This is a genomic window from Micromonospora sp. NPDC048868, assembly GCF_043198195.1.
Taxonomy (GTDB): domain Bacteria; phylum Actinomycetota; class Actinomycetes; order Mycobacteriales; family Micromonosporaceae; genus Micromonospora; species Micromonospora reichwaldensis.
Genome location: NZ_JBICUN010000001.1, coordinates 1 through 224,314, shown reverse-complemented (window position 1 = coordinate 224,314; position 224,314 = coordinate 1). Strand labels below are relative to the sequence as shown.

Below are 224,314 nucleotides of genomic sequence, written 5' to 3'. Positions count from 1 at the left end.
GGCTGGGGGTGCTGGTGGCCGCCGCCGTGGAGGCCGGCGCCCGGACGGTCGTGATCGGGCTGGGCGGCTCCGGCACCAACGACGGCGGCGCGGGCATGCTCACCGCGCTCGGCGTGACCCCGCTGGACGCCACCGGCCAGGCACTGCCGTACGGCGGGGGCGCGCTCGGCGCGGCGGACGCCCTCGACGGCGCGCCCCGGCTGCGCGACGCCCGCCTGGTGGCCGCCACCGACGTGGACAACCCGCTGCTCGGGCTGCACGGGGCCAGCAACGTGTTCGGCCCCCAGAAGGGCGCCGACCGGGCCGACGTGCTGCTGCTCGACGCCGCGCTGGAGCGCTTCGCCGCCGTGCTGGAGCGGGACCTGCCCGGCTGCCCCGAACGGCTGGGCGCGCTGCCGGGCGGCGGCGCGGCCGGCGGGCTGGGCGCGGCCGTCCTGGCGCTGGGCGGGCACTGCGAGTCGGGCATCGGCCTGGTCACCCGGGCGATCGGGCTGGACGTCACGCTCGACGAGGTCGACCTGGTGATCACCGGGGAGGGCTCGTTCGACCATCAGTCGCTGCGCGGCAAGGTGGTGGCCGGGGTGGCCGGCGCCGCCCGGGACCGGGGCGTGCCCTGCGTGGTGGTCGCGGGCCGGGTGAGCACCGGGCGGCGGGAGGCCGGGGCGGCCGGGGTGACCGACGCGTACAGCCTGGTGGAGCACTTCGGGGGCGAGGAACGCGGCGGGCTGGCCGCCGCGATGGAGCGCCCGGCCGAGGGGCTGCGGGCGCTCGGCACCCGGCTCGCCCGGCAGTGGAGCCGCTGACCACGGCCGGTGCGGGGGCGCGCCGGGCGGCGGCCCTGGTCACGCCGGACGGGTGGGGCCGGCCGCGGCGGCGTACCATCGGATCTGGACCACACCGGGAATGGCTGGGCGACAGGAGATGTTGGCCAGTGCGTCCGGACCCAACCGCGCAGGGAGATTTCACGTGACCACGCCAGCGCAGACCGAGTCGACCGAGGCCAAGGCCCCCACGTCCGTCGTCCTCACCGACGTCGCGGCGCAGAAGGTCAAGGCCCTGATCGAGCAGGAGGGCCGCGACGACCTGCGGCTCCGGGTCGCCGTGCAGCCGGGTGGCTGCTCCGGCCTGCGGTACCAGCTCTTCTTCGACGAGCGGTCGCTCGACGGTGACGTCGTCACCGACTTCGACGGTGTCGAGGTCGTCGTCGACCGGATGAGCGCCCCCTACCTGGCCGGCGCCACCATCGACTTCGCCGACCGGATCGACGCCCAGGGCTTCACCATCGACAACCCCAACGCGGGCAACTCCTGCGCCTGCGGTGACTCGTTCAGCTGAGCCAGACCTCCGCTGACCACGGCGGGGCCGTCCTCCGGGGCGGCCCCGCCGTCGTCTTCCGGTCGGAAACGAGCCGTCGGGAAGGTGACCCGGGGCCGACCGACCGGTCATCCTGAGGGGGCCGGGCCGGTAGGCTGACCGGCGCCCTGCTCCCGACCCCGAGGTTGACATGAAGATCGCCGTGACCGGCTCGATCGCCACCGACCATCTGATGAGCTTCCCCGGTCGCTTCGCCGACCAGTTCATCGCCGACCAGTTGCACAAGGTCTCGCTCTCCTTCCTGGTGGACGACCTGGTGCTGCGGCGTGGCGGGGTGGCGGCCAACATCGCCTTCGGCATGGGGCAGCTCGGCCTGCGCCCGGTCCTGGTCGGCGCGGTCGGCGCGGACTTCGCCGACTACCGCTCCTGGCTGGAGCGCCACGGCGTCGACTGCGACTCGGTGCACATCAGCGAGGTGGCGCACACCGCCCGGTTCGTCTGCACCACGGACACCGACATGTGCCAGATCGCCTCGTTCTACGCCGGGGCGATGAGCGAGGCGCGCAACATCGAGCTGGCGCCGGTGGCCCGCCGCCTCGACGGGCTGGACCTGGTCCTGGTCGGCGCGAACGATCCGGAGGCGATGCTGCGGCACTCCGCCGAGTGCCGGGAGCGCGGCTACCGGTTCGCCGCCGACCCGTCCCAGCAGCTCGCCCGCATGGACGGCGAGGACGTCGTCGGGTTGATCGAGGGCGCCGAGTACCTGATGACCAACGACTACGAGAAGTCGCTGCTGCAGAGCAAGGCCGGGCTGACCGACGCGCAGCTGCTCGACCGGGTCAAGGTGCGGGTCACGACGCTGGGCAAGGACGGGGTGGAGATCGCCGGGCGGGACTTCGACCCGATCCACGTGCCGATCGCGCGGGAGACCCAGGCGGTCGACCCGACCGGCGTCGGCGACGGCTTCCGGGCCGGCTTCTTCACCGCCCTCTCCTGGGGGCTCGGGCTGGAGCGGGCCGCCCAGGTCGGCTCCCTGCTCGCCACGCTGGTGCTGGAGACGGTCGGCACCCAGGAGTACGAGGTCCGCCGCGACCTGTTCGTCAAGCGCCTGGCCGAGTCGTACGGCGACGTCGCCGCCGAGGACGTCCGCCCGCACCTCGTGCCGTGAGGTGACACCGGCGCTGGTCGCGTCGCCGGGCCGCCGGGGGTGGTGAGGAACACCCCGGGCGGCCCGGACGGCGGGCTGGCCGGTGGACCCGCAGGCGCCAGCGGTAACGGCGGCGTGGTGCGGGTCGGCCCCCGCACCACCCGGGTCAGTGGCGGCGGCGGACGTCGAAGGCGGGGCCGTCCGGCCCGGTGATCGTGCCGAGGAACTCGTGGCCGCGCATCCGGCACCAGGCCGGGATGTCCACCGCCGCGGCCGGATCGTCGGCGAGCACCCGCACCACCGTGCCGACGGGCAGCTCGGGCAGCCGCCGGGCCGCCGCGATCACCGGCAGCGGGCAGCGCTGACCGCGACAGTCGAGGATCTCCGCCGGCGCCGTCACAGCCCCACCACCCCGGCCTCCGCGCGCAGCCCCGCCACGACGCCGGGCAGTTCGGCGAGGAACCTCTCGACGTCGGCCTCCGTCGTCTCCCGGTGCAACGAGACCCGCACGTTGCCGTGCGAGAGCACCCCCATCGCCTCCAGCACGTGCGACGGCCGCAGCGTCGACGACGTGCACGAGGAGCCCGAGGAGACGGCGAACCCGCGCCGGTCGAGCGCGTGCAGCAGGGCCTCGCCGTCGACGTAGAGGCAGGAGAAGGTCACCAGGTGCGGCAGGCGGTGGTCGGGATCACCCACCACCTCCACGTCGGGCACCTCCGCCGCCACCCGGTCCCGGATCCGGGCCACCAGCGGCGCCAGCCGGGCCGCCTCGGCCGCCGCGTCGGCCGCCGCCGCGCGCAGGCTCGCCGCCGCCGCCACCACCGCCGGCAGGTTGAGCGTGCCCGGCGTACGCCCGGCCTCCCGCTCGTCGGCCGGCCAGGGCGACTCCCAGCGGGTGCCCTTGCGCACGACCAGCAGCCCCACCCCGGGCGGCCCGCCCCACTTGTGCGCGCTGGCGGTCAGCACCGACCAGCCCGCCGGCACCGGGGCCCGGCCCACCACCTGGGCGGCGTCCACGTACAGCGGCACCCCCGCCTCGGCGCACTCCCGCGCGGCCCCGGCCACCGGCTGGAGGGTGCCGACCTCGTGGCTGGCGGCGATCAGCGCGGCCAGCGCCACCCCCGGCGCCCGGACCGCCGCCGCCCAGCGGTCCAGGTCGAGCCGGCCGAGCCGGTCCACCGGCACGGGCGTGGCCGTGCCGCCCGCCGCGACGTGCTTCTCGGCGGCATGCAGCACCGCCGAGTGCTCGATCGCGGAGTGCACCAGGCCGGCGCCCACCCGACGCCGGCCGGTCAGGCCCCCCAGCACGGCGGAGTGCGCGGCCGTCGTACCGCTGGGGGTGAAGGACAGCTCGTCGGCGCGGACGCCGAGCGTCTGCGCGCAGGCCTCGCGGGCGGCGTCGAGGAGTTGACGGGCGCGGCGGGCCTGCGTGTAGAGCCGGCCGGGGTCGGCCCAGCCGTCGTCGAGGGCGGCCAGCAGCGCCTGTCGGGCGACCGGATGCAGCGGCGCGGCGGTGGCCGCGTCCAGGTAGACCGGGGATGCGCTCACGCAAGCCAACGTATCGCGCCGGTATGCCCAAGATCCCCCCGATGGGGGCCGACAGCGACCCCAACACGGTCCAGCCCGTCATGGTCGAGTAATCTGCGACCGTCGGTGACGCCTTTGCCGCTGGTGCTGTCGCTCCGCAGGCGGAGGGCAGGGACAAGACACCGCGGCGCGCTAGGGAGGCAGGACCAGGTGGTCGCAAGGAGTTCGGAGGTACGGCCGTCGGCCGTACGGCACAGCGCTTCCCCAGGAGCCGGTGGGCGCCGGGGACGTGGTGCCGGTCGGATCGCCGGGCTCGGTCTCGGCGGAGCGGCGCTGCTGGTCCTGCTCACGGGCTGCGACGTCGGCGCGGCGTTCGGCGGCTTCGGCTGGCCGCAGGGCGGCATCACGCCCGAGTCGCACCGGATGTACGACCTGTGGATCGCCTCGTGCATCGCGGCGCTCGCGGTCGGCGTCTTCGTGTGGGGCCTGATCTTCTGGTGCGTCGTGCGCTACCGCAAGCGGGGCAACGAGCTGCCGGTGCAGACCCGTTACAACATGCCGATGGAGTTCCTCTACACCATCGCGCCGATCCTGATCGTCTCCGTGCTGTTCTACTACACGGCGGTCGTGCAGACCGACGTGGTGCGGACGACCAAGAACCCCGACGTCACTGTCGAGGTGGTCGCGTTCAAGTGGAACTGGCAGTTCAACTACCGCGACGGTCAGGGCCAGGACGCCAACACGGTCGCCTCCGTGCTCGGCACCAGCGAGGTCATCCCGATCCTGGTGCTGCCGACCGACCGGTCCATCCGGTTCGAGGAGACCAGCCGCGACGTCATCCACTCGTTCTGGGTGCCGGAGCTGCTGTTCAAGCGCGACGTCATGCCGGGCAAGATCCGCAACGTCTTCGAGGTCTCGAAGCTGGAGTCCGAGGGCGCCTACGTCGGCCGCTGCGCCGAGCTCTGCGGCAGCTACCACGCCTTCATGAACTTCGAGCTGCGGGTCGTCTCCCCGGAGAAGTACGAGCAGTTCCTGGCGGCCAAGCGGGACGGCAGGTCCACGCAGGAGGCGCTGACGGCGATCGGCGAGGACCCGTACGCGAAGACCACGAAGCCGTTCGAGACCCGTCGCACCGAGGCCAACTTCAACCCGGACGACGCGCCGGCCGGCGCGGGAAGCTGAGGGATCGGGCATGAAGACCGAGTGGCGCATCTTCCTGGTCATCGCCGGGTTCCTGCTCTTCGCCACCGTCCTCTACGGCGGGTGGACCGCCGCCGACTCCGGCGGTCAGGTCGAGTGGGTCGGCACGGTCGCCCTGCTGCTGAGCTTCCTGCTCTGCACGATGTGCGGCGGCTTCTTCTGGTTCGTTTCCCGCCGGATCGACCTTCGGCCGGAGGACCGGCCGGACGGCGAGATCGCCGACGGCGCGGGTGAGATCGGCTTCTTCAGCCCGGGCAGCTACTGGCCGTTCGGCCTGGCGATCGCCGTCGGGATGGCCGGCTTCGGCCTCGCGTTCTGGCAGTTCTGGCTGCTCGGCCTCGGCATGCTGGCGGTCACGTTCTCCGTCTGCGGCCTGCTGTTCGAGTACTACAGCGGCACCCGGCGCACCGCCGAGCACTGACCGGTCGGTCGCCCGCGAACGTCCCGAAGGCCCGCCTCCCCGGGGAGGCGGGCCTTCGGCGTGGAACGGGTGGCGCGGGCCGTGTGCGGCAGCGGCGCTGAGCCGGTCACCGCGCGGGGCCCGACGCCCGGTCAGCGGTGGCGGTGGTCTCAGGCGGCGTGGCGGCGGCTCGCCGGGCGGTGCCGGCCGCTCGGACGCGTCAGGCGGAACGTGAAGGTGGGGACGAGCACGGCCGCGCCGCAGCCCGTGCAGACCAGTTCGGGGCAGTCGGCGCCGTGGCCGTCGGCGCACGGCGGCGCCTCGAACGGCTCGACGCCCTCACAGGTGTCGCAGTAGAGCTCGCGCTCCGACACGGGCGTCTCCTCTCGCTCCGGTCCCGCGCGGGGGTGTTGTCGCACGCGCCCGACGGGGATCGCCGCGCTCGACGGCGCAGGACGGATGTGGGAACTACTCAGCTGTAGTTTCCCACGGGGGTCCGACAACCTTCGGCGAGGCCCGGGGCTCAGAGGGCGCGCGCGACCTCGATCCAGCGGTCGAGGACGCGGGCGGCGGCCCCAGAGTCGACGGACTCGGCGGCCCGGTCGAGCCCGGCCCGCAGGGCCACGGTGAGGTCGCCGTCGAGCGGGCCCTGCGTGGCCAGCGCCGCCGCCGCGTTGACCAGGACCGCGTCGCGCACCGGGCCGGTCTCGCCGGCCAGCAGCCGACGGACCACGTCCGCGTTGAAGGCGGCGTCACCGCCGCGCAGGTCGGCCAGGGTGGCCCGGGGTACGCCGAGGTCGGCGGCGTCCAGCAGCGACTCCCTGACGACGCCGCCCTGGGCCGCCCAGACGCGGGTCGGCGCGGCGGTGGTGAACTCGTCCAGCCCGTCCTCGCCGCGCATCACCAGCACGGAGTCGCCCCGGGCGGCGAAGACGCCGGCCATCACCGGGGCCATCCGGGCGTCGAAGCAGCCGACCGCTCCGGCGCGGGGCCGTGCCGGGTTGGTCAGCGGGCCGAGGAAGTTGAACACCGTGGGCACGCCCAGCTCCCGGCGTACCGGGCCGGTGTGCCGCATCCCGGGGTGGAAGCGGGCCGCGAAGCAGAAGCCCATGCCGGCCTCGGCGACGCACCGGGCCACCCCCTCGGGGCCCAGGTCGAGCGGCACGCCGAGGAACTCCAGCACGTCTGCGGTGCCGCAGGAGGAGGAGGCCGCCCGGTTGCCGTGCTTGACCACCCGGACACCGGCGCCGGCCACCACCAGCGAGGCCATGGTCGAGATGTTGACGGTGTGCGCGAGGTCACCGCCGGTGCCGACCACGTCGAGGGCGGTGGCGCGCAGCTCGTCGGGCAGCTCGACCGGGACCGCCCGGCCGAGCATCGCCTCCACCAGACCGGCCAGCTCGGCCGAGGTCTCACCCTTGGCGCGCAGCGCGACGACGAAGCCCGCCATCTGCGCCGGGGCGGCCGAGCCGGCCATGATCTCGCCCATCGCCCAGGCGGTGTCGGCGGTGGCGAGTTCCTCGCCGCGCAGCAGCGCGTTGAGCAGGTGCGGCCAGGTCCGATCGCCCAAGGCGGGCCTCCCGAGCGTGCGAGATGACGGGTGGGATGGGAACCGGCACCGGTCGGCCCGGCGCCGTGGCGGGCCGGAGCGGGGGACGTCAGGCGGGTGCGTGCGTCCGCAGCAGCTCGGCCACCGTGGTGCCGGTGGTCACCGGGTCGAGCGGGTGCACCAGGGTGGCGTCGACCTCGGCGTACGCCGCGAGCCACCGGTCGGCGGCGCGGGCGATCACCACGCAGGTCGGGGGGGCGTCGGCCCGGTCGTCCTTGATCTGCCGGGCGATGCCGATGCCGCCGCCCGGGCTCGCCTCGCCGTCGAGCACCAGCAGGTCGATCTCGTAGTCGTCGACGAGCCGGACGCACTCGGCGTAGTCGGACGCCTCGACGAACTCGACCCGCAGGCCGGGCGCGGGGCGCGGCCCGACGGCGAGCCGCATCCGGTCGCGGACCTCCGGGTCGTCGCTGTAGAGCAGGACGGTGCAAAGACGATCGCTCATGCCGGCACTCCGCTTCGCTCCGTGCCGTCGTGCGGCACCATCACACTGAGCTTTGATGATTCGTTCGCTGCGCGCTCGTCGGTCGGACTGGCTCCCACCTCGTGGCCGCCCGCTGATCGTACCGGTCGGTGTGAGGTGTGCGACGTCCGCCCGGCGGCGGCGCCGGGGCGTACCGGCCGGCCCGGCTCAGGCCGTGGACTCCGCGGCACGCTGACGGGCCTCCTGGCGGTCCAGGTCGCGGTCGACGCGGCGGGCCTCCCGCTCGGCGTGCCGCATCCACTGCACGACCAGCACGGCCAGCATGGTCACGCTGACGAACTCGCCGCCGGCCCAGAGGATGCCGCCGGCGACCACCTGGTCCTGCCACGGGTCCGACCAGGTGAGCCCGAGCGACGGGTACCAGTCGCCGCCGAAGAGCGTGCTGCTCTGCATGATGGTGAGGCCGAGCACGGTGTGGAACGGCACGGAGAGCAGCATCAGCAGCGCCCGCGCCGGGTACGGCCAGCGGCCCGGCAGCGGATCGAGGCCGAGCAGCGGCCAGAAGAACACGCAGCCGGTCATGATGAAGTGCGCGTGCACGACCTCGTGCGCCCACACGTGCTCGAGGGTGTAGCGGTACAGGTCGGTGAAGTAGAGCGCGAACGGGTTCACCACGAAGATGGCGAACGCCACCAGGGGGAAGCTGTAGATCCGGGCGATCCGGCTGTGCACGACCGCCAGCAGCCGCTTGCGCGGTCGTGGCGGCAGGGTGCGCAGGGCCAGCGTCACCGGCGCGCCCAGCGCGAGGAAGATCGGCGAGATCATGGAGAGCACCATGTGCTGGACCATGTGCACCGACAGCAGTGCCGTGTCGTACGCGTGCAGGCCGCTGACGGTGACCGCCGCGATGCCGCCGAGGCCGGGGCCGAGGAAGAAGACCGTCCGGGCGACCGGCCACCGGTCGCCCCGGACCCGCAGCCGGTGCACCCCGTAGAGGTAGACGCCGGCGGCCAGCACCAGGCCGACGGCGAGCCAGCTGTCCAGCCTGGTCTCGGTGAACACCGAGGTCACGGTGAACGGTGGCGGGGTGGCCGCGCTCGCCGCCGGCGCGGCGACGGCGGCTGCGGCGGAGATCGGATCGGCGTGCAGCACGCTTTTCAGCCTAGGTCAGGCGAACCGGACTGCCCCGATCGGGCTGTGGATGCCACGGGTTTGGCCCCCCGCTGATCGGCGGCCCCGGTCAAGGGCAATAATGACCGCGTGACTGCGGCCCCAGCCATTGACAAGAGCCGGATCCACTCCCTGACCCGACCCAACATGGTCAGCGTCGGGACGATCGTGTGGCTCTCCAGCGAACTCATGTTCTTCGCGGCGCTGTTCGCGATGTACTTCTCCATCCGCGCGGCGGCGCCGGAGCAGTGGGCGGAACACACCACGCACCTCAACATCCCCTACGCGACCACCTTCACGGTGATCCTGGTGTTGTCGTCGGTGACCTGCCAGCTCGGTGTCTTCGCCGCGGAGAAGGGTGACGTCCACGCGCTGCGGCGCTGGTTCACGATCACCTTCGTGATGGGCCTGATCTTCGTCCTCGGCCAGCTCAACGAGTACCGCGAGCTGGTGCACGCGGGCATCAAGATCAACGAAGACGGTTACGGGTCGATGTTCTACCTGACCACCGGCTTCCACGGACTGCACGTGGCCGGCGGTCTGGTCGCCTTCGTCATCTTCATGATCCGCACCACCATGGGCCGGTTCACACCGGCGCAGGCCACGTCGGCGATCGTCGTGTCCTACTACTGGCACTTCGTCGACGTCGTGTGGATCGGGCTCTACGCCATGATCTACTGGCTTCAGTGATCTTGGCGCGTCACGAACCGCGCCGCTGCTCCGTCCCCTGAGACAAGGTCCAACCGGTTAAGGACACAGGTCATGACTTCTGACAACGACCGCCGACGCGGTCTGCTCGCGCGGCTGCGCGAGCGGCCCGCGGCGCGCAGCAGGGGCCGCCGCCGGCTGGGTGCCGCGGTCCGGCTGTTCGCCGCGCTGATGCTGGCCGGCGGCGCCTACACCGTCTTCGCCCCCGGCGTGCAGGCGCAGGACACCCCGCTCACCGGTGCCGCCGCGGAGGGCAAGGCGCTGTTCGACGTGAGCTGTGTGACCTGTCACGGTCGCAACGCGCAGGGCGTCGAGGGGCGCGGGCCGAGCCTGATCGGCGTCGGCGCGGCCTCGGTCGAGTTCCAGGTCGGCTCCGGCCGCATGCCGATGGCCCGGCAGGAGGCCCAGGCCCAGCGCAAGCCTGAGCTCTTCACCGACGAGGAGACCCGCCAGCTCGCGCAGTACGTCCAGGAACTCGGCGGCGGCCCGGTGGTGCCCGACGGTGACAACCTGCACGCCGACGGGAACGTCGCCGCCGGCGGCGAGCTGTTCCGGATCAACTGCGCGCAGTGCCACGCCTTCGGCGGCGGCGGCGGCGCCCTGTCCTCCGGCAAGTACGCGCCGAGCCTGCGCCCGGCCACCGACCGGCAGATCTACGCCGCCATGCTGAGCGGCCCGCAGAACATGCCGGTCTTCGGCGACAACCAGATCTCCCCGGACCAGAAGGCGGACCTCATCGCCTACATCCAGGAGACCCTGAAGCACGACCAGGACCCGGGCGGCTTCAACCTCGGTCGGTACGGGCCGTCCACCGAGGGCCTGGCGATCTTCCTGGTGGGCATCGTCGCGCTCGTCTTCGCGAGCCTGTGGATTGCGGGCAAGTCGTGACCGGGCGGCTCATCCGATTCAGTGCCGTGGTGCCGCAGCGCGGCACCGCCCGTAGCGAGGTGACGGCATGACCACGCACACCGAGCACCAGGCCCAGCAGGGCCGGGAGCCGCTCGACGTGAACACCCCCGGGCTCAGCCAGTTCGACATCGTCCGCGAGGGCGCGCGCCGGGACGACATCGAGATCGTCCACTACGAGCCGCAGGTGGCGCCGGGCAGCAAGGCCGAGCGCCGGCTGACCCGTACGGTCGCGTCGTTCTTCCTGCTGACCGGCCTGGCGGCGACCGCGTTCCTGGTGATCTACATCTGGTGGCCGTGGGAGTACTCCCCGGGCAGCGGCGGCGACAAGTGGTACACGCCCCTGCTCGGCGTCACCCTCGGCGTGGCCCTGCTCGGCATCGGCTTCGGCATCCTGACCTGGGGCAAGAAGCTGCTGCCGAAGGAGGTCTCGATCCAGGACCGGCACGAGGGTGCCGTCGCCTCCGACGACCGGATCATCACCGGCCAGACCATGCTCTACATGGCCGACGAGCTGGGCGTGAAGCGCCGGCCGCTGCTCGGCATCTCGCTGCTGGCCGGTCTCGCGCCGGTCGGTGCGGTCGCCGCGGCGCCCCTGGTCGGCGGCCTGATCTCCCAGCCGCACAAGAACAACCAGATGTTCAGGACGGGCTTCGCCCCGACCGAGAGCGGCGAGAAGATCCGCCTGGTCCGCGAGGACGGCCGGCCGGTCCGCCCGGCGGACGTCAGCGCGGGCGGCCAGATCACCGTCTTCCCCGGCATCGACCACGGCGTGAGCAACCTGCACGCGGACTCGCCGACCCTGCTGATCCACCTGCGGGACTCCGACGCGCAGAAGTCGCGCCAGGCCAACGAGCGTGAGCAGCACGGCGACTACATGTGGGGCAACTACGCCGCGTTCTCCAAGATCTGCACGCACGCCGGCTGCCCGGCGAGCCTGTACGAGCAGCAGACCAACCGCCTGCTCTGCCCGTGCCACCAGTCGCAGTTCCTGATCACCGACAACGCCCGGCCCATCTTCGGCCCGGCCAGCCGACGGCTGCCGCAGCTGCCGATCGAGGTGGACTCCGAGGGCTACTTCGTGGCCAAGTCCGACTACACCGAGACCGTCGGGCCCGACTTCTGGGAGCGGCCGTGAAGCGGCGCAAGTTTGACAAGGCAGCAATCCCGGGGAACGTCGCCCGGGGAGTGGACGACCGCTTCCAGGTGGCCACCCCGCTGCGCCGGCTGCTGAACAAGGTCTTCCCGGACCACTGGTCGTTCCTGCTCGGCGAGATCGCGCTGTTCTCGTTCGTCGTCCTGCTGCTGACCGGCGTCTTCCTGACCTTCTTCTACGAGCCGGCGATGACCGAGGTCGTCTACAACGGCAGCTACGCCCCGCTGCGGGGCACGCCGATGTCGGCCGCGTACGCCTCCAGCCTGGACATCTCGTTCGACGTCCGCGGTGGCCTGATCATGCGGCAGATGCACCACTGGTCGGCGCTGCTGTTCATGGCCGCCATCGTGGTGCACATGCTCCGGGTCTTCTTCACCGGCGCGTTCCGCAAGCCGCGTGAGACCAACTGGATCATCGGCTCGCTGCTGTTCTGGGTCGGCTTCCTCGCCGGCTTCACCGGCTACTCGCTGCCGGACGACGGCCTCTCCGGCACCGGCCTGCGGATCGCCTCGGCGATCATGCTCTCCATCCCGGTGGTCGGCTCCTGGGTCACCTCGTCGGTCTTCGGCGGGGAGTTCCCGGGCACGATCATCATCAGCCGGTTCTACATCGCCCACGTGCTGCTCGTCCCGGGCCTGCTGCTCGCGCTGATCGGCGCCCACCTGGGCCTGGTCTTCAAGCAGAAGCACACCCAGTGGCCCGGCCCCGGCCGGACCAACGGCAACGTGGTCGGCGAGCGGATGTTCCCCCGCTACGCGATCAAGCAGGGCGGCTTCTTCATGGTCGTCTTCGGCGTGATCGCGCTGATGGGCGGCCTGTTCCAGATCAACCCGATCTGGCTGTTCGGCCCGTACGAGGCGTGGGTGGTCTCGGCCGCCAGCCAGCCCGACTGGTACGTCATGTTCCTCGACGGCTCGACCCGTCTGATGCCCAACTGGGAGATCAACATCCCGATCGGCGACGGGTACGTGATCCCGCCGCTGTTCTGGCCGACGGTCGTGCTGCCGGGCATCCTGGTCGGCCTGTCGACGCTCTACCCGTTCCTGGAGGCCCGGCGCCTCAAGGACACCAGGAGCCACAATCTGCTCCAGCGTCCCCGGGACGTGCCGGCCCGGACCGGCCTGGGCGCCATGGCGCTGGCGTTCTTCGTGGTGCTGACCCTCTCCGGCGCCAACGACGTCATCGCCGACAAGTTCCAGATCAGCCTGAACGCGATGACCTGGGCTGGCCGCATCGGCCTGCTGGTGCTGCCGCCGCTGGCGTACTACGTCACCTACCGGATCTGCCTGGGTCTCCAGCAGCACGACCGGGAGGTACTCGCCCACGGTGTCGAGACCGGCATCATCCGGCGCCTGCCGGACGGCCGGTTCGAAGAGGTGCACCAGCCGCTCGCGGCGGCCGACGGGCACGGCGACGGCCACGGCGCGCTGCCGTACGCCGGCTGGGTCGTGCCGAAGAAGATGAACCGGCTCGGCGCCCTCGGCCCGGCCATCCGGGGCTTCTTCTACCCGATCGAGAAGCCGGCCGAGGCGCCGGTCTCGCCGGGGCACCCGCCGGTCGAGCCCCGACCGGAGCGGGAGGAGATCGGCAGCGGCGAGAGCCGCCGCTGACCCCGCGACACCTCGACGTGGCGCCCACCGGAGTCCTCCGGCGGGCGCCACGTCCGTTTCCGCCCCCGACGGTCCGACACGGGCGTGTCGGTCGGTCGCCTCCCCGACGGGGGATCGCAGGAATAACCCCGGTCAGCCGGGTATCCGTGCGATCCAACGTCTCAAGGGGGGGAAGCATGTTGGGTATCAAACGCCTCGGCCTGCTGGCCGCGCTGGTGCTGGTGGGGATCGCGCCGGCCGCGGCGGCACAGGCCGCGGTGCAGCCGTCGCAGCAGGACACCCAGTACCTGCAGGCCGTGCACCAGGTGAATCTGTTCGAGATCACCGCGGGTGACCTGGCCCAGCAGAAGGGCCAGAGCCAGGGGGTCAAGGACCTGGGCGCCCGGCTCAAGACGGACCACACCCAGCTCGACCAGACGGTGCAGCAGACCGCGTCGCAGCTGGGCGTGGAGTTGCCGAGTGAGCCCACCGCGGATCAGCAGTCCGTCATCGACCAGCTGAACAACGCCAGCGGCGAGGAGTTCGACCGGCTCTGGGTGACCAGCGAGCTGGCCGGCCACGTCCAGGCCATCCAGGCCACCCAGACGGAGATCTCGCAGGGCTCCGAACAGTCGGTGGTCCAGCTGGCCCAGACCGCCCTGCCGACGCTGCAGGCGCACTACGACGCGCTGGTGCAGCTGGCGGAGCAGCTGGGCATCCCGGTGCCGCAGACCAGCGCCAGCGGCACCCCGAGCCCGGGCGGCACGACGCCGGCTCCGGGTGGCACCACCGAGACCCCGGCTCCGGGCGGCACCACCACCGAGTCGCCGGCTCCGGGCGGCACCATCGAGACGCCGGCTCCCGCGGGTAGCTGACGTCGCCTCACCACGACGGGCGGTCCGCCTCCGGGCGGGCCGCCCGCCGGGCTTCAGGTTAAGGAAGGCACCGTCCTATCGCGTACGCGATAGGACGGTGCCTTCCTTACACCCGCGTGTCAGTCGGCGTTCGCGAGGCCGATCGCGAAGGCCTCCTCCAGATCGTGCTGGGAGTACGCCCGGAAGGCGATGTGCGACTCGGTGTTGAGCACCCCGGGCACCTTGGAGATGCTGCCGGCGATCACCTGGGCGATCTGCTCGAACTCCCGGACCCGGACCATCGCGATCAGGTCGACGTGGCCCGCCACCGAGTAGACCTCGCTGACGCCGGGCAGGTTGGCCAGGTTCTCGGCCACCTCGGGGATCGAGTCGGTGGCGCAGTCGATCAGCACGATCGCGGTGATCACGGGACATTTCTCCGTTCGTCGGCGTCGTCGCCCATGCTAGAGGCTTCCCCGGCCCGGGGACGGCGGTGTGCCGGGGACGGTGAGGGCGGTTCCGGCGCGTACCGCGTCGCGCAGGTGCTCGCCGGGCCCGACGGTGGCGCCGGGCCAGACGACCGCCCGCTCCACGTCGCCGTGCACGACGGCGCCCGCGCCGACCACCGCCGAGCGGCAGCGGCCCGTCACCGTGGCCGTCGGGTCCACCAGGTTGCCGCCGCCGGCCGCGTGCAGGTTGGCCGCCAGGTAGTCGGCCGGGGTGCCGGTGTCGTAGAAGGTGCCGGGGTACGGCACGACGGTCAGCGCGCCGGCCGCCTCCGCCGGACGCCAGAGCGCCCGGACGAGGTCGCCGAACCCGACCGGCAGCTCCCGCACCAGCCGCCACGGCAGCAGCGAGAAGCCGGTGAAGACGTGGCCGTCGAAGGTGCCCGGTGCCGCCGGGTCAGGGGCGGGCTGGCCGAGCAGGCGTACGGAGTCGCCGTCCCAGTCGTGCAGCAGCGCGGCGATGTCGGGGCCCGGGGGACGGGCCGGGTCGGCGAGGTAGGCGTCGGCGTTGCCGACCAGCACCCCGCGCCCGGCGATCCAGTCCCGCAGGTTCGCCACGCCGCCGGCGGTGCCGAGCGGGTCGCCCGGCTCGACCGAGAGGTGGGCGCGGTCCCCGACGTGCTCGACGACCTGGTCGCCGAGGTAGCAGGCGTTGACGGCGACCCGGCCGGGCCCGACCAGGCCGAGCCCGGCCAGCCGGTGCAGCGCCCGGTCGAGCAGCGGCACGTTGCCGACCGGGCAGAGCGCCTTGGGCAGCCGCTCGGTCAGCGGCCGCAGCCGGGTGCCCTCGCCGGCGGCGAGCACCACCGCGCAGACCTCCGCCGGGGCTGCGGTCACGGCTTCCTGTCGGGCACCGGTGGCGGGAACTGCCCGGCCAGCGGCCCGATGTCGTAGTACGCGAGCAGCCGGGCCGTCGGCCAGGTCAGCTTGGGCAGGTCGTCCAGCGGGTGCCAGGCGGCCTCGTAGACCTCGGCCCCGTCGACCTTCAACTCGGTGCTCGACGCCGGCACCTCGGCGGTGAACACGACGTCCACCCAGCCCTTGGCGTGCACCACGGCGTTCGGCACGGCGGGGCTCAACTGCCGGGGCGACAGCCGGATGCCGGACTCCTCGTGCAGCTCCCGGGCGGCGCCCACCACCGGCGCCTCGCCCTTCTGCAACAGGCCGGCCGGCAGGCCCCAGCCCCTGCCGGGCGGCTGACGCAGCAGCAGCAGCCGGCCCGCGCCCGCCGCCTCGCTGTCCCGGACCAGGGTGACCGCGCCGACGATGTACTTCGGCACGGCCAGCCGGACCAGGCGGCGGCGTACCGGCAGTGGCAGCCGGTAGAAGACCTGGTAGGCGACGGCTCGACCGGTGGCGCGCGAGCGGGGGATCATGCGTCCAGGCTAGTGGCCGCGAGGAGCGTTCGGACCACCCGGGCCCGGGGCGGTCACTGCCGGTGGTCCACCAGGTCGATGAGCTGGCGTACGACCGTGTCCGGTTCGATCACCCGGTCGAAGACCGCGACCAGCAGCGTCTCCAGGTCGGGGTAGCCCAACTCCTCCGACAGCCGCAGCAGCGGCAGGTCGCTGGCGAGGCCCCGGTCGTGCTTGCGCAGGGCCAGCCCGATGGTGGCCCGGCCGAGGCGGACCTTGTCGGTGATGGAGATGCCGGGCTCGGTGTGCTCGGCGAACCACCGGCTGATCTGCATTTGCGCCTGCGGCGACTTGACGAAGCCGAGCCACTCCCGGCGGGGGCCACGCGGGGCGACGTCGGCGTCGAAACCGTTCGCCGCGTCGGTCTCGGTGAAGATCTCCACCACGTCGCCCTCGTCCAACTCCGAGGAGAGCGGGGCCAGCCGGCCGTTGATCCGCGCCGCGAGGCAGTGGTCGCCCCGCTCGGTGGCCAACTCGTACGCGAGGTCCACCGGGGTCGCCCCGGCGGGCAGCACGACCTGTCGCCCGTCGGCGAAGACCTGGATCTGCGCCTCGGCGAGGTCGCAGCGCAACGATTCGAGGAACTGGGCCGGGTCGGCCGCGTCCTGCTCCCAGTCGAGCACCCGGCGCAGCCAGTCGAGCTGCTCCGCACGGGCCGTGCCGCCGCCGGAACGCGGGAAACGGAAGTCGGCGGCGACCCCGTACTCCGCCGAGCGGTGCATCTCCACGGTGCGGATCAGCACCTCGACGGTGCGGTTCCTGGGCCCGCAGACGGTGGTGTGCAGCGAGCGGTAGAGGTTGTTCTTGGGGGAGGCGATGAAGTCCTTGAACCGGCCGGGGACCGGTCGCCACACGCCGTGGACCGCGCCGAGCGCCGCGTAGCAGTCGGTCGCCGGGCCGTCCACCACGATCACGATGCGGGGCAGGTCGAAGGGGGCGCTGTGGCCACCGGCCACGGTGTCCTTCCAGATCGAGTAGAGGTGCCGGGAGCGGGGGGTCACCGCCGCGTCCACCCGGCTGCGGCGCAGGGCCGACTTCGCGCTGGTGACCACCTCGTCGAGGTACGCGTCCCAGCCGGGCCGGTCGTGCACGTGCCGGGCGATCCGGGCGTGCTCGTCGGGCTCCAGGTGCAGCAGCACCACGTCGTCGAGCTCGCGCTTGAGCGTCTGGATGCCGAGCCGGTCGCAGAGCGGGACCAGCACCTCCTGCGTCTTACGGGCGATCCGCTCCCGGGACGCCGCGGACCGGACGCCCAGGGTGCGCATGTTGTGCAGCCGGTCGGCCAACTTGATGATCAGGACCCGGACGTCCTTGCCGGCCGCGATGATCATCTTGCGGATCGTCTCGGCCTCGGCGGCCTTGCCGTAGAAGGCCTTGTCGAACTTGGTCACCCCGTCGACCAGGTGCGCCACCTCCGGCCCGAAGTCCTCGGCGAGCGCCTGGAGGGTGTAGCGGGTGTCCTCCACGGTGTCGTGCAGCAGCGCGGCGACCAGGGTGATGGCGTCCATGCCGATCTCGGCGCAGATCTGCGCCACCGCCAGCGGGTGCGTGATGTAGGGCTCGCCGCTCTTGCGGAACTGCCCGCGGTGCATGTTCTCCGCGATCGTGTAGGCCCGGCGCAGCACGGAGGGCTCGGTGCCGGGATGGATCGTCCGGTGGGTCCGGACGAGTTGGCTGACCGGATCGGTGTCGGCGGTGGGCCAGCTCAGCAGCGAGCGCAGCCGGCGGGCCAGCGGCAGCTCGCCCGCCTGGGTCGGAAGGGCGCCCCCCAGGGCGGCGCCGTGTCCGGCGTCGACGTCCACGTGGGACACCTCCTCACCCCGGCTCCACGGCCGCCGAAACCCGGCAACCGGGAGCAGGCCCACGAAACGGGCAGGACTGCACTTCTCTAACAGCCTAAGGGAGTGGAGGTAGTCCGATCGGTCACTTGGTCATGGGCGTTCGGTCGAGCTTTGGTGGGAAGCGGCGTTCTCGGCCTTGCGCAGCAGGTCGCGGAAGCGGGCCGCACCGGCCACGGGGGACGCCCAGCCGGACGACATCTCCACCAGCCTGGTCTCCGGTCGCTCCAACCAGGACAGGATGCGTTCGGTCTCCTCGGCCGAGGCGCGCGGGACCGGGCCGTGGCCGGGCGGGACGGTCTCGGCGGTCGCCCGGATCGCGGCGATCGTCGGTCGGGGGTGGACGCCGGCGGGTGAGACCCCCGCCCCGGCCAGCCGGCCGTGCCGCACCAGCGCCAGCTCCCAGCCGCCGCGGGCCGCCGGACGCGCGGCGGCCAGCTCGGCGATCCCGGTCAGCGCCGTCAGCCGTTGCATCCGCACGGTCGCCCGCAGCACCGCCGCCAGCCGGGACCGGGCCACCGCCGCCTCCTCGTAGCGCTGGGCGTCCGAGAGCGTGTCGATCCGGGCGAGCAGGGCGTCGACCACCCGCTGCGGGTCGCTGGCGGTGGCGGTGCGGAACGGCGCGACCGCGCGGGCGTCGTACTCCTCGGGGGAGATCCGGTGCTCGCAGGGCGCCGGACAGCGACCCAGCTCGGCCAGCGCGCAGGCCGGCGTGACCGTGCGCAGCGAGAGCCGGTGGGTGCACTGGCGCAGCGGCACGGCGTCGTGGAAGCCGGCGGCGGCCAGCTCCGCCGCCCGACGGGAGCTGAACGGCCCGAGGTAGGCGGCGTCGCCGGGGGAGATGGCCCGGACCACCGACAGCCGGGGGTACGGCCCGTCGGTCAGCTTCAGCCAGAGCACCCGCTCCGGGAACTTCGACCGCCGGTTGTACGGCGGGGCGTGCGCCCCGATCAGCCGCAGCTCGCGGACCTCCGCCTCCAGCGAGTGGGCGCACTCCACCGCCTCCACCCGCTCCGCGGCGGCGAGCATCTCGGAGATCCGGGCCCGCTTCTCCGCCGCCGTGAAGTAGCTGCGCACCCGGGTGGCGATGTCGCCGGAGGTGCCGACGTAGAGCGGCCGGTCGTCGGCGGCCCGGAAGATGTAGACCCCCGGCGCCTTGGGCAGGCCCTCGGCCAGGTGCCGCTTGCGTCGCTGGGTGGGGGTGACCGCCCGGGCGAACTCGATGGCGTCGCCGACGGTGTCGACCCGGTGCCCGCCCAGCCGGGCGATCAGCCCGTGCAGCACGTCGACGGTGGCCTTGGCGTCGTCGAGCGCCCGGTGGGTCGGCTGGGTGGCGGTGCGGAAGTAGGCCGCGAGGGTGCCGAGCTTGCGGTTGGGCACCTCGTCGCGGGTGAGCACCCGGCGGGCCAGCGCGGCGGTGTCGAGCACCCGCGGGTTGGGCCAGCGGTAGCCGTGCTTCGCGCACGCGGCCTTGAGGAAGCCCACGTCGTAGGGGGCGTTGTGGGCGACCAGCACGGCGTCGGTGATGAACTCCAGGAAGCTCGGCAGCACCTGCTCGATCGGCGGGGCCGGCACCAGCATGGCCTGGGTGATGCCGGTGAGCACGGTGATGAACGGGGGGATGGGCACGCCGGGGTTGACCAGGGTGGCGAGCACGCCCAGCTCCTCGCCGCCGCGCACCTTGACCGCGCCGATCTCGGTGATCCCGCCGCCGTCCGGCGCGCCGCCGGTGGTCTCCAGGTCGACCACCACGAACGTCGTCGCGTACAGCGGCAGCGCCGGGTCGACCCCGCCCGCGCCGGGGTCGAAACCGGCCAGCGGCTCCTGGACGTACTCGGTCTGTGCCATCGGCGGCACGCTAACGGTCCGGTCCGACACTCCCGTCCCAACGGCATCAGACGTCACCACCGGTCTAGGATGAGAGATCGGCTCACTCACCGGGCGGTGGGCCCGGTCGCGGTGGGAGACTTGCCACATGCCCCTCACCGAGCCGCACGACGACCACCTCCGGCAGGAGGATCCGGTCGACGCTGCGCGCGACCCCGGTGAGGGCGCCCCCGCCGGGACCACCCCGGCCTCCGAGGCGTCTGCTTCGGCGCCCGAGTCCGAAGCGCCCGAGTCCGAGGCTTCCGAGGCTGAGGCGCCCGAGTCCGAGGCTGCCGAGCTTGAGGCGGCGGTGCCCGAGCCGGAGCCCGTGCTGCCGGAGCCGGTCCGCCAGCGCATCGTGGCGCTCACCGCGACGGTGCTGCCCGGGCTGCCCGCCGACGAGGTGCCGGTCCCGCTGCGCCGGGTCGCCAAGTTCGCCCCCAACCGCCGGGCCCGGCTCGGCGCCCCGGCCATCGCCGCCCAGCTCACCGCGGACCCGCTGTTCCGCCAACGGATCACCGCCCGGGTCCTCGCCGACACCGGCGACCTGGGCGCCGCCGTGCTGGAGGGCACCGCGCCGGCCGCCGCCGACCCGGTCGAGGTGGCCGCGCTGGCCTACCTGGCCCGCCCCCGGGGCTGGCGGGAGCTGATCGAGGCCAGCGGCGCGGCGGTCCGCGCCGAGGCCGACAGCGCGGTGGTCGCCGAGCTGGTCCGCGAGGCCGAGCAGCGGGCCACCCGCGCCGAGCACGACCGGGCGGTGGCCCGGGTCGAGGCGGAGAAGCTCCGCGACGAGCTGGCCCGGGTCCGCGAGGAGCTCGGCCAGCTGCGCGAGGAGAGCCGGCAGCTGACCCGGTCGCTGCGCGAGACGCAGGCCCGCGAGCGCAAGGCCACCGAGCTGCTCGCCACCGAGCGGGGGCGGGCCGCCCGCGCGACGGCGGACGCCGACGCCGAGCTGCGCCGGGTGCGGGCCCGGCTGGCGGAGGCGGAGGCGGCGGCGGGGGTCGCCCGGGCCAGCGCCAAGGAGGCCCGCTCGGTCGACGACGCCCGGCTCTGGCTGCTGCTGGAGACCATCGGGCAGGCCGCCGTCGGGCTGCGCCGCGAGCTGGCGCTCGATCCGGTCGACAAGCTGCCCGCGGACTTCGTCGCCGACGCCTTCGCCGACCAGACCACCGCCCCGGCGGCCGGCGCCGCGACGCGCGCCCGGGACACCGACGACCCCGCCCGCCTCGACCAGCTCCTCGCCCTGCCCCGGGCGCACCTCGTCGTCGACGGCTACAACGTGACCAAGCGCGGCTTCGGCGAGATGTCCCTGGAACAGCAGCGCAAGCGGCTGATCACCGGCCTGGGCGGGATCGCCGCGCAAACCGGCGACGAGGTCACGGTGGTCTTCGACGGCGCCGAACGGATGCACGGGCTGCCGCCGGCGCCGCGCGGCGTACGGGTGCTCTTCTCCCGCAAGGGGGAGACCGCCGACGAGCTGATCCGGCGCCTGGTCCGCGCCGAGCCGCCGGGACGGCCGGTGGTCGTGGTCTCCTCCGACCGGGAGGTCGCCGACGGCGTACGCCGGCACGGGGCGTACCCGCTGGGCGCCGACTCACTGCTGCGCCGCCTGGCCCGTTCCTGATCGGGGCGCTTGATCGCTTTCGGGCCGTCCGCGACCGGTTGTCCCTTTTCTGTCGTACCCCCTGCCTACCGTCGTGGTGACGGACGGTGCTCGGGCGGCGACGGTGACGCCGCGCCCGGTCACCGCAGCGCATCAGGAGGCGAGATGCTCATCGACTGCGCGGGGTGCGGTATCCGGGGGACCGGCTGCGGCGACTGCCTGGTGACGGCCCTGCTCGACGATTCGTCCCCGGCCGCCGGGCTGGACGGCGCGGAGGCCCGGGCGATCGAGGTGTTCGCCCGGGCCGGGTTCGAGGTGGAGGTCCTGCCCGCTCCCGGGCCGGCCGGGCGGCGCACCCGACGCCGCCGCGTCGCCTGACGGGCCACGGCCGGTGCCCCGACGACGCCCGTCCCCCGGGCCGGTGGCTCGGGGAACGGACGTCGGTAGCGACGGTCAGCGGGACGGGTCCCGGTTGAACAGCTTCTTCGACCAGAGATAGCCGACCAGCGCGATGGCGGCGCACCAGGCCGTCGCGAGCGCGGCGTTCGTCCCCACCGGCCCGCCGGTCAACAGGCCGCGCAGGGTCTCGATGATGGGGGTGAAGGGCTGATATTCGGCGAACTGCCGCAGCCCGTCGGGCATCGAGTCGGTGGGCACGAACCCGCTGCCGATGAAGGGCAGGTAGGTCAGCGGCATGGGCAGGTTGCTCGCCGTCTCGACGCTCTTGGAGACCAGCCCCAGCGCGACCGAGAGCCAGACGAAGGCGAAGGCGGTCATGACCAGCACGCCGGCGGCCGCCAGCCAGGCCAGTGCGCCCGTGGTGGGCCGGAATCCGATCAGCAGGGCGACCCCGGTGACCATCGCCAGGCCGAGAATGCTCTGCGCCAGGCTGGCCAGCACGTGGCCGGTCAGCACCGACGCCCGGGCGATCGCCATGGTCCGGAAGCGGGCGATGATGCCCTCGGTCATGTCCATCGCGACCGACACCGCCGTCCCGGTGGCCGCCAGGCCGGCGGTCATCAGCAGGATCCCCGGGGTCACGTAGTTGACGTAGTCGCCCCGGTCGCCCGCACCGCCGCCCAGCCCGGCGCCGAGGGTGCCGCCGAAGACGTAGACGAACAACAGCAGCAGCATGACGGGCATGCCGACGAGCAGCACCGTCATCGACGGGTAGCGCACCCAGCGGCGCAGGTTGCGGCGCAGCATCGTGCCGGAGTCGCGGACGGCGTACGTCACAGTGCTCATCGGGGGGTTCCCACCTTCTGGGGCTGGCCGGTGAGGGCCAGGAAGACGTCGTCGAGATCGGGCGTGTGCACGGACAGCGACTCCACGGCGATCGACTCGCGGTCCAGCAGGTCGAGCAGGTCCCGCAGCGACCGGACACCGCCGTCGCCGGGCACGTGCAGGGTGAGCTCGGCGGCGTCGCGGGACTGCCCGGGCAGCACCCGGACGGCCGTGTCGAACGCGGCCCGGTCGGCGAAACGCAGGCTGACGTGCCCGCCGGGGACGAGCCGCTTGAGTTCCGCCGGGCTGCCCTCGGCCACCAGGCGACCGTGGTCGAGCACGGCGATCCGGTCGGCGAGCTGGTCCGCCTCCTCCAGGTACTGGGTGGTGAGGAGGATGGTGACGCCGTCCGCCACCAGGTCCCGGACGATCTGCCACATGGCCTGCCGGCTGCGCGGGTCGAGCCCCGTGGTGGGCTCGTCGAGGAAGACGACGCGGGGGCGGCCGACCAGACCCATGGCCAGGTCGAGTCGCCGGCGCATCCCGCCGGAGTAGCTGCCGGCGGGCTTGCCGGCCGCCTCGACCAGGTCGAACATCCTGAGCAGGCCCCGCGCGCGCTCCCGTCCCTCGGCCCGGGGCAGGTGGTGCAGGTCGGCCATGAGCCGCAGGTTCTCCTCGCCGGTGAGCAGTCCGTCGACGGCGGAGAACTGGCCGGTCACGCCGATCGCGGCGCGTACGGCGTCGGGCTCCCGCGCGACGTCGTGACCGGCCACCCGCGCCTCGCCGGAGTCGGCGCCGATCAGGGTGGACAGGATCTGCACGGTGGTGGTCTTGCCGGCGCCGTTGGGGCCGAGCAGGGCGAAGATCGTCCCTGCGGCGACGGCGAGGTCGATCCCGTCGAGCACCACGTGATCGCCGAAGGACTTCCGGAGGCTGGTGACCGTGATGGCCGCCGGGGCCGAGCTGGGTGGCATGTCTTCTCCTTCACGCCGGCCGTCGGGCCGGTCGGGGCGGGCCGGCCGTCGGGGCCGGTCGGGCGGGCGGGCGGAGCGGTGGTTCAGCAGCGGCGGATCACGATGTCGCCGAAGGAGGTCCGGGCGGTCACCCGCACGGCGCCCTCGGGCTCGCCGGGCGGTTCGTACGCCTCGAGGTGGTTGTCCACGCGGCCGAGCTGGGTGTGCAGGTCGAGCAGGGCGGCGGTGCCGGAACGGACGCCGATGTCGAGCCCGCCGGTGGCGGTGCGGACCGACACCGTGCCCGCCGAGACCTCGCCGATGCGGATGTCGCCGTTGGCGGCCGTGGCGGTGACCGGACCGTGCGCCCGGTCCACGGTGGTCTCGCCGTTGGCGGCCTTCACCCGTACCTCGCCGGTGACCGTGCCGAGCCAGCTGTCGCCGTTGGAGTTCTTGACCACGGCGTCGCCGTCGACCTGCTGCACCTGGATCCGTCCTGATCCGGTGCTGATCCGGGCCGCACCGGCCACCTGCCCGACGCGGACGCCGCCGGCGGAGGTGTCGAGGTCGACGTCGGCGGTCTGCTCCAGCTGGATGTCGCCGGTCGCGATCCGGACCCGGCAGCTGCCGAGCCGGCCGCTGCCGCGGAACGCCGCCACGGAGGCGTCGCCGTGCAGGTGCGAGCCGGTGGGCAACCCGATCGTCACGTCGACGGAGCCGGGCTTGCCGAACAGCCCGAACCCGCGCTGCCGGGGCGACCTGACGACGAGCCGGCCGTCGGCGTACTCCACCCGGGTCTGTTCGGCGGCCCGTACGTCGGCTTCGGTGGCGGCGTTGCTCGGGCGGACCTCGACGTGGGTGTCGGTGCGGTCGGTGGCGGTGAGCTGGACGTCACCGACGACGAGGTCGACGGTGGCCGAGATGGGGGTCGGGGTGTCGAATGTGGGCACGGCGCAGTCCCTTCTGGCGGGTGGGTGTCCCGGAGCGGGACGGATGGTCGGAGGCGTGCGGCGGACCGGCGGGCGGCTCAGCGGGCCCAGCCGGTGTAGCGCTCCCCGCTGAACGGGGCGCGTCGCTGCGGCTGCCGGCCCGCCCCGCTGGACGCCACGGCGGCCGTGGCCGCCCGGACCAGCCAGGCGTTGACCGAGAGGCCGTCGCGGGCGGCCGCCTCCTCGATGCGGCTCTTGAGGTGTTCGGAGAGGCGGAAGCTGATCCGCGAGGTGGCGCCCTCCTCGGCGTCCGCCGCCGGCGGGACGGCCGGCTCGGGAGCCCCGGCCTCGCCCGGCAACTCCGGGCCGGCCGGTGGTGGCGTCACGACGAAGCTCGGCTCCCGCCCACGCAGGCGCAGTTCGACCGACCCGGGGGCCAGGTCGCGGGTGATCTCGGCCGCCGCCGCGGTCAGCGCGTCCAGGAGCGCCAGCCGGAGCGCCGAGTCGAGCGTCCCCGCCAGTCGCTCGGCGAGTGCGCGGGCCTCGTCGCCGCCGAGTTCGGCGACGCCGGCCAGTTCCTGCCGGAGGTTGTCGACATACGACGTCAGGTCCATGACGTCACTATGGCATCAAGGTGACGTCATGGCAAGCCGTAATGACTTCGGATGGCGTCATGATGGCAACTGGTGACGCCAGTGGGGGTGGATCGGCCGCCGGGGCCGCGGGTGCCGGGCCGCGCGGGCGGCGGCGCGGCGGGCAATAGGATGGGCGGTCACGGCGGAGGGAGCGGCGGCATGACGCGGGTACGGATGCGCACTGCTCGCGACGACGCGGCGCCAGGACGGCTGCGGTGACCCCGCGCGGCTGGGCGCTGCTCACCCTCGCCGGGCTGACCCTCGCCCTCCTCGTCGCGGCGGCGCTGCTGATCCCGTGGCACCGGCCGCCGGCTCCCCGGGCCGACCAGCTCGCCGCGCTGGGCGACCTCCCCGCCGAGCAGGTGGCCCGCAGCCGGGAGTTCCGCTCCGCGCTGCGCCCCGCCGGCTGGGCCGCCATCGCGATCGGCCTGCTGGTGGCCCTGCTGCTCGGCCTGACCCCGCTGGGCAGTCGGCTCGTCGAGCTGGCCGGGCGCCCGTTCGGCGACCACTGGGCCGCCCAGGCAGTCCTCGGCGGGCTCGCCGTGGTGCTCGTCGCCGACCTGGTGACCCTCCCGTTCGCCGCCTGGCGGCAGGGCGTGCTCACCCGCTACGGACTGAGCACCAACGGCTGGGGCGGCTGGACCGTCGACCTGCTCAAGTCGTACGCGGTCAGCGCCGTCATCGGAGCGGTGGCGCTGCTCGGCTTCTACACCGTCGTCCGGCTGTCGCCGCGCTGGTGGTGGGCGTTCGGTGCGGCCGGCGCGGCGACCCTGGTGGTGCTGCTCTCCTTCGTGCTGCCGGTGCTCGTGGAGCCGGTCTTCAACAGGTTCACCCCGATGGAACAGGGCCCGCTGCGCACCCAGCTGACGCAGCTGGCGGCCCGGGACGGTGTCCCGGTGCGCGACGTGCTGGTCGCCGACGCCTCGCGCCGCACCCGGGCGGTCAACGCGTACGTCTCCGGGCTCGGGCCGACCCGGCGGGTGGTGGTCTACGACACGCTGCTGCGCGAGGCGACACCGGCCGAGGTGACCGCCGTGGTGGCCCACGAGCTGGGGCACGCGAAGGACCGGGACGTCGCGGTCGGCACGCTGACCGGGGCGCTGGGCGCCGCCGCCGCGGTGGTCGCGCTCTACCTGCTCGGCTCCGCCGGCCCGCTGCTGCGGCTGGCCGGCGTCGACTCGGTCGCCCAGCCGCGCGCGTTCCCCCTGCTGGTGGCGCTGGTGACGGTGGCCGGGCTGGTCTCCGCGCCGGCGCAGGCGCTGATGTCGCGGCGGGTGGAGGCGCGCGCCGACGCGCACGCGCTCGCGTTGACCGGCGACCCGGCCGCCTTCGAGGCGATGCAGCGGCGGCTCGCCGGCATCAACCTCGCCGACCCCGATCCGCCACGCTGGGAATACCTCTACTCCGCCACGCACCCGTCCACGGTCGAGCGGATGGCCGCCGCCCGCGCCCACGCCAGGGAGGCCGGCCGATGAGCCGTACGCTGCTGATCACCAACGACTTCCCGCCGCGCCCCGGCGGGATCCAGTCCTTCGTGCACAACCTCGCGGTGCGCCAGCCCGCCGGGTCGGTGGTCGTCTACGCCTCGACGTGGCGGGGCGCGGAGAAGTTCGACGCCGACCAGCCGTTCGAGGTGGTCCGGGACCGCACCCGGGTGCTGCTGCCCACGCCGCTCGTGGCCCGCCGGGCCGCCCGGCTGGCGCGCGCGTACGACTGCGACACGGTGTGGTTCGGCGCGGCGGCCCCCCTCGGGCTGCTCGCCGCGGGCCTGCGCCGCCGGACGGGCATCCGCCGGGCGGTGGCGCTGACCCACGGGCACGAGGTCGGCTGGGCCGCGCTGCCGGCCGCCCGGGCCGCGTTGCGGCGGATCGGGCGCGGCGTCGACGTGACGACCTACCTGGGCGAGTACACCCGGGTGCGGCTGGAACGGGCGCTGCACGGGGTGACCGAGCTGCACCGGCTCGCCCCCGGGGTGGACGTGGACGCCTACCACCCGTCGGTCGACGGCGAACCGGTCCGGCTCCGGCTCGGCCTGGCCGACCGCCCGGTGGTGGTCTGCGTGTCCCGGCTGGTGCCGCGCAAGGGGCAGGACATGCTGATCCGGGCGATGCCCGAGATCCGCCGCCGGGTGCCCGACGCCGCGCTGCTCGTGGTCGGCGGCGGGCCCTACCGGGCCACGCTGGAGAAGCTGGCCCGCCAGACGGGCGTCGACCGGGACGTGGTCTTCACCGGCTCGGTGCCGTCGGCCGAGCTGCCGGCCCACTACGCCGCCGGCGACGTCTACGCCATGCCGTGCCGCACCCGCAACCGGGGCCTGGACGTCGAGGGGCTCGGGATCGTCTACCTGGAGGCCTCCGCGACCGGCCTGCCGGTGGTCGCCGGCGACTCCGGTGGCGCGCCGGACGCGGTCCGCGAGGGCGAGACGGGTTTCGTGGTCCGTGGCCGCGACGTCGCACAGCTCGCCGACCGGGTGGCCACGCTGCTCGCCGACCGGGACCTGGCCCGCCAGTTCGGCGCGGCCGGTCGCGCGTGGGTGGAGCGGGAGTGGCGCTGGGAGGCGCAGGCGCAGCGGATGGCCGCCCTGCTCGCCGGCTGACGGCGCCGCGGTCTCAGCGCAGGCGGGCCAGGACGCGCTCGGCGGAGTCCGGACGGCCGAAGTGCCAGCCCTGGCCGGCGTCGCAGTCGATCGCCCGCAGCCGCTCCGCCTGCCCGGCGGTCTCCACGCCCTCGGCGGTGACGGTCAGGTCCAGCGCGTGCGCCAGCGAGACGAGCGAGGCGAGGATCCGCTCGTCGGCCCGGGCCTCCGGCGCCCGCAGCCCGGCCACGAACTCCCCGGCCACCTTCAGCTCGGTCACCGGCAGGTCCCGCAGGTACGCCAGGTTGCAGTAGCCGGTGCCGAAGTCGTCGATGGCGATCCGGACGCCGAGGTCGGCGAGCACCCGCAGGGCCCGCACCGGCTCCTCGGCGGTGCTCATCATGGTGCTCTCGGTGATCTCCAACTGGAGCCGTTCCGGCGACAGCCCGGTGTGCCGCAGCAGCGCGCGTACCTCCTGGACCAGGCCGGCGCGGCGTACCTGCCGCACCGCCAGGTTGACGCTGACGAACGGGGCCGGCCCGGTGCCGACGGCCCAGCTCTCGGCCTGCCGGCACGCCTCGGCCAGCACCCACCCGCCGAGCGGGACGATCAGCCCGGTCTCCTCGGCCAGCCCGATGAAGCTGTCGGGCCGCAGGACGCCCAGCTCCGGGTGCCGCCAGCGCACCAGGGCCTCCATGCCGAGGACCCGGCCGTCGCGCAGCGAGGTCAGCGGCTGGAAGTCGAGGTAGAACTCGCCCCGCTCCAGCGCCGCGGGGATGGCCGCGGAGAGCGCGTAGCGGGCCAGGTCCTGGCGGTCCCGGTCGGCGTCGTAGAGCGCCCAGCGGGCGCCACCGGCGGCCTTCGCCCAGTGCAGCGTGCTGTCGGCCGCCCGCATCAGGTCACCGGGGGAGGTGCCGGCGACCTCCCGCTCGACGATGCCGATGCTCGCCGAGACGCTCAGCTCGTGCCCGTCCACCAGCACCGGCTCGCGTACCGCCGCGAGGGCGGTCTCGGCGACGGCGACGGCGTCGTCGGTGCCGGTGGTGCCCTCGACCAGGACGACGAACTCGTCCCCGCCGAGCCGGGCGACCAGGTGCCCGTCGAGGGCCAGGCGGAGCCGGTCCGCCACGGCCACCAGCAGCCCGTCGCCGACCTGGTGCCCGTGCGAGTCGTTGACCACCTTGAAGCGGTCGAGGTCGAGGAAGCAGACGCCGAGGCGCGCCGAGCCCCCGGCGGGCGAGTCGATGGCCGCGCTGAGGCGCTCCGTCAACAGCGTGCGGTTGGGCAGGTCGGTCAGCGGGTCGTGGGTGGCCTGGTGGCGGAAGCGCGCCTCGCTGCTGCGCAACGCCCGCTCGGCCTCCGCCCGGGCGGTCATCGCGGCCCGGCGGATCGTCTCCTGCTCGTCCAGCGTCCGGTCCCGCATGGCGCGGGCGTAACCGGTGGTCACGGCGGCCAGCAGCCGGGCCAGCCGGTCCTCGACCTCCTCCTCGACCAGGCCGAGGTCGCGGGCCAGTCGGAGCTGGACGACCTCGACCGTACGACCCAGCGCCTCGGCCGAGGCGATGTGGGCGGCGACCAGTTCAGTGCCCACCCGGTGGCCGACCCGCAGATCGATCGGCTCGGCCAGCAGCGCCGCCGCGAGTTCCTCGGTGAGGCGTTGCAGCAGCGCCTCCAGCTCGGCCTGGGTCATCGGCAGGTAACTGGTGCCGGAGACGGCCTTGGCCCACGCCCGGGCGAAGGTCCCCGGGCGGGACGGGTGCCGCACGGTGGTGCCGGTCGGGGCGACGGTGGTCGCCCCGGGCGGCTCAGCCACCGAGTCGCCCGACGCCGCCGATGAAGGCCGCCCGCTCGGCGTCCTCGGCGCTGTCGGGGGAATCCGGGCGCCACTGCGGCACCCAGACCACGCCGGGATCGACCAGCTCGAAGCCGTCGAAGAGGGCGGTGAGTTCGCCGCGGCTGCGGATCCACAGCGGATTGTCGGTCCGCCGGTAGACCCGTTCGGCGTCGGCCCGCTCGTCGTCGCCGCGGCCGTCGGCGCTGGCCTGCGAGAGCACCAGGTAGCTGCCCGGCGCCAGCGCCTCGCGCAGCGTCCGCAGCAGCTCGGCCGGCCGGTCGTCGTCGGGCACGAAGTGCAGCACCGCCACGATCATCACGGCGATCGGCTGGTCGAAGTCGAGCAGCCGGCGGACGTCGGGGTGGGCGACGATGCGCTCGGGACGGCGCAGGTCCTCCTGCACCACCACGGCACGGTCGTTGCCCTCCAGGATCTCCCGGCTGTGGGCCACCGCCACCGGGTCCACGTCGACGTAGACCACCCGGGCGTCGGGGGCGTCGCGCTGGGCGATCTCGTGCACGTTGCCGACGGTCGGGATGCCCGAGCCGACGTCCAGGAACTGCCGGACGCCGGCGTCGAGGAGGAACTGCACCGCCCGGCGGAGGAACGCCCGGTTCGCCTGTGCCATCAGCGGTGCCTCCGGCACCGCCGCCACCATCGCCTGGGCCGCCGCCCGGTCGACCGCGAAGTTGTGCGAGCCGCCGAGGTAGTAGTCGTACATGCGGGCCACGCTGGGGCGTTCGATGTCGATCTCGTCGGGTGCCCAGTCCGGCCGCTGCATGCGTTCACCCCTCTTGTCGGCGTGCGGGAAACCGTTGCCCGCGCCGGTATTCTGCCGCCTTGTCGCCCGGGAGACCATAGCGCGCCGCGAACCCTTCGACGCCGCCGCGCGAAGCGACGACGACGGGTCCGCGCCGCCCGTGGGCGGTCGCGGACCCGTCGGTGGTACGTCGTCGGGCTCCAGCGGGAGCGGGTCAGAACTTCGGGGCGTCCGGCGCCTCGAGCAGACCGAGCCGCAGCGCGGTCATCAGCGCCTGGGCCCGGTTCGCCGCGCCCAGCTTCTCGTAGAGCTTCGAGATGTGGGTCTTGGCGGTGGACTCGCTGACGAAGAGCTGCTTGGCGATGCCCGCCACGCTCATCCCGTCGGCGAGCAGCCGCAGCACCTGCCCCTCGCGCGGGGAGAGCTGCGGCCCGGACGGGGCCAGCCGGCGCTTCATCGCCTCGGCCAGGTCGGCGGCGGTGAAGGCGCTGGGGGAGGAGGCGGCGTGCCGGGCGGCGGCGACCACCTCGTCCGCCGGCGCGGTCTTGGGTACGAAGGCGCTGGCCCCGGCCTCCAGGGCACCGAAGAGCTGGTCGTCGCCGGCGTACATGGTGAGCACGACGATGCCCATCGAGGCGCTCGACTTGCGCAGCGCCCGGGTGGCCTCCAGGCCGCTGCCGTCGGGCAGCCGCAGGTCCATGATCACCACGTCCGGCTGCAGCGCACCCGCCTGGCGCACCCCTTCCGCCGCCGTGGCGGCCTCCCCGACGACCTCGAACTGCCGGTCGCGCTCGAACGCGTGCCGCAGGCCCTTGCGGATCAGGTCGTGATCGTCGACAAGGAGGACCTTGGTACGGGTGGCCGGTGTCGGACTTGTGGTCATCCTCGGGTTACTCCCCTTCTACTGCCGCTGCGCTACCGCGCACGTTATCGCGCCGGGGCGAGGAGCCGAGCACCACCGCCACGGTCGTGCCGCTCGGTTGCCGCGGCCTGATCTCCAACCGGCCCCGGATACGTTCCGCCCTCTCGGCCATGATCGCAAGACCGTAGTGTCCGTCGGACCGCTGGTCAGCGATCCCCTGACCGTCATCCGACACTTCGATTTGCGCGTACGGGGGGTCGACCTCGCAGGTGACCCAGAGATTCGACGCGCCCGCGTGCTTGCGCGCGTTGGTGACCGCCTCCTGGGCGATGCGCAGCAACTCGGCCTCGGTGGCGGCGGGCAGCCGCGCGGTGGACTCGTCCAGGGACAGGTGCACCCGCAGCCCGCCGGAGGCGCCGACCGTGCGGGCGTACTCGGCGATCGCGGCGGCCAGGCCGCCGTGCCGGTCCACCTCGCTGCGCAGCTCGAAGAGGCTCAGCCGCAGCTCGGTGATCACCCGGGTCACCTCGCCGCGCAGCGTGCGCAGCGCCTCGGCGGTCTCCTGGGGGTCCTCGTCGACGTACGCCAGGGCGTTGTCGATGCCGTAGCCGACCATCACCAGTTCCTGCGCCACCCCGTCGTGGATCTCGCGGGCCAGCCGCTGCCGTTCCTCGTTGGTGGCCAGCGAGCGGACCTCGTCGAAGAGCAGCGCCGCCTCCAGCCGCAGCGCGGCCGGGCGGGTCAGCCCGGTCACCCGGGACACCACGCCGGGCGGGTACGCCTGCGCCGCGTCCGCCTCCAGCACCACCAGCCCGACCGTGCGTACGCCGGCCACCAGCGGCACGATCAGGGCGGACACGTCGCCGCCGCGGTGCGACCGGGCCTGCGAGCGGGCGGCGGTGTGCGGCTGCTGGCTGGCCCACGCGTCGGCGATGGCCGAGTCCGCGTCCAGCGTCGTCTCCCAGTCGACCCGCTCCACGCCCACCTGGGCGAGCACCACCAGCCGGCCGCCGCCGCTGGCCGACAGCACGGCCGCCCGGTCCGCCCGGGCCACGGTGCGCAGCTCCTCCAGCAGGTGCTCGGAGATGCCGCCCGGGTCCAGGGTGGCCCCGGGCAGCTGCCGGGCGACGGTACGCAGCTGGGTGAGCAGCCGGGTCGCCTCGGCGTACGGCTGCGGCTTGCCCTCGTTGCGGACCTGCATGACCCGGTGCAGGCCGCTGGCGGCGGCGAGGCCGAGCCCAGCCAGGATCAGCCACTGGGCGCAGATCACCAGGTAGCCGAGTTCGCCGATCTGCCGCTGGCCGTCGGTCTCGGTGAGGGCGCCCGCGACCAGCAGGGTGGCCGCCGCGACGGCCAGCAGGGCGACGCCCTCGCGGAACCGGCGGCGCAGCGCGGTGACGGTCACGGGGACCGCCAGGTAGGGCAGCACCGCCGAGGCGCCCAGCCCGCCGACGTCCCCGCCGACGGTGGCCACGGCGGCGACCTGGCTCGCGGCCAGCCCCAGCACCAGCACCTCGGCCACCCGGCTGAGCGGGCCGACGGGCCGGTGTTCGGGCGCCAGCAGGGCGGGCAGCCCGGCGACCGCCAGCAGCGCGATCCACCAGAGCTGGCCGGGGTCGTGCGTGGCGTACAGGGTCAGGACGGCGACGAGCGCCAGCATGACCACGCGCGCGGCGGCGGCGAGGGGATGCGGCTGGGGCCGGGGGGGCGTCGAGGCGGGCACGTGACGGATCGTAGTCAGGCCCGGTAGATGTCGGCGATCTCCGCCGCGTACGACTTGTGCACCACCTGGCGCTTGACCTTCAGCGACGGGGTGAGCTCGCCCGTCGCCTCGGTGAAGTCGCGCGGCAGGATCCGGAACACCTTGATCGCCTCGGCCTTGGAGACCGCCTGGTTCGCGGCGTCGACGGCACCCTGGATCTCGGCGCGCAGCCCGTCGTGGTCGCGCAGCTTCTCGACGGGGGTGTCCTCGGGCAGGCCGGCCGAGGCGAGCCAGCGCGGCAGCGCCTCCTCGTCGATCGTGACCAGCGCGGCGATGAACGGCGCCCGGTCGCCGACCACCACGCACTGGCTGATCAGGGGGTGGGCCCGGACCTGGTCCTCCAGCACGGCCGGGGCGACATTCTTGCCGCCGGCCGTCACGATGATCTCCTTCTTCCGGCCGGTGATGCTCAGGAAGCCGTCGTCGTCGAGCTGGCCCAGGTCGCCGGTGCGGAACCAGCCGTCCGCGCTGAGCGCCTCGGCGGTGGCCGTCTCGTTGCGCCAGTAGCCCTTGAAGATCAGATCGCCGGCGATCAGGATCTCGCCGTCGTCGTCGATCCGGATGGTGACCCCCGGCAGCGGTCGGCCGACCGAGCCGATCCGGGTGGCGTCGGGCAGGTTCGCGGCGGCGGCGGGGGAGGTCTCGGTCAGGCCGTAGCCCTCGCACACGTTCACGCCGATGCCGCGGAAGAAGTGGCCGAGCCGCGCGCCGAGCGGGGCGCCGCCGGAGATGGCGTCGCGGCACCGGCCGCCGAGCGCCGCCCGCAGCTTGCGGTAGACCAGCTTGTCGAAGAGCGCGTGCTGCACGCGCAGCGCCAGGCCGGGGCCGCCGGGGGTCTCCAGCGCCTCGCTGTACGCGATGGCGACCTGCTCCGCGCGGGCGAAGATCCCGCCCTTGCCGTCGGCCTCGGCCTTCTGCTTGGCGCCGTTGTAGACCTTCTCGAACACCCGGGGCACCGAGAGCACGAAGGTGGGGCGGAACTCCTGCAACTCGCCGACCAGGTTCTTGGTGTCCGCGCAGTGCCGCATCGTGGCCCGCGCCTGCACCACGCCGATCTGGATGAGCCGGGCGAAGGCGTGCGCCAGCGGGAGGAAGAGCAGGGTCGAGGCGCCCGGCCGGAACAGGTTGGGCAGCACCGGCACGGCGTTGGCGATGTCGGCGTACATGTTCCGGTGGGTCAGCACGCAGCCCTTGGGGCGGCCGGTGGTGCCGCTGGTGTAGATGATGGTGGCGAGGTCGTCGGCGCGGACGGCGGCCCGCCGCCGGTCGATCTCCGTCGGGTCGACCGCCTCGCCGGCCCGGACCAGTTCGGCCACGGCGTCGAGGTCGATCTGCCAGACGTGACGCAGCTCGGGCAGCCGGTCCTGGACGCCGGCGACCAGGGTGGCGTGCGCGCTGCTCTCCACCACGCAGGCCACCGCGCCGGAGTCGGACAGGATCCAGGCGGTCTGGTCGGCGCTGGAGGTCTCGTAGATCGGCACGGTGACCGCGCCGGCCGCCCAGATCGCGTAGTCCAGCAGGGTCCACTCGTAGCGGGTGCGGCTCATCAGGCCGACGCGGTCGCCGGGCTGGACGCCGGCGGCGACCAGACCCCGGGCCGCCGCGACGACCTCGTCGCGGAACTGCCGGCAGGTGACGTCGACCCAGGCGCCTCCCGCGCCGGTGGGGCGGACGAACTGGACCGCGTCCGGGGCGACCTCGGCGTTGTCCCAGACCGGGTCGGTGAGGTTGGCCGCGTCGCCGACGGTGACGATCGGCGGGACGGAGAACTCGCGCACCTGCACTCCCTCGTGCTCACACTGACCGGGCGGGCCGCCACCACGGGTCGGCTCCGTCGAAACCTACCCGCCCCGGCGGCCGGGGCGTAAAGGCAGGTCGCCCAGGCTGCCCGCGGGTCGCCCGCCGGACGCCTCGATCCGGCGTGCCGGGGGCGGCGCGGCGTGGGCGCCGCCGGTGCCGGGTAGCCTCCCTGCATGGCGGACACCTCCACCCAGTCGATCGTCGTCGGCGCGTCACCGGAGCGGGTGGCGGCGGTCATCTGCGACTTCCCGAGCTACCCGGAGTGGACCGAGGCGATGCGGCGGGTCGAGGTGATCGAGGAGTACGAGGACGGCTACGCCAGCCAGGTCCGGTTCACCATCGACGCCGGCGTGCTGGCCGACGAGTACGTGCTGGCCTACGAGTACGCCGAGGACCTCTCCCGGATCGAGTGGCACCTGGTGGCGCCCTCGAAGATGCAGAAGTTCCAGCGCGGCTCGTACGACCTGGACGGCAACCCGGACGGCAGCACGACGGTGACCTACACCCTGGCGGTCGAGCTCTCCGTCGGGATGCTCGGCATGTTCCGCCGCAAGGCCGAAAAAATGATCATGGATACCGCGTTGAAGCAGCTCAAGCGCCGGGTAGAAGCATCCGGTGCGGCGCAGTGACGCGTCCCGCGGCAGGGTAGGGGAGCCGACCATGGGTGCAACGGATCCGGGTTCGGCCCGGGAAGAGGCCGAACGTCTGGTCGCCACGGCGCTGGCCGCCGCCCGGCTGGCCGCAGCCGGCTCGAAGGGCGGCCAGTGGGGTCCGCTCGGTGGGATCGTGTCGAGTGTCCTCGGTCACAGCGGCAGCCCGGGTGCGTCGGCGGGACCGTCCGCGGGTGGTTTCGCCACCGGCGCGACCGAATGCTGCGTCTGCCCGGTCTGCCGGGGCATCGCCGCCCTGCGCGATCCGAGTCCCGAGTTCGCCGAGCGCCTCGCCACCGGCGCGGGCGACCTGGCCGCCGGTGTGGCCAGCCTGCTGCGCGCGTTCACCCCGCCGGAGCCCTCCGCCGACGCCCCCGCAGGGCCGGCGGCCACCCCGGGTCCGGCAGGCGGGGACGACCACGTGTGGCGCGAGGCCACCCGTAGCGGGCATGATTCTCAGCCGGCACCGGAACGGGACGTCTGGTCCGCCGCCACGCGGGCGGAGGACGAGGCCGCCCCGGCCGCCGTACCGCCCGTCGACGTCGCCGGGCAGGCCGCCCCGGGGACCGTCCGGACGTCCACCGACGGGCCCGTGGTCCCCACGTCCCGGGCACCGGGGGACGAGGGCGGGCAACCTCCGGGCGACGGGGCCTGACCAACGCACATCCCGACCACGCGCCGGTCGTCCGCCGGCGCCGGTGCGGGCAGCACAGCAGAGGGGAGTGGCGGCGGTGACGCTGACCATCGGAGTCGACGTCGGTGGCACGAAGGTGGCCGGTGGTGTCGTGGACGCCACCGGCACGGTCCTCGTGCAGGCCCGACGGGACACCCCCGCCGACGACGTCGCCAAGACCCGCGACGTCATCATCGAACTGGTCCGCGAGCTGGCCTCCGGGCACGCGATCGAGGCGGTCGGCATCGGCGCGGCCGGCTGGATCGACGCCAGCCGCTCGACCGTGCTGTTCGCCCCGAACCTGGCGTGGCGGGACGAGCCGCTGCGCGACTACGTCAGCGCCGCCACCGGCCTGCCGGTGATCGTGGAGAATGACGGCAACGTGGCGGCCTGGGCGGAGTTCCGCTACGGCGCGGCCCGCGAGGCCGACGACTCGATGGTCATGTTCACCATCGGCACCGGCGTCGGCGGCGGCATCGTGCTCAGCGGGGAACTGCTGCGGGGCGCCAACGGCATCGCCGCCGAGCTGGGCCACATGCTGACGGTGCCGGACGGCCACCAGTGCGGCTGCGGCCGGCTCGGCTGCATCGAGCAGTACGCCAGCGGCAGCGCCCTGGTGCGGTTCGCCCGCGCCGCCGCCCGGCAGGAGCCGCACCGCGCCACCGGCCTGCTGGAACTGGCCGGCGGCGAGGCCGAGGCGGTCACCGGGCCCATGGTCACCGCCGCCGCGCAGGCCGGCGACCCGGTCTCCACCGAGGCGTTCGCGCAGGTCGGCCGGTGGCTCGGCACCAGCCTCGCCGACATGGCGCAGATCCTCGACCCGCAGGTGCTCGTCGTCGGCGGCGGGGTGATCGAGGCCGGGGACCTGCTGCTCGGCCCGACCCGCAGGTCGTTCGCCGACGCGCTCGCCCAGCGCAGCCGCCTCCCCGTCGCCGAGATCCGCCCGGCCGAGCTGGGCAACACCGCAGGCGTCATCGGCGCCGCCGACCTGGCCCGCCGGATCTGAGGCGGTGACCGTGACGCAGAGTCCGGGCGTGCCGCTGCGCGTCGTGTCGTACAACATCCACAGCCAGCGCGACGACACGGCCGCGCTGGCGGCGGTCGTCCGCGACGCCAGGCCGGACGTGGTGATCGTGCAGGAGGGGCCGCGCCGGTTCCGGTGGCGGCAGAAGTCGGCGGCGCTGGCGGAGTCCTTCGGCCTGGTGGTGGCCGCCGGCGGGCTGCCCGCGCTCGGCAACCTGCTGCTGACCAGCCTGCGGGTGCGGGTGGTGGCCGAGCGCTGCCAGCGCTTCCCGCTCACCCCCGGCCGGCACCTGCGCGGCGCCGCGTACGCCGAGTGCGTGGTCGCCGGCGCGGCCCGGTTCACCCTGGCCGGGTCGCACCTGTCCACCGACCCGGCCGAGCGGCCCGCACAGGCCGCGCTGTTCAAGCGCGAGCTGGACGCGGCCACCAGCCCGGTGGTCGCCGCGGCCGACCTGAACGAGGGGCCGGACGGGCCGGCCTGGGCCACCGTGGCGAGCGGGCTGGCCGACGCCGCCGTGGCGATGGACCGGGCCGACCGGGTCACCTACTCCTGCGCGGACCCCCGGCGGCGCATCGACGCCCTCTTCGTCGATCCGCGGATCACGGTGGTCGACTACGACGTGGTGGACACCCCGCAGACCCGCCGCGCCAGCGACCACTTCCCGGTCCTGGTCGACCTGCTGCTGCCGGCCGCCGACTGACCGTCCGTCGCGGCCGGGGCTGGACAACCCGCTCCGTTGTGGAGAGGATGCTGCGCGACCCGGCACTCGTGCCGCACAAAAGGAGATCCCGGTGTCCACCTCCACCGACCACGGCCGGCCCGACCCGGAGGCGAGCACTCTCGCCCTGACCCGCGACGGCCGGCCGGTCTCCGACCGGGGCGACACCGTCTGCGTCGTCGGCGCGGGGGCCAGCGGTCTGACGGCGATCAAGAACCTGAAGGAACACGGCTTCGGCGTCGACTGCTACGAGCGGGAGACCGGCGTCGGCGGCGCCTGGAACTGGCGGCACGACCGCAGCCCGGTGTACGCGAGCACGCACCTGATCTCGTCGCGGCCCTTCACCCAGTTCCCCGACTTCCCGATGCCGGACGACTGGCCGGACTACCCGCACCACAGCCGGCTGCTGTCGTACTTCGAGCGGTACGCCGACCACTTCGACCTGCGCGGGCACATCTGGTTCGGCACCGAGGTCGTCCGGGTGGAGCCCGTGGCCGGTGACCGCTGGGACGTGACCACCCGCAGCACCGGCGGCTACGGCCCGGAACGCACCTCCCGCTACGCGGCCGTGGTGATCGCCAACGGCCACAACTGGTCGCCGAAGCTGCCCCGCTACGAGGGGCTGGAGGAGTTCCGGGGCGAGGTCATGCACGCCTCGTCCTACAAGGACCCGGCGCAACTGCGCGGCAAGCGGGTGCTGGTGGTGGGCGCCGGCAACACCGGCTGCGACATCGCCGTCGAGGCCGCCCAGCAGGCGTCGCGCTGCTGGCACTCGACCCGCCGGGGCTACTGGTACGCCCCGAAGTACGTCCTCGGCCGCCCCGCCGACCAGGTCAACGACGCGCTGCTGGCACTGCGCGTGCCGCTGCGGGTGCGGCAGTGGCTCTACCACTGGACGCTGCGGCTGACCGTCGGCGACCTGACCCGGTTCGGCCTGCCGAAGCCGGACCACCGGGTCTACGAGACGCACCCGATCGCCAACAGCCAGCTCGTCTACTACGTGGGCCACGGCGCGATCGCGCCGGTGCCGGACGTCGTCCGCTTCCACCCGTACGCCGTCGAGCTCTCCGACGGCCGGGAGATCGACCCGGACCTGGTCGTCTTCGCCACCGGGTACCTGCCGCGCTTCGAGTTCCTCGACCCGAAGGTGCTCGGCGACGACGCGGGGGAGGGCCGCCCGAAGCTCTGGCTGAACGCCTTCGTCCCCGGTCGCCCCACGCTGGCCGTGGCCGGGCTGGTGCAGCCGGACTCGGGCATCTTCCCCCTGTCGCACTGGCAGTCGGTGCTCTTCGCCCGGCTGCTGCGGCTGCGCGTGACCCGTCCCGACCGGGCGGCGGCCTTCGCCGCCCGGGTGTCGGCGAAGGCGGGGGAGCGCTACGCCGGGCCGGTCAAGGACAGCAGCCGGCACTGGTTCGAGGTGGGCCACGCCGACTACCTGCGCGCGGTCCAACGCGCGCTGCACGACCTGGAGGCTTCCCGGTGAGTGCGAGGAGTGCAGCGCAGCGGAGCCCCGCAGTCGCGAACGAAAGGCCGGACCGGTGAGCGCGAGGAGTGAGCTTGCGAGCCCCGCAGTCGCGAACGAAAGGCCGGAACAGTGAGTCAGGTGCGGATCATGCGCGGGCGGGAGTGGGCCCGCCCGGTCCGCCCGGTCCGGCGTGAGGTGCTCGGCGCGACCCCCGAGGTGGAACAGGGACGTCCGCCGCTGCTCTTCGTACCAGGCTTCGGGCACGGCGCCTGGGCGTTCGCCGAGCACTGGCTCGGCCACGCCGCGTCCCGGGGCTTCCCGGCGTACGCGCTGAGCCTGCGCGGGCACGGCGACAGCGGGCCGGCGCCGGAGGCGACGCTGCGGGCGTACGCCCACGACGTGACCCAGGTGGCGGCGGGCCTGCCGCGCCAGGCGGTGCTGGTGGGGCACGGCGCCGGGGCGCTCGTGGTGGCCCACGCGCTGGCCCGCTACCCGGCCCGGGCGGCGGTGCTGGTCGCGCCGGTGTTCGGCGGCTGGGCGACGTTCGGGGCGGCGCTGCGCCGCAACCCGGTCGGCACGCTGCCGGCGGTGTTCGGCGGGCCGCTGCGGCTGCACCGCCGGCAGCTGTTCAGTCGGGAGCTGCCCGAGGCGGAGGCCCGGGGCTACGCGGGCAGGCTGGGGCGGGCCGGCCGGCGCGCCCAGTGGCAGCTGCTGACCGGGCGGGCCGCCGAGCCGGCAGTGGGCGACCCGCCGGTGCTGGTGCTGGGCAGCCCCGACGACCGGGTCGTGCCGTCGGCGGCGCTGACCCGGGCGGCCCGGCGGTACGGCTCCGCCCCGCTGCTCTTCCCCGGCATGGGGCACGACATGATGCTCGACGCCCGGTGGCGGGAGCCGGTCGACGCGATCCTGGACTGGCTGGAGAAGGACCCCGCGCCGACCGGCCGGCCCTGACCGCCCGGGCCGACCGGCGACAGCCCCGCGGCCGACCGGCCGACGCTGACGCCCTAGGCCGGTCGCCTCAGCCGGCGGCGCCCAGCCGGGTCAGCAGCGAGCCGCTGTCGTCGAGGGCGGAGAGGTAGGAGCGGGCCCACGCCCGGATGTCGTGCCGGTGCAGGTGCGCCCGCATGGCCCGCATCCGCGCGCCGAGGTCGTCCGGGCCCGCCCGCAGCGCCGCGAGCAGCCCCTGCTTGAGCCCCTCCAGGTCGTGCGGGTTGACCAGGTACGCCTGCGGCAGTTCGGCGGCGGCGCCGGCGAACTCGCTGAGCAGCAGCGCGCCCGTGTCGTCGACCCGGGCGGCCACGTACTCCTTGGCGACGAGGTTCATCCCGTCGCGCAGCGGGGTCACCGCCATCACGTCGGCGACGCGGTAGAGCGCGGCCAGTTCGGCGCGGTCGAACGGCTGGGTCAGGTAGTGGATCGCCGGCTCGCCGACCCGGCCGAACTCGCCGTTGATCCGCCCGACCTCGCGTTCCACCCGTTCGCGGAGGATCTGGTACTGCCCGACCCGTTCCCGGCTGGGCACCGCCACCTGCACGAGCACGGTGTCGCGTACCTTGACGTGCCCGTGGGCGATCAGCTCGCTGTACGCCTTGAGCCGCTGCTCGATGCCCTTGGTGTAGTCCATCCGGTCGACGCTGAGGATCACCTGCTCGGGACTGCCGAGGTCATGGCGCAGCCGGGCGGCCCGATCGGCCACGTCGGGCCGGGCGGCCAGCGCGGCCATCTCGGCGGTGTCGATGGAGACGGGGAAGGCGCCGATCCGGACCACCCGGTCGTCCACGGTGATCCGCCGGTCGGTGGCGGGGACGTCCAGCACCTTCGCCACCAGTTGGGCGAAGTTGTGCGCGGCCTGGGAGCGCTGGAAGCCGATCAGGTCGGCGCCGAGCATCCCGCGCAGCAACTCGGCCCGGCGCGGGAGCTGCATGAACAGCTCGGGCGGTGGGAACGGCACGTGCAGGAAGAAGCCGATCCGCAGGTCCGGCCGCAGCTCCCGGAGCAGGCCCGGCACCAGTTGAAGGTGGTAGTCCTGCACCCAGACGACCGCGCCGGGCTCGGCCACGTCGGCCGTGGCCTCGGCGAACCGCTGGTTGACCCGCTGGTACGCCTCCCACCAGCTGCGGTGGTACTCCGGTTGCTCCACCGAGTCGTGGTAGAGCGGCCAGAGGGTGGCGTTGGCGAAGCCCTCGTAGTGGTCGCGCAGGTCGTCGGCGGACAGTGCAACGGTGTGCATGCGGACGCCGTCCACGTCGGGCAGCGCGGGCGCCGGGCCGGTGCCGCCGGCCCACCCCACCCACGTCGCCGGGGTGTGTCGCAGGAGGGGATGGAGGGCGCTGACCAGGCCGCCGGGACTGCGGCGCCATTCGCAGGCACCGTCGGGCGCCACACTGTCGTCGATGGGCAGGCGGTTGGCCACCACCACGAGGGAACTCTGTCGCATCTCGGGCATTCCGATCAGCAGGGAGTGACCGCCGCAGCGGAGGAACAACCGGGCAGTCAGCGAGGGATGTGACGGACAGCGGTATTCCTACTGACAGTAAGTTACACCAGTGTTGCGCGCCGGGCTCGGGGCGTCCGTCGTCCCGGGATGCGGGCAGGAGTGCCGGCCGGACGGGTCGCCGTCAGACCACCGCGCCGTCGTCCGGGTCGCGCTCGTCGTCGTCGCCACCGGGGCGCAGCCGCCAGATCAGCGAGACGAAGCCGGCCAGGATGCCGGTGAACCCGAACAGGTTGACCACCGACGGATCGGCCACCGGGAAGAGCGACGGGAACAGGAAGAGCACGAAGCCGACCACGATGGCCAGCACCCCGACCACCGTGTACTTCGAGAAGCGCGGCAGGGGCGGAGGCGGCGGCGGGGTGTAGCGCTCGTCCTCCGACTCGTCGTCGGGCAGGTCCGCGCCGAAGGTGTCCAGCCCGTCGAGCAGCGACGGCTCGTCGTGGCGGCCCCGGGACAGGGAGACGCCCGAGATGTCGGCCGCGTACGGCAACCGTCGCACGTCGGTGGCGGTCGGCCCGGCGGGCTCGTCGGGCGTGCCGAGGGTCACCGGGCCGGCGGCGGGCCCGGGCGGGTCGTCCACGTCCTCGGCGGCGGGCCACGGGTTGTCGCCACCGCGGGGGGCGGTGGTGTGGAAGCCGGCGACGATACGGGCCCACTCGGCCTCGATGTCCGGCTCGTCGTCGCGGGGCTTCTCGGGGGCCGTCTCGTCCGCGAGCTGGGTCAGGTAGTCCCGCGCGGTCCTCAGGTGCGAGCGGTCGACGTAGAGCCGGTCGACGGGGCGGGCGGGCACGGTGGTGGTGCGGGTGACCGGGTTCAGGTCGGCCGAGGGCTGGAGGTAGGCGGCGATCCCACCGGCGGCCAGGACGTCGAGCAGGTGCTCACCGACGCGCGGATCCACGTCGCCGGCGATGGCGTACTCGCTCGCGTCGAGCCCGTTGTCCCGCCGTCCCCGGCGGGCCCCACCCGCTGACACCGGACATCCTCCTCATCACGCGCCCGCGGCGCGGCCGCCTGAGCCCCGTCGGCGCCGACCCGCACGCCGTGCCTTGAATCGTGACACGTCAGGACCCGGTTCCGGGAGTGCCTTGTGGCGCGGCGTACGAAGTCAGAGGCCCTGTCGCAGGTCGCGACCGGGGATTTATGTCCGTTCTTGCTGAATGTTTTTCAACGGAGCCCGCCTGCGGCGCCGTGCCGCCCGAGGGGCCGCCGGTGCCGGCGAGCGCGCCGTCCGCCGGTCAGCCCGGGCCGGGCGGTGATCCCGGCCGCACCAGACCGCTCTCGTACGCCGCCACGACGAGCTGCGACCGGTCCCGGGCGTGCAGCTTGGCCAGCAGCCGGCTCACGTACGTGCGCGCCGTCGCCGGGCTGATGTGCAGGACCGCGCCGATCTCGTCGTTCGACCGGCCGGCGGCCACCTCGGCAAGCACTTCGCGTTCCCGGGCGGTCAGCGCCGCCAGCCGGGCCGGGTCCGGCTCCCGCCCCCCGGCGCGTACCGCCGTCATGACCCGCCGCGTCACCGCGGGGGAGAGCAGGGCCTCCCCGGCCCGGACGATGCGCACCGCCCCCCGCAGCTCGTCGGGGCCGGTGTCCTTGAGCAGGAAGCCGGACGCGCCGGCCCGGATCGCCTCGAAGACGTACTCGTCGGTGTCGAACGTGGTGAGCACGACGACCCGTACGCCGGTCAGCCGCTCGTCGGCGACGATCCGGCGGGTGGCCTCGATGCCGTCCGTGCCCGGCATCCGGACGTCCATCAGCAGGACGTCCGGCCGCTCGGTGACCGCCAGCCGGTACGCCGCGTCGCCGTCGCCCGCCTCGCCGACGACCTCGATGTCCGGCGCCCGGTTCAGCAGCACACGCAGCCCCGCGCGGACCAGGTGCTGGTCGTCGACGAGTCCCACCCGGATCACGTGGTCCCTCCCAGGGGTAGTTCGGCGCGTACCTCGAAGCCGCCGCCGGGTCGGTTGCCGGCGGTGACGGTGCCCCCGAGCAGGGCGGTGCGCTCCCGCATGCCGCCGAGCCCGTACCCGCGCGGGGTGTCCTCGTGCCGCCCACGGCCGTCGTCGCGGACGGCGACGGCGAGGGTGTCGGCGCCGCGGACGACGTCGATCTCGACGGTGCGCGCGCCGGCGTGGCGCAGGGTGTTGGTCAGCGCCTCCTGGATCAGCCGGTGGGCGGTCGAGTCGACCGCGGCGGGCAGCCCGGTCAGCTCGCCCTGCCGGTGGACGGCGATCCGCAGCCCGGTGGCCCGCGCGCCGGCGGCCAGGGCGTCCAGCCCGGCCAGCCCCGCCACCGGTTGCCGGGGTTCGGCCGCGGCCGGGTCGCGCAGGAGACCGAGGGTGGTGCGCAGTTCCCGGGCGACCTGGGTGGTGGCCGAGCGGACGTGCCCCAGTGCGGCCCGGGCGGCCGCCGGGTCGTCGTCGAGGGCCTCGTCGGCCACGCCGGCGTGCAGCGAGATGACGGAGATGTGGTGGGCGATGACGTCGTGCAGGTCCCGGGCGATCCGGAGCCGTTCCTCCTCGACGCGGCGCGCCGCCTCCCGGGCGTGGTCGCGTTCCAGCTGCCGCAGCCGCCACCGTTGCTCCCGGCGCCGCAGCCGCCGGGACCGGACCCCGTCGCCGAGGGCGACCGCGGCGGCCATGATGGCGACGCTGGAGGCCAGCTCGAAGCCGATGAGGTACGCGACGCTCGCGCCGTCCGCCGTGCGGAACGCGGTGGAGACGACGAGCAGGCCGAGCCCCACGAGCACCGCCCAGCGCAGCTGCCCGGCCTCGGCCGCCGAGTAGAGCGCCGCGGCGAGGGGGAGGGCCAGCCCGACCGGCGGGTAGCCGGCCACGTAGTAGGCGACCAGTCCGGCGGCGCTGACCACCAGCACGGTGGTCGGCGCGCGGCGGCGCAGGAGCACGAGCGCGCCGAGCCCGACGGCGAACAGGTAGGCGGGGACGTCGCGGCCCCGGTCGCCGCCCAGGTTCGCGGTGATCGCCGCCGCCACGACGGCCGACACGGCGACGCCGATGAGCAGGTCCAGCACGGCGGCCCGGGGCAGCCGGACCAGCCTGCCCGCTCCCCGCCGCACCCCGGCCACCCACACACCACGAGCGTAGGTGCCGCCGGCCTTCGCGCGGAGCCGACGGGTGTCCCGACCGACCGTCGCCGCCCGCCGTATCCCGGGACGGGCGGGGATACGTCGACAGGCGACACCGCCCGCCCACCGGCACGCCGGCGGATGTCCGGGATGGACGCTGCGCGCCACGCGGGCCGGATCACGTTGTGGCGGCCGGCATCGGGTTCGTAGGCTCATGCCCACGACGACCCGTGGCGACGCGGCGGCCTCGCGACCACCTGTGGAAAGGACGCCGGTGCTGTACTGGCTGATGAAGTACGTGCTCCTCGGCCCGCTGCTGAGGCTGGTCTTCCGCCCGCAGGTCGAGGGGCTGCACCACGTGCCCGACACCGGGCCGGTGATCCTCGCCAGCAACCACCTGTCGTTCTCCGACTCGATCTTCACGCCGCTGGTAGTGAAGCGGCGGGTGACGTTTATCGCCAAGGCCGAGTACTTCACCGGCAAGGGCGTCAAGGGCTGGCTGACGAAGATGTTCTTCGTCGGCTCCGGCACCATCCCGGTCGACCGCTCGGGCGGCCGGGCGGCCAGGGCGGCCCTGGACACCCAGCTGCGGGTGCTGCGCGCCGGTGGCATCGCCGGCATCTATCCCGAGGGCACCCGCTCGCCGGACGGCCGGCTCTACCGCGGCAAGACCGGCGTGGCCCGGCTGGCCCTGGAGAGCGGCGCCCTGGTCATCCCGACGGCGATGCTCAACGCCGACGAGATCCAGCCGCCCGGCAAGCTGATCCCCAAGATCGCCCGGGTGCGGATCCGGTTCGGCCCGCCGCTGGACTTCTCGCGCTACGCCGGGATGGCCGGTGACCGGTACGTCGAGCGCGCGGTGACCGACGAGATCATGTACGAGCTGATGGAGCTCTCCGGCCGCGAGTACGTCGACATGTACGCCCAGAAGGCCAAGAGCCCGCCCGCGGGCCCGGTCCCCCGCGAGCCGGTCCCCGCCTGACGGGCCGCCCGCCCGCGTCGCCCGGTCAGCAGGCCAGGGCGGTGTCGGCGGCGGTCGTCGGGGGGCGGGCCAGGTTCAGCAGGACGGGGGCGTCGTTGCGCAGCGCGAAGGCGCGCAGCTCGGCCAGTTCCGGGCGGCCCGCCGTCGACTCGCCGGCCCGCTCCAGCTCCACCGTCGCGAAGGTCAACGCCAGCATCCGGTCCGTCACGTCCGGGATGCCGGCGTAGATTTCGGCGCCGGCCAGGTGCAACTCCGCGGCCCGCCGGTGGTCGCCGTCCGCGGCGGCCAGCGCACCGGCCACCGTTCGGCGCGCCGCCTCGGACCAGGGTGTGCGGTGACCCACCCGGTCCAGCATCGCGCGTACCCGTGCCGCCGCTTCCCGCCCGGCGAGGCTGGCCGCGTATCCGGCCGCCGGGATCCACTCGCCGCTGGCGATGGCGGGCACCGCCGACCAGGAGTCGGCCAGCTCGTCGATCAGCGCCGTCGCCTCCTGCCGGCGTCCCTGCAGGGCCCGGCAGAGCGCGCCCATCCCCAGCATCGTCCAGTGCGGCCGGTGGAAACCGCTGCGCCGGGCGGCGTCGAGCGCGGCCGCCACGTCGTCGCTGTACGTGGCGGCGGCGTCGTCGTCCGAGTGGGAGCGCGCCGGCGGCACCCGTTCGCCGCGCAGTACCAGCAGGCAGGAGCGAAGGCCGCGGACCTGCATGTCCCAGCTGCCGGTCGGGGTGTCCACGAAGGCCTCGGCGGCGGCCAGCAGCCGGTCGAAGTCGCCCTCGAACCAGGCGCGCATCGCCTCGGCCGAGTAACTCGTGGTCAGCGTCTGCCCGCTGGCCTTGCGGGTCGGCGACGACGAGAGCAGGGCGTCCGAGCGCAGCCAGTCACCCTCCTCGCAGACGGCGTAGGCGAGGTTCTGCATGGCCCGGGGCAGGGCGATCAGCTGGTTGGCGCGGCTGAGTTCGACGATCGCGTGCAGGTCGTCCAGGCCGGACCGGTCACCCGCCTGGTAGCGGGCGATCGCCGAGGTGATCCGGGCGTTGGTGCGGGTCTCGGTCAGCCTCAGCCGCTCGCCGATCGCCGCCGCCCGGTCGGCTGCGGCGACCGCCGGATCACGCTCGTAGTTCAGCATGTGCAGCCGGCCCAGCTCGGCGTAGGCGTCCGCCTTCTGCGGGCTGTCCGGCAGCGGGTCGAAGAGCTCGACGGCCCGGTCCAGGCAGGCGAGCGCGGCGGCCCGGTCGGCGCGCAGCCACGCGGCCTGACCGAGCAGCGTCCAGGCGCGCGCCGCGCAGGCGTCGTCGTCGTGCGCCAGCAGCCGGTCGGCGAGCGCCTGCACCTGCTCGGGCCCGCCGCCGGAGAGGAAGACGTTGCCGTCGCGGTAGAAGGAGATCTCGGTGCTGAGCAGCTCGAGCTGGAGCCGGTCGAGCGGGTCGGAGTCGTCGGCCAGCCCGAGCGCCCGGCCCGCGTGGCTCGCCGCGACGTCGAGGCTGTGCAGCGCGTACGCCCGGCGGGCCGCCCGGTGCAGCGCGGCCCGGGCGGGGCCGGCGAAGCGGGCGATCTCCATGCCCAGCGACCGGGCGATCTCGTGGGCCGCCCAGCGGTGGTGGGCCAGCACCTCCGCCAGGTCGGTGTCCCGGCTCTGCGAGAGCATGTCCAGCCACTGCGCGGTCCGCTCATGCCGCGCCACCCGCTCGGTACGGGGCAGCCGCTGGTAGCAGACGTCGCGCACCAGCACGTGCCGGAACCGGTACTCCGGCTGACCCGCCATGGTGGAGGCGGCCTGCTCGTGCACGAAGTCCCGCTGCTCCAGCCGGCGCAGCGCGCGCTCCACCGACTCGACGGGCTGCCCGAGCGCGGCGGCCACGGCTCCCGGCCAGAACTGCACGCCGACGACGGCGGCGGCCAGCAGCACCGTGCGCTCCTTGGCGTCGAGCAGGTCGATGCGGTTGGCGATGACGGCGTGCACGCTCTCCGGCATCGGCAGGTCGAGGTGCTTCTCCAGCGACCAGCCCCGCACGGACTGGCGCAGCGCGCCCTGCTCGATCAGCATCCGGACGTACTCGTGGGCGTAGAGCGGGTTGCCGCCGGCCACCTCGATCAGCGGGGTGAGCATGTCGGCGGAGAACGCCGCCCGGCCGAACATGTGGGCGTAGAGCGCGGCGATGCCCGTGTCCCGCAGCGGGGGCAGGGTGATGGTCACCGAGCCGGTGATCGTCCCCGCCCAGCTCGGGTCCCGGTCGACGAGTTCCGGCCGGGCGGTGCAGAGCAGCAGCAGCGGCACGTCCCGGGCGGCGGTGCCGAGCAGCTCCACGAAGCGCAGCATCGCGTCGTCGGCCCAGTGCAGGTCCTCGAAGACCAGCACGGTCGGCCGGCGCGCGGCCAGGGCGAGCAGGAAACGCCGCCACGCCGACCCGGTCTCCTCGGCCGGCAGCGCGGTCCCCGGCAGCCCGACGAGGGGCCGCAGGGCGTCGACGAGGCGCTGCCGCTCGCCCGGGCCGACCAGCTCGCCGACGGCCGAGGCGAGCCGCTGCGCCGCGCTCGACGCCGGGTCGGTGTCCAGGATGCCGGCCTCGGACTTGACGATGTCGGCAAGCGCCGCGAACGTCACGTTCTCGCCGAACGGCGGGCACCGCCCGATCCGCCAGGTCAGCGGCTCGTCGACCAGCTGGTCCACGTGCCGGTACAGCTCCCGGACCAGCCGGCTCTTGCCCAGCCCGGCCCGGCCGAAGACGGTCACCACCTGCGGGCGGCGGTCGCGCAGCGACCGGTGCAGGGCGTTGACCAGCATCCCCAGCTCGTGTTCGCGGTCGATCAGCGGCGTGACGTCCGGCTGCCGGTCCGTCGGCTGCCGGCGGACCGGGGACAGGGCCAGCCACACCTCGGTCGTCGTCGACCGCCCGCGCAGGGTGACCGGCGGCTGCTCCGAGTAGCGGATCGCGTCCCGGGTGAGGGCGTGCGTCACGCCGCAGACCAGCACCCCGCCCGGCGGCGCGACCGACTGCATCCGGGAGGCCGTGTTGACCACGTCGCCGGCCACGATCGCCTGGCCGCCGTCGCGGGCGGCGGCCACGTCGACAAGCGCCTCGCCGGTGGCCACCCCGACCCGGAAGCGCAGCGCGTCGGCGCCGGTGGGGGTGAACCGCGTCAGCACCCGTTGCAGCTCCAGGCCGGCCCGCACGCAGCGCAGCGCGTCGGTCTCGGTCGCCACGGGCGCGCCGAACAGCGCCATCACCGCGTCGCCGATGTACTTCTCGACCACCCCGCCGTACTGCCCCACGACGCGGCGGGCGGCCGAGAAGAACCCGGTCTGCATGCCGCGGACCAGCTCCGGGTCGGCCCGCTCGACGTACGGGGTGAAGTCGATCAGGTCGACGAAGAGCACGCTGACCCGGCGGCGGTCCTCCTGCGGGGCCGGCTGTCGCTCGCTGCCCGGCCGGGCGGCGCCGCAGGAGGTGCAGAACGCCACGTCCTGAGCGAGCGGGCGCAGGCAGTGCGGACAGACCGCGCCCAGCTCGTTGCCGCAGCCGCCGCAGAAGCGGTCGCCCGAGGCGGCCGTGCGTCCACAGCGGTCACACTGCGTGGCGATGACGCCCTCCACTCGCGATCCCGCCGGCGCCGTGATCGGCACCGTTCCGGTGTCAGTATCGCCGTCCGCCCAGCTGTCGGGTACCGGGCTGTTGGCTTGTGGACAGTCCACCGGGCGGCCCTACGGTTACAGTCAGGCGGCTGAATGTCGACCATTGACCACAGGGGGATTCCCGATGGTGTACGTGATGTTGCAGAGCGACTGGACCGACGGCAGCGGGGTCAGCCACCTCGCGGGCGACTCCGTCGACGTGGACGCCGCCACGCTGGCCGCGCTCCAGGCGCAGGGGATCGTCAGCGAGCAGTCCGGTGGCGGCAAGGACGGCACGGAGTGGGTCGGGCCGGGCAGCACCAACTGGGTCGGGCCGGGCAGCAACACTCCCTGACACCCCGCACGAAAGGGCCGGAGCGGCTGCTCCGGCCCTTTTTCGCGTACGCCTCAGCGCTCGCTCATGCCGGCGCGGCGGCGCAGCGCCGCGACGTCGGTGACCACGATGCGCCGGCCCTCGGTGCGCAGCCAACCCCGGTTGGCGAACGATCCGATCGCCTGGTTGACGCTCTGCCGCGAGCCGCCGGCCATCTCCGCGAGCTGGCTCTGGTTGAGCTCGATGGTGATCATCGGGGCCTGGCTCTCGCCGGCCAGCCGCACCAGGGTCTTGGCCACCCGGCCGGGCAGGTCAAGGAAGACGTGGTCGGCGTTCTGCTCGGTCAGCCGTCGGATCAGCCCGCCGAGCGAGCGCATCACCGCGTCGAGGATGCGCGGGTTGGAGTGCACCAGCTCCATGAACGCGCCCCGGGACAGCGCGAGCGCGGCGCAGTCCTCGATCGCCTCGGCCGAGGCGGACCGGGTGGAGGCGTCGAGCAGGGAGACCTCGCCCAGCACGTCCGGCGGACGGATGACCGACAGGACGGCGCGTTCGCCGGTCGGCGCGGTGCGGAAGACCGCTACCGCGCCCCGACGCAGGACGATGAGGGACTCGCCGGGGTCGTTCTCGACGAAGAGCAGTTGGCCCTTGCGGTACGTGCGGGGGACCGCCGCGGCGATCACCCGCTGCCGGACCTCCGGCTCCAGCCCGGCGAACATCTCCACACCCGTGAGCGCGTCACCAGGCTCCGGCAGGCGCATCTCCACGGTCCAACCCCTCCCCGGTCAAGGACCACAACTCGCTCACCGGGTGAACCTGAAGGCCTCGACGAGGTGAACTGACACCGGTTCGGCGTCCGGTAGCGGTACACATCAGATCATGACGGTCCGGTCGCTTGCTGTACACCCCTCAAATCACTTCCGTGACACTCCCGAGCTGCGACGACCGGCGTGGTGGGGGGCGGTCCGGCCGCCCCGGTCGTCGGGACGCCGAGGGCGTGGGCGAGGATGACGGGCGATGGTCTACCGCTATTTCTACGACTGCGAGTTCATCGAGGACGGCCGGCTCGTCGACCTCGTGTCGATCGGCGTCGTCGACGAGTACGGCCGCGAGTTCTACGCCGTCTCGACCGAGTTCGACGACTCGCGGGCCGTGCCCTGGGTGCGCCGCAACGTGCTCGACAAGCTGCCCTCCCCGGCGAACCGCGCCTGGCGTTCCCGCGAACGCATCCGCGACGAGCTGTACGACTTCCTCGTCGAGCCGGTCCGCGACCGCCCGGGCGAGCAACTGGAGCTGTGGGCCTGGTACGCCGCGTACGACCACGTCGCCCTGGCCCAGCTGTGGGGCGCCATGCCGGCGCTGCCCCGGGAGATCCCCCGGTTCACCAAGGACCTGCGCCAACTCTGGGACGACCGGGGCCGGCCGCCGCTGCCGGACGCCGACGCGGCGCGGCACGACGCGCTGGTCGATGCCCGGCACAACCTGGCCCGGTGGCGGGCGATGACCGGTTCGTAGGTTTGGTCGGTTCTGTCCCGGGCACCGGTGCGACGTCGAGCCGATGTGAGGGAGAGTCCCAATGAGCAACGAACCGACCAACGCCGCCGAGGCCCGGCGCCGGGTGACCGAGCTGGTCCGCGAGGCCCGCATCTGCATGCTGACCACGATCGCCGTGGACGGGCGGATGGTGAGCCGCCCGATGGGGTTGCAGGAGGCGGAGTTCGACGGCGACCTGTGGTTCTTCGCGTACGCCGACTCCGCCAAGGTCCGGCAGATCCGCGTGAACCCCGAGGTCAACGTCTCCTTCTCCGACTCCCGGCGCAACTCCTGGGTGTCGGTCGCGGGCACGGCCCGGGAGGAGTACGACCGGGCGAAGGCCGAACAGCTGTGGAACCCGGTGCTCAAGGCCTGGTTCCCGGACGGGCTGGAGACCCCGGGACTCACCCTGCTCAAGGTGCACGCCGGATCCGCGGAGTACTGGGACTCTCCGTCGAGCACGGTGGTGAACCTGTTCGGCTACGCGAAGGCGGCGGTGACCGGCAAGCCGCCGGAGGTGGGGGAGAACCACGAGGTCAGCTACTGACCGGTAGACCGTCCGCCGGTGAGACCGGCCCGGGGCGCGGTGTCGGCGTACGCCCGCGGCGACTACAGTGCGCACTGACGGCCCGCCCCGGGCCGGCAACGGCGCCGATGGTCTTGATTCGACACATATCCTGGGGCAAATCGGGCTTCACCTGATGCTCCCAGGAGGATGAGCGATCATGCGTATCGGCGTGCTCACCGGCGGCGGCGACTGCCCAGGTCTCAACGCGGTCATCCGGGCGGTGGTCCGCAAGGGCGTCGCCAGCTACGGCCACGAGTTCGTGGGTTTCCGGGACGGCTGGAAGGGCCCGTTGGAGGGCCTGTCCCGCCCCCTGGGCATCGCGGAGGTCCGCGGCATCCTGCCGCGCGGCGGCACCATCCTCGGCTCGTCCCGGACGAACCCCTTCAAGATCGAGAACGGCGTCGAGCGGATCAAGGAGAACCTCGCCGCGCAGGGCGTGGACGCGCTCATCGCGATCGGCGGCGAGGACACCCTCGGCGTGGCCACCAAGCTGCACGAGCTCGGGGTCCACGTCATCGGCGTGCCGAAGACGATCGACAACGACCTCGGCGCCACCGACTACACCTTCGGCTTCGACACCGCCGTGAACATCGCCATGGAGGCGATCGACCGGCTGCACACCACCGCCGAGAGCCACCACCGCACCCTGGTGGTCGAGGTGATGGGCCGGCACGCCGGCTGGATCGCCCTGCACGCCGGCCTGGCCGGTGGCGCCAACGTGATCCTGCTGCCGGAGCGGCAGTTCGACGTCGAGCAGGTCGCCGGCTACGTCGAGAAGCGCTTCCAGCACCAGTACGCCCCGATCGTCGTGGTCGCCGAGGGCGCCCAGCCGCTCGACGGCCAGATGGTCCTGCACAACCAGGAGCTCGACGCGTTCGGCCACGTCCGCCTCGGCGGCATCGGCCAGTGGCTCGCCGAGCAACTGGAGGCCAAGACCGGCAAGGAGGCCCGCACCGTCGTGCTCGGGCACATCCAGCGTGGCGGCACCCCGAGCGCCTTCGACCGGGTGCTCGCCACCCGGCTCGGCCTCCAGGCGATCGACGCGGTCCACGAGGGCGACTGGGGCAAGATGGTCGCCATGCAGAGCACGGACATCGTCCGCGTTCCGCTGGCCGAGGCCACCCGCGAGCTGAAGACCGTGCCGCTGGAGCGGTACGCCGAGGCCGAGGTCTTCTTCGGCAGCTGATCCATCCCCGGCGTCGCGGCGGGCCGTTTGGCCCGTCGCGACGCCGGTCCACTTCGAGGGGGTACGACGGCGATGGCGGGTTCGGTGCACACGGTCGCGGTCATCGGGGCCGGCAAGATCGGCGAGCTGATGCTCTCCGGGCTGCTCCGGTCGGGCTGGCCGGTCGACCGGCTGCTCGCCACCGCCCGCCGGCCCGCCCGCGCCGAGGAGTTGACCGCCCGCTACGGGATCCGGGTGGTCGACAACCTCACCGCCGTGGCCGAGGCGGAGGTGCTCGCCGTCTCCGTCAAGCCGCAGGACGCGGCGACGCTGCTGGACGAGATCGGGCCGAAGGTGCCCGCCGACAAGCTGGTCATCTCCCTCTGCGCCGGCCTGCCGACCAGCTTCTTCAACCGCCGGCTGCCCGAGGGCACGCCCGTGGTACGGGTGATGACCAACACCCCTGCCCTGGTCGACCAGGCGATGACGGCGATCTCCGCCGGCGCCCACGCCACCGGCACGCACCTGGCATTGGCCGAGGAGATGTTCAAGCCGCTGGGTTCGACCGTCCGGGTGCCCGAGTCCCAGCAGGACGCGGTGACCGCGCTCTCCGGCTCCGGGCCGGCGTACTTCTACCTGCTGGTCGAGGCGATGATCGACGCCGGCATCCTGCTCGGCCTGCCCCGGCAGGTCGCGCACGAGCTGATCGTGCAGACCGCCATCGGCTCGGCCGTGATGCTACGCGACTCCGGCGAGCACCCGGTGAAGCTGCGCGAGGCGGTCACCTCGCCGGCCGGCACCACCATCTCCGCCGTGCGCGAGCTGGAGAAGCACGGCGTACGCGCGGCGCTGCTCGCCGCCCTGGAGGCGGCCCGCGACCGCGCCCGCGAACTGGCCGCCCAGGCCGACTGAGTCGCACCGCCGACGGTCGTCGGCCGTCGGGTCCCGGCGGCGGCGCTGCGCCGCTGGCGTGGGCGGCGGCCCGACCTGGTGGCCCGGCCCAGGTCGCCACCCATACCCTCGCTGGCCCTTCGGAAGTTGGTTCGCAGCACGGCGCGCCGGGAGACAGGCAAGGAAATCCGCTACAGGTGCCCCCGACCTGTATAGAGTTTCCTTGTGAAGTCGGCGGACGGGTCGGGGGCTGAGAACACGCCGCTGCGTGGGCTCCCGGCGACCTTCACCTATTCCCAAGCCCTCGAAGCCGGCCTTTCGGAGTGGCAGTTGTACCGGCTGCGCGATCGAGGGCTCGTCGAACGTGTCGGCAGAGGTCTCTACCGGCGACCTGATACCGAGGCGGCGGACATCGATCTCATCGAAGTCGCCAGTCGCGCTCCGTCAGCCACACTATGCCTGGTCACGGCCCTTGCCCGGCACGGTCTTACTGATGAAATTCCCGCTCGCATCGACGTCGCGCTACCTCGCGGGCAGCATCGGCCCGCCACCACGTCGCCGGTCGCCTGGCACTCGTTCGACCCGGCCACGTTCCAGATCGGTCGCACCGAGCTGCGCCTGGATCCGGAGACCTCGATCGGGCTCTACAACCCTGAGCGCAGCATCCTCGATGCCGTCCGCCTGCGGCACCAGGAAGGGCCGGAACTGGCGTACGCGTCGCTGAGGCGCTGGCTGCGGCGGAGCGGCGCATCGCCGTCGGCGCTGCTGACGATGGCTCGGCACTTCCCCAAGGCCGAGCGCCCCCTTCGAGAGGCGCTGGAGATCCTGCTGTGACGACACGCCCGACCCGTTCCACTGTCGCTGGCCGCGCCTATCTCGACCTGCAGAACCTCGCCCGCCGCACGGGTCGTCCCACGGATGAGCTGCACCAGGTCTACGCCCTGGAGGGTTTCCTCGCCCGGGTGACTCAGTCCCCGTACGCGGACAAGCTCGTCCTCAAGGGCGGTGTGCTACTCGCCGCCTACGCCGCCCGGCGGCCCACCCGCGACGTGGATCTTCAAGGTCGATGGATCTCCAACGACACCGACCAGGTGCTCGGCATCGTCCGCCAGATCGCGGCTCTGCACCTCGACGACGGTCTCGTGTTCGACTCGGCGGGCGCAGGCGCCGAGACGATCCGAGACGACGACGTGTACTCCGGAGTCCGCGTCACCCTGGCCGGCACTCTCGCCGCCGCGCGTCTGACCTTCCACGTCGACGTCAACGTGGGCGACCCGATCTGGCCCGATCCGCAGCAGGTCAAGCTGCCGCGTCTGCTCGACGGGGAAATCATCGTCACCGGCTATCCGCTTCCGATGGTGCACGCGGAGAAATTGGTGACGGCACTGCAGCGCGGCGAGGCGAACACCCGTTGGCGCGATTTCGCCGACGTCTATCTGCTGTCGAATCGGCACGATGTCGACGGCGACGACCTGGCGGCGGCGGTGCAGCGGGTCGCTGAATACCGCGAGGTGACGCGTGCGCCGCTGAGTCGCGCGCTCGACGGATATGCGGCGCTGGCGCAACCACGATGGGCGGCTTGGCGCCGTAAACACCGCCTCGACGACCGGCTTCCTCGGGACTTCGGCGAGGTGTTGCAGCGGGTGTCGGGGCTCGCCGACCCCGCGCTGGCCGGAACCTGCCGTGGGCAAACCTGGATCGCGGCGGCCTCGACGTGGACTGGCAGGTGACCGCAGTCGAGGTGGGCGTGCGGATACCGATCCGCAGCTTCCGTTCGGCGTCCGCCGCCCGCGATCCGGGCGACGGACGGCCGGACGTTCCTAGTAGAGCAGGTGGGGCTTGCGCTGCTGGTTGAAGGCCGCCAGCTCGTCGGCCCAGGCGCCGACCACGTCGTCCACGTCGGCGCCCGCGTCGATCATCGTGCGCAGCCGCGGCGACCCGGTGAGCTTGTCGATCCAGTACGGACGCACGGTGTCCCACGAGTCGCGCCGCCACGCGAACGCCTCGTACTTGTGCGCCTCCACCAGCATCGCGACCGCCGTGCGGATCGGGTCGTACTTCGCGCGGTCGACGACCTTGACCTCGACCCCGGCGCAGAGCTTGTTGAGCAGCGCGGGCTTCTGCCCGGCGGACGTCGGCGTGAAGTACGCCTCGCGGAACTCGACGCCGGGCAGCTCGCGGGCGTTGAGCCGGTCGGACCAGTGGTAGTCGAAGTCGTCGGCCAGCCCGCCGATCAGCTCGAACGGCTTGCAGGTGCCCCGGCCCTCGGTGAGCGAGGCGACGCCCTCGAACAGTCCGGTGCCGGGATAGACCAGCGCGGTGTCCGTGGTGGGCATGTTCGGGCTGGGCAGCACCCAGGGCAGGTCGGTGTCGGCGGCCAGCTTGTCGCGCTTCCAGTGCCGGCACTTCACGACGTGCAGGTCGACCTGGCGGCCGGCCTCGGCGGGGAGGAACTCGGCGTTGAAGAACCGGGCCAGCTCGCCGACGGTCATTCCGTGCTGCTGGACGATCTCCTTCAGGCCCACCCCGGAGGTGAAACCGGCGGTCATCATCGGCCCGTAGGCCCGGCCGCCGACCGGGTTCGGCCGGTCCAGGACCACGTACCGCTTGCCGACGCGGGCCGCGGCCATCATCGAGGTGTACATGGTCCAGATGTACGTGTAGAAGCGGGCGCCGACGTCCTGGATGTCGAAGACGACGGTGTCGACGCCGGCCTGGGTGAACATGGTCTCCCACTTGGCCAGCGAGGCGCCGTACGCGTCGTAGACGGTGATCCCGGTGCGGGCGTCGATGCCGGTGCCCTCGCTGCCGCCGGCCTGCGCCGAGCCGCGGAAGCCGTGCTCGGGGCCGAAGGCGGCGGCCAGCCGCACCGTGCCGGAGGCGTGCATCAGGTCGACCAGGTGCCGGTAGGCCGAGTCCACGCCGGTGGGGTTCGAGATCACCCCGACCCGCTGGCCGGCGAGTTCGGCGAAGTCGGACCGGACGAGCACGTCTAGCCCGGTCTCCACGTGGCGGATGCCGGGCGCGGCGTGACCGGCCGCGCCGGGTGCCGTCGCCGCGACCGCCCCCGCGGTCACCGCACCTGCTCCGGCCAGGAACTTCCTTCGCTCCATTCGACCCTCCCGTCGTTTGGTCGAAACTTAGCTACACGTTGATGCCCCGTCAAGGAAGGTTAGCTACAAAGCGGGGGTGAACGGGTCCGGCCGGCGGCGCTGTCGGACCTGCCGCCTCGGCGGCGCGTGCTGCGGTCCCACCGGTCGGGCGGTGCTCCATACTGGCCCGGTGTTCACCCTCGCCCAGGCCCGCCACCTGATCGCCGCCCTGCGCCCGCGCGTCGACGAGCTGATCCGGCTGCGGGCCGACCTGGCCGAGCTGCGCGTCGACCTGGCCGACCGGGGCGCCAGCCCGCTCGGCGGGCTCGCCGAGGTCAAGGGGCTGGAGGCGCGGCTGCACGCCCTCGTCGAGGAGTTGCACTCCCACGACATCCAGGTGAAGGGGATCGCGCCGGTCCTGCTCGACTTCCCCGGCGAGCGCGACGGCCGGCCGGTGCTCTGGTGCTGGCTGGAGGGGGACACCGACGTGCGCTGGTACCACCGGGTGGAGTGCGGCTTCGCCGGCCGCCGCCCGCTCTGACCCCGGCCCGGCCGGCCCGTCGGCTACGCCCGCGGTGCGTCAGGCCAGGGACGTGCGGCGGAGCCGGCCGGAGGGGTGATCGCTCAGCGGGTGGCCTCGGTCAGGGCGGCCCGCACCCTGGCGGCGTCGGCCGGCGCCTCGCGCTCCCAGTCCGCCGGGTCGGCCGAGTAGATGGTCCCGTAGGCGGGGCTGTCCGGCTGGTAGCGCCAGCTCTCGGCGAGGGCGCCGGCGTCCACGGCGTCGTAGCCGATCCGGTCGAGGAAGGCGGTGGCCTCCGCCTTCGCGCCCGCGTCGTCGCCGGCGACGGGCAGCGCGCTGCGGTCCTCGGCGCCGGTCGGCCGGGCCAGCGCGTGCAGGTGCTTGAAGAAGATGTTGTTGAACACCTTGACCACCCGCGACTGCGGCAGGTGCCGCTGGAGCAGTTCGCTGCTGGTGGTGGAGCCCGAGTCGAGCTCGGGGAACCGGCCGTCCCGCTCCGGGTAGTAGTTGTTGGTGTCCAGCACGAGCTTGCCGGCCAGCGGCTCGACCGGCACGTCCCGGTACGCCTTCAGCGGGATGGTGACGACCACCAGGTCGCCGGCCTCCGCGGCCTCGCTGACCGTGGCCGCCCGGGCGCGCGGGCCCAGCTCCTCGACGAGATCCTTCAGGGTCTCCGGGCCGCGTGAGTTGCTCAGCACCACGTCGTAGCCGGCGGCCACCGCCAGCCGCGCCACCGTGCCGCCGATGTGTCCACTGCCGATCAGTCCCACAGTTGTCATGTCGGTCCCCAACCTCGTTCGCGGCGACGGTATTCCCCACCGGTATGGTCGACAATTCCGTCTGGTGTCTGGTGTCTGGTGCCTGGTGTCTGGTGCCTGGCGGGCCGACCGGCCGGCCCGCCGACGAGCGCCGGGCCGGTGTGGGGTCGCCGGCCCGGCGGGGCGGCCCGCGCGGCGTCGGACCAGTCGGTGTCCCCGCCGCGCGCAGCGCGGTGACGGCCTGCGCCGCCCGCCCAACGTACTGCCGGCCCGAGGGCTGGGGGCCGGCTTCGGGACAACGCCCGCCGGGCGGCCCCGCAACGCGTCACGGCGGGAACGATGTCGGCCCCGGCGGCTAGCCTGCCTCCACTTGCGAACACGGAACGGGGAGTGCGATGGGCACGTGGGCGGCGGGACCGTTCGACAACGACGCTGCGGCGGACTGGTGTGCCGACCTCGACGAGGCGTCGCCGGAGCGGCGGCCCCGACTGGTCGAGCTGGCGCTGCGCGAGGCGGTGCGGGAGGGCGACTTCCTGGACTCGTGGCCCGGCGCCAAGGCGGTCGCGGCGTCGGCGGTGGTCGCCGCGCACCTTCCCGGCGGCCCGCCGGTCGACTCGGCGTACGCGCCGGACTTCCTCACCGCCGGCGGGCGGCTGACGCTCACCGCGGAGCTGCCGGCGCTGGCCCTGCGGGCGCTGGACCGGGTGCTCGCCGACGGGTCCGAGCTGGCCGAGCTCTGGGAGGAGGCGGGGGAGCTCGACGAGTTCGCCGCCGCGCTCGCCCCGATCCGGGCCGCGCTGGCCAATCCGACCGGGGCCGCCGTCGTCGGGGGTTGAGGCGCGAGGGTCACAGCCGGCGGGGCCCGGGCGGGGTGCGCACGCTCCGACCGCCCGGATCGCCGTCGCGCCGGACCGCCACCACCACCCGCTCGACGCGTTCGCCGGTCGTCGGGTCGGTCCAGACGAGCACCACCGGCCCGGCCGCCGCGAGGAGCTCCCGGGCGAACGGCGGCAGGTCCTCGGGCGACATCCGGATGTAGGACGTCGCGTCCTCGAACCGGCCGCGCAGGTGTTCCAGCGTGAAGCGGTGCCGTGCCGCGCCGTCGAGGTGCCCGGGAGCCGGCGGGAGGTGCCGCAGGCGGCCGTGGTCGCGCAGCACGTCGTCGGGCACGGCGGCGTCGAGCACCACCCGGCCGGCGTCGAGCGGACGCTGGATGCTGACGTGGTGCTCGGGCGGGACCTGGCCCGGTGTGAGTGCCGGCTGCACCGCGAAGAACATCCCGCCCCCTCCACTCGGACCAGGTGTCGCCGATCGTAGTCCGTTCGGCACACAGCGGCACGGTCGAGGCGGGTGCCTTAGGCGGCCGGGGGCAGCACCTTCTCGATCGCGGCGCGCAGGTCGGCCGAGCCGGGCTCGACGGTGGGCGCGAACCGGGCCGCCACCGTGCCGTCCGGGGCGACGAGGAACTTCTCGAAGTTCCACCGCACGTCGCCGGCGTGACCCTCCGCGTCGGCCGTGCCGACCAGCGCCGCGTAGAGCGGATGGCGGCCGGGGCCGTTCACGTCGACCTTCTCGGTCAGCGGGAAGGTGACCCCGTAGTTGACCTGGCAGAAGTCGCTGATCTCGGCGGCGGTGCCCGGCTCCTGGCCGGCGAACTGGTTGCAGGGCACGCCGAGCACCACCAGGCCGCGGTCGGCGTACTCGTCGTGCAGCGCCTGGAGGCCGGCGTACTGCGGGGTGAGGCCGCAGCGCGAGGCGACGTTGACCACCAGCAGCGCGCGTCCGCGGTACCGCGCGAGGTCGGCCGGACCTCCGGCCAGGGCGTCGATCCGGGTGTCGAAGACAGTCATGGGTGGAGGCTACGTGGCGTCGCCGGGCCGTCGCCCGGGGGAGCGCCCGGAGGGCTGGTCGCGCTCCCAAGGCAAATCGATACATCGACATCTTGACGAATGGATGACGGCGTGAGTAGCGTCTCACCAACAATCTGGAAAGTTTCCTAACTGTTTAGGGAGACGCCGCATGAAGAGATCGCTCCGCCGGGCCCTCTGGGTCGGCGCCGTGATGGCGGTCACCGCCGCCACGGTCCCGATGGCCAGTGCGTTCGGCGCCGGCAGCGTGACCGCCGGCTTCGCCAAGGCGCAGGACTGGGGGACCGGTCACGAGACGCGGGTGACCGTCACCAACGGGACGAGCGCCCCGGTGAGCACCTGGCGCATCGAGTTCGACCTGCCGTCGGGCACCAGCATCAGCAGTTCCTGGGACGCCGACGTCACGCGCTCCGGCGACCACTACGTCGCCGTCAAGAAGAGCTGGGCCGGCCCGATCGCGGCGGGCGCCTCGTTCAGCTGGGGCTACAACGGCACCGGCGCGTACAAGGCGCCGCTGAACTGCACGATCAACGGCGCGCCGTGTGGCGGCGGCACCCCGCCCCCCACCACCGCGCCGCCGACCACCACCCCGCCGACCACGGCGCCGCCCACCACCCCGCCGCCGACCACGCCCCCGCCGACCACCCCGCCGCCGGGCCCGGGCGGCAAGAAGGTCGTCGGCTACTTCGCGCAGTGGGGCGTCTACGCCCGCAACTACCACGTGAAGAACATCCACACGAGTGGCTCGGCCGCCAAGCTGACCCACATCCTGTACGCCTTCGGCAACACCACCGGTGGCCGCTGCACCATCGGTGACAGCTACGCCGACTACGAGAAGGCCTACACCGCGGCGGACAGCGTCGACGGCGTCGCCGACACCTGGGACCAGCCGCTGCGCGGCAGCTTCAACCAGCTGCGCAAGCTCAAGAAGATGTACCCGAACCTCAAGGTGATCTGGTCCTTCGGCGGTTGGACCTGGTCGGGCGGCTTCACCCAGGCCGCGCAGAACCCGGCCGCGTTCGCCGAGAGCTGCCACAACCTGGTCGAGGACCCGCGCTGGGCGGACGTCTTCGACGGCATCGACGTCGACTGGGAGTATCCGAACGCCTGTGGGCTCACCTGCGACAGCAGCGGCCCGAACGCCTTCAAGAACGTGGTCAGCGCGCTGCGGTCGAAGTTCGGCTCGTCCGCGCTCGTCACCGCCGCGATCACGGCGGACGGCAGCAACGGCGGCAAGATCGACGCCACCGACTACGCGGGCGCCGCGGCGAACCTCAACTGGATCATGCCGATGACGTACGACTACTTCGGCGCCTTCAACGCGCAGGGCCCCACCGCCCCGCACTCCCCGCTCACCTCGTACGCCGGCATCCCGCAGCAGGGCTTCTGGTCCGACGCGGCGATCCAGAAGCTCAAGAGCAAGGGCATTCCGTCGGACAAGCTGCTGCTCGGCATCGGCTTCTACGGCCGGGGCTGGACCGGCGTGACCCAGGCCGCGCCGGGCGGCACCGCCACCGGGCCCGCCCCGGGCACCTACGAGCAGGGCATCGAGGACTACAAGGTCCTCAAGAACACCTGCCCGGCCACCGGCACGGTCGCGGGTACGGCGTACGCCAAGTGCGGCAACAACTGGTACAGCTACGACACCCCCTCCACGATCAACGGCAAGATGACGTACGCGAAGAACCAGGGCCTCGGTGGCGCGTTCTTCTGGGAGCTCTCCGGTGACACCGGCAACGGCGAGCTGATCGGCGCCATCAAGGGCGGTCTCGGCTGAGCCGAGGGCCGACGCACCACCCACACGGCGGGGAGGGACCGCGCACCGGTCCCTCCCCGCCCGTTGTGTCCGGGCCGACGCGGGGGAGTGTCCCGCGTCGGCCCGGTGGCGTTCGGTGACGGGCACGTCGCGTGCCGGTGACCGGCGGTTCGGGCGCGGCGGCGTCCGGGCATGTGCGTCGATGTGACAGACTCGCCGCTCAACGGGCTCGATGTCCACGGCGACGGAGGTGGCGATGCGCGCGACGCGCGGGAGGCTCGCGGCGGGCGCCGTGCTGCTCGGGACCCTTCCCCTCGTCCTGCTCGGCTGCGGTATCGGCGAGGAGGAGGACCCGGCGACCAAGCCCGGGCGGGCCCCGGCCGAGGAGGCCACCACGAAGTCGCGGGAGCGGGTGCAGGCCTACCTCGACGCGATGACCGCCAAGGACGTCGCGGCCGGGCGCAGCCAGCTCTGCGCCGCCCTCCAGGAGAGCTTCGACGCCGCCGCGACCGGCCCCAACGGCGACTTCGCCGACCACTTCACGGTGCCGCAGGCCGAGATCACCGACATCCGCTCCGGTCCCCGGGGCCAGGAGGTGAGCACGTCGATCTCGGTCGCCGCCGGCTCCCGCACGCTCACCCGGCCGCTGCTGTTCACGGTCACCCGCGACGGCGCCGACTGGTGCATCGCCGCCGAGGCGCCGGGTGGCAACACCCCGGCCCCCGCGGCCACGCCCTGACCCGCCTCCCGGGTGAGCCCGCTCTCACCTGCCGGAACCATCCCCCTCGCCGGTCGGCCGCCGGGCCGCTCGCCGTACGCTTTCTGTCATGCGCCATGAGTGGCATCAGCTGAGCCATCCCGCGGTGGGCAGCCCTGGGCTGCAGACCAGCCGTCCGACCGTCGACTCCGCCGAGGACGCGGCCCTCGGCCTCGACCGCTGGCGGGAGCTGCCGCGCACACAGATTCCGCCGTGGCCGGACCCGGCGGAGGTCGCCGAGGTCTGCAAGGTGCTCGACACCGTGCCCTCGGTGGTGGCGCCCTACGAGGTCGACCAGCTGCGGCAGCGGCTGGCGCTGGTGTGCGAGGGCAAGGCCTTCCTGCTCCAGGGCGGCGACTGCGCGGAGACCTTCGCCGACAACACCGAGAGCCACCTGCTGGCCAACGCCCGCACCCTGCTCCAGATGGCGATCGTGCTCACCTACGGCGCCTCGCTGCCGGTGGTCAAGGTGGCCCGGGTAGCCGGGCAGTACACCAAGCCCCGGTCGCTGCCGACCGACGCGCGCGGCCTGCCCGCCTACCGCGGCGACATGATCAACTCGCTGGAGGCGACGCCGGAGGCCCGGGCCGCCGACCCGCAGCGCATGATCCGGGCGTACGCGAACTCGGCCGCCGCGATGAACATGCTCCGCGCGTACCTGGCCGGCGGGCTGGCCGACCTGCACGCCGTGCACGACTGGAACAAGGGCTTCGTCAAGAACTCCCCGGCCGGCGAGCGCTACGAGGCGATCGCCCGCGAGATCGACCGGGCGCTGGCCTTCATCCGGGCCTGCGGGATGACCGACGACGAGGCGCTGCGCACCGTCACCCTCTACTGCTCGCACGAGGCCCTCGCCCTGGAGTACGACCGGGCGCTGACCCGGGTATCCGACCGCCGGGCGTACGGCCTGTCCGGGCACTTCCTGTGGATCGGCGAGCGCACGCGGCAGATCGACGGGGCGCACATCGACTTCATCTCCCGCATCGCCAACCCGATCGGCGTGAAGCTCGGCCCGACGACGACCCCGGACGAGGCGATCGAGCTCTGCGAGAAGCTCAACCCGGAGAACGTCCCCGGCCGGCTCACCCTGATCAGCCGGATGGGCAACCACCGGGTCCGCGACGCCCTGCCGCCGATCGTGGCGAAGGTGACGGCCGCCGGCGCCAAGGTGGTCTGGCAGTGCGACCCGATGCACGGCAACACGCACGAGTCGTCCAACGGCTACAAGACCCGGCACTTCGACCGCATCGTCGACGAGGTGCTCGGCTACTTCGAGGTGCACCGGGGCCTGGAGACCCACCCGGGCGGCCTGCACGTGGAGCTGACCGGTGAGGACGTCACCGAGTGCCTCGGCGGCGCCCAGGGCATCGAGGACCTCGACCTGCCCGGCCGCTACGAGACCGCCTGCGACCCGCGACTGAACACCCAGCAGTCGCTGGAGCTGGCTTTCCTCGTGGCGGAGATGCTCCGTGGCTGACGCGAGGAGTGAGCTTGCGAGCCCCGCAGTCGGCAGCCGGAGGGATGACAGTGGCTGACGTGTTCGTCGATCTTCGTTCGGACACCGTGACCCGGCCCACGCCGGGGATGCGGGAGGCGATGGCCACCGCCGACGTCGGCGACGACGCCTACGGCGAGGACCCGACCGTCAACGCGCTGGAGGCCGAGGTCGCCGCGCTGTTCGGGCACGAGGCGGCGCTGTTCGCCCCGAGCGGGTCGATGGCCAACCAGATCGCCCTGCAACTGGTGGTGCCGCCGGGCGACGAACTGCTCTGCGACGCCGACGCGCACGTGGTGACGTACGAGATCGGGGCCGCTGCGGCGTACGGCGGCATCTCCTCGCGGACCTGGTCACCGGTGGGCGCGGACCTCGACCCGGACGTCGTCGCCGCGATGGTCCGTCCCGAGGGCTACCACGCGGTCCCCACCCGGGCGATCGCCGTCGAGCAGACCCACAACCGCGGCGGTGGCGGGGTGATCCCGCTGGCCACCCTGCGCGAGCTGCGCCGGGTCGCCGACGACGCGGGCGTGGCCCTGCACTGCGACGGGGCCCGGATCTGGCACGCGCACGTCGCCGACGGCGTGCCGCTGGCCGGGTACGGCGCCCTCTTCGACACCCTGTCGGTCTGCCTCTCCAAGGGGCTCGGCGCGCCGGTCGGCTCGCTGGTCGTCGGCAGCGCCGACAAGATCGCGCGGGCCCGGGTGATCCGCAAGCGGATGGGCGGCGGGATGCGGCAGGCGGGCATCCTGGCCGCCGCCGGCCGGTACGCGCTGGCCCACCACGTCGACCGGCTCGCCGCCGACCACGCTAAGGCGGCCCGGCTCGCCGAGGCGATCGCCCCGTTCGGGGTGCTGGCCACGACCGTCCGGACCAACCTGGTGCCGCTGGACCTGACCAAGGCGCCGCTGGACGCGCACGCCCTGGCCGCCGCCGCCCGCGCCGAGGGCGTCCTGGTCTCGGTGCTCGGCCCCCGCACCGCCCGCCTGGTCACCCACCTGGACGTCGACGACGCCGGCATCGACCGCGCCGTCGAGGTCCTCACCCGCGTCCTGCGGGGCTGACCGCCCCGCCGGCCCCGCGTCAGGGGTGCAGGCGCCTGAGGGTGGCGATGTCGGCGGCGTGGCCGACGTGCTTCTCCGTCGGCGTCTCCACCACGACCGGGACGCCGGCGGTGGCCGGATGCGCCATCAGCTCGGCGAACGCCGGCTCGCCGATGGTGCCCTTGCCGATGTTCTCGTGCCGGTCCCGGGTGGAGCCGCAGAGGTCCTTCGAGTCGTTCGCGTGCACCAGCCGGAGCCGGTCGGCCCCGACCGTCGCCACGAGCGTGTCCAGCGTCGCGGTCATGCCGCCCTCGGCGGCCAGGTCGTGCCCCGCCGCCCAGGCGTGGCACGTGTCGAAGCAGACCCCGAGCCAGGGGTGCCGTTCCACCGCGTCGAGGTAGGGCCCGAGCTGCTCCACGCGGGAGGCGAGCGAGCGACCGCCGCCCGCGCTCGGCTCGACCAGCAGCCGCGGGCCGTCCGCTGCCGCCGCCTCGTCGAGCAGCGGCAGCAGCGTCTCGCGTACCTGCCGCATGGCGGCCTCGGCGTACCCCTCGTCGACCGCGCTGCCGGCGTGGAAGACCACACCCTCGGCGCCGATCGCCCGGCCCCGGCGCAGCGCGTGGGCGAGCGTCTCGGCAGACCGCTCGACCGTGTTGGCGGTGGGGGAGCCGAGGTTGACCAGCAGGGACGCGTGGATGAAGACGGGCACGCCCCGCTCGCCGCAGCCGTCGCGGAACGCCACGTCCTGGGCCGGGTCGCCGGCCGGCAGCGCCCAGCCCCGCGAGTTGGACACGTAGACCTGCACGACCCGCGAGCCGGCCGCGTCGGCGTACGGCAGGGCGGCCCTCGCCAGGCCGCCGGAGGTGGGCGTGTGCGAGCCGACCAGCCGCTGCGGTGCCGGCATCGCTACATGCATCCGAGGGTGACCGGGGTGGCCGGCGGCACCTGCGTGTTCTCCGGCGGGTTCTGGAACCGGGTGATGCCGTTCGGGTTGAACTGGATCGCCACCGGGAAGCCCTGGCTCTCCAGGAGCTGCTTGGCCTGCTGGCAGGGTAGGTCGATGACCCGGGGCACGGCGACCAGCGGCGGGCCCTTGCTGAGTTCCAGCTTGACCTTCGCTCCCCGCTCCACCCCGGTGCCGTCGGCCGGGCTCTGCCCGAGGATCTCGTCCTTGGGCTTGTCGGAGTCCTTGTAGGTGGGCTCCACCAGCTCCAGGCCCAGCTGGGCGAGGATTGTCTTGGCCTCACCCAGGCTCTTGCCGACCAGGTTGGGCACGGAGATCGGGGCCTTGCCCTTGCTGAGGACGACCGTGATCTTGTCGCCCGGCTTCACCTCGGCGCCGACCTTCGGGTTGGTCTCCAACACGACGCCCGCGGGCAGGTTGTCGTCGTAGCGGGCGGTGCCCTTCGCCACCACCAGCTTCGCGTCGAGCAGGTCCGCCTCGGCGAGCTCGAACTCCTTGCCCACCACGTCGGGCACCGGGAAACGCTCCGGCCCCAGCGAGAGGGTCAGCGTGATCGTGCCGCCCTTGACGATCCGGGTGGCCGAGGCCGGGTCCTGCGCCAGGACGGCGTCCTTCGGGACCTTCTCGTCGTAGCGCGGATCGGCGTAGCTGAGGACGACCCCGACGCGGGCGGCCTGCGCCTCCGCCTCGGCCTTGGTCATCGCCACCAGCTGCGGAGCCTCCGTGTAGCGTCCGGCCGCCAGCCACCAGCCGCCGCCGGCGACCAGCAGGACCAGCACCACCGCGGCGGCGATGACGGCCCGGCGGCCGCGCGGGTCGCCCATCACCCGGGTGCGCAGCGCGGACAGCCGCGACCACAGGCCCTCGCCCTCGTCGGGCTCGGCCCGGCGACGGCCCGCCCGAGGGGCGGCGCCCTCGGGCAGCCGGGCCCAGGAGGGCCGCTGGGCCGGCTGGACCGCCGCGACCATCATGGTCGGCCCGGCCATCGGCTCGTCGGACACCCGGCGCAACACGGCGGTACGCGTGTTCGCGTCGCCCAGGTCGTCCCGGACCGCCTGCACCTCGGCCAGCAACGCGCCGGCGTCGGTCGGCCGGGCGCCCGGATCACGCCGGGTGGCCCGGGCGACCAGTTCGTCGAGCGCCCTGGGCAGGCCGGGCACCAGGGTCGACGGCGTCGGGACGTCGTTGTCGACGTGCTGCCAGGCGACGTCGACCGGACGGTCCCCGTCGTAGGGCACCCGGCCGGTGAGCATCTCGAACAGCACGATGCCGGCGGAGTAGACGTCGGTGCGGGGGTCGGCGTGCCCGTCGGTGACCAGCTCCGGGGCCACGTACGCGACCGTGGCCATCAACTGGTTGCCGTTCTCCTCGTCGGCGCTCGCCTCGACCGCCTGGGCCAGCCCGAAGTCGGCGACCTTGACGACGCTGTCGACCAGGTTGGCCGCGCCGCCGGTGGGGGCCTCGGCGACCAGCACGTTCTCCGGCTTCACGTCGCGGTGCACAAGCCCCGCCCGGTGCGCGGCGGCGATCGCGGCGAGCATCTGCTCGGCGATGGCCAGCGCCTCGTCGGGGTTGAGTCGGCGCCGCTCGGCGAGCACGTCGCGCAGGGTGCGACCGCGGACGTACTCCATCACGAGGTAGGGCAGGCCCGAGTGTCTGCCCTGGTCGTAGACGGCGACGACGTTGGGGTGGGTCAGCCGGGCGATGGTCTTCGCCTCGTCGGTGAACCGCTCCACGAAGCCCGCCGTCCGCGCCCCTGGTGCCGGGGCCTGGGACGGATGAATGATCTTGAGTGCGACGGTGCGCTCGAGGCGTTCGTCGGTGGCGGTGTACACGGTCGCCATGCCGCCACGGGCCACGCGACCGCGGATGCGGTAGCGCCCGTCGATCAGCGAGCCCAGCAACGTGTCGGCGACCTGTGTGTCCATCGGCAGGGAGTCTATGTGTCCAGGGGGTGAAGGTTGAACAGGATGCTACAGATGGGGTGCGACCAGGACTGCCCCGCCGCGCTCGCTTCCCCCGTCGGCCCTGCTCAGCCGGCTCGTGGGGGTGCTGTTGACGCCGACCGGGCGGGGCATGGCAGGGTGGTCCGGTGACCGACTCAGTACCCGCCGACCGGGCCGTGCCCGGCCCCGAATCCGCCGGCCCCGCCGACGCCGCCGACTGGCTGACCCTGCCGGACGTGGCCGAGCGCCTCGACGTGTCGATCAGCAAGGTCCACCAGATGATCCGGGACCGGGAGCTGATCGCGGTACGCCGCGACGGCGTCCGCCGGATACCGGCCGACCTGGTGGCCAACCAGACGGTGCTGAAGCACCTGCCCGGCGTGCTCAACCTGCTGGCCGACGGGGGCTACGACGACGAGGGTGCGCTGCGCTGGCTCTACGAGCCGGACGACACCCTGCCGGGCGGCGCCCCCGCGAAGGCGCTCGCCGGCGACCAGGCCCGCGAGGTGAAGCGCCGGGCCCAGGCCCTGGGCTTCTGACCCTGCCCTTGCCCCTCGCCCCCGCGCGGGTGGGCCGGTCAGCGGGTCAGTCGGCGCGGCGGGTGGCGGCGATGGCCAGGTCGACCAGGGCCTGCCGGGCCTCGGTGTCCAGGTCGACGGCGGCCAGCGCCGCCAACGCGGTGTCGGTCAGCACACCGATCCGCTGCTCCGTACGCGCCAGCGCCCCGCTGCCGTCGATCAGCTCGCGCAGCCGGGTGACCCCGGACTCGTCCAGCCCGGGATCGCCGAGCCCGCCGAGCAGCAGTTCCCGGCCCGCCCCGTCGGTCGTCTCCAGGGCTGCCGCCACCAGGTAGGTCCGCTTGCCCTCACGTAGGTCGTCGCCGGCCGGCTTGCCGGTCTGGGCGGGATCGCCGAAGACCCCCAGCACGTCGTCGCGGAGCTGGAACGCCTCGCCCAGCGGCAGCCCGTACGCGGAGTACGCCGCCCGGACCTCCGCCGGCGCGTCGGCCAGCGCGGCGCCGAGCAGCAGCGGCCGTTCGACCGTGTACTTCGCCGACTTGTAGCGGGCGACCTTGCCGGCCCGCTCCACCGAGGTGTCCCCGGTGACCTGGGTCAGCACGTCGAGGTACTGGCCGACGGTGACCTCGGTGCGCATGGCGTCGAAGACCGGCCGGGCCCGGGCCACCGTGCGCGGGTCCAGCCCGGCGGAGTGCAGCAGGGCGTCGGACCAGACCAGGGACAGGTCGCCCAGCAGGATCGCCGCCGAGTCGCCGAAACCGTCCGCGTCGCCGCCCCAGCCGGACGCCCGGTGCCGGGCCGCGAACCGCCGGTGCACCGCCGGCTCGCCGCGCCGGGTGTCGGAGCGGTCCATCAGGTCGTCGTGGATGAGCGCGCTGGCCTGCACGAACTCCAACGCGGCCAGGGCGGTGACCACCTGGTCGGTGTCCACCCCGCCGGCTCCCCGGAACCCCCAGTAGGCGAACGCCGGGCGCAGTCGCTTGCCGCCGCCGAGGACGAACGCCTCGATCGCCTCGGCGAGCGGAGCCAGGGCGTCGTCGACCCCGGCCATCCAGGCGCGCTGGCTCGCCAGGAACTCGGTCAGGGCCTTGTCGATCCGTTGGCGCAGCCCGGCGCGGTCGACGGGGGAAACAGGAGCAGCGTGGGTCACGCCACGACGCTAGCCGGTCGGGGTCGACCCCGTCGCGGCACCGGGGGGCCGACGCGCCGCACGCCACGTGGGAGCCCGCCGGCCGGCCGGCCCAGGTGGCGGCCCCGGACGGGGCAGGTACGGAGCCGCCGAGGCGGCGAGCGCCCGGTAGCGCCGGACGGCCGGCTCGTCGCCGTGCCCGGCCAGCCGTCGGCGTACCTCGGTCAGTTGGCCCAGCGCGCGGGGCGATCCGGCGCGGACCGCGTCGAGCAGCGCCTCGCCGGCCACCGCGCAGGCCCGCTCCACCTCGCCGAGTTGCAGGTAGCCCCGGGCCAGCCAGCCGCCGTAGATCGCGGAGGTGCGGGGGCCGCGCCGCCGGACGGCGTGCAGGGGCGCCTCGGCCGGGAGCGGTCGGCCCAGAGCGACCAGCGCGCGCCCGGTCATCGCCGCCAACTCCGGCCCGTCGAGCCAGTAGAGCCACGGCGGCTCCCGGCCCGGCTCCGGCGCGTCGGTCACCCGGCGGGCCGCGTCGAGCGCCTGCCGGGCCGCCCCCGCCCGGCCGCCGAGCGCCGCGGCCAGGGCCACCCGGTGCAGCAGCAGGGCACGCAGGCCGGGGCTGGCCGACCGCCGTGCCCCCGCGTACGCGGTGCGGGCCAGCACCAGCGCGCCCTCCGGGTCGCCGACGCCGGTGAGCAGGTGGCTGGCCGAGCCGAGCACGTGCCCGGCGAGCGACGGGTCGCCGGCCGTCGCGGCGGCGCGCAGTGCCAGCCGGTACGCGTCCAGGGCGCCGGCGGCGTCCCCCGCGTCCGCGGCGAGCCAGCCGGCGAGCTGGGCGGACTCGGCCAGCTCGGGCAGCAGCCGGGGGCGTGCGGAGGGGACGCACCCGGACAGCGCCCGCACCGCCCGCCCCAGCCGGTACGCCCCGAGCCCGGCCAGGTCGGCCCCGCCGACGAGGTCGTCGAGCCGGCGCAGCTCCGCCAGCCGTACCGGCCCCGCGCCGTCGCCCCGGACGGCGGGCCGGGTGGGCGTGCCGGGCAGCAGCACGGCGCGCGGGTCGGCGAGCCAGCGCTGGGCCAGGGCGAGCAGCGCCGCCCGGGGCCGGGACCCGCCGAAGGCCGGCGGCGGACCGAGGCTGCGGGTGCGGGCGGCGGCGGTGGTCAGCAGGTCGGCCGGCACCGCGAGGACCACGGCGAGCCAGCCCAGCCAGAAGTCGCCGGGGAGGCGCAGCTGCCGCTCCCACCGGGAGACCTCGTGCCGGCTGAGGGTGGGCACACCGGACGCGGCGCAGAGCTCGGCCGCGACCCGTAGCTGGCTCCAGCCCCGGGCCAGCCGGAGTTGGGCGAGCAACGGCCCGAGCAGTTGCGGGCCGGGCGGCGGGGGCGGCGTCATCGGTCCTCCGGGACGGTGTCGGCGTGGCGGCGGCGCGTACCCCGAACGGGACCGTGCGCCACCGGTGGATGCTGACCCCCGCGCGTGCCCCCGGCGGGTCGGCCTCCGGCCGGGCCCACCCCGCGCAACCCCATGACTACTCCGGGGGTACGACGCTTTCCGGCCCCCGGCGGGGCCGGCGGTCGTGCGGTCCTCGTCCACCAGTGTGGGAAGGTCTCGGCCCGGAGGGCCCGGCCCGCTAGAGTCGGGGCGTGGCGCTCGGTCTTCCATCGGTCTTCCCCAATCCGCAGCCGGCGATCGGGGAGCTCATCCGTGACCGCCAGCCGACCTTCTCCTTCGAGTTCTTCCCGCCCAAGACCCCGCAGGGCGAGCGGCTGCTGTGGCAGGCGATCCGCGAGCTGGAGTCGCTGCGCCCGTCGTTCGTCTCGATCACCTACGGCGCGGGCGGGTCGACCCGCGACACCACCGTCGCGGTCACCGAGCGGATCGCCACCGAGACCACCCTGCTGCCGATGGCCCACCTGACCGCGGTCAACCACTCCGTGGCCGAGCTGCGCCACGTCATCGGCCGGCTCGCCGGCGTCGGGGTGCGCAACGTGCTCGCCGTGCGGGGCGACCCGCCGGGCGACCCGGGCGGCGACTGGGTGCGCCACCCCGAGGGCGTGCTCTACGCCGAGGACCTGGTCCGCCTGGTGCGCGACGCCGGCGACTTCAGCGTCGGGGTGGCGGCCTTCCCCTTCAAGCACCCGCGGTCACCCGACGTCGACAGCGACACCGAGCACTTCGTGCGCAAGTGCCGGGCCGGCGCCGACTTCGCGATCACCCAGATGTTCTTCGACGCCGACGACTATCTGCGGCTGCGCGACCGGGTCGCCGCCAGCGGCTGCGACACCCCGATCCTGGCCGGCGTGATGCCGGTGACCCAGATCGGCACCATCGAGCGCTCCACGCAGCTCTCGGGGGCGCCCTTCCCGCCGGCCCTGGCCGAGCGGTTCGCGAAGGTCGCCGACGACCCGGAGGCGGTGCGCCGGCTCGGCGTCGAGCAGGCCAGCGAGATGTGCCGGCGGCTGCTCGACGAGGGCGTGCCGGGAATCCACTTCATCACCCTCAACCGCTCCACCGCCACCCGCGAGGTGTGGCAGAACCTCCAGGTCGACGCGCGGGTGTGACCCCGGTGCCGCGACACCTGAGCGGCGGTGCGACGGTTGTTCCGTGGTGGGCACACAGCTGAACTGGGACGAGTACGCCACGGCCTGGGCACGGCTGCACGGGGGCTTCGACCCCCGGGCGGCGGCCCCCGTCGTCCGCGCCTGGCTGCGGTTCGCCTACCACGTCGGGTTCGTGCTGGGCCGGCTGCGGGTCGGCCCGACCCCGGTCACCGTGGTCGGCGTGCTGCTCTGCGCCTGCGTGCCGCTGTTCGCCGTACGGCCGCAGGACGGCCCCTTCCTCGCGGCGCTGTTCGTGCTGCTCGCCGCGGTGGCGGACAGCGTCGACGGCGCGGTGGCGGTGGCCACGAACCGGACCACCCGGCTCGGCTACGTCTACGACTCGCTGGCCGACCGGCTCGGCGAGGTCGCCTGGCTGGCCGCGTTCTGGCTGGTCGGCGCGCCGGGGGCGCTCGTGGTGACCGCCGGCGCGCTCTCCTGGCTGCACGAGTACGTCCGCGCCCGGGCGGTCTCCGCCGGCATGCGGGAACTCGGCGCGGTGACCGTGGGGGAGCGCCCCACCCGGGTCTCGGTGGCCCTGGTGGGGCTGCTGCTGGCCGGGCTGACCGGGCTGATCGAGCCGGACCTGGCGGCGGGCACGATCACCATGGCGACCGCCGTCTGGGTGCTGTTGGCCGGGTTCGGCCTCGGCCAGCTGCTCTCCGCCGTCCGCCGCGCCCTGATCGACGCCGGCTGACCGCGCACCGGCCCGTCCGGACGGCCTCTGACCGGGGTGCCGTGGTGTGAGGAAGGGGCCCTTCCGCTACCTCAGGCGTTGACAAGGTGCCCTTCCTTACACCCGAAGGTGCTACCAGGCGGGGCCGATGTCGTCGGCGACGATCTGGGCGGAGAGGGTCACCATCGGCAGGCCACCGCCCGGGTGGCTGGAGCCGCCGACCAGCCACAGCCCGTGCGCCGGCCCCCGGTTGGCCGGGCGCAGCAGGCCGCCGGCGGTGCCGTAGATCGATCCGCCGGGCGCGCCGGTCGCGTCGTCCAGGTCGGCCGGGGTGCGGACCTCCCGGAACACCAGCCGGTCCCGCACGTCGACGCCGCGCTCGGCCAGCACGTCGAGGACCCGGTCGGCGTACGCCTCGGCGAGGCCGGGCCGGCGCCAGTCGACGGCACCGGTGGCGGTGCCGTGCCGGGGTGCGTTGACCAGCACGAACCACGCCTCGTGGCCGGCCGGCCGGACCACCGGGTCGTCGGCCACGGTGACGAAGACGGTGGGATCCGCCGCCGGCCGGGCCCGCACGCCGCGCCCCGGGTGGCCGAAGACCGCGTCGAACTCGGCGTCGTAGTCGCCGGGGAAGAACACGTTGTGGTGGGCCAGCCCGGAGTCCCCGGTCAGGCCGAGCAGCAGCACGAAACCGGCCAGGCTGCGGTCGGTCAGCCCGGCCAGCCGGCGCGGGCTGGGCAGCAGGTCCCGGTAGAGGGTGAGCGCGTCGACGTTGGCCACCACCACGTCGGCGGGGACCGGGGCGGTGACGCCGCGCAGGCGTACGCCGTGCACCCGCCCGCCCGCGGCGTCGATCCGGGTGACCGTGGCGCCGGTCCGCACGACCACGCCGAGGTCCAGGCAGCGGGTCAGCAGCGCGTCGGCGAGCGTGCCCAGCCCGCCGCGCAGGTACCAGCCGCCGAAGGTCAGCTCGGCGTAGGGCACGGCGACCAGCGCGGCCGGCGCCCGGCGCGGGTCGGCGCCCGTGTAGGTGGCGTACCGGTCCAGCAGCATCCGCAGCCGGGGATCGGACAGGTGTCGCCGGCCCAGCCCGCGCAGCGTCCGGCCCGGGCCGATGGCGGCCAGGTCGCCCAGCCGCCAGGCCAGCGCGGCCAGGTCCAGCGGGGAGTCGATCGGGCGGCGCAGGATGTCCCGGTGCGAGGCCTGCCACACCCGCGCGGCCCGGCGCCACAGCCGCTGCCAGTCCGCGGCGGCCCGGTCGCCGAAGGCCGCGCCGATCCGGGCGGCGAACTCGGCCGGGTCCGCGCACGAGTCGAGGGCCGGGCCGCCGCCGGGGAAGACGTGCCGCACGATCGGGTCCACCGGCGCCAGGTCCAGGTACTCGTCGAGCTTCGCGCCGGTCGCCTCGAACAGGTCGTGGAAGACGTCGGGCAGGGTGAGCAGGCTCGGCCCGGTGTCGAAGTGGAACGCGCCCGCCGGCGTGTCGCGGACGTACCGGCCGAGCTTGCCACCGACGGTGCCCGCGCGTTCGAGCACGGTGACCTGGTGCCCGGTGGCGGCCAGCCGGGCGGCGGTGGCCAGCCCTCCCACTCCGGCGCCGACGACCACGATCCGCGCCATGCCGCGCCTCCCTAGGTGACGGGGCGGCCGCGCCAGGACAGGCGACGCCGCTTCCGCAGATGGTACGACCGCAGGGTCAGCCAACCGAGGACCACGACCGACACGGGGTGTGCCAGCGCGTCGGGCCACCACCGGCCCCCGGTCGCCCGGGCGCTGACCGCCCGCCCGGTGACCCCGAGCAGGTAGGCGGCGAGCGCCGCGGCGGCCACCGTCGGCGCGCCGGCGGCCAGGGCGACGACCGCCAGCAGCGGGGGAGCGGTGTAGAGCAGGAGCAGCAGGGCCACCACGGCGGCCGCCGCGCCCGGGTTGCCGAAGGTCGCCCAGAGCGACTTCGAGTACCCGTCGCGCAGCTGCGGCCAGTCCTCGTACATCCGGCAGGCGGCCAGCCGCGAGCCGTCGGCGAGGGCGATCCGGCCGCCGGCCCGCTTGACCGCGCGGGCCAGCTCGACGTCCTCCAGGATCTGCCCGGCCACCACGGCGTGCCCGCCGGCGGCCTCGTAGCCGGCCCGGTCCACCACCAGGAACTGCCCGCCGGCGGCGGCCAGCGACGGCCGCCGCGAGCGCTCCATCGCCCGCAGCGGCAGGAAGGTGAGCCACAGCCACTGCAACAGCGGCTGGACCAGCCGGTCGGCCACCGTCGCCACCAGGATCCGGGGGTACGGCGACAGCAGCGTCACCCGCGCGGCGCGCAGCTCGGTGACGGCCGCCGCGACCGCGTCCGGGGCGAGCACCACGTCGGCGTCGACGAAGACCAGCGCGGTCGCCGCGGGGTCGGCCCGGGTGGCCAGCTGCCAGCAGGCGTGCGGCTTGCCCAGCCAGTCCGGCGGCGGGGCGACCCCGTCGAGCAGGGTGACCCGGGGGTCGTCGCCCGCCACCGCGCGGACCACGTCCGCGGTGCCGTCGGTCGACCCGTCGTCGAGCACCACCACGCGCAGCCGCGGCACGCCCCGCTGGGCGAGCAGCGCGCGCAGGCACGGGGTGACCCGCGCGGCCTCGTCGCGCAGCGGCAGCAGCACCGCCACCGGCTCGGTGACCGGCGCCGGCCGTTCGGCCGGGCGGCGCAGCCAGCGGCCGGCGTTGAGCAGGGTGTGCGCGGTCAGCGCGGCGACGCCGAGCAGCAGCGCGAGGACGGCGGTCATGCCGTCGCGTCGACGCCGGGGCGCTGCGGCTGACGGGGCCCGTGCCGGTCGTCGCGGCGGGAGCGGACCAGCGTGACCGCCAGCGGCACGGCGGCCACCGACATGCCGACCGCGCCCCACAGGGCCGAGGCGGGCAGGTCGAGGAAGACCGCGTGGGCCAGCACGCTGGAGAAGTACGTCCACAGCCAGAGCGCGAACATCGGGCCGTCCCGCCCGTCGGTGGTGGCCACGGCGGGCCCGGCCAGCGGGCGCAGCGCGCTCATCATCAGCACGGCAAAGAGCAGCCAGCCCAGGTAGTTGCTCACCGGGATGCCGGGCAGGCCGGGCAGTGCGGGGGTGGCGTCCCGCCAGACCCAGTAGCCCTCGGCCACCATCTGCGGGTCGAGGAAGAGGTCCCAGGCGGCCAGCCCGACGGCGGCCAGCGCGATCCGCCGGACGGGGAACCGCCAGCCCCGGCGCCCCGGCCCGTCCCCGGCGCTCGGCCCGTCCCCGGCGCTCGGCCCGTCCCCGGCGCTCGGCCTGGCACCGGCGTCGCCGCCGGTCAGCCGGGTGGCGGCCAGCCAGGCCGGCCAGGCCATCCAGGTCCAGGCCAGCGGGATGATCAGCGGCACCCCGGCCAGCTTCGGCCCCAGCTCGCCGGAGTAGTCGTAGCTGCCGAACGGGAAGCCGGTGGCCACGCCGAGCGCCTCGATGGCGAACCCGCCGACCGTGGCCACCGCGACCAGCGCCGCCGCCGTACGCGGGCCCCGGCTGAGCAGCGCGTGGCCGACCGAGAGCAGGTAGCCGAGCACGACGGTGGCGACGGTCAGCCGGGCCCGGGTCTCCCCGGTGGTCAGCGGGTAGCAGATCTGCGCCAGCACCAGCACGGCCAGCAGCGCCCAGGACAGCCGTCGGGTCATGGCACGGGCCGGCCGGGCGGGGTGGGTGTCGGGGGCTCCAGCGGCAGGTCCCGGCCGAGCACGCCGAACGGGCGCTCGTCGCCGGGGAAGTGGAAGTCGCGCAGGACGTCGGCGAAGCCGAACCGGCGGTACAGCCGCCAGGCCCGGGACCGCTGTTCGTCGGCCTCGGGGGTGGAGAGCAGCGTGGTCGTCCCCTCCGCCAGGCTGAGCAGGGCCCGCAGCTGCCGCGCGCCCAGGCCGTGCCCCTGCGCGGGCGGGCGGACGTGCAGCTCCACCACCTCGAAGCAGTGGGTCAGCCAGCGCTGCCGGGTCGCGGCGTCCAGTGCCCGCCAGACCTGGTCGTGCCACCACTGCCCGGAGCCGCCCAGGTAGCCGTAGCCGAAGCCGGCCAGGTGGCCCTCGCTGGTCAGGCTGGCGACGGCGCGGAAGCCGGGCCGGCGTACGTGGGTGGCGATGTAGCCGCGTCGGGACTCCAGCAGCTCAGGGCGGTAGCCCATCGCCTCGCCGTAGACGGCCACCACGTCGTCCAGCCGTCGGACGAGATCGTCCGGCGTCCACCGCACCAACCTCATGCCCGTACACCCTCCGCCGCTCCCGGGTCGCCGTCCGCGACCCACCCCAGCACCGCCCGGTCACCCACCACGTCGCGCACCTCGAACCGCGCGAAGAGCTCCTCCGCGTACCACCCCGCGGTGGGGGTCCGCATGATCGCCGCCCGGTGCTCCGGGTGACGGTACGCGAACGCCACGAGGTCCGCCGGGGCGCGCCACACGCTCACCGTGCCCTGCCAGCCCAGCGGGGCCTCGCCGACGCCGAAGCGGGCCAGCAGGCCGGGCGCGGCGTGCAACGCGGCGGCCACCGGTGGGATCGCCCGCCAGAAGGTGGCCGCCCGACGGGGCCGCAGCCGGGCCCGGGTCAGCGCCAGCACCGGGCCGGTGACCCGGCCGCCGGGCGGCTCCCCGAACGGCCGGCGCCCCGACCACTCGCCCCGGCTGCTCAGCGGGCGCAGGTCGACCCGGACGGACGCGCGGGCGATCCGCGCCCAGGCGCGCCCCACCGGCGAGCCGTCGAAGCCGGCCGCGGCGGCGGGGGAGTCCCACACGGTCAGCGCCGCCCACCGGGTGAGGTCGGCGTCGCCCGGCCCGAAGCCGGTGCCGGTCCCGGTGCCGAGCAGCTTGCCGAACCGCACGCCGGGCACGGCCCGCAGCCGGCGGGGGTCGAGCGCCATCCGGGTCAACGCCCGGGGCAGCGCGGCGCGGGAGGTGCGCCACACGTGCAGGGTGACCAGCTCCGGGACGTCGGCCCCCACGCTCCGCTCGCTGCTGAGCCCCATGGTTTGCTCGCTCCGCTCGCTCACGCCACCGCCTCGCTCCGCTCCACGGCGGCGCGAGGCGCCACGCTGCTGAGCCCCATGGTTCGCTCGCTCCGCTCGCTCACGCCACCCCGGTCGGGACGCCGCCGGTGACCCGCAGCAGCTCCGGGTACGTGGTGGGGAAGACCGCCTGCGGCACGCCGCCGGCCGCCCAGATCTCGTCGTACGACTCCAGGGCGGTGTCCACCAGGGTGCGCAACGGGCGCGGGTGGCCGACCGGGGCGACCCCGCCGATCACCTGCCCGGTGTGCGCGCGGACGAACTCCGGGGTGGCCCGGCGCAGCCGGCCGACCCCGATGGACGCGGCCAGGCCGGCGGTGTCCACCCGGTGCGCGCCGGAGGTGAGCACCAGCAGCGGCGCGCCGTCCGCCTCGAAGACGAGCGAGTTGGCGATCTGCCCGACCGCGACGCCGAGCGACTCGGCGGCGGCAGCGGCGGTGTGGACCGCGTCGGGCAGCAGGCGGACGAGGCTCGGCGCGCCGGATCCGTCCCGGGCGCCCGCGGCGTCGAGCACGTCCTGCACCGCCCGCACGTTCGGGTGTGGCTGCATGTCGACCATTCTTCCCGGTACGCCGGTCGGCGGCTCAGCCGGCCGTGCCGGACCTCGGCCGGGCGGGGCGGGACGCCGTCCGGTCGGCTCCGGTCGGGACGGTGGCGGCGTCCGGGGCGGGCGGCACGGTGCCCTGGGCGGGCGGCCCTGTGTCCGGGGTGGGTGGCCCTGTGTCCGGGGTGGGCGGCGCGGTGGCCCGGGCCGGGGCGACCCGGGCCGTCTCGGCCAGCGCGACGCCCACCAGCACCAGGAGCCCGCCGGTGAGCTGGGCGGTGTTGAGCGCCTCACCGGGGCCGATCACGACCCAGGCGACCGCCGAGGCGAGCACCGGCTCGGCCATGCCGATGATCCCGACGCTGGTCGCGGGGAGGTGCCGCATCGCCCCGGCCACCAGCAGGTACGGCGCGATCGAGCCGAGCACCACCGTGTACGCGCAGAGCAGCGCCACGGGCACGCCCCCCTCGGTGTCGGCGGCCAGCGGCTCCCAGCCGCCGGTGCCAGCGGTGACCGCGCGGGTGAGCAGGCCCGCCACGGCGGAGGCGCCGAACGCCCAGGTGCACAGCGACAACGTGTCCCGGCGCGCCGTTCCGTGTGCGCCGAGCACGTAGTAGGCGGCGAGGAAGACCGCGGCCCCGAGACCGGCGAGCACGCCGAGGCCGTCCAGCTTCAGTTCGCCCCACACCTCGGCCACGCAGCCGAGGCCGACCAGGCTCAACGCCAGACCGGCCCAGAGCCGCGGGCGCACCCGGTGGCGCTGACCGAACCGGGCCCAGAGGGCGACCAGCAGCGGGGCGGTGTACTCGAACAGCAGCCCGATCCCGACCGGCAGCCGGGAGATGGCGACGAAGTAGAGCATCGGTACGGCGAAGAACCCGGCCAGCCCGTACCCGATCAGCAGCGGCAGCTGGCCGGGGGTGGCCCGGAGCCGGCGGGCCCCCGGACGCAGCAGCAGGCTCAGCACCAGCAGCCCGGTGACGGCACCGACGGCGCGCAGCAGGGTGAGCTGCGGGGCGTCCAGGCCGGCGCGGAGCACCAGCTTGGAGACGGTGCCGTTGACGGCGAAGAGCCCGGCCGAGGTGAGCACCATGGCGACCCCGAGGACGGGGCGGGGGGTGGTCACGGGCGGAGGCTACCGCCGCGGCCCTCTCCGCCGCCGACCGCGGTGGCGTACGCCCGGAGCCGGCACCTGCGTACGTCGTCCGAGGTCCGCGCGTCACACGTTGCATTTTCGTCGGAGGGAGGGTGTACTGTCAGCAGCAGTTAGAACGAGTGTTCGATTGCCTCGAACGCCCGTTCCAACCATCCGGGGCGGTGTTTCGCGGCGCGGCTCCGGGCGGTGCGGCTCCGCGGGCCGCACCTGGGTCCCGGGCAGTCGCGAGTCCGGGCCCGTCAGGCAGGAGCGTCGCCCGCCGCCCACGACCCCCGGGCGGCGGGCGACGAACCCGCCGGTAACGCCGGCCGGGTGTGGTGTGGGGAAGCGTCCACACCCGGCCGGCCACCCCACCGGTGCGTCTTCCTCCGCACCACTCGACCCGGCGTCCCGCCGGCGGCCCAGGGCCGTCTCCGGTGCGTCGCCTCGGCCACGTGGAGGAGACAGTCCCATGCCGACCAACCCGGCTCAGGCACCGACGGTGCCGGCGCACGTGCTGCCGCACCGCACCCCCGCCCAGCTTCTCGCGGTGGCCCGGCGCGGGCTGGCCGAGGCCGCCCAGACCCGTCCCGACGGCCTCCGCTACGCCGCCGCCCACCTGGCCGCGCTCCGCGCGGCCGCGGCCGTGCTCGCCGCCCGGGCGCGTCCCGCCCCCACCCGGCGCCACCGGGTGACCAGCGTCTGGATCCTGCTCTCCGGTGTCGCCCCCGAGCTCGACGAGTGGGCCCGGTTCTTCGCACTCGGCGCCGGCAAGCGGGCCGCCGCCGAGGCCGGCATCCCACGGGTCGTGACCGCCCGGGAGGCCGACGACCTGCTGCGCTCCGCCGAGCAGTTCGTCACGGTCGTGGAGGCCGCGCTCGGCGTGGCCCACCAACCGGCACTCGACGGCCTCGCGGCCTGACCCGGGCACCCGGCCAGCCGGCGACGACCGGGGCCCGGCGCGGCACGCGCACGTCTGATCCGACAGCACGACGGGGGGTAGGTCCGATGGCGGGCCGGATGGTGGTCGGTTCCGCCGCACTGGCCGCTCTGGTGCGCCCGGCGAGCGCGCCGGACCCGGCGACCGGTCACCGACTGTTGCCGGTGGCCCCCGAGTTGACCGGGCTGCTGCCCAACCGGGGATTGCGACGGGGCAGCACGATCGCGGTCGCCACCGGCCAGCCCCGGCGCAGCGGCGGCACCTCGCTGGTCCTGGCGTTGCTCGCCGAGGCGTCCCGGGCCGGCTCGTGGTGCGCCGTGGTCGGGGTACCGACGTTCGGGGCGGGCGCCGCCGCCGAGTTGGGCATCGCCCTGGACCGGCTCGCCCTGGTGCCCCACCCGGGCCCGGAATGGGCCACCGTCATCGCCGCGCTGATCGACGGGGTGGACGTCGTGGTCGCCGCCGTGCCGACGACGGTCTCCGCCTCGGTCGCCAACCGGCTGGCCGCCCGGGCCCGGCAGCGCGGCAGCGTCCTCGTCCCGTACGGGCGGTGGGACGGCGCGGACGTGACCCTCCAGGTGGTCAGGGGCGCCTGGGAGGGGCTCGGGCAGGGGCGGGGCCGGCTGCGTCGCCGCGAGGTCACCGTCTCCGCGCGGGGCCGCGGGGCCGCCGCCCGCCCCAAGGAGGTCAAGGTCTGGCTGCCCGGGGACGGGCTCACCCGGGTCATTCCCCGCTCCGCTCCCGCCACCGCCGTCTCCGCCACCGGCCGGTCGACGGCCGGCCGGCTCCACCAGGTCGGCCCGGCCGTCGCCTCCGGGCCCACCGCCCCGTCCCGTCGCGCCGCGCTCACCCTGGTCGGTCCGACGTGACCGCCGCGCCCGTGCGGACCCTGCTGCTCTGGTGCCCGGACTGGCCGGTGCTCGCCGCGGAGATCGTCGACGGAGTGCCGGCCACCGACGCGGTCGCCGTGCTGCACGCCAACCGGGTGGTCGCCTGCTCCGAGCGGGCCCGCGCCGAAGGGGTGCGCCGAGGGCTGCGCAAACGGGAGGCCCAGGGCCGATGCCCCCAGCTCACCGCCGTCGAGTACGACCCCGGACGGGACGCCCGGGCGTTCGAACCGGTGGTCGCCGCCGTCGAGGAACTGGTCGCCGGCGTCGAGGTGGTACGCCCCGGCGCGTGCGCGGTGGCGGCCCGGGGGCCGAGCCGCTACCTCGGGGGTGAGGAGGCGGCCGCCGAGCGGATCGTCGAGCACGTCGCCCAGGCCTGCGCGGTGGAGAGCCAGGTCGGCATCGCCGACGGGGTCTTCGCCGCCGGGCTGGCCGCCCGCGACGGACGGGTCGTTCCGCCCGGCGAGACACCGGGGTTCCTCGCCGGCCTGCCGGTGGAGGCGCTCGGCCGCCCGGCCCTGGCCGACCTGCTGCGCCGGCTCGGCGTACGCACCCTGGGCGACTTCGCCGCGCTGCCCGCCGGCGACGTGCTGGCCCGGTTCGGCTTCGACGGTGCGTTGGCCCACCGGCTGGCGGCCGGGCGGGACCACCGTCCGCTCGCGGTCCGGCAACCCCCGGTCGACCTCGCGGTCACCGCCGATCACGACGAGCCGCTCGACCGGGTCGACGCGGCGGCCTTCGCCGCCCGGGCACTGGCCGAACGGCTGCACGACCGGCTCGCCGCGCACGGGCTGGCCTGCACCCGTCTCGGCATCGAGGCGGTCACCGCGCACGGCCAGGAACTGCACCGGGTCTGGCGGCACGACGGGCTGCTCACCGCCGCGGCCATCGCCGACCGGGTGCGCTGGCAGCTCGACGGCTGGCTGTCCGGCAGCACCGGCCGGGCCGGTACCCGCCCGACCCGCCCGACGGCGGGCATCATCCGGCTGCGGCTGGTCCCGGACGGGGTGGTCGCGCAGGCCGGCCTGCAACCCGGCCTGTGGGGGGAGACCGGCGAGGAGCGGGAGCGGGCGCACCGGGCGTTGAGCCGGGTGCAGGGCATCCTCGGCCCCGAGGCGGTCGTCACCGCGGTGCTCGGCGGCGGGCGCTCGCCGGCCGACCAGGTGCGCCTGGTGCCGTGGGGCGACGAACGCCTTCCGGCCCGGCCCGTCCCGCCGCCGTGGCCGGGCCGCCTGCCGCCACCAGCGCCGGCCGTGGTGCTGCCCGACCCGCTCGCCGCGGTCGTGCACGACGCCGCCGGTGAACCGGTCGAGGTCAGCGCGCGGCTCCAGGTCAGCGCCGAGCCGGCCCGGCTGACCGTGGGCGCCGCCCGGCCGGTCGAGATCGTCGGCTGGGCCGGTCCCTGGCCGGTCGACGAGCGTTGGTGGGCGCCGGCCGAGGCCCGCCGCCGAGCCCGGTTCCAGGTCTGCCTCGCCGACGGTACGGCCCTGCTGCTCGCCGTCGAGGCCGGGCGGTGGCTGGTGGAGGCGATCTATGACTGAGCGCCCGCCCGCGGTCCTCGACAGGCCCCCGCCCCGCCCCCGCCGCCCCGCTCGCCCCGACGCCCTGCCGGCGGGTCGGCTCGGCCGGCGTGAGGCTTCGCCGGCTGCCCCGCTGACGCTGTCGAGTTGCCCCGTTGACGGGACCGCCGGACGCAGGCTCTCGGATCTTGGTGAGTTTCGGCCCCTCCAGGGGCTCAAACTCACCAAGATCTCTCCGGCTGCCCGCCCGGAGGGGCTCTGATGAGCTTCCATAACCCGAAGCTGCCCTGGTCGGAGTTGGAGCGTGTGCTCTCCGGTCGGGAATCCGGCACCGGCCGATCGGGCACGGGCCGGCCGGGTGCGGGCGGGACGGGCACGGGCCGGCTGAGTGGGGGCGGGACGGGCACGGGCCGGCCGGGTGCGGGCGGGACGGGCGTGGGCCGGCCGGGCGTGGGTGCGGGGGCCTCGGGCAAGGAGCGATCTGGTGTGGGCGCGGCTCGACCGGGTGCGGGCGGGACAGGCGTGGGCCAGCCGGGCATGGGCCGGCCGGGCGTGGGCGCGGAGGCGTCGGGCGAGGAGCGGTCTGGTGTGGACGCGGGTCGACCGGGCGTGGGCGCGGAGGCGACAGGCGAGGATCGGTCGAGTGCGGGTGCGTCGAGTGCGGGCCGGCCGGAGGCGGGGCGGTCGGGTGTGGGCCGAGCGGGTGCGGGGCGGCCGGGGGCGGAACGAGGGGATGCGGGCGGGCCGGGGGAGGGGCGGGCCGGGGAGGGCAGCCGGGGGCGCGACGAGCGGCACCTGCACGTGGTCGACCCGTTGGCCGTGGACGCCGACGGCGGCGACTCTCCCGCCTGGAGCCGCAGGCGGGAGCACTACCAGCCGCCCGAGGTGGCCCGCCCCGACAACGCGGTGCCGTACGCCGAGTTGCACGCGCACACCAACTTCAGCTTCCTCGACGGTGCCAGCCACCCGGAGGAACTGGCCGAGGAGGCGGCCCGGCTGGGCCTCACCGCGCTCGCCGTCACCGACCACGACGGCTTCTACGGGGTGGTGCGCTTCGCCGAGGCGGCCCGCGCGCTGCACCTGCCGACGATCTTCGGCGCCGAACTCTCCCTGGAGCTGCCCGGCCCGCAGAACGGCGAGCCCGACCCGCTCGGGCGGCACCTGCTGTTGCTCGCCCACGGCCACGAGGGGTACGCCCGGCTCGCCTCGACCATCGCCCGCGCCCAGCTGCGCGGCGGAGAGAAGGGCCGCCCGGTCTACGGCGAGCTGGAGGAGATCGCCGAGCAGTTGCGTGACCACGTGCTGGTGCTCACCGGCTGCCGCAAGGGGCACGTGCCGTCGGCGCTGCTCACCGAGGGGGTGGACGCGGCGGCCCGCGAGCTGGACCGGCTGACCGCCCTGTTCGGCGCGGAGACGGTGGCGGTGGAGCTGACCGACCACGGGCACCCGGTGGACGCCGACCGCAACGACGCGCTCGCCGAGCTGGCGGCGGCGGCCGGCCTGCCCACGGTGGCCACCAACAACGTGCACTACGCCACGCCGGGCCGGCGGCGGCTGGCCACCACCGTTGCGGCCGTCCGGGCCCGGCGCAGCCTGGACGAGATCGACGGCTGGCTGCCCGCCGCCGGCACCGCCCACCTGCGCGGCGGCGCCGAGATGGCGGCCCGGTTCGCCGCCTACCCGGGGGCGGTGGCACGGGCCGCCGAGTTCGGCGCCGAGCTCGCCTTCGACCTCCAGCTCGTCGCGCCGCGGCTGCCGGCGTACCCGGTGCCGCCGGGGCACACCGAGATGAGCTGGCTGCGCCACCTGACCCGCGCCGGCGCCCGCGAGCGCTACGGCCCGCCCGAGGCGCACCCGAGGGCGTACGCGCAGCTCGACCACGAGCTGAACATGATCGAGGAGCTGGGCTTCCCCGGCTACTTCCTGGTGGTCTACGACATCGTCACGTTCTGCCGCGAGCAGGACATCTACTGCCAGGGGCGGGGCTCGGCGGCCAACTCGGCGGTCTGCTACGCGCTGCGGATCACCAACGTGGACGCCGTCCGGCACCGGCTGCTCTTCGAGCGCTTCCTCGCCCCGGAGCGCGACGGCCCGCCCGACATCGACGTCGACATCGAGTCCGACCGCCGGGAGGAGGTGATCCAGCACGTCTACGCCCGGTACGGCCGGGAGCACGCCGCCCAGGTCGCCAACGTCATCTCCTACCGGCCCCGCTCGGCGGTGCGGGACGTGGCCAAGGCGTTCGGGTTCTCGCCCGGCCAGCAGGACGCCTGGAGCAAGCAGATCGACCGCTGGGGGTCGGTGGCGGCCGTCGACGTGGCGGACATCCCCGAGCAGGTGGTCGCGTACGCCAACGAGTTGCAGACGTTCCCCCGGCACCTGGGCATCCACTCCGGCGGCATGGTGATCTGCGACCGGCCGGTGATCGAGGTTTGTCCGGTGGAGTGGGGGCGGATGCCGGGCCGCAGCGTGCTCCAGTGGGACAAGGACGACTGCGCCGCCGTCGGCCTGGTCAAGTTCGACCTGCTCGGGCTCGGCATGCTCTCCGCGCTGCACTACGGCTACGACATGATCGGGATGAGCCTGGACCTCGGGGACATGACGCTGGACGATCCCGAGGTCTACGACATGCTCTGCCGGGCCGACTCGGTCGGGGTGTTCCAGGTGGAGAGCCGCGCCCAGATGGCCACCCTGCCCCGGTTGAAGCCCCGCGAGTTCTACGACCTGGTGGTCGAGGTGGCGCTGATCCGGCCCGGCCCGATCCAGGGCGGCTCGGTGCACCCGTACATCCGGCGCAAGAACGGCCAGGAGCCGGTGACCTACCCGCACCCGCTGATGCGCAACGCGCTGGAGAAGACCCTCGGCGTGCCGCTGTTCCAGGAGCAGCTGATGCAGCTCGCGATCGACCTGGCGGGCTTCGACGCCGCTGGCGCCGACCAGCTGCGCCGGGCGATGGGCGCGAAGCGTTCCGCCGAGCGGATGGCCCGCATCGCCGACCGGCTCTACGCGGGCATGGCGGAGCGGGGCATCACCGGCGAGCTGGCCGACGACGTCTTCCACAAGCTCTCCGCGTTCGCCAGCTACGGCTTCCCGGAGAGCCACGCGATGAGCTTCGCCTACCTGGTCTACGCCAGCTCCTGGCTCAAGCGCTACCACCCGGGGCCGTTCCTGGCCGCGCTGCTCAACGCCCAGCCGATGGGCTTCTACTCGCCGCAGACGCTTGTCGACGACGCCCGCCGGCACGGGGTGGAGGTGCGCCGGCCGGACATCAACGCCAGCGGCGCGCTGGCGGTGCTGGAGTCCACCCCGCAGACCCGGTGGGGCAGCGCGCCGGGGGAGCCGCCACACGCCTGGGGGCTGAACGGGCCCGCCGTCCGGCTCGGGCTCTCCGGCGTGCGTACCCTCGGCGACGGGGTGGCCGAGCGGATCGAGGCGGAGCGGGCGGCGCGCGGGCCGTACCGCGACATGCCGGACCTGGCCCGGCGCGTGGGTCTCACCGCCGCGCAGCTGGAGGCGCTGGCCACCGCGGACGCCTTCGCCTGTTTCGGGCTGTCCCGGCGGCAGGCCCTCTGGGCCGCCGGCGCGGCGGCCCAGGACCGGCCGGGCCGGCTGCCGGGCACGGTGACCGGCGCGACCGCGCCCACCCTGCCCGGGATGGAGGCGGTGGAACGGCTGGTCGCCGACGTCTGGGCGACCGGGTTGTCACCGGAGAGCCACCCGGCGAGCTTCATCCGCCCCCGGCTCGACGCGCTCGGCGCGGTGCCGATCGCCCGGCTCGGCGGGGTGGAACCGGGGCGGCGCATCCGGGTCGGCGGGATCGTCACCCACCGGCAGCGGCCCGCGACCGCCGGCGGGGTCACCTTCCTCAACCTGGAGGACGAGACGGGGATGCTCAACGTCACCTGCTCCCCGGGCCTGTGGCAGCGCTACCGGCGGGTGGCCCGCACGAGCGCCGCGCTGGTGGTGCGGGGGCGGCTGCAACGGCACGAGGGAGTGATCAACCTCACCGCCGACCGGCTGGACGCCATCGAGCCCCCGGTCAGTCCGCCCTCGCGCGACTTCCGCTGACGGCAGTGATCCACATTACGGTTTTCCGGGCCGGATGGAGGGACACTCCAGCTCGCGTGGGCAGAGTGGCCCGCGCGAGCACGAGGGGGACGAACGATCATGGGAAACAACGACGGTAACGGTGGGGTGGCGAACTCCCGGCGGACCCGGCTCGGCGCCGGTTGGACCCCGAGCCACCACACGGAGCCGCGCGAGTACGAGATCGTCGAGGGCCCGGTGGCCAACGCCCTGCGGTCGCGGGCCGAGGACGACGCCGCTGCCGGCGAGTCCTGACCTCCCACCCGGAGCCGGCCGGGCCGCCACAGGTGCGGCGCGGTGCGGCTGGACCGGGTGACTAGGCTCGACCGGGTGGAGCAGACCCCAGGCCGGCTCGCCGGGCCGCCGCTGACCCCCCGTACCGCCGTGATCTGGTCGGTGCTGCGCGCCGAGCTGGAGCGCCGCGCCGGCACCGCGCTGACCGTGCTCGACGTCGGCGGCGGCACGGGCGGCTTCGCCGTGCCGCTGGCCCAGGCCGGGCACCGGGTCACTGTGGTCGACGCCAGTCCCGACGCGCTCGCCGCGCTGACCCGCCGGGCCGCGGAGGCCGGCGTGGCCGAGCGGGTCCGCGCGGTGCAGGGCGACGGCGACGCGCTCGCCGGCCTGGTCGAGCCGGGCAGCGCCGACCTGGTGCTCTGCCACGCCGTGCTGGAGGTCGTCGACGATCCGGCGGCGGTGGTGGCGGCGTTGGCCGCCGCGCTGCGGCCGGGCGGCGCCGCGAGCGTGCTCGTCGCCGGCCGGGCCGCCGCCGTGCTCGGCCGGGCCATGAACGGGCACCTGGACGTCGCCGCCGCGCTGGCCGCCGATCCGGCCGGGACCGCCGGCCCCCGGGACACCCTGCGCCGGCGCTACGACGCCGACGGCGCCGCCGCGCTGCTCACCGCCGCCGGGCTCGTGGTCGAGCAGATCCATGGCGTACGCGTGCTCGCCGACCTGCTCCCCGCCGCCGTCGCCGATGGCCAGCCGGCCGCCCTGGTCGAGTTGGAGCGGGCGCTCGCCGCGCGGGCGCCCTGGCGGGACCTCGCCGCCCAGCTGCACCTGTTCGCCCGCCGCCCGTGACCGACCCGCCCCGCCCGCCGCACCCGCCCGGGCCCACGCTGGAGATCGTCGGACCGCGCTACGGCGACGCCAGCCTCGCCGACGTCCTGCCGTCCGCACTCGCCGTGCTCGATGTGCCCGGCGCCACCGACCTGCTCGGGCTGCGGGCCGCGCTGCCCGGGATACGCCGGATCGCGGTGCTGCTCGTCGACGGCCTCGGCTGGCACCAGATCCCGACCGCCGCCCCGTACGCGCCGACCCTGGTGGCGCTCGCCGCCACCGTCGGGCGGCAGCTGACCTCCGGCTTTCCGTCGACCACGCCGACCAGCCTGGTGACGCTGGGCACCGGCGCCGCCCCCGGCGCGCACGGCGTGCTCGGGTTCACGGTGCGGGTGCCGGGGACCGATCGGGTGCTCAACCACGTCGAGTGGGCGGCCGATCCGGCGCCGCTGCGCTGGCAGCCGGTGCGTACGCAGCTGGAACGGGCCCGCGCCGCCGGGGTCGCGGTGACGGTGGTGAGCCGGCCGGAGTTCGGCGGCAGCGGGCTGACGCTGGCCGCCAACCGCGGCGGCGACTACCGCGGCGCGCCCGGCGTCGACGCGCTCGCCGAACGGATGCTCGCCGCCCTGGCCGCCGGAGCGGGACCCACGCTGGTCTCCGGCTACCACCCCGACCTGGACCGGCACGGCCACCTGACGGGCGTGGACTCGGCACCCTGGCGGATCGCCGCGGCCAAGGTGGACCGGCTGCTGGCCCGGCTCGTCGACGGGCTGCCGCCCGACGCCGCGCTGCTGGTCACCGCCGATCACGGCCAGCTCGACGTGCCGGCCGAAGACCGCTTCGACCTGGACACCGACCCCCGGCTGCGCGCCGGACTGGAGGTGGTCGCCGGGGAGCCCCGGGTCCGCTACCTGCACGTCGCCCCCGGTGCCGTGGACGATGTGGTGGCCGCCTGGTCGGCGGTGCTCGGCGACGCGGCCCGGGTGCGTACCCGCGACGAGGTGGTGGCCGCCGGCTGGTTCGGTCCGGTGGCGGAGGAACACCTGGCGCGCATCGGCGACGTGGTGGTGATCTGCAACGGCACGTACGCGGTGACCGCCTCCCGCTCCGAGCCGCCGGCGGTCTCCCGGCTGGTGGCGTACCACGGGGCGGACACGGCGGCCGAGATGGCGATCCCGCTGCTGGTCGTACGCGGCTGACCGCGCCGGCCCGCCGGGCGGGGATGTCGCAGGCCCGGGCTAGCCTGCGGGGATGGGCCGCAGCCAGTCGTTGCCCCGGGGTGGCGATCCCCGGTTCGGGCCGGACGCCGACGATTCCGGCTGCCCGATCCTGCACGTCGACATGGACGCCTTCTTCGCCTCGGTCGAGGTCCGCCGCCGGCCGGAGCTGCGCGGTCGGCCCGTCGTGGTCGGCGGCACCGGCCCGCGCGGGGTGGTGAGCTCCGCCAGCTACGAGGCCCGGCGCTACGGCGTACGCAGCGCCATGCCCACCGCCCGGGCCCGGGCGCTCTGCCCGCACGCGGTCTACCTGCCGCCGGACTTCCCGCAGTACTCGGCGGCCTCCGCCGCGGTGATGCAGATCTTCCGGGACGTCACCCCGCTGGTCGAGCCGCTCTCCCTGGACGAGGCGTTCCTCGACGTGGCCGGCGCCCGGCGGCTCTTCGGCCCGCCGGCCGCCATCGCCCGGCGCATCCGCGAGCGGGTCGCGGGGGAGCAGGGGCTGAGCTGTTCCGTCGGCGTCGCGCCGAGCAAGTTCGTGGCCAAGCTCGGCTCGACCCGCGCCAAGCCCGACGGCCTGCTCGTCGTCCCGGCCACCCGGGTGCTCGACTTCCTGCACCCGCTGCCGGTGTCGGCGCTGTGGGGGGTGGGGGAGCGGTCCACCGAGACGCTGCGGCGGCTGGGCCTGGCCACGATCGGCGATCTCGCCGAGGCCCCGGTCGGCATGCTGCGCAAGGCGCTCGGTGAGGCGTCCGCCGCCCACCTGCACGAGCTGGCCTGGGGGCGCGACCCGCGCCGGGTCACCCCCGAGCAGGCGGAGAAGTCGATCGGCGCCGAGGTGACCTTCGACGTGGACGTCACCGACCCGCTGGAGATCCGCCGGTCGCTGCTCGCCCTCGCCGAGAAGGTCGGCATCCGGCTGCGCCGGGCCGGGCAGGTCGGGCGCACCGTGTCGCTCAAAGTGCGGCTGACCGATTTCCGCACCGTCAGCCGCTCCCGCACGGCGGGCGTGCCGACCGACGTCGCCAGGGAGATCTTCGACACCGTCTGGGCGCTCTACACCGCGCTCGACCCGGGTGAGCCCGTCCGTCTGGTCGGCGTACGGGTCGAGGGGCTCGCCGCCGCGCGGGAGACCCCGCGGCAGCTCACCCTCGGTGCGCCCGAGCGGGGCTGGCGGGAGGCGGAGGCCGCAGCCGACGCCGCCGCTGCCCGTTTCGGGCGGTCCGTCATAGGTCCGGCCAGTCTGCTGGGGGTCCGCGAGGGGCGACGAAATGAAAATCCACCCCGGCCGTAGGTCGTCCCGCTTTCCGACGCGCGAGGGCCCTCGTAGACTTGCGGGTAAGCAGCCGGTTGGCTGCCACGGTCTGTCGGCCCGACCGGGCCGACCAACGTGACCGGGGAGGAGTGCCGTGCCGCTCTCGGAGCACGAGCAGCGGCTGTTCGAGCAGATCGAGCGGTCGCTTGCCGAGGACCCCAAATTCGCCTCGGCCGTGCGCGCCAGCGATCCGCGCTTCCACGCGCGGCGTCGCCTGCTCGTCGCTGCCGGCGTGATCATTGCTGGGCTGGCCCTGTTGGTCTATGGCGCGGTGATCAAGCTTCCGCCGCTGGCAGTGGCGGGTTTCGTCGTCATGCTGGCCTCGGCCGCGTTCGCGGTGCAGTCGCACCGTCGGGGGCAGTCACCGGACCTGCACGTCGTGGGCGGGACGACGAGTCGTCGTCGCCCTCGCGGCCGGTCGGGTCGTCGGCCCTCGATCCTGGACCGGATGGAGGACCGGTGGCGGCAGCGCCCGGAGGGGCACCGCTGAGCCCGGCCCGCCCCTGAGGCGGGCCGCGCGACAAACAGTCGGCCGCCGGGACGCCCGGCGGCCACCGACGACTCAGCACGCCCCGGGGGCGTGCATCCTCCGCATATCCCGATGTCCGGCATCCGGCCGGTGCCTCGTCGGCCCGTGAGCCCGGTCGGCCCGTGAGCCCGGTCGGCCCGTGAGCCCGGTCGGCCCGTGAGCCCGGTCGGCCCGTGAGCCCCGCGAACGCGACGGGCCGGCGGGGGCGGGTGCCCCTACCGGCCCGTTCGTCCGTCGGTCAGCGGGCCATGCGGCCGGCCAGCAGGCGACGCGGGCTCCAGCGCAGCAACCGGTGCCGGGCCCGACCGCCCGCCGCCACCAGCCGGGACGACGCCTCGGCCGTGCCCGTGCGCCAGCGCAGCAGCACCGACGGCGGCAGCACCGCCGCCACCAGGCGGGTACGCCGGTCGGTCTGTGCGGCGAGCGCGGCGCGTACGGTGCGCAGGGCCGGCAGGAGTTGCTCGCCGGTCAGCGGATCGCGGGCGTAGCGGGCGCGTTCCTCGGCGCGGCCGAGCAGGCGTACGGCCGTGGTCGCCCCCGCGTCGGCGGTGAGCGCCTCCCGGGACAGCCGGTCGGCGGTCGCCCGGGGGGTCTCCGTCCGGTCCACCCGGACCCGGTAGTCCACAAGCGTGTCCAGCAGTTCGTCCCAGGCGGCGTGCGCGTCCGCCCGCGCCCGCTCCGCGTCCGCCACCACCACCATGCGTCGCCCGTCGGTGGGCGCGTCGCCGGCGGCCCCGGGGCGCACCGCCGCCGCGGCCGGTCTCGCCGGGCCGCTGCGCCTGCGGCGCAGCGCCGTGCGGCGCAGCGCCGGCAGGGCGAGCAGAGCGAGCAGGGCCAGCACCGCCGCGGCGGCGTACCAGGGCCAGACCGGAGCCTGGTCGGTCGGGGCCGTGCCGTCGAGGGCCAGGCCGGAGTCGAAGTCCTCCTCGGGGCCGTCCGGCCCCGCCGGGCCGGCCGACGGGTCGACGTCGCCGGGGGCACTCGTCGGGCCTGCGGTCGGCGTCTCCGCCTCCGGGGCGTCGATGTCCGGCGCCCACGCCGACCGGGTCGAGCCCTGCACGCCGTACGCCGGGGTGGGGTCGAAGGGCACCCAACCGACCTCGTTGAAGTAGACCTCCGTCCAGGCGTGCAGGTTCCGGTTGGTCAGCGTGTACGTGCCGTCGCCGGAGTTGCTGCCGTTGGCGAAGCCGAACGCCACCCGGGCCGGTACGCCGGCGGCCCGGACCAGCCACGTCATCGCGGCGGCGTACTGCTGGCAGAAGCCGACCTTGTTGTCGAGGAAGTCGACGATCTCCCGCCCGCTGGTGCCGCCCTTGGTGCTGAGCGAGTAGGTGAAGCCGTTGTCCGCGGAGAAGTGGTCGTAGATCGCGCGGACCTTGTCGTACTCGGTGTCCTTGCCCCGTACCAGGGTGGAGACCAGCTCCTCGACCTCGGGCACCGGCGGCGGTGCGGGATGCAGGCGCCGTACGGCGTGGTCGGCCGGCAGCGGCGACGACCGGCGCAGGGCCGCCGGTGTGTAGGCCGAGCGCACGTACTCGAACGAGTAGCGCTTGTCGCGCGAGTTGTCCCGGTGGGAGAAGACCACCTGGAGGCTGGGGTCGTACGCCCAGTTGCCGTTGAGGCCCTCGGAGCGCACCGGTTCGGTGTAGACCGGCAGCAGCGGCATGTTGAGGGTCTTCGTCACCTCGACAGTGGCCTGGTACGTCCGCTGCTCGACGCCCCGCGCGGACGGCGCCGGCAGGTCGTCGACGGGCCGGCCCGTGGGGGTGCCCTCGCGGAAGCCGCTCGGCGTGAGCTTGTCGGCCACGCCGAAGCGCAGGTAGAAGGGGCGGGGCTCGTTCGTGGTGACCTTGACCAGGTCGGCGACCTCGGACTGGTTGAGCTGCCCGCTCAACGCCGCGAACAGGTCGATCCGGCCGGTGCCGCCCTGCCCGGAGCGCCCGTTGCCGTTGCCGTTGCCCGAACCGCCAAGCGTGTCCAGCAGCCCGCCCGTCATTCCCGGCACGGCCAGCGGCAGCACCACGGCCAGCGCCACACCCACCGCCGCCAGCCGCCGGCCGGCGGCGGCCAGCGGCGAGGCCTCCCAGACGTCGACGTCCCGCCCGTCGCCGGTGAACCGCCGGCCGAACCGGCGGACCCGGTCGACGTTGTCGGTCACCAGCAGCCAGAGGAACCCGGCGGCGCCGACGACGAACGGCACCGCCGGGACGCTGTCCACGTAGACCGCGACGGGCACCGAGTAGATCGCCAGCATCGGCAGGCCGGCCAGCGCCGGCCGGCGCAGCCCGACGGTGAGCACGTCGACCACCACGGCCACCCCGCCGATCCCGAGCACCGTGACGAACAGCAGCGGGTCGGTGTCGGGGACCTTGACGCCGTACGAGCGCATGTCCTCCAGCGAGCCGTCGAGCAACTCGCCGAAGTGCGTGAAGGTCGACGGGGTGGGCACGATGCCCAGCAGTTCGGTGCCGCCGGGGAAGAGCCAGGTCAGGGCCAGCGTCAGGCCGGCCAGCATGCCCAGCGCCTGGCCCCAGAGCGGAACCCGCGCCAGCCGGGCGAGCGCGGCCACGGCGGCGACCACGGCCACCGCGATCGTCGCCTGGATCAGCCACGTCCAGCGTTCGAAGATGGCCGACAGCGGCGCGGCGGCGAGCAGCGTCGCCGCGGCGGCCACGAAGCCCAGGTTCCGGTGGGCGATCATGAGGGGACCCTTCCGTTCATCGCATGCCCCCGGCCACCGTCTCGGCCATGGCCGCCCGCAGCGCGAAGCCCTGCGAGCCGCGGGCCGCCTGCGGCCACAGCGCGGGCAACTGCGTGCCGTGGTCGACGCCGATGACCCGCCAGCCGCTCTGCAACATGGCCAGCGCGGCGGCGCCGTGGGCGTGGTCGGCCTCGGCCCGGGCCTTGGCGGGCAGGTTGAGCCAGGTGGAGCTGTCGAGCAGGAAACCGACGCAGGTGGCGCCGTTGCCCCGCAGCCCGGCCAGCAGTTCGGCCTCGGCCGTGCTCACCGAGCCGAAGAGGCCGATGATCAGGCCGCCGTCCGACCGTTGCCGGACCCGCTGCACCAGAGTGGTGAGCTCACCGAACTTGTCGAGCCGGACCTCGGCGAGGTGGTCGAGGAGCACCCCGTCGCCGGCCGCCTCGGACGCGTCCACGTCCGCGCCGGACCCGGTGACCAGGCGCAGCTTGTAGCCGGCCTGCCGCAGGTGCACCGCGATGCTGGCCGCGGCGGAGACCGCCCACTCGAAGGAGGCCGTCGGCCCGTCGCCGCGGTGGCCGTACGCGCGGGTGTCCAGCACGACGGTGGCCCGGCTCTCCCAGGGCTGCTCCTCCCGGCGCACCATCAGCTCGCCCGTGCGCGCGGTCGACTTCCAGTGCACCCGGCGCAGGTCGTCGCCCATCCGGTACTCCCGGGTGGCGGCGTCGTCCTCGCCGTGCACCGCCACCGAGCGGGCCCGGCTGTCGCCGCTGCCGGCGTACTCGCCGGGCAGGCGCACCGAGGGCAGCGGCGTGACCTGCGGGATGACGGTCAGATGATCGGTGCTCGGGAAGGCGCGGCTCAGCTCGCACAACCCGAACGGGTCCGTCATCCGGACCACCAGCGGGCCCACCTCGTAGCGACCGCGCACGTCGGCGCGCACCGTGTAGGCCACCGAGCTGGCCTGGTGGGCGCCGAGCCGCTCCAGCACCACCCGCGGCCGGCTGCCCAGCGCGTACGGCAGCCGGTCCTCCAGCAGCAGGGTGCCGGTGGGCAGGCGGGACATGTTCTGCAACCGCAGCACCACCCGGGAGCTGGCCCCGACGGGCACCCGGTGCGGGTCCAGCGACCGGTTGCAGGCCAGCTTGTAGCGGCTGCGCCCGACGTAGGCCGCGGCGAGCAGCGGCAGGACGGCCAGCAGCACGGCCACCCGGAGCAGGTCCTTCTCGCCGAGGATGCCGGCCGAGACCGCCGCCGCGACCGCGGCCGCCACGAACGAACGGCCGCGGGTGGTCAGCCCGCGCAGCCCGTCGCGCACGTCACCGCCTCCGCGGCTCGTACGTGGCTCGGCCGTTGCCCTCGCCCGTGGGGCGGGTGTCGTACGGGGAGCGCCCGCGGTCGTGCGGCAGCGGCAGCCGGTGCACCAGCTCGGAGACGATCGCGTCGGTCGTGCGCCGGGCGAGCTGGGCGTCGGCGGTCGGGATGATCCGGTGCGCGAGCACCGGCACGGCCAGCACCTGGAGGTCGTCGGGCAGGACGTAGTCGCGCCCCTCCAGGGCGGCCACCGCGCGGGCGGTGCGCAGGAGCTGGAGGGTCGCCCGCGGGGAGGCGCCCAGCCGCAGGTCGGCGGCCTCGCGGGTGGCGGTGACCAGGTCGATCGCGTACTGCTTCACGGCGTCGGCGACGTGCACCTGCCGGACGTGGCCGATCAGCTGCCGCACGGTGTTGGCGTCGGCGACCGGACGCAGCTCGTCAAGCGGGTCCGTCGCGCCGTGCCCGTCGAGCATCGCCAGCTCGGCGCTCGGGTCCGGGTAGCCCATCGCGATGCGGGCGGTGAACCGGTCGCGCTGCGCCTCGGGGAGGGGATAGGTGCCCTCCATCTCGATCGGGTTCTGGGTCGCGACGACCATGAACGGCGTCTGGAGGTGGTAGGTGACGCCGTCGACGGTGACCTGGCGCTCCTCCATGCACTCCAGCAGCGCCGACTGCGTCTTCGGCGAGGCGCGGTTGATCTCGTCGCCGACGACCAGGTTGGCGAAGACCGCACCGGGGCGGAACTCGAAGTCGTGCGTCTCCTGGTTGTAGACGCTGACCCCCGTGACGTCGCTGGGCAACAGGTCGGGGGTGAACTGGATGCGGCGCACGGAGCAGTCGATCGAACGGGCCATGGCCTTGGCGAGCTTGGTCTTGCCGACCCCGGGCACGTCCTCGATGAGCAGGTGGCCCTCGGCGAGCAGGACGGCCAGGGCGAGCCGCACGGTGGCGGTCTTGCCCTCGATGACCTGCTCGATGTTCGACACGATGGCTTCGCTGGCGGCACGGAACTCGTCGTGCGGCAACACGCCGCCCACCTCGTCCCAGGTCTGTTGTGTCACGGGCCTCCTCCTCGTCGCCGGACGGCAGCTCTGAATAGAGCACCTGGACCCGCCGTAGGGTTCGCGACGCCGAGCCTCGTCTGCCGCAGAAATCTCACTGGTCTCTCAGGCTAACCATGTTTGTCGCCGCCGCCGACCCCCGCAGGTAGACGGTCGGTTACGCACCGAACATTCGCCGGGTCGGGGGAACGGACCGTCGCTCTCGGTGCCGGTGATGATCACGAAGGGGTGCCGCGACGCGTACGTCCGGGGTCGCCGTCCCGACCCGTGGCGGCGGGCGACGTGCGGGACCGGACGGCGGGGTACACTCCCGGGCATGGCCGGATTCTTCCTGCTTCTTACCGGGCCGTGCTGATGCGCTGACGCGCGACAGCACGGCGGCCCCTCCTGCGCGAGGGGCTTTTTTGTGCCCTCCGCCGGACGCCCCGGCGATCGGCACCCGGCACCGGCGCCGGCCCTCGGGCGGCGCGGCGCCGGCGGCGGACAGACCCGAGCCAGACCGACATGACCGCGCCGAGCGAGGTCAGCACCCAGCCCGGCCGTGGCGTGGCCGGCGGCGACGAGCGAAGCGAGGAGACGCCATGAGTGAGGCAGCACCGGCCGACATTCCCCCGTTCCGGTACACCGCGGCCCTGGCCGAGGAGATCGAACAGCGCTGGCAGGACGCCTGGGCGCGGGAGGGGACATTCCACGCCCCGAACCCGACCGGCCCGCTGGCCGACCCCGGTCACCCGCGCGCCGGGGCGGAGAAGCTGTACGTCCTGGACATGTTCCCGTACCCGTCGGGCGCGGGCCTGCACGTCGGCCACCCCCTGGGCTACATCGGCACCGACTGCTTCGCCCGCTACCAGCGGATGGCGGGACGCAACGTGCTGCACGCCATGGGCTTCGACGCGTTCGGCCTGCCCGCCGAGCAGTACGCGGTGCAGACCGGCACCCACCCGCGGACCACGACCGTGGCCAACATCGAGCGCTACAAGGCGCAGCTGCGCCGGCTGGGCCTGGCCCACGACGAGCGCCGCTCGGTGGCCACCATCGACACCGACTTCTACCGCTGGACGCAGTGGATCTTCCTGCAGGTCTTCAACTCCTGGTACGACACCGGGGCGAAGCGGGCCCGCCCGATCGCCGAGCTGATCGCCGAGTTCGAGGGCGGCAACCGGCCCACGCCCGACGGCCGCCCGTGGGCGGAGCTGTCCGTCGCCGAGCGCCGGGGGATCGTCGACGATCACCGGCTGGCGTACGTCTCGCAGGCGCCGGTCAACTGGTGCCCGGGGCTGGGCACCGTGCTGGCCAACGAGGAGGTCACCGCCGACGGCCGCTCCGAGCGCGGCAACTTCCCGGTCTTCAAGCGCAACCTGAAGCAGTGGATGATGCGGATCACCGCGTACGGCGACCGGCTGCTGGACGACCTGGACACGCTGGACTGGCCCGAGCCGATCAAGCTGATGCAGCGCAACTGGATCGGCCGCTCCACGGGCGCACACATCGACTTCGTGGCCTCGACCGGTGATTCCGGTTCTGCGGGCGAAGCCCGAATCAAGGTCTTCACCACCCGGCCGGACACCGTCTTCGGCGCCACCTACATGGTGCTGGCCCCCGAGCACGAGCTGGTCGACGCGCTGGCGCCGGCGGCCTGGCCCGAGGGGACGAAGGACGCGTGGACCGGCGGGCACGCCAACCCGCGCGCGGCCGTGGAGGCGTACCGCAAGGCGGCGGCGGCCAAGACCGACGTCGAGCGGCAGGCCGACACGAAGGAGAAGACCGGCGTCTTCGTCGGGGCGTACGCCACCAACCCGGTCACCGGCGGGCAGGTCCCGGTCTTCGTCGCCGACTACGTGCTGGCCGGCTACGGCACCGGTGCGATCATGGCGGTGCCCGGCCAGGACGAGCGGGACTGGGCGTTCGCCGAGGTCTTCGAGCTGCCGATCGTGCGTACCGTGCAGCCGGCGGAGGGCTTCGACGGCAAGGCGTACACCGGGGACGGCCCGGCAATCAACAGCGCCGCGCCCGAGCGCGGCCTGGACCTGAACGGCCTGGGGGTGGCCGAGGCGAAGGCCCGGATCATCGAGTGGCTGGAGGCCAACGGCCACGGCACCGGCGCGGTGACCTACCGGCTGCGCGACTGGCTGTTCTCCCGGCAGCGTTACTGGGGCGAGCCGTTCCCCATCGTCTACGACGAGACCGGCGCGGCCATCGCCCTGCCGGAGGAGATGCTGCCGGTCGAGCTGCCCGAGGTGGACGACTTCTCGCCGCGCACGTTCGACCCGGAGGACGCCGGCAGCAACCCGGAGACCCCGCTGTCGCGCCGGCGCGACTGGGTCGAGGTGGAGCTGGACCTGGGCGACGGCCCGAAGCGCTACACCCGCGAGACCAACGTGATGCCGCAGTGGGCCGGCTCGTGCTGGTACGAGCTGCGCTACCTGGACCCGACGAACTCCGAGCGCTTCGTCGACGCGGAGAACGAGGCGTACTGGATGGGGCCGCGCGGCGAGGGCGACTGCGGTGGCACCGACCTGTACGTCGGCGGCGCCGAGCACGCCGTGCTGCACCTGCTGTACGCGCGGTTCTGGCACAAGGTGCTGTACGACCTGGGGCACGTCTCGTCGTTCGAGCCGTTCCGCAAGCTGTTCAACCAGGGCTACATCCAGGCGTACGCGTACACCGACGCGCGCGGCGCCTACGTGCCGGCCGAGGAGGTCACCGAGCGCGACGGGGCCTTCTACCTGGGCGACACCCAGGTCAACCGCGAGTACGGCAAGATGGGCAAGTCCCTGAAGAACGTGGTCACGCCGGACGAGATGTGTGCCGCGTACGGGGCGGACACGTTCCGCGTCTACGAGATGTCGATGGGCCCGCTGGAGGTGTCCCGTCCGTGGGAGACCCGGGCGGTCGTCGGGTCGTACCGGTTCCTGCAGCGGGTCTGGCGGGCGGTCGTCGACGAGCAGACCGGCGCGCTGCGGGTCACCGACGCGCCCGCAGACGAGGCGACCCGGCGGCTGCTGCACAAGACCGTCGACGGGGTCCGCGGCGACATGGAGGCGATCCGGTTCAACACCGCGATCGCCAAGCTGATCGAGCTGACCAACGGGCTGACCCGGCTGGCGGAGACCCCGCGCGAGGTGGCCGAGCCGCTGGTGCTGATGCTGGCGCCGTTCGCCCCGCACGTCGCCGAGGAGCTGTGGCGCCGGCTGGGGCACGACATCTCCCTGACGTACGCGGACTTCCCGACCGCCGACCCGGCGCTGCTGGTGGCCGAGACGGTGACGTACCCGGTGCAGATCAACGGCAAGGTGCGGGGCCGCGTCGAGGTCCCCGCCGACGCGTCCGAGGAGACCGTCCGCGCGGCGGCCCTGGAGGCGGTCGCGTCCTCGCTGGCCGGCAAGGAACCCCGCAAGGTCATCGTCATCAAGGGCCGCATGGTCTCCGTGGTGGCCTGACCCGCGCCGTGCGCCGTGCGCCGTCGATCATGCAGTTGTGGTGGGGGACAAGGTCCCCGGGCCGGGATGAGCCGGGCACCACGACTGCATGATCGACGCGCCGGGTGGGGTGGGTCAGGGGTCGCGGCGGTGGGTCAGGGTGATCGCCGCCAGGGTCGCGGCCGCGGACCAGGCGGCCAGGGTCAGCCAGGAGCCGGTGACGGTGGCCGGGTACGGGTCCTGGGTGACGACGTCGGGATGCACCTCGATCAGGCGTAGCCAGGCGGTCAGCGGCAGGGCGTTGTACGCCTCGGCGATCCACCGGTGCTCGTCGCTGTCCACCGCCATCGGCACCAGCACGAGCACCGCCGTCGCGGCGGCCACCGCACCGGCGGCGTGCCGGGTGAGCGCGCCCAGACCCAGCCCGACCAGCGCGCACACGGGCACCAGCACGGCGCTCGCCACGACCGCGCGCAGCACCCCCGGCTCGCCGATCGACCAGCCGGCGTCCCGGTCGGCGAGGATCGCCTGGGACACCCAGAACGACGTCGCCGCGGTGACCGTGCCGAGGACGAGCATGACCCCGGCCAGCACGGCGGCCTTCGCCGCGACCAGCGCGCGGCGGGCGGGGACGGCGGCGAACGTGGTCCGGATCAGCCCGCTCTGGTGCTCGCCGACGATCGTCAGGGCGCCGATGGTGGCCGAGGCGAGGATCAGCACCAGGTAGCCGACCTCGGGGAAGGCGTCGCGCACCGGCCCGTACAGGTGGAACATCTCCCGGCGCTCCTGCGGGTACGTCGGCCAATTCCGGTGGTCGGCGAGGCTGGCGTTGACGCTGACCCCGACCACGAACAGGAAGACCAGCGGCAGCGTCCAGCGGGTCGAGCGCAGCGACCAGAGTTTGATCCACTCGGCGGCCAGCAGGTCGCGGAACCGGGCCGGCGTCCCGGTCACGATCGGACGGCGGGTCGGCCGGGTCACGGCGGTCATCGGGTCCCCTCCCCGGCGAGATACTCGACGCTGTCGGCGGTGAGTGCCATGAAGGCCTCCTCCAGCGAGGCGGTACGGGCGGTCAGTTCGTGCAGCCCGACGCCGTGGGCGAGCGCGAGGTCGCCGATCCGCGCGGCCGTCAGGCCGGTCACGACGAGCGCCCCGCCGTCGTCCGGGCGGACGTGCGCGCCCTCGGCCGTGAGCACGGCGGCCAGCGTCGCCGGGTCGGGCGTACGGACGGTCACGTCGGCCCGGGTGCTCCCGGCGGCGAACTCGGCGAGGCCCTGCTCGGCGATGAGTCGGCCCCGGCCGATCACCACGAGCCGGTCGACGCAGTTCTGCATCTCGCTCATCAGGTGGCTGGAGACGAAGACCGTGCGCCCCTCGGCCGCCAGCCGCCGGAACAGGTCCCGTACCCAGCGCACCCCCTCCGGGTCGAGGCCGTTGAACGGCTCGTCGAAGAGCAGTACGGGCGGGTCCCCGAGCAGCGCGGCGGCGATCCCGAGCCGCTGCCGCATGCCGAGCGAGAAGCCCCCGATGCGCCGCCGTGCGACGGCGGCCAGGCCCACCTCCCGCAGCACCTCGTCGACCCGGGCGCGCGCGATGCCGTTGCTCCGCGCCAGGGCCGACAGGTGGGCCACGGCGCTGCGCCCGCCGTGCACGTCGCCGGCGTCGAGCAACGCGCCGGCGTGGCGCAGCCCGCGCGGCCGGTCGGCGAAGCGGACCCCGTCCACCGTGACGGTGCCACTGGTGGGCGCGGTGAGCCCGATGATCATCCGCAGCGTGGTGGACTTGCCGGCCCCGTTGGGGCCCAGGAACCCGGTCACGTGGCCGGGGCGCACGGTCAGGGTGAGGTCGTCGACGGCCGTCGTGCGGCCGTACCGTCTCGTCAGGGCGTTGAGTTCGATCACCTGCCTCACGCTGCCGGGCGGCGGCCGGCGGGGCGTCGCCCCGGCGGCCACATCCGGCGGCCGGTGACCCGCCCCGGGGCGTACGCCCGTGGGCCGATGCGCGGGCGGCGACAGGCTGTCTACCGTGTGGGCATGGACGCGACCGCACCGCCGCCGCGCCGCGCCCCGGCGCTGGCGCGGGCGGTGCTGCCCTGGCTCGGCGTCGCGGTGCTGCCGGTCGCCGTGGTCCTGGCCCCGGTGGTGGCGTCGAGCCGGGCAGGCGTGGGGTTCGGCGACTGGTGGTTTCCCGAGCGCTACCTGGTGCCGCTGCTGGCCGTGGCGCCGCCCGCCGCCCTGCTGCGCCGCCGCCCGGTGCTCGCCCTGGCCCTGATGGTCGTCGCGGCGTGCGTGGTCACCGTCGCCGTCAACGTTCCGGAGGACGGCTACCTGACCGACATCTGGTACGCGCAGTTCCTGGCGATCGACCTGGTGGTGGGGCTGATCGCGGCGAGGAGGTCGCGCCGCGTCTCGGTGCCGGTGGCCGTTGTGGTGCTCGTCGTGCAGGTCACCGCGGGCTTCGTGAACCCCAGCAGCGACCCCATCAACCGGGCCACGCTCTCCGTGCTGGCGGTCGTCACCGCGTGGACGGTCGGCAACTCCGTGCGGGCCCGGCGCGGCTACGCGGAGGCCGTCCGGGCGCACACCGCCGCCGAGGCGGTCACCGCCGAGCGGCTGCGCATCGCCCGCGAGCTGCACGACATGGTCGCCCACAGCATCGGGGTGATCGCCATCCAGGCCGGCGTGGGCGCCCGGGTCATCGACACCCAACCGGCCCAGGCGCGCGCCGCGCTGGCCACCATCGAGGCGACCAGCCGCGACACCCTGGCCGGCCTGCGGCGTACGCTCGGCGCGCTGCGCCGCCCGCAGTCGGAGTCGGCGTCGCTGGACCCGACGCCGGGGCTGGACGACCTCGACCGACTGGTCGCGGCCGCCGCCGACGCGGGGGTACGGGTCGACCTGCGGTGCGTCGGCGAGCGGCGGCCGGTCCCGGCCGAGGTCGACCTCGCCGCGTTCCGGATCGTGCAGGAGGCGCTCACCAACGTGGTACGGCACGCGGGCACCGACCGGTGCCGGGTCACCGCCGAGCACGGCCCCGACGAGGTGGCCGTGGAGATCGTCGACGAGGGCCGGGGCGCCCGGGTCGGCGGTGAGGGGCACGGAATCCTCGGCATGCGCGAACGGGTCGCTCTGCTGGAGGGCCGGTTCCACGCCGGGCCCCGCCCCGAGGGCGGCTTCCGGGTGGCGGCGTGGCTACCGGCGCCCCCCGCAGCGCCGGCAGCACACGTGGCGACGGAGTCGGTCGGAGCGCGGGCCGGGACGGCGGACCGGTGAGCGTCCGGGTGCTGCTCGTCGACGACCAGCCACTGGTCCGCGCCGGCCTGCGGGTGCTCATCGCCGACGCCCCCGACATCGACGTCGTCGGCGAGGCGGGTACGGGGACCGAGGCGGTGCGGCTGGCCCGCGAGGTCGTGCCGGACGTGGTGCTGATGGACCTGCGGATGCCCGGCATGGACGGCATCCAGGCCACCCGCGCGATCACCGCGCACGGCGGCGCCACCCGCGTCCTCGTGCTCACCACCTTCGACGACGACGAGCACGTGCACGCCGCGCTGCGCGCCGGCGCGAGCGGGTTCCTGGTCAAGGACATGGCGCTGGACGACATCCTCGGCGCGGTCCGGGTGGTCGCCGCCGGGGACGCGCTGATCGCCCCCGGGGTCACCCGCCGGCTCATCGCCGAGTTCGCCCGCCGGCCGACCCCCACCGCCCCGAGCCGGGCCCTCGACGGCGTCACGGAGCGGGAGCGCGAGGTGCTGACGCTCGTCGGCCGGGGCCTGTCCAACGGCGAGATCGCCGCCGAACTGGTGATCAGCGCGGCCACCGCCAAGGCGCACGTGGCCCGGCTGTTCAGCAAGCTGGGCGCCCGCGACCGGGTGCACCTCGTCATCGCCGCCTACGAGGCCGGGCTGGTCTCCCCGGCGGGATGAGACGAACGCAGGCGCCCCTGTCCCCGCCGCTTCCGTGCCGCGTTGCGTCCGCCCGCGCCCGATCTTGGCAAGAAACGGCCCCTGGAGGGGCACTTTCGTCCCAAGATCTCCCAGACAGCGCGGTGGGCGCAGCGCGGAATCGGTGCCGGGGTCAGCTCGGCCCGAGCCGGCGCTGCCGCTCGGCGCGCCACCAGCGGTGGATCAGCACGACGCTGGCGATCAGGCCGAGGGCGGCCGGCGCGACGCCGAACCAGTTGACGTCGCCCGGGGAGGTGACCGTCGCACCCACCGCCGCGTAGCCGAACGCGGTGGGCGCGGAGGCGATCACGCTGCCGGCGAGGAACGGCAGCACCCGGGCGCCGGTGGTGCCGTAGCCGTAGCTGACCAGCCCGAAGCCGGCGATCGGCAGCAGCCGTACGGTGACCACGCCGAGGACGCTCTGGCGGGCGAACCAGCCGTCCAACCGGGCCAGCCGGCCGCGTACCCGCTCGGCGACGAAGTCCCGCCCGAGCAGGCGGCCGACCGTGAAGCCCAGCGCCGCCGCGAGCAGGGCGGCGCCCAGCGCGTACGCGGCGCCCTCGAGCGCACCGAAGATCGCGCCCGAGGCGAGCGTGATGAAGGTCCGGGGGACCAGCGCGACCAGCAGCAGCGCCCCGCCGAGGACCGCGGCCACGGGGGCGAGGCCGCCCAGCCGGTCGGCCAGCCCGGGCAGTTCCCGCGCCTCGGGCAGGTCGACGACGAGCAGCACCGCCCCGAAGCTGGCGAGCAGGAGCAGCAGCAGGGCGAACCGGACGGCCGACGGCTGCCGCAGCAGCCGCCGGACGGCCAGGATCATGCCCGGGCGGCGGCGGCCACCGCGGTGCGGCGCTCGGCGCGCAGCCGGTCCGACCAGGTGTCGTCGAGCGGCGGGAGCTGGTGCGCGCCGGTGGCCCAGCGCAGCAGCAGGTCCGCCAGGGCGGGATTGCGGGCGAGGGCCGGGCCGTGCGAATACGTGCCGAGCAGCTTGCCCCGCCACGCCCCCTCGGTGGCGCCGTCGTTGCCGACCCCGGCGGTGACCCGGGCCAGCGGGGAGACCCCCGGGCCGAGGTGGGTGCGCCCGCCGTGGTTCTCGAACCCGGTCAGCGCCGGCACGCCCAGCCGTGGGTCGATCTCGCCGGCCAGCTCGCCGACGGCGCGGGTTGGCCCCCGGTCGGAGGAGAGGTCGAGCAGCTCCAGCCCGGCGCAGAGGGTGCCCTTGGCGAAGAAGGAGGTGCCGAGGAGTTGGTAGCCGGCGCAGACCCCGAACACGACCGAGCCCTGGGCGACCGCCCGGTGCAGGCCGCCGTCGGCGAGCAGCCGCTGCGCGCCGAGCGCCTGCGGGCCGTCCTCGCCGCCGCCGATGAGGTAGATGTCGGCGGTGGAGGGGAGGCGCTGGTCGGAACGCACCTCCAGCACCTCGACCGGGAAGCCGCGCTGCCGCGCCCGGCGGGCGAGGATCAGGGCGTTGCCGCGGTCGCCGTAGGTGGAGAGCAGGTCGGGGTAGATCCAGACGATGCGCAGGCTCTCAGTTGACACGGTCCAACTCCGCTCGGATGTCCTGGAACGCGGTGTAGTTCGCGATGACCTCCAGGCGCCCCGGGGGCACCGACCGGACGGCGTCGTCGAACGTCCGCACATGCTGGAAGGGCACGTCGTTGACCTCGAGCCGGACCGCGAGGTCGTACGCGCGGTCCCCGGTGATCAGCACCTGCCGGCCCCGTAGCGGGGCGAAGTCGACGTCGAAGAGCCACGAGGTGTCCAGCCCGTCGGGGTCCCGGGCGTTGATGGAGAGCAGCGTCGGGGCGACGTCGGCCATGTCGAAGGCCTCCAGCCAGCTGGCCGGGTTCTTCGCCAGCAGCAGCCGGATGTTGCGCCCGTCCCGGTCGACCTGGGCGTAGCGGCCCGCGACGGAGGCGACACTGCCGAGCTGGAGCACCGCGTCCACGGGCCGGACGCCGAACTCGGCGGCGACGGCCAGCGCGGTCGCGGCGTTGCCGACGTTGACCTTGCCCGGGAGCTGGAGCTTGACCTTGTGCCAGGCGCCGGTCGGGTCGAGCACGCCGTCGTCCTCCACCGTCCACTGCGGCTCGGGCCGGCGCAGCGGGCAGCCGCTGCACCACCACTGGTCGCCGGAGCGCTGGATGGTCGAGCCGCACTCGGGGCAGACCCAGGAGTCGTCGTGCCAGCGTTGCCCGGCGCTGAACCAGGTGACGTGCGGCGGGGCGATGCGGTGGTCGTGGTTGGGCGGCGGGGTCGCGGCCCAGACCACCATCGGGTCGTCGGCGTTGGCGACGACGCGGACGTCGGTGTGCCGGACCAGCGCGGCGCGCCAGAGCTGCGCCATCATGGCGACCTCCTTGGCCCGGTCGAGCTGGTCGCGGGAGAGGTTGAGCAGCGCCACCACGTGCGGCTCGGTGGCGTCCAGCACCTGGGCGAGGTAGTGCTCGTCCACCTCCAGCACCGCGTAGGGCGTGCTGCCGGCCTTGGCGAGCGCCGAGGTGTGCCCCGTCGGCATGTTGGCGCCGAACGAGTTGGTGGCGACGCGGCCGAGCACCCCGACCGCCGCCGCGGTGAGCCGGGTGGTGGTGGTCTTGCCGTTGGTGCCGGAGATCAGGGCGATGGCGCGCCCGGCCGACAGGTGGGCCAGCAGGTCCGGGTCGATCTTGAGGCCGATCCAGCCGCCGATCACCGAGCCGTCACCGCGCCCCGCGGCCCGCGACAGCGCCGCGGCGGTCCGCGACACCGAGCTTGCCACCTTTGCCCGCAGGGGCATCTTCGCGTCCGTCACCCGAGCGAGGTTACCGGACCGGCGACCCCGCCAGATCGCCGCCGACGGCGAACCGTTCGGCCGGGGTCGTCCGGCGGGGTGGTCGGGACGCGCTCAGCCGGACGGAGTCGATCTATGTCGGAAAGCGGACCGGCCCGGCGGGCCCCGCGGCCCTCCACTCCGCTCCACCCCCGTTGACGTGCGGTTTTGCGCGCCGAAAGGCCGCGCCACGCGGGCGATTCTGGTTGCGGGTGGAGGGAAGTGGAGTAGAGTGGGGCGCAGTGGTGAGGCCGGGAGGGCCCACCGGCCCGGGGGGTCAGCGGCGCCGCGAACGCCGCTCAAGGGCGAGGGGGTTGGGCCGATGTTCCTCGGCACCCACACCCCGCGCCTGGACGACAAAGGCCGGTTGATCCTCCCGGCGAAGTTCCGGGACGAGCTGGCGGGGGGTGTCGTGATAACCAAAGGGCAGGATCGCTGCCTCTACGCCTTCCCGATGCCCGAGTTCCAGCGGATCGCGGAGCAGTTGCGCGCGCAACCGATGACGAACAAGGCGGCCCGAGCCTACAGCCGGGTCTTCTTCGCCAGCGCGCACGACGAGGTGCCCGACAAGCAGGGCCGGGTGACGATCCCGGCCCACCTGCGGGACTACGCCGCCCTCGACCGGGATCTGGTCGTGATCGGCGCGAGCACCCGGGTGGAGATCTGGGACAAGGCTGCCTGGGAGACCTACCTCGCGGAGAGCGAAGACGGCTTCGCCGACATCGAGGAGGGGGTGCTGCCCGGCGGTCTGTAGGGCGTGACGGCGCCCGACGTACTGCGAGATCTCCACCCGCTTTCGAGTTCCTGGCACCCCTTCCCCGGTGCCAGGCGCACGATCCGATCGGAGGGCCGCGGCCTCCGGTGGGCGGGAGCGGATGGGGATCTGGCGGTACGACGGCACGGCGTCGTCCGACGACAGGCGCGTGAAGGACGAAGGTTTCACACCAGTGGGGGTCGACATGGGGGAGCTACGCGGCACGCACGTGCCGGTGCTGCTCGAGCGGTGTCTCGAGTTGCTGGCCCCCGCGCTGGGCCGGGGCGGGCGGACGGTCCACGTCGACGCGACGCTGGGCCTGGCCGGGCACGCCGAGGCGGTACTCGAGGCGCATCCGGAGACGGTGCTGATCGGGCTGGACCGGGACACCGAGGCGCTCGCTCACGCACGCGTCCGGCTGGCCCGCTTCGCCGACCGCGTCCATCTGGAGCACGCCGTCTACGACGAGCTGCCGGAGGTGCTCGGTCGGCTGGGCTACCCGGCGATCGACGGCATCCTGTTCGACCTGGGCGTCTCCTCCCTGCAACTCGACGCACCCGACCGCGGGTTCGCCTACGCGCAGGACGCCCCGCTGGACATGCGGATGGACCAGACCCGGGGGGTGACCGCCGAGGAGGTGGTCAACACGTACGCCCATCCGGACCTGGCCCGCGTGCTGCGGGTCTACGGCGAGGAGAAGTTCGCGGGTCGGATCGCCTCGGCGATCATCCGCGAGCGGGAGCGGGCCCGGATCACCTCGTCGGCGCGGCTGGCCGAACTGGTCAGGGAGTCCATTCCGGCACCCGCCCGACGAACCGGGGGACACCCGGCCAAGAGAACGTTTCAGGCTTTACGGATCGAGGTAAACAAGGAACTGGCAGCGCTGGAGACGGCGCTGCCAGCCGCGCTCGACAAGCTCAACGTGGGCGGCCGCATGGTGGTCCTGTCCTACCACTCGCTGGAGGACCGGCTCACCAAGGCGGCGCTCAGCGACCGGGTCCGCAGTAAGGGCCCGGTCGACCTCCCGGTCGAACTGCCCGGGTCCGGTCCGACGTTCCGGCTGCTCAGCCGGGGCGCCGAACTCCCCGGGGAGGCGGAGGTCGCCGCGAACCCGCGGGCCGCGTCAGTGCGGCTGCGGGCCGCGGAGCGACTCGACCCGGACGCGGCACAGCAGGGCGGCACCGACCGCGAACGGTACCGCCGGCGGGTCAAGGCCATGCACCAACCAGGGGCGGGGTCTCCCGGATCCGGCACGGATCCGACGGACCCCGGGGGACGGGACAGGGACGGACGAAGAGGGGGAGGGACATGACTATTGACAAGCGCGACCGTCGGGACATCGCCGGCGGCGGGCAGCGCGCACCGCGGTCGGGGGGCCGGACCGCGGCGGAGCGGGCCACGCGCATCGGTACCGGCACGCCGCGGGCGGACCGCGCGAACCGGCAGGGGGAGACTCGCGCCCGGGGGGCGCGCGAGTTCCCGACCCAGGGCAGCGCCGCGCTGCGTCCGGCCGAGCGGGACAGCGCCGGCACGGCCCGTCCGCCCCGGCTGCGGGTGGCGCCGCCGCCGCCGGTGAGGGTGCCGCGGGCGCCCTTCGCCGCGCTGGTGCTGGTGCTGGTGGTCGGCGGGGTGCTCGGCATCCTGGCGGTCAACACGAAGATCAACGAGAACGCCTTCCGGCTGGAGAAGCTCCAGGAGCAGCAGGCCAAGCTCGACGTGGAGCAGCAGAAGCTCAACAAGGAGATCGCCGACGCGGCGGCTCCGGGCAACCTGGAGGCCCGGGCCCGCCAGCTCGGTCTGGTGGAGGCGGGCGAGCCGGCGTACATCCGGCTGCCCGACGGCAAGGTCATCGGCGTGCCGCAGCCCGCCGGGGGCAAGCCCTCGATCACCAGCCAGCAGGGCGCGGGAGGCTGACGACCGTGCCGCCGAGATCGGAGGAACCGCGCCGGGACGCCACAGGCTCCCGGCGCGGTTCGTCGCGTAACGCCGGAGGCCGGGGCGGCGAGCCGCGCTCCGGCGAGCCGGGGGTCGGTGGCATCTCCGACGCCAGGGCGTACACCCCGCGCGGGCGCACCGTGCGCGAGCAGCGCGCCGGCGGTCGCGCCGAGCGGGAGGCCGACGCCGGCCCCGCCGAGCAGCGCCGGACGCCACGCAGCACGCGCTCCGGCGACCCGTTCCGCCCCGCCCTCCAGGTCCTCGACGGCGGGCGCGCCGGCACCGGCCGGGCCGGCCGGCGGGAGGCGGCGGGCCGCTCCGGCGTCGTCCGCACCGTCACGCCGCGCACCCCGCGCCACGACGACGAGCCGGCGGCGCCCCGCCGCCGCGCCGCCCCGCGCCCCGCGCGCCGGCCGGACCGTCCGGCCGCCCGGCGGCCGTCGCGCAAGCCGCCGAAGCCGCCCCGGCTGGCCGATCCCCGTCGCCGGCTGCGGCTCGGCACCGTGCTCACCCTGACGCTCTTCGCCGTCATCGGCATCCGGCTGGTGGTCCTCCAGGCCGTGGAGACTCCGGCGTACGCCGGCGGTGGTCTCGCCGACCGGCTGCGCACCGTCACGCTGCCAGCGGCGCGCGGCGCCATCTACGACCGGGACGGCGCCCCGCTGGCGCACAGCGTCGAGGCGCGCTACGTCTACGCCGACCCCACGCAGGTCAAGGACCAGCAGGCCACCGCCAGGGCGCTGTCCCCGCTGCTCGGCATGCCGGCCTCGGAGCTGGCCGAGAAGATGAAGCCCCGCAAGCGGGTCAACGGCGTCGACTCGCAGTTCGAATACCTGGCCCGCGGAGTGGACATCGACAAGGCCCGGCAGATCACGGCGCTGGAGCTGCCCGGCATCTACACCCACCGCGACGAGCGCCGCGAGGTGCCCGGCGGCGACCTCGCGGCCAACCTGCTCGGCTTCACCAGCCAGGACATGGTCGGGCTGGAAGGGCTGGAGGCCCGCTACGACGACGTGCTGCGCGGCAAGGACGGCAAGCGGGTCTACGAGGTCGGTCTCGGCGACCTGGCCGCGCCGATCCCCGGCGGCTACAGCGAGACGACGAAGGCCAAGCCGGGCAGCTCGCTCCAGCTCACCGTCGACCGCGACCTGCAGTTCATGGTGCAGCGGATGCTGAGCCGGCACATGGCGCAGAGCAAGGGCAGCACCGGTGCCGCCGTGGTGATCGAGATCCCCTCCGGCGAGGTGCTGGCCCAGGCCAGCCACCCCACCTACAACGCGGCGAAGCCCGTGCCGAGCGACCCGACCGACCGCGAGGACGCGGCCACCAGCTTCGTGGTCGACCCCGGCTCGGTGCACAAGGCGATCACCTTCGGCGCCGCGCTCCAGGAACGCGTGATCACCCCCGACACCACGCTGCCGATCGCCAACAGCATCAAGATCGGCGACACCTGGTTCTCCGACACGCACCGGGCCGACGGAAAGCGGATGAGCCTGCCCGGCATGATGGCGTACTCGTCAAACGTCGGCACCATCCAGATCGCGGACAAGCTCGGCCCGGAGCGGCTCATCGACTACCAGAAGCGCTTCGGCCTCGGGGAGCCGACACGGGTGGGCATGCCCGGCGAGGCCAGCGGGCGGCTGCTGCCGCTCGACGAGTGGAGCGGGTCGTCGTACGGGTCGGTGCCGATCGGGCACAGCGTGGACGCCACGCCGCTGCAGATGGCCGCCGTCTACGCGACGATCGCCAACAACGGCACGTACGTGCAGCCGCGCCTGGTCAAGGAGGTGATCGGGCCGGACGGGAAGCGTACGCCGACCGATCCTCCGGTCACCCGGTCGGTACTCAGCCCGGAGAACGCCGCCGCGCTGCGGACCATCCTGGAGGCGGTCACCACGGTCGAGGACGGGACCGGCAGGGCCGCGGCGATCCCCGAGTGGCGGGTCGCCGGCAAGACCGGCACCGGCTGGCGGCTGGTCGACGGGCGTAAGCAGCTCGGCGAGGTGGCCTCGTTCATCGGGATGGCCCCGGCCGAGAAGCCGCGCTACGTGATCGCGGTCTTCGCGCACACCCCCTCGGGCGGGGGCGGGGACATCGCGGCCCCCGCGTTCCGGGACATGATGCAGTTCACGCTGCGTCACTACGGGGTGCCGCCGAGTGGGGAGAAGGCCCCGAAGTTCACGGTCTATCCGCGTTGAGCGGCCACGCCGCGACATCATCGGTGAGTGCGGACGAACCACCGGGGCGGCAGTGCGGCCGGAACCGGACGACCGGGTAGGGTCTGACGCCGTGCCCGGCAATCCTCGTCCCCGTACCGTGATCGGTGTCCGGCTCGGCGACCTCGCCGCCCGGCTCGCCGTCGAGCCCCCGGAGGGCGCCGCCGAGCTGGTGGTGACCGGGGTGACCCACGCCAGCCAGGAGGTCCGCCCCGGCGACCTGTACGCGGCCCTGCCGGGCGCCCGCCGGCACGGGGCGGAGTTCGCCGCCGGTGCGGCGGCCGCCGGCGCGGTGGCCGTGCTGACCGACCCGGCGGGCGCCGACGCGGCGGCCGAGGCGGGCCTGCCGGCGCTGGTGGTGTCCGACCCGCGCGCCGCGCTGGGCACCCTCGCCGCGGCCGTCTACGGCGACCCGACCGAGGGACTGACGGTGATCGGGGTGACCGGGACGGCCGGCAAGACCTCGACGGCCTACCTGGTCGAGTCCGGCCTGCGCGCCGCCGGCCACACCACCGGCCTGATCGGCACCGTCGAGACCCGCCTCGGCGACCTGGCGATCGACAGCGTGCGCACCACACCCGAGGCCACCGACCTGCACGCCATGCTGGCCGCCGCCCGCGAGCGCGGCGTCACCGCCGTGGTCATGGAGGTCTCCAGCCACGCCCTGGCGATGGGCCGGGTCGGCGGGGTCCGGTTCACGGTCGGCGGCTACACCAACTTCGGCTCCGACCACCTGGACTTCCACGCCGACACGGCGGACTACTTCGCCGCGAAGGCGCAGCTGTTCGACGGGCGCTGCGCGGTCGAGGTGCTCAACCACGACGACCCGGCGCTGAAGTCGCTGTACCGTCCGGCGACGGTCACCTACTCGGCGGCCGGCGACCCGAGCGCCACCTGGTGGGCCGACGAGGTCGGCGGCGAGGGCTACGCGCAGCGGTTCACCGCGCACGGCCCCGACGGGCTGACCCTGCCGGCCGGCGTGGCGCTGCCGGGCCGGCACAACGTGGCCAACGCCCTGCTGGCGATCGCCGTGCTGGTCGCCGCCGGGGTGGACCCGGAGACCGCCGCCGCCGGGGTCGCCGCGTGCGGCGGGGTCCCCGGCCGGCTGGAGCTGGTGAACGCCCCCGGCCCGGTCCGGGGCGTGGTCGACTACGCGCACAAGGCGGACGCGATCGTCGCCGCGCTGGCGGCGCTGCGGGAGCTCAGCGCGGGCCGGCTGATCTGCGTGATCGGTGCCGGCGGGGACCGGGACCGGGGCAAGCGGCCGGTGATGGGCGCCGCCGCGGCGGAGGGAGCCGACGTGGTGCTGGTGACCGACGACAACCCGCGCACCGAGGATCCGGCGGCGATCCGGGCCGAGGTGCTCGCCGGCGCCCGGCGCGCCGGCACGACGGCCCGCGTCGAGGAGGTGGCCGACCGCCGGACGGCGATCGACGCGGCGGTCCGGCTGGCCGAGCCGGGCGACGTGGTCGCGGTGCTCGGCAAGGGCCACGAGCGCGGGCAGGAGGTCGGTGGCGAGGTGCATCCGTTCGACGACCGCACCGAGCTGGCCGACGCGTTGCGCGCCCGCTTCGCCGACCCGGCGGGTCAGCGGTGATCCCGCTCAGCCTGGCCGAGGTCGCCTCGGCGGTCGACGGGCGGCTGGCCGGCGCCGACCCGCAGGCCCGGGTCACCGGCCCGGTCGAGTTCGACTCGCGCAAGGTGCGCCCGGGTGCGCTCTTCGTCGCCTTCCCGGGCGAGAAGGTGGACGGGCACGACTACGCCGCGGGCGCGGTGGCGGCCGGCGCGGTGGCCGTACTCGGCACCCGGGAGGTGCCCGGCGTGCCGATGGTGCTTGTCGACGACGCGCTGGCCGCGCTGGGCCGGCTGGCCCGTGCGGTGGTCGACCGGCTGCCCGGGCTCACCGTCGTCGGGTTGACCGGCTCGTCGGGCAAGACCACCACCAAGGACCTGATCGCGCAGCTCACCGCGCGGCTCGGCCCGACCGTCGCCCCGCCCGGGTCGTTCAACAACGAGCTGGGGCACCCCTACACGGCGTTGCAGGCCGGGCCCGAGACCCGCTACCTGGTGATGGAGAAGGGCGCCCGGGGGGTGGGGCACGTGCGCTACCTCTGCGACGTGGTGCCGCCCCGGATCTCCGTGGTGCTCAACGTCGGGGTGGCGCACATCGGCGAGTTCGGCTCGGTGGAGACGATCGCGCTGGCCAAGGGCGAACTGGTCGAGGCGCTGCCCGCCGACGGCCTGGCCGTGCTGAACGCCGACGACCCGCTGGTCGACGCGATGGCCTCGCGTACGGTCGCCCGGGTCGTTCGCTACGGCGAGGCGGCGCACGCCGACGTGCGGGCCGAGGACGTGACGCTGGACGACCGGGGGCGGCCCGCGTACACCCTGGTCACCCCGGAGGGGACCGCGCCGGTGCGGCTCGGGCTGACCGGCCGCCACCAGGTGTCCAACTCGCTCGCCGCCGCCGCGGTGGCCCGTGAGCTGGGCATGCCGCTGGCCGAGCTGGCCATCGCGCTGGGCGCCATGGGGCTGGTCTCCACCCGTCGGATGGACGTCTTCGAACGCGCCGACGGGGTGACCGTGATCGACGACTCGTACAACGCCAATCCCGCCTCGATGGCGGTCGCGCTGCGCGCGCTGACCGGCATCGGGCGGGAGCGGCGCACCGTCGCGGTGCTCGGCTACATGGCCGAGCTGGGTCCCTTCGAACGCGACGGGCACGCCGAGGTCGGCCGGCTCGCGGCCGAACTGGGCGTCGACCGGCTGCTCGTGGTGGGCGAGCCGGCCGCGCCGATCCACGAAGGCGCGACATCGGTAGGTGACTGGGGAGGAGAGTCGGTGCTGCTCACCGATCAGGCGGCGGCCGTCGAGGTGCTGCGGAGCGAACTACGGCCGGGCGACGTCGTCCTGGTGAAGGGCTCCCGGTACCGCACCTGGGAGGTGGCCGACGCGCTGCGCGCGGACGCCGCCGGCAACGGATCCGATCCGACGGCGACGGGGGGCGGCGCCGCATGAGGGCGGTCATCGTCGCCATCGGGGTGGCCTTCCTGGTCTCGCTGCTCGCCACCCCGATCGCGATCAAGGTGTTCGCCCGGCTGAAGGCCGGCCAGCCGATCCGGTCGAACCTCGGGCTCGCCAGCAACGAGGGCAAGAAGGGCACGCCGACGATGGGCGGCGTGGTGTTCATCCTGGCCACGGTCATCGCGTACGTGGCCGGGCACCTGGCGCTGACGACCCTGCCGGACGCGCAGATCGCCCAGGTCGAGCCGACGATCACCGCGCTGGTGCTGCTGGGGCTGATGGTCTTCTCCGGCGCCGTCGGCTTCATCGACGACTTCCTCAAGGTGCGCAAGCGGCACAGCGGCGGGCTCAACAAGCGGGGCAAGCTGCTCGGGCAGATCCTGGTCGGCGCGGTCTTCGGCGTGGTGGCGCTCTACTTCCCGAGCACCATGACCGACGCCTCGGGCGCGCAGACCAACACCGAGACCGTGGGCAGCACGACGCTCAGCTTCATCCGGGACATTCCGGCGCTCGACCTCACCAAGATCGGCGCGGTGGTTCTCTTCATCTTCGTGGTGATGGCCGCGACCAACGGCGTCAACCTCACCGACGGCCTCGACGGCCTGGCCACCGGCGCCTCGGTGATGGTCCTCGCCGCGTACGCGCTTATCGCGTTCTGGCAGTACCGGCACTGGTGCGCCGACCCGAACTACACCCAGGACTACTGCTACGCCGTGCGGGACCCGCTGGAGATCGCGCTGATCGCCGGTGCGGCGGCCGGGGCCTGCGTGGGCTTCCTGTGGTGGAACACCTCGCCGGCGCGGATCTTCATGGGCGACACGGGCGCGCTGGGCCTGGGCGGCCTGATCGCCGGCATGGCGATGTCCACCCGGACGATCCTGCTGCTGCCGATCATCGGTGGCCTCTTCGTGATCATCACGATGTCCGTGGTGATCCAGATCATCTCGTTCCGCACCACCGGCAAGCGGGTGTTTCGGATGTCGCCGTTGCAGCACCACTTCGAGCTCGCGGGGTGGAGCGAGGTCAACATCGTGGTCCGGTTCTGGATCATCGCCGGCATCGGCGTGGCCATCGCGCTGGGCCTGTTCTACAGCGAGTTCCTCGCGAACATGACCTGAGCCGGCCGGCGGTTCCCGCCGCGGGGCCCGGGCGCGCGTCGCCCGGGCCCCGCGGCGTGTCCGTCCGCCGCGACGGCGCTCGGCCCCCGGCGCAAGCCCGACACGCCGACCGGGCGGTTGCGCCGGTGGCGACCCGGCGGAACCGCCATGATGGTCGGGTGGGGGAGGGACGAGGCACAGAGGTCACGGCGGAGGGGACGGCCGGGCGGTCGGCGGGAGGCAGGCGTACGCGCGACGCGCCCGCCGCGACGCGGGGACCGGACGATCCCGGTCCCCAGGTGCCGCGCGGGCTGGACCCGGCGGGTGGGCTGGCCGCGCTGCGCGGGCTGCTGGACCGGCCGCTGGCCTCCTACCACCTGCTGCTGTCCAGCGCCGGCCTGCTGCTGCTGATCGGCCTCACCATGGTCTTCTCCGCGACCAGCGTCCGGGACTACGCGGAGAACGGCAACGCCTCGACGTCCCTGGTCAAGCAGGCGATCTTCGCGGTGATCGGCATCGTCGCGTTCTGGGCGTGCCAGCGGCTGCCGGCGACGACCTACCGGGCGCTGGGCCGGCCGCTGCTGTTCACCGCCATCGGCCTGCTGCTGGTGCTCAACCTGCTGCTCGTGTACGCCCGGCTGACCAAGCAGGACTCGGCCCAGATCGGCCCGATCGAGGCCCGGCTGCTCTGGCTCTTCGTCGGCGGCATCCAGGTGCAGCCCTCCGAGTTCGCGAAGTTCGCCCTGGTGCTCTGGGGCGCCCACGTGATCGCCCGCAAGGGCGCCGCGCTGGGCTGGTGGCGGGAGCTGGCCACCCCGCTCTTCCCGGTGGTGGGCCTGCTCTTCGTCCTCGTCGGCTACAACGACCTGGGCACGATGCTCTGCCTGCTCGCCCTGGTGGTGGGGCTGCTCTGGGCGGCCGGGGTGCGCAAGCGGGTCTTCGCCGCGCTCTCCGCGGTGGGCCTGCTCGGCATCGGTCTGCTGGTCGCGGTGGCCTCGCTCGGCGCCGGCTCCGGCGAGACGGGCGCGGAGAACTACCGGCTGGCCCGGCTGACATCCTTCATCGACCCGCCTCCACTGGACGCGTGCAAGGACGCGGGCTGCTACCAGATCGCCCAGGCCCGCTACGCGATCGAGAACGGCGGCTGGTTCGGCGTCGGCCTCGGCAAGAGCATCGCCAAGTGGCAGTGGCTGCCGGCGGCGGAGAACGACTTCATCTTCGCCGTGGTCGCCGAGGAGTTGGGCGTCGTCGGGTGCGTCGTGGTGGTGGCGCTCTTCGCCGTGCTGGCGTACACCGGGCTGCGGATCGCCCGCCGGGTCGACGACCCGTTCCGCCGGCTCGCCGCCGCGGCGGCGACCACCTGGCTGGTCGGCCAGGCGGTGATCAACATCGGCGGGGTGGTCGGCCTGCTGCCGCTGACCGGAGTGCCGCTGCCGTTCATCTCGGACGGCGGCAGCGCCCTGGTCGTCACCCTCGCCGCCATCGGGATGCTCGCCTCCTTCGCCCGCGCCGAACCCGACGCCGCCAGAGCACTGCATGCCCGTCCGCCGGCCCGATGGGTCCGACTACTCTGGGCCCCGTTGCCGCCGCTTCCCGGGCGGCGCCGCCGTCCGGCGGCGCCCCCGGCTGCCCGAGGGTCCGTGCCCCGGTCGCGGGAGCGGCGGCCGGACGATGTGGCCGCACCGCGCGGTGTCCGGCTGGCCCGGACCCGCCGCGGGTCGGCGGACGAGAGGAGACGTTGATGGGTCCGCTGCGTTCGGTGGTGCTCGCGGGAGGTGGCACCGGGGGGCACATCTACCCGCTGCTCGCCTTCGCCGACTGCCTGCGCCGACACGACCCCGGCGTCCGGATCACCTGCCTGGGGACACCGAAGGGCCTGGAGAACGAGCTGATCCCGCCGCAGGGCTACGACCTGCGGCAGATCCCGGCCTACCAGCTGCCCCGGTCGGTGAACATGAACCTGGTCAAGACCCCCGGCCGGATGTGGACCGCGGCCCGCGCCGCGGGCAAGGTCATCGACGAGGTGCGCGCCGACGTGGTGGTCGGCTTCGGCGGGTACGTCTCCGTGCCGGCCTACCTCGCCGCCTGGCGACGCGAGCTGCCGATCGTGATCCACGAGGTCAACGTGCCGCCCGGGGTGGCCAACCGGCTGGGAATGAGGTTCACCCGCCACGTGGCGGCCGGCTTCCCGCACCAGCCCGCCCAGGCCGAGGCCCTGCGCGACGCCCGGGTCGTCGGCGTGCCGCTGCGCCGGGGCATCGCCGGGCTGGACCGGTTCGCCATGCGCAACGCCGCCAGGGCCCACTTCGGACTCCGCCCCGACCTGCCGGTGCTCTTCGTCGCCGGTGGCTCGCAGGGCGCCCGCTCGATCAACCTCGCGGTCGCCGGCGCGGCGAAGGAACTCGCCCGCCACGGGGTGCAGGTGCTGCACGTGATCGGCGCGCGCAACGAGCCGGTGCCCGTCCCCACCGACCTGCCGGTGCCGTACGTGACGCTGCCGTACCTGTCCGAGATGGAGGCCGGCTACGCCGCGGCGGACCTGATGCTCGGCCGGGGCGGGGCGATGACCTGCGCGGAGGTGGCCGCCATCGGGCTGCCCACCATCTACGTGCCGTACCCGCACAGCAACCAGGAGCAGAAGCGCAACGCGCTGCCCGTGGTGGAGGCCGGCGGCGGGCTGCTCGTCGACGACGCCGAGCTGACGCCGGACTGGGTCGAGCGGACGATCATCCCGCTGATCCGCGACCCGCACCGGCTGCACGCGATGGGCTCCGCCGCCGCCGCGTACGGCCGCCGCGACGGCGACGAGGCACTGCTCAACTTCGTCTTGGAGGCGGTGGCCCCGTGAGTGGGCGCACCGTGAGGGGAAGGTACTCGGCATGAACACCGCACAGTTCACCCCGGCCGGCACGCTCACCGCCGAGGACCTGGGCACGATCCACCTGATCGGGGTGGGCGGGGTCGGCATGAGCGGGCTGGCCCGGCTCTTCCTGACCCGGGGCATCCGGGTCTCCGGCAGCGAGCTGCGGGAGTGGCCCTCCCTGGCCGGCATGCGCGCCCTCGGCGGCACGATCCACATGAGCCACGAGGCGTCCAACCTCGACGGCGTCGACACGGTCGTCTACTCCTCGGCGATCCCGCAGGACCACCTGGAGATGGTGGAGGCACGCCGGCGCGGCCTGCGCGTGCTGCACCGCTCCGAGGCGCTGGCCGCCGCGATGACGGGCCGCCGGACGGTGGCGGTCGCGGGCACCCACGGCAAGACCACGACCACCTCGATGGTCACCATGGTGCTCCAGCAGGCCGGGCAGGACCCGTCCTTCGTGATCGGTGGGGAGATCTCCGAGGTCGGCTCGGGCGCCCACCACGGCACGGGCGAGCACTTCGTGGTCGAGGCGGACGAGAGCGACCGCTCCTTCCTCATCTACCGCCCGTACGTGTCGATCATCACCAACGTCGAGGCCGACCACCTGAACACCTACGGCGACCTCGCCACGCTGGAGGCGGCTTTCGCCGAGTTCGCCCGGCTCACCGACCCGGACGGCTTCATCATCACCTGTGCCGACGACCCGGGCGGGCGGCGGCTGGCCGAGACGCTGCGCGCGGAGGGCCGTCGGGTGCACACCTACGGCGAGGCGGCCGACGCCGACCTGCGGCTGACCGACATCGCCTCGTCGGCCCGGGGCGTGCGCTACCTCGCGAGCATCGACGGGCGGTCGCTCGGCGAGTTCCGGCTGCCGGTGCCCGGGCGGCACATGGGGCTCAACAGCGCCTCGGCCGTGCTGACCGCGTACCTGCTGGGGCTGCCGCTCGAGGCGGCGGAGGGCGCGCTCGCGGCGTTCCCCGGCGTGCGGCGGCGCTTCGAGCGCAAGGGCGTCGCGGACGACGTGCTGGTCTACGACGAGTACGCCTACCACCCGACCTCGATGACGCTGGCGTTGCAGACGCTGCGTGAGGTGGCCGGGGACGGCCGGCTGATCGTGGTCTTCCAGCCCTACCGGCTCTACCGCACCCGCGAACTCCAGGCGGAGATCGCCGAGTCGCTGGCCATCGCCGACGAGCTGGTGCTGCTGGAGGTCTTCGGCCCGGGCGAGCTGCGCGAGCCGGGGGAGGGCTCGGCGGCGCTGATCGAGGCCGTGGCGCTGCCTGCGGAGCGGAAGGTCTTCGTGGACTCGTGGGAGGCCGCGCCGGTGGAGGTGACCCGGCGGGCCCGCCCCGGCGACGTGGTGGTGACCATGGGTGCCCCGCCGATCTCGCTGATGGGGGACCAGCTGCTGGCCGCGCTCTCGGCGCGTACCACCGATCCGGCGGCGCCGGCGGGCACGACGCCCGGCGGCGACGCTGGCGGGACGACCACCATCGGCGGCACCGTCCCCGGCGTCGGCGGTGCCGGCGGCGCGGTCGCGGACGGCGCGGCGCCCGCGGCCGGATGAGTCCCGGTCCGGCGCGGGGGCGCACCACCGGCGCGGACGGCGGCGGCCGGCGCGGGCCGCAGCGGCGGTGGCAGCTGGTCCGGGCCGGCAGCGACGCGGTCCCCGCCTCGACCCGCCGGTTCATGGCCCGGGCCCGGCAGCGTCGGATGCGCGCGGCCCTGCCGTGGGCGGTCGCCGCGGGCGTGCTCGCGGTGGCCGGCCTGGTCGCCTGGACCCTGCTCGGCACCGGCCTGTTCGGGGTGCGTGAGGTCCGCGTCGAGGGTGCCGCGCTGGTTACGACGGTGCAGGTCCGCGACGCGGCCGCGGTGCCCGACGACGCCCCGCTGGCCCGGGTGGACCTGGCCGCCACCGCGCGGCGGGTCGGCGAGCTGCCGGCGGTCCAGCGGGCGGTGGTGACCCGGGACTGGCCGGACACGCTTGTCGTCCGGGTGACGGAGCGCACCGGCGTGGCGGCGGTGCCGCGCGGGGAGCAGTTCGTGGTGATCGACCGCGCGGGTGTGGTCTTCCGGAGCGTGCCGCGGGCGCCGGACGGCCTGCCGGTGGTCCGGCTCGCCGACCCGGGCCCGGACGACGGTTCGACCCGGGCGGCGCTGGAGGTGCTCGGCGCGCTCACCCCGCAGCTGCGCGCCGAGCTGGTGGACGTGACCGTCGAGGGGCTGGCCCGGATCACGCTGCGGCTGCGCGGCGACCGGGTGGTGGTCTGGGGGGACGCGACCCGGGGCGCGGACAAGGCCCGGGTGGCCGGCGCCCTGCTCGACCGGAAGGCCGACACCATCGACGTCAGCGCGCCCGACGTGGTTACCCTGCGGTGACCGGCCGCTCAACCGGCGACGTGACCCGTCCCGCTCCGGCGGCGACACGCCGAGCGGGTCCTTGGCTCATCGCGTGAGGGCGCTTACGTTGCCCCGAAGGGGATCAGTGGTTGACATAACAGTAAGCCTCTAGTAGAGGGTGAGGGTTCAACCCTGATCCTCGCTGGGGACAGCTGTCGTCGGCCGCTGGTCTGGCCAGGCCCTACCCGGTCGGCCCATGCCAATCTCGAAGGGAAAGGACCGGAGATGACACCTCCGCACAACTACCTGGCGGTCATCAAGGTCGTCGGCATCGGTGGCGGCGGCGTCAACGCCGTCAACCGGATGATCGAGGTTGGGCTCAAGGGCGTCGAGTTCATCGCGATCAACACCGACGCGCAGGCGCTGCTCATGAGCGACGCCGACGTGAAGCTCGACGTCGGCCGTGAGCTGACCCGTGGGCTCGGCGCCGGCGCCAACCCCGACGTCGGCAAGAACGCCGCCGAGGACCACCGCGACGAGATCGAGGAGGTGCTCAAGGGCGCCGACATGGTCTTCGTGACCTGCGGCGAGGGCGGCGGCACCGGCACCGGCGGCGCGCCCGTGGTGGCGAACATCGCCCGCAAGCTCGGCGCGCTGACCATCGGCGTGGTCACCCGGCCGTTCTCGTTCGAGGGCAAGCGCCGCCAGGTGCAGGCGGAGTCCGGAATAGACGAACTGCGCAACCAGTGCGACACGCTGATCGTCATCCCCAACGACCGGCTGCTGGCGCTCGGCGACCGCAACATCAGCATGATGGACGCGTTCCGCACCGCCGACCAGGTGCTGCTCTCCGGTGTCCAGGGCATCACCGACCTGATCACCACGCCGGGCCTGATCAACCTGGACTTCGCCGACGTGAAGAGCGTGATGAGCGGCGCGGGCAGCGCGCTCATGGGCATCGGCAGCGCGCGGGGCGAGAACCGCGCCGTCGAGGCGGCCGAGGCGGCCATCTCCAGCCCGCTGCTGGAGCAGAGCATGGACGGCGCGCGCGGCGTGCTGCTCTCCATCGCCGGCGGGTCGGACCTGGGCCTGTTCGAGATCAACGACGCGGCCCAACTCGTCACCGACGCGGCCCACCCCGACGCCAACATCATCTTCGGCGCCGTCATCGACGACGCCCTCGGCGACGAGGTGCGGGTCACCGTCATCGCGGCGGGCTTCGACGGCGGCACGCCGGCGTACAAGGCGGCCGAGCCGCCCCGCAAGAGCAACCAGAACCAGCCGGCGCAGCCGAGCACCCCGGTCGCGCCGCCGGCCACCATGCCGGCCCCGCAGCAGTCGCCCCGCCGGGTGCTCTTCGACGACGTCGACGTGCCCGACTTCCTCAAGAACGGTTCCTGAGTACCGCCGATGACCGACAGCCCAGCCACGGTGCGCCCGGACCGGCGCGCCGAGATCGCGGCCGGCCTGGGCCGCGTACGGTCCCGGATCGCGGACGCCTGTGCCGCCGCGGGTCGGGACGACTCCGAGGTCACCATGATCGCGGTGACCAAGACCTACCCGGCCGGGGACGTGGTGGCCCTGGCCGGGCTCGGCGTCGTCGACATGGGGGAGAACCGCGACCAGGAGGCGTCCGCCAAGTCGGCCGAGGTGGCCGCGGCGGGGGTGACGCCCCGGTGGCACTTCATCGGGCAGTTGCAGCGCAACAAGGCCCGGTCGGTGGTCCGCTACGCCGACGTCGTGCACTCGGTCGACAGTGTCCGGCTGGCGCGGGCGCTGGACGCGGCGTCGGCGGCGGCGCGGGACCGGCCGCTGGACGTGCTGGTCCAGGTGAGCATCGACGGCGACGCGGCGCGGGGCGGGGCGCTGCCCGGCTCGGCCGACCCGGGTGCCGGGCTGGGCGCGGTGGCCGAGGCGGTGGCCGGCGCGGAGGCGCTGCGGCTGGCCGGCCTGATGGCGGTGGCGCCGCTGGGCTGGGAGCCGGAGCGGGCGTTCGCCCGGCTGGCCGAGGTGGCCGCCGGGTTCCGGACGGTCCACCCGGGAGCCGCCGCGCTCTCCGCCGGGATGAGCGGCGACCTGGAAATCGCGATCCGGTACGGCGCGACACATGTCCGCGTCGGCAGCGCGTTGCTCGGAATGCGTCCCACGCTGCGGTAGCCTGACCGCGGGAAGCAAATTACATCTGTGTTGTTTGGGGGATCGGCATCCCGTTGTCGGGGGTCGTGGCACGCGACGCGAATCGCGTGCCAGGGGATTGCCGGTCCGCTCCGGTGGGCAGAAGTGGTCCACTCGCGACAAGCGACACGGTACGGGGGCGCGTGCCGCACGGCGGACGGGAAGGGCGCGGGATGGGTGCACTGCGCAAGGCGGGGGTCTGGCTCGGTCTGGTCGAAGAGGACGACGAGCGGGCCTACGACGACGGTGGCTACGACAAGGGTGGCTACCGCGATTCGCGTTACCGGCAGAGCCGGTACTCGGAGGAGTTCGCCGACGACGACGAGGACGACTCCGAGGAGCCGCCGGCGCCCCGGTCCCGGCTGAGCGACCGTGGCCGGCTCTCCGAGCGCGCCGCCGGTCGGGTTTCCGACGCCGAGCGGGGCGACACCGACCGGCCGGAGCGGGCCGAGCGGTCCAGCGTCCGCTCCATCACCCGGCCGTCGGCCGGCGACACGTCGGGCGCGCTGACCTACCACACCCGCGACAACCTGGCCCTGGCGCCGCAGGCGCAGCCCCGGGAGCGTGCGGTGGTCGCCGAGGAGGAGCAGCGCTACCAGATCACCACGCTGCACCCCACCACGTACCGGGAGGCGCGCACCATCGGTGAGCACTTCCGCGACAACGTTCCGGTGATCATCAACCTCACCGAGATGGACGAGGCCGACGCGCGCCGACTTGTGGACTTCGCCGCCGGCCTCGCGTTCGGGCTGCGGGGTACGATCGAGCGCGTGACCAATCGGGTGTTCCTGCTCTCACCGGCCAATGTCCAGGTCACCGCGGAGGACAAGGCCAAGATCGCCGAGGGCGGCTTCTTCAGCCTGAGCTAGCCCCGCCCGACCCGAGGGACGTCGCCTGCCGTGTTGTCGATCGTGCTGCAAGTGCTCTATCTGGTGCTCTACTTCTTCCTGCTCGTCCTGCTGGCCCGGTTCGTCCTGAGCGCCGTCCTCCAGTACGGCCGTCGCTGGCAGCCGGGGCGTGGGGCATCGGTGGGGCTGGAAATCGTGTGGAGCGTCACTGATCCCCCTCTCAACGCGTTGAGGCGTGTGATCCCTCCGTTGCGAATTGGTACCGTGAGCATCGACCTGGCCTCACTTGTGCTCCTGGTTATCCTGTTCGTGCTGATGGAGTTCGTGTTGAGGCGGTCGATCATCGGCACCGTCTGATGACCGACGCGCTTTCGCGGCCGCAACTGACCCGAGGAGTTTCGATGCCGCTGACCCCGGCCGACGTCCACAACGTCGCCTTCAAAAAGCCGCCGATCGGCAAGCGGGGCTACGACGAGGAGGAGGTCGACGCTTTCCTGGACGAGGTCGAGCGCGAGCTTGCCCGTCTCATCGAGGAGAACAACGAGCTGCGCGCCCAGGTGGAGCGCGGCGGCCGTGGTGGCGCCCCCGCCGGCCCCGGTGGCGACGCCCGTCTCGCGGCGGAGCTCAACGACGTCAAGGCCCAGCTCGACCGGGTGCAGCGCGACAAGGCGGCGGCCGAGCAGGCCGCCCGCGCGATGCAGGCCGAGCTGGAGCAGGTTCGCTCCGCCGGCGGCCCGGCCGTCGGCGGCGCCGACGGTGAGCAGCAGGCGCTGCGGGTGCTGATGATGGCCCAGCGGACCGCCGACGACCACGTCTCCGACGCCCGTCGCGAGGCCGACCAGCTGCTCTCCGAGGCCCGTTCCAAGGCCGAGGAGGTCACCCGCGAGGCCCGCGCCAAGGCCGACGCCCTGGAGCGCGACGCCCGCCAGCGGCACCAGGAGGCCATGGGCGGCCTGGACGCCAAGCGCACGGCCCTGCAGAAGCACATCGAGGAGCTCAAGCAGTTCGAGCGTGAGTACCGCACCCGGCTCAAGGCATACCTGGAGAGCCAGCTGCGTGACCTCGACGGCCGCGGCCAGGGCCTGGAGGTCGAGATGACCCGTGGTGGTGAGGGCACCCGGGCCGCCGGCGGCGGCAACGGGCTGGCCACCGCAGGGCTCGCCGGCTCCTACGGCGGCGGCGGTCGCTCCGGCGCTCTCGAGACCGGGCGCTGAACCATCGGTCGGCGGCCGTCGTCACGATGACGGTCGCCGACCTCGCCTCATCAGCACGACGCGGCGGGGGTGAGCCGTGATAGTCGCCAGTCTCCTGCTCATCCTCGTCGCGGTGGTGCTGCTGGTGCTCGGCCTGGCCGGTGGCTCCAGCGTTCTCCTGACCATCTCCATCGCGGCCAGCCTGCTGGCCGCCGTCGCGCTGGTCGCGGGCGCCCGCCAGGCGGCCGCGGACCGGGCGGCGGCGGACCCGGGCCGGCCGGGGTGGCGACCCCGTCGGGCGACCCGCCCGGCCGGACCGGCCTTCGCCGGTGGGCCGTCGGCGGAGCCGGAGATCCCCGTCCAGCACGTTCCTTCCACGGTCTACGCCGACGGCACCGGGTGGCGGCAACCGCCCGAGCCGCCGGTGGCCGACAGCGCCGTCCCGGCCGCCACCGGCACTGTCCCGGCCGCCGCCACGCCCGGTGCCGGCCCCGCTGTGCCGTACGACGACGAGCCGCCCGCGCAGGACGTCACGCCGGGCGAGGCCGCCCGGGTGGCCCGCCTCGCCGCCGAGGTGCGGGTGGTCGACGGGCGGCCCCGCTACCACCTGGCCGACTGCGCGTACCTCGTGGGGCGGGAGCACGAGCCGCTTCCGGTCGCAGAGGCCGTCGACCTCGGCTTCACCCCGTGCGCCCGCTGCGCGCCCGACACCGCCCTGCTCGCCGACGCCGGTCGGATCTGAGCGGCGGGACGCTTCCTGATGGACGCCACGCTGACCGTCGCGGTCCGGGTCAAGCCCGGCTCCGCCCGGGCCCGCGTCGGCGGCCGCTTCGACGGGCCGCACGGGCCGGCCCTGGTGATCGCGGTGCACGCCCCCGCCGTCGACGGGCGGGCCACCGAGGCGGCCCGGCGGGCGCTGGCCGAGGCGCTGGGCGTACGGCCGGGCGCGGTGTCGTTGCGGGCCGGCGCGGCCAGCCGCGACAAGCTCTTCCTGGTCGAGGGGCCGGCCCCGGAGTTGACGGAGGCACTGCACCGGCTGCGTGACGGGGCCGCCGGGTGACGGACGCCGGGGCCGGGCGGCGGTGACGCCGGGGCTGGATCTCGCGCTCCTGCTCGGTGCGGGTGTCCTGCTGGTCGCGGTCGGCGCGGTCCGTCTCTCCACCCGGCTCGGCGTGCCCAGCCTCCTGGCCTACCTGGCCCTCGGGGTGGCGATCGGGGAGGCGGGGCTGGGCATCCGCTTCGACGACGTCGACCTGACCCGGACCCTGGGCTTCTGCGCGCTCATCGTGATCATCGCCGAGGGCGGGCTGACCGCCCGGTGGAGCACCCTGCGTCCGGTGCTCGGGCTGGCCGCACTGCTCTCCACGGTCGGCGTGGTGGTCAGCATCCTGGTCGTCGGCCTCGTCGTGCACCTGCTGCTGGGACTGGACTGGCGGCTGGCCCTGCTCTACGGCGCGGTGCTCTCCTCCACGGACGCGGCGGCGGTCTTCGCCACGCTGCGCCGGCTGCGGCTGCCGCCCCGCCTGGTGGCGACCCTGGAGGCGGAGTCGGGGATGAACGACGCCCCGGTCGTGCTGCTGGTGGTGCTGCTGTCCCGGGAGGGCGTCAGCCACCCGTGGTGGTACGAGATCTCCCTGGTCAGCTACGAGCTGGGCGCCGGCGCGGCGGTCGGTCTCGCGGCCGGCGTCGGCGGGCGGTGGGCGCTGCGCCGGGCGGCGCTGCCGTCGGCGGGGCTCTACCCGATCGCGGCGGTCGGGCTGACCGTGTTCGCCTACGCCGCCGGCGCGGTGCTGCACGCCTCGGGTTTCCTCGCCGTCTACGTGGCGGGGGTGATCCTCGGCAACGCCCGGCTGCCGCACCGGCAGGCGATCCTCGGCTTCGCCGACGGCCTGGCGTGGCTGGCCCAGATCGGGCTTTTCGTGCTGCTCGGGCTGCTCGTCTCGCCGGGCCGGCTGGGCTCGGCGGTGCTGCCGGCGGTGGTCGCCGGGCTGGCGCTCGTGCTGCTGGCCCGGCCGCTGTCGGTGGCGGCGTCCGCACTGCCGTTCCGGTTCGGCCTGCGCGAGCAGGCGTTCCTGTCCTGGGCGGGGCTGCGCGGGGCGGTGCCGATCGTGCTCGCCACCATTCCGCTGTCCGAGCGGGTGCCGGGCGCCGACCGGCTCTTCGACTCGGTCTTCGTACTGGTGGTGATCTTCACGCTGCTGCAGACCGGGACGCTGGCTCCGGTGGCCCGCCGGCTGCGGGTGACCGCGCCGGCCGAGGCGACCGAGATCCGGGTGGAGACGGCGCCGCTGGAGCGGATGGGCGCGGACTTGCTCCAGCTGGAGGTGCCGCCCGGTTCCCGGCTGGCCGGGGTGCACGTCGACGAGTTGCGGCTGCCGCTGGGCGCCTCGGTGACCCTGGTGCTGCGCGACGGAGCGGGCGTCGTGCCCGGCCCGGACTTCCGGCTGATGACCGGCGACAGCATGTTGATCGTGGCCACGGCCGGGGTGCGCGACGAGGCGGAGCGGCGGCTGCGGGCCGTCAGCCGGCGGGGTCGGCTGGCCCGCTGGTTTGGCGAGTACGGCCAGGGTCCCGACACGTGATCTGCTAGCGTTCCTTTTGCCCCGGTTAGGGATGACCAGGGGCCGAACGCCGGTACGTCGGAGCGGCACGTTGTCGTGCGCCTGTACGTTCCGTATTCTTGCGAATCTCCGGAGTGCGCGGCCCCGTCGCCGCGCGCCCCTTTTGTACCTGGGGGCGCCGATGCCGGCGGCCCCTGTCCAGGTGCCGCGGAACGCCGCGGTTCCGCGGCCGAGGGAGCGACGATGGCGAAGCCAGCCGACACCAGGACCGCCGGCCGGAAGCCGGTGGCGAAGGCCACCCGCAGCGCTGCGGAGACCGAGAAGATCCGGGCGGCCCTGGCGGCGCGGCGTGACGAGTTGCGCGCCGAGTACGATCGGACGCTGAGCGAGATCACCGAGCTGCAGCGCGACCGGCTGACCGACTCGGCCGGGGACGACCAGGCCGACACCGGGACCAAGACGTTCGAGCGTGAGCAGGAGATTTCACTCGCCAACAGCATCCTGGAACGGATCACGCAGGTCGAGCGGGCGCTGGAGCGGCTCGACGAGGGTGGCTACGGCTGGTGCGAGCGGTGCGGCAACCCCATTCCGGTGGAGCGGCTCGCCGCCTTCCCGTCGGCCACCCTCTGCGTGACGTGCAAGCAGCTGGAGGAGCGGCGCTGAGGCCCGCTCCCCGGCGGCCATGGGAGGCGGCGCGGACGCGTCGCCGCGAGCGTCGATGGGGAGCAGATGTCCGAAGCACCGCCCGCCGGGCCCGGCAGCGCTGAGCCGGGTGCCGACAGCGCCGAGCCGGGGTCCGGCACGCCCCACCGCCGGGCTGCGGCCACCCTGTTCGGCCTCGCGCTCACGGTGCTCGCCGCCGACGCGGCGACCAAGCACCTCGCCCTGGGCACGCTCGAGGACCGCGAGCCGGTCAGGCTTCTCGGCGGCGCGGTCTACCTCAGCCTGACCCGCAACAGCGGCGCGGCGTGGAGCATCGGCGCCGACTACACCTGGGTCTTCCCGCTGATCACCCTCGGGGTGGTCGGTTGGATCGTCTGGATGGCGCTGCGCCTGCGTTCGCTGCCCTGGGCGATCTCGCTGGGCCTGGTGCTGGGCGGGGCGCTGGGCAACTTCGCCGACCGGGTCTTCCGCGCCCCGGGCTGGTTCGTGGGGCACGTGGTGGACATGGTCAGCGTCTTCGCCCCGTACGGCCGGGTGTTCCCGGTGTTCAACCTGGCCGACAGCGCCCTCGTCTGCGGCGTGCTGCTCGCCCTCCTGCTGGAGTTGACCGGCCGGCAGCGTGACGGCAGCCGGATCGGCCACGGCGAGTCCACCGACGAGGCGGCGGCCCAGGCCGACGCCGGGCAGCGGGAGCGGGCATGACCGCCGCCTTCGCCGCCGGCGGCGACCACCGTTCCCTGCCCGTCCCCGACGGCCTCAACGGCACGCGGCTCGACCAGGCCGTGTCGCGGCTGTTCGGGCTGTCCCGCACCGCCGCCGCGGCCCTGGTCGACGCCGGCGACGCGCTTGTCGACGGGGCCGCCCGGCCGAACTCCTACCGGGTGAAGGCCGGCTCCTGGCTGGAGGTGACCCTGCCCGCGCCGGTCGCCCCGCCCACCGTGGTGCCGCAGGCGGTGCCCGGGCTGCGGGTGGTGTACGCCGACGACGACATCGTGGTGGTGGACAAGCCGGTCGGCGTCGCGGCCCACCCGAGCCCCGGCTGGACCGGCCCGACGGTGATCGGCGCGCTGGCCGCCATCGGGCACCGCATCTCGACCAGCGGCGCCGCCGAGCGGCAGGGCGTGGTGCACCGGCTCGACGTCGGCACCACGGGCATCATGGTGGTGGCCAAGAGCGAGCAGGCGTACACCGCGTTGAAGCGGGCGTTCAAGTACCGCGAGGTGGAGAAGCGCTACCACGCGGTGGTGCAGGGGCACCTGGACCCGCTGCGCGGCACCGTCGACGCCCCGATCGACCGGCACCCCACCCACGACTACCGCTGGGCGGTGGTCTCCGGCGGCAAGCCGAGCATCACCCACTACGACACGGTGGAGGCGTTCCCGGCGGCGAGCCTGGTCGACGTGCGGCTGGAGACCGGGCGCACCCACCAGATCCGGGTGCACTTCTCCACGCTGCGGCACCCGTGCGTGGGCGACCTCACGTACGGCGCCGACCCGACCCTGTCCGCCCGGCTCGGCCTGTCCAGGCAGTGGCTGCACGCCCGGTCGCTGAGCTTCCTGCACCCCCGCACGGGGGACGAGGTGCGCTTCGTCAGCGACTACCCTGACGACCTGGACCGCGCGCTCGAGATCCTCCGCGACTGAGCGTCGTCCCGCCCGTGACGATCCGACGAGGGGATCCCGCCATGTGTGCCGGTGCCCCCGCCCCGACCGTGGGCGAAACGTCGGAAGCCGCGCCGGGCGTGACGCGACCATCACCGAAACCGGCCGGACCGGTCGGCGGCGGGTCGCCGCCGGCCGTCCTGTCGACCTCCTGGTACGCCGGCGCCGACGGCGTACCGGGGCCCGTGCCGTGACGGGACGAAGAACCGAAGGTGCGTAGACGGGTGTGGTCCGAATAGGGTTTCGTTCGTAGCCTGTCAGACGGGCATCGATGGCGCTGGGAGGGCGAGCCTTGGAGGGCAGCGAGACCGGCTGGGGGCGGCCGGCCGAACCAGCACCGCGGTGGCGGGCGCTGCTCGACCGGGCCCGGCACGGCAGCCGCACGGCCGAGCAGGCCGAGGCCGACCGACACGCCGATCCGCCGCCCCTCCCGCCGGAGCCGCTGCCCCGCCGCTCGTCGGGCAACGGCTATGCCGCGCGGGTGCCGGCCATCGGGCGGGCCCCCGAGCCGTACGTGCCGGAGCCCGGCCCACCGCCGTACGGCGCGGATGGCCCACCGCCGTACGGCGCGGAGTACGGCCGCCCGGTCGACGCCGGCTACCGGGCCGAGGCCACCTACCGGGTGGAGCCGGCCTACCGGATGGACCCGCTGGAGCCCGCCTACCGGGTGGAGCCGGAACAACCGCCCGAGCCGAGCTACCGGTTGGATCCGGTCGAGCCGTCCTACCGGTCGGAACCGGTCGAGCCGAGCTACCGGGCGGAACCGGTCGAGCCGAGCTACCGGGCGGATCCCATCGAGCCGAGCTACCGGTCGGGCTCCATCGAGCCGTCCTACCGGTCGGACCCGATCGAGCCGACCTACCGGGCGGACCCGGGGTATCCGGCCGAGCCGGCGTACCGCGTGCCGGCCCAGCCCCCGCCGCCCCGCATCGAGACCGAGCCGCGCCGGGGCCCGGGGCCGGTCGAGTCGCGCTACGCGGTGCTGGACAACGGCTACCGGCACGAGCCGCCCCCGGTCGAGTCGCGCTACGCGGTGCTCGACAACGGCTATCGCTCCCGGCGCGCCCACCAGGCCCCGCCCGCCGCGCCGCCGCCGGCCGTGCCACCACCAGCGGTACCGCCGCCCGCCGCGCCACCGCCCGTTGTGCCGCCGATCGCCGCGCCACCGCCCGCCGTGCCGCCGCTCGCACCGCCGCCCGCCGAGCGGGGCTACCCGGCGCGCGTCGAGTGGCGCCCACGCGGCACGGAGGACGAGGTGGAGCGCGCCGTCGGGGTGCTCCGCCGCGACCTGGGCACCCCCCGGGTGCTCGCGTTCGCCAACCCGAAGGGCGGCGTGCACAAGACCACCGCCACCGTGCTGGCCGCGGCGACCGTCGGCAGCGTACGCGGGCGGGGCGTGCTGGCCTGGGACGACAACGAGCTGCGCGGCACGCTCGGGCTGCGCGCCGGCAGCGCCCGGCACGCCCGGACCATCCGGCACCTGGTCGGCGATCTCGCGCACGTCGAGATCAAGGAGGGCGCCGAGCTGCTGGCGCACCTGGACGACTACCTGCGGCACGCCTCCGACGGCTCGTACGACGTGCTGGCCGGCGAGGAGAGCCCCCGTTTCGCCCAGCGACTCGACCAGTTCACCGTCCGGCGGGTGCTGGAGTTGCTGCGGCGCACCCACGACGTGGTCTGCGTGGACACGGGCAACAACGTGGAGAGCGCCAACTGGCGCACCGTCATGCAGGCGGCGGACCAGCTCGTGGTGACCACCGTGCCCCGCGAGGACGCCGCGTTCAGCGCCGACTGGATGCTGGACCTGCTGCACGAGGTCGGGATGGGTGAGCTGGCCGACAACGCGGTCACCCTGATCTCCTGCCCCACCCCGGGCCGCTCGCCGTTGCAGGACGACCTGGAGCGGCACTTCGCCACCCGTACCCGGGCCGTCGCCGTGGTGCCGTACGACCCGGCGCTGGAGACCGGCTCCTCGATCGAGTACCACCAGCTCCAGCAGGAGACCCGGCAGGCGTGGCTGAAGGCCGCCTCGGTGATGCTGGAGCCGTTCGCCCGGTGAGCGGGTGTGCCGCCACCGACGGCCCACGCCGCCCACGGGCCTGAGAGGATCACCGGGTGAGCGCGGACACCCCCGAACCCGACCGGCCCGGCCACCTGCCCGACGAGCCGGGGGCACCGGCCGCCTGGGCGGCACCCGACCCGCCGCACCGCGTCGGCCCCGCCGACCACCCGCACGCCGCCGGGGAACCCGCCCCGCCGCACGACGCCACGACCGGCGGCCCGTGGCACACCACGACAGGCACGCCGGCGTACGCCCCGACCGGCGACGCGTGGCGGGCACCGGCCGGCGGGCCGCCGTACGGCGGGACGGTGGAGTACGTACCGGGCGGGGCCGGGCTGGAATACGCCGCCGGCTACCCGCTCGCGCCGCCGGCGGAGCCGGACCTGCCGCGCGGGCGGGCGGTGCGGCTCGCCCTGCTGACGGCGCTCGTGACGACCGTGCTCGGGGTGCCGCTCGGGCTGCTCTGGGCCGCCCTCGCGCCGGACACGCCGGTGATCAAGGTCGCCGAGGGGGCGATCTACGCCGAGCCGCAGCCGGAGCAGCCGATCGCCGCCGACGGCTGGTTCAGCCTGCTGGGGCTGGGCTTCGGGGTGCTCGCCGCTCTCGCGCTGTGGTTCCTGCTGCGCCGGCTCCGGGGACCGGTCGGGCTGTTCGCCGTCGTGCTCGGCGCCTTCGGCGCGGCGCTGGTCGCCTGGCAAGTGGGTCGGCGCACGGGGCTGGCCGGCTACGAGCGGCTGCTGGAGAGCGCGCCCGTCGGGCAGGCCTTCGAGAAGCCGGCCGACCTGCGGGCCGGCGGGATCGAGTGGGTGTTCGGCGTGCTGCCGGTGCCGCACGGCAACCTGCTGCTGCCGGCGTTCGGCGCGGCGGTGACGTACACCCTGCTGGCCGGCTGGTCCCGCTGGCCGTCGTTGCGCCCGGAGCGCGAGCCCGGCGTGCCCGGGCTCAGTTGGGGGTCGGCGGAGACGCCAGCTCCGTCAGCGGCACCGGAACCGCCCGCACCTGGCGCAGCAGCGCCGCCTCACGGTTGAGCAGGCGCAGCTCGGCGCGGAGCCGGGCGGCGGTGTCGTCGATGGCGAGCAGCCGCTGCCGGTCGGCCACGGTCAGCACGGCCGTGGCGGCCACCAGGTGCGACAGCACCGTCGGATCCTCCGGCAACTGCTCGGACAGCTCCTCGGGATCGGCCCGGATCAGGCCCAGGTACTGCCGGAAGACCGAGATCACCCGGGCGGCGAGCAGGTCGGCGACCTCGTCGGGCCCGCCCGGCTCGGGCAGCCACTCCACGTCGGCGGTCAGGTAGGGCTCGGTGTTCCGGTCGACGTCGGCGACGCGGAACCTGCGCTTGCCCACCGTGACGATGTCGAAGCCACCGTCGGGGCGCTCGGTGACCTGCCGCAGCTCGGCGGTGCAGCCCACCTCGTGCAGGGTGACGTCGCCGCCACCGGGCAGCGGCTTGCCGTCCGGCCCGGTGGGGGCGACCTCCCAGCCGGTCCGGATGGCCACCACGCCGAACTCGCGCGGGGCGTCCTCGGGCAGCGCGACCAGGTGCCGGACCAGGGCGCGGTAGCGCTCCTCGAATATGTGCAGCGGCAGCACCAGACCGGGGAAGAGGACCATTCCGAGCGGAAACACCGGCAGCCGCGCAGTCACGCGTCGAGCGTAGCCCGATCCCGGCGCGGCGGCGTGGCCCGGCTCACCGTCCCGGCGTACGGGCGGCGCCGGTCGCCGTCCGGGCGGGCCGCCTAGACTCGCAAGGGTGTTGAACCGGATCGACCTGCGCGGCGGCGTCCGTGACCCGCGCCGCCTGCTGCCCCGTGCCCAACTCGACGTCTCCGTGGCCGTCGAGCGGATCCGCCCCCTCGTGGAGGCGGTCCGGGAGCATGGTTACCCGGCGATCCGGGAGGCCAGTGAGCGCTTCGACGGGGTCTCGCCCGAGGTGCTGCGGGTGCCCGCCGAGGCGATCGCCGAGGCGGAGGACACCCTCGCTCCCGAGGTGCGCGCCGCGCTGCTGGAGTCGATCGCGCGGGCCCGCAAGGTGCACGCCGACCAGCGGCGCACCGACCACACCACCCAGGTGGTGCCGGGTGGCACGGTGACCGAGCGCTGGGTGCCGGTCGACCGGGTCGGCCTCTACGTCCCCGGCGGCCTGGCGATGTACCCGTCGACAGTGGTGATGAACGTGGTGCCGGCCCAGGCGGCCGGGGTGCGTTCGCTGGTGGTGGCGAGTCCGCCGCAGAAGGAGAACGGCGGCCTGCCCGACGCCCGGGTGCTCGCCGCCTGCGCCCTGCTCGGTGTCGACGAGGTCTACGCCGTCGGCGGCGCCCAGGCAGTGGCGATGCTGGCGTACGGCGCGGCGGTCGACGCCGAGGGTGCCGCGCACTGCGACCCGGTCGACATGATCACCGGGCCGGGCAACATCTGGGTCACCGCCGCCAAGCGGCTGCTGCGCGGCGTCGTCGGCATCGACGCCGAGGCCGGCCCGACCGAGATCGCCATCCTGGCCGACGACACCGCCGACCCGGCGCACGTCGCGGCCGACCTGGTCAGCCAGGCCGAGCACGACCCCCTCGCGGCCAGCGTGCTGGTGACCCCCTCGGTCGAGCTGGTGGAGGCCGTGGAGCGGGAGCTGGCCCGGCAGGTGCCGGCCACCAAGCACGCCGAGCGGGTCACCACCGCGCTCACCGGCGAGCAGAGCGGCGTCGTCCTGGTCGACGACCTCGACGCCGGGCTGCGGGTGGTGGACGCGTACGCGGCCGAGCACCTGGAGATCCAGACCCGGGACGCCCGGGAGTGGGCGCTGCGGGTACGCAACGCCGGGGCGATCTTCGTCGGCGCCTGGTCGCCGGTGTCGCTCGGCGACTACTGCGCCGGCTCCAACCACGTGCTGCCCACCGGCGGCTGCGCCCGGCACTCCTCCGGGCTGTCGGTGCAGTCCTTCCTGCGCGGCATCCACCTGGTCGACTACTCGGAGCAGGCGCTGCGCGAGGTGGCCCCGCACGTGGTCACTCTGGCCGGCGTCGAGGACCTGCCGGCGCATGGCCGGGCCGTCCAGGTGCGTTTCCCGGGGGAGCTGGCATGACCACCCTCGACGACCTGCCGATCCGCGACGACCTGCGCGGGCTGTCGCCGTACGGGGCGCCGCAGCTCGACGTGCCCGTGCGGCTGAACACCAACGAGAACTCCTACCCGGTGCCCGAGCCGGTGGTGGACGCGATCGGCAAGGCCCTCGCGGCGGAGCTGCGCGACCTCAACCGCTACCCGGACCGCGACGCCGTGGCGCTGCGCGCCGACCTGGCCGGCTACCTGGGTCACGGGCTCACCGTCGAGCAGGTGTGGGCGGCCAACGGCTCCAACGAGATCCAGCAGCAGCTGCTCCAGGCGTTCGGCGGCCCGGGGCGCAGCGCGCTCGGCTTCGTCCCCGCGTACTCGATGCACCCGCTGCTGGCCCTCGGCACCGGCACCCGGTGGGTGCCGGCCCGCCGCGGCGTCGACTTCGGGCTGACCGCCGACGAGGCGGTCGCCCAGGTCCGCGAGCACGCCCCGGACGTGGTCTTCCTCTGCTCGCCGAACAACCCCACCGGCACGGCCCTCGACCCGGCGGTGGTCGCCGCGGTGCTGGACGCCGCGCCCGGCATGGTGATCGTCGACGAGGCGTACGCCGAGTTCGCCCGCCCCGGCACGGTCAGCGCCCTGGCGGTGCTGCCCGGGCACCCGCGGCTGGTGGTGACCCGGACGATGAGCAAGGCGTTCGGGTTCGCCGGCGGCCGGCTGGGCTACCTGGCGGCCGACCCGGCGGTGGTGGCGGCGGTGCAGCTGGTCCGGCTGCCGTACCACCTCTCGGCGCTGACCCAGGCCGCGGCCCGGGCGGCGCTGGCGCACCGCGACGCCCTCCTCGACACGGTGGCCGCGATCTGCGAGCAGCGGGACCGGATCGTGGCGCGGCTGCGCGAGCGGGGGGTGCGGGTGGCCGACAGCGACGCCAACTTCGTGCTGTTCGAGGTCGGGGGCGACCAGGCCGCCGCCTGGCGCACCCTGCTCGACGCCGGCGTGCTGGTACGCGACGTCGGCCTGCCGGGCTGGCTGCGGGTCACCGCCGGCACCCCCGCCGAGACCGACGCCTTCCTCGCCGCGATGGAGAAGATCCAGTGAGCGTGCGAGCCCCGCAGTCGCGACCGAAAGGCAAGCAATGAGCCGGACCGCCCGCGTGGAGCGGATCACCAAGGAGACCAAGGTCCTCGTCGAGATCGACCTCGACGGCACCGGCCGGGCCGAGATCGGCACCGGCGTCGGCTTCTACGACCACATGCTGCACCAGATCGCCCGGCACGGCGGCTTCGACCTGACCGTGCGCACCGTGGGTGACCTGGAGATCGACGCCCACCACACGATGGAGGACACCGCGCTCGCCCTGGGCGCCGCGTTCGACCAGGCGCTGGGGGACAAGGCCGGCATCCGGCGGTACGGCTCGGCCACCGTCCCGATGGACGAGGTCCTCGTCCGGGCCGCGGTCGACCTCTCCGGCCGCCCGTACGTGGTGCACGACGAGCCGGTGCTGGCGCCGTACATCGGGCCGGTCTACCCGACCAGCATGACCCGGCACATCTGGGAGTCCTTCGGCCAGGCGGCCCGGATCACGCTGCACGTGGACGTGCTGCGGGCGGCCCGCCCCGGCGGTCACCCGGACGCCCACCACGTGGTGGAGGCCCAGTTCAAGGCGGTCTCCCGCGCGCTGCGCGAGGCCACCGCCGTCGACCCGCGCGCGGCGGGCGCGATCCCCAGCACGAAGGGGGCTCTGTGAGCGCGAGGAACGCAGCGCAGCGGAGTACCGCAGGCGCGAACGGAAGGCGGTTCTGATGGGTGGGGTGCTGCCGACGTTGCTGCTGATCCTGGCCGGCGTGCTGGTCGGCGGGGCGTGGTCGCTGCACAAGCAGGGCGCCCCGCGTGGGGCGGTGGTCGTCACGGCGCTGCTCGCCGCGCTGGCCACGGTCGGCGGCGTGCTGTGGCTGCTGCCGGGGGAGGGCGCGTGAGCCGGGTGGTGGTGCTCGACTACGGGTCGGGCAACCTGCGCTCGGCCGAGCGCGCCCTGGCCCGCGCCGGCGCGGACGTGACGGTGACCGACGACCTGACCGCCGCCGCCGAGGCGGACGGCCTGGTGGTGCCCGGTGTGGGCGCGTACGCCGCCTGCATGGCCGGGATCGAGGCCCTCGGCGCCGGCCCGGTGATCGCCGAGCGCGTCGCCGCCGGCCGTCCGGTGCTGGGCATCTGCGTGGGCATGCAGGTGCTCTTCGAGCACGGCGACGAGCACGGGGTGGTGACCAAGGGGCTCGGGCTGCTGCCCGGCGGGGTGACCAGGCTGGCCGCCCCCCGGCTGCCGCACATGGGCTGGAACACGGTCGCGGCGCCGGCGGGTTCGGTGCTCTTCGCCGGCCTGCCCGCTGACAGCCGGTTCTACTTCGTGCACTCGTACGGGGTCGGGGACCCGGGCGCGCTGGCGGAGGCCGGCGCCACGGTCACCACCGCCCACCACGGGACGGACTTCGTGGCGGCCGTGGAGCGGGGTCCGCTCTGCGCCGCGCAGTTCCACCCGGAGAAGTCCGCCGACACCGGTGCCGCGCTGCTGCGCAACTGGCTCGCCACGCTTTCCACCGGTGACTGAGCGCCTGCCCGGTGCGGCGGGCCCGCTCCGGCCCGCCGCCGGCCGCCCTGTCCCGCGTCGACAGCTACCCGGACGACCGCGCCCCCGGCGGGACACGCCGTGAGCAAGGAGCGGGCCCGGCGCCGGGCGGCCCGGGAGGCCGAGGCCGCCCGGGAACGGGCCGTCCGCGAGCGGCGGACCGCCCGGCGGTCGCGGCGGCGGGCACTCGTCCGCCGGTTGACGCCGTCGCTGCGCCGGGGGCGGACGGGCCGGCTGCCCCGGCACAGTCGCGGCGAGCGGGCCGCCATCGTGCTGCTGACCCTGGTGGCGATGGTCCTGATCTGGTCGCTCGTCGACGACCTGGCGCTGCGCATCGCGCTGGTCGTGCTGTTGCTGCTCGTACTGCCGGCGATCGTGGTGATCGCCCTGGACCGTCGCACCTGACTTCGAGGAGAAATACCGTGAGCCTCACCCTGTTGCCCGCCGTGGACGTCGCCGACGGCCAGGCCGTCCGACTCGTGCAGGGAGCCGCCGGCAGCGAGACGACGTACGGCGACCCGTTGGAGGCCGCGCTCGCCTGGCAGCGGGACGGCGCCGAGTGGATCCACCTGGTCGACCTCGACGCCGCGTTCGGCCGGGGCTCCAACGCGCACCTGCTGGCCGAGGTGGTGCGGCAGCTCGACGTGAAGGTGGAGCTGTCCGGCGGCATCCGCGACGACGAGTCGCTGCACGCCGCGCTCGGCACCGGCGCCGCCCGGGTGAACATCGGCACCGCCGCCCTGGAGGATCCGGTCTGGTGCGACCGGGTGTGCGGGGAGTACGGCGACCGGGTGGCGATCGGGCTCGACGTGCGGGGCCGTACCCTCTCCGCCCGGGGCTGGACGCGCGACGGCGGCGACCTCTTCGAGGTGTTGGAGCGGCTGGACAAGGCGGGCGCGGCGCGTTACGTCGTCACCGACATCACCAAGGACGGCACCATGCGCGGGCCGAACCTGGACCTGCTGCGCGAGGTCTGTGCCCGCACCGACGCCCCGGTGATCGCCTCGGGCGGCGTCTCCACCCTGGACGACCTGCGGGCGCTGGCCACCCTGGAGTCGATCGGGGTGGAGGGCGTGATCGCCGGCAAGGCGCTGTACGCGGGCGCCTTCACCGTGGCGCAGGCGCTGGAAACCCTGGCGGCGGCGTGACCGTCACGCGGCTCGGCTCGGGCGGCCCCTGGGAGTCGGTGTACGGCTACTGCCGGGTCGTCCGGGCCGGCGACCTGGCCTGGACGGCCGGCTGCACCTCGACGGTGGACGGCGTGGTCACCCACGTCGGGGACGCGGCGGCGCAGACCGCGCAGGCCCTGCGGATCGGCCTGGACGCGCTCGCCGAGGTGGGCGCGGAGCCCGGGGACGTGGTGCGGACCCGGATGTACGTCACCGACCGGACGTACGCCGACGAGGTGGGCCGGGCGCACAACGTGGTCTTCGGCGCGGTCCGTCCGGCGGCCACCATGGTGGTGGTGGCCGGCCTGCTCGACCCGGACCATCTGGTCGAGGTGGAGTTGGAGGCGTACCTCGGCGAGCGCTGAGCCCGGGGAAGCGCGCCGAGCCGGTGCCGCCCGACGTGCCGCTGTGCGACCTGATCGGTTGCGCACAATCTAATCGCGCGCTACGGTTTCCCGGTGACCGACCATCTGGTGCTGCGCCGGCAGGTGTGCTTCGCGCTCTACGCCGCGTCGCGCGCCCTCACCGACGTCTACCGGCCCGTCCTCGACGAGTTCGGCCTGACCTACCCGCAGTACCTGGTGCTGCTGGTGCTCTGGGAGCGCGACGACGCCCCCACGGTCTCCGAGCTCGGCGCCGCCCTGCGCCTGGACTCCGGCACGCTCTCCCCGCTGCTCAAGCGGCTGGAGGGGGCGGGGCTGGTCGTCCGGACCCGGTCGGCGCGCGACGAGCGACGGGTGGAGGTGGGCCTGACCGGCGACGGGCGGGCCCTGCGGCACCGGATGGACGAGGTGCCGCTGCGGGTCGCCCGCGCCACGGGCCTCACCGAGGCGGAGCTGGTCGCCCTGCGCGACACCCTCACCCGGGTCACCGAGACGATCCACCGACAGAAGGAGCAGTGACCACCATGCAGGTGCTCTACACCGCGTCCGCCCGGGCCACCGGGGACGGTCGGGACGGCCACGTCCGCACCTCCGACGGCACCGTCGAGCTCGACCTGGCCGTGCCGAAGGAGATGGGTGGCGCCGGCGGCGCCGCCAACCCCGAGCAGCTCTTCGCGGCCGGCTACGCCGCCTGCTTCCACTCGGCGCTGCGCCTGGTCGCCCGCAGGGCGAAGGTCGACGTCTCCGGCTCGGTCGTCGAGGCCGAGGTCGGCATCGGCGCCAACGGCAGCGGCGGCTTCGGGCTGGCCGTCACCCTTCTGGTCGACCTCCCGGCCGTCGAGCGGGCCGCCGCCGAGCAGGTCGTCGAGCAGGCCCACCAGGTCTGCCCATACTCGAACGCCACCCGCGGCAACGTCGAGGTCACCCTCACCGTGCGCGAGGCGCTGTGAGCATCCGCAACCGGGAGATCCACCTGGCCTCCCGCCCGCAGGGCTGGCCGACCGCGGACAACTTCCGGCTCGTCGAGACCGAGGTGCCCACCCCGGGGCCGGGGCAGATCGTGGTCCGCAACCGGTACGTGTCGGTCGACCCGTACATGCGGGGGCGGATGAACGACGTCAGGTCCTACGTGCCGCCGTTCGCGCTCGACGCCCCGCTGGACGGCGGGGCGGTCGGCGAGGTGGTGGCCAGCGAGGTCGAGGGCCTCCAGCCCGGCGACACCGTGCTGCACGGCCTCGGCTGGCGCGAGTACGCGCTGCTCGACGCGCGGGCCGCCCGGAAGGTCGACCCCGACCTCGCCCCGGTCAGCTCCTACCTGAGCGTGCTCGGCATGACCGGCCTGACGGCGTACGCCGGGCTGCTGGACGTCGCCGGGATGAAGGCGGGGGAGACCGTCTTCGTCTCCGCCGCCGCCGGCGCGGTGGGCAGCCTGGTCGGCCAGATCGCCAAGCTGCGGGGCGCGGCGCGCGTGGTCGGCAGCGCGGGCTCGGCGGCCAAGGTCGAGCGGCTGCGCGCGCTCGGCTTCGACGCCGCGTTCGACTACCACGACGGGCCGGTGCGCGACTCGCTCAAGGCCGCCGCCCCGGACGGCGTCGACGTCTACTTCGACAACGTCGGCGGCGACCACCTGGAGGCGGCGATCTCCGCGATGAAGGTGCACGGCCGGGCCGCGATCTGCGGCATGATCGCGCAGTACAACGACACCGAGCCCCCGGCCGCGCCGCGCAACCTGGCGCTGGTCATCGGCAAGCGGCTCACCCTGCGCGGCTTCCTGGTCGGCGACCACGGCCACCTGCGCGACGAGTTCGTGCGCGAGATGGCCGGCTGGCTGCGCGACGGCAGGGTCTCGTACGACGAGACGGTCGTCGACGGCATCGAGAACGCCCCGGAGGCGTTCCTCGGCCTGCTGCGCGGCGAGAACCTGGGCAAGATGCTCGTCCGGGTGTAAGGAAGGGCCCCTTCCGGACCCCGGGGAGCGTGGCGGCGCGCCGCAGCGGCGGTGGTCGGCCTCACAGGTCGGTCACCGCCGGTGCCGGGAGGGATAGGCTCGCGGCATGACGGTGGCGGTGCGGGTCATCCCGTGTCTCGACGTGGACGCCGGTCGGGTGGTCAAGGGAGTCAACTTCCTCGACCTGCGCGACGCCGGCGACCCGGTGGAACTGGCGGCGGCGTACGACCGGGCCGGCGCGGACGAGCTGACCTTCCTCGACGTCACCGCCTCCTCCAGCGACCGGGGCACCATGCTCGACGTGGTCCGCCGCACGGCGGAGTCGGTCTTCATCCCGCTGACCGTCGGCGGTGGCGTCCGGCAGGTCGCCGACGTCGACACCCTGCTGCGCGCCGGCGCGGACAAGGTCGGGGTGAACACCGCCGCGATCGCCCGCCCCGAGCTGATCGCCGAGATCGCCGACCGTTTCGGCCGGCAGGTGCTGGTGCTCTCGCTCGACGTGCGGCGGGCGCCCGGCGGCGGCACGCCCAGCGGGTTCGAGGTGACCACCCACGGCGGTCGGCGCGGCACCGGGCTGGACGCGGTCGAGTGGGCGCGGCGCGGCGCCGAGTTGGGCGCGGGCGAGATCCTGCTGAACTCGATGGACGCCGACGGCACCAAGGCCGGCTTCGACCTCGAACTCATCGGCGCGGTGCGCCGGGTGGTGGACGTGCCGGTGGTGGCCAGCGGCGGCGCGGGCGAGGTGGCGCACTTCGCGCCGGCGATCGGCGCCGGCGCCGACGCGGTGCTCGCCGCCAGCGTCTTCCACTTCGGCGAGCTGACCGTCGCCGAGGTCAAGGACGCGCTGCGCGGGGCCGGGCACCCCGTCCGCTGACCGCCCCCGCGCGATCCGCCCGGTGCCTCCGGGCCGCGTGATCCGCCCGGTGCCTCCGGGCCGCGTGATCCGCCCGGTGCCTCCGGGCCGCGCGATCCGCCCGGTCCCTTCGGCCCGCGCGATCCGTCGGCGCCCGCTCAGTCGCGGCGGGAACGGTTCTCGGGGGAGCGCCGGGGCGCCGGGATCGAGCGCACCACGTACTCCTGCACGGCGGCGGCGTGGTCGGCCTCGTCCAGGTGCCAGTCGGCGCTGACGGGGGCGTGTCGCCGGACCAGGACGCCCTGCACGGTGTCCACCGTGGTGGCCAGCCCGGCGTTCGGCCTGGTGCGCCAGAGGCGCTCACCGTCGGAGGTGATCCGGAACCAGCCGTCGGTGACGCTGACCAGCCCGGCCCCGACGAGGCGACGGACCGCCGCCTCCACCTCGTGTCGCTCGGGGATCGCCTGGTTGAGATGGTCGGCGGTGGAGAGCACGTCGGCGAGGCGTACGCCCTCGGGGCGGCGGCTGGCCGCCGCGCGGCGGTGCCGTCCCGCACCGCTGGCGATCACCACCGAGACGAAGATCCAGGCATCGGTCCAGCGCCATCCGTTCTCCCCCATGCGAGGATTCTGCCGGGCGTGGCGTCCGAAGGGAACACCCGGCGTCCGGGTCGGCTCAGGTGGCGGGGAGCGGCGCGACCGGGCCCGGGGCGGGGTCCTGCGGCCCGGGGACCGTGAACAGCGGCAGGAAGACCTGGGTCAGCGGGCCGATGCCCAGCGCGTAGGCGATCGTGCCGACGCCCACCGTCCCGCCGAGCAGCCAGCCCAGCGCCAGCACCGTGACCTCGATGACGGTGCGGACGAGCCGGATCGAGCGGCCGGGCCGGCGGGCGACGTAGCCGGTCATCAGGCCGTCGCGGGGGCCGGGTCCGAGGCGGGCGCCGAGGTAGAGACCCGTCGCCGCCCCGTTGGCCACGATGCCGGCGACCAGCATCCCGGCCCGTACGCCCAGCGACCCGCCGGCCGGCATCAGCGCGAGTGTCGCGTCGACGACCAGCCCGACCACCAGCGCGTTGCTGACCGTGCCGAGGCCGGGGCGCTGGCGCAGCGGTATCCAGAGCAGCAGCACCAGCACGCCCACCGCGATGGTGACGGTGCCGATGGAGAGGCCGGTCAGCTCGGACAGGCCCTGGTGGAACACGTTCCACGGGTCCAGGCCCAGCCCCGAGTTGATCATCAGAGCCATGCTGACGCCGTAGAGGACGAGGCCCGCGTAGAGCTGGCTGAGTCGCCGCGCGGGACGATGTCGGAGATTGCCAATCGGTGTCACCCATGCCACGCTAAAGGCCAATTGGCGCAGCGTAAGAGCCAATCCGGGAGGAGTGGCCATGACGAGTCAGGTTCGGGGTGTCCAATTGGCCCGGCTCCTCGGTCAGTGGCATGCGCTTCCCGGCCGCCGGCGCAGCCCCGACTACGCCGCCCTGGCCGGTGCCGTACGCGGCCTGCTCGCCGACGGCCGGCTGCCGCTGGGCGTGCGGCTGCCCGCCGAGCGGGAGCTGGCCGAGGCGCTGAAGATCAGCCGGACCACGGTCACGGCCGCGTACCGGGAGCTGCGGGAGAGCGGGCACCTCGCCAGCCGGCGGGGTGCGGGCAGCTGGACGATGCTCCCGGGCACCCACCGGGTGGCGAGCACCGGGCTCTGGACCCCGCTGGACGACCGCGACATGATCGACCTCGGGGTCGCCGCGCTCGCCGCACCGCCCGAGCTGCTGCCGGCCGCCCGCGCGGCGGCCGAGGACCTGCCCCGCTACCTGGGCGGCGCCGGCTACCACCCGACCGGGATCATCGAGCTGCGCGAGGCGGTGGCCCGCGCGTACACCGAGCGGGGTCTGCCCACCTCGCCCGACCAGATCATGGTCACCAACGGCACCCAGCACGCCCTCGACCTGGTGCTCCGGCTGGCCCTCGCCCCCGGCGGCAACGTGCTGGTCGAGGCGCCCAGCTATCCGAACGCGCTGGCCGCGCTGGCCGCCCGCCGGGCCCGGATCACCACCCACGGCCTGGCCGTCGAGGAGCCCGGGTGGGACGCCGACCTGCTGCTCGGCACCCTGCGGCAGGCCCGGCCCAAGCTGGCGTACCTGATCCCGGACTTCCAGAACCCGACCGGCCACCTGATGCCGGCCGCGCTGCGCGAGCGGGTGGTGGCCACCGCGCACGCCGTCGGCACCGACCTGGTCGTCGACGAGTCGTTCGTGGACCTGCCGCTGGACGGGACGGTGCTGCCCCCGCCCACCGCCAGCTTCGACCGGCACTCCCGGGTGGTCAGCATCGGCGGGATGAGCAAGCCCTTCTGGGGCGGCCTGCGGATCGGCTGGGTGCGCGCCTCCGCCCCGCAGGTGCAGCGGCTCGCCGCCGCCCGGGTCGGCGTCGACATGGCCAGCCCGGTCCTGGACCAGCTGGTCGCGGTCCACCTGCTCGCCGACGCGCCGGCCATCGTCGCCGCGCGCCGGGCCCAGCTCACCGCCCAGCGCGACGCCCTGCTGGCGGCGCTCGCGCAGCGCCTGCCCGAGTGGCGGGTCACCGTCCCGCACGGCGGGGTGACCCTCTGGGCCGAACTCGACGGGCCGATCTCCAGCGCGCTGGCCCGGGCCGCCGAGGAGGTCGGCGTACGCCTGGCGCCCGGTCCCCGGTTCGGCCTGGACGGCACGTTGGAGCGCTTCCTGCGGCTGCCGTTCACCCTGCCGGCCGCCGACCTGGCCGAGGCGGTCGGCCGCATCGCCGCCGTCCGGTACGACTTGGACCGGGGCGGCCGGTCGCAGTGGCGGGAGCCGGCGGTCATCGCCTGAGGCGGACCGGGTGGCCCGGGGCCGGGGTTGCCGGCCGGGTCGGTCAATCGCGCCTGCCTCCGGTCCCGCGGCTGCGAGACTGCGCAGGTGGGGGATGCGCGGGGGATGCGGTGGCCGCGCGGGATCCTGCCGAACGCCCCCGGCTCCCGCACCACCCGCCTGGAGCTCTTCTACGACCTCGTCTTCGTCTTCGCCTTCCTCAACGTGACCACGGTGACGGCCGGCAGCCTGGACGCCCGCGGACTGATCCGGTTCCTCGTGGTGCTGGCCCTGCTCTGGTGGTGCTGGAGCGGCTTCGCGGCGCTGGGCAACGTGGTCCGCACCGACCAGGGCTTCGCGCCGCTTGTCGGGTTCGCCCTCTCCGCCGCCGTGTTCGTGCTCGCGCTGAGCCTGCCGAAGGCGTTCATCGACCGCCCCGGCGGGCTGCCCGGCCCGCTGGTCTTCGCCGCCTGCTACTTCCTGGTCCGCGCGACCCAGGTGACGGTGTTCCTCTGGGCCGTGCGCTCCGACCGGGAGGTGCGCCGGCGGATGCCCGTGCTGATCCTGCCGCTCCTGGTGGCGACGGGGCTCATCCTGACCGCCGCGCTGGTGCCGCAGCGGCTCTTCGACGACGGCGCCGAGACCGGTCTGCGGCTAACGTTGTGGGTAAGCGCGCTCGCCGTCGAGTACGGCGCCGGCCTGGCCCAGCACCGCGCGGGGTGGACGGTGCTCTCGGCGGGGCACTGGGCGGAACGGCACGCGCTGATCATCATGGTGGCGCTCGGCGAGTCGATCATCGCGTTGGGGCTCGGGCCCGGCACCACCGCCGCCCTGCCGCTGACGTGGCCGGTGATCGTCGCGGCGCTGCTCGGCTTCGCCGTGGTCGCGGCGCTGTGGTGGGCGTACTTCGACACCCTCGCCCTGGCCATGGAGCAGGTGCTGCACCACACCCGCGACCCGCGTACCCGCGCCGGGCTGGCCCGGGACGTCTACACCTACCTGCACCTGCCGCTGATCACCGGCGTGATCCTCTTCGCGCTGGGCCTCAAGGGGCTGATCCACGAGGGCGCCGACCCGGCGACCCCGAGCTGGGGGGTGCCGCTGCCCGGCTTCGACATGCTGGCCCTCTACGGCGGGGTCGCGCTCTACCTGCTCACGCTGATCCTGCTCGGCAGCCGGATGCTGGGCGCGGCGCGCTGGCCGTCGATCTGCGGGGTCCTGCTGCTCGTCGCGCTGACCCCGGTGGCCGGGCGACTGCCGGAACTGGTCGCCCTGGCCATGCTGGCGGTGGCCGCCGTGCTGACGGTCGCGGTGCAGACGGTCGTCGACGCCCCGCGGCGGCGGCGCGTGCGGCAGGTGGCGCTGGAGGAGCAGCTCGCCTCCGAGGCCGAGCAGACGCGGTGGCGGGGCCACCACCTGTGAGCCGGCGCCCCGCCCGTCCGACGTCGGCGACCCCGTACGCAACGTGGGGCCGCCGACGTCGCGGGCTCAGAGCTCGGCCAGCGTGCCCGCGTACATCTTCTCGATCTCGCCGGCGAAGTTGCTCTCCACGCCGCGGCGCTTGATCTTGAGCGACGGGGTGATCTCGCCGTCCTCGATGGTCAGGTCGCGCGGCAGGATGGCGACCTTCTTGATCGTCTCCCAGCGGTTGAGCTTGGCGTTGAGCTCCGCCACGTACCCCTCGACCATGGCCTTCGCCTCCGGCGAGGTGACGATCTCGGTGTAGTCGCGGCCCTCCAGGGGAGTGCCGGCGGCCCAGCCCTTGATCGCCTCCGGGTCCAGCGTGACCAGCATCGTGCAGTAGTTGCGGGCCTGGCCGATCACCACCGCCTGGGAGGTGTACGGGCAGGTCGCCTTGAACATCCCCTCGATGTGCGAGGGTGCGATGTACTTGCCGCCCGAGGTCTTGACCAGGTCCTTCTTCCGGTCGGTGATCTTCAGGTAGCCGTCGGAGTCCAGGGTGCCGATGTCACCGGTGCGGAAGAAGCCGTCCTCGGTGAACGCGGCGGCGGTCTCCTCGGGCAGGTTGTGGTAGCCGCGCATCACCGGCCGGCCGCGCACCAGGATCTCGCCGTCGGTGTCGATCCGGCACTCCAGGTCGCCCATCGCCTTGCCGACGGTGCCGATCCGCAGCCCGTCCGGCGGGTTGACGAAGTTGCCGGCGCTGGTCTCGGTGAGGCCGTAGCCCTCGGAGATCGGCAGGTTCGCCGCGGCGAAGAAGGTGGCGATCTCCGGGCTGAGCGGTGCGGCGCCGGAGACGAGCACCCGGATCCGGCCGCCGAGGCGGGCCTGGAGCTTGCTGAACACCAGCTTCTCGGCCACCGTGTACTTCAGCTTCAGCCCCGTCGGGAGCGGCCGGCCGGCCTGCTCCAGGGTGACCTTCTCCTTGCCGACCCGGACGCCCCAGCCGAAGATCTTCGCCTTCGCGCCGCCGCCGGCCTGCGCGGTGGTCACCGCCTTGTTGTAGACCTTCTCGAAGACCCGGGGCGCGCCGCACATCAGCGTCGGCCGGATCACCGAGAGCAGTTCGACCAGCTTGTCGACCCGGCCGTCGACGTACGTCGGCAGGCCCACGTGGATCGCCCCGCAGAGCAGGGTCTTGCCGAACGAGTGCGACAGCGGCAGCCAGAGGTACTGCAGGTCGTCGTCGCGGAGCAGCCCCACCTCGACCTGCGCCACGCCCTCCCAGCACCAGCCGCCGTGCAGCAGCTCGACGCCCTTCGGGCGCCCGGTCGTGCCGGAGGTGTAGATCAGCGTGGCCAGGTGCTCGGGACCGATCCCGGCGACCAGCATGTCGATCAGGTCGGGCTCGGCGGCCAGCGCGCGGGCGCCCTGCTCCTCCAGCTCGGCGAGGGTGAGCTGGGGGACGGCGGCGGCCGGGTCGGCGGCGCCGTCGAAGAGCACGACGTGGGTCAGCGCCGGCAGGTTTGCGCCGGCGATCTTGGCGGCCTGTGCCGGGTTCTCGGCGAACAGCACCCGCGAGCCGGAGTCGGCGATGATGTAGGTCGCGTCGTCGGGCTCCGTGGTGGGGTAGACGGTGGTGGTCGCGCCGCCGGCGCACATGATGCCGAGGTCGGCGATCACCCAGTCGAGCCGGGTGTTCGCCAGGATCGCGACCGGATCCTCCAGACCGACACCGAGGCCGTGCAGCCCGGCGGCGACCGCCTTGGCGCGACGGGCCATCTGCTCCCAGGTCAGCCAGACCGGCCCGGAGTCGTCGGGGGCCGGGTGGGCGAAGGCGTCGCGGTCGGGGGACGCCGCCACGCGCTTGAGGAACATGTCGGGGATGGAACGGTACGGTACATCGAGAGCCATCGCTGTAGCCGCCTTCGGGGGGTGGAGACGTGACCACGGTCACGTCGGCGTTCGTTACCGAAGGGTATTGCCTGCGCCCGGGCATCGGCTAGCCCTGTGGATCACGGCTGGGCCACGTCTCGGAAGATGGACGCCCGGCTCAGGCGTACCGGGCCGCCTCCAGCGACCAGTCGTAGGTGGCCCGGATCCAGTTGCGCCGCGCGGTGAGGGCCGGCCGCAGGCCGTCGTCGCCGGTGGCGAGCAGCGCCGCCTCCGTCGCCAGGTACGCCGAGAGACCCTCGTTGAACCGGTCGGCCGCCGCCCGCAGGGCCGACGACTCGTCGCCGGCCGCCCGCCCCGCGGCGATCACCGCGACCAGATTGTGCACGTCCGGCTGGGTGAGGTGCTCCTTGCCGTACGAGAAGACGTCGTTGCACCAGCAGACCAGGTCGGCGGCGAGCAGGTCGAGCGCGACAAGCGACGGCTCGGCGCGGTGGGTCGCGCCCGGCAGGGCCCCGGCCGCCAGCTCCGTGAGGGTGAAGCTGGGGTGGACCCCGCCGGTGTGCCGGCGCATCTGGACGTACTCGGCCAGCCCCGGCGCCCGCCCGTGCTCCCGGTTCGCCGCCTCCCAGAGCAGCGCCAGCAGATACTCCCGCACCTCGCCGACGAAACGCAGCAGCGCCACGGGCCCGCCGGCGGCGTGGGCCCGCCGGCACAGCTCGCCCAGCGCCTCGCCGAGCGGCCCGGCCACGGTCGCGTCGGCCCGTCCCCCGTGGCCGTCCAGCACGTCCAGCAGGGCGGCCACGGTCGGCGCCAGCCGGGTGGGGGAGTCGCCGAGGCCGTCCTCGTCGCAGGCGTCGTCCATGACGAACAGCCAGGAGATCAGGTCGGTGAGCAGCCGCAGCCCCTCCACTGGACCCTCCGGGCAGGCCCGCCCGGCCAGCCCGGCGGCGTCGGCCCGGCGCAGCCGGTGCAGCCGGGGCCCGTCGCCGATCAGCCCGTGGCCGAGCGCCCACTCGATGCTCTCCCGCGCCACCCGTGCGGTGGCGTCGTGCTGGCGCGCGGGAAAGGGGGGTTCCCGCAGCGCCGAGATCGCGAAGGTCCGCATGGTGCCCCCCTGTCGCGCCGCCCCGCAGCGGGACGGCGCGGGACAGCGTACGGGAGCAGAAATCGGTGACAATCGCTGGCCCGGTCGCCCCTCCGGACCGGGCTGCGGCTGTCCGCCTGCGGGGCGTCACATGCCCAGGTCGGCGCCCCGGAGCCGCTCGGCCGGTGCCGCCGGCCCGTCGATCTGCACCCGGGACACCCGCTGCCGGCCGCTGAGGAACAGGACCAGCTCGCCCGGCGCCCCCACCACCCGCACCGGTTCGCCGCCCCGGCCGACGGAGAGCTCCCCGTAGCCGGGCGCCTGGACGAAGACGTCCGCCGGGAAGCGGCGCAGCGCCAGCCGGGCCAGCCCGGTGCACCGCTTCCAGAGCGCCGCGTTAAGCCCCGCCCCCAGGTCGCGGGGGAGCCAGCCCGGGCGGGCGCGGCGCACGTCCTCGTGGTGGATGAAGAACTCCAGCGTGTTGGCCAGCTCGTCGGTGAGCGGGTTGCTGACCGGGCTCCACACCGGCGGCCGGCGCACCTCTTCGAGGAGGCGTGGCCAGGGGCGCGCGGCGACGCGCAGGCGCACCCGCTCGGCGTAGCCGCGCAGCGGCGGGAGCAGGATGCCACCGGCGGCGTCGGGCCGGCGTTCGCGCAGCACCAGGTGGGCGGCGAGATCACGGGTGGTCCATCCCTCGTTGACCGTCGGCGCGTCCGGTCCGAGCGTCTGCATCAGGTCGACGAGCGCCTCGCGCTCCGTTCGGGCGTACCGCGGCATGCCCCGATCGTAGGCGCGCCCGGCCCACTCGGCGCGCCGAGCGGGCCGGCGGCCGTGACGGTGGACATAGCGGTCCGGGGCGGCGGAGCTGGCTCGGACCGGTAAGGATGAGGAGGATAGGTGCGGCTTACGGCGGGGGAGAGCGTGGCGAGCAGGACAAGTCGGGACGTGCTGGTGCGGGGGCTGGCCGTCCTCGGGCGGGCGATCCGGGAGCAGCCGCGCATCTTCGCGGTCGCGGTGAGCGGCAGCGTGCTCTTCGGCGCCATGACCGTGGCCAGCGCCTACGTGGTGGGTGCCGTGGTCGGCGACGTGGTGGTGCCGGCGATCGAGCGTGGTGAGGTCGGGGTCGGCGGGCTGGCCCTGGCGGCCGTCGCGCTGTTCGGCATCAGCGTGCTGCGGGTGGCCGGCATCTTCGGCCGCCGGCTCGGCGCGGGTTACATGCAGTACCGCCTCCAGGCCGCCTACCGGCGCCGGGTCACCCGCCGCTACCTGGAACTGCCGCTGTCGTGGCACCACCGCAACGCCACCGGCACGCTGCTGTCCAACGCCAACTCCGACGTCGAGGCCGCCTGGTACCCGATCGCCCCGCTGCCGTTCGCGGTCGGCACCCTGGTGATGCTGGTCGGCGCGGTGGCGTCGCTCTTCGCCACCGACTGGGCGCTGGCCATGGTCGGCGTCGCGGTCTTCCCGGCGCTCTTCGCGCTCAACGTCGCCTACTCCCGCCGGATGGCCCCCCGCCAGGCCCGGGCCCAGCGGCTGCGCGCCGAGGTCAGCGGCATCGCCCACGAGAGCTTCGACGGCGCCCTGGTCGTCAAGACGATGGGCCGGGAGGCGCAGGAGACCGACCGGTTCGCCGCCCGCGCGGGCGAGCTGCGCGACTCGCTGGTGGCGGTCGGGCGGCTGCGCGGCGTCTTCGACCCGCTGCTGGAGGCCCTGCCCAGCCTCGGCACCCTCGCCGTGCTGGTGGTCGGCGGGATTCGGCTGCAACAGGGCGCGATCAGCGTCGCCGAGCTGATCAGCGTCGCCTTCCTCTTCACGGTGCTGGCGTTCCCCGTCCGGGCCATCGGCTGGGTGCTGGCCGAGCTGCCGCGCAGCGTCGCCGGCTGGGACCGGGTCCGCCGGGTGCTCGACGCGACCGGCGAGATGGCGTACGGCGACACGACGCTCGACGTGACGGATTCCCGCCCGGCCACCCTCGCGTTCGCGGGCGTCCGGTTCGGCTACGAGCCGGCCGAGGCGCACCTGCCCGGCACCGAGGTGCTCGGCGAGGTCTCCTTCACCGTGCCCGCCGGGAAGACCGTCGCCCTGGTCGGGCCGACCGGCTCCGGCAAGTCGACGATCGCCGCGCTGGCCGTGCGGCTGGTCGACCCGCTGGCCGGCACGGTGTGCGTGGACGGGGTGGACGTTCGCCGGCTCACCGCCGCCTCGCTGGCGGGCACCGCCGCGCTGGTCGCCCAGGTGCCGTTCGTCTTCGACGACACGGTGCGGGCCAACGTGACCCTGGACCGGCCGGGCATCGGCGACGACGACGTCTGGGCCGCGCTGCGGCTGGCCGAGGCGGACGGCTTCGTCGCGGCCCTGCCCGACGGTCTCGACACGAAGGTCGGCGAGCGGGGCACCTCGCTCTCCGGCGGCCAGCGGCAGCGGCTCACCCTGGCCCGCGCGCTCGCCGGCCGGCCCCGCCTGCTGGTCCTCGACGACGCGACCAGCGCCGTCGACCCGCGGGTGGAGGCGGCCATCCTGGCCGGGCTGCGCTCCTCGGCGGGGCAGGCCGGGGTGCCTGCCGCGTCGATCCTGGTGGTCGCCTACCGGCGGGCCACCATCGCGTTGGCCGACGAGGTGGTCTACCTGGAACAGGGCCGGGTGCTCGCCCGCGGCCCGCACGCCGAGCTGCTGGCCACGGTGCCTGGCTACGCCGACCTGGTCACCGCCTACGAGCAGGCCGAGGTCGACCACGCGAAGGACGAGACGTACGACGAGGTCGCCCCGCTGACGTCGGGCCTGGAAATCGAGGTGGACCGGTGAGCGTTACTACCACCACGGACACGGCACGGAAGGCCGAGGCCGAGGCTGCCGACGTTCCGGAGACGACCGAGACGACGTGGCAGACGCTGCGCCGCGGTCTGGCGCTCTCCCCGGAGCTGCGGGTCGGTCTGGCCGGCACGCTCGGCCTGGCCCTGGTCTACATGGTCGGCCGGGCGGCCGTCCCGGTGGCGGTGCAGCAGGGCATCGACAACGGCATCGTCGGCGGCCTGGACCTGGGCGTGGTCTGGACGGTGGTCGCCGCCACCGCCGCGGTGCTGGTGGTGACCACGATCTGCGGCTACCTGATGATGCGCCGGCTCTTCACGGTCAGCGAGACCGCGCTGGCCAACGTGCGGATCCGGGCGTTCCGGCACGTGCACGACCTGTCCATGCTGCACCAGCAGTCGGAGCGGCGCGGTTCGCTGGTCTCCCGGGTGACCAGCGACGTCGACCAGATCACCCAGTTCCTCCAGTGGGGCGGCGTGATCCTGGTGATCAACCTCGGTCAGCTGGCGGTCACCACGCTTGTCATGTTCGCGTACTCCTGGCAGCTGACCCTGGTGGTCTTCGCCGCCTTCCTGCCCGCCGTGTTCGTGATCCGGCGGCTCCAGCGCCGCCTCGCCGGGGCGTACGGGGTGGTCCGGCAGCGTACGGGCACGCTGCTCGGCGCGATCGGGGAGAGCGTGGTCGGCGCCCCGGTGATCCGGGCCTACGGGATCGCCGGCCGGACGGCCCGCCGGCTCGACGAGGCGATCGACGGCCAGCGCCGGGCCCAGCAGCGGGCGATCAGGATCAGCATCATGGGCAGCTCGGTCGGGGAGCTGGCGGCCGGCCTGGCGCTGGCCGGCGTGGTGGTGCTGGGGGTGACCCTCGGAGCCGACCGCACCCTGAGCATCGGCGAGGTGACCGCCTTCCTCTTCCTGGTCACGCTCTTCATCCAGCCGGTGCAGATCGCCACCGAGGTGCTCAACGAGGCGCAGAACGCCATCGCGGGCTGGCGCCGGGTGCTGGACGTGCTGGACGTCGAGCCCGACGTCGCCGACCCGGGCGAGCAGGGCCGCGAGCTGCCGTCCGGCCCGCTGGACATCCGCTTCGCGGGGGTGCGCTTCGCGTACCCGGGGGGTCCGCCCGTGCTGCACGACGTCAGCCTGGAGATCCCGGCGAAGAGCCGGGTGGCGGTGGTGGGCGAGACCGGCAGCGGCAAGACCACCTTCGCCAAGCTGCTCACCCGCCTGATGGACCCGACCGCCGGCCAGGTGCTGCTCTCGGGCGTGCCGCTGGAGCGGGTCCGCTTCGGCTCGCTGCGCTCGCGGGTGGTGATGGTGCCGCAGGACGGCTTCCTCTTCGACGCCACGGTGGCGGAGAATGTCCGCTTCGCCCGCCCGGAGCTGACCGACGCGCAGCTCTCGGCGGCGTTCACCGAACTGGGGCTGGCGGACTGGCTGGACGGGCTCCCGTCGGGCCTGCACACGTCGGTGGGGGAGCGCGGCGAGGCGCTGAGCGTGGGGGAGCGGCAGCTGGTGGCACTGGCCCGCGCGTACGTGGCCGACCCGGACCTGCTGGTGCTGGACGAGGCGACCAGCGCGGTCGACCCGGCCACGGAGGTGCGGCTGCAACGCACCCTGGACGCGGTGACCCGGGGGCGCACCACCCTCGCGATCGCGCACCGGCTCTCCACGGCGCAGGCCGCCGACGAGGTGATCGTGGTGGACAAGGGCCGGATCGTGCAGCGCGGTCCGCACGACGAGCTGGTCCGCGACCCGGAGTCGATCTACGGCCTGCTCTACGCCTCCTGGCTGGAGCAGACCCGCTGAGCCGACCCGCTGAGCCGACTCGGCGCGGGCGTCGGCCCGTGTGGCGCGCGGCCCGGCGGCGTGCCGGGCCGCGCGGTGGTCAGCGGGAGTAGAACTCCACCACCAGCTGCTCGTCGCAGATCACCGGCACCTCGTGCCGGGCGGGCTCGCGTAGCAACGTGGCCCGCAGCTCGGCCAGCTCCACCGACAGGTACGGCTGGCCGGGTCCCTCGGTGGCGTTGGCGCCCGCGGCGGCGAGCTGGAACGGCAGGGTCGTGCGGCTGCGTTCGCGGACGGCCACCACCTGGCCCGGACGCAGCCGGTACGACGGCCGGTCGACCTTGCGCCCGTCGACGGTGAAGTGGCCGTGCGCGACGAGCTGCCGGGCCTGGTAGATGCTGCGGGTCAGGCCGGCCCGGTGCACCACCGCGTCGAGGCGTCGCTCCAGGAGCGCGACCAGGCTCTCGCCGGTCTTGCCCGCGCTCCGGGCGGCCTCGTCGAAGGCGCGCCGTAGCTGGGTCTCGCTGACGTTGTACTGGTGGCGCAGGCGCTGCTTCTCCAGCAGTCGCACCTGGTAGTCCGATGTCTTGCGGCGCTGCCGGCCGTGCACTCCGGGCGGGAAGGGGCGCCGCTCGAAGTACCGCACGCACTTGCGGGTGAGGGGGATGCCGAGGGCGCGGGAGAGGCGGGCCTTGGGCCTGGGTTGGTTCACGCTGGACGTCTCCGATCCGGTGCTCTAGTCTCCGAGTTAGGTAAGGCTAACCTACGAAGGAGTCGTTCATGCGGCCCAGCCCGGCGGAGATCGTCCGCACCCTCGTCGCGGGCCGGCTGCCCGGCATCGCCCACGTCGCGCACCGGCCCGGCCCGCACCAGGTCCGGCACGTGACCGACCCGGACGGCCGGGTGCTGCTGCTCGTGCCGGTCGTCAGCGACCTCGCCGCCGCGCTGCGCCCCGCCGACGGCGACTCCGAGGTCGCGCTGGTGCTGGACGTGCTGGACCTGCCGCCCGCCGCCGGCGCGCCGAGCCTCGGCCGGGCCTGGGTCTCCGGCTGGGCGGCCCGGCTGGACGGCGACGAGGAGCGCCGCGCCGCGCTGGACTTCGCCGCCGTGGAGCCGGCCGGTGACCTGCTCGACGTCGGCACCCGGTTCCGGCTGCACCGCTTCGAGGTGGTCGAGGCCCGCTGGGAACGCGGCGACACCGTCCGCCGCATCGACCCCGAGGCGTACGCCGAGGCGGAGCCCGACCCGCTGCACGCCGTCGAGGCCGAGCTCCTGGCCGACCTCGCCGACCACCACGCCGCCGAGGTGGCCGGGTACCTGCGCCGCCAGCTCGGCCTCGCCGACGGCGGCGGCGACACCGCGCCCCGGGTGGTCCGGATCGACAGGTACGGCCTGCTGGTCGTCCACGGCCGACCCGGCGCCCGCCGGCGCGTCCGGCTGGCGTTCCCACGTCCGCTGGACTGCCAGGCGGAGCTGACCCGGCTCCTGCATCCGCTGGTCTGCCGGCACGCCCCGTCCCGGCACGCCGACCACGCCTGACCGGGTGCCGCCGCCCGGGCCGTCCGGTCAGCCGGCGAAGACCTCGGCGAGGTCGCCCGTCAGGTAGCGCTGCACGGTGGGGCCGACCGCCGCGACGAGGGTCTCCGGGGCGGCCGAGGCGACCGGTTCCAGCCGGACCACGTGCCGCATCATGGCCAGCCCGATCAGCTGGCTGGCCACCAGCGAGCCGCGCAGCGGCAGCTCGGCGGGGTCGACGTCGAGCTGGTCGACGATCCTGCGCAGCACCTGGGTGACCAGGAACTCCCGCAGCAGCCGGGCGGTCCACTCGTTGCTCACCGCCGAGCGCAGCAGGGCCACGCCGGCGGTGCCGGCCGGGGAGTCCCAGACGCCGAGGAAGGCGCGCACCAGCCGCTCCCCGAGACCCGCGCGGTCGCCCGCGAGCACCCTCGGCAGCAGCTCGGCCGGGTCGACCGGCGCGTGCATCGCGGCCAGGAAGAGCCGGTCCTTGCTGCCGAAGTAGTGGTGCACCAGCGCCGGGTCCACCTGCGCGGCGGCGGCGACGGCCCGGATCGAGGCCCCGTCGAAGCCCCGCTCGGCGAAGGCGGCGCGGGCCGCGTCGAGGATGGCCTGCCGGGTGTCCGGGTTGCCGGGTCGTCGTCCGGTCCGCCGCGCCATCGTCGCCCTTCGCTCCACAGTCGTCCCGCCGCCGGCCGCGTCGCGCCCCGCCGGTCGGGGCGGCGGCTCAGCCGCTGCGCCGCCGGAGGGTGGCTGCGGCGAGCACCAGCGCCAGCGCCGCCGCGCCGGCGACCACCGCCACGTCCCGCCACATCGTGCCGGTCGGCTCCGCGTGGGCGCCGACCTCCTGGAGCGCCTCGACGGCGTACGACAGGGGCAGCACGTCGCTGACCGCCTGCAACCAGCCCGCCATCTCGCCCCGGGGCACGAAGAGCCCGCAGAGCAGCAGCTGGGGCACGACCACGACCGGCATGAACTGTACGGCCTGGAACTCGGTGCGGGCGAAGGCGCTGCAGAACAGCCCGAGCGCGACGGCGAGCACGGCGTTCAGCGCGGCGACCAGCACCACCAGCCCGCTGTGCCCGGCGGTGTCCAGCCCGAAGACGCCGTACGCGACCACGGACGCGACGACCGCCTGGACCACCGCGGCCAGGCCGAACGCGATGCCGTAGCCGAAGAGCAGGTCGAGCTTGCCCAGCGGCGTGGTGAGCAGCCGCTCCAGCGTGCCCGTGGTGCGCTCGCGCAGCATCGCGATGCTGGTCACCAGAAACATGATCACGAAGGGGAAGAAGCCGAGCATCACCAGGGCGACCCGGTCGAAGGTCGACGGCTGCCCCGGCGGGGCGGGCTGGTCGACGTACATGGCGTGGACCAGGGCGAGCAGCACCGACGGGACCACCAGCAGCAGCGCCACGGTGCGCCGGTCGTGCCGCAGTTGGCGCAGGATGCGGCCGGTGGTGGCGGCCAGGATCCGGGGGTTCACGACTCCTCCCGTCCGGCGGCGCCCGCCCTGATCAACCGCAGGAACGCCTCGTCCAGGTCGTCGGTGCCGGCGGCGGCGCGGACCGCGTCGGGGGTGTCGTCGGCGATCAGCCGCCCCTCGCGGATCAGCAGCAGCCGGTCGCAGCGGGCCGCCTCGTCCATGACGTGGCTGGAGACCAGCAGGGTGGTGCCGGCGGCGGCCATGGCGTGGAACCGGGCCCACAGGTCGGCCCGCAGCACCGGGTCCTGTCCGACGGTCGGTTCGTCGAGGACGAGCAGTTCGGGCTCCCCGACCAGGGCGCAGGCCAGCGACGCCCGGCTGCGCTGCCCGCCGGAGAGGGTGCCGACCAGTTGGCCGGCGGCCGACCCGAGCCCGACCTCGGCGACCGCCCGGTCGGCTTCGGCCCGTCCCCGGCCGTGCAGGGCGGCGAAGTAGCGCGCGTTCTCGCGCACCGTCAGGTCGGCGTAGACGCTGGGCGCCTGGGTGAGGTAGCCGACACGGCGGCGCAGCTCCGGCGACCCGGCGGGGCGCCCCAGCACGGTCACCGAGCCGGCGCCGAGCACCTGCACGCCGACCACCGCCCGCAGCAGCGTGGTCTTGCCGCTGCCGCTCGGGCCGAGCAGCCCGGTGACCGAACCGCGCGGCACGTCCGCGCTGATGCCGTGCAGCACCCGCCGCCCGCCCCGCTCGACGACCAGGCCGCGTACGGCGATCGCCTCGTCCACCGGCGCCTCCCGGGGAAACTCATCATCCGTTGAACTCGACGCTAACGGAGGCCCCCGCCGGGTCGCAACGATCGACCCGCGCGGGACCCCGGTGCGGCGGGGAAATGGGTCGGGCATTAGCCTTCGGACCCGGACAGCGGGTCCGCCAACGGGCATCAGGCGCGGCATCGGGCATTGCGCCCTGATCGGACGTACGGCACGATGGCGCCGTGGGTCACGCTGCGTCACCGGACGAGAGGTTCCTCGGCGAATGGGCGGCCCGGTTGCGGGCCGGAGCCGAGCAGCCCGTGGTGGGCATCATGCTGCGCGGCAGCCACGCCCGGCGGGCCGCCACCGCGCACAGCGACGTCGACGTCGACGTGTTGCTCGACGGCGCCCCGTACGCCGCCCGCCGGGCGTTCCTGGCCGAGCACGGTGGCCGGCTGACCCACGTATCGGTGGCCGCCCGCGACGTGAACTCCTGGCTGACCCGCCTCGGCGAGCCCGCCGACTGGGCGTTCGGGCTGCCGGTGACGGCGCCGGCCCGGCTGCTCTGGGCGGACCCGCACTGGCGGCCCCGGATCGACCTGCCGGTGCTCTGCCATCCCGCCGGCGAGCCGCAGCTGGAGGAGCTGATCGCGACGCTCGGTAAGGTGGCCGGCGCGCGGGACGCCGACGACCACCTCGGCGTCCGGCTGGCCGCCGCCGATCTGGCCCGGCTCTGCCCGTCCGTGCTGCGGCTGGCCAACCCCACGGTCCGGGTGACGTCCCGGCGGGCGGCCTTCTCCGCCGCCCTGGACCTGCCGGTGGCGCCCCCGCACTACCGGGAGGACCTGCTGCTCTGCCTCGGCCTGCGGCCCGGCTCCGTCGGCCAGCTCTGCGCCGCCGCGGCCCGCCTCGTCACCGGGGTCCTGCCGCTGGTCCGCCCGTACGCCGCCGAGGTCGCGCGGGCCGCCGGCGCGGACCTGGCCGACGCCCTGACCGACGGCCGGCTGGACCGCTACGTCGACCAGCTCACCCGGCCCGCCCACCGGCCGCCGCGGCCCCGGCGGGAGCCGTCACCCGTGCCCGCCCCGCGTGCGGGACAATGGGTCACTGTGCCCGTACCTGACGCGCCCGTGACCGGCGCCCACCCCAGTCCGCAGGAGCCCGCGGCCGACGGCGCGGTCCGTCCGTCCCGGCTCGACCCGGCCATCGCCGCCCGGCTGCGCCGCACCCCCGACGGCCTGGTGGCCGCCGTGGTCCGCCAGCACGACTCGGGTGAGGTGCTGATGGTCGCCTGGATGGACGACGAGGCGCTGCACCGCACCCTGACCACCGGCCGGGCCACCTACTGGTCGCGCAGCCGCCGGGAGTACTGGGTCAAGGGCGCCACCTCCGGGCACCACCAGTACGTCCGCGCGGTGTCCCTGGACTGCGACGGCGACGCGCTGCTGGTCGACGTCGACCAGGTCGGCGCGGCCTGCCACACGGGGCACCGCACCTGCTTCTTCACCGAGCTGCCGGTCGGCGGGGACGGGGCGGGTGCCCGGTGAGCGCGCAACGCGTCACGCCCGGCGGCTCCCGCACCGACGGCGCGGTCAGCCCCGACCCGGCCACCTTCGCCGAGCTGGCGGCCCGCTGGCGGGTCGTGCCGGTCACCCGCCGGCTGCTCGCCGACGCGGAGACCCCCGTCGGCGTCTACCGCAAGCTCGCCGGCGGCCCGGGGACCTTCCTGCTGGAGTCGGCCGAGCAGGGCGTCGGCTCGGCCGGCCTGGCCTGGTCGCGCTACTCGTTCATCGGCGTACGCAGCAGCGCCACGCTGACCGAGCGGGACGGTGCCGCGGTGTGGACGGGCCACCCACCGGCCGGCCTGCCCACCACCGGTGACCCGGTCCGGGTGCTGCGCGAGACCGTCGAGGCGCTCGCCGGCCCGGCGTTCGACGCGGCCAGCGGCATGCCCCCGCTGACCGGCGGCATGGTCGGCTATCTCGGCTACGAGCTGATCCGGCGCTTCGAGCGGCTGCCCGAGCTGACCGAGGACGACCTGGGCGTGCCCGAGCTGGGCATGATGCTCGCCACCGACCTGGTGGTCCTCGACCACTACGACGGCTCGGCGATCCTCGTCGCCAACGCGATCCTGCCGCCGCTGGCCGAGCCGGACCGGGACGCCCAGGTCACGGCGGCCTACCACCACGCGGTCGGACGGCTCGACGCGATGACCACCGCGCTGTCCCGGCCGATCCCGCCGATGGTCTCGACCGTCGGGCGGCCCCCGGCGGGCGAGGTGCGCAGCCGTACGCCCGAGGGCGGCTACCCGAAGGCCGTCGAGGCGGCCAAGGAGGCGATCCGGGCCGGCGAGTGCTTCCAGATCGTGCTGGCCCAGCGGTTCGAGCGGGACACGCACGCCGACCCGCTGGACGTCTACCGCGTGCTGCGCACGACGAACCCGAGCCCGTATATGTACCTGCTGCGCTTCGACGGCTTCGACATCGTCGGGTCCTCGCCGGAGGCGCACCTGAAGGTGACAAGCGACGCGGAGGGGCGGCAGCGGGCGCTGCTGCACCCGATCGCCGGCACCCGGCCGCGCGGCGGCACCCCCGAGGCCGACGCCCGCCTCGCCGCGGAGCTGCTCGCCGACCCGAAGGAGCGCGCCGAGCACGTGATGCTTGTCGACCTGGGCCGCAACGACCTGGGCCGGGTCTGCCGACCGGGCACCGTCGAGGTGCCGGAGTTCGCCACCATCGAGCGCTACAGCCACGTCATGCACATCGTCTCGACAGTGGTCGGCACGCTGCGTGAGGACCGTACGGCCTTCGACGCGCTGGCCGCGACCTTCCCCGCCGGCACCCTCTCCGGGGCGCCCAAGGTGCGGGCCATGGAGATCATCGAGGAGCTGGAACCGGTCCGGCGCGGCATCTACGGCGGCACCGTGGGCTACTTCGGCTTCGGCGGCGACCTGGACATGGCGATCGCGATCCGCACCGCGCTGATGCGCGACGGCAGGGCGTACGTGCAGGCCGGGGCGGGGGTGGTGGCCGACTCCGACCCGACCGCCGAGGACCAGGAGACCCGGAACAAGGCCGCCGCCGTGCTCGCCGCCATCGCCGCCGCCGAGACCCTCCGGCCCGCCCGATGACGGCCGCCGAGCCGCGCGGGCGGGAGCCGGGGACGACTCCGGCCGCCGACGCCGGGGGCGCGCCGCCCGGCACGTACCGGCGCGAGCTGACGTACGCCGTGCTGCTCTGCGTGGCCGGCGCGGGCCTGGCGCTGTGGGCGTCGACCCGCACCTGGGCGGTCGAGTTGACCGCCCGGCCCACCCCGCTGCCGCCGGTACGCGACGCCCGCACGGGCGCCGGCCTGCTGCCCTGGCTGCCGGCACTGGCCCTGGTCGGGCTGGCCGGCGGCGGGGCCGTGCTCGCCACCCGGGGACGGGCGCGGCGGCTGCTGGGTGGGCTGCTGTGCGTGCTCGGCGCGGCCGTGGCGGCCGGCGGCGGTTACGGCCTGGTCGCGGCGTTCGACGGCGAGGTCGCCCGGCAGTGGCCGGCGCTCTGCCTGCTCGGCGGGGTGCTCGCCACGGCGGGCGGGCTGCTGACGGCGCTGCGGGGGCGGCGCTGGCCGGCGATGGGCGCCCGCTACGAGCGGCGGCCTGCGGGCGACGCCGCGCCGGCCGCCCGGGGCGAGGGCGACCGGGTCACCGGCCGGCACACCACCGAGGCGTGGGACGCGCTGGACCGGGGCGAGGACCCGACGGTCAGCTGACCGGCTGGCGCTCGCGGGCGGCGGCCCGGGCCGCCGCCAGCTCCGCCACCAGGCGGTCCAGCTCGGCCCGCTGCTCGGCCCGGGCCCGGTCGGCGCAGACCGCCTCCCAGGCGTTGCCCCGCGCGGTCCGCATGCGGGCCTCGCCCACCACGGCGCGCTCGAGGGTGTGGACCACGCCGACGGCGAGCGATGCGACCGTGCGCGAGACGGTCGTCAGTCCGATGGGCTGGTGCGGCTCGACAGTGCTCATGATCACCCCGCGAGGATCGTTGGTGACGGTGGGGCAGGCGCGTCATCGAGTCTGCCCGAGGACGATGCTGGCTGGTTCACGTTTCGCCGTGGTGACCGACACGTCAACACTGCTCGCAGGGCCGCCACCAGGCAAAGGGCCGTTCGACCTTGAGGTAGGTCACACCATCGACCGGCGTCCGCGGCGGGCGCCGGACCGGGCGGCCGGCCGCGCCCTCAGATAGGATCACGTCGATGACCCGGGGGCGGAGGCGGGAATGGTCGGGTGTCGTTCGTCGTGGGGTGCGGTCGCCCTGCGTGACATCCCGTTCACCGGAGGTCGGCCATTATGCCCCAGCCCATCTCGTGAGGCACGCCATACCCCCGGCGGCCGTCGCCAGGTGGCGCCCCCTAGCATCGGCCCATGACACCCGGAGAGGGGAGTCCGTTGGTGACTGCTGAGCATGCGCACGCGGAGGGGGACGACGCCGGTACGGCAGCGTCCGTAGGCGTGCTCGACGAGATCCTGGCCGGCGTGCGTGAGGACGTCGCCCGGCGCCAGGAGCAGGTTCCGCTGGAGCGGATCCGCGAACTGGCCGCCGCCGCGCCGCCGCCGCTGGACGCGTACGCGGCCCTGCGCAAGCCGGGCGTCGCGGTGATCGCCGAGGTGAAGCGCTCGTCGCCGTCCAAGGGGCGGCTGGCCGAGATCGCCGACCCGGCCGACCTGGCCGGCGACTACGCCGCCGGCGGGGCACGGGCGATCAGCGTGCTGACCGAGGGCCGCTGGTTCGGTGGCTCGCTCGACGACCTGGCCGCCGTCCGCGCCGCCGTCCGCATCCCGGTGCTGCGCAAGGACTTCGTCGTCTCCAGCTACCAGGTGCACGAGGCCCGCGCGCACGGTGCCGACCTGGTGCTGCTGATCGTCGCCGCGCTGGAGCAGAACGCCCTCGTCGGCCTGCTGGAGCGGATCGAGTCGCTGGGCATGACCGCGCTGGTCGAGGTCCACGACGAGGAGGAGGCCGACCGCGCCCTGGAGGCCGGTGCCCAGGTCATCGGGGTCAACGCCCGCAACCTGCGTACCCTGGAGGTCGACCGCTCGGTGTTCGAGCGGATCGCGCCCGGCCTGCCCAGCAGCGTCGTCAAGATCGCGGAGTCGGGGGTGCGCGGCCCGCACGACCTCATCCGGTACGCCTCGGCGGGCGCCGACGCGGTCCTGGTCGGCGAGGGCCTGGTCACCCAGAAGAGCCCCCGCGAGGCGGTGGCCGAGCTGGTCAACGCCGGCAACCACCCGGCCACGCCCCGCCCGGTGCGCTGACCCCGCGCCGGTCCGTCAGCACCGAGAGGACGATCGATCCCGTGAGCGAGCGGAGCGAGCGAATCTTCAGGCTCAGCGCGAAGGTGCCTCATGGCGGCACGGAGCGAAGCGGAGTGCCGGCATGAGTGCCGACGTGACGGCCGCCGCGGCCGGTCCGCTGCCCGACCCCGCCGGTCACTTCGGCCGGTTCGGCGGCCGATTCGTGCCGGAGGCGCTGGTCGCGGCACTCGACGAGCTGGACGCGGCGCACCGCGCCGCGATGGCCGACGAGTCGTTCCGGGCCGAGTTCGGCGCCCTGCTGCGCGACTACGCCGGCACCCCCTCGCTGCTCTACGCGGCGGAGCGGTTCTCCGCCAAGCTGGGCGCGCGGGTGCTGCTCAAGCGGGAGGACCTCAACCACACGGGGGCGCACAAGGTGCGCAACGTGCTCGGCCAGGCCCTGCTGACCAGGCGGATGGGCAAGCGCCGGGTGATCGCGGAGACCGGCGCCGGCCAGCACGGCGTCGCCACCGCCACCGCCGCCGCCCTGTTCGACCTCGACTGCGTGGTCTACATGGGGCAGGTCGACACCGAGCGGCAGGCGCTCAACGTGGCCCGGATGCGGATGCTCGGCGCCACCGTCGTCCCCGTCACCAACGGCTCGCGCACCCTCAAGGACGCGATGAACGAGGCGATGCGCGACTGGGTCGCCAACGTCGACGACACCCACTACCTGATCGGCACCGCCGCCGGGCCGCACCCCTTCCCGGCGATGGTCCGCGACTTCGTCCGGGGCATCGGCGACGAGGCGCGCCAGCAGTGCCTCGACCTCACCGGCGCGCTGCCGGACGCCGTCACCGCCTGCGTCGGCGGCGGCTCCAACGCGTTGGGCATCTTCCACGCCTTCGTCGGCGACCCCGACGTGCGGCTCTACGGCTTCGAGGCCGGCGGCGACGGGGTGGAGACCGGCCGGCACGCGGCCAGCATCACCGGCGGGTCCGCCGGGGTGCTGCACGGCACCCGGACGTACGTGCTCCAGGACGCCGACGGGCAGACGTGCGAGTCGCACTCGATCTCCGCCGGGCTGGACTACCCGGGCGTCGGGCCGGAGCACGCCTGGCTGCACGACAGCGGCCGGGCGACGTACCTGCCGGTCACCGACGAGGAGGCGATGGCCGCGTTCGAGCTGCTCTGCCGCACGGAGGGCATCATCCCGGCGATCGAGAGCGCGCACGCGCTCGCCGGCACCCTCAAGATCGCGCCGAAGCTCACCGCCGAGCTGGGCCGGGAGCCGACGATCGTGGTCAACCTCTCCGGGCGGGGCGACAAGGACGTGCATACCGCCGGCGACTACTTCGGCATCCTCGACAAGGAGCAGTGAGAACGTGAGCCGGATCGGGGTGGCCTTCGACAAGGCCCGCGCCGACGGGCGGGCCGTACTGGTCGGCTGCATGCCGGCCGGCTTCCCGACCGTCGAGGGCAGCATCGCCGCGATGACCGCGATGGTCGAGGCCGGCGTCGACGTCATCGAGGTGGAGATCCCGTACTCGGATCCGGTGATGGACGGCCCGGTGATCCAGAAGGCCAGCGACATCGCCCTCGCCGGCGGCGTACGCACCCGCGACACGCTGCGCGTCATCGAGGCCGTCGCGGCCACCGGGGCGCCCGTGGTCACCATGACCTACTGGAACCCGGTCGAGCGCTACGGCGTCGACGCCTTCGCCCGGGACCTCGCCTCGGCCGGGGGCACCGGGCTGGTCACCCCGGACCTGATCCCGGAGGAGGCCGGCGAGTGGCTCGCCGCCTCGGACGCGTACGGGCTGGACCGCACCTTCCTGGTCTCGCCGTCCTCGACCGACGCGCGGCTGGCGATGACCGTCGAGCACTGCCGGGGCTTCGTCTACGCCACCGCGATCATGGGTGTCACCGGCGCCCGGGCGAAGACCTCCGACGCGGCCCCGATCCTGGTCTCCCGCACGCGGGAGGTCACCGACCTGCCGGTCGGCGTCGGGCTGGGCGTCGGCACGGGCGCGCAGGCCGGCACGGTCGCCGGGTACGCCGACGGCGTCATCGTCGGCAGCGCGCTGATCCGCTGCCTGCTCGACGCGCCCGACGAGGCGTCCGGGCTGGCCGCCCTTCGCGCGCTGAGCGCGGAACTCGCCGAGGGCGTCCGCAACCCCACCCGCTGACTCCGACCGTCCCCTGCCGCCCTCCCGCCCGCTCGCCCTGGGGTCAGTCGTGCGCCGCCCGACCTCCTGTCCCGCCCCGGTCAGTGGTGCGTGCCCGGCCTTCCGGCCCGCCCCGGTCAGTGGTGCGGTGCCCGGTCGGCCGGCGGGGTGCTCCGCTGCCCCGGTGCATGGCCCGCGGTCGACGCCGGGACGCCCGGGGCGGCGTCCCGCAGCACGCCGGAGCGGCCCGCCAAGGCGTCGGTGAGCGCCGCCCGGGTGGTCGGGGTGAGCGCCTCGGGCAGCGCCGACGGGTGGTGCCAGGACGGCCGGCAGCCGCCCACCGGGTCGCCGGCCGGCCCCGATCCCCGCGTACGCGCCCGGAAGACGTGCACCAGGACGTCGGGCAGCGGCCCGGCGCGTCCGGCCGCCGGGGCCGGACCGGCGAGCGCCGCCCCGTGCCGCCCGGCGAGGTGGTAGAGGCCGACCAGGTCGACGACCTCGACCTCCCACCCGGTCTCGGCCCGGATGTCGCGCGTGACCGCGTGCACGGGGCTCTCGGCCGGGCGCAGCCGCCCACCGGGCAGCCCGTGGCGCTCGCCCCGGCCCTGCCGGCACAGCAGCACCCGGCCGGCGTCGTCGGTGACGACCGCGGCGACCGCCCAGGTGAGCGCGCTCATGGACAAAGAGCCTACGGCGGCGCAAACCAGAAGTCACCGGGACCGGCGGACGGTGGACCGGGGTGCCACCGGAGGGGGCCACGGCGGTAGCGTGTGCACCCGTGACTCTCGCCTCGCTGACTCCCCAGGCGGCCCTGCCCAGCCCCAGCACCGCCGTCTGGCAGCTCGGACCGGTGCCGATCCGGGCGTACGCGCTGTGCATCATCGTCGGCATCGTGGTGGCCTGCTGGGTCACCGAGCGGCGGCTGCGCCAGCGCGGCGTCGCCCCCGGTGCGGTCCTCGACATCGCCGTCTGGGCGGTGCCGGCCGGCATCGTCGGCGCCCGCATCTACCACGTGATCACCTCTCCGGAGAAGTACTTCGGCACCGGTGGCGAGCCGATGAAGGCGTTCGCGATCTGGGAGGGCGGTCTCGGCATCTGGGGCGCGGTGGCCGGCGGGGCCGTCGGCGCGTGGTTCGCGGCCCGGCAGCTCGGCATCCCGTTCGGGGTGGTCGCCGACGCGCTGGCCCCCGGCCTGCCGCTGGCCCAGGCGATCGGCCGGCTCGGCAACTGGTTCAACAACGAGCTCTACGGCGGCCGGACCACCCTGCCGTGGGGTCTGGAGATCCACCGGATGGACCCGGACAACCCGGGCCACGCGCTGCGCGACGACGCCGGCAAGCCGATCCTCGAACCGGGCCTCTACCACCCGACGTTCGCCTACGAGCTGCTGTGGAACGTCGGCGTGGCCGCGCTCGTCCTCGTCGTCGACCGCAAGCTGCGCCTCGGCCGGGGACGGGCGTTCGCGCTCTACGTCATGGGCTACACGGCCGGGCGGTTCTGGATCGAGCTGATGCGCACCGACGAGGCGAACACCATCCTCGGCGTACGCCTGAACGTCTGGACCGCCGGCCTGGTCTTCCTCGGCGCCCTCGCCTACTTCGTGCGGGTGCGCGGCCCCCGGGAGTACGTCATTCCCGTCGGCGCCGCCGCGACCGCGGAGCCGGCCGTCGGCTCCGACGTCTCGCAGGTCGACCTGTCCGCGCGGGAGGCCGGCGCGGAGGCGGCCGCCCCGGAGGGCTACCGGGTGGTGAGCGAGGAGCAGTACCGGCACTGGCAGGAGACCGGCGAGACGCCGGCCGAGCCGGACGCCGAGGCCCCGTCCGACGGGCCGTCGAGCGCGCCGGCCGGTGCGGCGGACACCGACGACGACCTGCCCGCCAAGTCGACCGCCGCCGGGGACGACGGCGCGCCCGCCGGGGAGACCCCGCAGGACCGGGCCGGGGCCACGGGCGCCCGGCCCGCCGAGCGCGACAGCTGAGGAGGAGCACCCGATGCGTAGCGCGGTCGTGGTCGGCGCCGGGATCGGCGGCCTCGCGGTCGCCGGCGCGCTGGCCCGCTCCGGCTGGCGGGTCACCCTGCTGGAGCGTGCCGACCGCGTCCGCCCCGAGCCGACCGCCGTGGCGCTCTGGCCCAACGGCGTACGCGCGCTGCGCGCCCTGGGCCTCGGCGCCGGCCTGGAGGCGATCGCCACGGGGCTGCCCGACGGCGGGGTGCGCCGCCCGGACGGGCACTGGCTGGTGCAGCCCCGCCCCACGCCGGCCGACCGGATGCCGGTGGTGGTGCACCGGGAGGACCTGCACGACGCGCTCATCGCCGGCCTGGGCGACGAGGTCGAGCTGCGCACCGGGGTGACCGTGCGGACGGTCCGCGCCGTCTCCGGGGAGCGCCCCTCGGTCGGCGACGGCCGGCACACCATCGAGGCCGACCTGGTCGTCGCCGCCGACGGCACGGACAGCGCGCTGCGCCGGCAACTCGCCCCCGAGTCCGGCGTGGTCAGCTCCGGCTGCGCCGCCTGGCGGGCGGTGATCCCCTGGTACCGGGCCCCGAAGCTGCCCGCCGACCGGCCCGTCGGCGGCGAGGTGCTCGGTGCCGGCTACCGCTTCGTGTCGGCCTCGCTCGGCGAGCGCGGCTCCTCCGGCGGCTCCAGCCGGGGCGGCATCTACTGGGTCGCCACCGCCGTCGGCGCACCCCGCCCGGAGCCGCCGGAGACCCAGCTCGCCCTGCTCCGCCGCTGGTACGCGGGCTGGCCCGCGCCGATCGCCGACCTGCTCGACGCCACCGACCCGGCGGACCTGGTGCAGCAGGAGATCCGGGAGCTGCGGCCGCTGCCGAGGTCGTACGGCTTCCCGACCGGCCCGGGCGGGGTGGTGCTGCTCGGCGACGCCGCCCACGCCATGCCGCCGCACCTCGGCCAGGGCGCCTGCCTTGCCTTCGAGGACGCCGCCACCCTCGCCTCGCTGCTGCGCGAGTCCCGCCTGCCCGACGCGGTGGTCGCGTACGACCGGGTGCGCCGGCCCCGGGCGGCGACGGTGGTCCGGCAGACCCGCCGGATGTCGGCGGTGCTGAAGGCCCGGGGCCCGCTGGCGCTGCGCGCCCGCGACGTGGCCCTGGGCGCCCTGAGCCCCCGCCTCCTCTCCACGGCGGCCACCACGGCCGCCCAGTGGCGCCCCCCGACCTGACCCGTCGGGCCGATGTGCCGCCCCGAGCGCTCGGTCAGGGGGTGACTGGGGCGGGTTCGGCGATGCAGGCGGTGCCGATGCGGCGGAAGCCGACGCGCAGGTAGACCCGGGCGATGTCCTCGCTGCCCGCGGAGAGGAAGACCAGGTCGGTGCCGGCGGCCAGCAGCTCGCGGGCCAGCGTGGCGGTGACCGCCGCGCCCAGGCCACGGCGGCGGGCGGCCGGCAGGGTGGCCACGCCGGCGATCTCGGCGACGTCGCCGACCCGCATCGCGATCCCGCTGGCCAGCGCGCCCTCGGTGGGCGTCTCCGCCAGCACGGACAGGCGCCGGCCGTTCGCGACGCGGGTGCGCTCCTCGTCGAGCGCCGCCTCGTCCAGCTCGGCCATCGCGGCGTCCCGCTGGGCGGGCCCGGCCTCGCCGGGTGCGGTGCCGGCCGCGGAGAACCCGACGGCGGCGACCGCTCCCCGCGCCGCCAGGTCCGCCGCGAAGTCGGGCGCCGCCACGTCGAGCATCCGCAGCGGTACGTCCGTGAGGGTGCCCGGGTCGGGCAGGGCGGCCGGGTCGAGCACCATCAGCGGCGCCTCCAGCACCGCCAGCCCCGCCGAGCGGGCCACGGCCAGCAGGTCGGGGGTGGTCTCGTGCACCCATTCGAGGGCCTCGGGCAGGCCGAGTTCGCGCTGCCGCTCGCGTACGGCCGTGATGTCCGCCAGCGACGGCGCACCGGTGGCGTCGAGTCGGGGCCGGGCGTAGAACGGCCAGCCGGCGCCTTCCCTGACGAACAGTACGAGCGGGCCGTACTCCTCCGTACGCGCCGCGTCCCGGGGCACGGCGTCGTAGAAGCGCTCCAACCGGCCGAACAGGTCCCTGTCAAGAAAATCCACCGCGCGAGACTACACGTCCCAGATTCTGGAAGGTGTGATCAATCTGCACTGGCCTTGCGCGGTGGACCCTAACGTAGACTCAATAGACCCTTGAGGGCCGACGTCGTCCCGATCGAGATCCACCCTGAGCGACGACAGGAGGCCCGGTGGCCTTTCCGTACCCTCACAGCAGCCCGAAGCAGGCCCCGCACCTCGGCCCGGGAGCGCCCGCGGCCGGGCTCTACGACCCCGCGCAGGAGCACGACGCCTGCGGTGTGGCCTTCGTGGCGGACCTGCACGGGCGGCGCTCGCACGCGGTCGTGGTCAACGGCCTCGACGCGCTCTGCCGGCTGGACCACCGGGGAGCCCGAGGCGCGGAACCCAACACCGGCGACGGCGCGGGCATCATGATCCAGATTCCGGACGCGTTCCTGCGCGCGGTGGTGGACTTCGCGCTGCCGCCCGCCGGCGAGTACGCCACCGGCCTGGTCTTCCTTCCCGACGACGACGCCGCCGAGGCCCGCGCGCGCCGCGTGGTGGAGAAGTACGCGCTGGTCGAGGGGGCCGACGTGCTCGGCTGGCGGGACGTGCCGGTCGACCCGGGCGGCCTCGGCGAGACCGCCCTCGCGGCGATGCCCCGGGTGCGGCAGCTCTTCCTCGCCGCGCGCCGGCTCACGGGCTCGGCGGCCGGGCCGGCCGGGTCGCCGCTGGGCGGCGTCGAGCTGGAGCGGGTCGCGTTCTGCGTGCGCAAGCAGGCCGAGCGGGAGAGCGCCGAGCGGGGCGTGCCGGCCTACTTCCCGTCGCTGTCCGGGCGGACCATGGTGTTCAAGGGCATGCTCACCCCCGACCAGCTCCCGGCGTTCTATCCGGAGCTGTCCGACGCGCGGGTGGAGAGCGCGATCGCGCTGGTGCACTCCCGGTTCTCCACCAACACGTTCCCGTCCTGGCCGCTGGCGCACCCGTACCGGCTCATCGCGCACAACGGCGAGATCAACACGATCCGGGGCAACCGCAACTGGATGCAGGCCCGCGAGGCGCTGCTGCGTACCCCGAATTTGCCGGGCAACATCCGCCGGGTCTTCCCGGTCTGCACCCCCGCCGCCTCCGACTCGGCGAACTTCGACGAGGTCCTCGAACTGCTGCACCTGGCCGGACGGAGCCTGCCGCACGCGGTGCTGATGATGATCCCGGAGGCGTGGGAGAACGATCCCGACATGGCCGCCGACAAGCGCGCCTTCTACCGCTTCCACGCGAGCCTGATGGAGCCGTGGGACGGGCCGGCCTCGGTCGCCTTCACCGACGGCGAGGTCGTCGGCGCCGTGCTGGACCGCAACGGGCTGCGCCCGGGGCGCTGGTGGCGTACGGACGACGGGCTCGTGGTGCTCGGCAGCGAGGCGGGCGTGCTCGACCTCGACCCGGCCCGGGTGGTCGCCAAGGGCCGCCTCCAGCCGGGCAAGATGTTCCTGGTCGACACCGTCGCCGGCCGGATCGTGCACGACGAGGAGATCAAGGCGGAGCTGGCGGCCGAGCAGCCGTACGCCGACTGGCTGCACGCCGGCCTGATCGAGCTGACCGACCTGCCCCCGCGCCGGCACACCGTCTACACCCACGACTCCGTACGCCGCCGCCAGCAGACCTTCGGCTACACCGAGGAGGAGCTGAAGATCCTGCTCGCGCCGATGGCGCGCACGGGCGCCGAGCCGCTCGGCTCGATGGGCACCGACACCCCGATCGCCCCGCTCTCCACCCGGCCGCGGCTGCTCTACGACTACTTCCACCAGCTCTTCGCGCAGGTCACCAACCCGCCGCTGGACGCCATCCGCGAGGAGCTGGTGACCAGCCTGGCGTCCACCATCGGGCCGGAGGGCAACCTGCTCGACCCGGGCCCGGCGAGCTGCCGGCAGATCGTGCTGCCCTACCCGGTGATCGACAACGACGAGCTGGCGAAGATCCTCTCCATCGACGAGGACGGCGACCTGCCCGGCTTCAAGGCGGTCCGGGTCTCCGGGCTCTACCGGGTCCGGGAGGGCGGCGCCGGGATCAAGGCCCGGCTGACGGAGATCTGCCGGCACGTCTCCGAGGCCATCGAGGACGGCGTACGCATCCTGGTGCTGTCGGACCGGGACTCCAACGCCGACCTCGCCCCCATCCCGTCGCTGCTGCTCACCGCCGCCGTGCACCAGCACCTCGTGCGCGAGCAGACCCGCACCCAGGTGGCGTTGATCGTCGAGTCCGGCGACTGCCGCGAGGTGCACCACGCGGCGGTGCTGATCGGCTACGGCGCGGCGGCGGTGAACCCGTACCTGGCGTTCGAGTCGGTGGAGGACATGATCTCCACCGGGGCGCTGGTCGGCACCGAACCGGCCAAGGCCGTGCGCAACTACGTCAAGGGCCTCGGCAAGGGCGTCCTGAAGATCATGTCCAAGATGGGCATCTCGACGGTGTCGTCGTACTGCGGGGCGCAGGTCTTCGAGGCCGTCGGGCTGGACGCCAAGCTGGTCCAGCGCTACTTCCGGGGCACCCCGAGCAAGATCGGCGGGATCGGGCTGGACGGCATCCACGCCGAGGTCGCCGCCCGGCACGCCGTGGCCTGGCCGGCGCCGGGCGCCGTGGCGTCCGACCGGCTGGAGGTCGGCGGCGAGTACCAGTGGCGCCGCGAGGGCGAGCTGCACCTGTTCAACCCGGAGACGGTCTTCCTGCTCCAGCACGCCACCCGCAGCCGCCAGTACGACGTCTTCCGCCAGTACACGGCCAAGGTCGACGAGCTGGCCGCGGCGGCCGGCTCGCTGCGCGGGCTGTTCACCCTGCGTACGGGCGTGCGGCCCCCGGTGCCGCTCGACGAGGTCGAACCGGCCACCGAGATCGTCAAGCGGTTCGCCACCGGCGCCATGTCGTACGGCTCGATCTCGGCGGAGGCGCACGAGACCCTCGCCATCGCGATGAACCGCCTCGGCGGCAAGTCCAACACCGGCGAGGGCGGCGAGGACGTCGAGCGGCTGCACGACCCGGCCCGCCGCTCCGCCGTGAAGCAGATCGCCAGCGGCCGGTTCGGGGTGACAAGCGAATACCTGGTCAACGCCGACGACCTCCAGATCAAGATGGCGCAGGGCGCCAAGCCGGGCGAGGGCGGGCAGCTGCCCGGCAACAAGGTCTGGCCGTGGATCGCCCGCACCCGGCACGCCACCCCGGGCGTCGGCCTGATCTCCCCGCCGCCGCACCACGACATCTACTCCATCGAGGACCTCGCGCAGCTCGTCCACGACCTGAAGTGCGTCAACCCGTCCGCCCGGGTGCACGTCAAGCTCGTCAGCGAGGTCGGCGTCGGCACCGTCGCGGCGGGCGTGGCGAAGCTCAAGGCCGACGTCATCCTGATCTCCGGCCACGACGGCGGCACCGGCGCGTCCCCGCTGAACTCGCTCAAGCACGCCGGCACCCCGTGGGAGCTGGGGCTGGCCGAGGCGCAGCAGACGCTGCTGCTCAACAAGCTGCGCGACCGGGTCACCGTGCAGGTCGACGGGCAGCTCAAGACCGGCCGCGACGTGCTGGTCGCGGCGCTGCTCGGCGCCGAGGAGTTCGGCTTCGCCACCGCGCCGCTGATCGTCGAGGGCTGCGTGATGATGCGCGTCTGCCACCTCGACACCTGCCCGGTCGGCATCGCCACCCAGAACCCGGTGCTGCGGGAACGCTTCACCGGCCGGCCGGAGTTCGTGGAGAACTTCTTCCTCTTCCTCGCCGAGGAGGTCCGCGGCTACCTGGCCGAGCTGGGCCTGCGGTCGATCGAGGAGGCCATCGGCCAGGCCGAGCTGCTCGACGTCGCCCCGGCGATCGCCCACTGGAAGGCCGGCGGGCTGGACCTGACCCCCGTGCTGCACCTGCCGGAGCTGCCGGCCGGGGCCGCCCGCCGGGGCGTACGGGCCCAGGACCACGGGCTGGAGCTGGCGCTGGACAACGAGCTGATCGCCCTGGCCGGGCCGGCGCTGGCCGACCGTACGCCGGTGCGGGTGGAGGTGGCGGTGCGCAACGAGCACCGCAGCGTCGGCGCGATGCTCGGCGGCGAGGTGACCCGCCGCTTCGGCGGGGCCGGCCTGCCCGCCGACACGATCGAGTTCACGCTGCGCGGCACCGCCGGCCAGTCGTTCGGCGCGTTCCTGCCGGGCGGGGTCACCCTCCGGCTGCACGGCGACGCCAACGACTACGTGGGCAAGGGCCTCTCCGGCGGCCGGCTCGTCGTGCGGCCGGACGCCGCCGCCCCCTTCCTCGACGGCGAGGCCGAGCCGGGGCAGCGGGCCGAGGACCAGACCATCGCCGGGAACACCATCCTCTACGGGGCCACCGCGGGCGAGCTGTTCCTGCGCGGCCGGGTGGGGGAGCGGTTCGCCGTACGCAACTCCGGTGCGGTGGCCGTCGTCGAGGGCGTCGGTGACCACGGCTGCGAGTACATGACCGGCGGGACCGTGGTGGTGCTGGGCCCGACCGGCCGCAACTTCGCCGCCGGCATGTCCGGCGGCATGGCCTTCGTGCACCGGCTGGACCGCCGCCGGGTCAACGCGGAGCTGGTCGACCTGGCACCGCTGTCCGGGGAGGAGCAGGCGGTGCTGCACGAGCTGGTGCAGCGGCACTTCGCCGAGACCGACTCGGCGGTCGCCGAGGGGCTGCTCAAGCGCTGGCCGGAAGCGGTGGCGGAGTTCACCGCCGTGGTGCCCCGGGACTACCGCCGGGTGCTGGAGATCATGCGGGCCGCCGAAGCCGCCGGCCGCGACGTCGACGACGCGGTGATGAGCGCACTCGCGGTGAACGCCGCCCCAGCTGCGCAGTCGGCGCCCTCCGCTTCGTCTGTTCCGACCCTGCCCGCCCCGCGGGTGACGGTCCAGGAGGTGGCTCGTGCCTGACCCGAACGGTTTCCTGCGCTACGACCGGCGGCTGCCCGCGCGCCGCCCGGTGCCGGTGCGGATCAGCGACTGGCGCGAGGTGTACCCGCCGGCAGGCGAGGAGCTCATCCGCGAGCAGGCCACCCGCTGCATGGACTGCGGCATCCCGTTCTGCCACGACGGCTGCCCGCTGGGCAACCGCATCCCGGACTGGAACGACCTGGTCCGCACCGGCGCCTGGGACGCCGCTGTCGAGTCGCTGCACGCCACCAACAACTTCCCGGAGTTCACCGGCCGGCTCTGCCCGGCGCCCTGCGAGGCGGCCTGCGTGCTCGGCATCGGCGGCGGGCAGCCGGTCACCATCAAGCAGGTCGAGGTGGAGATCGCCGACGCGGCCGTCGCCCGGGGCGGCCTGCTGCCGCGCCCGGCACCGGCGCCGACCGGACGCTCGGTCGCCGTGGTCGGCTCCGGGCCCGCCGGCCTCGCCGCCGCGCAGCAGCTCGCCCGCGCCGGTCACGCCGTCACGGTGTACGAGCGCGACGACGCGATCGGCGGCCTGCTGCGGTACGGCATCCCCGACTTCAAGCTGGAGAAGGTCCACATCGACCGGCGCCTGGCCCAGCTCACCGCCGAGGGGGTGCGCTTCCGCACCGGGGTGAACGTCGGCGTCGACGTCACCGCCGAGCAGTTGCGCGCCGAGCACGACGCGGTGCTGCTCGCCTGCGGCGCGCTGCGGGGCCGGGACACCCCCGAGACGCCGGGGCGCGGACTGCGCGGCGTACACCAGGCGATGGACCACCTCGTCGCGGCCAACCGGGTGGTCGCCGCGGCGGCGGGCGGCCGGCCCGACACGGCGGTGCTGCCCGACGGCGACCCGATCGACGCGGCCGGCAAGCACATCGTGATCATCGGCGGCGGCGACACGGCGGCGGACTGCCTGGGCGTGGCGCACCGCCAGGGCGCGGCCGGCGTACACCAGTTGGACCTCTACCCGCAGCCGCCGCAGGCGCGCGACGAGGCCCGGGACCCGTGGCCCACGTGGCCGTGGCTGCTGCGCAGCTACCCGGCGCACGAGGAGGGCGGCGAGCGGGTCTTCGCCGTCGCGGTCCAGGAGTTCGTCGACGACGGCACCGGCCAGGTGCGGGCGGTGCGGATCGCCGAGGTGACGGTGGAGAAGCGGGACGGTCGGCGCATCGTCACCCCGGTGCCCGGCTCCGAGCGGGAACTCCCGGCCGACCTGGTGCTGCTGGCGATCGGCTTCGAGGGCACCGAGGAGCAGCCGCTGCTCGACCAGCTCGGGGTCGGCCGCAACGCCCGTGGCGCGATCGACGCCCGGTCCGACTGGCAGACCGGCACCGACGGCGTCTTCGTCGCCGGCGACATGCACCGGGGCGCCTCGCTGATCGTCTGGGCGATCGCCGAGGGCCGGGCCGCGGCCGCCGCCATCCACGCCCACCTGGGCGGGACGGGCACCCTGCCCGCCCCGGTGGACCCGGCCCGCCAACCCCTGGCCGCGCGCTGACCGGCGATCCCGGCCCTGTCTGGGGTGGCCCTGTCTGGGGTGGCCCTGTCCCAGGCGGGCCTGCCCGGACCGGTACCTGACACGTGGCTCGGGTCGACGCGTTCGACCCGAGCCACGTCTGCGCCTGGCGCCCGGCTGGCGTGCGCCATCCCGTTCGGGCGGCGGGCTCCGCCAGCGTCCGGGCCCTGTCGTTCGGAATTCGTCGGCGCTCGGTGCCCTGTCGGTCGTGTCGGCGCTGTCGAGCTGATGTCGTAAACGGATCGCAGGGCCTACCGGTACGTCGTGCGCACTACGGGCGCGGGGATCGGCCGGCGCCCGGGCGGGTGAATCGTCTACGACATCAGCTCGAAAGCGTCGACGGCAGGCTTCCCATCCAGCGCGTGCGAGGTCCGCCTCTGGCGTCTGAACGAGTGCCGAATCCCGCAAGAGGGAGGGAGACCGAGGTGGTTCTGAGGTGGTTCTGGCGCTGCGGCGCGCCGCGCCGCGCAAAGGGCGTGAGCCGTGCGGAAGACGGCCGTCGGAGTGCGGATGGCACGACACGTCGGCCGCAGCCGCTCGCCTCCACCCGTCGCGCCGTAGGCCACAGGCCGGTGCGGGTGCCCGCCCCATGAGACGGGCGGACACCCGCAGCGCTCAGCGGGTCAGGAGCTGGTGCGACTCGCGGAGCTTGGTCCAGGACTTCGGTTCGGCCGGCGGGCCGGCCTTGCGGGCCGCGCCGGCCACCTCCGGCCGACCGGGGGTGAGCAGCCAGGTGGTGAAGAAGTCGTCCAGGTCCAGACCGGAGATCCGTTCGGCCAGGGCCTGGAACTGGGCGGTGGTGGCGTTGCCGTGCCGGTGCGCGGCCGTCCAGGCCGGCAGGAGTGCGAAGAACGCCTCGTCGCCGATGGCCAGCCGCAGCTGGTGCGCCGTCATCGCGCCCCGGTCGTAGACCGCGGCGTCGAAGATCCTGCCCGGTCCGGGCGCGCCCGGCGGCACCTGCCAGAACCCGTCGTCGGCCGGGTAGCTGGCGTACGTGAAGTCGAACAGCTCCTGCGCGGTGCCCTCGCCCTGCTCCTCCGACCAGAGCCACTCCGCGTACGAGGCGAAGCCCTCGTTCAGCCAGATGTCGCTCCAGTCCGTCAGCGAGACCGAGTTGCCGAACCACTGGTGGGCCTGCTCGTGCACCACCACGTAGGTGTTGGCGCCCCGGCGCCAGAAGCCCGGCCCGTACACCGGGCGGGTCTGCGTCTCCAGGGCGAAGCCGATGCCGTCGACGGGCCCGGCCACGCCGCCCTGCGCCTCGAACGGGTACGGCCCGAAGACTCCGCTGCACCACTCGACGACCTCGGCCGTGCGCCCGATGCTGGCCCGCGCGGCCGGCCCCAGCTCGCCGAGGCCGGCGCTGTACGCGTTGACCACCGGCTGGCCGCTGGGCGCCGTGTCGGTGACGATGTCGTACTGGCCGATGGCGAGGAACGACAGGTAGGTGGCGGTGGGTGAGGTGGTCCGCCAGCTCCACCGGGTGCGGTTGCCCGCCTCGACCAGCGGCGGGCGCGGCTGGACGCCGTTGCTGATCACCTCGACGCCGGTCGGCACCGAGACGGAGACGTCGAAGGTGGCCTTGTCCTGCGGGTGGTCGTTGCTGGGGTACCACCACCAGGCCGACTCCGGCTCGTTGACCACCATCGCCCCGTCGGCGGTGCGGGTCCAGCCGGTGTAGCCGCCGACCAGCGTCTCCGACGGCACGCCCGAGTAGCGCACCACGATGGTGAGCTGCCTGCCGGCCGTGATCGCGCGGCGCGGGGTGACCGCCAGCTCGTGCACGCCCTCCCGGGTGGCCGTGGCCTGCCAGCCGTCGACCCGCACCGACTCGACGTCGAGCAGGAAGTCCAGGTTGAACCGGGACAGGTCCTCAGTGGCCCGGGCCAGGATGGTGGTGGTGCCGGTGAGCAGGTCGGTGGCCGGGTCGTAGCGCAGCCGGACGTCGTAGTGCTGGACGTCGTAGCCGCCGTTGCCGTAGTCGGGGAAGTAGCTGTCGCCCAGTCCCGGGCCGCCGGGTTGCGGTGCGGCGGCGGGGACGGGCCGGCCCACGGCCGGTGGGGCGGCCTGGCCGGGGGTGCCGGCGACCAGGCCGCCGGCGGTGGTGACGGTCAGGGCGGCGATGGCCGCCGTGAGAGCGCGTCGCACGGGGTGGACTCCCTCCGTCGGGGTGTACGCACCGGCCAACCTAATCGACGATCGTGAACATGTTGGTCCCGTCGCCCAATCCGACCCATTCCATTGATCTGAATGTTTCGGTAGCATTACCGCCTGGTAACAAGCCCCGTCCCTGGCCACGCGCGCGGTCACCGGGCCCACCACCCCCTGTCCCGTGGAGGTCCCCCTCATGCCCCACCGCCCGCTGGCCCGTGCCCTCGCCGCGCTGGTCGCCCTGTCCACCGCCGCCCTCGGCGCGCTGCTCGCCCCCGGCACCGCCCAGGCCGCCGCAGCCGTCAACTACGTGGCCCTCGGCGACTCCTACTCCTCCGGCGTCGGCGCCGGCCCGTACGACCTGTCCACCTGCCTGCGCAGCCAGAAGTCGTACGCCCCGCTGTGGGCCGCCGCCAACGCGGTCACCAGCTTCGCGTTCCCCGCCTGCGGCGGCGCCGTCACCTCCGACGTCATCAACAACCAGGTCGGCTCCCTGAGCACCAGCACCACCCTGGTCACCATCACCATCGGCGGCAACGACGCCGGCTTCGCCGACGTGATCACCAGCTGCCGCTTCGGCAGCACGTCGAGCTGCACCAACGCCGTCAACGAGTCGAAGGCGTTCGCCACCACCACGCTGCCGGGCCGGCTGGACGCCACGTACGCGGCCATCCGGAACCGGGCCCCGAACGCGCGGCTGATCGTGCTCGGCTACCCGCGCCTGTTCGAGACCGGCTCCTGCGGGCTGCTGGCGATGAGCACCTACAAGCGGACCATCCTCAACGAGGCCGCCGACGTGCTCGCCACCGTCATCTCCGGCCGGGCCGCCGCGGCCGGCGCCACGTTCGCCGACACCCGCCCCTACTTCGCCGGCCACGGGGTCTGCGCGGCCGACCCGTGGATCCGTGACGTCAGCGGCGTCATCGAGGCGTACCACCCCGACGCCGACGGCTACCGGTACGGCTACCTCCCGGCCCTCAACGCCGTCACCGGCTGACCGCCCCGCCCACCTGCGGTGTGAGGAAGGGACACTTCCTCACACCGCAGCCGCCGCGCCCGGCTTCGTCACTGTCCGGTGTCGTCGGTGTCCGTTAGGGTCTTTGTGGATCAGGTGGGGCGACGGCGACGGGAGCGGGAAGTGGGCAGGCTCGCGTCGGCGTACGGGCAGGCGGTCGCCGCCCACCGGGCCGCCCGCGTCCACCTCGAAAACGCCCGCGCCGCGTGGCGTGCCGCGCCACCGCCCGCCCCACCGGAGGCCGACCCCGACCTGGTCGCGCGGCTGGCCCGCGTCGGCGGCGCCCTCGCCGCCCCCGCCCCGGGCACCCCACTGACCGGTGCGCCCCTGCCGGTCCGCCTCGGTGAGGCGATCACCGCTGGCGGCGGATTCCCCGTGCTGGTGCCCCTCGGCGGCGGCCACCACCTGTCCGTCGACGTCGACGCCCGTGACCCGCGTACCGCAGCGCTGCTGCGGGCCGTCGTCCTGCGGATGCTTGCCACCGCGCCGCCCGGCGGGCTGCGGATCGCCGGGCTCGACGCCGCCGCCCTCGGGGCCACCTTCGGACCGCTGCGCCCGCTGGTCGACGCCGGGGTGCTCGACCCGCCCGCCACCACCGAGGCGGAGGTGGCCGCGCTGCTCGACGACGCGGAGCGGCACGCCCGCGCCGCCCGCAACGGCGACCGCGTCGACCAGGAGCTGTTGCTGGTGGTGGCCGCGTCCGCCCCGTCGCCCCGGGAGGCCGCCCGGCTCGCCGCGCTCACCCACGCCGGCCCGGCCGCCGCCGTCTGCGTCCTGGTCGGCGGCTGGCCGTCCGGACCGTCGGCCACCCCACCGCCGCCGCTGGGCACCACCACCGCGCTGCGCCTGACCCCCGACGGGTACGCCCACGTCGGCGACCCGCCCGGCGCGCCGTTCAGCGCCGACGGCAGCGGGCTGGCCGTGCCGGTGCTGCTCGACGGCGATCCGCCGCCGGCGGCCGTGTCGGCCCTCGCGGAGCACCTCGACGCCGCCGTCCGCCGCCAGGCCGCCGTGGGCTTCGCCGAGCTGCTGCCCCCGCACCGGTGGACGGAGTCCGGCCGAGCCGGCCTGCGTACCGTGGTCGGGCGCGCCGGCCGGGAAGCCGTCGCGGTCGCCTTCGACGACGCCACCCCGCACTGGCTCGTCGGCGGGCGCACCGGCGGCGGCAAGACGGTCTTCCTGCTCGACGTCCTCTACGGACTGGCCGCCCGTTACTCCCCGGCCGAGCTTCAGCTCTACCTGCTCGATTTCAAGGAGGGCGTGAGCTTCACCGAGTTCGTGCCGACCGAGCGCGACCCCGCCTGGCTGCCGCACGCCCGCGCGGTGGGCATCGAGAGCGACCGCGAGTACGGCGTCGCCGTGCTGCGCGAGCTGCGCCGCGAGCTGAACCGCCGAGCCACCCTGCTCAAGCGGCACGGCGTCACGAAGCTCGCCGACCTGCCCGCCGACGTCGCGGCCCCCCGGGTCGTGGCGGTGGTCGACGAGTTCCAGGTGCTGCTGGCCGGCCGGGACGCCCTCGCCCGGGATTCGGTGGACCTGCTGGAGGAGTTGGCCCGCAAGGGCCGCTCCTACGGGGTGCACCTGGTGCTGGCCAGTCAGAGCACGACCGGCATCGAGGCCCTCTACGGGCGGGCCGAGGCCGTCTTCGGGCAGTTCGCCCTGCGGGTGGCACTGCCCGGGGGCGGCGGCGTGCTCGACCGCGACAACCTCTCTGCCGCCACCCTGAGCGTCGGCACGGCCGTGCTCAACACCGCTGCCGGGGCCACCGGCGCCGACACGGTCGTCCGTTTCCCCGATGCGCACGCCGAGGCCGGCGTGCTGGCCCGGCTGCGCCACGAGCTGTGGCAGGCCCGCCCGACGGGTGCCCGCCCGCCGTCGGTTTTCCGGGGATACGAGGGGGCCCGCGTCGAGGACGACACCACGTTCGCCGGTCTGCGCCCCGGCGGCCGGCGTCCCCTGGCGCTGGTCGGCCGCACCGTCGACATGGACGGCACGTCCGCGCTGTTCATGATGGACACCAGCCCCGGCCGGCACCTGGCCGTCGTGGGCACCGCTGTCACCGCCGCCGAGGTGCTGCGCGCGGCCACTCTCAGCCTCGCCCGCCAGCACGGCCCCGGCGAGGCGCGGTTCCTGCTCGCACACCTCGTGGCCGCCGCGGACCCGGCCGTCGACGACACCGTCGCCGCGCTCGTGGCCGCCGGCCACACCGTGGAACGCCTCGACGCGCACGCCCTGCGCGACCGGATCGTGGCGCTGGCCGCGCCGACCCCCGCCCCGCACGCGGCGCCCGGCCCGGACACGACGGCCAGCCCGGTCACGCCGCCCGGCCCGGACGCGACGGCCGGCGCGGCGGGCTCCACCGGTGCGGGGCCGGCCCGCACCTACCTGGTCGTGTTCGGGATGGACGCCGCCTCCGCCGTGCTCGGCGCCGCTGATCCGGTGACGTTCCGTTCCGCCCACGAGGACCTGCGCGCCCTGCTGCGTCAGGGGCCGGGGCGGGGCGTGCACCTGCTGGGCTGGTGGCGCGGCCTGCGCCGGCTCGCCGACGACCTCGGTGGCACCCACAACCGGGACGACGTGGCCTGTCTGGTCGCGCTGAACGTGACCGGCGCCGAGCTGGGGATGCACCTGGGCGTGCACGATCTGGCCTACGAGCCGCGCGCCGACCGGGCGCTGCTGGTCGACCGGCACGACCAGCGGGTACGCCTCATCGTGCCGTTCACCCGCGACGGGCACCCGCCGGACGGAGAGAGCTGAGTGTCCACCTTCGAGGACTACGCGGCGCTGGCCCGCCATCTCGCCGCCCAGCGGCAGGCCGGCGAGCAGGGTGCCGCCGCCGAGTCGGCCCGCCAGCGGGACCTGCACGCCGCCGTCGACTACCTCGACCGCCGGCTCACCGCGCAGGGGCAGCGCCTCGACCAGCTCGGCCACACGATCGGCAGTCCACCCCCGCCCACCGGCCGGCCCGCCCCCGGCGCCCCACCGGGCGGCCCGGTGCCGGGCGCGCCGACGTCGGGCGGGCCGGTGGCGGTTGCGCCCACCTCGGGCGGGCCGGTGGCGGCTGCGCCGACGTCGGGCGGCCCGTCGGCCGTCGGGGTGCCGTCGGCCGGGCGGCCCCACGGGTTACCGCCACCGGGGACGGGATCGGTCGGCGGCGCAGCCGCCGTGCCGGGGCGGCCGGGGGTCGGGGCGTACCCCCAGGGGAGCCCGGGGGAGACGGCGCTGGCGGTGCCGGGCGGGGTGCCCACGCCGCGCGCCGGGGAGCTGGACCCGGCGGCGGAGCTGGAGTCGGCGCGGCGCTGGGCCGACGAGGCCGACCGGCTGGGCCAGCAGGTCGAGCTGCTGGCCCAGCGCCCGGCGCTCCTGCCGAGCTGGTCACCGATGGCCCGGGCGCTCGCCGTCTATCTCGGCTGTGCCGGCGTCGGCGTGCTGCTGATGCTGGTCATGGTGCTCGCCTCCGGCGTCGGGGCGCTCGGCCTCGGCACGCTCTACACGTGGATGTGCGCCGGGTTGCCCGCCATGTCGCTGATCGCCGGGTGGCTCATCCTCGGTCGCTGGGGCACGCCCGCCGTGGTCGCCGGCACGCCGCCGCGCTACCCCCTGCTGGGCATCCTGGTCTGCTTCCTGGCCGTCCCGCTGGCCTACTGCGGCTACCTGCTGATGTTCCGCGCCCTGCGCTGACGCCGCGCTGTCGCGCCGGGCGGCGGTCTCGGTGGCGGCGAGGAAGGCGTCCAGCTCGGCGGGGGTGAGCCCCTCGTCCTCAAGCAGCGCCAGGAGCAGCACCGTGCCGGCGGTCACCACCGGGGCGGTACCGGGCGGCGGCGGGCGCTCGCCCAGGGCCGCGCCGAGCAGCGTCTCCGCCAGCGTCGGGTCGACGTCCACGCCGGTCAGGTCGTAGCGTTCCCGGGCCGCTGCGACGAACCTGATCAGCGGCGCGCGGTCCTGCCCGGCGACGAACCGGCGGCGCGCGGCCACCAGCAGCGCCCCGGCGAGCAGGTCGGCGTAGCGCAGCCACTGCGGCTCGGTGAAGCGGCGCAACCGGCGGTCGTGCCGGCCGAGCCGCCCGTCGAGCAGGCTCCGCAGGGCGGTCGTCGGGTCGTCGGTCATGGGCGGTTCCACCTTCCTCGGTTCTGTCGGCTGCGCGGCAGGCCCGCTCTGGCCTGCGGGGCGTGCCGTTTGGTGTTGGCGACGACCAGGTCGGCGGCGGCCCGTGCCCCCTGTGCTGTCGCCCGTGCGGTCGCTGATGTCTTCGGCTGCGCCGGGGCGGCCCGCCGGGGCGGCAGCGCGGGTGCCGGCTCCGGTGTGCCGGCCAGGGCGGCGGCCCACCGGTCGATGGCCCGACCGCCGTGCGCCAATCGCGCGGCCACCAGGTCGAGCCGGGCCACGGCCGCCCGGAACCGGCCCGCCGCGGCCAGGTCGCCCGGGTCGCGCGCCGCGCCGGGCCGCTGCGGCAGGGCGCCCCCGAAGGTGGGGCCAGAAGGCTCGGGGCGGCGGCGGATGCGGTCTTCGGCCGCAGCCAGCCACCATCGGGTCCTGGCGGCCTCGGCGGCGGCCCGGTCCGCGTCGGCGCGGGCCGCCCGCAGCCCGGCGAGCAGGTCACCGGCGCTGCCGGAACCGGCCCGGGCCACGCCGAGCCCGGCGTGCACGAGGCTCAGCGCCCGCCAACATTCGGTGACGGCATCCTGCCAGGGCAGCCGCCGGCCGGGCGGTCCCGCGCCGTGCAGCAGCCCGCCGGCCCGGTCGGCCGCCGCGATGGTCGCCAGCCAGGCGTCCCGAAGCCCGTCGACGGCACCCGCGTGCCCCGGCAGCTCCGGCGGCACCGCCGGGCCTCGGGGCGTCGGCAGGTCGGGCGACGCCGGGCGGATCGGCGGCGGGGCGTCGCGCCGGTCGTAAAGTCGGGCCCGCGCGGCGCGCTGCGCGTCGCAGGGGCCGGGCCGTCCGCACCTGCGGCAGATCCCGGTGTACGCCTCCGTGTCGTGCTCGACCACCGTCCGCCGCGCCTCGGCCAGCTCGAGCAGTACGTGACGGCGCAGCTCGTCGGCGTTCACGAGGCGACCCTGGCGTGCTTCACCAGACGGGCGAAGCTCACCTCCGGGCACGGGTACGGCTCGCCGCACCCGCACATCCAGCGCGTCACGGGCCGGGGCGGGTGGGCGAACAGCACGTCGTCGGCGTCCTCGACGTCCTGCGCCGACGCCAATAATCGTCCGGCGGCGGGTGAGGTGTCGTTCTGCGATGGCGCGTGGTCGTTCATCGGTACGCGACCGGCGGGTGGTGGGACTGGTTCGTGGGGCACGAGGGTGTCTCCCGTCCGTCGATGGCGGTGCGGAATCCAGCCGGGGCCGCGTGCGGCGGCCACGGCACGCCCGGCCGACCGGGGGATCGACCGGCCGGGCGCTCTGTGCGGTGGGGAAGAACCGGGTCCCGTGGGTGCTGACCAGGGGCTCGGTTGATGTCGAACCTACGATACCAAGCTATCGCAGTCAAGCAATCACTTGCGATAGCAAGGTGAGGGGTGGTCGAATAGCGGTGCTGACCAGGGAGTATCGCTATGCCACCGAGCCCCAAGTGGGTTTTGCTTGCCGAGCACATTCGCAACCAGATCGCATCAGGCGAGTTGCCGCCAGGCGAGAAGCTGCCGTCCACGTCGGAGCTCTGCCAGATCCACGGCGTATCCGCGATCGTGGTGCGCAACGCGATGCTGACGCTGAAGGCCGAAGGGCTGGTCGTCGGTGTTCCCGGGGTGGGCGTCTTCGTCGTAGACGAGTGACGTCCGAACGTGTGGTGCCGCACTGCCGCCGCTGAGCGATCCGGGTCGCAACGTCGGAATTCCCGTAGATCTTGGCAATTCTCGGCCCTTAGCGGGGCAACGTATCGCCAAGATCTAACCATCGGTGATGTCTTCAGGTGATCACACGGTCGCGCTCGGTGCGCTGATCTCGTACTCTCCTCTGTGGTCGTGGCTCGTGCGGGGCGCGGCTCGTCAGGAACCGGGGGAGGGCGTGTGAGCGCAGCGGAGATGATCGCCAGGTTGGCGGCGGCGTCGCAGAAGCTGGACGAGGCGAAGGCAAAGACGGCGGCGGCAGCCCAGGATGCGGCCGAGGCCCGACAACTTGTCGCGGGCGCGTTGCAGGGCATCGGCGCCGGGCCACTGATCGGCATGATCGATTCGTATCGGGAAGCACTGATGAGGGCGGCCCAGGGCAGCGAGCCGGCCAAGCAGCAGGTGCAGGAGACGATCGCCAAGGTGCACGCACTGGGAAATTGAGTTCGGGTGGTGGCGGCGGTACTAGTCAGCCACCCGTTGTCGCGAGACCCGTGATTCGGCCGGCGATTCCCCGAAGGCTTGACGCCGGTGCTCGCGGGCAGGCCGCTCCTCCTGCTCGCCCACGCGAACGCCTCTCCAGCGAGTCGATCGCCTGGTGGACATCAGCAACGGCGGCGGCATATGCGACGTTTCAAGAGTTCCTGCCGCCTGTGGTGAAGGCATTCGCCGGCACTGTCCTGGCTGCCGCCACATCTGTCGGCTCGTACAAGGCATGGCAAGCGAAGCGGAGAGATCGGAGTAGTGTCGATGAAGATCGATGACCGTGTCGAGGTGCTGGTCAGATCTGTCCTGGATGCGGCGGTCCACAAGGATATCGACCGTCTTGCTGCGGCCACGGCGTCGCTCGGGGAAGAGGCGACCGTGACGAAAGCTGTGGAACTCAGCCTCGCGGTAGCGGCTGCCGTGCTCTTCGAGGTTCATGAGGGGATGCCCTCGGCCGACCAGGTCACGGAGATCTCCCGCACGATCGCGGAGCAGGAACGGTGGAGCGGGGTCCGAGCTGCCGAGGTCGATTCCCTGCTGCAAGCGATTTCGACCGGAAGCCCGGTGGTAGCTGGGAGTGGTTCGGCGTCGGCCGCCGTTCCGTTTGTGGTCACGGCGAACCTGCTGGCCGCTGCCTCCCAGCCGGATGAGGGGGAGTGGTGGTTCAACTACCTGGACAAGGTGGAGGCGGCGATCGAGGCGGCGGGATGACCGGGGTGTCGGAGCCGGTGACGCGTGACGGTGGGGTGCTGGACGGGTTCCACGTCCGGCAGGTGCCGGCTGACGTCGGTGCCGAGGTCTCCGACTTCGCCAGCGAATGGGACGACGTCCGGTTCGCCACGCGGGTCTGGGAGCGGCAGACCGACGAGGGCTACCAGGTCGACCTGCGCGTCCACGTCCTGCGGGGCGAGCGGCTGACCGACCTCGCCGCGCTGCGCGACTTTCTCGCCGAGTATCACGAGCGCGACCCTGACGACTGGCCGTTGACCGAATTCCCTCGTGGTGAGACCACGGGGCTTCATGACGCTTCGCAGGCGTTCTGGTTGGCCGAGCCTGGCGTCGCCGTCAACGTGCTGGTCGACCCCGCTCAGGTGGACCGGGAGCAGCTTCTGGCAACGGCGCTTGCCGTTGTGGCTGTCGGGGACGTGCGGCAGATGAGTTCATCTGCACGACCGGCAAGGGACTCGTAATGCAGGTGATGGATCACGCGCTGTGAAGGGAGGACTGTCGGTTGACTACGAGCGCTGACGAGCTGTTCGCGGCACGGCTCGCTTTCCCGGTGGGCGACCGCGTGCGAGGCACCGTGAGTGCCGTCCCGATGGGCGCGGGAAGGGCAGGGGTTCTGGTAGACCTTGGCCAGCCGCCGCGAGGATGGGTCGACGTCCTACACCTGCCGGATGACCCGACCGACTGGCCTCCGGTCGGCAAGGCTGGGCTCTTCGAGGTGGGGCAACACCGGCCCGGCCAGGTGCGGCTGTTTCCGTTGGACGCCGGGATGCGAGGTCGAGTGGCCCGCCTTTTACGCTGGCCCGATGAGGATTGGGCCGCGATCACCAGACGGTACTCCGAGGGCGAGGTTGTCGTGGGAACCGTCACGAACGTTTTTCCAGGCAACCGCGAGTACACAGTCATGTTCGACGACTGCTGGTCGGCGGTCGAGTATGAGGACAACGCCCCGCCGGTCGGCTGGACCGGCCCGTTCCGTGTGACCCGTCTACTGGAGTGGACTCACCGAATTTTGCTAACGCCGGCAAAGTAAGGTCGCCGCTCGGGCGGCCAAGGGCAGCCGGGGGCGCCCGCCCGCCTTCGACCGTGAGCTGTACAAACAGCGCAACGTCGTCGAGCGGGCGATCAACAAGATCACACAGTTCCGAGCCGTGGCCACCCGCTACGACAAGAGAGAGTTCTCGTACCAGGCTACGGTTGACGTCGCCACGATGAAGATATGGCTACGCGATCTCGCTCGCCCTAATCCCTAACCCACACGAATATGTCCCAGCCGAAGCCACTGAGAGCGATGGCCAGCACGACGGCGCTGACCGCCGTCGCGGTCACGGAGAGCCGCCGCCAGCGGTCGTTGCCGGTAAGCGCGTGTACGAGTGACCCTGTAGCGAGGACAGCTCCGAGCATCCAGCCATGAAGCATTATGTACAGCTGCGAGGTTATGAACAGCCAGGTGAAGGGGTTTAGCAGGGAGAAACCGAAAGGCACGAGGTCCTTGGGGTCGTGCATTTCGTGGGTGAGTTCATAGTGGCCGAGTCCCAACCGGATCCGGCTGACGGCGTATAACACCAGCACGACCGCATATAGAACGCCGAATCCCAACTGCGTCACTGCAAGGCCGGTACGTACGCGGGGCGCACCGGCTGCCCGGATGGCCAGCGCAATGTTCCCTGACGCAAGCACTGCTGTCCCCTTTCTGGTGGTAGCGGCAAGTTGGAGGGCTGCCACTGCGGTGCCGAGAGCGAGCCGCAGCGGAGACAGCCCTATGTCGGCGGCGCCGTGTATGTCGGCCTCCCACTGTTCGCGGTAGCGCGAACGGGCATCGGAGACTGGCAACGCGGCCGAGGCAAACCGGCTGACGGCCAAAGCGAGGCGCATTCGGCGGGATGCTGTCATCGGGCCAGGTTCGGCCGAATGGCGGAGTTCCGGAGCGTGCTCCGCTGAGCGGCGCGTTGGCAGATCCGGCGAGCCTCGGTCGCCCCGTCGCGCGTCAGTACGTACAGTCGCCGCCGGGCACCCTTGCGATCCTGGTCATCCCAGGAGGATGTGACCCATCCGGCTCTCTCTAGGCGGTCTAACAGTGGGTAGACCGTGCCGGACGGCCGCCCGGTAGCCTTGATGATCTCCAACCCCCATCGCGGCTGCTCAGAGTCAAGCAGGACGGTCAGGACGTCAACGGTTGCCCTACCTATACGGGCGAGCGGTTCCATGGGCCTTAAACTACATGTGTAGATTAACGATGTCTATCAGAGACTTTAAGAGTCGACACCTTCGCGGCCCTCAAGATCCACGAGACACGGCCTAATCCATGAAGAGCGCGGCGAGCCTCGGCAGACGCCGACGGACCTCGCCGTCGTCCTCGAAGTCCCAGCCCTGGCCGAGCTCCGGGTGTCTGCCAGTGACCGCACTGGGCAGCTCCATGCTCCCTGATGCGACCGCGTATGCGTCCCATACGACGCCATACATGGATTCGCATTCAAGATCGAACCCGCCGTCGACGGCAACGCGTTGGACCACCGGCAGGTCGGCGAGCGTATCCGGGTCTGCCACAGCGCGTTCAAACGTCTCACGCCCCTGTGTGAGCAGCCAGCCGCGGAAGTACTCGAAGCCGTCGTCGGAGCAACCGCCGTTGATCAGATAGGCCGCCTGCCACAGGTCCCACCCGTACGACTGCGCACGCAGATCCCACAGCGGCTGCGCCAGTTCCGCGATCCTGTCGGCCGGCAGGGCAGCCAGCAGCCGCAGTGTCTGCTCGGCGACGTCCTCGGCGTCCGAGGGGTCGACCGCAGACTCCCGTGCCTTTGCCACCACGTTCCAGAACCCGTCAACACTCATGACGCGGGAGTATGGCAGCGGTCTCCGACTTCGCCGCCCACCATTCGCCGTCGTGCCCGTTCCTGACCGCCCGTCTAGCGCACGGAGCCCTGCAAGATGAGCTGATCGCGGCAGATCCGGATACCCGATCTTGCCTTGGGGCCGACTCGACGGCTTATCCGCCGGTGACCAATGACTTCGCTCTGCCCTCAGCCCCCGCCTCGCAAGCGGTGCGTACGTCCGCTGGTCTAGGGTCCCTGGGGTGGTCATGAGCGCGCAGGACGTTGTGGGCGTAATCGAGTCAGATCCGGGAGTAATGAAAGTGCTTCGGGCTGCGGCCGACCTTGGATTACCGGACTGGTGGATCGGTGCCGGCTTCGTACGCAATCACGTCTGGGACGCGATCAGCAACATCGCGGTCTCGCCGGAGCGCGACGTGGATGTCGCCTACTTCGACCCGGAGAAGCTGGACCCACGCGAGGAGGCACGCGCCGAAGCCCAAGCCATGGTGGCCCTGCCTGGGGTGCCGTGGGAGATTCGTAATCAAGCACGGATGCATCTGCGCAATGGCGATGAGCCCTACACGTCCACCTTGGACGCGATATCGCGCTGGCCCGAAACGGCAACGTGCGTCGCGGTTACCCTGCGGGGTGACTCTGTTCGCCTGGTGTCCTGCCATGGGCTGGCTGACCTCGTAGGAATGGTTGTCCGCCCCTCTCCAGCTTTCAACAATGCAGCGGGCCGCGCGAAGGTACAGCGCCGCGTGGAGGCCAAGGGATGGCTCGACCGGTGGGCCGGACTGCGGCTGGAGATCTAGCGCTCACGCCAAACGAAGGAAGGGTCGCGGGCGGTGCAGGTCAGATCGTGTGGATCGTGATGAGGTCTTCGAGACCTGCGAGGTCGTCGGCGTTGCGGGTGTACACGGCGGCGTCAAAGGGCAGCTTCTGGCAACGGCGCTTGCTGTCGTGGCGGTAGCGGATCGAGATGGCCCAGTCAGCTCAGGCGTCGAACGACCGGCCGCAGCACGTCCACCAGCGGACTGAGGTCGGCGGTGTTGAGGTGCGCCTGGCATGCCTCGATGTTTTCGGTCCTGTCCAGCTCGGACCAGTCGAGCAGGAAGCCTGCTGCCGCAGCGAGCTGCCGTAGGAACGAGCGGCTCGTACGCCCGTTTCCCTCGCGGAAGGGATGGCAGACGTTCAGTTCGCCGTAGTAGTGCGCCAGCGCCTCCACGAAGGCGGCATGGTTCAAGCCGAGCAGGTGTCCGTCCGAATCGAGGCGCCTCAGGATCGAGCTGACCTGGTCGTCTATGAACCGCCAGTGGCAGAAGCGTGCACCAGGCTTGCTGATGTCGACACTCCTGGTCTGACCAGCCCAGGAGTAGACGTCGCCAAATAAATACCGGTGGAAGCTCTGGAGGTGGTCCAGCCCGTAGTTGCCGGGAATGATCAGGCGGGATGCCGAGATCTCACGGATCGACACCAGCCGGAACTCGGTCGTGCGAAGCTGCTCCGGGTCCGAGACGCCGAGCTTGTTCTTCAGACAGTCGGTGCCTGGCCAGCAGTAGGGGTCAGGCTCGGTCACCGCTGATCCGGGCAATCTCCTGAGCGATCAGCTCGTCGGCGCTGATGACGCCGGACGCGACATCCCGGAGTCGATCCTGCCATTCCTCGTCGAACTCCTCGCCTTCGAGGGCGGCGTTCGCCGTGGCCAGGACGACGGCTGTTTCGACGCTCGCGACCTGGCGGGCGTAGTACGCCTGCATCATCTCGACGTCGATTTCCTCGTTCGAGCTTGCCGCCTCCGGCAGGGCACCGCGTGCGGCCCGCCAGGGAAGCTCGTTGTGGGTCATGGTCGACAGTTCGCTGGCGGAGAACTTGCCGTACGTGGTGGTCACCCAACGCACCGTATCTGCTTGAGCGGGCGTCAGCCGGGAAGCCTTGCCGTGCGGCCACTCGGAAACGGTGAGCTGGCGTCGGTGGTGGCGGTAGAGAAGCGGCACCACGGGGCCTTGTCGCCACGCCTCGATGCGATCCGGGTAGAGCGCAGTGCCGTGCCGAGCCAGGTGCCACCCCTGGCAGTAGTAGACGAGCTTCTCCAACTTCATGGCGTTCATGGAGCCCAGCTCACCCAGCACCGCCGCTGCTACGTCATGAGCATCGGTCACGGTGGCACCTCCTTCCGGGCCTTGTCTGCTGCCCTGAGCCTACCGATAGGGATGCGTGCTGGCGTCCAGCGCTGACGTGTTGTCTCGTTCAGCCCTTTACTCGCGGTTGCAGGGGGACAGGTGTCGGATAGGCGATAGGCCCCGGTCGTGGGTGTTCGTGTTGATCGTGCGCCCGTATCCTGACGTGTTCATCGGGGCCTATGGACGTGGGGAAGCATGGATCCTCGACAGGTACGACGCTTGGCGGAACACTCCGCCAACTTCGGCTTTCTGAAAGACCATCCGCTGCTTGTCTGGTACGGGGCGGGGGCTGAGCTGCTCGTCTACGTAGACGCGCAGTCGGCGATGTTCAAGATCCGGGCGTTCGGCGACGAGATGGCGAAGGATCTGCTGCGCCGCACCGGCCAGCGACCCCGCAGTGACTTCTTCCACCGGGTGGAGGCGCTGCACGCCGACGGCACCCTGACCAGCGAGGTCTACCGCGCCTTCCACAGCCTGCGTGACCAGGGCAACCGGGCGGTGCACGACCATCTGGCCGAGGCGCGGGCGGCGCTGGAGATGCTGCGTACCTGCTTCGAGTTGGGTGTCTGGTTCCACCGGGCGCTGACCGGCGACCGTACGCCGATCGGTTTCGTGCCGCCGACGCCGCCCGCGCAGCAGGTCCCGCGCAGCGTCGCCGAGGCCCTCGAGGCGGAGCTGGACCGATACCGCGAGGAGCTGGCCGAGGCGAAGCTGCTGATCGACGGCGCGCAGTCCGTTGCGCAGGCGCGGGCAGCCGCCGAGCAGGCCGCCGACCAGGCGGTCCGGGCCGCCGCCGCCGGGCGCGACACGGCCGCCGCCCTGGTCAGCAGCCTGGAACCGGCGGTCCGCGCGGAGCAGGAGCGCCGCGACGCCGCCCGACCCGGCCGCGTCTCGGCCGCCCGCCGGGAGGACTTCATCGCCCGGGCCCGCCGCGCCTCCCGGGGGCCGCTGAACGAGGCGCAGACCCGCGTCGAGATCGACCGGCAGCTCGGCGAGGCCGGCTGGCAGGTGCAGAACGAGGAGCACATCAACCTGTACGCGGGCACGGGTGTCGCCGTCCGCGAGGTCACCCTCGCCGGTGGCCGGGCCGACTACCTGCTGTACGTGGACCAGAAGCTGGTCGGCGTCATCGAGGCCAAGCGGGAGGGCACCGCCCCGCGCGGCGTGGAGGCGCAGCTCGACCGCTACCTGCGGGGGCTGACCCCCGAGCAGACCATGCGCGCCTGGCGGCGGGACGCCCCGCTGCCGTTCGGCTACGTCGCCACCGGCACCGAGACCGCGTTCGTGAACCGGCTCGACCCGCACCCCCGTACCCGGGAGATCTTCGCCTTCCACCGGCCCGAGACCCTGGCGCGGTGGATGCGGGAGGCCGACGACGACCCGGCGGCGCCAACGCTGCGGGCCCGGCTGCGCCGGATGCCGGAGCTGGACCCGACCGGCCTGCGGCCTGCGCAGGTCGACGCGATCGTGGGCCTGGAACGGTCGCTGGCCGACGACCACCCCCGGTCGTTGATCCAGATGGCCACGGGGGCGGGGAAGACCTTCACCGCGGTCACCGCCAGTTACCGGCTGCTGAGGCACGCCCGCGCCGGCCGGATCCTGTTCCTGGTCGACCGCAACAACCTGGGCAAGCAGACCCTCCAGGAGTACGCGGGCTTCCAGACCCCGGGCGACGGACGGAAGTTCACCGAGCTGTATCCCGTCGACCGGCTCTCCGGCGCGGGTCTGCTCGACTCGTCGACCGTGGTGATCTCCACGATCCAGCGCCTGTACGCGGCGCTGCGCGGCGACGACCTGCCCGACCCGGACGCCGACGACCGCGCGTACGACGACTACGAGCTGGACGCCCCGGCGGAGGTCGGCTACCAGCCGCGCCTCCCGCCGGAGACGTTCGACCTGATCGTGGTGGACGAGTGCCACCGCTCAATCTACGGCCGGTGGCGCGCGGTGATCGAATACTTCGACGCGTTCGTGGTCGGCCTGACCGCCACCCCCGTCAAGCAGACCCTCGGCTTCTTCCAGCAGCACCTCGTCTCGCAGTACACCTACGAGCAGGCGGTCGCCGACGGTGTCAACGTCGGCTTCGACGTCTACCGGATCAGGACGCAGATCACCGACGCGGGCGCGACCATCGACGCGCGCACGGTGGTGCCGCTGCGGGACCGGCGTACCCGCGCCGAGCGCTACCAGGAGCTGGAGGACGACTTCACCTACGACGCCGGTCAGGTGGGCCGCTCGGTGATCTCGAAGGGCCAGTTGCGCCTGGTGCTGGAGACGTTCCGCGACCGCCTGTTCACCGAGATCTTCCCCGGCCGCAACACCGTGCCCAAGACGCTGATCTTCGCCCGCGACGACAACCACGCCGAGGAGATCGTCACGATGGTGCGGCAGGTCTTCGGGCGGGGCAACGACTTCGCCGCGAAGATCACGTACGCGTCCCGCCGCGACGGTGACAACCCCGACACGCTGCTCCAGGCGTTTCGCAACAGCCCGGAGCTGCGCATCGCCGTCACCGTCGACATGATCGCCACCGGCACCGACGTACGCCCCCTGGAGTGCGTCTTCTTCCTACGGCCGGTGCGCAGCGCCACCTACTTCGAGCAGATGAAGGGCCGTGGGGCCCGCACCATCGACGCCGCCGAGTTCCAGGCCGTCACCCCCGACGCCCAGATAAAGGACCGGTTCGTCATCGTCGACGCGGTCGGCGTCACCGAGGCCGACCTGGACGAGGCGGTGCCGCTGAACCGGCACTCCGAGAAGCAGATCTCCCTGCGGGACCTGCTCAAGAAGGCCGGCACCCTGACCGCCGACGCCGACGAGGTGTCGACCCTCGCCGCCCGGCTGGCCCGCCTCGACCGGCAGCTCACCGACGCCGAACGCGAGGAGCTGACCGACCTCGGCGGGCAGCCGCTCACCGGGATCGTGCGGGGCCTGGTCGACGCCGTCGCCCCCGAACAGCTCAACCCGGCCAAGGCCGCCGGCCCCACCGCCGTACGCGACCTGCTGGCCGACGCCCTGCGCCCGCTCGCCGCGAACCCGGAGCTGCGCGAACGCATCCTGGAGATCCGGCGGGCCCACGACATCACCATCGACGAGGTAAACGCCGACATCCTGCTGTCGGCGCGGGGCGTGCCGGCCGAGGAGCGGGCGCAGGTCACCGTCAAGGACTGGCACGCCTACCTGGAGGAGCACCGCGCCGAGATCACCGCCCTCCAGGTGTTCTACGAGGGGCGCGGCCGGATCGGGTACGACGAACTCAAGGAACTGGCCCGGCGCATCGCCCGCCCGCCGCAGGCGTGGACGCCGGCGACGCTGTGGAAGGCGTACGTGCTGCTCGGGCGTGCCGCCGACGCGCCCGGCACCCGGGGCGTGACCGACCTGGTCAGCCTCATCCGATACGAACTCGGCCTCGACACGGAGCTGCGCCCCTACCGCAGCCTCGTGGAGGAGCGCTTCCGTGGGTGGCTGCTGCGGCAGGAACAGGCGGGAGCTACCTTCACTGCCGATCAGGTGTGGTGGCTGGAAAGGATCAGGGACGTGATATCGGTCAGCGTGGAGGTCACCCCCGACGACCTGGACGGCGCGCCGTTCACCGAACGCGGCGGCATCGACGGGTACGCGGGCACCTTCGGCCACCGCGCCGAACCCCTCCTCACCGAACTGAACCAGGAGCTGTCCGCGTGACCTATCCGTTCGAGATTCCACCATCTTGGACCTGGACCACACTCGGCGAGATAGCGGAGGTCGTCGGCGGCGTAACAAAGGACACCAAGCGGCAGGCAGATCCAAGCTACGTCGAGGTGCCCTACCTTCGAGTTGCCAACGTGCAACGCGGCTACCTGGACCTCTCCAACGTTTCCAGAATCCGAGTCCCTGAGCACAAGGCGGAGGCCCTGCGACTCCAGCGAGGTGACGTTCTACTCAACGAAGGGGGTGACCGAGACAAGCTCGGACGAGGCTGGATCTGGGAAGGTCAGATTCCCGGATGCATCCACCAGAATCATGTATTTCGAGCGCGGATAATCGGGGGAGTTCTCGCGCCTAAGCTCCTTGCCTTGTTCGCCAACAGCTTTGGCCGGAAGTGGTTTCAGCAGAACGGCCTCCAAAGTGTTAATTTGGCGTCCATCAGCCTGACGACAATGAAGAGGTTCCCCGTTCCTGTGCCGCCGCTCGCAGAGCAGCACCGAATTATCGCTGTCCTCGATGGTCACCTTTCTCAACTTGCTGTAGGTGAGCGGCATATCGAGCGAGTGGGTCACCGGCTCGCCAGACTGATGGAGGCGTTCACAGGGGCGCTCGACGCGGAGCTTTCGTCGAGGCCATCCGTGCGGCTCGGTGAACTCTTGGCCTCGCCGCTTCGCAATGGTCACTCTGCATCCGCGGATTCGGATGGCAGTGTGCGTACTCTGACGTTGACAGCCGTCACGCGAGGTGAATTCACCGATCGTTTCACGAAGATGACGAGTGCCGACCCTGGCCGTGTGCGCGACCTCTGGCTGCAACCTGGAGACATCCTGATCCAGAGGTCTAACACCCCCGACCTTGTGGGCACGGCCGCAATATACGAAGGCCCAAGTGGTTGGGCAATTTACCCTGACCTACTGATCCGGGTGCGACTCCAGGACAAGGCGCTTCCTCGATTCGTCACACTGCTGTTGCAAACTCCACGTGCCCGCCGGTATTTCAAGTCCTTAGCGAAAGGGCTGGCTGGTTCGATGCCAAAGATTGACCAACGGGCGATTGCCGAGTTCCCGCTGGCGCTGCCAGAACTTGATCGTCAGGCTGGGATAGTGCGTCGTGCAGACGGCCTCATGAAGTATGTGAAGCGTGTCGAGGCGGCGAGCGCAGGCGCGGCGAAGAGATCTGGTCAATTGCGGGCGTCGCTGCTGGCGGAGGCGTTCGCGGGGCGACTTGTGCCGCAGGACAACAACGACGAGCCCGCCTCGGAGCTGCTCGCCCGGATTCGCGCCGAGCGTCAGGCCGCCCAGCCGAAGCAGAAGGCGCGCTCCCCGCGTACCAGAAAAGAGCTGGCGGCACCGCCGACCAGGGTGACCGGCGACGACTACCGGCAGGAGACTTTGCCGCTGTGAGCACTGTGGATTCGCGCCGGCTGGTGCAGAAACTGTGGAACTACTGCGACGTGCTGCGGGACGATGGCGTGTCGACCATCGACTACGTGGAGCAGTTGACGTTCCTGCTGTTCCTCAAGATGGCCGACGAGCGGGCGAAGCGGCCGATGCGGCCCGAGCAGATCGTGCCCGACGAGCTGAGCTGGCAGACGCTGCTCGACGCCGAGGGCGACGCCCTCGAGGTGCAGTACCGGCACATCCTGACCGGGCTGGCCAAGGAGGGCGGCACGCTCGGCACGATCTTCCGCAAGGCGCAGAACAAGATCCAGGACCCGGCGAAGCTGAAGCGGCTCATCGTCGACCTGATCGACAAGGAGCAGTGGTCGGGCACCGGCGTCGACGTCAAGGGTGACGCCTACGAGGAGCTGCTGGCCCGGGGTGCGGAGGACGCCAAGTCGGGTGCCGGGCAGTACTTCACGCCCCGCGCGCTGACCGTCGCGATGGTCGACTGCATGCTGCCCACGCCCGACGACACGGTCACCGACCCGGCCTGCGGCACCGGCGGCTTCCTGCTTGCCGCGTTCGACCACATCCAGCGGCACCACGGCGGCAGCCTCACCCCCGACCAGCGTCGCAGCCTCGCCGCCGGGGCGGTCACCGGCACGGAATTGGTCGAGGGCACCGCCCGGCTGGCCGCCATGAACATGCTGCTGCACGGCATCGGCACCCCCGGCGGTGACTCGCTGATCGCCGTCGAGGACGCCCTGGGCAGGCCGCCCAGCCGCCGCTACAGCCTGGTGCTGGCCAACCCGCCGTTCGGCCGCAGTTCCACGATCCGCTCGGTGACCGAGGCGGGCCGGGCGTCCCGCGAGGAGCGGGAGATTGAACGGCCCGACTTCTGGGCCGCCACCGCCAACAAGCAACTCAACTTCGTGCAGCACATCGCCTCGCTGCTGGAGATAGACGGCCGGGCCGCCGTCGTCCTGCCCGACAACGTGCTGTTCGAGGGCGGCGCGGGGGAGACCATCCGCCGCCGGCTGCTCAAGCAGTACGACCTGCACACCATGCTGCGCCTGCCCACCGGCATCTTCTACGCCGGCGGGGTGAAGGCCAACGTGCTCTTCTTCGAGCGCAAGCGCGCCCGGGAACAGCCGTGGACCCAGAAGCTCTGGGTGTACGACTTCCGCACCAACCAGCACTTCACGCTGAAGCAGAACCCGCTGCGCCGGGAGCACCTCCAGGACTTCGTGGACTGCTACCTGCCGGGCAAGGACCGCTCCGAGCGGGTCGAGACCGAGCGGTTCCGGGCCTTCACCTACGAGGAGTTGATCGCCCGCGACAAGGTGAACCTCGACATCACCTGGCTCAAGGACGCCTCGCTGGAGGACGCGGACGCGCTGCTGCCGCCCGAGGTCATCGCGCAGGAGATCGTGGAGGACCTGGAGGCGGCGTTACGCGAGTTCGCCGCCATCGCCGACGCACTCGGGCGGCGTAGTCCCGATCCGACCTGATCCTCCGAGCTGTCGCGCCGCATTGGTGCCCCGCGGCTGTCAGCGGAGCTGACCGGCATCCAGTACGTGAACCGCCTGTGCAGGTCCGCCGACTGTGTGCCGCCGCCCGCGCCCTCGCGCGGATCTCTAGGTGAGGGACGGTACCGCGTGGTACATTGCGGTACATGGCAATGATTACGCTGCGTGAGTTCCGTGACGGCGCAGGCCGGGTGCTGGACGCGGTCGAGCGCACTGGAGAGCCGGTCATCATCACCAAGTACGAACGGCCGGTGGCCGTGCTGATCGGGATCGACGAGTGGGAAGAGATCGAGGCGTTTCGGGACCGCCGGGACTCGGCCGTGATTGCTCGTTCCCGGGCCGAAGGTCAGTTCGTGCCGCTGTCGGCGGCCCTGGAGTCACTCGGCGTCGATCCTCGTGAGGTGGAGGCGTTACTGGCCGACAGGGCCAACGGTGAGGCGGCGTGAAGGTTGAGATCGACCGCGACGTGCTGGTTTGGCTGCACAAGCAGCCACGGAACGTGTTCTTGACCGTTTTGAGCGCGATCCTCGGCTTGGTCTCTGAACCCGCGCCGCAAAACTCGACCGAGATGCGCGACGGATCCGGACGTCGACTGCGGGTGGGTGACTACCGGATTCTCTACCGTCTCGACCGCGACGCACTGGTCATCCACGCTGTCGGACATCGCAAGGACGTCTACTCGTAGATCGGGGCCGGCACCCGGTCGTTGACCTGATCGTGCAGTTCCTTCATCGTGGGCCGGTTTCCTGCCGCGCGAGCGGCAGGAACCCTGGGGCCGTCACGGCTTCGTGAACGTGAGGTGGGTGACGCCGGTGGGTGTCGAGACCGCCTCGATGTCGTAGCTCGCTTCGAGGGCTTCGAGGCCGTCCCACAGCCGCACTCCCCGGCCGAGCACGATCGGCACCTGGACCAGATGGATGTGGTCGACGAGTCCCGCCGCGATGAAGTCGCGGGCGACGGTCGGGCCGCCGCCGACGCGTACGTCTCTGCCGGCTGCCGCCTCGCGCGCGACGGCGAGGGCCTCGGCCGGCGAGGCGTCAAGGAAATGGAACGTCGTGCCGCCGGCCATCTCGATCGGCGAGCGCGGCTTGTGGGTCAGCACGAAGGTCGGTGTGTGAAACGGCGGGTTCGGGCCCCACCACCCCTTCCAGTCGGCGTCGTCCTGCCAGCCCGGGGGTCCGAACTTGCCCGCGCCCATGATCTCGGCGCCGATGCCGGGCTCGTGCTGCTGAGCGAACGCGTCGTCGGTGCCGCCGGTGCCGCCCTTGCGTCCCATGATCGGAGCGCCGAAGCGGGTGGCGAACATCCACTCGTGCAGCCGGGTGCCGGCGTGGCCCATCGGGGTGTCGAGGGCCTGGCCCTCACCGGCGGCGAACCCGTCCAGCGATATGGAGAGGTTGTGGATGCGGGTCCGGCTCATCTGCGCGCTCCGTCTGCTCGGCTGCTTCGCGGGCCTTGGCACTCATCGCTCCCATGCGGTCCAGCGCTATCCGAGGGTAGTTGGCCCGTGACTGTCAGGGCGAGCGGGCCGGCGTCCAGTCCGTGAACCGCCGGTGCAGATCCGTCGACTGCACACCGGGGTCATGCTCGGCGAGTTCGGCGGCGGCCTCCTCGCGCAGCGTCACGAGGTGGACCATGAGCCCCGGCATGTCGCCCCGGTACCTCGCGAGGAGAAGCAGCTTCGCCGGCGAACAGGGCCAGGCGATCCCGCAGGCCCGGCAGCGCCACGTCGGGCGGGACGGTACGTGGTCGCGGATAGGCGTCCTCACCGGCTGGTCCCCGCGTTGCGCTTGGCCGGAGCGCGCCGCTGCGCCGAGGGCGTACGCACGGCCGAGGGCGCCTGCGCCGGACGCATCCCGTCGGGTCGCACGTACAACTCGCGTTGCTCGACCGCGTCGCCGCGCGCGTCGAGCTGGTACGCCTCGATCCACGTCCAGCCGTGGTAGGTGACCAGGTCGGTGCGCTCGCGGATCACCCGTACCGTGATCGGCTTCGCGAACTGCGGTGACGCCTCGCGCGTCAGCAGGTACACGCCGGGGCTGACCCGGGGCGTCCCGTCCTCGCGGGTGCGGGCCGTCGCGGCGGCGGGGCGCGTCGCCCAGCGCGACGCCGGTGCGGCATTCGCGGGCCTCGGCACGGGCACGGTGCCTCCCTCCATCGGTGTCGGAACCGGGACGCGCGCTCGGCAGCGCCCCCGGCGACGTGTGCGCCCGCCAAGCCCTAGAGGGGCCGGTCTCGCCGGGCGCGCCGTCCTCCTTCCACCCTGGACGCACGCCCCCTAGGCTCGGAACAGTCACCGCGTGATCGCGGAACGTAGCGCGCGGTTTCGGGCCAGGAGAGAACGGTGCGGAGACTCGTGGAAGGGTGTGGAAGCCGTGGGAATCTCGCCGTCGGAGTACCTGCTTCGTGAGCTGAGGCGACGCCGGATGGCCGCCGGGTTGACCCAGGCGCAGCTCGGTGAGCTGGTCTTCTGCTCGGACTCCCAGGTGAGCGCGATCGAGACCGGGACGAAGCCACCCACCCCGCCCTACCTGACCGCCGTCGACAGGGCGCTGGACACCGGCGGATACTTCACGACGCTCTGGAACGAACTGGTCAAGGGCGACGGCGCGCCGGTCTGGCTGCGCGAGCTGATACAGATCGAGCGGGACGCGACCGCTCTGCGCTGGTACGAGCACGCCTTCGTGCCGGGACTACTCCAGACCGAGGCGTACGCCCGAGCGACCTTCCGGGCGGCGCGGACGCCGGTCGCCGAGTTGGACCAGCGGGTAGCCGCGCGGATGGAGCGGCAGGCGGTGCTCGCCCGGGAGCCGAGCCCTCTGCTCTTCGTGGTGCTGGACGAGATGGTCGTCCGGCGGGCGTGCGGCGGTCCCGACGTGATGGCCGAGCAGTTCGAACACCTGCTGACCTGCGCCGAGCAGCCGCATATCCAGGTGCAGGTCGTGCCGATGTCTGCTGGTATCTACTCAGGACTGGCGGGAGCGTTCATTCTGGCCGATCTGCCCGACGGCTCGCGTGCGGGCTACGTGGACAATCAGCTGGCCGCGCAGATCGTGGGGCAGCCGGATCTGGTTGCTAGCCTGGGCGTGTCGTGGGATGCGGTCCGCGGCGAAGCCCTCCCGTTGGGGCAATCACTCGACGTACTCAGGGAAGCGGCGAAGGCATGGACATCCTGACCGGTGCGCGCTGGCGCAAGTCGTCCCGTTCGTCGACGAACGGCGGGGCCTGCGTCGAGGTTGCCGACAACCTGCCCGGCGTCGTCGGCGTACGGGATTCGAAGGACCCCACCGGCCCCGCGCTGGTCTTCACCCCGACCGCCTGGCGGGCCTTCCTCGCCGAAATCAGCGACCGCGCCTGACTACCCGGCTCGCCGCCCGGGTGCCCGCCCCGCCGGCAGCGGTCAGACCCGTTCGACGACGACCACCGGGATCTCCCGCTCGGTCTCCTTCTGGTAGCGGGCGTACGTCGGGAAGACCTCGGTCATCACCTGCCACAGCCCGGGCCGCTCCTCGGCCGTGGCGGTGCGCGCCGTGCCCCGGAACTTCTCGGCCCCGACCTGCACCTCCACCTGCGGGTCGGCGCACAGGTTGAGATACCAGGCGGGGTGCCGTGCCGCCCCGCCGTTCGACGCCACCAGCAGGTAGCGGTCGCCGTCGCGGCCGTAGATGAGCGCGGTGCGCCGCAGCGTGCCCGAGCGGCGCCCCCGGGTGGTGAGCAGCAGGCTGTCGTAGCCGTGGAACTTTCCGCCGTCGGCGCCGTCGGTCTCCAGGTAGCGCCGCACGTGGCTGGCCACCCACTCCACCGGACTGTCCTGAATGGTTTCCCCCATCGGCCCAGCCTAGCGGTCGCGCCGCGACGGCGAGGGCCCCGCGCCGGGACGGTCAGGGGTCCGTGAGCAGCAGCCAGTCGTCGTCGAGCGGGGCGACGGTCGTGCCCTCGGGCCAGGCATGCGAGCCGGCGGCCGTCGCCCGCGCCTGGTCGACCAGGAAGCTGCGGGCGAAGCTCGCCCCGTCGAAGGTGACCGGGCCGTGGAAACGGGCCCGGCCGAAGTTCGCTGCCCCCTCGAACCGGGCCCGCTCGAACCAGGTCTGGTCACCGAACTCGGTCCACCGGAACAGGGCCATGTCCGCGAAGCGGGTCTGCCGGAACCCGGCGTAGCCGGTGAAGGTGGCGTGGTCCAGCGAGACCCCGCTCAGGAAGACCGCCTCGCGGAAGGTCGCGCTGTCGGTGAATCGGGACGCGTCGAAGCTCGCCGTCCGGTGGAAGGTGACGCCCCGGAAGGAGGCTCGGGCGACGGTGGCGTGCCGGCACGACAGCCCGCCGGCGAGGTCGGCGCGGTCGAAGCTGACCCGGCCGGTGATCCGGGCGCGGTCGAGGACGATCTCGGCGTCGCCGCGCAGGTCGTCGCAGGTGAGGTCCGCGAAGGTCGCGCCGAGCGCGAGCCGCCCGCGCACGGTCGCGCCGACCAGGCTGGTGGTGCCGGCGCAGACCGCGCCGGTGAGGTCCGCGTCGTCCAGGGTGCAGCCGGTCGCGTCGAACCCGTCGAGCCGGGCGCCGGTCAGGTCCAGCCTGACCCCGGGCCAGTAGGCGTCGTCGTCCGCGCGCAGGTGCCGGGTCAGGACCCGCTGGGCGGTGCGGCGCACCTCCGCCTCGCGCGCGTCGTCCTCCGGCGCCGGCATCCGCAGGTACGCGCAGAGCACCGCCACGATCGTCTCCCGCTGGGCGGGATTGTCCTGCCCGAGCCGCTCCAGGGCGTGCAGGCCGCCCAGGCGTACGGCGGCGTTGTCGTTGCCGAGCAGCGCGACGGCGCTGGTGTACAGCTCGGTCAGCCGGCGCTCGGCGGCGTCGTGCTCGGCGGCCTCGGCCTGCCGCTCCTGGTGGTGCTGCCCGGCCTCGGCGACCGCCTCCGCGTGCGCCTGCACCCGTTCCCGGTGCGCCTGGTCCTGCGCGGCGACGGCCTCCTGGTGCCGCTGGGTGCGTTCGCCGATCCACTGTCGCCGGGCGGCCAGCAGCAGGGCGAGCCCGCCGCCGGTGCCGGCGACCACGGTCAACCCGGTGCGGATGGCGTCGATGCGCAGCGTCGCGCGGGTGTCCGGCTGGGCGGCGCGGTCGGCCTCGCCGAGCAGCCAGTCGAGCACCAGCCAGCCGAGCAGCGCGGCGACCAGCAGCCCGACGAGCACCAGCCACCACGGCATCACCCGCAGGGGCTCTTCGCGGGGCGGTGTCGAGCGCACGGATCACAGCATGCCACCGCACCAGCTCCGGCGGGGGCGCCGTCCCCTGTGGACTTTCCGGGCGCACGACCTGCCGCGATCCGCTCCGTGTTGCGGTGACGGGCCGCGTGGGTAGGTCATGCGGCGACGATTGGTTGTTCGACCGGGTGAACGACCTGGCGGCAGTCGCGAAAGACGAGGATGACATGGAGTTTCTAGCCAGTCCCGAGCTGTGGATCGCATTCGCGACGCTGCTCCTGCTGGAGATCGTGCTGGGCGTCGACAACGTGGTGTTCATCTCGATCCTGGCCGGGCGGTTGCCCGAGCACCAGCAGGCCCGCGCCCGCACGATCGGGCTCTCGCTGGCCCTGGTGACGCGGCTGATCCTGCTGGCGTCGCTGTCCTGGGTGATCGGGCTGACCGCACCGCTGTTCACGGTGCTGGGTCAGGAGATCTCCGGGCGGGACCTGATCCTGCTACTGGGCGGATTGTTCCTTCTGGGCAAGGCCACCTACGAGATCCACGAGCACCTGGAGGGGGAGGAGCACGCCAAGTCGGGCAAGGTCGCCTCGTTCGGCGCGGTGATCGCCCAGATCCTCGTCCTCGACGTGGTGTTCTCCCTCGACTCGGTGATCACCGCCGTCGGCATGGTCGACCAGCTGTTCATCATGGTCGCGGCGGTGATCATCGCCATGATCGTCATGTTGGTGTCGGCCGGCGCCATCAGCCGGTTCGTCAACGAGCACCCGACGGTGAAGATGCTCGCCCTGTCGTTCCTGCTGCTCATCGGGGCCAGCCTGGTCGCCGAGGGCTTCGACCAGCACATCCCGAAGGGCTACGTGTACGGCCCGATCGCCTTCTCGATCTTCGTCGAGTTCCTCAACCTGCGGGCCCGCAAGAAGCGCCAGGAGGCGAAGCCGGTGCACCTGCACCCGACGTACGTCAAGAACGGCCAGGCCCAGCCTGAGCCGGAGCCGATGACGCCGGCCGGCTGACCGACGGGGCTCCGACGCCGCTCCCGCCCACCCGGGCGGGGGCGGCGTTCGTCGTGGTTGGACGGAGGGCGGGCGGGCGCGGGATGTTCCGGGGGCCACGCGGGAGCTACCCGCGCGTAACTTTCCATTGACGTTTCCGGATTGTGGCGGGCATCATCGTGTACACGATCGATCGGAACCACCCCCGCCCCGCCCGGTGCCACCGGGTTCCTCCATGGGAGGTGCAGCTTTGCTGCTCCGAAAGATCGTCCCCGTCCTCGCCGTCACGGTCGCCGCCGTCCTCGCCGCCCCCGCCGTCGCCGTCGCGGCCCCCGACCGGCCCGCGGCCAGCGCAAGCGCCACCGCCGCCGTAGCCGGGGAACGCGTCACCAGCACCGCCGCCGAGATCGCCGCCGCCGCGGCAGCCAACCCCGTCATCGTCGTCGGTGGCCTCAGCGGCATCGCCTCCGCGTACGAGCCGCTGGCCTCCCGGCTGCGCGTCGACGGGTACCGGGTCTGGGTCTACCAGCTGCCCAACCTCGGGCTCGGCGACATCCCCACCTCGGCCCGCGCGTTCAGCAGCTTCGTCGGGCAGGTCCGCGCGTCGACCGGCGCGGCCAAGGTCGACGTCGTCGCCCACTCCGAGGGCGGCCTGGTGTCCCGGTACTTCATCAAGAACCTTGGCGGGACCAGCAGCGTCGACCGCTACGTCAGCCTCGGCACCCCGCAGTACGGCACGTACGTGGCCAACATCGTGAAGTTCCTCGGCCTGGGCAGCTGCGCCGGCATCGTCGCCTGCCAGCAGATGTCGATCGGCTCGTCGTTCCTCGCCGGCCTCAACGCAGGCGACGACACCCCCGGCACGGTCCGCTGGACGGCGGTGCGCACCCTCCAGGACGAGCTGGTGCGCCCCGTCGACAACGCCAAACTGGCCGACGGAGTGACAAACGTGCTGATCCAGTCGGCGTGCCCCCTGCGGGTCGTCGGGCACCTCGGCCTGGTGCTCGACGGCACCACCTACACGGTGATCCGGCAGGCCCTACGCGATCAGCCGATCCGCCCCAACTGCTTCGCCCTGTAGCGCTCGCGTGGGGCGGCCGGCCGTGTGCCGCCCGCCCCACTGCCACGTCGTCAGGCGGCCTCGGCGAGGGCCGCGTACTCGTCGTCGGTCAGCCGCACCTCGGCGGCGGCCACGTTCTCCTCCAGGTGCGCCACCGACGACGTGCCCGGGATCGGCAGCATCACCGGTGACCGGCGCAGCAGCCAGGCGAGCGCGAGCTGGGCGGGCGTCGCGCCGTGCCCGGTGCTGATCGCGTCCAGCGGACCGCCCGGCCGCGCCAGGTTGCCGGTGGCGATCGGGAACCAGGGGATGAACGCGAGGTCGTTGCGCTCGCAGTGCTCCAGGACGGCCTCCGCGCTGCGGTCCGCCAGGTTGTAGAGGTTCTGCACCGAGACGATCGGGGTGACGGCGCGGGCCGCCTCGATCTGCTCGACGGTCACCTCGGACAGGCCGATGTGCCGGATCTTGCCCTCCTGCTTGAGCAACGCCAGCTCCCCGAGCTGGTCGGCGAGCGGCACCTGCGGGTCGATCCGGTGCAGCTGGTAGAGCCCGATCGCCTCCAGGCCGAGGTGCCGCAGGCTCAGCTCGCACTGCTGGCGCAGGTACTCCGGGCGCCCCACCGGACGCCAGTCGCTTGGGCCGGAGCGGGTCAGGCCGGCCTTGGTCGCGATGACCAGGTCGTCGGCGTACGGGTGCAGGGCCTCCCGGATGAGCAGCTCGCTGACGAAGGGCCCGTAGGAGTCGGCCGTGTCGATGAACGTCACGCCCAGCTCGTACGCCCGGCGCAGCACCCGCACGGCCTCGGCCGGGTCCTTCGGGTCGCCCCACACACCGGGGCCGGTGAGCTGCATCGCCCCGTAGCCGAGCCGGTCGACCTGGAGGTCGCCCCCGATCCGGTACGTCCCCGAGGCCTTCGCGGGCTGCTTGCCGGCGTCATTCGTCATGCGTGGATTCCCATCCTGTCGTCCGTCTCCGGCGGTCGATCCCACCACCGAGAGGCTTTCCCGCCGATCATCGCCCGCACCACCGCCGGGGCGGATCGAGACCGGGATCACCCGGGCCGCACGTGCACCGGGGCTGGCAGGTGATCGAGGTGGGTGTGCCGGAAGGGCCGGGTCAGCGGGCACGGGTCCAGCCCCAGCGCGTCGAGGATCGCCACGTGCTGGCACTCGGCGAACAGCCGGGGCGCGTCGTCGAGCGGCACCTCCCCGCGCAGGGCCGCGCCGAGCGCGGCGACGTCGACCGCGCCGACCCCCAGCGGCGCGAACACGGCCGGGTCGTCCCCGCTCGGGCCGGGCGGCGGCGGGGCGTCGAGCGGATGGATCGTGCCGTCGAAGCCGGCGAGGACCTCGTTGTCGTCGTCGTCCCAGTATTCCGTCACCCAGCCCCGGTCGGAGAGGTAACGGTGCGTCTCCCGGCCGTCGACATGCAGGGTGGCGGTCATGACGCTGGAGTCGAAGACGTCGAAGGTGACCGCCGGCTCGCGCGTGAGCAGGGTGATCAGCTGCGCCAGGTCGTCGACCTCGGCGTAGCCGCTCTCCTCCTCCTCGCGCGGGACGACCGCCCAGCGGCGCTCGCCGACCCGCGTCACGTACGCCTCGGTGCCGACGTCGGTCAGCACCCTGCGAATCTCCGTCAGCTCGCCCACGGCCAGGATCGTCTGGTAGCTCGTGCCCACGCCTGCAGCGTAGGACGGGGGTCGGACAGCGCCCGGCCGCCGCGTTCCGTGTGCGCCGCCCGCGTCCTGCCCCCAAGCCGCCGGCGCCTTGCCCGCCGCGCCCGCTGGGCTGCGGAAACGGCGCGAGTGGGCCGCAATCGTGCCGGGCGGCCGGCGAAGTTGCCCGGAGCACCCGTGCCGGCCGGCTGCCCGTGCGACGCTGGGCCGTGCCGGCTCGACGTCGACCACGGGCGTACGCCCCGCCGGTCGACCGAGCGCACGTCGCCGCGTGCGGCGCGACGCGGGAGGGGAGCGCCATGACGGGAGTGCCGCAGGTCGACTTCGCGCTCGACACGTACGAATGCATCGTGCTGTATCCCGGCGCGGCCGGGCGGGCGCTGCCGGCGGAGACGGTGCAGCGGTTGCAGGCCGAGCACCTGGCGCACATGCAGGCCCTGCAACGGCGGGGGATCATCCTGGTCGCCGGCTCGGTGGACGGCCCGGCCCGCGAACCGGACCCGCCGATCGGCTTCGGCCTGGCCCGCACCGGCTCCGTGGACGACGTGCGCAGCGTGATGGAGGCCGACCCGGCCGTCCAGGCGGGGCTCTACCGGGTGGACGTGCTGACCTTCCTCTGCCCGGAGGGCTCGCTGGAATTCCCGCTGGTCAAGACGCAGAGCTGAGGGGCTTGGCTCTGAGACTCGGCCGTCCTGTATCCCACGTGTGGCGTGCGGCCGGTCAGCCGGAGGTGTCGGCGAGCTGGTTGACGAGGAAATCGAGTCGCTCCTCCTGGCTGTCCGGGGGGATACGGCCGCTGCCCGACAGGGTGGCGATGCCGTGCACCGCACTCCAGATGACCTCGGCGGCCAGTTCGCGTTGCGTGTTGTCCGGGCGGTAGCAGCTGACGAATTCGTCGAAGGCCGCGCGCAGCGGGGGCGGTGTCTCGGCGTGCGCGAACTTCACGTCGGTCGGCATGACGAACATTGCCTGGTAGAGGGCGGGTCGCTGGGCGGCGAACTCCAGGTAGGCGCGGCAGACGGCGCGCAGGGTCTGCGGTGGCTCGGGGCTGGCCAGTCGCGCCCGGCGCAGGTCGGCGGCGAGCTCGCCGAAGCCGTCGATCGCGACAGCCCGGACGATGGCGTCCTTGCCGCTGAAATGGCTGTAGAGCACGGGCTGGCTGTACTCGACACGCTCGGCGAGCCGTCGCGTCGTCATCGCCTCCCATCCCTCGGCCTCGGCGAGTTCTCGAGCCGCGGTGATGATCAGCTGATGACGTTGGGCGCGTTCTCGGTCACGGCGCTTCTCGGAGGCAGACATGACGTCATCCTAACAGCGCTAGACATTCTGTCGAAGATAGCGCTATCTTCGACACGAGAACTAGCGTCGCTAGATTTTCGGTAGGCGCTGTTACCGAGAGGACTTCACCATGCTTTCCAACGTCGCCACCGCGCTCGCCGGACTGATCGGCGTGGGCGTCATCTTCATGGGCGCACTCGCCTTCCGGGCGCCGCAGGCCGCAGTTGGCTTCGGCATTCCCGGCACCCCGACCGAGGACCGCAGCTTCCAGGCGTGGCTGACCGTCAAAGCCGTACGCGACATGGCCTGCGGGCTCTTCATCTTCATCCTGGTGGCCAACGGGTCACCCCACCTGCTGGGCTGGTTCATGCTGGCCGCCACCTGCATCCCCGTGGGCGACGCGTTGATCGTGCTGCGCAGCAACGGGCCCAAGGCTGCGGTCTACGGCGTCCACGGCGCCACCGCCCTGGTGATGTTGGCGATCAGCGTGCTCCTGCTCGTCGCGTAACCGCCTGGACGTCCGTTCGCGCCGGGGGCGTACGATTCCCCGCGCGCGGTCGCCGATGCCCGCCGCCTCAACGTTCCGGCGTGGGTTCCGCCCGCCGGCTGCGCGCGTGACGCGCGTCGTTGGACAATGTTCCGCAGTCCGCAAGGGGTCGGCCCACAGCCAGACCCGGAGGAGAGACTAGCCTGATGGGCGTGACACGCCGCGCGAAGATCGTTTGCACTCTTGGTCCTGCCACCTCGTCGCCGGAGCGCATCCGGGGCCTCGTCGAGGCCGGCATGAACGTGGCGAGACTCAACTTCAGCCACGGCAGCCACGAGGATCACGAGGCGGTGTACCGGCTGGTCCGCGAGGCCGCGGAAGCGGCCGGCCGGCCCGTGGCCGTGCTCGCCGACCTCCAGGGCCCGAAGATCCGGCTCGGCCGGTTCGCCGACGGCCCGCACGAGTGGCGCACCGGCGACTCGGTCGTCATCACCGGTGACGACGTGCTCGGCACCAAGGAACGGGTCTCCTGCACCTACCGCAAGCTTCCGCAGGAGGTCAAGCCCGGCGACCGGCTGCTGATCGACGACGGCCGGGTCGCCGTCGAGGTCACCGACGTCACCGGCAACGACATCCGCTGCCTGGTCACCGAGGGCGGCCCGGTCTCCAACAACAAGGGCGTCTCGCTGCCGAACGTGGCGGTCAGCGTGCCGGCGATGTCCGACAAGGACGCCGAGGACCTGCGTTTCGCCCTCGGCCTGGGCGTCGACCTGATCGCGCTCTCCTTCGTCCGCTCGGCGGACGACATCAAGCTGGTGCACGGCATCATGGCCGAGGAGGGCGTGCACCGGCCGGTGCTGGCCAAGGTGGAGAAGCCCGAGGCGGTCGACTGCCTGGAGCAGATCGTGCTGGCCTTCGACGGCGTCATGGTCGCCCGCGGCGACCTTGGCGTGGAGTTGCCGCTCGACCAGGTGCCGCTGGTGCAGAAGCGCGCCGTGCAGCTCTGCCGGGAGAACGCCAAGCCGGTCATCGTGGCCACCCAGATGCTCGACTCCATGATCGAGAACTCCCGGCCGACCCGCGCCGAGGCCTCCGACGTGGCCAACGCCGTGCTCGACGGCGCGGACGCGGTGATGCTCTCCGGCGAGACCAGCGTCGGCAAGTACCCGGTGCTCACCGTCAGCACCATGGCGAAGATCGTCACCACCACCGAGTCCGGCTCGATCGGCGTGCCGCGCCTCCAGCACGACCCCCGTACGCACGGTGGCGCGCTGACCGTCGCCGCCTCCTCGATCTCCCGGGCCATCGGCGCGAAGGCCCTGGTCGCCTTCTCGCAGACCGGCGACACCGTGCGGCGGCTGTCCCGGCTGCACTGCGACCTGCCGCTGCTCGCGTTCACCCCGGTGCCCGAGGTGCGCAACCAGCTCGCCCTCTCCTGGGGCGTCGAGACGTTCCTGATGCCGTTCGTCGAGCACACCGACGACATGTTCCGCCAGGTCGACCAGGCGCTGCTCGGGCTCGACCGGGCCAACCCCGGCGACTACGTGGTGATCGTCGCCGGTAGCCCGCCCGGCACCCCCGGCTCGACCAACACGCTGCGCGTACACCAGCTCGGATCGCTGGTCGACGCGGCGTCGGCGCGGGCCTTGCAGTGAGCGACGCGGACGTCGCGGTCGGGCAGGCCGCGGTCGACCAGCTCCTGGAGGTGCTCGACCTGGAGCACACCGGCGGGATGACCTTCCGGGGGATGAGCCCCCCGGTCGGTCCCCAGCGGGTGTACGGCGGCCAGGTCGCCGGCCAGGCGCTGGTCGCCGCCGGACGCACCGTCGACCCGGCCCGCTTCGTGCACTCCCTGCACGGCTACTTCGTGCGGCCCGGCGACCCGGCCGAGCCGATCGTCTACGAGGTGGAGAACGTCCGCGACGGCCGCTCCTTCTCGGTGCGCCGCTCGGTGGCGCTCCAGCACGACAAGCCGATCTTCTTCATGTCGGCGTCGTTCCAGCGGACGGAGGAGGGCCTGGACCACCAGGCCCCCACCCCGCCCGACGTGCCGGGGCCGGACGAGGTCCCGACGATGGCCGACCGGCTCGCCCGCTACCCGGAGCGGCTCGGCATCTGGGCGCAGATCCCGCGCCCGATCGACGTCCGCTACGTCGGCGAGCCCGGCTGGGTACGCCCCGGCGACCGCCCCGCAGACCCCCACCAGCGGGTCTGGATGCGCATCGACGGCAAGCTGCCCGAGGATCCGCTGCTGCACGCCTGCGCGCTGACGTACGCCTCCGACCTGACGCTGCTCGACTCGGTGCTCTCCGTGCACGGCGAGGTCTGGGGCCCAGGCGGCGTGGTCGGGGCCAGCCTCGACCACGCGCTCTGGTTCCACCGGCCGTTCCGCGCCGACGAGTGGTTCCTCTACGACTGCTGGAGCCCGTCGGCCTCCGGCGCCCGGGGGCTCGCCACCGGCCGCATGTTCACCACCGACGGGCACCACATCGCCAGCGCCGTGCAGGAGGGGCTGCTGCGCCGCGTCGGCGACTGACCGTCCGACGGCGGGGTGCGGTGGCCGGCCTCGGGCCGCTGCTGGCCATCGTGGCGCGGCCCGCCGTCGTGGCGCGGCCCGGTCCCGTCGGGTGCTGGCCGTCGTGGCGCGGCCCGGTCCCGTCGGGTTCGCCACCAGGGTCGTCTCCGACGCCGCCGGCGCATCGCCACTGGCCGATCGGTCGAGGGGTGATCGTCCGGGCGGGTCGGTCAGGCGACTAACCTTGCCGTATGCGCCTCTCCGCCCGGGTCGACTACGCCCTCCGCGCGGTCGCCGAGCTCGCCTCGGTGACCGCCGACGCCGGGCCCGGGCGAAGCCGGCCCGTGACCGCCGACCAGATCGCCCGCGCCCAGGAGATCCCGCCGAAGTTCCTGGAGAGCATCCTGCTGCAACTGCGCCGGGGCGGCATCGTGCAGGCCCAGCGCGGCCCGGAGGGCGGCTACTGGCTGGCGCGACCGGCCGGGGAGATCTCGCTGGCCGAGGTGATCCGGGTGATCGACGGCCCGCTCGCGCACGTACGCGGACAGCGGCCCGAGGAACTCGGCTACCACGGGGCGGCACGCGCCCTCCAGGAGGTCTGGATCGCCCTGCGGGCCAGCGAGCGCGAGATCCTGGAACTGGTCACCATCGCCGACGTGGCCGGCGGCACCCTGCCGGGTCGGGTCGTCGAACTGGCCGCCGACCCCCGCGCCTGGACCTGACCCGCACCGCTTCCGGATCGCGCTCGTCGCCGGACTCGTTCCGCAGTTCCGGTGCGCCCCGGGAGCCGAGCCTCACCTGGTCCGGCGCCTGAGGGCCTCGCGGTCCGGCGTAGTCCCGGGCCTGGCCTGGTGCCGCATCCCCGCCGGACTCCTCTCCGCTCCGCCTCGTGCTCCTCTACGCTCCGCATCGTGCTCGTCGCCGCCCCGGCCGGGCGGCGTCTGTCGTCTCACTGACCGGTTGGAGGCTTGACCGGGGCCCGCCCCGTGCCGCATTGTCGACCAAGTCGATAGGAGATGCCGAAAAGTCAGGGGGCGCTCGTGCGCAAGCTGCTGGTCCTCGCGCTGGTCGGGCTCGCCGCGCAACTCGTCGACGGCGCGCTCGGCATGGCGTACGGGCTGACCTCCTCCACGTTGCTGCTGCTCGTCGGGGTGGCGCCGGCCGCCGCGTCGGCGTCCGTGCACCTGGCCGAGATCGGCACCACGCTCGCCGCCGGGGTGTCGCACTGGCGGTTCGGCAACGTCGACTGGCGGGTGGTCGGCCGGATCGCCTTCCCCGGCGCCGTGGGCGCGTTCGCCGGCGCGACCTTCCTCAGCTCGATCTCCACCGAGTCGGCCGCCCCGTGGATGGCCGGCATCCTGTTCACCCTCGGCGCGTACCTGCTGGTGCGCTTCTCCCGGCCGCTGCGCACCGACCGGCGCGGCGGCCAACTGCGCAGCCGCTTCCTCGGCCCGCTCGGCCTGGTCGCCGGCTTCGTCGACGCCACCGGCGGCGGCGGGTGGGGCCCGGTCGCCACGCCGGCCCTGCTGGTCAGCGGGCGGATGGAGCCGCGCAAGGTGATCGGCTCGGTCGACACGTCCGAGTTCGTGGTCGCCGGCGCCGCCAGCCTCGGCTTCCTGATCGGCCTCGGCTCCGAGGGCTTCCTGCTGCCCATGGTGGCCGCGCTGCTCGTCGGCGGTTTGATCGCCGCCCCGATCGCGGCCTGGCTGGTGCGCATCGTCCCCGCCCAACTGCTCGGCGCGACTATCGGCGGCGTCATCGTGCTGACCAACGCCCGTACGCTGATGCGCTCGGCCGACCTCGGCGGCCCGGCCCGGCCGGCCGTCTACGCGCTGCTGGCCGTCGCCTGGGCCGCCGCCCTGGCACTGGCCGTGCGGGCACTGCTGCGCACCCGCCGCCAGCGCGCCGTCGCCGCCACCGCCCTCGCCGCCACCGCCCTCGCGGCCGACGCCCCGATCCCGGCGACCGAGCGCCCGTTCTCGGCCGACGCCCCCTCGACGGAGTCCCCGGCGGCTGCCCCGGCTGGGGACCGTCTCCCGATGGCTGTCCCCGCGACGGCTGCCCCGGCCGGGGACCCGCTGCCGACCTCGGCGGCGGTCCCCTCGCTCAACAACCGCTGACCCCCGCCCCGACGCCGCCCGCCCTGCCCCGCATCGCATCGTGTCGTGTCGTGTCGTGTCGTGTCGTGTCGTGTAGATCTTGGTAGAAACGTGCCCCTCCAGGGGCCGATTCCTACCAAGATCTCTAGCCGCCCCGCACCCGCCCCGGCAGCACGGCCGGCGCAGCAGGTTAGCGCAGCCGTGCCGTTAGCGCGATCGGCCAGCGCCGCCAACCGGCCGCCGCCCGCACCCGCACCCGCACCGGCACCGGCACCCGCCCCCGCAGCGGGCGGTCAGCGGGGGAGGAGGGCCGTCGCGGCGTCGGTGAGGAGGGTCCACGCCTCGTCGACGTGGACCTCGGTGCTCTGCGGGGAGCCGACGGCCAGGCGCAGCGTGTAGCGGCCGTTCACCCGGGTGTGCGTCAGGTGCACCCGGCCCGTGGCGTTGACCCGGGCCAGCAGCTCCGCGTTGACCTCGTCGTCCGCCGCCAGCCGGAAGCACACCAGCGAGTACGGGTGCGCCCCCACAAGCGTGAACCGGTCGTCGGCGCGGACCCGGTCGGCGAACCGGGCGGCGAGCGCCACGCCGGAGCGGATGTGCGCGCGCAGCCCCTCGGCGCCGTACCAGCGCAGCACGAACCAGAGCTTCAGCGCCCGGAACCGGCGGCCCAGCGGCACCTGCCAGTCCCGGTAGTCGATCACCGCGCCGGACTCGGTGGCGGCGTTGCGCAGGTACTCAGGCAGCACGCTCAGCGCCTCGATCAGCTCCGCCGTGTCGGCCACCCAGAACGCGTCGCAGTCGAAGCCGGTGAGCAGCCACTTGTGCGGGTCGAAGCAGTACGAGTCGGCGTACTCCAGGCCGGCGTGCCCGAACCGCAGCTCCGGGCAGACCGCCGCCGCTCCCGCGTACGCGGCGTCGACGTGCAGGAAGACCCCGTACTCGGCGCAGATCGCGCCGATCTGCGGCAGCGGGTCGATCGCGGTCGTGGAGGTGGTGCCGACGGTGGCCACCACGATCGCCGGGACCACGCCGGCCGCCAGGTCCGCCTCGATCGCCGCGCGCAGCGCCGCCGGGGACATCGCCTGCGTCTCCGGGTCGACCTCGACCGGCCGTACGCCGTCGGCGCCCAGCCCGGCGATCCGGGCGGCCTTCTCGATGGACGAGTGGCCCTGGGTGGAGGCGTAGGCGCGGTAGCGGCGGTCGACGCCGACCTCCCGCCACCGGCCGCCGCCGGCGCGGTGCAGCGCGACCAGGGTCGCCACCAGCGTCGCCGAGGACGCCGAGTCCTGGATCACCCCGCCGCCGCCGGAGCCGGAGCGGAACCGCTTCGGCAGGTCCAGCAGGTCGGCGAGCCAGTCCAGCAGCACCGTCTCCAGTTCGGTGCACGCCGGCCCGGTCGCCCAGAGCATCCCCTGCACGCCCAGCCCGGCGCTGACCAGGTCGCCGAGCACGCTGGGTCCCGAGGTGTTGGCCGGGAAGTAGCCGAAGAAGCCCGGGTGCTGCCAGTGCGTCAGCCCCGGCGTGATCAAGGTGTCCAGGTCGGCCAGGACGGCCTCCACCGGCTCGCCGTGCTCGGGCGGGCCGACGGGCAGCCGGGCGGCCACCGTCCCGGGCGGGTCCTGCGAGGTCACCGGACGCCGCTCCAGCGTCGCCCAGTAGTCGGCGATCCAGTCCACCACGGCGTGCCCGGCGCGTCGGAACTCGTCCGGGGTCATGTGCTCAGCCACGCCCTGAGTCGATCAAGAATCCGGGCCGGGGGCAAGGGAAGTGCCTGGTGCCCCCCGCCACGGGGGACACCCGGAGCAGGGCGGCGGGAGGACGGATTGTCCGCTGAAAGCGCTTGCCCTAGCATCGCAGGTGCGCGGAGCCACCCCTCGACGCCGCCCGCCGGAGCACCGACGCCGCACTGCCGGCGCCGGGGTGCCGACACCGGAGCGGCGGCGTCGACACCGACGCCGCACCGACGGCATCGGACCACCGCCGCAAGCGCGGCGTGTCCTCCCGCCGGCCCGGGCAGGCCGACGGCGACGGTCGCCGCGCGCCCAACCTCCCCGGAGGCCACTCCCCATGCCCGTCACCCACCGCCGCGTCGTGCTGCTCGCCGCGGCCGCCGCGGCCGCACTCGCCGCCGGTACGCTCCCGACCCTCACCGCCTCGGCTGCCGCCGCCGGCTGCCGCGTCGAGCACCGGATCACCAACCAGTGGCCCGGCGGCTTCGGCGCCGACGTCACCGTCACCAACCTGGGCGACCCGGTGGACGGCTGGGCCCTCACCTGGTCGTACACCGCCGGCCAGCGGGTCACCCAGGCGTGGAGCGCCGTCGTCGACCAGTCCGGCGCCCAGGTGACCGCCCGCAACGTCGACTACAACGCGGTGATCGCCACCGGCGCCAGTGCCGCGTTCGGCTTCACCGGCTCCTGGGACGGCAGCAACCCGGCGCCGACCAGCTTCGCCCTCAACGGCACCGTCTGCACCGGCGCCGCGCCCACCAGCGGCCCGACCACCCCGCCGCCGCCGAGCACCCCGCCGCCCACGACCCCGCCACCCACCACGCCGCCGCCGACCACCCCGCCGCCGGCCGGGGCGGTGCAGATGGAGGACCTCGACCGGGGACTGGTCAGCGTCCGCTCCGGCAGCGGCAACCTGGTCTCCTGGCGGCTGCTCGGCACCGAGACGACCGGGGTGGCCTTCAACCTCTACCGCGGCGCGACCAGGGTCAACGGCAGCCCGATCACCGGGGCGACCAACTACCTCGACAACGGCGCGGCGGCCGACGCGACCTACACCGTGCGCGCCGTCGTCGGCGGCACCGAACAGGCCGCCTCCGCAGCCGCGCTCCGGTTCCCCGCCGGCTACCTCGACGTGCCGTTGCAGGTGCCGGCGGGCGCGAGCACGCCGAGCGGCGAGAGCTACACGTACTCCGCGAGCGACGCCTCCGTGGGCGACCTCGACGGCGACGGGGACTACGAGTTCGTGGTCAAGTGGGAGCCGTCCAACGCCAAGGACAACTCCCAGTCCGGCTACACCGGCAACGTGTACGTCGACGCGTACACCCTCACCGGCACCCGGCTGTGGCGCGTCGACCTGGGCCGCAACATCCGGGCCGGGGCCCACTACACCCAGTTCCAGGTGTACGACTACGACGGCGACGGCCGCGCCGAGGTGGCCATGAAGACCGCCGACGGCACCCGCTCCGGCACCGGCCAGGTGATCGGCTCCGCCACCGCCGACCACCGCAACTCCAGCGGGTACGTCCTCGCCGGCCCCGAGTACCTGACCATGTTCGACGGCCGCACCGGCGCGGTCCTCTCCACCGTCAGCTACGACCCGCCGCGGGGCACCGTCTCCTCCTGGGGCGACAACTACGGCAACCGGGTCGACCGCTTCCTCGCCGCCACCGCCCACCTCGACGGGCAGCGCCCCTCCCTGGTGATGGCCCGCGGCTACTACACCCGGGCGGTCGTGGCGGCCTGGGACTTCCGCGACGGCACCCTGCGCAAGCGGTGGACCTTCGACTCCAACGCCTCGGGCAACGGCGCCGCCTACGGCCAGGGCAACCACAACCTCTCCGTCGCCGACGTCGACGCGGACGGCCGCCAGGAGATCGTGTACGGGTCGGCCACCATCAACGACGACGGCCGCCTGATGTACGCCACCGGCTTCGGCCACGGCGACGCCCTGCACGTCGGCGACCTCGTCCCCGGCCGCGCCGGCCTGGAGGTCTTCACCATCCACGAGTCCGGCAACCAGCCGGCGGCCGACCTGCACGACGCCCGCACCGGTCAGGTCGTCTGGCAGCGGCCGAACAACGGGGGAGTCGAGGGCCCCGGCCGGGGCGTCGCCGCCGACATCCACGCCGGCAGCCCCGGCGCCGAGTTCTGGGGCGCCGGCACCCACATGGGCGACCTCTACAGCGCCACCGGGGCCGTCGTCGGGCGCCGGCCGTCCTCGGCGAACTTCCTCGCCTGGTGGGACGGCGACCCCGTGCGGGAGTTGCTCGACGGCACCCGCATCGACAAGTACGGCACCGGGGGCGACACCCGCCTGCTGACCGCCAGCGGCGTGGCGACGAACAACGGCACCAAGTCCACCCCGGCGCTCTCCGCCGACCTGTTCGGCGACTGGCGGGAGGAGGTCGTCTGGCGCACCAGCGACAGCCGCGCCCTGCGGATCTACAGCACGCCCACGCCCACCGGCACCCGGATCCACACGCTCATGCACGACCCGCAGTACCGGGTGGCGGTCGCCTGGCAGAACACCGCCTACAACCAGCCCCCGCACCCGGGCTTCTTCCTCGGCGACGGCATGGCCGCCCCGCCCACGCCCAACGTCTACCTGCGGTGAACCGGCGACCGGTCGGCGGTGCCTCGGGGCGCACGGTCGGCCGGTCGCGGGACGGAAAAGGCACCGGGCCGCAGCCGCGGAATCCGCACAGCTCCGGCCCGGTGCCCCACACCGCGGCATCCCCGACCCGTCCCGACCGGGAATGCCGTACCACCACCGAGGTCAAAACTAGGCGGGCCACGCGTCGCCCCGGTGACGCCGACGTGAAGATCGTGTTTCAGCCCTCGCGGCGCAGGCCACCGGCCACGTGCTCGGCGATCAGCTCGTACGAGCGCACCCGGTCGGCCACGTCGTACACCAGCGTGGTCAGCATCAGCTCGTCCGCGCCGGTGCGCGCCAGCAGCTCGCCGAGCTGCCGCCGTACCGTCTCCGGGGAGCCCGTCGCCTGCCCGTCGCGGCGCTGCCGCACGAACTCGCGCTCGGCCTCCGTGTACGGGTACGCCGCCGCCTCGTCGGGCGTCGACAGGGGCTCGGGCCGCCCCGAGCGCAGCCGCAGGAACGACAGCGCCGCCGGCCCCGCCAGCCACTCCGCCCGCTCGTCGGTGTCCGCGCAGACCGCGTTGACGGCCACCATCGCGTACGGCTTCTCCAGCCACCTCGACGGCCGGAAGTGCTGCCGGTACAGCGCCAGCGCGGGCACCGTGTTCTGCGCGCTGAAGTGGTGCGCGAAGGAGAACGGCAGGCCCAGCAGCCCGGCCAGCTGGGCGCTGAACCCGCTGGAGCCGAGCAGCCAGACGGCCGGCTGCTCGCCGAGGCCCGGGGTGGCCGTGATCGGCCCCGGCCGCTCGCCGCTGAAGTAGTTCATCAGGTCCGACAGCTCCCGTGGGAAGCCCTCCGCCGACAGCCCCTCCATCGTCCGGCGCAGCGCCAGCGCGGTCACCTGGTCGGTGCCGGGGGCGCGGCCGATGCCCAGGTCGATGCGGCCCGGGTGCAGCGCTTCGAGGGTGCCGAACTGCTCGGCCACCACCAGCGGCGCGTGGTTGGGCAGCATCACCCCGCCCGAGCCCAGCCGGATCGTCGACGTGTGCGCCGCCAGGTGCGCGAGCAGCACCGCCGGCGCGGAACTCGCGATCGCCGGCATGTTGTGGTGCTCGGCCACCCAGAACCGGCGGTACCCGAGTTCCTCCGTGCGCCGGGCCAGCTCGGTGGTGTGCCGCAGCGCCGCGCCGGCGGTGGCGCCGGCAGCGACCGGGGCAAGATCGAGAACAGACAGCGGTACGTTGATCACAAGGGTGGCCAACCCGTCCCACCTCGGGTTTGTTCCCCGGGGCGATCCGGCTCACGCGCCTGTCGCGGGCCCGCAGCGCGCGTTCAGCCCATGCCGCGGGCCTGCTCGAAGATCAGGCTCGTCTGGGTGTGCTGCACCGCCGGGTCCACGGCCAGGTGGTCCAGCACGAAGTCCCGCAGGGCGTCCGCCGAGGCCGCCCGCACGTGCAGCACGTAGTCCTCCGCGCCTGCCACGTGGAACACCGCCACCACCCCCGGCAGCCGCACCGACCGGGCCCGGAACGCGTCCACCGCCGCCCGCTCGTGCGCGGTCAGCCGCACCGACACCAGCGCCTGCAACGGCAGCCCCACCGCCGCCGGATCGACCTCCGCGTGGAACCCGCGGATCGCCCCGCGCTCCCGCAGGGCGCGGGTGCGGGTCAGGCACGTCGAGGGGGCCACCCCGACCCGCTCGGCGAGGGCGTTGTTCGGCAGGCGGCCGTCGGCGGCCAGCTCCGACAGGATCGCGCGGTCGGTGTCGTCCAGGTCGGCGAACCGCCGCACATCATTCGTAGCAAGGGGCATGGAGGCATCTTCCATCGAACCAGCCCGCGCCTCCAAGGGCAATTACCGAATCATGTTCGGAACTATTGCCGCCCGTTGGCGCTATGTTCGATCCTTCCAGCATGACGACCGTGGACACCAGAGCCGTGCACGCCGGCCGCGACGACCTCGCCGCCCTCGGCGTCCACGTGCCGCCGATCGACTTCTCCACCACCAACCCGCTGCCGTCCGTCGACGCCGGCGGCGACGCGTACGAGGCCCTCGCCACCGGAGGCACCCTCCCCGCCGGCGGCAGCGCCGTCTACCAGCGCCTGTGGAACCCCACCGTGGCCCGCTTCGAGACCGCCCTCGCCGACCTCGAGGACACCACCGACGCCGTCGCCTTCGCCAGCGGCATGGCCGCCCTCACCGCCACCCTGCTCGCCGCCACCCGGGACGGCAGGCGGCACCTCGTCGCCGTCCGCCCCCTCTACGGCGGCACCGACCACGTGCTCGCCACCGGCCTGCTCGGCACCACCGTCACCTGGGCCCGCCCCGACGAGGTCGCCGCCGCCGTCCGCCCCGACACCGCCCTGGTGATCGCCGAGACCCCGGCCAACCCCACCCTCGACCTGGTCGACATCGCCGCCCTCGCCCGCGCCGCCGGCGACGTGCCGCTGCTCGTCGACAACACCGTCGCCACCCCCGTGCTCCAGCAGCCCACCCGGCACGGCGCCACGCTGGTGCTGCACAGCGCCACCAAGAGCATCGGCGGGCACGGCGACGTCCTCGCCGGCGTGGTCGCCTGCGACGCCGACTGGGCCGCCCGGCTGCGCCAGGTCCGCGCGCTCACCGGCGCGATCCTGCACCCCCTCGGCGCGTACCTGCTGCACCGCGGCCTGCAGACCCTGCCGGTGCGGGTGCGTGCCCAGCAGGCCGGCGCCGAGAAGCTCGCCGCCTGGCTCGCCGCCCACCCCGCCGTCGCGCAGGTGCACCACCCGTCGCTGCACGACCCCGCCGGGCTCGTCGGACGGCAGATGAGCGGCCCCGGCAGCCTCCTCGCCTTCGAGGTACGCGGCGGCGCGCCCGCCGCGGCCGCCGTCGCGAACGCCTGCCGGCTGATCACCCACGCGGTCTCGCTCGGCGGCGTCGACACCCTCATCCAGCACCCGGCCTCGCTGACCCACCGCCCCGTCGAGGGGGAGGCCAAGCCGTGCGGAGGCCTGCTGCGCGTCTCCGTCGGCCTGGAGGACGCCGAGGACCTGCGCGCGGACCTGGCCCAGGCCCTCGCCGAACTCGGCTGACCAGCGCCGTCGTCGTCGCCCCGCCCTCGCCGAACTCGGCTGTCCCGCACCGACGCCGTCGACCGGCCCTTGCTGTACTCGGCTGACCGGACCAGCGCTGTCGCCTGCCCTCGCTGCCGCGAGTCGGTCGCCCCCCGTCGCCGCGAGTCGCCCCGCCGCGGGCGTCGTGGCGCACGGGGGTGGAACGCCACGGGTGTCAACGGGCCCCGGTGACACCCGTGGCGTTCCACTCGTGGGAGTCGACCGGGCGGCACGGTCAGGACTTCGGGCCGACGTGGCGATCGAGGGCGGCGACGGCGTCCCGGCGCGCCACGGAGAGGGAGTCACGGCGGTTCATCCGCCAGGCGATGCCGAGCAGGTCCAGCGCCCACTGGCAGAGGCCCATGATGTCGGCCGACTCGTTGACGAACATGTAGCGGGGGTAGACGTAGCTCCTGCCGCGCGTCGTCACCCGGTTGCTGACGCGGCACCCGTCGGAGTGGAGCAGGCCCCGCAGGAAATCGCCGGGTCGCGCCGTGAGGATCTCCCGCTGCCAGTCGGCGAGGACGATCTGACGGTCGTGCTTCTTGCCGGGACCGTGCTGCGGGAACAGGCACGGCCAGTGCTTGCCGGTGCTCTGGACCGCCACGCAGCCCTGCTTCTGGATCCGCTGGACCTTGTTGGCGAGCACCGCCTTCATCGCGACATCGCAGGCGTCGATGAGATCAGGCCATGCGTCGGCGCAGTAGATGCGCAGGACGGGAACCCGGTCGGTGGTGACCAGGTGGCCGTCCCCCAGATAGAGGCCCAGCAGGTAGGGATAGGCCGTCGGGTCAGTCGGATTGTCGACATCGGGGGAACAGCGGAAGCAGCGGGCGGCGGTGCCGACCATGACCGGCTCGGGTCGGTCCACGCACCAGTGCCAGATGGTGCTGTAGGGCAGGGACAGGTCCCGGGCGACCGACCGGATGTTGCTGCCGCGAGCGCGGAGCGCGCGGGCTCGGGCCCGCATCTCAGGTGGGTGCACCCACGCATCATCGAACAGGTGTATGACAGGTGTGCCGGGAGCGGGATTCGAACCCGCAAGCCCTCTCGGGCAGAAGTGTTTGAGACTTCCGTGTATGCCGTTCCACCATCCCGGCGAGTGCGGCTTACTGTACCCGACTACGCTCGTGCGGGAGCATGGGTGGTAGCCGTGCCGAGAACGATGGTGGGAGTGGCTCGTGGCCGAGATGCAGACGGACGTCGAGCGCAGGCGCGTTCTGATCGCCGAGGACGAGGCGCTGATCCGGCTGGACCTGGCCGAGATGCTCGTCGAGGAGGGCTACGAGGTCGTCGGGGAGGCCGGTGACGGCGAGACCGCCGTCCGGCTCGCCGAGGAGCTCAAGCCGGATCTGGTCATCCTCGACATCAAGATGCCGATCATGGACGGGCTGGCCGCCGCCGAGCGGATCGCGGGCGCCCGGATCGCCCCGGTGATCATCCTGACCGCGTTCAGCCAGCGTGACCTGGTGGAGCGCGCCCGGGCGGCCGGCGCGATGGCGTACCTCGTGAAGCCCTTCCAGAAGAGCGACCTGGTGCCGGCGGTGGAGATCGCGCTGTCGCGTTACTCGGAGATCGCCGCCCTGGAGGCGGAGGTCGCGGGGCTGACCGACCGGCTGGAGATCCGCAAGACGGTCGAGCGCGCCAAGGGCGCGCTGATGACGACGTACGGGATGACCGAGCCGCAGGCGTTCAAGTGGATCCAACGCACGGCGATGGACCACCGGATGACCATGAAGGAGGTCGCCGAGCGGATCCTCGCCGAGACCGCCGGCGGCGAGGTCGCCCAGCCCGCGTCCTGAGGTGCCGCCGGGGCGACGCGACACGCCGGGGAGCGCTCAGGGGGCTCCTCGGGGGACGGGTTGATCGATAACATCTGATCCATGCGGACCCGACGGCTGGTGGCGGTGCTCGGTGTTCTCGCGCTGCTGCCGGCCGGCTGCGACCGGGCCCCGGCGGAGCCCGCGGTCGGGGCCGAGCCGCTGCGCCCGCGGTGGCAGCCGCTGACCCTGCCGGCGCCGCCGGGCGCCCCCGGCCGGCCGCTGCTGCGCGACGCCGTGGCCTGCGCCGGCACGTGGTACGTGGTCGGCGGGCTGGCCGACGCGGCGGGGGAGACCCGGCCGGCGGCCTGGCGCAGCACCGACGGCGTGTCGTGGACGGCGCTGCCGGTCTCGCCGTCGAGCCACTACGGCCGCCAGCACGTGCTCTACGCGGCCGGGTGCCGCGACGGCCGGCTGGCGGCGCTCGGGGCGAAGAACGGCGGCGCGCACGGCAACCCGCGCACGGGCACCTGGTCGCAGTCGCCGGGCGGGCAGCTCCGGGAGGCGCCGGCGCCCTTCGAGCTGTACGCGGGCCCGCGCGCGGTGAGCGTGGCGCGGCTGGCGGCGGGCCCGGCCGGGTGGCTGATCGCGGGGGCGCGGGTCGACGGGGCGGCGGTCTGGACGTCGTCGGACGGCGAGCGCTTCGCGATCCGGGAGGGCGTCGCGGAACTCGCCGGTGACGGGCGGGGCCGGACGGTCGCGTACGACGCGGTGGCCGTGCCGTCGGGTTGGTGGGTGGTGGGCGCGGTGCTGCCGCCCGGCACGACGGCGCTGACGCCCCTGGCCTGGAGCTCGGCCGACGGGCGGGCCTGGCGGCGGATGGCGCTGCCGGTGCCGGACGGGCGGGGTCAGGCGCAGCGGGTGGCCTCGGTCGACGGTGCGGTGGTGGCCGTCGGCCCGGTGCGTGACGGGTTCGCGACCTGGCGGCTGGTGGGCGACGAGTGGCGGCGGGCCGGCGGGTTCGGCGCGCCCGGCCCGGGGGTGTCCACGGTCGACGCCCTGGTGCCGGCCGGGCGGGAGCTGGTCGCGGTGACGGGGGACGGCGGTGGTCACGGACTGTGGCTTTCCGCCGATGCGGGGGATTCGTGGCGACTGATGGACATGCCGGCCCCTGTGTCGGATGGTGGGAACACGGCCGTGGCGGTCGCGTCGCAGGGTGATCGACTGGTGTTGGTGTCTGACGACGGGGAGGCGTCCCGCGCCTGGTCAGTCGGGTTACCGGCCATCGATCGGTAAAGGGTGGACGAAGATCGACCCGTTACCGATGAAACGAAGGCGAAGGCCTTTCGCCGCCGACGGTTCTTACAGCGATCGTTTCGAACCCGCCACGCCGTGTAACGGTTCGGTCAACCCGCTCCCCTGGGGCTTTCGTCACAGCTCAAAGGTGGGATAGCGTCCGGCCCCAGACCGGCGACGACGGTCTGGTTCGTCCGCCCCCGCAAGGGCCAATCGGCAGCGGGTGGTTCGGACCATTGGATGGAGGAGGGTTCGGGCCTTGAGGCAGAAGCTCGCGCGCGTTATCGGTGGGGTCGCCATGCTGGCGCTCGTCGCCGGCGGCACGGCATGCTCCAGTAGCGACGACGCGGCGTCCGGTGGCGACGCCTGCGGCAACAAGATCGCGTTCTTCGGCGCGCTGACCGGCCCGTCGGCGGCGCTCGGCATCAACGAGAACAACGGCGTCAAGCTGGCGGTCGACAAGTACAACAAGGAGAACGCCGACTGCAAGGTCGAGCTGGTTCCCCTGGACTCGCAGGGCAGCCCGGACCAGGCCCCGCAGCTGGCCCAGAAGGCCATCGACGACACCAAGATCCTCGGCATCGTCGGCCCGGCCTACTCGGGTGAGTCGGAGGCCGCCGGTCCGCTCTTCAACGAGGCCGGTCTGGTGACCATCACTCCGTCGGCCACCAACCCGACGCTCGCGAAGCAGAACTGGAAGACGTTCTTCCGCGCGGTCGGCAACGACCTGAGCCAGGGCCCGGGTGCCGGCAACTACATCAAGAACGTGCTGAAGGCCGACAAGGTCTACGTCATCGACGACCAGTCCGCGTACGGCGCCGGCCTGGCCGACGAGGTCAAGAAGCTGCTCGGCCCCGCGGTCGTCGGCTCGGACAAGGTCCAGGGCGACGGCAAGCAGGTCGAGTTCTCGGCCGTGGTCACCAAGGTCAAGGCCGCCAACGTCAAGGCGGTCTTCTACGGCGGCTACTACCAGGAGGCCGGCCTGATCCGCAAGCAGCTCACCGCTGCCGGGGTCACCGCTCCGATGATCGCCGGTGACGGCGTGAACGACGCTGCGTACATCACCTCCGCGGGTGCGGCGGCGGCCGAGGGCACCATCCTCACCTGCCCGTGCCAGCCGGCCGCCGAGGCGCGCGGCACCTTCATCGAGGAGTACAAGGCGCTCAACGGCACCGACCCGGGCACCTACAGCGACACGGCCTACGACGCGGCGAACATCCTGCTGGCCGGCATCAAGGCGGGCAAGACCACCCGTGAGGGCCTGCTGGAGTTCGTGAAGGGCTACAGCGGCGAGGGCGTCGCGGCGAGCTACAAGTTCGTCGAGGGCGGCGAGCTCGACCCGGCGCAGGTCAAGGTCTGGGCCTTCAAGGTCAAGGACGGCAAGGTCGTTCCGGACCAGGAGATCCCCAAGTCCTGACGTCGGTCGCTGCAACGGCGATTGAGTGGTGATCGCGGGCGGGGGGGGGGGGGGGGGGGCCCCCGCGCGCCCCCGATTTTATCGACCGCCCGCTGGGGGTTGGCGAATTTTTAATATCTCCCCCCAGGTTACAAAATTTGGGCGAAAAACCCACCAC

209 protein-coding genes, 1 tRNA gene and 2 pseudogenes (1 of these 212 cut by a window edge) are annotated in these 224,314 nt (G+C 73.9%); 129 read left to right on the top strand and 83 right to left on the bottom strand.

The features are described 5' to 3' along the window. From ACGFNF_RS01060 to ACGFNF_RS01050, 3 genes are all read left to right on the top strand, one after another. Positions 1–803: the 3' portion of a glycerate kinase gene (locus ACGFNF_RS01060; protein WP_357578227.1), read on the top strand. It extends 337 nt beyond the left edge of the window; the window shows 803 of its 1,140 coding nt (coding positions 338–1,140); the start codon falls outside the window, past its left edge; the stop codon is at positions 801–803. A 163-nt stretch (positions 804–966) separates the two neighbouring features. Continuing rightward, positions 967–1,335: an iron-sulfur cluster insertion protein ErpA gene (gene erpA, locus ACGFNF_RS01055; RefSeq protein ID WP_091104634.1), complete on the top strand. Its 369-nt coding sequence runs from the start codon at positions 967–969 to the stop codon at positions 1,333–1,335. Positions 1,336–1,504: 169 nt separating this feature from the next. Further along, a complete protein-coding gene (locus ACGFNF_RS01050) occupies positions 1,505–2,482 on the top strand; it encodes a carbohydrate kinase family protein (protein WP_151456659.1) in 978 nt (325 codons plus the stop codon). 145 nt (positions 2,483–2,627) lie between these two features. Here ACGFNF_RS01050 and ACGFNF_RS01045 read toward each other — a convergent pair whose 3' ends face one another. Together ACGFNF_RS01045 and ACGFNF_RS01040 are read right to left on the bottom strand one after the other, a co-directional pair. Further along, entirely contained in the window at positions 2,628–2,861 is a 234-nt protein-coding gene (locus ACGFNF_RS01045; RefSeq protein WP_132236127.1) for a sulfurtransferase TusA family protein, read from the bottom strand. After that, the gene (locus ACGFNF_RS01040) at positions 2,858–4,009 is read right to left on the bottom strand and encodes a cysteine desulfurase family protein (RefSeq protein ID WP_393164926.1); all 1,152 of its coding nucleotides are present in this window, start codon (positions 4,007–4,009) and stop codon (positions 2,858–2,860) included. Before ACGFNF_RS01040 ends, ACGFNF_RS01045 begins: the two co-directional genes overlap by 4 nt. 189 nt (positions 4,010–4,198) lie before the next feature. Between ACGFNF_RS01040 and coxB the strand changes: the two genes are divergently transcribed. Together coxB and ACGFNF_RS01030 are read left to right on the top strand one after the other, a co-directional pair. Beyond that, positions 4,199–5,170 carry a cytochrome c oxidase subunit II gene (gene coxB, locus ACGFNF_RS01035; protein ID WP_132236131.1) on the top strand — a complete coding sequence of 324 codons (972 nt, stop codon included), beginning with the start codon at positions 4,199–4,201 and terminating at the stop codon, positions 5,168–5,170. A 10-nt stretch (positions 5,171–5,180) separates the two neighbouring features. Continuing rightward, positions 5,181–5,609: a cytochrome c oxidase subunit 4 gene (locus tag ACGFNF_RS01030; protein WP_357578187.1), complete on the top strand. Its 429-nt coding sequence runs from the start codon at positions 5,181–5,183 to the stop codon at positions 5,607–5,609. A 149-nt stretch (positions 5,610–5,758) separates the two neighbouring features. Here ACGFNF_RS01030 and ACGFNF_RS01025 read toward each other — a convergent pair whose 3' ends face one another. The 4 genes from ACGFNF_RS01025 to ACGFNF_RS01010 all read right to left on the bottom strand — a co-directional run bounded on the left by ACGFNF_RS01025 (position 5,759) and on the right by ACGFNF_RS01010 (position 8,773). Continuing rightward, positions 5,759–5,962, bottom strand: coding sequence for a hypothetical protein (locus ACGFNF_RS01025; RefSeq protein WP_357578186.1), 204 nt, complete (start codon positions 5,960–5,962; stop codon positions 5,759–5,761). A gap of 149 nt (positions 5,963–6,111) precedes the next feature. Further along, positions 6,112–7,158 (bottom strand): anthranilate phosphoribosyltransferase, encoded by a 1,047-nt coding sequence (gene trpD / locus ACGFNF_RS01020; protein ID WP_357578185.1) that lies wholly within the window; start codon positions 7,156–7,158, stop codon positions 6,112–6,114. 88 nt (positions 7,159–7,246) lie between these two features. Then, the gene (locus tag ACGFNF_RS01015; RefSeq protein ID WP_132236139.1) at positions 7,247–7,642 is read right to left on the bottom strand and encodes a hypothetical protein; all 396 of its coding nucleotides are present in this window, start codon (positions 7,640–7,642) and stop codon (positions 7,247–7,249) included. A 186-nt stretch (positions 7,643–7,828) separates the two neighbouring features. Continuing rightward, the gene (locus ACGFNF_RS01010; RefSeq protein ID WP_357578184.1) at positions 7,829–8,773 is read right to left on the bottom strand and encodes a cytochrome c oxidase assembly protein; all 945 of its coding nucleotides are present in this window, start codon (positions 8,771–8,773) and stop codon (positions 7,829–7,831) included. Positions 8,774–8,881: 108 nt separating this feature from the next. Here ACGFNF_RS01010 and ACGFNF_RS01005 point away from each other — a divergent pair, with 108 nt between their 5' ends. The 5 genes from ACGFNF_RS01005 to ACGFNF_RS00985 all read left to right on the top strand — a co-directional run bounded on the left by ACGFNF_RS01005 (position 8,882) and on the right by ACGFNF_RS00985 (position 14,025). After that, a complete protein-coding gene (locus tag ACGFNF_RS01005; protein ID WP_132236143.1) occupies positions 8,882–9,481 on the top strand; it encodes a heme-copper oxidase subunit III in 600 nt (199 codons plus the stop codon). A 72-nt stretch (positions 9,482–9,553) separates the two neighbouring features. Continuing rightward, the gene (locus ACGFNF_RS01000) at positions 9,554–10,387 is read left to right on the top strand and encodes a cytochrome c (RefSeq protein ID WP_132236145.1); all 834 of its coding nucleotides are present in this window, start codon (positions 9,554–9,556) and stop codon (positions 10,385–10,387) included. 67 nt (positions 10,388–10,454) lie between these two features. Then, positions 10,455–11,543, top strand: a complete 1,089-nt coding sequence (locus ACGFNF_RS00995; protein WP_151454491.1) for a ubiquinol-cytochrome c reductase iron-sulfur subunit — start codon at positions 10,455–10,457, stop codon at positions 11,541–11,543. Then, a complete protein-coding gene (locus ACGFNF_RS00990; protein WP_357578183.1) occupies positions 11,540–13,171 on the top strand; it encodes a cytochrome bc complex cytochrome b subunit in 1,632 nt (543 codons plus the stop codon). The genes ACGFNF_RS00995 and ACGFNF_RS00990 overlap by 4 nt, the downstream gene beginning before the upstream one ends. A gap of 176 nt (positions 13,172–13,347) precedes the next feature. Further along, entirely contained in the window at positions 13,348–14,025 is a 678-nt protein-coding gene (locus ACGFNF_RS00985; protein ID WP_132236151.1) for a DUF4142 domain-containing protein, read from the top strand. A gap of 119 nt (positions 14,026–14,144) precedes the next feature. On the opposite strand, the gene ACGFNF_RS00980 is transcribed toward ACGFNF_RS00985, so the two are convergent. The 5 genes from ACGFNF_RS00980 to ACGFNF_RS00960 form a co-directional block, all read right to left on the bottom strand. Beyond that, positions 14,145–14,432 carry an Lrp/AsnC family transcriptional regulator gene (locus ACGFNF_RS00980; protein ID WP_088999172.1) on the bottom strand — a complete coding sequence of 96 codons (288 nt, stop codon included), beginning with the start codon at positions 14,430–14,432 and terminating at the stop codon, positions 14,145–14,147. Positions 14,433–14,468: 36 nt separating this feature from the next. Beyond that, positions 14,469–15,347, bottom strand: a complete 879-nt coding sequence (locus tag ACGFNF_RS00975) for a sugar phosphate nucleotidyltransferase (RefSeq protein ID WP_357579082.1) — start codon at positions 15,345–15,347, stop codon at positions 14,469–14,471. After that, complete coding sequence (locus ACGFNF_RS00970; protein ID WP_357579083.1) at positions 15,344–15,886, bottom strand: NUDIX domain-containing protein; 543 nt, start codon at positions 15,884–15,886, stop codon at positions 15,344–15,346. Before ACGFNF_RS00970 ends, ACGFNF_RS00975 begins: the two co-directional genes overlap by 4 nt. Positions 15,887–15,939: 53 nt before the next feature. Next, the gene (locus ACGFNF_RS00965; RefSeq protein WP_357579105.1) at positions 15,940–17,727 is read right to left on the bottom strand and encodes an HD domain-containing protein; all 1,788 of its coding nucleotides are present in this window, start codon (positions 17,725–17,727) and stop codon (positions 15,940–15,942) included. Between the two features lie 129 nt (positions 17,728–17,856). Then, positions 17,857–19,611 (bottom strand): DEDD exonuclease domain-containing protein, encoded by a 1,755-nt coding sequence (locus tag ACGFNF_RS00960; protein ID WP_357579084.1) that lies wholly within the window; start codon positions 19,609–19,611, stop codon positions 17,857–17,859. Positions 19,612–19,738: 127 nt separating this feature from the next. On the opposite strand from ACGFNF_RS00960, the gene ACGFNF_RS00955 reads away from it, so the two are divergent. Continuing rightward, on the top strand, positions 19,739–21,253 hold the full coding sequence (locus ACGFNF_RS00955) for an NYN domain-containing protein (protein WP_357579085.1): 1,515 nt from the start codon (positions 19,739–19,741) through the stop codon (positions 21,251–21,253). Positions 21,254–21,397: 144 nt separating this feature from the next. Further along, complete coding sequence (locus ACGFNF_RS00950) at positions 21,398–21,610, top strand: hypothetical protein (RefSeq protein WP_151454486.1); 213 nt, start codon at positions 21,398–21,400, stop codon at positions 21,608–21,610. Positions 21,611–21,685: 75 nt separating this feature from the next. On the opposite strand, the gene ACGFNF_RS00945 is transcribed toward ACGFNF_RS00950, so the two are convergent. The 4 genes from ACGFNF_RS00945 to ACGFNF_RS00930 all read right to left on the bottom strand — a co-directional run bounded on the left by ACGFNF_RS00945 (position 21,686) and on the right by ACGFNF_RS00930 (position 24,952). Beyond that, positions 21,686–22,477, bottom strand: coding sequence for an ABC transporter permease (locus ACGFNF_RS00945; protein WP_393164919.1), 792 nt, complete (start codon positions 22,475–22,477; stop codon positions 21,686–21,688). Further along, positions 22,474–23,430, bottom strand: a complete 957-nt coding sequence (locus ACGFNF_RS00940; protein WP_393164917.1) for an ATP-binding cassette domain-containing protein — start codon at positions 23,428–23,430, stop codon at positions 22,474–22,476. Before ACGFNF_RS00940 ends, ACGFNF_RS00945 begins: the two co-directional genes overlap by 4 nt. Positions 23,431–23,513: 83 nt before the next feature. Next, positions 23,514–24,359 carry a DUF4097 family beta strand repeat-containing protein gene (locus ACGFNF_RS00935; protein ID WP_151454483.1) on the bottom strand — a complete coding sequence of 282 codons (846 nt, stop codon included), beginning with the start codon at positions 24,357–24,359 and terminating at the stop codon, positions 23,514–23,516. Between the two features lie 77 nt (positions 24,360–24,436). Continuing rightward, entirely contained in the window at positions 24,437–24,952 is a 516-nt protein-coding gene (locus ACGFNF_RS00930) for a hypothetical protein (RefSeq protein ID WP_357579088.1), read from the bottom strand. 236 nt (positions 24,953–25,188) lie between these two features. Between ACGFNF_RS00930 and ACGFNF_RS00925 the strand changes: the two genes are divergently transcribed. Together ACGFNF_RS00925 and ACGFNF_RS00920 are read left to right on the top strand one after the other, a co-directional pair. Beyond that, positions 25,189–26,448: a M48 family metallopeptidase gene (locus ACGFNF_RS00925; RefSeq protein WP_357579089.1), complete on the top strand. Its 1,260-nt coding sequence runs from the start codon at positions 25,189–25,191 to the stop codon at positions 26,446–26,448. Next, the gene (locus ACGFNF_RS00920; RefSeq protein WP_132236171.1) at positions 26,445–27,569 is read left to right on the top strand and encodes a glycosyltransferase family 4 protein; all 1,125 of its coding nucleotides are present in this window, start codon (positions 26,445–26,447) and stop codon (positions 27,567–27,569) included. Before ACGFNF_RS00925 ends, ACGFNF_RS00920 begins: the two co-directional genes overlap by 4 nt. A 13-nt stretch (positions 27,570–27,582) precedes the next feature. On the opposite strand, the gene ACGFNF_RS00915 is transcribed toward ACGFNF_RS00920, so the two are convergent. The 5 genes from ACGFNF_RS00915 to ACGFNF_RS00895 all read right to left on the bottom strand — a co-directional run bounded on the left by ACGFNF_RS00915 (position 27,583) and on the right by ACGFNF_RS00895 (position 34,544). Further along, positions 27,583–29,238, bottom strand: a complete 1,656-nt coding sequence (locus ACGFNF_RS00915) for a bifunctional diguanylate cyclase/phosphodiesterase (RefSeq protein WP_357579106.1) — start codon at positions 29,236–29,238, stop codon at positions 27,583–27,585. Between the two features lie 115 nt (positions 29,239–29,353). After that, positions 29,354–30,163, bottom strand: a complete 810-nt coding sequence (locus ACGFNF_RS00910) for an SAM-dependent methyltransferase (protein ID WP_311411559.1) — start codon at positions 30,161–30,163, stop codon at positions 29,354–29,356. 193 nt (positions 30,164–30,356) lie between these two features. Continuing rightward, a complete protein-coding gene (locus tag ACGFNF_RS00905) occupies positions 30,357–31,025 on the bottom strand; it encodes a response regulator transcription factor (protein WP_007072219.1) in 669 nt (222 codons plus the stop codon). 7 nt (positions 31,026–31,032) lie between these two features. Then, positions 31,033–32,727 (bottom strand): GAF domain-containing sensor histidine kinase, encoded by a 1,695-nt coding sequence (locus ACGFNF_RS00900; protein ID WP_393164914.1) that lies wholly within the window; start codon positions 32,725–32,727, stop codon positions 31,033–31,035. Between the two features lie 14 nt (positions 32,728–32,741). Next, positions 32,742–34,544: an AMP-dependent synthetase/ligase gene (locus ACGFNF_RS00895; protein ID WP_357579091.1), complete on the bottom strand. Its 1,803-nt coding sequence runs from the start codon at positions 34,542–34,544 to the stop codon at positions 32,742–32,744. A gap of 195 nt (positions 34,545–34,739) precedes the next feature. Here ACGFNF_RS00895 and ACGFNF_RS00890 point away from each other — a divergent pair, with 195 nt between their 5' ends. The 6 genes from ACGFNF_RS00890 to ACGFNF_RS00865 all read left to right on the top strand — a co-directional run bounded on the left by ACGFNF_RS00890 (position 34,740) and on the right by ACGFNF_RS00865 (position 40,047). Beyond that, complete coding sequence (locus ACGFNF_RS00890; RefSeq protein WP_357579092.1) at positions 34,740–35,195, top strand: SRPBCC family protein; 456 nt, start codon at positions 34,740–34,742, stop codon at positions 35,193–35,195. 31 nt (positions 35,196–35,226) lie between these two features. Further along, positions 35,227–35,871 (top strand): hypothetical protein, encoded by a 645-nt coding sequence (locus ACGFNF_RS00885; RefSeq protein ID WP_393164912.1) that lies wholly within the window; start codon positions 35,227–35,229, stop codon positions 35,869–35,871. 76 nt (positions 35,872–35,947) lie between these two features. Continuing rightward, on the top strand, positions 35,948–36,895 hold the full coding sequence (locus ACGFNF_RS00880) for an ROK family glucokinase (protein ID WP_357579094.1): 948 nt from the start codon (positions 35,948–35,950) through the stop codon (positions 36,893–36,895). Between the two features lie 10 nt (positions 36,896–36,905). Next, positions 36,906–37,613, top strand: coding sequence for an endonuclease/exonuclease/phosphatase family protein (locus tag ACGFNF_RS00875; RefSeq protein WP_357579095.1), 708 nt, complete (start codon positions 36,906–36,908; stop codon positions 37,611–37,613). 91 nt (positions 37,614–37,704) lie between these two features. Beyond that, positions 37,705–39,114: a flavin-containing monooxygenase gene (locus tag ACGFNF_RS00870; protein ID WP_393164909.1), complete on the top strand. Its 1,410-nt coding sequence runs from the start codon at positions 37,705–37,707 to the stop codon at positions 39,112–39,114. A 129-nt stretch (positions 39,115–39,243) separates the two neighbouring features. Next, on the top strand, positions 39,244–40,047 hold the full coding sequence (locus tag ACGFNF_RS00865; RefSeq protein ID WP_393165319.1) for an alpha/beta hydrolase: 804 nt from the start codon (positions 39,244–39,246) through the stop codon (positions 40,045–40,047). A 67-nt stretch (positions 40,048–40,114) separates the two neighbouring features. On the opposite strand, the gene ACGFNF_RS00860 is transcribed toward ACGFNF_RS00865, so the two are convergent. The 4 genes from ACGFNF_RS00860 to ACGFNF_RS00845 form a co-directional block, all read right to left on the bottom strand. Further along, on the bottom strand, positions 40,115–41,533 hold the full coding sequence (locus tag ACGFNF_RS00860; RefSeq protein WP_393164907.1) for a trehalose-6-phosphate synthase: 1,419 nt from the start codon (positions 41,531–41,533) through the stop codon (positions 40,115–40,117). Positions 41,534–41,714: 181 nt separating this feature from the next. Then, positions 41,715–42,566, bottom strand: a complete 852-nt coding sequence (locus ACGFNF_RS00855) for a DUF308 domain-containing protein (RefSeq protein ID WP_357579098.1) — start codon at positions 42,564–42,566, stop codon at positions 41,715–41,717. 262 nt (positions 42,567–42,828) lie between these two features. After that, a complete protein-coding gene (locus tag ACGFNF_RS00850; protein ID WP_393164905.1) occupies positions 42,829–43,500 on the bottom strand; it encodes a response regulator in 672 nt (223 codons plus the stop codon). Then, positions 43,497–44,681: a sensor histidine kinase gene (locus tag ACGFNF_RS00845; RefSeq protein ID WP_393164903.1), complete on the bottom strand. Its 1,185-nt coding sequence runs from the start codon at positions 44,679–44,681 to the stop codon at positions 43,497–43,499. Before ACGFNF_RS00845 ends, ACGFNF_RS00850 begins: the two co-directional genes overlap by 4 nt. A gap of 268 nt (positions 44,682–44,949) precedes the next feature. Between ACGFNF_RS00845 and ACGFNF_RS00840 the strand changes: the two genes are divergently transcribed. Next, positions 44,950–45,657, top strand: a complete 708-nt coding sequence (locus ACGFNF_RS00840; protein ID WP_357579103.1) for a lysophospholipid acyltransferase family protein — start codon at positions 44,950–44,952, stop codon at positions 45,655–45,657. 25 nt (positions 45,658–45,682) lie between these two features. Here ACGFNF_RS00840 and ACGFNF_RS00835 read toward each other — a convergent pair whose 3' ends face one another. Next, positions 45,683–49,246, bottom strand: a complete 3,564-nt coding sequence (locus tag ACGFNF_RS00835; RefSeq protein WP_357579104.1) for an adenylate/guanylate cyclase domain-containing protein — start codon at positions 49,244–49,246, stop codon at positions 45,683–45,685. Positions 49,247–49,409: 163 nt separating this feature from the next. On the opposite strand from ACGFNF_RS00835, the gene ACGFNF_RS00830 reads away from it, so the two are divergent. Continuing rightward, positions 49,410–49,619 (top strand): hypothetical protein, encoded by a 210-nt coding sequence (locus ACGFNF_RS00830; protein WP_091629607.1) that lies wholly within the window; start codon positions 49,410–49,412, stop codon positions 49,617–49,619. Positions 49,620–49,672: 53 nt separating this feature from the next. Here the strand turns inward: ACGFNF_RS00830 and ACGFNF_RS00825 are convergent, their stop codons facing one another. Then, the gene (locus ACGFNF_RS00825) at positions 49,673–50,365 is read right to left on the bottom strand and encodes a Crp/Fnr family transcriptional regulator (RefSeq protein ID WP_121400498.1); all 693 of its coding nucleotides are present in this window, start codon (positions 50,363–50,365) and stop codon (positions 49,673–49,675) included. Positions 50,366–50,615: 250 nt separating this feature from the next. On the opposite strand from ACGFNF_RS00825, the gene ACGFNF_RS00820 reads away from it, so the two are divergent. The 6 genes from ACGFNF_RS00820 (at position 50,616) to ACGFNF_RS00795 (ending at position 55,485) form a co-directional block, all read left to right on the top strand. Next, positions 50,616–51,113, top strand: coding sequence for a polyadenylate-specific 3'-exoribonuclease AS (locus ACGFNF_RS00820; RefSeq protein WP_089003323.1), 498 nt, complete (start codon positions 50,616–50,618; stop codon positions 51,111–51,113). Positions 51,114–51,174: 61 nt separating this feature from the next. Then, on the top strand, positions 51,175–51,678 hold the full coding sequence (locus tag ACGFNF_RS00815; protein WP_132236201.1) for a pyridoxamine 5'-phosphate oxidase family protein: 504 nt from the start codon (positions 51,175–51,177) through the stop codon (positions 51,676–51,678). Positions 51,679–51,856: 178 nt separating this feature from the next. Continuing rightward, entirely contained in the window at positions 51,857–52,885 is a 1,029-nt protein-coding gene (locus ACGFNF_RS00810) for a 6-phosphofructokinase (protein WP_132236203.1), read from the top strand. A gap of 72 nt (positions 52,886–52,957) precedes the next feature. Beyond that, the gene (gene proC, locus ACGFNF_RS00805) at positions 52,958–53,776 is read left to right on the top strand and encodes a pyrroline-5-carboxylate reductase (protein WP_327029159.1); all 819 of its coding nucleotides are present in this window, start codon (positions 52,958–52,960) and stop codon (positions 53,774–53,776) included. Between the two features lie 204 nt (positions 53,777–53,980). Further along, the gene (locus ACGFNF_RS00800; RefSeq protein WP_393164900.1) at positions 53,981–54,589 is read left to right on the top strand and encodes a type IV toxin-antitoxin system AbiEi family antitoxin domain-containing protein; all 609 of its coding nucleotides are present in this window, start codon (positions 53,981–53,983) and stop codon (positions 54,587–54,589) included. Further along, a complete protein-coding gene (locus tag ACGFNF_RS00795) occupies positions 54,586–55,485 on the top strand; it encodes a nucleotidyl transferase AbiEii/AbiGii toxin family protein (RefSeq protein ID WP_393164898.1) in 900 nt (299 codons plus the stop codon). The genes ACGFNF_RS00800 and ACGFNF_RS00795 overlap by 4 nt, the downstream gene beginning before the upstream one ends. A 90-nt stretch (positions 55,486–55,575) precedes the next feature. Here ACGFNF_RS00795 and ACGFNF_RS00790 read toward each other — a convergent pair whose 3' ends face one another. Further along, the gene (locus ACGFNF_RS00790) at positions 55,576–56,868 is read right to left on the bottom strand and encodes a DUF1343 domain-containing protein (RefSeq protein ID WP_357580208.1); all 1,293 of its coding nucleotides are present in this window, start codon (positions 56,866–56,868) and stop codon (positions 55,576–55,578) included. A 169-nt stretch (positions 56,869–57,037) separates the two neighbouring features. On the opposite strand from ACGFNF_RS00790, the gene ACGFNF_RS00785 reads away from it, so the two are divergent. Next, entirely contained in the window at positions 57,038–57,388 is a 351-nt protein-coding gene (locus ACGFNF_RS00785; RefSeq protein ID WP_393164896.1) for a DUF2203 domain-containing protein, read from the top strand. A gap of 83 nt (positions 57,389–57,471) precedes the next feature. Here the strand turns inward: ACGFNF_RS00785 and ACGFNF_RS00780 are convergent, their stop codons facing one another. Further along, on the bottom strand, positions 57,472–58,383 hold the full coding sequence (locus tag ACGFNF_RS00780; RefSeq protein WP_393164894.1) for an NADPH-dependent F420 reductase: 912 nt from the start codon (positions 58,381–58,383) through the stop codon (positions 57,472–57,474). 137 nt (positions 58,384–58,520) lie between these two features. Between ACGFNF_RS00780 and ACGFNF_RS00775 the strand changes: the two genes are divergently transcribed. After that, positions 58,521–58,961 carry a DUF4259 domain-containing protein gene (locus ACGFNF_RS00775; protein WP_393164892.1) on the top strand — a complete coding sequence of 147 codons (441 nt, stop codon included), beginning with the start codon at positions 58,521–58,523 and terminating at the stop codon, positions 58,959–58,961. Between the two features lie 10 nt (positions 58,962–58,971). On the opposite strand, the gene ACGFNF_RS00770 is transcribed toward ACGFNF_RS00775, so the two are convergent. After that, on the bottom strand, positions 58,972–59,403 hold the full coding sequence (locus ACGFNF_RS00770) for a hypothetical protein (RefSeq protein ID WP_393164890.1): 432 nt from the start codon (positions 59,401–59,403) through the stop codon (positions 58,972–58,974). A gap of 77 nt (positions 59,404–59,480) precedes the next feature. Further along, positions 59,481–59,975: a glutathione peroxidase gene (locus ACGFNF_RS00765; RefSeq protein ID WP_151454553.1), complete on the bottom strand. Its 495-nt coding sequence runs from the start codon at positions 59,973–59,975 to the stop codon at positions 59,481–59,483. A 169-nt stretch (positions 59,976–60,144) separates the two neighbouring features. Between ACGFNF_RS00765 and ACGFNF_RS00760 the strand changes: the two genes are divergently transcribed. The 4 genes from ACGFNF_RS00760 to ACGFNF_RS00745 all read left to right on the top strand — a co-directional run bounded on the left by ACGFNF_RS00760 (position 60,145) and on the right by ACGFNF_RS00745 (position 65,065). Beyond that, positions 60,145–61,770, top strand: coding sequence for a glycosyl hydrolase family 18 protein (locus ACGFNF_RS00760; RefSeq protein ID WP_393164888.1), 1,626 nt, complete (start codon positions 60,145–60,147; stop codon positions 61,768–61,770). A 235-nt stretch (positions 61,771–62,005) separates the two neighbouring features. Next, entirely contained in the window at positions 62,006–62,488 is a 483-nt protein-coding gene (locus ACGFNF_RS00755; RefSeq protein WP_327029149.1) for a hypothetical protein, read from the top strand. A gap of 88 nt (positions 62,489–62,576) precedes the next feature. Continuing rightward, positions 62,577–63,983, top strand: coding sequence for a class II 3-deoxy-7-phosphoheptulonate synthase (locus ACGFNF_RS00750; protein WP_311411588.1), 1,407 nt, complete (start codon positions 62,577–62,579; stop codon positions 63,981–63,983). 44 nt (positions 63,984–64,027) lie between these two features. Beyond that, positions 64,028–65,065 carry a threonine aldolase family protein gene (locus tag ACGFNF_RS00745; RefSeq protein WP_393164885.1) on the top strand — a complete coding sequence of 346 codons (1,038 nt, stop codon included), beginning with the start codon at positions 64,028–64,030 and terminating at the stop codon, positions 65,063–65,065. A gap of 19 nt (positions 65,066–65,084) precedes the next feature. Here the strand turns inward: ACGFNF_RS00745 and ACGFNF_RS00740 are convergent, their stop codons facing one another. Both ACGFNF_RS00740 and pknB read right to left on the bottom strand, forming a co-directional pair. After that, positions 65,085–65,948 (bottom strand): deoxyribonuclease IV, encoded by an 864-nt coding sequence (locus ACGFNF_RS00740; protein WP_357580213.1) that lies wholly within the window; start codon positions 65,946–65,948, stop codon positions 65,085–65,087. Between the two features lie 2 nt (positions 65,949–65,950). Further along, entirely contained in the window at positions 65,951–67,936 is a 1,986-nt protein-coding gene (pknB, locus tag ACGFNF_RS00735; protein WP_357580214.1) for a Stk1 family PASTA domain-containing Ser/Thr kinase, read from the bottom strand. 164 nt (positions 67,937–68,100) lie between these two features. Between pknB and ACGFNF_RS00730 the strand changes: the two genes are divergently transcribed. Further along, the gene (locus ACGFNF_RS00730) at positions 68,101–68,493 is read left to right on the top strand and encodes an Rv2175c family DNA-binding protein (RefSeq protein ID WP_393164883.1); all 393 of its coding nucleotides are present in this window, start codon (positions 68,101–68,103) and stop codon (positions 68,491–68,493) included. Between the two features lie 46 nt (positions 68,494–68,539). Here ACGFNF_RS00730 and ACGFNF_RS00725 read toward each other — a convergent pair whose 3' ends face one another. Together ACGFNF_RS00725 and ACGFNF_RS00720 are read right to left on the bottom strand one after the other, a co-directional pair. Beyond that, on the bottom strand, positions 68,540–69,622 hold the full coding sequence (locus ACGFNF_RS00725) for a polyprenyl synthetase family protein (RefSeq protein ID WP_357580215.1): 1,083 nt from the start codon (positions 69,620–69,622) through the stop codon (positions 68,540–68,542). A 9-nt stretch (positions 69,623–69,631) separates the two neighbouring features. Next, positions 69,632–70,990 carry a transcriptional regulator gene (locus ACGFNF_RS00720; RefSeq protein ID WP_393164881.1) on the bottom strand — a complete coding sequence of 453 codons (1,359 nt, stop codon included), beginning with the start codon at positions 70,988–70,990 and terminating at the stop codon, positions 69,632–69,634. Between the two features lie 251 nt (positions 70,991–71,241). Between ACGFNF_RS00720 and metF the strand changes: the two genes are divergently transcribed. Then, positions 71,242–72,159 (top strand): methylenetetrahydrofolate reductase [NAD(P)H], encoded by a 918-nt coding sequence (metF, locus tag ACGFNF_RS00715; RefSeq protein ID WP_393164879.1) that lies wholly within the window; start codon positions 71,242–71,244, stop codon positions 72,157–72,159. 43 nt (positions 72,160–72,202) lie between these two features. Beyond that, positions 72,203–72,892 (top strand): CDP-alcohol phosphatidyltransferase family protein, encoded by a 690-nt coding sequence (locus ACGFNF_RS00710; RefSeq protein WP_393164877.1) that lies wholly within the window; start codon positions 72,203–72,205, stop codon positions 72,890–72,892. 111 nt (positions 72,893–73,003) lie between these two features. On the opposite strand, the gene ACGFNF_RS00705 is transcribed toward ACGFNF_RS00710, so the two are convergent. From ACGFNF_RS00705 to ACGFNF_RS00675, 7 genes are all read right to left on the bottom strand, one after another. Then, positions 73,004–74,491, bottom strand: a complete 1,488-nt coding sequence (locus tag ACGFNF_RS00705) for a phytoene desaturase family protein (RefSeq protein ID WP_393164875.1) — start codon at positions 74,489–74,491, stop codon at positions 73,004–73,006. An 11-nt stretch (positions 74,492–74,502) separates the two neighbouring features. Next, positions 74,503–75,630 carry a glycosyltransferase gene (locus tag ACGFNF_RS00700; RefSeq protein ID WP_393164873.1) on the bottom strand — a complete coding sequence of 376 codons (1,128 nt, stop codon included), beginning with the start codon at positions 75,628–75,630 and terminating at the stop codon, positions 74,503–74,505. Next, a complete protein-coding gene (locus ACGFNF_RS00695; RefSeq protein ID WP_393164871.1) occupies positions 75,627–76,529 on the bottom strand; it encodes a carotenoid biosynthesis protein in 903 nt (300 codons plus the stop codon). The genes ACGFNF_RS00700 and ACGFNF_RS00695 overlap by 4 nt, the downstream gene beginning before the upstream one ends. After that, entirely contained in the window at positions 76,526–77,101 is a 576-nt protein-coding gene (locus tag ACGFNF_RS00690; RefSeq protein WP_393164869.1) for a GNAT family N-acetyltransferase, read from the bottom strand. Before ACGFNF_RS00690 ends, ACGFNF_RS00695 begins: the two co-directional genes overlap by 4 nt. Beyond that, positions 77,098–77,862 (bottom strand): monooxygenase, encoded by a 765-nt coding sequence (locus ACGFNF_RS00685; protein ID WP_393165318.1) that lies wholly within the window; start codon positions 77,860–77,862, stop codon positions 77,098–77,100. The genes ACGFNF_RS00690 and ACGFNF_RS00685 overlap by 4 nt, the downstream gene beginning before the upstream one ends. Before the next feature lie 100 nt (positions 77,863–77,962). Next, positions 77,963–78,451 (bottom strand): YbaK/EbsC family protein, encoded by a 489-nt coding sequence (locus tag ACGFNF_RS00680; RefSeq protein ID WP_311411600.1) that lies wholly within the window; start codon positions 78,449–78,451, stop codon positions 77,963–77,965. Positions 78,452–78,485: 34 nt separating this feature from the next. After that, the gene (locus ACGFNF_RS00675) at positions 78,486–79,571 is read right to left on the bottom strand and encodes a DMT family transporter (protein WP_393164867.1); all 1,086 of its coding nucleotides are present in this window, start codon (positions 79,569–79,571) and stop codon (positions 78,486–78,488) included. A 481-nt stretch (positions 79,572–80,052) separates the two neighbouring features. On the opposite strand from ACGFNF_RS00675, the gene ACGFNF_RS00670 reads away from it, so the two are divergent. The 9 genes from ACGFNF_RS00670 to ACGFNF_RS00630 all read left to right on the top strand — a co-directional run bounded on the left by ACGFNF_RS00670 (position 80,053) and on the right by ACGFNF_RS00630 (position 91,091). After that, entirely contained in the window at positions 80,053–80,502 is a 450-nt protein-coding gene (locus tag ACGFNF_RS00670) for an SAV_6107 family HEPN domain-containing protein (protein WP_132236251.1), read from the top strand. Between the two features lie 86 nt (positions 80,503–80,588). Next, positions 80,589–81,389 carry a hypothetical protein gene (locus tag ACGFNF_RS00665; RefSeq protein ID WP_393164865.1) on the top strand — a complete coding sequence of 267 codons (801 nt, stop codon included), beginning with the start codon at positions 80,589–80,591 and terminating at the stop codon, positions 81,387–81,389. Beyond that, a complete protein-coding gene (locus ACGFNF_RS00660; protein ID WP_393164863.1) occupies positions 81,386–82,948 on the top strand; it encodes a DNA polymerase Y family protein in 1,563 nt (520 codons plus the stop codon). Before ACGFNF_RS00665 ends, ACGFNF_RS00660 begins: the two co-directional genes overlap by 4 nt. A gap of 780 nt (positions 82,949–83,728) precedes the next feature. Beyond that, on the top strand, positions 83,729–86,995 hold the full coding sequence (locus ACGFNF_RS00655; protein ID WP_393164861.1) for an error-prone DNA polymerase: 3,267 nt from the start codon (positions 83,729–83,731) through the stop codon (positions 86,993–86,995). Between the two features lie 99 nt (positions 86,996–87,094). Next, positions 87,095–87,268, top strand: coding sequence for a hypothetical protein (locus tag ACGFNF_RS00650; protein ID WP_311411606.1), 174 nt, complete (start codon positions 87,095–87,097; stop codon positions 87,266–87,268). A gap of 57 nt (positions 87,269–87,325) precedes the next feature. Next, a complete protein-coding gene (locus tag ACGFNF_RS00645) occupies positions 87,326–88,090 on the top strand; it encodes a methyltransferase domain-containing protein (RefSeq protein ID WP_393165316.1) in 765 nt (254 codons plus the stop codon). Then, positions 88,087–89,268 (top strand): alkaline phosphatase family protein, encoded by a 1,182-nt coding sequence (locus ACGFNF_RS00640; RefSeq protein WP_393164859.1) that lies wholly within the window; start codon positions 88,087–88,089, stop codon positions 89,266–89,268. Before ACGFNF_RS00645 ends, ACGFNF_RS00640 begins: the two co-directional genes overlap by 4 nt. A 52-nt stretch (positions 89,269–89,320) precedes the next feature. Further along, on the top strand, positions 89,321–90,580 hold the full coding sequence (locus tag ACGFNF_RS00635; RefSeq protein ID WP_393164857.1) for a DNA polymerase IV: 1,260 nt from the start codon (positions 89,321–89,323) through the stop codon (positions 90,578–90,580). 115 nt (positions 90,581–90,695) lie between these two features. Further along, positions 90,696–91,091, top strand: a complete 396-nt coding sequence (locus tag ACGFNF_RS00630; RefSeq protein WP_132236265.1) for a DUF3040 domain-containing protein — start codon at positions 90,696–90,698, stop codon at positions 91,089–91,091. Positions 91,092–91,368: 277 nt separating this feature from the next. Here ACGFNF_RS00630 and ACGFNF_RS00625 read toward each other — a convergent pair whose 3' ends face one another. The 3 genes from ACGFNF_RS00625 to ACGFNF_RS00615 are packed head-to-tail and all read right to left on the bottom strand — an operon-like array spanning position 91,369 to position 96,203. Next, a complete protein-coding gene (locus ACGFNF_RS00625; protein WP_393164855.1) occupies positions 91,369–93,831 on the bottom strand; it encodes a DUF3488 and DUF4129 domain-containing transglutaminase family protein in 2,463 nt (820 codons plus the stop codon). A 16-nt stretch (positions 93,832–93,847) separates the two neighbouring features. Then, positions 93,848–95,146 carry a DUF58 domain-containing protein gene (locus ACGFNF_RS00620; protein ID WP_393164853.1) on the bottom strand — a complete coding sequence of 433 codons (1,299 nt, stop codon included), beginning with the start codon at positions 95,144–95,146 and terminating at the stop codon, positions 93,848–93,850. 1 nt (position 95,147) lies between these two features. Further along, positions 95,148–96,203 (bottom strand): MoxR family ATPase, encoded by a 1,056-nt coding sequence (locus ACGFNF_RS00615; RefSeq protein ID WP_357580149.1) that lies wholly within the window; start codon positions 96,201–96,203, stop codon positions 95,148–95,150. A gap of 581 nt (positions 96,204–96,784) precedes the next feature. Between ACGFNF_RS00615 and leuS the strand changes: the two genes are divergently transcribed. Next, on the top strand, positions 96,785–99,643 hold the full coding sequence (leuS, locus tag ACGFNF_RS00610) for a leucine--tRNA ligase (RefSeq protein WP_393164851.1): 2,859 nt from the start codon (positions 96,785–96,787) through the stop codon (positions 99,641–99,643). Positions 99,644–99,757: 114 nt separating this feature from the next. On the opposite strand, the gene ACGFNF_RS00605 is transcribed toward leuS, so the two are convergent. Both ACGFNF_RS00605 and ACGFNF_RS00600 read right to left on the bottom strand, forming a co-directional pair. Next, positions 99,758–100,612 carry an ABC transporter permease subunit gene (locus ACGFNF_RS00605; protein WP_393164849.1) on the bottom strand — a complete coding sequence of 285 codons (855 nt, stop codon included), beginning with the start codon at positions 100,610–100,612 and terminating at the stop codon, positions 99,758–99,760. Then, the gene (locus ACGFNF_RS00600) at positions 100,609–101,523 is read right to left on the bottom strand and encodes an ABC transporter ATP-binding protein (protein ID WP_393164847.1); all 915 of its coding nucleotides are present in this window, start codon (positions 101,521–101,523) and stop codon (positions 100,609–100,611) included. Before ACGFNF_RS00600 ends, ACGFNF_RS00605 begins: the two co-directional genes overlap by 4 nt. Positions 101,524–101,655: 132 nt before the next feature. Between ACGFNF_RS00600 and ACGFNF_RS00595 the strand changes: the two genes are divergently transcribed. Both ACGFNF_RS00595 and ACGFNF_RS00590 read left to right on the top strand, forming a co-directional pair. Next, positions 101,656–102,894, top strand: coding sequence for a sensor histidine kinase (locus ACGFNF_RS00595; RefSeq protein WP_393164845.1), 1,239 nt, complete (start codon positions 101,656–101,658; stop codon positions 102,892–102,894). Continuing rightward, positions 102,891–103,547 carry a response regulator gene (locus ACGFNF_RS00590; protein WP_393164843.1) on the top strand — a complete coding sequence of 219 codons (657 nt, stop codon included), beginning with the start codon at positions 102,891–102,893 and terminating at the stop codon, positions 103,545–103,547. The genes ACGFNF_RS00595 and ACGFNF_RS00590 overlap by 4 nt, the downstream gene beginning before the upstream one ends. Positions 103,548–103,698: 151 nt before the next feature. On the opposite strand, the gene ACGFNF_RS00585 is transcribed toward ACGFNF_RS00590, so the two are convergent. Genes ACGFNF_RS00585 through ACGFNF_RS00575 form a run of 3 tightly spaced genes read right to left on the bottom strand, consistent with a single transcriptional unit; the run spans position 103,699 to position 106,338 of the window. Beyond that, complete coding sequence (locus tag ACGFNF_RS00585) at positions 103,699–104,382, bottom strand: VTT domain-containing protein (protein ID WP_357580155.1); 684 nt, start codon at positions 104,380–104,382, stop codon at positions 103,699–103,701. Next, complete coding sequence (locus tag ACGFNF_RS00580) at positions 104,379–105,101, bottom strand: type 1 glutamine amidotransferase (RefSeq protein WP_132236287.1); 723 nt, start codon at positions 105,099–105,101, stop codon at positions 104,379–104,381. The genes ACGFNF_RS00585 and ACGFNF_RS00580 overlap by 4 nt, the downstream gene beginning before the upstream one ends. Then, positions 105,091–106,338: a MurT ligase domain-containing protein gene (locus tag ACGFNF_RS00575; protein WP_393165315.1), complete on the bottom strand. Its 1,248-nt coding sequence runs from the start codon at positions 106,336–106,338 to the stop codon at positions 105,091–105,093. Before ACGFNF_RS00575 ends, ACGFNF_RS00580 begins: the two co-directional genes overlap by 11 nt. A gap of 355 nt (positions 106,339–106,693) precedes the next feature. Here ACGFNF_RS00575 and mraZ point away from each other — a divergent pair, with 355 nt between their 5' ends. The 24 genes and pseudogenes from mraZ (at position 106,694) to ACGFNF_RS00455 (ending at position 132,794) form a co-directional block, all read left to right on the top strand. After that, positions 106,694–107,125, top strand: a complete 432-nt coding sequence (gene mraZ, locus ACGFNF_RS00570) for a division/cell wall cluster transcriptional repressor MraZ (protein ID WP_393164841.1) — start codon at positions 106,694–106,696, stop codon at positions 107,123–107,125. A 205-nt stretch (positions 107,126–107,330) separates the two neighbouring features. After that, positions 107,331–108,444, top strand: a pseudogene (rsmH, locus tag ACGFNF_RS00565) (16S rRNA (cytosine(1402)-N(4))-methyltransferase RsmH). Then, a complete protein-coding gene (locus ACGFNF_RS00560; RefSeq protein ID WP_393164839.1) occupies positions 108,434–109,039 on the top strand; it encodes a septum formation initiator family protein in 606 nt (201 codons plus the stop codon). The pseudogene rsmH and the gene ACGFNF_RS00560 overlap by 11 nt, the downstream one beginning before the upstream one ends. A 5-nt stretch (positions 109,040–109,044) precedes the next feature. Then, positions 109,045–111,258, top strand: a complete 2,214-nt coding sequence (locus ACGFNF_RS00555; RefSeq protein ID WP_393164837.1) for a peptidoglycan D,D-transpeptidase FtsI family protein — start codon at positions 109,045–109,047, stop codon at positions 111,256–111,258. A 52-nt stretch (positions 111,259–111,310) separates the two neighbouring features. After that, positions 111,311–112,873: a UDP-N-acetylmuramoyl-L-alanyl-D-glutamate--2,6-diaminopimelate ligase gene (locus ACGFNF_RS00550; RefSeq protein ID WP_393164835.1), complete on the top strand. Its 1,563-nt coding sequence runs from the start codon at positions 111,311–111,313 to the stop codon at positions 112,871–112,873. Further along, complete coding sequence (murF, locus tag ACGFNF_RS00545; protein WP_357580942.1) at positions 112,870–114,294, top strand: UDP-N-acetylmuramoyl-tripeptide--D-alanyl-D-alanine ligase; 1,425 nt, start codon at positions 112,870–112,872, stop codon at positions 114,292–114,294. Before ACGFNF_RS00550 ends, murF begins: the two co-directional genes overlap by 4 nt. After that, on the top strand, positions 114,291–115,418 hold the full coding sequence (mraY, locus tag ACGFNF_RS00540) for a phospho-N-acetylmuramoyl-pentapeptide-transferase (protein ID WP_393164833.1): 1,128 nt from the start codon (positions 114,291–114,293) through the stop codon (positions 115,416–115,418). The genes murF and mraY overlap by 4 nt, the downstream gene beginning before the upstream one ends. A 308-nt stretch (positions 115,419–115,726) precedes the next feature. After that, complete coding sequence (locus tag ACGFNF_RS00535) at positions 115,727–117,139, top strand: FtsW/RodA/SpoVE family cell cycle protein (protein WP_393165314.1); 1,413 nt, start codon at positions 115,727–115,729, stop codon at positions 117,137–117,139. Continuing rightward, positions 117,139–118,245 (top strand): undecaprenyldiphospho-muramoylpentapeptide beta-N-acetylglucosaminyltransferase, encoded by a 1,107-nt coding sequence (gene murG / locus ACGFNF_RS00530; protein ID WP_151455888.1) that lies wholly within the window; start codon positions 117,139–117,141, stop codon positions 118,243–118,245. Before ACGFNF_RS00535 ends, murG begins: the two co-directional genes overlap by 1 nt. 31 nt (positions 118,246–118,276) lie before the next feature. Then, positions 118,277–119,830: a UDP-N-acetylmuramate--L-alanine ligase gene (gene murC, locus ACGFNF_RS00525; RefSeq protein WP_393164831.1), complete on the top strand. Its 1,554-nt coding sequence runs from the start codon at positions 118,277–118,279 to the stop codon at positions 119,828–119,830. Next, positions 119,827–120,642 (top strand): cell division protein FtsQ/DivIB, encoded by an 816-nt coding sequence (locus tag ACGFNF_RS00520; protein WP_393164829.1) that lies wholly within the window; start codon positions 119,827–119,829, stop codon positions 120,640–120,642. The genes murC and ACGFNF_RS00520 overlap by 4 nt, the downstream gene beginning before the upstream one ends. 246 nt (positions 120,643–120,888) lie before the next feature. After that, on the top strand, positions 120,889–122,004 hold the full coding sequence (ftsZ, locus tag ACGFNF_RS00515) for a cell division protein FtsZ (protein WP_363622263.1): 1,116 nt from the start codon (positions 120,889–120,891) through the stop codon (positions 122,002–122,004). A gap of 9 nt (positions 122,005–122,013) precedes the next feature. Continuing rightward, the gene (locus ACGFNF_RS00510; RefSeq protein WP_311411628.1) at positions 122,014–122,760 is read left to right on the top strand and encodes a YggS family pyridoxal phosphate-dependent enzyme; all 747 of its coding nucleotides are present in this window, start codon (positions 122,014–122,016) and stop codon (positions 122,758–122,760) included. 191 nt (positions 122,761–122,951) lie between these two features. After that, the gene (locus tag ACGFNF_RS00505; RefSeq protein WP_357577653.1) at positions 122,952–123,647 is read left to right on the top strand and encodes a cell division protein SepF; all 696 of its coding nucleotides are present in this window, start codon (positions 122,952–122,954) and stop codon (positions 123,645–123,647) included. 30 nt (positions 123,648–123,677) lie between these two features. Continuing rightward, positions 123,678–123,983, top strand: a complete 306-nt coding sequence (locus ACGFNF_RS00500) for a YggT family protein (protein WP_088999245.1) — start codon at positions 123,678–123,680, stop codon at positions 123,981–123,983. Between the two features lie 44 nt (positions 123,984–124,027). Next, the gene (locus ACGFNF_RS00495; protein ID WP_311411629.1) at positions 124,028–124,840 is read left to right on the top strand and encodes a DivIVA domain-containing protein; all 813 of its coding nucleotides are present in this window, start codon (positions 124,028–124,030) and stop codon (positions 124,838–124,840) included. A gap of 76 nt (positions 124,841–124,916) precedes the next feature. After that, on the top strand, positions 124,917–125,561 hold the full coding sequence (locus tag ACGFNF_RS00490) for a hypothetical protein (protein ID WP_393164826.1): 645 nt from the start codon (positions 124,917–124,919) through the stop codon (positions 125,559–125,561). Positions 125,562–125,579: 18 nt separating this feature from the next. Beyond that, complete coding sequence (locus ACGFNF_RS00485) at positions 125,580–125,879, top strand: DUF167 domain-containing protein (RefSeq protein WP_393164824.1); 300 nt, start codon at positions 125,580–125,582, stop codon at positions 125,877–125,879. A 22-nt stretch (positions 125,880–125,901) separates the two neighbouring features. After that, positions 125,902–127,401 carry a potassium/proton antiporter gene (locus ACGFNF_RS00480; protein WP_393165312.1) on the top strand — a complete coding sequence of 500 codons (1,500 nt, stop codon included), beginning with the start codon at positions 125,902–125,904 and terminating at the stop codon, positions 127,399–127,401. Between the two features lie 222 nt (positions 127,402–127,623). Continuing rightward, positions 127,624–128,043, top strand: coding sequence for a TraR/DksA C4-type zinc finger protein (locus tag ACGFNF_RS00475; protein ID WP_121400566.1), 420 nt, complete (start codon positions 127,624–127,626; stop codon positions 128,041–128,043). Between the two features lie 66 nt (positions 128,044–128,109). Further along, complete coding sequence (gene lspA, locus ACGFNF_RS00470) at positions 128,110–128,745, top strand: signal peptidase II (RefSeq protein WP_393164822.1); 636 nt, start codon at positions 128,110–128,112, stop codon at positions 128,743–128,745. Next, positions 128,742–129,686 carry an RluA family pseudouridine synthase gene (locus ACGFNF_RS00465; protein WP_393164820.1) on the top strand — a complete coding sequence of 315 codons (945 nt, stop codon included), beginning with the start codon at positions 128,742–128,744 and terminating at the stop codon, positions 129,684–129,686. Before lspA ends, ACGFNF_RS00465 begins: the two co-directional genes overlap by 4 nt. Before the next feature lie 310 nt (positions 129,687–129,996). Beyond that, complete coding sequence (locus ACGFNF_RS00460) at positions 129,997–131,763, top strand: AAA family ATPase (protein ID WP_393164818.1); 1,767 nt, start codon at positions 129,997–129,999, stop codon at positions 131,761–131,763. A gap of 56 nt (positions 131,764–131,819) precedes the next feature. Continuing rightward, positions 131,820–132,794: a DUF2567 domain-containing protein gene (locus tag ACGFNF_RS00455; RefSeq protein WP_393164816.1), complete on the top strand. Its 975-nt coding sequence runs from the start codon at positions 131,820–131,822 to the stop codon at positions 132,792–132,794. Here ACGFNF_RS00455 and ACGFNF_RS00450 read toward each other — a convergent pair. Next, the gene (locus ACGFNF_RS00450) at positions 132,709–133,413 is read right to left on the bottom strand and encodes an LON peptidase substrate-binding domain-containing protein (protein ID WP_357577657.1); all 705 of its coding nucleotides are present in this window, start codon (positions 133,411–133,413) and stop codon (positions 132,709–132,711) included. The genes ACGFNF_RS00455 and ACGFNF_RS00450 overlap by 86 nt on opposite strands. 106 nt (positions 133,414–133,519) lie before the next feature. Here ACGFNF_RS00450 and hisD point away from each other — a divergent pair, with 106 nt between their 5' ends. From hisD to hisF, 12 genes are all read left to right on the top strand, one after another. Beyond that, positions 133,520–134,842 (top strand): histidinol dehydrogenase, encoded by a 1,323-nt coding sequence (gene hisD / locus ACGFNF_RS00445; RefSeq protein WP_393164814.1) that lies wholly within the window; start codon positions 133,520–133,522, stop codon positions 134,840–134,842. Then, the gene (locus tag ACGFNF_RS00440; protein ID WP_393164812.1) at positions 134,839–135,912 is read left to right on the top strand and encodes a histidinol-phosphate transaminase; all 1,074 of its coding nucleotides are present in this window, start codon (positions 134,839–134,841) and stop codon (positions 135,910–135,912) included. Before hisD ends, ACGFNF_RS00440 begins: the two co-directional genes overlap by 4 nt. A gap of 37 nt (positions 135,913–135,949) precedes the next feature. Continuing rightward, the gene (gene hisB / locus ACGFNF_RS00435; RefSeq protein WP_132236332.1) at positions 135,950–136,561 is read left to right on the top strand and encodes an imidazoleglycerol-phosphate dehydratase HisB; all 612 of its coding nucleotides are present in this window, start codon (positions 135,950–135,952) and stop codon (positions 136,559–136,561) included. A gap of 55 nt (positions 136,562–136,616) precedes the next feature. Further along, a complete protein-coding gene (locus tag ACGFNF_RS00430; RefSeq protein WP_165947807.1) occupies positions 136,617–136,790 on the top strand; it encodes a hypothetical protein in 174 nt (57 codons plus the stop codon). Continuing rightward, the gene (gene hisH / locus ACGFNF_RS00425; RefSeq protein ID WP_357577660.1) at positions 136,787–137,419 is read left to right on the top strand and encodes an imidazole glycerol phosphate synthase subunit HisH; all 633 of its coding nucleotides are present in this window, start codon (positions 136,787–136,789) and stop codon (positions 137,417–137,419) included. Before ACGFNF_RS00430 ends, hisH begins: the two co-directional genes overlap by 4 nt. Positions 137,420–137,518: 99 nt before the next feature. Then, positions 137,519–137,842 (top strand): hypothetical protein, encoded by a 324-nt coding sequence (locus ACGFNF_RS00420; RefSeq protein ID WP_357577661.1) that lies wholly within the window; start codon positions 137,519–137,521, stop codon positions 137,840–137,842. A gap of 17 nt (positions 137,843–137,859) precedes the next feature. Next, a complete protein-coding gene (priA, locus tag ACGFNF_RS00415) occupies positions 137,860–138,585 on the top strand; it encodes a bifunctional 1-(5-phosphoribosyl)-5-((5-phosphoribosylamino)methylideneamino)imidazole-4-carboxamide isomerase/phosphoribosylanthranilate isomerase PriA (RefSeq protein WP_357577662.1) in 726 nt (241 codons plus the stop codon). After that, entirely contained in the window at positions 138,582–138,971 is a 390-nt protein-coding gene (locus ACGFNF_RS00410; RefSeq protein ID WP_132236340.1) for a RidA family protein, read from the top strand. Before priA ends, ACGFNF_RS00410 begins: the two co-directional genes overlap by 4 nt. 93 nt (positions 138,972–139,064) lie before the next feature. Beyond that, positions 139,065–139,508 carry a MarR family winged helix-turn-helix transcriptional regulator gene (locus ACGFNF_RS00405; RefSeq protein ID WP_151454278.1) on the top strand — a complete coding sequence of 148 codons (444 nt, stop codon included), beginning with the start codon at positions 139,065–139,067 and terminating at the stop codon, positions 139,506–139,508. 5 nt (positions 139,509–139,513) lie between these two features. After that, entirely contained in the window at positions 139,514–139,939 is a 426-nt protein-coding gene (locus ACGFNF_RS00400) for an organic hydroperoxide resistance protein (protein WP_393165310.1), read from the top strand. Continuing rightward, entirely contained in the window at positions 139,936–140,937 is a 1,002-nt protein-coding gene (locus tag ACGFNF_RS00395; protein WP_393164808.1) for an NADP-dependent oxidoreductase, read from the top strand. The genes ACGFNF_RS00400 and ACGFNF_RS00395 overlap by 4 nt, the downstream gene beginning before the upstream one ends. A 106-nt stretch (positions 140,938–141,043) precedes the next feature. After that, on the top strand, positions 141,044–141,811 hold the full coding sequence (hisF, locus tag ACGFNF_RS00390) for an imidazole glycerol phosphate synthase subunit HisF (RefSeq protein ID WP_101411832.1): 768 nt from the start codon (positions 141,044–141,046) through the stop codon (positions 141,809–141,811). Positions 141,812–141,948: 137 nt separating this feature from the next. On the opposite strand, the gene ACGFNF_RS00385 is transcribed toward hisF, so the two are convergent. Together ACGFNF_RS00385 and ACGFNF_RS00380 are read right to left on the bottom strand one after the other, a co-directional pair. Further along, the gene (locus ACGFNF_RS00385) at positions 141,949–142,410 is read right to left on the bottom strand and encodes a hypothetical protein (RefSeq protein ID WP_357577665.1); all 462 of its coding nucleotides are present in this window, start codon (positions 142,408–142,410) and stop codon (positions 141,949–141,951) included. A 55-nt stretch (positions 142,411–142,465) separates the two neighbouring features. Continuing rightward, positions 142,466–143,119, bottom strand: a complete 654-nt coding sequence (locus tag ACGFNF_RS00380; RefSeq protein ID WP_393164806.1) for a YitT family protein — start codon at positions 143,117–143,119, stop codon at positions 142,466–142,468. Between the two features lie 58 nt (positions 143,120–143,177). Here ACGFNF_RS00380 and ACGFNF_RS00375 point away from each other — a divergent pair, with 58 nt between their 5' ends. Next, positions 143,178–144,635, top strand: a complete 1,458-nt coding sequence (locus ACGFNF_RS00375) for a PLP-dependent aminotransferase family protein (RefSeq protein WP_393164804.1) — start codon at positions 143,178–143,180, stop codon at positions 144,633–144,635. A 105-nt stretch (positions 144,636–144,740) separates the two neighbouring features. Beyond that, entirely contained in the window at positions 144,741–146,036 is a 1,296-nt protein-coding gene (locus tag ACGFNF_RS00370; protein ID WP_393165308.1) for a low temperature requirement protein A, read from the top strand. A 66-nt stretch (positions 146,037–146,102) separates the two neighbouring features. On the opposite strand, the gene ACGFNF_RS00365 is transcribed toward ACGFNF_RS00370, so the two are convergent. The 3 genes from ACGFNF_RS00365 to ACGFNF_RS00355 form a co-directional block, all read right to left on the bottom strand. Beyond that, positions 146,103–147,929: an AMP-dependent synthetase/ligase gene (locus ACGFNF_RS00365; RefSeq protein WP_393164802.1), complete on the bottom strand. Its 1,827-nt coding sequence runs from the start codon at positions 147,927–147,929 to the stop codon at positions 146,103–146,105. A 139-nt stretch (positions 147,930–148,068) separates the two neighbouring features. Beyond that, complete coding sequence (locus ACGFNF_RS00360; protein WP_393164800.1) at positions 148,069–149,016, bottom strand: terpene synthase; 948 nt, start codon at positions 149,014–149,016, stop codon at positions 148,069–148,071. A 126-nt stretch (positions 149,017–149,142) separates the two neighbouring features. Then, positions 149,143–149,772 carry a TIGR03085 family metal-binding protein gene (locus ACGFNF_RS00355; protein ID WP_393164798.1) on the bottom strand — a complete coding sequence of 210 codons (630 nt, stop codon included), beginning with the start codon at positions 149,770–149,772 and terminating at the stop codon, positions 149,143–149,145. A 144-nt stretch (positions 149,773–149,916) separates the two neighbouring features. On the opposite strand from ACGFNF_RS00355, the gene ACGFNF_RS00350 reads away from it, so the two are divergent. Together ACGFNF_RS00350 and ACGFNF_RS00345 are read left to right on the top strand one after the other, a co-directional pair. Beyond that, complete coding sequence (locus ACGFNF_RS00350; protein ID WP_393165306.1) at positions 149,917–151,797, top strand: ABC transporter ATP-binding protein; 1,881 nt, start codon at positions 149,917–149,919, stop codon at positions 151,795–151,797. Between the two features lie 86 nt (positions 151,798–151,883). Continuing rightward, positions 151,884–153,611, top strand: a complete 1,728-nt coding sequence (locus ACGFNF_RS00345) for an ABC transporter ATP-binding protein (RefSeq protein WP_393165304.1) — start codon at positions 151,884–151,886, stop codon at positions 153,609–153,611. 79 nt (positions 153,612–153,690) lie between these two features. Here ACGFNF_RS00345 and rpsD read toward each other — a convergent pair whose 3' ends face one another. Continuing rightward, the gene (gene rpsD / locus ACGFNF_RS00340) at positions 153,691–154,302 is read right to left on the bottom strand and encodes a 30S ribosomal protein S4 (protein ID WP_393164796.1); all 612 of its coding nucleotides are present in this window, start codon (positions 154,300–154,302) and stop codon (positions 153,691–153,693) included. A 68-nt stretch (positions 154,303–154,370) separates the two neighbouring features. Between rpsD and ACGFNF_RS00335 the strand changes: the two genes are divergently transcribed. Then, positions 154,371–155,129: a DUF2470 domain-containing protein gene (locus ACGFNF_RS00335; protein WP_357577672.1), complete on the top strand. Its 759-nt coding sequence runs from the start codon at positions 154,371–154,373 to the stop codon at positions 155,127–155,129. Between the two features lie 27 nt (positions 155,130–155,156). Here ACGFNF_RS00335 and ACGFNF_RS00330 read toward each other — a convergent pair whose 3' ends face one another. The 3 genes from ACGFNF_RS00330 to ACGFNF_RS00320 all read right to left on the bottom strand — a co-directional run bounded on the left by ACGFNF_RS00330 (position 155,157) and on the right by ACGFNF_RS00320 (position 157,313). Next, entirely contained in the window at positions 155,157–155,765 is a 609-nt protein-coding gene (locus ACGFNF_RS00330) for a TetR family transcriptional regulator (protein ID WP_393164794.1), read from the bottom strand. Positions 155,766–155,832: 67 nt separating this feature from the next. Continuing rightward, positions 155,833–156,588 (bottom strand): ABC transporter permease, encoded by a 756-nt coding sequence (locus ACGFNF_RS00325; protein WP_358116665.1) that lies wholly within the window; start codon positions 156,586–156,588, stop codon positions 155,833–155,835. Continuing rightward, the gene (locus ACGFNF_RS00320) at positions 156,585–157,313 is read right to left on the bottom strand and encodes an ABC transporter ATP-binding protein (protein ID WP_393164792.1); all 729 of its coding nucleotides are present in this window, start codon (positions 157,311–157,313) and stop codon (positions 156,585–156,587) included. The genes ACGFNF_RS00325 and ACGFNF_RS00320 overlap by 4 nt, the downstream gene beginning before the upstream one ends. A 299-nt stretch (positions 157,314–157,612) precedes the next feature. Here ACGFNF_RS00320 and ACGFNF_RS00315 point away from each other — a divergent pair. The 4 genes and pseudogenes from ACGFNF_RS00315 to ACGFNF_RS00300 all read left to right on the top strand — a co-directional run. Next, positions 157,613–158,209 (top strand): annotated as a pseudogene (locus ACGFNF_RS00315) (phosphoribosyl-AMP cyclohydrolase); the annotation flags it as partial. A 180-nt stretch (positions 158,210–158,389) separates the two neighbouring features. Continuing rightward, positions 158,390–158,827, top strand: a complete 438-nt coding sequence (gene hisI, locus ACGFNF_RS00310) for a phosphoribosyl-AMP cyclohydrolase (protein ID WP_357577716.1) — start codon at positions 158,390–158,392, stop codon at positions 158,825–158,827. Then, positions 158,824–160,410, top strand: coding sequence for an anthranilate synthase component I (locus ACGFNF_RS00305; RefSeq protein WP_393164790.1), 1,587 nt, complete (start codon positions 158,824–158,826; stop codon positions 160,408–160,410). The genes hisI and ACGFNF_RS00305 overlap by 4 nt, the downstream gene beginning before the upstream one ends. Further along, positions 160,407–161,033: a Trp biosynthesis-associated membrane protein gene (locus ACGFNF_RS00300; RefSeq protein WP_393164788.1), complete on the top strand. Its 627-nt coding sequence runs from the start codon at positions 160,407–160,409 to the stop codon at positions 161,031–161,033. The genes ACGFNF_RS00305 and ACGFNF_RS00300 overlap by 4 nt, the downstream gene beginning before the upstream one ends. Here the strand turns inward: ACGFNF_RS00300 and ACGFNF_RS00295 are convergent. Then, positions 161,026–161,283 (bottom strand): hypothetical protein, encoded by a 258-nt coding sequence (locus ACGFNF_RS00295; RefSeq protein ID WP_101415126.1) that lies wholly within the window; start codon positions 161,281–161,283, stop codon positions 161,026–161,028. The genes ACGFNF_RS00300 and ACGFNF_RS00295 overlap by 8 nt on opposite strands. Before the next feature lie 489 nt (positions 161,284–161,772). On the opposite strand from ACGFNF_RS00295, the gene trpC reads away from it, so the two are divergent. The 3 genes from trpC to trpA all read left to right on the top strand — a co-directional run bounded on the left by trpC (position 161,773) and on the right by trpA (position 164,744). After that, on the top strand, positions 161,773–162,576 hold the full coding sequence (gene trpC, locus ACGFNF_RS00290; protein WP_192581374.1) for an indole-3-glycerol phosphate synthase TrpC: 804 nt from the start codon (positions 161,773–161,775) through the stop codon (positions 162,574–162,576). 121 nt (positions 162,577–162,697) lie between these two features. Then, on the top strand, positions 162,698–163,936 hold the full coding sequence (trpB, locus tag ACGFNF_RS00285; RefSeq protein WP_311411654.1) for a tryptophan synthase subunit beta: 1,239 nt from the start codon (positions 162,698–162,700) through the stop codon (positions 163,934–163,936). Between the two features lie 4 nt (positions 163,937–163,940). After that, a complete protein-coding gene (gene trpA / locus ACGFNF_RS00280) occupies positions 163,941–164,744 on the top strand; it encodes a tryptophan synthase subunit alpha (protein WP_132236378.1) in 804 nt (267 codons plus the stop codon). A 116-nt stretch (positions 164,745–164,860) separates the two neighbouring features. On the opposite strand, the gene ACGFNF_RS00275 is transcribed toward trpA, so the two are convergent. Next, positions 164,861–165,400 carry an NUDIX hydrolase gene (locus ACGFNF_RS00275; RefSeq protein WP_393164785.1) on the bottom strand — a complete coding sequence of 180 codons (540 nt, stop codon included), beginning with the start codon at positions 165,398–165,400 and terminating at the stop codon, positions 164,861–164,863. A 101-nt stretch (positions 165,401–165,501) separates the two neighbouring features. Here ACGFNF_RS00275 and lgt point away from each other — a divergent pair, with 101 nt between their 5' ends. Continuing rightward, positions 165,502–166,701, top strand: a complete 1,200-nt coding sequence (gene lgt, locus ACGFNF_RS00270) for a prolipoprotein diacylglyceryl transferase (RefSeq protein ID WP_393164783.1) — start codon at positions 165,502–165,504, stop codon at positions 166,699–166,701. Between the two features lie 13 nt (positions 166,702–166,714). Beyond that, complete coding sequence (locus tag ACGFNF_RS00265; protein WP_151456314.1) at positions 166,715–167,902, top strand: NAD(P)/FAD-dependent oxidoreductase; 1,188 nt, start codon at positions 166,715–166,717, stop codon at positions 167,900–167,902. A 34-nt stretch (positions 167,903–167,936) separates the two neighbouring features. On the opposite strand, the gene ACGFNF_RS00260 is transcribed toward ACGFNF_RS00265, so the two are convergent. Continuing rightward, positions 167,937–168,782 (bottom strand): GNAT family N-acetyltransferase, encoded by an 846-nt coding sequence (locus ACGFNF_RS00260; RefSeq protein ID WP_393164781.1) that lies wholly within the window; start codon positions 168,780–168,782, stop codon positions 167,937–167,939. Between the two features lie 146 nt (positions 168,783–168,928). On the opposite strand from ACGFNF_RS00260, the gene gltB reads away from it, so the two are divergent. Both gltB and ACGFNF_RS00250 read left to right on the top strand, forming a co-directional pair. Next, positions 168,929–173,650 (top strand): glutamate synthase large subunit, encoded by a 4,722-nt coding sequence (gene gltB, locus ACGFNF_RS00255; protein ID WP_393164779.1) that lies wholly within the window; start codon positions 168,929–168,931, stop codon positions 173,648–173,650. After that, positions 173,643–175,151, top strand: coding sequence for a glutamate synthase subunit beta (locus ACGFNF_RS00250; RefSeq protein ID WP_393164777.1), 1,509 nt, complete (start codon positions 173,643–173,645; stop codon positions 175,149–175,151). Before gltB ends, ACGFNF_RS00250 begins: the two co-directional genes overlap by 8 nt. 633 nt (positions 175,152–175,784) lie before the next feature. Here the strand turns inward: ACGFNF_RS00250 and ACGFNF_RS00245 are convergent. Continuing rightward, the gene (locus ACGFNF_RS00245; RefSeq protein ID WP_357577682.1) at positions 175,785–177,317 is read right to left on the bottom strand and encodes a M1 family metallopeptidase; all 1,533 of its coding nucleotides are present in this window, start codon (positions 177,315–177,317) and stop codon (positions 175,785–175,787) included. Between the two features lie 199 nt (positions 177,318–177,516). On the opposite strand from ACGFNF_RS00245, the gene ACGFNF_RS00240 reads away from it, so the two are divergent. From ACGFNF_RS00240 to ACGFNF_RS00230, 3 genes are all read left to right on the top strand, one after another. Then, on the top strand, positions 177,517–178,317 hold the full coding sequence (locus ACGFNF_RS00240; RefSeq protein ID WP_357577683.1) for an SGNH/GDSL hydrolase family protein: 801 nt from the start codon (positions 177,517–177,519) through the stop codon (positions 178,315–178,317). Between the two features lie 141 nt (positions 178,318–178,458). Next, positions 178,459–181,092, top strand: coding sequence for an FtsK/SpoIIIE domain-containing protein (locus tag ACGFNF_RS00235; protein WP_393164775.1), 2,634 nt, complete (start codon positions 178,459–178,461; stop codon positions 181,090–181,092). Further along, positions 181,093–182,016 (top strand): hypothetical protein, encoded by a 924-nt coding sequence (locus ACGFNF_RS00230; RefSeq protein WP_393164773.1) that lies wholly within the window; start codon positions 181,093–181,095, stop codon positions 182,014–182,016. Positions 182,017–182,438: 422 nt separating this feature from the next. Here ACGFNF_RS00230 and ACGFNF_RS00225 read toward each other — a convergent pair whose 3' ends face one another. Both ACGFNF_RS00225 and ACGFNF_RS00220 read right to left on the bottom strand, forming a co-directional pair. Then, entirely contained in the window at positions 182,439–183,383 is a 945-nt protein-coding gene (locus tag ACGFNF_RS00225) for a hypothetical protein (RefSeq protein WP_393164771.1), read from the bottom strand. Next, positions 183,380–183,589 (bottom strand): hypothetical protein, encoded by a 210-nt coding sequence (locus ACGFNF_RS00220; RefSeq protein ID WP_393164769.1) that lies wholly within the window; start codon positions 183,587–183,589, stop codon positions 183,380–183,382. The genes ACGFNF_RS00225 and ACGFNF_RS00220 overlap by 4 nt, the downstream gene beginning before the upstream one ends. Before the next feature lie 297 nt (positions 183,590–183,886). On the opposite strand from ACGFNF_RS00220, the gene ACGFNF_RS00215 reads away from it, so the two are divergent. The 4 genes from ACGFNF_RS00215 (at position 183,887) to ACGFNF_RS00200 (ending at position 185,835) form a co-directional block, all read left to right on the top strand. Further along, positions 183,887–184,105 carry a winged helix-turn-helix domain-containing protein gene (locus ACGFNF_RS00215; protein ID WP_311413617.1) on the top strand — a complete coding sequence of 73 codons (219 nt, stop codon included), beginning with the start codon at positions 183,887–183,889 and terminating at the stop codon, positions 184,103–184,105. A 234-nt stretch (positions 184,106–184,339) separates the two neighbouring features. Continuing rightward, on the top strand, positions 184,340–184,603 hold the full coding sequence (locus tag ACGFNF_RS00210) for a DUF6244 family protein (RefSeq protein ID WP_091076450.1): 264 nt from the start codon (positions 184,340–184,342) through the stop codon (positions 184,601–184,603). 306 nt (positions 184,604–184,909) lie between these two features. After that, complete coding sequence (locus ACGFNF_RS00205) at positions 184,910–185,356, top strand: hypothetical protein (RefSeq protein ID WP_393164767.1); 447 nt, start codon at positions 184,910–184,912, stop codon at positions 185,354–185,356. Beyond that, on the top strand, positions 185,353–185,835 hold the full coding sequence (locus tag ACGFNF_RS00200) for a hypothetical protein (RefSeq protein ID WP_393164765.1): 483 nt from the start codon (positions 185,353–185,355) through the stop codon (positions 185,833–185,835). The genes ACGFNF_RS00205 and ACGFNF_RS00200 overlap by 4 nt, the downstream gene beginning before the upstream one ends. Before the next feature lie 778 nt (positions 185,836–186,613). Here ACGFNF_RS00200 and ACGFNF_RS00195 read toward each other — a convergent pair. From ACGFNF_RS00195 to ACGFNF_RS00185, 3 genes are all read right to left on the bottom strand, one after another. Continuing rightward, complete coding sequence (locus tag ACGFNF_RS00195; protein ID WP_393164763.1) at positions 186,614–187,264, bottom strand: hypothetical protein; 651 nt, start codon at positions 187,262–187,264, stop codon at positions 186,614–186,616. After that, positions 187,261–187,578 (bottom strand): PadR family transcriptional regulator, encoded by a 318-nt coding sequence (locus tag ACGFNF_RS00190; protein WP_393164761.1) that lies wholly within the window; start codon positions 187,576–187,578, stop codon positions 187,261–187,263. The genes ACGFNF_RS00195 and ACGFNF_RS00190 overlap by 4 nt, the downstream gene beginning before the upstream one ends. Positions 187,579–187,669: 91 nt before the next feature. Then, positions 187,670–188,203 (bottom strand): DUF4240 domain-containing protein, encoded by a 534-nt coding sequence (locus ACGFNF_RS00185; RefSeq protein WP_393164759.1) that lies wholly within the window; start codon positions 188,201–188,203, stop codon positions 187,670–187,672. Positions 188,204–188,450: 247 nt separating this feature from the next. On the opposite strand from ACGFNF_RS00185, the gene ACGFNF_RS00180 reads away from it, so the two are divergent. Then, positions 188,451–188,999 carry a nucleotidyltransferase family protein gene (locus tag ACGFNF_RS00180; protein WP_393164757.1) on the top strand — a complete coding sequence of 183 codons (549 nt, stop codon included), beginning with the start codon at positions 188,451–188,453 and terminating at the stop codon, positions 188,997–188,999. A gap of 176 nt (positions 189,000–189,175) precedes the next feature. Here ACGFNF_RS00180 and ACGFNF_RS00175 read toward each other — a convergent pair whose 3' ends face one another. After that, on the bottom strand, positions 189,176–189,763 hold the full coding sequence (locus ACGFNF_RS00175) for a Fic/DOC family protein (RefSeq protein WP_393164755.1): 588 nt from the start codon (positions 189,761–189,763) through the stop codon (positions 189,176–189,178). Continuing rightward, a complete protein-coding gene (locus tag ACGFNF_RS00170; RefSeq protein WP_393164753.1) occupies positions 189,750–190,346 on the bottom strand; it encodes a type II toxin-antitoxin system antitoxin SocA domain-containing protein in 597 nt (198 codons plus the stop codon). The genes ACGFNF_RS00175 and ACGFNF_RS00170 overlap by 14 nt, the downstream gene beginning before the upstream one ends. 240 nt (positions 190,347–190,586) lie before the next feature. Between ACGFNF_RS00170 and ACGFNF_RS00165 the strand changes: the two genes are divergently transcribed. The 5 genes from ACGFNF_RS00165 (at position 190,587) to ACGFNF_RS00145 (ending at position 197,650) form a co-directional block, all read left to right on the top strand. Then, entirely contained in the window at positions 190,587–194,051 is a 3,465-nt protein-coding gene (locus tag ACGFNF_RS00165; protein WP_393164751.1) for a DEAD/DEAH box helicase family protein, read from the top strand. Continuing rightward, positions 194,048–195,457 carry a restriction endonuclease subunit S gene (locus tag ACGFNF_RS00160; protein WP_393164749.1) on the top strand — a complete coding sequence of 470 codons (1,410 nt, stop codon included), beginning with the start codon at positions 194,048–194,050 and terminating at the stop codon, positions 195,455–195,457. Before ACGFNF_RS00165 ends, ACGFNF_RS00160 begins: the two co-directional genes overlap by 4 nt. Continuing rightward, entirely contained in the window at positions 195,454–196,947 is a 1,494-nt protein-coding gene (locus ACGFNF_RS00155) for an N-6 DNA methylase (RefSeq protein WP_393164747.1), read from the top strand. Before ACGFNF_RS00160 ends, ACGFNF_RS00155 begins: the two co-directional genes overlap by 4 nt. A gap of 164 nt (positions 196,948–197,111) precedes the next feature. After that, a complete protein-coding gene (locus ACGFNF_RS00150) occupies positions 197,112–197,411 on the top strand; it encodes a type II toxin-antitoxin system Phd/YefM family antitoxin (RefSeq protein ID WP_393164745.1) in 300 nt (99 codons plus the stop codon). Continuing rightward, positions 197,408–197,650, top strand: a complete 243-nt coding sequence (locus ACGFNF_RS00145; RefSeq protein WP_393164743.1) for a type II toxin-antitoxin system RelE/ParE family toxin — start codon at positions 197,408–197,410, stop codon at positions 197,648–197,650. The genes ACGFNF_RS00150 and ACGFNF_RS00145 overlap by 4 nt, the downstream gene beginning before the upstream one ends. Before the next feature lie 93 nt (positions 197,651–197,743). Here the strand turns inward: ACGFNF_RS00145 and ACGFNF_RS00140 are convergent, their stop codons facing one another. The 3 genes from ACGFNF_RS00140 to ACGFNF_RS00130 form a co-directional block, all read right to left on the bottom strand. Continuing rightward, positions 197,744–198,385, bottom strand: a complete 642-nt coding sequence (locus ACGFNF_RS00140; RefSeq protein WP_393164741.1) for a dihydrofolate reductase family protein — start codon at positions 198,383–198,385, stop codon at positions 197,744–197,746. A 94-nt stretch (positions 198,386–198,479) separates the two neighbouring features. Next, positions 198,480–198,614 carry a hypothetical protein gene (locus ACGFNF_RS00135; RefSeq protein ID WP_393164739.1) on the bottom strand — a complete coding sequence of 45 codons (135 nt, stop codon included), beginning with the start codon at positions 198,612–198,614 and terminating at the stop codon, positions 198,480–198,482. A gap of 116 nt (positions 198,615–198,730) precedes the next feature. Beyond that, positions 198,731–199,108: a hypothetical protein gene (locus ACGFNF_RS00130; RefSeq protein ID WP_393164737.1), complete on the bottom strand. Its 378-nt coding sequence runs from the start codon at positions 199,106–199,108 to the stop codon at positions 198,731–198,733. A gap of 223 nt (positions 199,109–199,331) precedes the next feature. Between ACGFNF_RS00130 and ACGFNF_RS00125 the strand changes: the two genes are divergently transcribed. Next, complete coding sequence (locus ACGFNF_RS00125) at positions 199,332–200,141, top strand: helix-turn-helix transcriptional regulator (protein WP_393164735.1); 810 nt, start codon at positions 199,332–199,334, stop codon at positions 200,139–200,141. Further along, on the top strand, positions 200,129–200,323 hold the full coding sequence (locus ACGFNF_RS00120) for a DUF397 domain-containing protein (protein WP_393164733.1): 195 nt from the start codon (positions 200,129–200,131) through the stop codon (positions 200,321–200,323). The genes ACGFNF_RS00125 and ACGFNF_RS00120 overlap by 13 nt, the downstream gene beginning before the upstream one ends. A 42-nt stretch (positions 200,324–200,365) precedes the next feature. On the opposite strand, the gene ACGFNF_RS00115 is transcribed toward ACGFNF_RS00120, so the two are convergent. Further along, the gene (locus ACGFNF_RS00115; protein ID WP_393164731.1) at positions 200,366–200,794 is read right to left on the bottom strand and encodes a nitroreductase family deazaflavin-dependent oxidoreductase; all 429 of its coding nucleotides are present in this window, start codon (positions 200,792–200,794) and stop codon (positions 200,366–200,368) included. Between the two features lie 52 nt (positions 200,795–200,846). Then, positions 200,847–202,199 (bottom strand): pentapeptide repeat-containing protein, encoded by a 1,353-nt coding sequence (locus ACGFNF_RS00110; RefSeq protein ID WP_393164729.1) that lies wholly within the window; start codon positions 202,197–202,199, stop codon positions 200,847–200,849. A 185-nt stretch (positions 202,200–202,384) separates the two neighbouring features. On the opposite strand from ACGFNF_RS00110, the gene ACGFNF_RS00105 reads away from it, so the two are divergent. Both ACGFNF_RS00105 and ACGFNF_RS00100 read left to right on the top strand, forming a co-directional pair. Next, positions 202,385–203,173 (top strand): TerC family protein, encoded by a 789-nt coding sequence (locus ACGFNF_RS00105; RefSeq protein WP_393164727.1) that lies wholly within the window; start codon positions 202,385–202,387, stop codon positions 203,171–203,173. 229 nt (positions 203,174–203,402) lie between these two features. After that, positions 203,403–204,233 (top strand): esterase/lipase family protein, encoded by an 831-nt coding sequence (locus tag ACGFNF_RS00100; RefSeq protein WP_393164725.1) that lies wholly within the window; start codon positions 203,403–203,405, stop codon positions 204,231–204,233. A gap of 50 nt (positions 204,234–204,283) precedes the next feature. On the opposite strand, the gene ACGFNF_RS00095 is transcribed toward ACGFNF_RS00100, so the two are convergent. Beyond that, positions 204,284–205,156 carry an aldo/keto reductase gene (locus ACGFNF_RS00095; protein ID WP_393164723.1) on the bottom strand — a complete coding sequence of 291 codons (873 nt, stop codon included), beginning with the start codon at positions 205,154–205,156 and terminating at the stop codon, positions 204,284–204,286. Positions 205,157–205,263: 107 nt separating this feature from the next. Next, entirely contained in the window at positions 205,264–205,890 is a 627-nt protein-coding gene (locus ACGFNF_RS00090; RefSeq protein ID WP_393164721.1) for a hypothetical protein, read from the bottom strand. A 296-nt stretch (positions 205,891–206,186) separates the two neighbouring features. Here ACGFNF_RS00090 and ACGFNF_RS00085 point away from each other — a divergent pair, with 296 nt between their 5' ends. Further along, positions 206,187–206,552, top strand: coding sequence for a YciI family protein (locus ACGFNF_RS00085; RefSeq protein WP_151456957.1), 366 nt, complete (start codon positions 206,187–206,189; stop codon positions 206,550–206,552). 55 nt (positions 206,553–206,607) lie between these two features. On the opposite strand, the gene ACGFNF_RS00080 is transcribed toward ACGFNF_RS00085, so the two are convergent. Continuing rightward, positions 206,608–207,186 (bottom strand): TetR/AcrR family transcriptional regulator, encoded by a 579-nt coding sequence (locus ACGFNF_RS00080; protein WP_393164719.1) that lies wholly within the window; start codon positions 207,184–207,186, stop codon positions 206,608–206,610. A gap of 109 nt (positions 207,187–207,295) precedes the next feature. On the opposite strand from ACGFNF_RS00080, the gene ACGFNF_RS00075 reads away from it, so the two are divergent. The 5 genes from ACGFNF_RS00075 to ACGFNF_RS00055 all read left to right on the top strand — a co-directional run bounded on the left by ACGFNF_RS00075 (position 207,296) and on the right by ACGFNF_RS00055 (position 212,287). Continuing rightward, positions 207,296–207,673, top strand: a complete 378-nt coding sequence (locus tag ACGFNF_RS00075; protein ID WP_357577704.1) for a DUF4267 domain-containing protein — start codon at positions 207,296–207,298, stop codon at positions 207,671–207,673. A gap of 185 nt (positions 207,674–207,858) precedes the next feature. Beyond that, positions 207,859–209,307 (top strand): pyruvate kinase, encoded by a 1,449-nt coding sequence (pyk, locus tag ACGFNF_RS00070; RefSeq protein ID WP_311413603.1) that lies wholly within the window; start codon positions 207,859–207,861, stop codon positions 209,305–209,307. Then, the gene (locus tag ACGFNF_RS00065; protein WP_132236419.1) at positions 209,304–210,188 is read left to right on the top strand and encodes an acyl-CoA thioesterase II; all 885 of its coding nucleotides are present in this window, start codon (positions 209,304–209,306) and stop codon (positions 210,186–210,188) included. Before pyk ends, ACGFNF_RS00065 begins: the two co-directional genes overlap by 4 nt. Positions 210,189–210,418: 230 nt before the next feature. Then, complete coding sequence (locus ACGFNF_RS00060; RefSeq protein WP_357577705.1) at positions 210,419–210,889, top strand: Rrf2 family transcriptional regulator; 471 nt, start codon at positions 210,419–210,421, stop codon at positions 210,887–210,889. Positions 210,890–211,207: 318 nt separating this feature from the next. Further along, entirely contained in the window at positions 211,208–212,287 is a 1,080-nt protein-coding gene (locus ACGFNF_RS00055; RefSeq protein ID WP_393165302.1) for a sulfite exporter TauE/SafE family protein, read from the top strand. A gap of 272 nt (positions 212,288–212,559) precedes the next feature. On the opposite strand, the gene ACGFNF_RS00050 is transcribed toward ACGFNF_RS00055, so the two are convergent. Then, on the bottom strand, positions 212,560–213,993 hold the full coding sequence (locus ACGFNF_RS00050; RefSeq protein WP_393164716.1) for a pyridoxal-dependent decarboxylase: 1,434 nt from the start codon (positions 213,991–213,993) through the stop codon (positions 212,560–212,562). A gap of 340 nt (positions 213,994–214,333) precedes the next feature. Here ACGFNF_RS00050 and ACGFNF_RS00045 point away from each other — a divergent pair, with 340 nt between their 5' ends. Beyond that, a complete protein-coding gene (locus ACGFNF_RS00045) occupies positions 214,334–216,610 on the top strand; it encodes a cellulose binding domain-containing protein (RefSeq protein WP_393164714.1) in 2,277 nt (758 codons plus the stop codon). A gap of 217 nt (positions 216,611–216,827) precedes the next feature. On the opposite strand, the gene ACGFNF_RS00040 is transcribed toward ACGFNF_RS00045, so the two are convergent. Beyond that, complete coding sequence (locus ACGFNF_RS00040; protein WP_393165300.1) at positions 216,828–217,838, bottom strand: LLM class flavin-dependent oxidoreductase; 1,011 nt, start codon at positions 217,836–217,838, stop codon at positions 216,828–216,830. Between the two features lie 83 nt (positions 217,839–217,921). Beyond that, positions 217,922–218,401, bottom strand: a complete 480-nt coding sequence (locus ACGFNF_RS00035) for an Lrp/AsnC family transcriptional regulator (RefSeq protein WP_132236429.1) — start codon at positions 218,399–218,401, stop codon at positions 217,922–217,924. An 83-nt stretch (positions 218,402–218,484) separates the two neighbouring features. Between ACGFNF_RS00035 and ACGFNF_RS00030 the strand changes: the two genes are divergently transcribed. Next, complete coding sequence (locus ACGFNF_RS00030; RefSeq protein WP_311413598.1) at positions 218,485–219,663, top strand: PLP-dependent transferase; 1,179 nt, start codon at positions 218,485–218,487, stop codon at positions 219,661–219,663. Positions 219,664–219,919: 256 nt separating this feature from the next. Here the strand turns inward: ACGFNF_RS00030 and ACGFNF_RS00025 are convergent, their stop codons facing one another. Both ACGFNF_RS00025 and ACGFNF_RS00020 read right to left on the bottom strand, forming a co-directional pair. Continuing rightward, complete coding sequence (locus ACGFNF_RS00025) at positions 219,920–220,669, bottom strand: transcriptional regulator (protein WP_393164712.1); 750 nt, start codon at positions 220,667–220,669, stop codon at positions 219,920–219,922. Positions 220,670–220,701: 32 nt separating this feature from the next. Continuing rightward, a tRNA-Leu gene (locus ACGFNF_RS00020) sits at positions 220,702–220,784 on the bottom strand. 81 nt (positions 220,785–220,865) lie between these two features. On the opposite strand from ACGFNF_RS00020, the gene ACGFNF_RS00015 reads away from it, so the two are divergent. From ACGFNF_RS00015 to ACGFNF_RS00005, 3 genes are all read left to right on the top strand, one after another. Continuing rightward, positions 220,866–221,486 carry an ANTAR domain-containing response regulator gene (locus tag ACGFNF_RS00015; protein WP_151457121.1) on the top strand — a complete coding sequence of 207 codons (621 nt, stop codon included), beginning with the start codon at positions 220,866–220,868 and terminating at the stop codon, positions 221,484–221,486. Between the two features lie 81 nt (positions 221,487–221,567). Next, the gene (locus ACGFNF_RS00010; RefSeq protein WP_393164710.1) at positions 221,568–222,740 is read left to right on the top strand and encodes a hypothetical protein; all 1,173 of its coding nucleotides are present in this window, start codon (positions 221,568–221,570) and stop codon (positions 222,738–222,740) included. Positions 222,741–222,999: 259 nt separating this feature from the next. Further along, a complete protein-coding gene (locus ACGFNF_RS00005; protein ID WP_357580973.1) occupies positions 223,000–224,157 on the top strand; it encodes a branched-chain amino acid ABC transporter substrate-binding protein in 1,158 nt (385 codons plus the stop codon). The last annotated feature ends 157 nt before the right edge of the window (positions 224,158–224,314 follow it).

What these genes read in the sequence shown, in the direction of transcription:
- ACGFNF_RS00205 (WP_393164767.1), top strand. Translation starts at nt 184,910, where the DNA reads ATGAAGATCGATGACCGTGTCGAGGTGCTGGTCAGATCTGTCCTGGAT.
- ACGFNF_RS00595 (WP_393164845.1), top strand. Translation starts at nt 101,656, where the DNA reads ATGGACGCGACCGCACCGCCGCCGCGCCGCGCCCCGGCGCTGGCGCGG.
- leuS (WP_393164851.1), top strand. Translation starts at nt 96,785, where the DNA reads ATGAGTGAGGCAGCACCGGCCGACATTCCCCCGTTCCGGTACACCGCG.
- ACGFNF_RS00385 (WP_357577665.1), bottom strand. Translation starts at nt 142,410, where the DNA reads ATGGGGGAGAACGGATGGCGCTGGACCGATGCCTGGATCTTCGTCTCG.
- trpB (WP_311411654.1), top strand. Translation starts at nt 162,698, where the DNA reads ATGAGTGCCGACGTGACGGCCGCCGCGGCCGGTCCGCTGCCCGACCCC.
- ACGFNF_RS00775 (WP_393164892.1), top strand. Translation starts at nt 58,521, where the DNA reads ATGGGCACGTGGGCGGCGGGACCGTTCGACAACGACGCTGCGGCGGAC.
- ACGFNF_RS00300 (WP_393164788.1), top strand. Translation starts at nt 160,407, where the DNA reads ATGACGGCCGCCGAGCCGCGCGGGCGGGAGCCGGGGACGACTCCGGCC.
- ACGFNF_RS00085 (WP_151456957.1), top strand. Translation starts at nt 206,187, where the DNA reads ATGACGGGAGTGCCGCAGGTCGACTTCGCGCTCGACACGTACGAATGC.
- ACGFNF_RS00665 (WP_393164865.1), top strand. Translation starts at nt 80,589, where the DNA reads ATGGCGGGCCGGATGGTGGTCGGTTCCGCCGCACTGGCCGCTCTGGTG.
- lspA (WP_393164822.1), top strand. Translation starts at nt 128,110, where the DNA reads ATGTCCGAAGCACCGCCCGCCGGGCCCGGCAGCGCTGAGCCGGGTGCC.
- murC (WP_393164831.1), top strand. Translation starts at nt 118,277, where the DNA reads ATGAACACCGCACAGTTCACCCCGGCCGGCACGCTCACCGCCGAGGAC.
- ACGFNF_RS00560 (WP_393164839.1), top strand. Translation starts at nt 108,434, where the DNA reads ATGACTATTGACAAGCGCGACCGTCGGGACATCGCCGGCGGCGGGCAG.
- ACGFNF_RS00200 (WP_393164765.1), top strand. Translation starts at nt 185,353, where the DNA reads ATGACCGGGGTGTCGGAGCCGGTGACGCGTGACGGTGGGGTGCTGGAC.
- ACGFNF_RS00185 (WP_393164759.1), bottom strand. Translation starts at nt 188,203, where the DNA reads ATGAGTGTTGACGGGTTCTGGAACGTGGTGGCAAAGGCACGGGAGTCT.
- ACGFNF_RS00140 (WP_393164741.1), bottom strand. Translation starts at nt 198,385, where the DNA reads ATGAGCCGGACCCGCATCCACAACCTCTCCATATCGCTGGACGGGTTC.
- ACGFNF_RS00995 (WP_151454491.1), top strand. Translation starts at nt 10,455, where the DNA reads ATGACCACGCACACCGAGCACCAGGCCCAGCAGGGCCGGGAGCCGCTC.
- ACGFNF_RS00440 (WP_393164812.1), top strand. Translation starts at nt 134,839, where the DNA reads ATGACCACCCTCGACGACCTGCCGATCCGCGACGACCTGCGCGGGCTG.
- ACGFNF_RS00035 (WP_132236429.1), bottom strand. Translation starts at nt 218,401, where the DNA reads ATGCCCCTTGCTACGAATGATGTGCGGCGGTTCGCCGACCTGGACGAC.
- ACGFNF_RS00690 (WP_393164869.1), bottom strand. Translation starts at nt 77,101, where the DNA reads ATGAGGTTGGTGCGGTGGACGCCGGACGATCTCGTCCGACGGCTGGAC.
- ACGFNF_RS00330 (WP_393164794.1), bottom strand. Translation starts at nt 155,765, where the DNA reads ATGGCGCGGCGGACCGGACGACGACCCGGCAACCCGGACACCCGGCAG.
- ACGFNF_RS00985 (WP_132236151.1), top strand. Translation starts at nt 13,348, where the DNA reads ATGTTGGGTATCAAACGCCTCGGCCTGCTGGCCGCGCTGGTGCTGGTG.
- ACGFNF_RS00575 (WP_393165315.1), bottom strand. Translation starts at nt 106,338, where the DNA reads ATGCCCCTGCGGGCAAAGGTGGCAAGCTCGGTGTCGCGGACCGCCGCG.
- ACGFNF_RS00815 (WP_132236201.1), top strand. Translation starts at nt 51,175, where the DNA reads ATGAGCAACGAACCGACCAACGCCGCCGAGGCCCGGCGCCGGGTGACC.
- ACGFNF_RS00355 (WP_393164798.1), bottom strand. Translation starts at nt 149,772, where the DNA reads ATGCCGCGGTACGCCCGAACGGAGCGCGAGGCGCTCGTCGACCTGATG.
- ACGFNF_RS00030 (WP_311413598.1), top strand. Translation starts at nt 218,485, where the DNA reads ATGTTCGATCCTTCCAGCATGACGACCGTGGACACCAGAGCCGTGCAC.
- ACGFNF_RS00755 (WP_327029149.1), top strand. Translation starts at nt 62,006, where the DNA reads ATGCGCGCGACGCGCGGGAGGCTCGCGGCGGGCGCCGTGCTGCTCGGG.
- ACGFNF_RS00105 (WP_393164727.1), top strand. Translation starts at nt 202,385, where the DNA reads ATGGAGTTTCTAGCCAGTCCCGAGCTGTGGATCGCATTCGCGACGCTG.
- ACGFNF_RS00955 (WP_357579085.1), top strand. Translation starts at nt 19,739, where the DNA reads ATGCCCCTCACCGAGCCGCACGACGACCACCTCCGGCAGGAGGATCCG.
- ACGFNF_RS00860 (WP_393164907.1), bottom strand. Translation starts at nt 41,533, where the DNA reads ATGCGACAGAGTTCCCTCGTGGTGGTGGCCAACCGCCTGCCCATCGAC.
- ACGFNF_RS00670 (WP_132236251.1), top strand. Translation starts at nt 80,053, where the DNA reads ATGCCGACCAACCCGGCTCAGGCACCGACGGTGCCGGCGCACGTGCTG.
- ACGFNF_RS00970 (WP_357579083.1), bottom strand. Translation starts at nt 15,886, where the DNA reads ATGATCCCCCGCTCGCGCGCCACCGGTCGAGCCGTCGCCTACCAGGTC.
- ACGFNF_RS00240 (WP_357577683.1), top strand. Translation starts at nt 177,517, where the DNA reads ATGCCCCACCGCCCGCTGGCCCGTGCCCTCGCCGCGCTGGTCGCCCTG.
- ACGFNF_RS00740 (WP_357580213.1), bottom strand. Translation starts at nt 65,948, where the DNA reads ATGCCGGCACCGCAGCGGCTGGTCGGCTCGCACACGCCCACCTCCGGC.
- ACGFNF_RS00720 (WP_393164881.1), bottom strand. Translation starts at nt 70,990, where the DNA reads ATGACGCCGCCCCCGCCGCCCGGCCCGCAACTGCTCGGGCCGTTGCTC.
- ACGFNF_RS00910 (WP_311411559.1), bottom strand. Translation starts at nt 30,163, where the DNA reads ATGCAGCGGCCGGACTGGGCACCCGACGAGATCGACATCGAACGCCCC.
- pyk (WP_311413603.1), top strand. Translation starts at nt 207,859, where the DNA reads ATGGGCGTGACACGCCGCGCGAAGATCGTTTGCACTCTTGGTCCTGCC.
- ACGFNF_RS00820 (WP_089003323.1), top strand. Translation starts at nt 50,616, where the DNA reads ATGGTCTACCGCTATTTCTACGACTGCGAGTTCATCGAGGACGGCCGG.
- ACGFNF_RS00190 (WP_393164761.1), bottom strand. Translation starts at nt 187,578, where the DNA reads ATGGAACCGCTCGCCCGTATAGGTAGGGCAACCGTTGACGTCCTGACC.
- ACGFNF_RS00770 (WP_393164890.1), bottom strand. Translation starts at nt 59,403, where the DNA reads ATGTTCTTCGCGGTGCAGCCGGCACTCACACCGGGCCAGGTCCCGCCC.
- ACGFNF_RS00360 (WP_393164800.1), bottom strand. Translation starts at nt 149,016, where the DNA reads ATGCGGACCTTCGCGATCTCGGCGCTGCGGGAACCCCCCTTTCCCGCG.
- murG (WP_151455888.1), top strand. Translation starts at nt 117,139, where the DNA reads ATGGGTCCGCTGCGTTCGGTGGTGCTCGCGGGAGGTGGCACCGGGGGG.
- ACGFNF_RS00215 (WP_311413617.1), top strand. Translation starts at nt 183,887, where the DNA reads ATGCCACCGAGCCCCAAGTGGGTTTTGCTTGCCGAGCACATTCGCAAC.
- ACGFNF_RS00335 (WP_357577672.1), top strand. Translation starts at nt 154,371, where the DNA reads ATGCGGCCCAGCCCGGCGGAGATCGTCCGCACCCTCGTCGCGGGCCGG.
- ACGFNF_RS00370 (WP_393165308.1), top strand. Translation starts at nt 144,741, where the DNA reads ATGCGGTGGCCGCGCGGGATCCTGCCGAACGCCCCCGGCTCCCGCACC.
- ACGFNF_RS00695 (WP_393164871.1), bottom strand. Translation starts at nt 76,529, where the DNA reads ATGACCCGACGGCTGTCCTGGGCGCTGCTGGCCGTGCTGGTGCTGGCG.
- ACGFNF_RS00650 (WP_311411606.1), top strand. Translation starts at nt 87,095, where the DNA reads ATGGGAAACAACGACGGTAACGGTGGGGTGGCGAACTCCCGGCGGACC.
- ACGFNF_RS00915 (WP_357579106.1), bottom strand. Translation starts at nt 29,238, where the DNA reads ATGACCCAGGCCGAGCTGGAGGCGCTGCTGCAACGCCTCACCGAGGAA.
- ACGFNF_RS00520 (WP_393164829.1), top strand. Translation starts at nt 119,827, where the DNA reads ATGAGTCCCGGTCCGGCGCGGGGGCGCACCACCGGCGCGGACGGCGGC.
- ACGFNF_RS00265 (WP_151456314.1), top strand. Translation starts at nt 166,715, where the DNA reads ATGCGTAGCGCGGTCGTGGTCGGCGCCGGGATCGGCGGCCTCGCGGTC.
- ACGFNF_RS00045 (WP_393164714.1), top strand. Translation starts at nt 214,334, where the DNA reads ATGCCCGTCACCCACCGCCGCGTCGTGCTGCTCGCCGCGGCCGCCGCG.
- ACGFNF_RS00905 (WP_007072219.1), bottom strand. Translation starts at nt 31,025, where the DNA reads ATGACCACAAGTCCGACACCGGCCACCCGTACCAAGGTCCTCCTTGTC.
- ACGFNF_RS00475 (WP_121400566.1), top strand. Translation starts at nt 127,624, where the DNA reads ATGGCGAAGCCAGCCGACACCAGGACCGCCGGCCGGAAGCCGGTGGCG.
- ACGFNF_RS00790 (WP_357580208.1), bottom strand. Translation starts at nt 56,868, where the DNA reads ATGGAGCGAAGGAAGTTCCTGGCCGGAGCAGGTGCGGTGACCGCGGGG.
- ACGFNF_RS00295 (WP_101415126.1), bottom strand. Translation starts at nt 161,283, where the DNA reads ATGAGCACTGTCGAGCCGCACCAGCCCATCGGACTGACGACCGTCTCG.
- ACGFNF_RS00075 (WP_357577704.1), top strand. Translation starts at nt 207,296, where the DNA reads ATGCTTTCCAACGTCGCCACCGCGCTCGCCGGACTGATCGGCGTGGGC.
- ACGFNF_RS00685 (WP_393165318.1), bottom strand. Translation starts at nt 77,862, where the DNA reads ATGGGGCTCAGCAGCGAGCGGAGCGTGGGGGCCGACGTCCCGGAGCTG.
- ACGFNF_RS00120 (WP_393164733.1), top strand. Translation starts at nt 200,129, where the DNA reads ATGGACATCCTGACCGGTGCGCGCTGGCGCAAGTCGTCCCGTTCGTCG.
- hisB (WP_132236332.1), top strand. Translation starts at nt 135,950, where the DNA reads ATGAGCCGGACCGCCCGCGTGGAGCGGATCACCAAGGAGACCAAGGTC.
- ACGFNF_RS00745 (WP_393164885.1), top strand. Translation starts at nt 64,028, where the DNA reads ATGACAGTGGCTGACGTGTTCGTCGATCTTCGTTCGGACACCGTGACC.
- ACGFNF_RS00505 (WP_357577653.1), top strand. Translation starts at nt 122,952, where the DNA reads ATGGGTGCACTGCGCAAGGCGGGGGTCTGGCTCGGTCTGGTCGAAGAG.
- ACGFNF_RS00585 (WP_357580155.1), bottom strand. Translation starts at nt 104,382, where the DNA reads ATGATCCTGGCCGTCCGGCGGCTGCTGCGGCAGCCGTCGGCCGTCCGG.
- ACGFNF_RS00765 (WP_151454553.1), bottom strand. Translation starts at nt 59,975, where the DNA reads ATGACTGTCTTCGACACCCGGATCGACGCCCTGGCCGGAGGTCCGGCC.
- ACGFNF_RS00605 (WP_393164849.1), bottom strand. Translation starts at nt 100,612, where the DNA reads ATGACCGCCGTGACCCGGCCGACCCGCCGTCCGATCGTGACCGGGACG.
- ACGFNF_RS00960 (WP_357579084.1), bottom strand. Translation starts at nt 19,611, where the DNA reads ATGGCACAGACCGAGTACGTCCAGGAGCCGCTGGCCGGTTTCGACCCC.
- ACGFNF_RS00195 (WP_393164763.1), bottom strand. Translation starts at nt 187,264, where the DNA reads ATGACAGCATCCCGCCGAATGCGCCTCGCTTTGGCCGTCAGCCGGTTT.
- ACGFNF_RS00760 (WP_393164888.1), top strand. Translation starts at nt 60,145, where the DNA reads ATGAAGAGATCGCTCCGCCGGGCCCTCTGGGTCGGCGCCGTGATGGCG.
- ACGFNF_RS01030 (WP_357578187.1), top strand. Translation starts at nt 5,181, where the DNA reads ATGAAGACCGAGTGGCGCATCTTCCTGGTCATCGCCGGGTTCCTGCTC.
- ACGFNF_RS00890 (WP_357579092.1), top strand. Translation starts at nt 34,740, where the DNA reads ATGGCGGACACCTCCACCCAGTCGATCGTCGTCGGCGCGTCACCGGAG.
- ACGFNF_RS00830 (WP_091629607.1), top strand. Translation starts at nt 49,410, where the DNA reads ATGGTGTACGTGATGTTGCAGAGCGACTGGACCGACGGCAGCGGGGTC.
- ACGFNF_RS00495 (WP_311411629.1), top strand. Translation starts at nt 124,028, where the DNA reads ATGCCGCTGACCCCGGCCGACGTCCACAACGTCGCCTTCAAAAAGCCG.
- ACGFNF_RS00365 (WP_393164802.1), bottom strand. Translation starts at nt 147,929, where the DNA reads ATGGCTCTCGATGTACCGTACCGTTCCATCCCCGACATGTTCCTCAAG.
- ACGFNF_RS00430 (WP_165947807.1), top strand. Translation starts at nt 136,617, where the DNA reads ATGGGTGGGGTGCTGCCGACGTTGCTGCTGATCCTGGCCGGCGTGCTG.
- ACGFNF_RS00885 (WP_393164912.1), top strand. Translation starts at nt 35,227, where the DNA reads ATGGGTGCAACGGATCCGGGTTCGGCCCGGGAAGAGGCCGAACGTCTG.
- ACGFNF_RS00485 (WP_393164824.1), top strand. Translation starts at nt 125,580, where the DNA reads ATGGACGCCACGCTGACCGTCGCGGTCCGGGTCAAGCCCGGCTCCGCC.
- ACGFNF_RS00095 (WP_393164723.1), bottom strand. Translation starts at nt 205,156, where the DNA reads ATGACGAATGACGCCGGCAAGCAGCCCGCGAAGGCCTCGGGGACGTAC.
- ACGFNF_RS00510 (WP_311411628.1), top strand. Translation starts at nt 122,014, where the DNA reads ATGACCGACAGCCCAGCCACGGTGCGCCCGGACCGGCGCGCCGAGATC.
- ACGFNF_RS00625 (WP_393164855.1), bottom strand. Translation starts at nt 93,831, where the DNA reads ATGATCGCCCACCGGAACCTGGGCTTCGTGGCCGCCGCGGCGACGCTG.
- ACGFNF_RS01050 (WP_151456659.1), top strand. Translation starts at nt 1,505, where the DNA reads ATGAAGATCGCCGTGACCGGCTCGATCGCCACCGACCATCTGATGAGC.
- ACGFNF_RS00945 (WP_393164919.1), bottom strand. Translation starts at nt 22,477, where the DNA reads ATGAGCACTGTGACGTACGCCGTCCGCGACTCCGGCACGATGCTGCGC.
- ACGFNF_RS01015 (WP_132236139.1), bottom strand. Translation starts at nt 7,642, where the DNA reads ATGAGCGATCGTCTTTGCACCGTCCTGCTCTACAGCGACGACCCGGAG.
- hisF (WP_101411832.1), top strand. Translation starts at nt 141,044, where the DNA reads ATGACGGTGGCGGTGCGGGTCATCCCGTGTCTCGACGTGGACGCCGGT.
- ACGFNF_RS00275 (WP_393164785.1), bottom strand. Translation starts at nt 165,400, where the DNA reads ATGAGCGCGCTCACCTGGGCGGTCGCCGCGGTCGTCACCGACGACGCC.
- mraZ (WP_393164841.1), top strand. Translation starts at nt 106,694, where the DNA reads ATGTTCCTCGGCACCCACACCCCGCGCCTGGACGACAAAGGCCGGTTG.
- ACGFNF_RS00375 (WP_393164804.1), top strand. Translation starts at nt 143,178, where the DNA reads ATGACGAGTCAGGTTCGGGGTGTCCAATTGGCCCGGCTCCTCGGTCAG.
- ACGFNF_RS01000 (WP_132236145.1), top strand. Translation starts at nt 9,554, where the DNA reads ATGACTTCTGACAACGACCGCCGACGCGGTCTGCTCGCGCGGCTGCGC.
- ACGFNF_RS00920 (WP_132236171.1), top strand. Translation starts at nt 26,445, where the DNA reads ATGAGCCGTACGCTGCTGATCACCAACGACTTCCCGCCGCGCCCCGGC.
- ACGFNF_RS00700 (WP_393164873.1), bottom strand. Translation starts at nt 75,630, where the DNA reads ATGACCGCCGTCCTCGCGCTGCTGCTCGGCGTCGCCGCGCTGACCGCG.
- ACGFNF_RS00930 (WP_357579088.1), bottom strand. Translation starts at nt 24,952, where the DNA reads ATGGACCTGACGTCGTATGTCGACAACCTCCGGCAGGAACTGGCCGGC.
- ACGFNF_RS00135 (WP_393164739.1), bottom strand. Translation starts at nt 198,614, where the DNA reads ATGCCGGGGCTCATGGTCCACCTCGTGACGCTGCGCGAGGAGGCCGCC.
- pknB (WP_357580214.1), bottom strand. Translation starts at nt 67,936, where the DNA reads ATGGACACACAGGTCGCCGACACGTTGCTGGGCTCGCTGATCGACGGG.
- ACGFNF_RS00220 (WP_393164769.1), bottom strand. Translation starts at nt 183,589, where the DNA reads ATGAACGACCACGCGCCATCGCAGAACGACACCTCACCCGCCGCCGGA.
- ACGFNF_RS00750 (WP_311411588.1), top strand. Translation starts at nt 62,577, where the DNA reads ATGCGCCATGAGTGGCATCAGCTGAGCCATCCCGCGGTGGGCAGCCCT.
- ACGFNF_RS00150 (WP_393164745.1), top strand. Translation starts at nt 197,112, where the DNA reads ATGGCAATGATTACGCTGCGTGAGTTCCGTGACGGCGCAGGCCGGGTG.
- mraY (WP_393164833.1), top strand. Translation starts at nt 114,291, where the DNA reads ATGAGGGCGGTCATCGTCGCCATCGGGGTGGCCTTCCTGGTCTCGCTG.
- ACGFNF_RS00705 (WP_393164875.1), bottom strand. Translation starts at nt 74,491, where the DNA reads ATGGCGCGGATCGTGGTCGTCGGCGCCGGAGTGGGAGGGCTGGCCACC.
- ACGFNF_RS00810 (WP_132236203.1), top strand. Translation starts at nt 51,857, where the DNA reads ATGCGTATCGGCGTGCTCACCGGCGGCGGCGACTGCCCAGGTCTCAAC.
- ACGFNF_RS00115 (WP_393164731.1), bottom strand. Translation starts at nt 200,794, where the DNA reads ATGGGGGAAACCATTCAGGACAGTCCGGTGGAGTGGGTGGCCAGCCAC.
- ACGFNF_RS00940 (WP_393164917.1), bottom strand. Translation starts at nt 23,430, where the DNA reads ATGCCACCCAGCTCGGCCCCGGCGGCCATCACGGTCACCAGCCTCCGG.
- ACGFNF_RS00680 (WP_311411600.1), bottom strand. Translation starts at nt 78,451, where the DNA reads ATGCAGCCACACCCGAACGTGCGGGCGGTGCAGGACGTGCTCGACGCC.
- ACGFNF_RS00180 (WP_393164757.1), top strand. Translation starts at nt 188,451, where the DNA reads ATGAGCGCGCAGGACGTTGTGGGCGTAATCGAGTCAGATCCGGGAGTA.
- ACGFNF_RS00060 (WP_357577705.1), top strand. Translation starts at nt 210,419, where the DNA reads ATGCGCCTCTCCGCCCGGGTCGACTACGCCCTCCGCGCGGTCGCCGAG.
- proC (WP_327029159.1), top strand. Translation starts at nt 52,958, where the DNA reads ATGGCGGGTTCGGTGCACACGGTCGCGGTCATCGGGGCCGGCAAGATC.
- ACGFNF_RS00635 (WP_393164857.1), top strand. Translation starts at nt 89,321, where the DNA reads ATGGGCCGCAGCCAGTCGTTGCCCCGGGGTGGCGATCCCCGGTTCGGG.
- ftsZ (WP_363622263.1), top strand. Translation starts at nt 120,889, where the DNA reads ATGACACCTCCGCACAACTACCTGGCGGTCATCAAGGTCGTCGGCATC.
- ACGFNF_RS00010 (WP_393164710.1), top strand. Translation starts at nt 221,568, where the DNA reads ATGCGGACCCGACGGCTGGTGGCGGTGCTCGGTGTTCTCGCGCTGCTG.
- ACGFNF_RS00400 (WP_393165310.1), top strand. Translation starts at nt 139,514, where the DNA reads ATGCAGGTGCTCTACACCGCGTCCGCCCGGGCCACCGGGGACGGTCGG.
- ACGFNF_RS00465 (WP_393164820.1), top strand. Translation starts at nt 128,742, where the DNA reads ATGACCGCCGCCTTCGCCGCCGGCGGCGACCACCGTTCCCTGCCCGTC.
- ACGFNF_RS00865 (WP_393165319.1), top strand. Translation starts at nt 39,244, where the DNA reads ATGCGCGGGCGGGAGTGGGCCCGCCCGGTCCGCCCGGTCCGGCGTGAG.
- ACGFNF_RS00080 (WP_393164719.1), bottom strand. Translation starts at nt 207,186, where the DNA reads ATGTCTGCCTCCGAGAAGCGCCGTGACCGAGAACGCGCCCAACGTCAT.
- ACGFNF_RS00950 (WP_151454486.1), top strand. Translation starts at nt 21,398, where the DNA reads ATGCTCATCGACTGCGCGGGGTGCGGTATCCGGGGGACCGGCTGCGGC.